Here is a 229,515-nt window from a genome sequence, read left to right as displayed (position 1 = left end):
CGGAGTGCGGAGTGCGGAGTGCGGAGTGCGGAGTGCGGAGTGCGGAGTGCGGAGTGCGGAGTGCGGAGTGCGGAGTGCGGAGTGCGGAGTGCGGAGTGCGGAGTGCGGAGTGCGGAGTGCGGAGTGCGGAGTGCGGAGTGCGGAGTGCGGAGTGCGGAGTGCGGAGTGCGGAGTGATAAGGCCATTTCTGGTATCTCCGCAGCACTCCGTCACCAAAAACTAGGGGCTTTGGCATGCCCACAGGGCTTGGGTGGCTCTTCTCCGCGCCCGCCAAGGCACAATGTCGGGATGAATATTGTGATCCTCGACGATTACCAGGATGCAGTGCGCAAGCTGCATTGCGCATCGCGGCTCGATGCATACACCGCCAAGGTCTACACCAACACGGTCAAGGGGCTGGGGCAGCTTTCGGTGCGCCTCAAAGATGCAGACATCATCGTGCTGATCCGTGAACGGACCCAGATCACGCGCCAATTGGTCGAGAAGCTCCCTCGGCTCAAGCTCATCGCACAGACCGGCAAGATTGGCAGCCACATTGATGTGGCGGCATGTACCGAGCGCGGCATTGCCGTGGCAGAGGGAGTTGGGTCCCCGGTTGCACCGGCTGAGCTGACCTGGGCCCTGGTGATGGCCTCCATGCGCCGACTGCCCCAGTACATCTCCAACCTCAAACATGGCGCCTGGCAGCAGTCTGGTCTCAAGACCGCCTCGATGCCCGCCAACTTCGGGATTGGCAACGTGCTGAGGGGCAAGACACTGGGCATCTGGGGCTATGGCCGCATTGGACAACTGGTGGCCGGGTACGGGCGCGCTTTTGGTATGAACGTGCGCGTCTGGGGCCGTGAAGCATCGCGCGCGCAGGCGCTGACGGACGGATACCAGGCAGCAGCCACGCGGGAAGAGTTCTTCTCGCAATGCGACGTGATCTCTTTGCACCTGCGCCTGAACGACGAGACGCGGGGCATCATCTCGCTCGAAGATCTCTCGTGCATGAAGCCCACTTCGCTGCTGGTCAATACATCACGCGCAGAGCTGATCGAGCCAGACGCATTGATCGCGGCCCTCAATCGGGGTCGCCCAGGCTTGGCAGCGGTGGATGTGTTCGAGAGCGAACCCATCCTGCAGGGTCACGCTCTGCTCCGTCTCGAAAACTGCATTTGCACGCCACATATTGGGTACGTGGAACAGGACAGCTATGAGCTCTACTTTGGTGCAGCTTTTGACAACGTGGTGAATTTCATCAAAGGCACACCCACCAACATCGTGAACCCGGGCTCATTGCAGGTGAGGCGCTAGCGGCTGTCGGTCAGCCACCAGCTCCAATTACGCGACTGGCTGTACCTCACAACAAAAAGGCTTCCCGAGGGAAGCCTTTTTTGATGGCTGCAGGGCATCGAAATGCCCCACAGCAGCAAGCCACACTCCAATTACAGAGGTGTCTTCTTGCCGTCCTTGTAGACGTACAGCGTGATGGCTGGGTTCTTCATTTCGCCGTTGGGTTCGAAGGCGATGGTGGAGGTCACGCCCTTGAAGTTGGACTTGGCCAGTTCGTTCACGTACACCTTGGGGTCCACGGAGTTGGCGCGCTTCATGGCGTCGACCAGCAGGAACGTGGCGTCATAGGTGTAGGGGCTGTACACCTGGAACTGGCCAGGGTACTTGGCGTCGTACTTGGCCTTCCAGGCGGTGCCGCCAGGCATCTTGGCCAGCGAGGAGCCGCCTTCAGCGCAGATCACGTTGGCCAGGGTCTTGGCGCCAGCAGCCAGCTTGGCGATTTCAGACGTGCAAACGCCGTCACCACCGAAGTACTTGACGTTGGCCATGCCCAGTTGCTCCATCTGGCGCAGCATGGGGCCGGCTTGAGGGTCCATGCCGCCGTAGAAGATGGCGTCGGGGTTCTTGGCCTTGATGGCGGTCAAGATGGCCATGAAGTCGGTGGCCTTGTCGGTCGTGAACTGCTCATCCACCACCTTCATGCCCTTGGCCGTAGCGGTTTTCTTGAACACGTCGGCAACGCCTTGGCCGTAAGCCGTACGGTCATCGATGATCGCAACGGTCTTGAGCTTCAGCGTGTCCACAGCGTAGAACGCCAGACCAGCGCCCAGGGCGTTGTCGTTGGCGATGATACGGAACGTGGTCTTGTAGCCAGGCTTGGTCAGGTTGGGGTTGGTTGCAGCTCCCGTCACCATGGGGATGCCGCAATCGTTGTACACCTTGGAAGCGGGAATCGTGGTACCGGAGTTGAGGTGGCCGACAACGCCAACGACCTTGGAGTCGCACAGCTTTTGTGCAGCAGCAGTGCCCTGCTTTGGATCGGCAGCGTCATCTTCAGCTTGCAGCTCGAATTTGATCTTCTTGCCGCCGATGGTGACGCCTTGAGCGTTCAGCTCTTCAATGGCCATGCGGGCGCCATTTTCGTTGTCCTTGCCGTAGTGGGCTTGGGCGCCGGAAACCGGAGCCACGTGGCCGATCTTGACCACCTGCTCTTGTGCAGAGGCCACACCAGCAACAGCCGCGATAGCAGCAACCACGGTCAGTTTCAACTTCAATTGCATATCAAATCTCCAGTAAAGATAAACGCTGAGAATCTTCTTGTGTCTCAACGCAGGCGAACATATCGCAATTTACGGGCCAGATCATTAGGGAACACGATTAAACGCGAGAGAAACCACAGGGGAATACCCTGTCATCCATTTGGCGCAGGCGGCGCACCGCTGGCCAACTCGTCTGCCACGGCTTCATACACCGCATGCCGGACCACCGATTCGATCTCTTCGCGCAGGCGTGGCAGTACCGAACGCGTCTGCTCCTGCACCACTGTGGCGATTGCCTCGCGCAGGCGCTGATCGAGTACCACATCCACACGCTGCATGACGCGGTGCACCATGTATTCCTCCATTCCTTCGGGCAAAGCGCGGGCTGCAACAGGCGCGGACACTGGTGGCATCCCTACGGAAGTGGCAGCAGCGAAGGTTGATGGGCGTTGCTGGGCAGGTGAAGCCGCAGCGCGCGACGCTTGAGGAGAAACCACCGGTGGTGGCGCAACGAAGGGCGGCGCCGCAGGACGCGCCGCAGAGGCGAGTGCACTGGCCTGCGGCATCGCAGCGGGTCGCACGGCGGGCGGGGCTGCCTTTGCCAGCGCAGCCGACTGCGATGGAGAAAGAACTGTTGTGCGCGCTGCTGGATTCGTAGCGCCCGGCGCCGGGGACGCGGCGTCGGGCACTTGCACCACTTCGGTGAGCGTGGGCACGAAACGCGGAGGGGTCTTGGGTGGAAGCGCCATCAGCCCGCTTTCAGCACCAGATCATGGCGGGTAATGGCGTAGCCACGGGACGCGTAATGACGCCACCGCGTGCGCGCCTGGGCACGGTCGGCTTCGTCCTGGGCACTCACGACTTCCACCAGGCGGTCAAACCGGCCAAAACCCTCGGGAACTTCTGCATGAAGATTCAGCAAGACTTGGTGGTGCGGCGCCAAGCGTGCATCTTGCGCCAGCAATACCGGCGAAGCCTGAACCAGCTCCTCGTCGGCGTCGGCATGGCAGTGGGCCACAAAGTCCTGGGGGGCCATCAACCAGAGCATGCGGTCCAGCGTCTGGAGCGCATCCGCCGGCGCTGCGATGACCAAGCGGGCTCCGCTGCGCTGCACTTTGCGTGCGAACCGACATGCATACGCCAGCTTGTCGGGCGCGTTGAAGTGAAAGGCCACCTCGGTCATGGCACGGTCAGGCAGACTTGCTGCCAGCGGGCCGTTTGGCGGCAGGCCTGCGGGCAGTGCCCGTAGCCGCCTTGCTGGTCGCAGAGCGCGACGTGGACTTGGGGGCCTTTGCCGTACGGACCTGCGACCTGGACTGTTCGAGCACATAGTGCACCAGCAGCCCCACGGGCCGGCCTGTAGAACCCTTGGCCGCCCCACCTTTCCACGCGGTGCCTGCAATGTCCAGATGCGCCCACGGCATGTCGCCCACGAACTTTTGCAAGAACTTGGCAGCAGTGATGGAACCGCCCGCACGGCCAGCCACATTGCCCATGTCGGCAAAGTTGCTCTTGAGGCCGTCCGCATAGTCGTCATCCAGGGGCATGCGCCAGCAAAGGTCTTGCGCGGCTTCGCCAGCCGCCTGCAAAGACTCCGCCAGACCATCGTTGTTAGCGAACAGGCCGCTGCGCACGCCGCCCAGCGCGATCACGCAGGCACCCGTCAGTGTGGCGATATCCACCACCGCGGCAGGCTTGAATCGCGCGGCGTAGGTCAACGCATCGCACAACACCAGGCGCCCCTCTGCATCGGTGTTCAAAATCTCGATGGTCTGACCGCTCATGCTGGTGACCACATCACCCGGCTTGACGGCGCGCCCGTCGGGCATGTTTTCGCACGCGGGGATCAGGCCCACCACATTGACGGCAGGCTGCAACTCTCCCAGCGCGCGGAAGGTGCCCAGCACGCTGGCAGCGCCGCACATGTCGAACTTCATCTCGTCCATCTCGGGCGCGGGCTTGATCGAGATACCGCCGGTGTCAAAGGTGATGCCTTTGCCCACCAGAACGATGGGCGCCTGGTCCTTGGCCGCGCCGTTGTAGCGCAGCTCGATGAAACGCAGCGGCTCTTCAGAGCCCTTGGCCACCGCCATGAAAGCGCCCATGCCCAGGCGCGCCACCTCTGCGGGGCCATGCACCTTGCACTGGATGCGTGGCAGCTTGGCGAGGGTTTTGGCTGCGTCAGCCAGCAGGCTGGGGGTGGCATGGTTGGCCGGGCGGTTGCCCCATTCCCGCGCAAACTCCACGCCAGCCACCAAGGCCACACCGCTGTCAAACCCGTCACGCGCGCTGGCAGCATCCGGCACACCCACCACACAGCGGCTCAGGCTGCGTGCTTCCACCTTGGTCTTGGTGGTGGTGTAGACATAGCTCACGTCTGCCACCGCCTGCACAACCGCGCTGACAGACGCCGCCGGGGCTGCGCCGGCAAAACACAGCACCACGCGCTTGGTCAGGGGCGCCTTGATGGCACCACCCAGTGCCTGCAGCGCCTGGCGCGTTGCGCGCGCCGACCCATCGCCCAACCCCACCAGCACCACGCGGCGGGCTGCAACGGCAGGCACCTGGTACAGCTGCAGGTGTTTGCCCGCCTTGGTGGTCAGATCTCCGTTCTTGAGTGCCAAGGCCGCCAGAGCAGAAAGCGCGTCCTTGCCCGGCTTGAAGCCCTCGGGAAGCAGGACGATCAGCAGGTCGCATTTCTCCGAGGCTGCCGCAGCAAGTTCAAGGGTCTTGAGATCAAAGTTCATAATTGGTGTTTTCCTTCCAGCCAATGTTATTCGATTCATCCATCCGCAAGGAGCTGGCGCGCAGCTTCGGCGCGACCCTTGTGGTGCTGGTGACCGTGGTCATGACCATGATGCTCATCCGCACGCTGGGCCAGGCCTCCAAGGGCAGTGTCAGCCCGTCCGACGTGATGCTCGTCATGGGTTTCACCGTCTTGGGGCAATTGCCCACCATTCTCAGCCTCAGTCTGTTCATTGCGGTGGTCGGCACGCTGTCGCGCATGTACCGCGACAGCGAAATGGTGATCTGGTTCGCCAGCGGGCGCGGCCTCATCAGTCTGGTGCGCCCCCTGCTGCGCTTCGCCTGGCCGGTGATGGTGGTGATTGCCGTACTGTCGCTGCTGGTTTGGCCCTGGGCCAACTCCCAGATCCAGGAGCTCAAGACCCGCTACGAGCAGCGCAGCGACATCGACCGCATTGCACCGGGCGAGTTCCAGGAGTCGTCCAACGGCAGCCGGGTGTTCTTCATCGACAAGGACACCCCCGACACGCAGGCCGCCAACAACGTCTTCATTGCCGCCAATGACGGCAAACGCGAATCCGTCACCTCCGCCCGCAGCGCCCGGCTGGAGAGCCAGGGCGGTGAACGCATGGCCCTGCTGAGCGACGGTCAGCGCCTGGAGACCTCGCGGGACAAGCCCGGCGTGAAGATCAGCGAGTTCAGCCTGTACGGCACCCGCATCGGTAGTGCGGCCCCAGGTGCGGCGGAAGAACTGGCGGTGAAGACACGCACGACCTACGACCTCGTGATGCGGCCGCTGCCGGCCTACCGCGCCGAGCTGGGCTGGCGGCTGGGCCTGGCACTGGCCGCGCTCAACTTTGTGCTGCTGGGTCTGGCTGTGGCCAGCGTCAACCCACGCGCAGCGCGCAGCACGAGTATGGTGTTTGCGCTGTTTGCTTTCATCGTTTATTACAACCTCATGACCCTGGGCCAGAGCTGGGTGGGCGCGGACCGGCTGGGCCTGACCAGTTTCATGGTGCTGCTGCACGGTGGCATGCTGGCGGCCTCACTGCTGGTGCTTGCTGTCCGACACAACCAATGGACGATGGGCCGGCTATGGCAGTCCCTGCGCACCGGAGGGCAGTCCGCATGAAAACCATCCGCCGCCTGATTCACCGTGAGGCGCTCGGCGCCGTCACCTTCGTCACTGCGGGCTTTCTGGCCCTGTTCTTCTTTTTTGACCTGGTGGATGAGCTCCGCTGGGTGGGCCGTGCGGGGGAGGATGGCTACCAGCTATCGCACGCGCTGCTGTTTGTGGTGCTCAGCATTCCCAGCCACCTGTATGAACTGCTGCCTATCACCGTGCTGATCGGCACCATCTTCGTGATGGCGCGCCTGGCCCAAAGCTCGGAGTTCACCATCATGCGCACCAGCGGCATGGGTCCTTGGCGGGCGCTGCGCACGCTGCTCACGCTGGGTGGCGTCTTCGTGCTGCTGACCTTTGCTGTCGGTGACTACCTGGCCCCCCTGACGGACCGCACCGCCCAGCTCATCAAGGTGCGCTACCTGGGGCGACTGACAGCAGGCGCCACGGGCGCATGGCTCAAAGAGCGGCAGGAAGACCACTCCTTTGCCGTCAACGTGCGCGCGCTCACCCCCAATGGCGGCATGCTGGACGTGCGCATCTTCGAGTTTGACGACAAGGGTCGCCTGGCGTCGCAGACGCGGGCCGCGTCAGGGCAGTTCGGCTCGGATGGAGCGTGGACCCTGGAGAAGGTGCAGCGCAGTCACTTTGAACAGCAAAGCGACAAGAACGAGGCCCGCGTGGAGCACCTGGAGAGCCCCTCCCTGCAGTGGCCAACCAAGATCAGTGCCGACATGGTGGCAGCCTCTTTGCTCAAGCCCGACCGCATGGCCACGCTGGACCTCTTTCAGTTCATTAGGCACCTGAACGCCAACGGCCAGTCTGCCCAAAAATACGAAATCGAGTTCTGGCGCAAAGTGTTCTACCCCTTGAGCTGTCTGGTGATGGTGGTGCTGGCGCTGCCTTTTGCATACCTGCATTTCCGCTCGGGCGGCATCGCGGGCTACGTGTTCGGCGGCGTGATGGCGGGCATCAGCTTCTTTCTGCTCAACAACGTCTTTGGCTATGCGGGCAATCTGCAAAACTGGTCGCCATGGCTGACAGCGGCGGCGCCCGGCCTGATCTACTCCCTGCTCTCGCTAGCGGCCTTTGGCTGGCTGGTGCTGAGACGCTGACACCCTGACCTCGCCCCATGACCCACGCCATCGTCCTGTTTGCCCACGGGTCCCGAGACCCCCTGTGGCGCGCCCCCATGGAGGCAGTCGCAACGCGCATTGCGTCCCAAAGTCCAGACCGCCGAGCCATCTGCGCCTACCTGGAACTGTGTGAACCGGCCCTGCCGGACGCCGTCCGGCAACTGGTGGCCGATGGGGCCACCGCCGTCACGGTGGTTCCGATGTTTCTGGGCACCGGCAAACACGCCCGGGAGGATTTGCCCCTGCTGGTGCAGGAGCTGCGTACCGCCCACCCCGCCGTGCAATTCCACGTCCAGGCCGCCATCGGGGAGGATCCACGCATGACGGCCTTGATGGCAGAGATCGCCTGCGAAACTCCGCCGCTCTGAAATTTCTGGGGTGCGGTTCATTCGCTTAGACGATTGCAGCATAATGATGCAATCCTTTAGGCGATATTCGATATGAATCTGCACCAATTCCGCTTCGTTCAAGAGGCTGCGCGCCGCAACCTCAACCTGACCGAGGCCGCCAAAGCCCTGCATACCTCGCAGCCAGGCGTCTCCAAAGCCATCATCGAGCTGGAAGAAGAACTGGGCGTGGACATCTTCGCCCGGCACGGCAAACGCCTCAAGCGCATCACCGAGCCCGGCCAGCATGTGCTCAAAAGCATCGAAGTCATCATGCGCGAGGTGGGTAACCTGAAGCGCATTGGCGAGCAGTTCAGCGCGCAAGACAGCGGCACCCTCAGCATCGCCACCACCCACACCCAGGCGCGCTATGTGCTGCCGGTGCCTGTGGCCCGCCTGCGCGAGGCCTACCCCAAGGTCAACGTGAGCCTGCACCAGGCCACACCGCACGAAGTGGCCCGCATGATCATCGACGAGGTGGCCGAGATCGGCATGGCCACCGAATCCCTGGCTGACTACCCCGAACTCGTCACCCTGCCCTGCTACGAATGGCAGCACGTGCTGGTGGTGCCCAACGACCACCCTCTGGCGCAAAAGGAACGCATCGGTCTGGACGACCTCGCGCACGAAGCGCTGATCACCTACCACCCCTCATTCACCGGGCGCGGCAAGATCGACCACGCCTTCGCAGCACGCAAGCTCACGCCCCGCATCGTGCTCGAAGCCATCGACTCTGACGTGATCAAGACCTATGTGCGCCTGGGCCTGGGCATCGGCATCGTGGCCGAGATGGCCATGCGCGACGACCCGGTGGGCGACCTAGCCGTGCGCCCCGTGGGCCACCTGTTCGGCCAGAGCGTGGCCCGCGTGGCCTTCAAGCGCGGCGCCTACCTGCGCAACTTTGTCTACAAGTTTGCCGAGCTGCTCAGCGACCGCCTGAGCCGCGAGCTGATTGCCCGTGCGATGACGGGCCATGTCAACGACTACGAGCTGTGACCTCCGTTCAGCCCGAGAAGCACCCTGAACCCTTCCAGAATTCCCCCGTTTTCCAAGCTGCTGCGCCATGACCTCCACCACCGCCCGCACACCCGCCTTCCCCAGCAAGCTGCCCAACGTCGGCACCACCATCTTCACCGTGATGTCGGCGCTGGCCACCGAACACAAGGCGGTGAACCTGGGCCAGGGCTTTCCTGACTTTGAATGCGCGCCCGAGTTGGTGAACGCCGTCACCGCCGCCATGCAAGCCGGCCACAACCAGTACCCGCCCATGACCGGTGTGCCCGCCCTGCGCGAAGCCGTGGCCCGCAAGATCGAGGCGCTGCACGGGCGCGCCTACAACCCCAACACCGAAATCACCATCACGGCAGGCGCCACGCAGGCCATCATCACCGCCATCCTGGCCATCGTGCACGCGGATGACGAGGTGATCGTGCTCGACCCCTGCTACGACAGCTATGTGCCCAACATCGAGCTGGCCGGTGGCAAGGCGGTGCGCGTACCGCTCACACCCGGCACCTTCCGCCCTGACTTTGCAAAGATCAGCGCGGCTATCACACCCCGCACCCGCGCCATCATCATCAACAGCCCGCACAACCCCAGCGCCACCATCTGGACGGCCGAGGAAATGCGCCAGCTGGAAGACCTGCTCGCCCCCACCGACATCCTGCTCATCAGCGACGAGGTGTACGAACACATGGTGTTCGAAGGTGTCGAGCACCAGAGCGCCGCGCGCTTTCCGGGCCTCGCCGCTCGTGCCTTCATCGTGTCGAGCTTTGGCAAGACCTTCCACGTCACCGGCTGGAAGGTCGGCACCGTAGCGGCCCCTGCCGCACTGACGGCCGAGTTCCGCAAGGTGCACCAGTTCAACGTGTTCACCGTGAACACCCCCATGCAGCATGGGCTGGCCGCCTACCTGCAAGACCCCACGCCCTACCTGCAGTTGCCCGCGTTCTACCAGGCCAAGCGCGACCTGTTCCGCGAGGGCTTGGCGGGCTCGCGCTTCAAGCTGCTGCCCAGTACCGGCAGCTACTTCCAGTGCGTGGACATCTCGGCCATCAGCGGCCTGAACGAGGCCGATTTCTGCCAGTGGCTCACCCGCGAGGTGGGCGTGGCGGCGATTCCGTTGTCGGCGTTCTACGGCGACGGGTTTGACCAGCGCGTGGTGCGGTTCTGCTTCGCCAAGAAGGATGAGACGCTGCGGGCGGCGCTGGAGCGGCTGCGCAAGCTGTGATCCGCAGGGCCCTCCAGGGCTCTTACTTCGTCTGCCGCGCCAGCCACACCCCCGCAGCCGCCAGCGCCATCCCCGCCAGCGCCCAGCCGCTGAGCGTCTCGCCAAACATCGCCCAGGCGATCAGCGCTGTGGTGGGCGGGGTCAGGTAGAACAGGCTGGCCACATTGACCGCGCCGCCCCGGCGGATGAGCAGGTTCAACAGGCTCACGGCCCCCAGTGAGAGCACCAGCACCAGCCAGCCCAGCGCAAACACAAACTCGCCGGTCCACGATATGGCCATGGATTCGGTGGCGTAGGCGACGGCGGCCATGGCCACCGCACAGGGCAGGTACTGAATGACCGAGCCCGTGCGCAAGTCGAACGAGGGGCAAAACCGCTTCTGGTACAACGTGCCCGCCGTGATGCCCAGCAGCGCGACCACCGCCGGCAGCAGCATGCCCAGCAAAGCACCAGCCGGCACGGTAGCCACCTTGCCGGCAACTACCAGCGCCACGCCGGTGAAGCCCAGGGCCAGGCCCGCCCATTGGGCAGGCCGCACCTTCTCGCCTAGCAAAGCCCCGGCCACCAGGGCTGTCAGCAGCGGCTGCAACCCCACCACCAGCGCTGTAATGCCCGATGGCAGCCCGTGCCCGATGGCCATGAACACCCCGCCCAGGTACACACCGTGCACCAGCAGGCCCGACACCCCAATGTGCAGCCAGGCCCTGCCCGACGACGGCCACGGCGCACGCGCTACGGAGACCACCGCGAGCATGAGCACGATGACAATGGCAAACCGCAGCGCCAGAAAGGTCAGCGGCTCCACATACGGCAGCCCCAGCTTGGCGCCGATAAAGCCGGTGCTCCAGAGCGCCACAAACAGCAGGGGGACGAGGGAATCGAGCGGACTGGAAGCGCTGGGACGGAGCGGTGTGGCCTGGGTCATGGAGAACAGAAGCGTGATGCAGGGTGGGGATGATCGCACCTTGCACACGCCTTTGCTTCAGGCCGATGCGAGCGTTCTCTTATGAACCATTGGGAGAACGGACAGACCTCAAGGTGCGCCACACCTGCCGAGCGTGCTGACGCCCGAAACCGGTGCGAGAACCGGCAAACCCGCGCTACAGGGCAAAACTTTGAATAGAAATGGTCTGTAGCGCTTGAATATCATGCGCGTATAGCTATAAATTCAATAGCAAATTGCCATGCATCTTTCTGCCAGCCAAGCCTGGCGCCCGCGCATCTTGATGCGATCTTGATACCCCACACCGCACTCTTGCGCCCATCTTGATGCGGCCGTTCCTAGCATCGGTCCATGTCTCAAGGAGGACGCTATGGACTGGATATTGATGGCGGTGGGAGGCCTGCTCTGGCTGGCCGTCTATGGCTTGGCCAAGGGTTGCGCGCTGCTGCAACGCCAAGCACAAGGGGGGCGGTCATGACCAGCGGCTGGATGATTCTGGCGGCCGTGCTCGCCGCTGCGCTTTTGGTGTACCTGATCGCCGTACTGCTGCGGCCGGAGGACTTTTCATGAGCACCGGTGCCTGGCTGCAATTGGCGGTGTTTTTGGCACTGCTGCTGGCGCTGGCTTGGCCGCTGGCGCGTTATATCGACACCGTGATGGCGGGCCGCTTTGCGCTGGGACCGAGGCTGGAAGGCCCGCTGTTCCGACTGGCAGGCGTGCGGCCCGATGAAGAAACCGGCTGGCTGCGCTACGCGCTGGGCCTGCTGGTGTTCAATGGCCTGGGCGTGCTGGCGGTGTATGCGCTGCAGCGCTGGCAAGCCGTGCTGCCGCTCAACCCTCAGGGCATGGCTGCGGTGGCACCCGATTCGGCCTTCAACACCGCCATCAGCTTTGTCACCAACACCAACTGGCAAGGCTATGGCGGCGAGAGCACCATGAGCTACCTCACGCAGATGCTGGCGCTGACGGTGCAGAACTTTCTGTCTGCCGCCACGGGCCTGGTCGTCGTCATTGCACTGGTGCGCGGGTTCGCGCGGCATTCAGCGCAGAGCATTGGCAATGTGTGGACTGACCTGACCCGTGCCACGCTGTGGGTGCTCCTGCCCCTGTCGCTGGTGCTGGCCGTGGTGTTTGCAGGCCAGGGCGTGATCCAGAACCTGTCGCCTTACACCGAGGTGCAGACGCTGGAGTCTGTGCACTACGACGCGCCCAAGCTCGATGGCGCGGGCCAGCCGGTGCTGGACGCCCAGGGCGCCCCGGTGACGGAACCCGCCGCGCAAGCCACGCAGACGCTGGCCATGGGCCCCGTGGCCTCGCAGTTGGCCATCAAGATGCTGGGCACCAACGGTGGCGGCTTCTTCAACGCCAACTCGGCCCACCCGTTCGAGAACCCCTCAGCCGCCAGCAACCTGTTGCAGATGCTGGCGATCTTCCTGATCCCCGCTGCGCTGTGCCTGGTGTTTGGCCGCATGGTGGGCGATGAGCGCCAGGGCTGGACGATTCTGGCCACGATGAGTCTGCTGTTTGTGGTCGCCGTGGTCGCTGCCACCGCCTTCGAGCAGCAAGGCAACCCACTGCTGGCATCGCTGGGTGTAGACCAAACTGCCAGCGCCCTGCAGGCAGGCGGCAACATGGAAGGCAAGGAGACGCGCTTTGGCATCGCCACCTCGGCCCTGTTCGCAGTGATCACCACGGCGGCCAGTTGCGGCGCAGTGATTGCCATGCACGACAGCTTCACACCCCTGGGCGGCATGGTGCCCATGGTACTGATGCAGATGGGCGAGGTGGTGTTTGGCGGCGTGGGCTCGGGCCTGTACGGCATGCTGGTGTTCGCCATCATGGCGGTGTTCATCGCCGGACTGATGATTGGCCGTACGCCCGAGTACCTGGGCAAGAAGATCGAGACGCATGAGATGAAGCTCGTTGCCATCGCCATCCTCGTCACGCCGTTGCTCGTATTGCTCGGTACCGCCGTGGCGGTGATGAGCGAGGCAGGCCGCGCAGGCCTCTCCAACCCTGGCGCACACGGCTTCAGCCAGGTGCTGTATGCGCTGTCTTCCGCCTCCAACAACAACGGCAGCGCCTTCGCTGGCCTGTCGGCCAACACCCCCTTCTACAACGTGCTGTTGGCCGTGGCCATGTGGTTGGGCCGCTTTGGCGTGATCGTGCCGGTGCTGGCCATGGCCGGGTCCCTCGCCGCCAAGAAGCGCGCTACCGCCACCGATGGCACCTTGCCCACCCACGGCCCGCTGTTTGTGGCGCTGCTGGCTGGCGTGGTGCTGCTGGTGGGCTTGCTGAACTATGTGCCGGCCCTCGCGCTGGGCCCGGTGGTAGAGCATCTCGTGCTCACACCCCGTTGATAAATGGCTGGGAGATTGTGATGACTCGCAAAACATTGACCCTGTTCGACCCCGCCCTGGTACGCCCCGCGCTGCTGGAGGCTTTCAAGAAGCTGGACCCGCGCGTGCAATGGCGCAACCCGGTGATGTTTGTGGTGTACGTGGGCAGCGCCTTCACCACCGCGCTGGCCGCCAGCAAGCCCGAGGGCTTCACCGCTGCCGTGGCGCTGTGGCTGTGGTTCACTGTGCTGTTTGCCAACTTTGCCGAAGCCATGGCCGAAGGCCGCAGCAAGGCCCAGGCGGCCTCGCTGCGCGGGCTGAAAAAGCAGACCTGGGCCAAAAAGCTGGACGGCCAGTTTGACCGCACCACCCCGCGCACCGAGATGACCTGGCTACCGCTGGAGGCCGCCAACCTGCGCAAAGGCGATGTGGTGCTGGTGGAAGCCGGTGACACCATTCCCGCCGATGGCGAGGTGATCGATGGCGTGGCCTCGGTGGACGAAAGTGCCATCACCGGCGAATCGGCCCCGGTGATCCGCGAATCCGGCGGCGACTTCTCGGCCGTGACCGGCGGCACCCGCGTGCTGTCCGACTGGATCGTGGTGCGCGTGGCCGTGAACCCTGGCGAGACCTTTGTCGACCGCATGATCGCCATGGTCGAGAACGCGAAGCGCCACAAGACACCCAACGAGATCGCGCTGACCATCCTGCTGGTGGCGCTGACCATCGTGTTCCTGGGCGTGGTGGTTACGCTGCTGCCGTTCTCGCTGTTCAGCGTGCAGTCCAGTGGCGCGGGCGAGCCTGTGAGCCTGGTGGTGCTGGTGGCCCTGCTGGTGTGCCTGATCCCCACCACGATTGCAGGCTTGCTCAGCGCCATTGGCGTGGCGGGCATGAGCCGCATGATGCAGGCCAATGTGATCGCCACCTCGGGCCGCGCGGTGGAGGCTGCAGGCGATGTGGACGTGCTGCTGCTGGACAAGACCGGCACCATCACCCTGGGCAACCGCCAGGCCAGCGCCTTCTTGCCATCCGCCGGGGTGCCCGAGGCCGCTCTGGCAGGCGCGGCGCAACTGGCGTCGCTCGCCGACGAAACGCCCGAAGGCCGCAGCATCGTGGTGCTGGCCAAGCAGAAGTTCAACCTGCGCGAGCGCGACCTCTCCAGTCTGCAGGCCCAGTTTGTGCCCTTTACTGCCCAAACACGCATGAGCGGGGTAGACCTGCCCAGCCCGCGCCTGCTGCGCAAGGGCGCGGCCGATGCCATCCGCAAGCACGTGGAGGCACTGGGCGGGCGCTTCCCTACCGCCGTGCAGACGGCGGTGGACGATGTATCGCGCCGCGGCAGCACCCCGCTGGTGGTGGCCGATGGCGCGCAGGTGCTGGGCGTGGTGGAGCTCAAAGACGTGGTCAAGGGCGGCATTAAGGAGCGTTTTGCCGAGCTGCGCCGCATGGGCATCAAGACCGTGATGGTGACGGGCGACAACCGCCTGACGGCCGCCGCCATTGCCGCAGAGGCAGGTGTGGACGACTTTCTGGCCGAGGCCACGCCCGAGGCCAAGCTGCAGCTCATCCGCAGCTATCAGGCCAACGGCCAGCTGGTGGCCATGACCGGAGACGGCACCAACGACGCGCCCGCCCTGGCCCAGGCCGACGTGGCCGTGGCCATGAACACGGGCACCCAGGCCGCCAAGGAGGCCGGCAACATGGTGGACCTGGACAGCAACCCCACCAAGCTCATAGAGATTGTGGAGACCGGCAAGCAGATGCTGATGACGCGCGGCTCGCTCACCACCTTCAGCATTGCCAACGACATCGCCAAGTACTTCGCCATCATCCCGGCGGCGTTTGTCACCACCTACCCGCAGCTGTCGGCGCTGAACTTCATGCATCTGGCCAGCCCCTCCTCGGCCATTCTGTCCGCCGTGGTGTTCAACGCGCTGATCATCATCTTTTTGATCCCGCTGGCCCTGAGGGGCGTGGCCTACCGCGCCGTGGGCGCAGCCGCGCTGCTGCGCCGCAACCTGGCCATCTACGGGCTAGGGGGCATGGTGGTGCCATTCATTGGCATCAAGCTGATTGACATGGTGCTGGCCGCAGCCGGGTTGACCTGATCGCAGCACATTCGCCAACACAGCTCCCTAATCATTGACAAGGAAAAACATATGCCTATCCGTATCCCCCGCGACGACGCACCCGCCAGCACCGGCGGCGTGTTGCGCCCCGCCCTCACGTTGTTTGCAGTGCTGTCCCTCGTCACCGGCCTGCTGTACCCGCTGGCCGTCACGGGCGTGGCGCAGACAGCCTTCCCGCACCAGGCCAACGGCAGCTTGATCACCCGGGGTGGCAAGGCCGTGGGCTCCGAGCTGATCGGCCAGTCGTTCACCGAGCCCGGCCACTTCTGGGGCCGCCCCTCGGCCACCGCGCCCATGCCCTACAACGCGTCAGCCTCGGGTGGCTCCAACCTGGGCCCCACCAATCCGGCGCTGGCCGAGGCAGTGAAGGCACGCATCGAGGCCCTACGTGCCGCCGACCCTGGCAACACCCAACCCGTTCCTGTGGATCTGGTCACCGCATCGGCCAGCGGGCTGGACCCGCACATCAGCCCGGCAGCCGCCGCCTACCAGACCGAGCGAGTGGCCCGCGCCCGGGGCCTGCCCGTGGCGCAAGTGCAGGCACTGGTGCTGCGGCACACCGACAACCCCTGGCTGGGCTTGCTGGGTGAGCCGCGTGTGAACGTTTTGGCCTTGAATCTGGCACTCGATTTGCTATCAAATAAATAGCTATCAGCGCAATTGATACTAGCGCTTGAGGCCTATTCGACATCAAATTGGTGGATACACTGTGCCCATGCAGGATCGCCCCGACCCCGACGCGCTGCTGCAGCGCATCCAGCAAGAGCAAGCCCAGCAGCAGCGCGGGCGGCTCAAGGTGTTCTTTGGTGCCTGCGCGGGGGTGGGCAAGACCTTTGCCATGCTGTCGGCAGCACGCGCTGCGCAGGCGCAAGGCACGCCCGTCACCATCGGCGTGGTCGAGACGCATGGCCGCGCCGACACCGACGCGCAGACCGCCCACCTGCCGCGCCTGCCGCTGCGCGCCCTGCCCTACAAAGACCGCACCCTGCCCGAGTTTGACCTGGACGCTGCCCTGGCCTGGGGCGCAGAGCACCCCGAGGGCCTGGTGCTGCTGGACGAACTGGCCCACAGCAATGCACCGGGCTCGCGCCACCCCAAACGCTGGCAAGACGCCGAAGAACTGCTGGCCGCAGGCATCGACGTGTGGTCCACCATGAACGTGCAGCACCTGGAGAGCCTGAACGACATCGTCAGCGGCATCACCGGCATCCGCGTGTGGGAGACGGTGCCCGACCAGTTCTTTGACGCGGCCGACGAAGTGGTGGTGGTGGACCTGCCGCCCGACGAGCTGCTGGCGCGCCTCAAAGCTGGCAAGGTCTACCTGCCCCAGCAGGCCGAGCGCGCCGCCGCCAACTTTTTCCGCAAAGGCAACCTGCTGGCCCTGCGCGAGCTGGCCCTGCGCCGCACCGCCGACCGGGTGGACGACGAAATGCGCGCCTACCGCCGCGCCAGCAGCACCACGCATGAGGCCGTGTGGCCCAACCGCGAGGCCCTGCTGGCCTGTGTGGGCACGGGCGACAACGCCGAAAAAGTGGTGCGCAGTTGCGCCCGCTTGGCCGCCCAGCTCGACCTGCCCTGGCACGCCGTGCATGTGGAAACGCCCGAGCAGCAAGGCCAGTCGGCCACCCTGCACCCGCAGGTGGAGCGCACCCTGAAGATCGCCCAGCAACTGGGCGCCACCGCCTGCGCCGTGCTGCCCGCCGCCCAGCCCGCACAGGCCCTGGTGCGCTACGCACGTGAACACAACCTGGTGCGCGTGGTGATGGGGCGCAGCACCCGGCGCTGGCCGTGGCAGGCCACGCTGGCCGAGCAGATCGGACAAAGTGCCAGCGACCTGGACCTGCTGCAGGTGGGCGCACTGCCTGGCCGCGATGCCGCTACAGACCGGAAAGCCCCCCGCACCAGCACCGCAGCCCCTCGCGCGGCGTTCTGGCCGGGCTATATCGCCGCCGCGCTCGCCTGCTGCATCGCCGCTGTCATTGCGACACCGCTGGCCAACGTGCTGGAGCTGACCAACATCGTCATGCTGTTCTTGCTGGTTGTGGTGGGCGTGGCGCTGCGTTTTGGTCGCGGCCCGGCCATCATGGCCGCGTTCCTGGGAGTGGGGTTCTTTGACTTTTTCTTTGTGCCGCCCCGCTTCAACTTTGCGGTGAGCGATGCGCAATACGTGGTCACCTTCGCTGTGATGCTCGTGGTGGCCCTGGTGGTGGGCCAGCTCACCGCCGGGCTCAAGGTGCAGGCCGAAGCCGCCACAGAGCGCGAACACCGCGTGCGCAGCCTGTACGACATGGCGCGTGACTTGTCGGCCGCGCTGCTGCCCGAACAGGTGGCGGAAATTGGCGCACGCTTCATCACCGGCGAATTCAGCGCGGGCAGCACGCTGGTGGTGGCCGACGACGACAACCGCCTGCAGGTGCTACCCGGTGGCACCGCCCCCGTGGACATGGCTGTGGCGCAATGGGCGTTTGAGCGCGGCGAGCCTGCGGGCCGGGGCACGGACACCTTGCACTCCAGCCCCACGCTGGTGCTGCCCCTGAAGGCGCCCATGCGCATCCGTGGCGTGCTGGTGGTGGCCATGCCGCAAGGCCAAATACCAGGCGTAGAACCGCGCCGCCTGCTGCAGACCTGCGCCTCGCTGCTGGCCATTTCGCTCGAACGCATCCACTACATCGACGTGGCGCAAAAGAGCACCGTGCAGATCGAGTCCGAGCGGCTGCGCAACTCGCTGCTCTCGGCCATCTCTCACGATTTGCGCACGCCGCTGGCCTCGCTGGTCGGCCTGGCCGAATCGCTGGCCATGGTGCAGCCACCATTACCCGCTCACCAACAAGAGCTGACCGGCGCCATTCAGCAATCCGCCCAGCGCATGAGCGCGCTGGTCAACAACCTGCTGGACATGGCCCGCCTGGAGGCCGGGGCCGTGCAGCTCAACAAGGCCTGGCAGCCGTTGGAAGAAGTGGTAGGCAGCGCCCTGGCCGCCTGCGCCCCAGCCATCGCCGCGCACCGTATCGAAGTGACCCTGCCGGGCGACCTGCCGCTACTGCAAATCGACGCCGTGCTGATGGAGCGCGTGCTGGTCAACCTGCTGGAAAACGCCGCCAAGTACACCCCCGCAGACACCACCCTCCACATCAACGCGCAGCCCCACAGCGACGCGGTGGCCTTGAGCATCACCGACGAAGGCCCCGGGCTGCCCAAAGGCCGCGAAGAGCTGCTGTTTGAAAAGTTCGAGCGCGGAGCCCGCGAAAGCGCCACACCCGGTGTGGGCCTGGGGCTGGCGATCTGCCGCGCCATCGTGCAGGCGCATGGCGGCAGCATCCGGGGCGATACGATCCACAACGCCCAGGGGCAGCCTGCAGGTGCGCGCTTTACGCTGCTGCTGCCACGCGGCACACCGCCCACCGACCTAGGCACCGATGCAGACACCACCAGCGAAGTTTGACCGCGCGGCCCAGCAACCCCCATGACCGACCTGCCCACCCACATCCTCATCGTTGAAGACGAAGCCGACATCCGCCGCTTTGTGCGCCTGACGCTGGAGAGCGAAGGCCACACCGTGCACGAGGCCGCCACCCTGCAACGCGGCCTGATAGAGGCCGGTACCCGCCGCCCCGACCTGGTGGTGCTGGACCTGGGCCTGCCCGATGGCGACGGTGTGGACTTGATCCGCGACCTGCGCACCTGGTCGGCCATGCCCATCATCGTGCTCTCAGCCCGCAGCGCCGAGGCGAGCAAGATCGCAGCGCTGGACGCGGGGGCCGACGACTACCTGGTCAAGCCCTTTGGCTCGGGCGAGCTGATGGCCCGCGTGCGCGCCCAGTTACGCCGCAGCCAGCGCGCATCCGGCGCCGAAGCCACGCCCGTCATCCAGTTCGGGGCCATCACCGTGGACCTGGCCCGCCGCACCGTGGAGCGCAGCACAGGCGGCAATGGTGAAGGCAATGACAGCGAGGCCCTGCACCTCACGCCCATCGAATACAAGCTGCTCACCTACCTGGCCTCCCAGCCCGACCGCGTCATCACCCACGCACAGCTCCTCAAGGCCGTGTGGGGCCCAGGCCATGCTGAAGACACGCACTACGTGCGCGTGCACATGGCCAACCTGCGCAAGAAGGTGGAGGAAAACGCCTCCATGCCCCGGCACTTGCGGACCGAGGCGGGTATCGGGTACCGGTTCGTACCCTGACGCCCACTCACGAACTGCGCGCACCAGTGCAGCGCAAAGCCCGCTCCCCCGCCACGCGCAGCCGCTGCTGCAGCGACGCGGGCGCCAGCACCTCGAACTCCACATCCAGCGCCATGAGCCAGAACACCAGGGCATCGCTGGCGGCGCATTCCAGCTGGCACTGCTGCCCATCGGCCAGCGTGGTGACCACACCGGCAGACTGCGGAATGCGCCGCGCCATTTCTGCGTAGGGCGCGTGCAGCACCACCCGCGCCTGGTCGGGGTGCGGCGCCACGGTGATGGAGCGCGTTACGTAGGCCTTGAGGTCGCCGCCGTCCGGCCCAGGGCGCGGCACAAAATGCGCGCCAACTTCCGGCTTTGCCACCATGCGGTCGATGCGAAAGGTGCGCCAGTCGCCACGGTCGCAGTCCCACGCCACCAGGTACCAGCGCATGCCGGTATGCACCACGCCCTGCGGCTCTACCGAGCGCTGGGTAGCGCGCCCCTTACCGTCTTCGTACGAAAAACCTAGCCGCAACTGGTCGCGGCAGGCCGACGCCAGCGTAGCCAGCAACGAGGCCTCCACCACCGGCCCCGTGCGGTCCAGCGGCAGGATGGTGGAGCGCAACGCGTCCACCTGCTCGCGCAGCCGCAGGGGCATGGCCTGCTCCAGTTTCACCAAGGCGCGCAAGGCGGGTTCTTCAATGCCGCCCACGGCACCTGCAGTGGCGGTGCGCAGCGCAATCGACACGGCCAGGGCTTCTTCATCGTCCAGCAGCAGCGGGGGCAGCGCCTGTCCGGCCCGAAACGCATAGCCGCCCGCCACACCGCTGCTGGCCTGCACCGGGTAGCCCAGCTGCCGCAGGCGGTCGATGTCGCGCCGCAGCGTGCGCGGGTGCACTTCCAGCCGCTCGGCCAACTCGGGCCCCATCCAGTGGCTGCGGGTTTGCAACAGTGACAGCAGGCGCAACAGCCGTGTGGATGAAGTGAGCATGCCGCCACTATACTTTGAATCGAGGACCGAAACTGTCCGCAATGGTTCTTACAGTGGCTCCAGCTTTTCTTCCACCACTTGCAAGGAGTTCTTCATGTCCATCGTCCTTTACTGGCACCCCATGTCCAGCGCCACCCCCATCGCCTGCGCCCTGGCCGAGCTGGGTGTGCCGCATGAGCGCATCAAGATCGACATCCGCACCGGCGAGCAGCGCCGCCCCGACTACCTCGCCCTCAACCCGAACGGCAAGGTGCCCACGCTGACGGTGGACGGCGCGCCGATGTTTGAGGCCCTGACCATCCACCTGTGGTTGGGCCACCGTTTTGGCGTGGAGCGCGGCCTGTGGCCCGCTGGCGGCACGCCCGAGGCGTTACAGGCCCTGTCGTGGTGCACTTGGTCGTATGTGACCTATGGCGCGCTCGTGGGGCGCCTGCACGTGGCCACCCAGGGCGAAGCGGTGTGGCGCAACGCAGCCCAGGCAGAGGCCGTTCTGCGCCAGCTGAGCGAGTTGCTGGCCCTGCTGGACGCGCGACTGGCCCAGCAACCCTGGATGCTGGGGGCCAACTACTCGTTGGTGGATCTGGTGGTGGGCTCAGTGGTCGGCTACAGCCAGTACCTGGGTGCCCCTGTCAACGCACATCCGCATGTGCAAGCGTGGCTGGCCCGGGTACAGGCGCGCCCAGCCATGCAGATCGAGGCCTGAGAGGCCCTCCGTCGATCAAGAGTGCTGTTACAGCAGCACGATGTCGTACTGCTCCTGCCCCATCGCGCTTTCGGCCTGCAGCGAGATGGGCTTTTTGATGAAGTCCGAGAGGCCAGCCAAGTGCTGGCTCTCTTCGTCCAGGAACAGCTCCACCACCCGGGCCGACGCCACCACCCGAAACTCGCGCGGGTTGAATTGGCGGGCTTCGCGCAGGATCTCGCGCAGGATGTCGTAGCACACGCTGCGCGCAGTCTTCACGCTGCCCTTGCCCTGGCACACCTCGCAGGGTTCGCACAGCATGTGGGCCAGGGATTCGCGGGTGCGCTTGCGCGTCATCTCCACCAGGCCCAGTTGCGAGAAGGTGCCGGACGACATGGTCTTGACCCGGTCGCGGGCCAGCTGCTTTTTGAACTCCGACAGTACGGCCTGCTGGTGGTCTTCGCGCACCATGTCGATGAAGTCCACGATGATGATGCCGCCCAGGTTGCGCAGGCGCAGCTGGCGCGCAATAGCCTGCGCAGCCTCCAGGTTGGTCTTGAAGATGGTGTCGTCAAAATTGCGCGCACCCACGTAGCCGCCGGTGTTCACGTCGATGGTGGTCAGTGCCTCGGTCTGGTCCACGATAAGGTAGCCGCCCGACTTCAGATCGACCCTGCGGCCCAGGGCCTTGGCCACCTCTTCGTCGATGGAGTACAGGTCAAAAATGGGGCGCTCGCCCTTGTAATGCTGCAGCTTGCCGGCGGCTGCGGGCATGAACTCTTGCCCGAACGCGCGCAGGCGCTGGAACTGCTCCATCGAATCAATACGGATGGTCTGCGTGTGGTCGCCCACCAGGTCGCGCAGTACGCGCTGCAGCAGGTCCAGGTCCTGGTGCAGCAGCGACATGGCGGGCAGCTTGAGCGATGCCTCCTTGATGCGCGCCCAGGTCTTGCGCAGGTAGGCAATGTCTTCAGCCAGCTCGGCATCGGTGGAGTCTTCGCCATTGGTGCGCAGGATGAAGCCGCCGCCACCGCCCGTGGACTTGTCGCCCACCAGCGCCTGCAGCCGCGCGCGCAGAGCATCGCGCTCGGCGGGCGGAATCTTCTGCGACACGCCCACATGGTCGTCCTGCGGCAAAAACACCAGCAGGCGACCTGCGATGCTGATCTGCGTGGACAGCCGCGCGCCCTTGGTGCCGATGGGGTCCTTGATGACCTGCACCATGAGCGCCTGGCCTTCGAATACCTGCTTTTCGATGGGCACCTGTGGCTCGTTCTTGCGGGCGAAAGCGGGTGGCTCGCCATCGGGCTGGCGCTGCCACACATCGGCCACATGCAAGAAGGCCGCGCGCTCCAGCCCGATGTCGATGAAAGCGGACTGCATGCCGGGCAGCACGCGCGAGACTTTGCCCAGGTAGACGTTGCCCACCAAGCCACGCTCCAGCGTACGCTCCACATGAAGCTCCTGCACGGCGCCGTGCTCGACGATGGCCACACGGGTTTCCTGGGGCGACCAGTTGATCAGGATGTCTTGTTGCATGGCTCTGGAACCTGTTGTTCTTGCTTATAGGGGGAAGCCTGCGGCACGGAGCAGCTGTGCGGTCTCGTACATCGGCAGCCCCATGATGCCCGAATAGCTGCCCGCCAGGTGTTCCACATACGCCGCCGCCCTGCCCTGGATGCCGTAGGCACCCGCCTTGCCCAGCGGCTCGCCCGTGGCCACATACGCATCGATCTGCGCCGAGGTCATGGCAGCGAAGGTGACGCGCGACACCGACAGGGCCGTCAGCCGCTTGGCCCCCACCTGCAGCGCCACGGCGGTGAGCACGCGGTGCTCGTGGCCCGCCAGCTCGGCCAGCATGCGCGCCGCATGGGCGGCATCGTCCGGCTTGCCGTAGATGGTACGGCCCAGCGCCACAGTGGTGTCGGAGCACAGGATGGGCGCATCGGGCAACTGGCGCCGCGCGCGCCGGGCTACGGCCGCGTCAAGCTTGAGAGCGGTCACGCGTTCCACATAGGCCGTGGGCGCCTCGCCGGGCAGCACCACCTCGATGGCTTCGGCGTCCTCCGCCTCGTCACCCTCCACATTGGGCAGCAGCAGCTCGTGCCGCACGCCCAGCTGTTCAAGCAACTGGCGACGGCGTGGGCTTTGGGAGGCGAGGTAGATGAAGTCGGGCATGAACGGATTTTGAATAAAAATCGGCTCTAGCGCTTATTCATCAAGCGCTAGCAGCTATGAAAACAGGAGTAACACAGACCAGCATCACAAAGGGCCTGCTTCATTCACGATGGTAGGGATGCCCGGCATTCACCGACCAGGCGCGGTAGAGCTGCTCGATCAGCAGCACGCGCACCATGGCGTGCGGCAGGGTCAGGTCCGACAGGCGAATCCGCTCGTGCGCCGCCTGCCGAAAGGCGGGGTCCAGCCCGTCGGGGCCGCCGATGACCAGCACCACATCGTCACCGCCCAGCTGCCAGCCCTTGAGCCGTTCGGCGAGGGCCTTGGTGGTGAGGTTGGTGCCGCGCTCGTCCAGTGCCACCACGCGCGTGCCGCGCGGAATGGCGGCCTCGATGCGCTCGCGCTCCGCGGCGTAGAGTGTCTCCAGCGTCTTGGAGCCGCGAGGCTCGGTCTTGACGGCCTTGAGTTCGACCTTGAGTTCAGGCGGGAAACGTTTGGCGTAGTCGTCGTACGCGGTCTGCGCCCAGTCGGGCACCCGCTGCCCTACCGCCACGATCAGCAGCTTCATGGATCAATCTGGATGCGTGTGGGAGAGGCCGCTGCGGAACGCCCATAGTGAGCACAGTGAGCGCGCGGCAGCGGAGCTGGATCAGCCCTTGCTGCGAGCAGGCGCCTTCTTGGCCGCCGGCTTGGAGCCCGATGCGGAAGCTGGCTTGGCGGCAGCGCGTGCAGGGGACTTGGCTGCCGGCGACTTCTTGGCAGCGGGCTTCTTGGCGCCAGTGGGCTTGACCACCACGGTCTTGACGGGAGTCTTGGTGGCGGGCTTCTTGGCGGCTACTGCGCCTGTGGTCTTGCTGGCTGGCTTGGTAGCGCTGGTCTTGGCGGCAGACTTTGTTGGTGCGGCCTTGGCCGCAGTTTTTGCTGCAGGCTTCGGTGCTGTTTTGGCTGCAGTCTTCGCGGCGGTCTTGGCGACCGCCTTGACGGTGGCCTTGCCTGAACGGGCGGCCACAGTGGAGGTCGCGGCCTTCTTGGCGGGCGCCTTGCCTGCGGCCTTGGCAGCCTTCTGGGCCGACTTCTTCTCGGCCAGTTCGGTGGCGGCGCTGGACTGGGGCTTGGCGGCGCCCAGCTTCAGGCGCACGGGGGTATCGCCCCACAGCTCTTCCAGACGATAGTACTGGCGGATGGCGGGCTGCATGATGTGCGCCACGGCCGGGCCGCAGTCCACGATGATCCATTCGCCGTTGTCCTCGCCTTCGATGCGGGGCTTGCTGAAACCGGCTTCCTTCACCGCATCGCGCACGCTGGCGGCAAGTGCCTTGGTCTGGCGATTGGAGGTACCCGATGCCACGATCACCCGTTCAAACAGCGGCGAGAGATGCTCGGTGTTGAAAACCTGGATGTCTTGCGCCTTGACGTCTTCCAGGCCATCAACGATGGCGCGCTGGAGTTTGGTGACGTCTTTTTTGGCGGCGGTTTCCGATTTGGTGGAGGTGGTCATCAGGCGGTGATTAGAGAGGGAATGGAATCAATATAGCGTGCAACGCAGCGCACAGCCAGCGGGCTGAGCCTTGGGTGTTGCCCGGGTGTTGTGCTGGGGCGCTGCAGCAGTGTGAGGTGTTTTTGGCCTCTTGCGCTCATGTGAAAAGCGCGGGCAGCTATTGAAATTATAGCTTTTGCGCTTTTCACGGCTTTCAGGACGCAGGGACAGCCCCCTCCGCAAGCCAGTCGCGCCGCACCAAAAAGCGCTGCGTGAGTTCAGCTTCGGCCGAATCGGCCGCGTCAGAGCGCTGGTAGGACCACGACACCAGCGGCGGCATAGACAGCAGGATGGACTCGGTGCGCCCGCCCGACTGCAGGCCGAAGTGCGTGCCCCGATCCCACACCAGGTTGAACTCGACATAGCGGCCCCGGCGGTACAGCTGGAAGTCGCGTTCGCGCTTGCCGTAGGGCGTGCCCTGGCGCTTCTCGACGATGGGCAGATAAGCGCTCAGGAACGCGTCGCTCACCGACTGCGTCATGGCTAGGCTCTGCTCGAAGCCCAGTTCCGAGAAGTCGTCATAGAACACGCCACCCACGCCGCGCTGCTCGCTGCGGTGCTTGAGGTAAAAGTATTCATCGCACCATTGCTTGAAGCGCGGGTACTTGTCGTCGCCAAACGGCGCCAGCGCGTCGCGGCAGGTACGGTGAAAGTGCACCGCATCCTCTTCAAACCCGTAGTACGGCGTGAGGTCCATGCCCCCACCAAACCAGCAGGTGGGCGCCTGCCCCGGATGGCCGGCGGCGATCATGCGTACGTTCATGTGCACCGTGGGCACATAGGGGTTGCGCGGGTGGAACACCAGCGACACGCCCATGGCCTCGAACGGTGCACCCGCCAGCTCGGGCCGGTGCTGCGTGGCCGAGGGCGGCAGTTGCGGGCCGCGTACGTGGCTGAAGCCACAACCGGCACGCTCGAACACGCGGCCGCCTTCCATGATCTTGGTGATGCCGTCGCCCTGCAGCGGCTCGCCGGGCGGCTTGCTCCAGGCATCGGCCAGAAAACGGGCACCGCCCTCGCCTTCCACGGATTCCAGCGCGTCGGTGATGCGCGCCTGCAGGCCCACCAGGTACGCGCGCACACGGGCCACCGTGTCGGCGGGGTTCAAAGTCTGGGCGTCTGCCATCAGCTTTTCAGGGCACGGAAGCCGATGTCGCGGCGGTACTGCGCGCCATCAAACTGGATGCCACGCGCCACGTCGTACGCACGTTGCTGCGCTTGCTTGACGCTGTCGGCCAGCACGGTAACGCACAGCACACGGCCACCCGTCACGCTCACCACGCCGTCCTTGAGCTGCGTACCCGCGTGGAACACCACGGCATCGTCCGCCTCAGCCGGCAGGCCGGTGATCGGGTCACCCTTGCGCGGGTTCTCCGGGTAGCCATGGGCGGCCATGACCACGCCCAGCGCGGTGCGGCGGTCCCATTGCAGTTCCATCTGGTCGAGCTTGCCGTCGGCAGCAGCGGCCATCACGTCGCTGAAATCGCTCTTCAGGCGCATCAGGATGGGCTGCGTCTCCGGGTCGCCCATGCGGCAGTTGAATTCGAGCGTCTTGGGCTGGCCCTTGGCATCGATCATCAAACCGGCATACAGGAAGCCGGTGTAAGGAATGCCATCCTTTTCCATGCCGCGGATGGTGGGCAGGATGATCTCGCGCATGGCGCGGGCATGCACGTCGGCCGTGACCACGGGCGCGGGCGAGTAGGCGCCCATGCCGCCGGTGTTGGGGCCTTCGTCGCCGTCCTTCAGGCGCTTGTGGTCCTGGCTGGTGGCCAGCGCCAGAACGTTCTTGCCGTCGCACAACACGATGAAACTGGCTTCTTCGCCTTCGAGGAATTCCTCGATCACCACACGCGCGCCGCCTTCGTTGTGCGTCACGCCATATTTGTTGTCCACCAGCATGAAGTCCACGGCGTCGTGGGCCTCTTGCAGCGTCATCGCCACCACCACGCCCTTGCCCGCTGCCAGGCCGTCGGCCTTGATGACGATGGGCGCGCCCAGGCGGTCCACAAAGGCGTGGGCGGCTGCCGGGTCGGTGAAGGTGTCATAGTCGGCCGTGGGGATGCCATGGCGGCGCATGAAGGCCTTGCTGAACGCCTTGGAGCTTTCCAGCTGCGCAGCCGCCTTGGTGGGGCCGAAGATGCGCAGGCCGTGGGCGCGGAACTCATCGACTACACCGGCGGCCAGCGGCGCCTCGGGGCCCACCACGGTCAGCGCGATCTTCTCGGCCTGGGCCCAGGTGCGCAGTTCGCGCACGTCGGAGATCGCCACGTTTTCGAGCTTGGGGTTCAGGGCCGTGCCACCGTTGCCGGGTGCCACATACACCTTGGTCACCTTGGGGGACTGGCTCAGTTTCCACGCCATCGCGTGTTCACGGCCGCCGCCACCAATCACAAGTACTTTCATAGGAGCCTTTGGTGAACCCGGCCCAGAGCGCTGCGCTGCTGGGTGGGGTTCGGGGGAATATCAGTCGGAAAACAGGTCAGGGCAAGAAAAAAAGCGGTGATCAACGGGTGCAAAGTCACAGCGCCGCGTTGTGGTAGACCTCCTGGGTGTCGTCCAGGTCTTCCAGTACGTCCAGCAGCTTTTGCATCTTGGCGGCGTCTTCGCCGGTCAGCTCGATGGTGTTTTCAGGCCGCATGGTCACGCCCGCCACTTCGGCCGTCAGGCCAGCGGCCTCCAGCGCGTTTTTCACGGCTTCAAAGTCGGCCGGGGCAGTCAGCACCTCCACCGCGCCGTCTTCGTCGGTCACCACGTCTTCGGCGCCCGCCTCCAGCGCCACTTCCATCACCTTGTCTTCGCTGGTTCCGGGGGCAAAAATCAGCTGGCCACAGTGCTTGAACTGGAAGACCACCGAGCCTTCGGTGCCCATGTTGCCACCATGTTTGCTGAACGCGTGGCGCACTTCGGCCACGGTGCGCACACGGTTGTCGGTCATGGTGTCGATCATGATGGCCGCGCCGCCAATGCCGTAGCCTTCGTAGCGGATTTCTTCGTAGGTCAGGCCTTCGGCGTTACCCGTGGCCTTGTCGATGTTGTACTTGATGCGGTCGGCGGGCATGTTGGCCGCCTTGGCCTTGTCCACCGCCAGGCGCAGGCGGGGGTTGGCAGACAGGTCACCGCCACCGGCACGGGCGGCTACAGTGATTTCACGAATGATGCGGGTCCAGATCTTGCCGCGTTTTTCATCCTGGCGCCCTTTGCGGTGCTGGATATTCGCCCATTTGCTGTGTCCTGCCACGAGAAGTCCTTTTGTATTGATTTAATCTAGTCGGTGGATTTTACTTTTTGCTGAACACAGGGAACCTCTGCACGCGTCGCGCGGAAAGTGTGCGCTGCGGGTCGGGATGGGCTGCCAGGCACAAAGCGCAGCAATAGCCGCAGCTATTGCGAGCATTTGTAACGCAGCAGACCGCCCGAGACCGCAGATGCACACGGCGCGCGACGCGTGCAGAGGTTCCCTCACCCCGAGGAAACCCGAAATGGCTGACCCCCTCCTGATTGCCAAGCACGACACCATCGAATGCCACCTGTTGCCCGGCCTGGCCAACCGCCACGGGCTTATCACCGGCGCCACCGGCACCGGCAAGACCGTGACGCTGCAAACCCTGGCCGAAAACTTCTCGCGCATTGGCGTGCCGGTGTTCATGGCCGACGTGAAGGGCGACCTGACTGGCGCCAGCCAGCCCGGGAAGATCGGCGACAAATTGGCAGCGGTGCTCAAAGAGCGCGGCCTGGATCTTCCAGAACCCTTGGCCTGCCCCACCACACTGTGGGACGTGTTCGGCGAGCAGGGCCACCCGGTGCGCGCCACGGTGTCCGACATGGGCCCGCTGCTGCTGGGCCGCATGCTCAACCTCAACGAGACCCAGCTGGGCGTGCTCAATCTGGTGTTCAAGATCGCCGACGACAACGGCCTGCTGCTGCTGGACCTGAAAGACCTGCGCGCCATGCTGCAGTACGTGGGTGACAACAGCAAGGAGTTCACCACCGAATACGGCAACGTCAGCGCCGCCAGCGTGGGCGCCATCCAGCGCGGGCTGCTTCAGATCGAGCAGCAAGGCGGCGACAAGTTCTTTGGCGAGCCCATGCTCAACATCCAGGACTTCATGCAGACGGTGGACGGCCATGGCGTGGTCAACATCCTGGCGGCGGACAAGCTGATGAACTCACCGCGCCTGTACGCCACGTTCCTCTTGTGGATGCTGTCTGAGCTGTTCGAGCAACTGCCCGAAATCGGCGACCCCGAGCAGCCCAAGCTGGTGTTCTTCTTCGACGAGGCCCACCTGCTGTTCAACGAGGCGCCCAAGGTGCTCATCGAGCGCATTGAGCTGGTGGTGCGCCTGGTGCGTTCCAAGGGCGTGGGCGTGTATTTCGTCACCCAGAACCCGCTCGACATCCCCGACAGCGTGCTCGCCCAGCTGGGCAACCGTGTGCAGCACGCGCTGCGCGCCTTCACCCCGCGCGATCAGAAGGCCGTGAAGGCCACGGCCACCACCATGCGGCAAAAGCCGGGCCTGGATATCGAAACCGCCATCACCGAGCTGGCCGTGGGCGAGGCGCTGGTGAGCTTTCTGGACGCCAAGGGCCGCCCCAGCGTGACCGAGCGCGTGTTTGTGCTACCCCCCGGCAGCCAGCTCGGCCCCATCACCCCGCAGCAGCGCCAGACGCTGATGGCCGGCTCGCTGGTGGCGGGTGTGTACGAAAAAATGGTGGACCGCGAGTCCGCCTACGAAAAACTCAAGGGCCGCGCAGCTGAAGCCGGCACGCAGGCAGGCAATGCATCGGGCGGTGGCAACGGCAAGGTGACCGCCGGCACGCCCGCCGAAGAAGGCGGCGGCCTGCTGGGCGGGCTGAACGATGTGCTGTTTGGCAGCACCGGCCCACGCGGCGGCAAACGCGACGGCCTAGCGCAGACCATGGCCAAGTCCGCCGTGCGTACCATGGGCACCACAATTGGCAAGGAGATTCTGCGGGGCGTGCTGGGCGGCATCTTTGGCGGCGGCAGCAAGCGCCGTTAACTCCGTTGGTATGGCGCCCGGCGTCATCAACCGGCGCCTCTCCCGCCCCCTGCGGCTTGCCTCTCTAGCAAAAGCACAGCACATGGCGCCTGTGACGGGTTGACGACACCCCGCAAGTCGTCACAAATCAGTCACATGGCTGCCGTGAAATCGCCATACACAACAACAAAAAGAAGGAGGGACGATGACACGGATCGAAAACGTTCTGCTGCGCTGGGGCGGCAAGGTCATGCTGCTGGCCATTGGGGTGTGGGTGGCAGCCATCCTCGGCATCTTTGCCGGTGCCTGGCGCCTGCGCTGGCCCTGGGTCCTGTACTTCATTGCCACCGTGATATTCACGGCGCTGGTGATCCAGTGGACCAACGCCGTGCGCCAGCGTTACATCCGCGAGGCTCCCCTGCCCCGCTTTCTGCAGCGCAAGCTGCGCGAAACCTACCCCCACCTGAGCACCCGCGACTGTGAACTGGTGGAACGCGGCCTGCGCCAGTTCTTCATGGCCTGCCTGCGCAGCAATCAGCAGTTTGTGGCCATGCCCTCCAAGGCGGTCGATGCGCTGTGGCACGAGTTCATCCTGCACACCCAGGCGTACAAGCTGTGGTGCCAGAACGCGCTGGGGTTCTTCCTGCACCACACCCCCGCCGAGGCGCTGGGCCACAAGGCGCGCCACAACGACGGCCTGCGCCGCTGCTGGTACTGGGTGTGCAAGGAAGAGTCCATCGACCCCAAGGCGCCCAGCCGCCTGCCCCTGCTGTTTGCGCTGGACGCCAAGTTCGCGATTGCCGGGGGCTTCAGCTACGTGCCCGATTGCTCCGACATCGCGCGCAAGAGCGACGCCGGCAGCAGCGGCGGCGACAGCTACTGCGGCACCAGTTTTTCGGACGGCAGTTACAGCGGCAGCTCGGGCGACTTTGGCGGCGCCGAGAGTTCGGATGCAGGCAGTGACGGCGGCGGGGATGGCGGGGGCGACGGCGGCGGTTGTGGCGGCGGCGGGGACTGAGCGCCTGGTCCACCCGACCCAATCGCCCCCGCCGGCGGCACAAAGCCAGCCCCAATCACTCTCTTTTTGATAGCTAACCAGGCTTGATGCACTAGCGCCTACAGCCAAAATTACCTGAAATCACGCCCAGTCACCCAGGCGACGACTGCGCCTGTGCCCACCGGTCTACAGTGGCACCCCATGAACACCCTCACCTGCTTTTCCCTCAGCATCACTGACCACGTGGCCCACTTGGTTCTGAACAAACCCGAGGCCATGAACACCATGCACCCCACCTTCTGGCGCGAGCTGGACACGGTGCTGGCCCAGCTGCACCAGGCGGGCGAGGCGCGGGCGCTGGTCATCAGCAGCACCGGCAAACATTTCAGCGCAGGCATGGCACTGGAGACCTTTGGCGGCGCCATCACTATGGACGACCAGAGCCCCGAGGGCCGGGCCGCCATCTTCGACCTGCTGACCGACATGCAGGCCACCTTCACCCGCATCGACAACCTGCGCATCCCGGTGATCATGGCCATCCATGGCGGCTGCATCGGCGGTGCGGTAGACATGGTCACGGCAGGCTGCATCCGCTACGCCACACAGGATGCGTTCTTCTGCATCCAGGAAATCAACATCGGCATGGTGGCCGACGTGGGCACGCTGCAGCGCCTGCCCAAGCTCATCCCGCTGGGTGTGGTCAAGGAGCTGGCCTACACCGGCCGCCGCCTGAGCGCGGCCAAGGCCCTGGACTACGGCCTGGTCAACGAGGTGTTCGACACGCAGGAGGCCTGCGTGGCCGCCGCACTGCAATGCGCCAAGGAGATCGCGTCCAAACCCCCGGTGGCCATCTGGGGCACCAAGCAGGCCGTGAACTACGCGCGCGACCACAGCGTGGAAGACAGCCTGCGCCAGATGGGCTGGCTGCAGGGCGCCATCTGGAGCAACCAGCATGTGCGCGAATCGGTCACGGCCATGAAGCAAAAACGCGCGGGCGAGTTCCCGGCCCTCACACCGCTGCAGCGGTTCAGCGAACTGGGTTGATGCGCTGAACAAGCACTGGCAGGCGCCGCCGCAGGCGAATCACGGTGGTCCCATCAACCCGCAGCGCGCGGCTGGCTCGGCAACGGAGCATCTGCCGGGATGGGGCAGACATAAGGCTGGCCACCTCGGCGCTGCAGCAATTCTGCCTTGGCCTGCTCGATCAGCTCCGGCTGCTCCAGCAACACAATCGCCGTGGCGGCCAGGATTTGCGCTGCGTGCACCATGCCCGCGTGTGCCAGCCCGGACTGCCCTTGCGACACCATCTGCCATGAATGCAACGGCGTGCCGAAGGCGTAGCAGGCCACCCAGGCCTGCACGGTGGGGGTGATCCAGCTCACGTCCGCCACGTCGGTTGAGCCGAACAGGGTTTCCTCGACGGCAGGGTCGTAGGGCGCGATGCCTTCGAAGATCGCCGGCATCTTGCCCCGCAGCACACTGGCCAGCGGGCGGCTGACCTGCTCGACATCGGCAGCGTCCAGCGTCGCCTGAAAATCCCCCGCCAGCTTGTGCTGCGCGGCATCGACCTTCAGCTGCCCCAGTGCCTGCATCTGCGCGTACATCACCTGGTTCAGCGTGCGGTTTTGCAGCAGGTTGGAGCAGGCCTTGTCGAACACGATTTCGACACGGCAATCCGTCATCAAGGCAGCACCACGCGCCACGTTCTGCACACGCTCATACAGCTCGGCGGCATCGCGGTTGTTGCGTGCGCGGATCAGGTACAGCACCTCGGCGCGCGCCTGAACCACGTTGGGTGATAACCCGCCCGAGTCGGTGACCGCATAGTGGACCCGCGCATCCGCAGGCATGTGCTCGCGCATGTAGTTCACACCGACATTCATCAACTCCACTGCATCCAGGGCACTGCGGCCCAGGTGCGGCGAGTGGGCCGCGTGCGAGGCGCGCCCGTGAAAGACAAAACGCGCCTGCACATTGGCCAGCGTGGCCTGGCTCAGCACCCCGGTAAAGCTGCCCGGGTGCCACGTCAGCGCCGTGTCCACATCATCGAAGACCCCTGCGCGTGCCATGAAGGTCTTGCCCGAGCCACCTTCTTCGGCCGGGCAGCCGTAGAACCGCACGCGCGCCTGCTGGCCCGAGCGGCGCAGGTGCTCTTGCAACGCAATGGCGGCAAAGTGTGCCGAGGTGCCCAGCAGATGGTGGCCGCAGCCGTGCCCGGCCAGGCCGGGGCTGTCCACGGACGGCTGGCACACCAGCGCACCGCTTTGCTGGTTGAGGCCCGAGAGCGCGTCGTACTCGCCCAGAAAGGCCAGCACCGGGCCTTCGTCGCCCCACTCCGCCATGAACGCGGTGGAGATACCGGCCACGTCGCGCGTGATCCGAAAGCCCGCTGCGGCCAGCCCGTCGATGTGCAGCTGGGCAGACCCGCGCTCGGCGTAGCGCAGCTCGGCCAGGGACCACACTCTGTCGGCCAGCCCCGCCATCCGGGGCCTCTCACGGTCAAAAAAATCCTGCAGATCCTGAATCGATTGCACGGCAGCAGTCATCGCACCGCCCCTTATTCAGGCTTCACGCCCAGCTTGTCCAGCAGCGCCTTGTTGCGCTGGAGGTCAGCGGCGATCTGCGATGCAAATTTGCTCTGGTCCATCTCCACCGCTGTCGCACCCATGGTCTTGAGGCGGCCTTGCACATCGGGCGAACGCAAGGCGCTGACCGCCGCGTCCTGCAGCCGCTTGATGATGGGCGCAGGCGTACCCGCAGGCACAACCAACCCGAACCAGCTCATCCCCAGCTCATTGAGGTCGGCGTGGCCCAGCTCCTTGAAGGTGGGCACATCCGGCAGCTCGGACACGCGGCGGTCGGCGGCTAGCACCATGGGCACCAGCTTGCCGCCCTTGATGTGCGGCATGGCCGAGGGCAGCTGGTCTGCCATCACCTGCACCATGCCTGCCAGGGCATCGTTGAGCGCGGGGCCATTGCCACGGTAGGGAACGATCTGGATATCGGTCTTCAAGGTCTCGTTGAACGACGCCATCATGAGGTGGCCCAGCGTTCCGAGGCCGGGCACGCCCACGCTGTAGTCGCCGGGCTTGGCTTTAACCTTGGCCATGAAGCCCTGGAAGTCCTTGACGCCCATGCTAGGGTGCACCATGTAGACCGAGGGCACAGTCACGAGCTTGACCACCGGTACCAGCTTGCCCTCCAGCTTGGCCGCGCGGGTGAAGATGGAAGGGTTGACCGTGGCCGTGCTCACCGTGGCCATGCCGATGGTGTAGCCGTCGGGCGCAGACTGGGCGATGGTCTCGGTGCCCAGCAGGCCGCCAGCACCCGCCTTGTTGTCCACCACCACCGATTGCCCCAGGCTGGCGCGCATGCCCTCGGCCACCACGCGGGCCACGATGTCGGTGGAGCCACCGGGGGCAAACGGCACGATCAGCTTCACAGGCTTGCTCGGGTAGTTGTCTGCAGCCTGCGCTGCCGGGGCTGCCACCAGCAGGGCGCAGGCAGCTGCGGCGCACAGTGTGGACACAACGGTCCGCCGTGCCAGAAACGAAGTCATTGTGGACATGGGTAGCGCTTTCGTGAATGGATGGATGGGTCTGGATCAGCGGGAAGGGCACGGTGCGCAGGGCCACCGGGCATGCCTGCTACTGATATCGACTATAGGAATTTCAGACTCTCTGCAGGTCGCGGTATTCTTCGAAAGGTATAAGCCTTGTCGATAGCTCCGACGGGATAGCAACCATCGCAGTGGCGAGTCACGCTGCTGCCGGATCTCTATCTATTCTCCTTATTCGCCAGTCTGGACAGGAGCCCCATGGCCCTCTCAACCCCACCCACCGATTCCGACAACCTGGACGACCCCGCGCCCCCGCAAGGGCAGGTGCTCTATGCCCGCCTGGCCCGCCACGCGCGCCTGCGCCAGTTGCAGCTGCTGGTGGCGCTGCAGCAGTGCGGCTCCGTCCTGCAGGCCGCCGCTTCACTGCACATGAGCCAGTCCGCCGCCACGCAGGCGCTGGCAGAGATGGAGCGCATCCTGGGCGTGCGCCTCTTCGAGCGCCATGCGCGGGGCATCCGGCCCACGCTGGCGGGCCAGACGCTGGTAGACACAGCCCGCGGAGTGCTCGCCGCGCTGGAGGAAGCGGCAGAGTCTCTGGCCGCCATCCGGCGCGGCGCTGCCGCTGCACTGCGCCTGGGCGCCACCCCCGCGGCCACGCAGGCCATCCTGTCGCCCTTGCTCGCAGAGTTCTACAAAACCCAGCCCCGGGTGCACATCGACGTCGAGGAGGACTCAAGCCAACGGCTGCTGCCGCTCTTGCTCAACGGCGGGCTCGACGCGGTGTTCTGCCGCGAGCCGGTGCTGCTGCCAGCGTCGTACGTTTTCAAGCCGCTGCAGCCCGATGAACCGGTGATCATGGCCAGCACCCGCCATCCCTTGGCCAAGCGCCGGGGCATCGCGCTCTCGGCGCTCAAGGATTCACGCTGGGTGCTGCCCACCGCCACCATCGCCGTGCGCGAGATCTTCGAGCGTGAAGTGCTGGCGGCCCTGCCCGATGCGCTGCAGTTCCCGGTGTCGACCGTCTCGCTCCCCGTGTTCGCCAGCCTGCTGAACCAGCCTGATGCCGTGGCGCTGGTCCCCCAGAGCATTGCGCCCGTGCTGCCGTCGGGCGCGCAGCTGTGCCAGCTGGATGTGCAGTTGAGCAGCCCCCTCCCCCCGTTGGGCGTGGTGCACCGGCGCGAGCAAATACCCGCCATGCTGATCCGGATGCTCAAAAGCTGGCGAAACAGGTAGCGCGATGGCCAAGCCCCACACATGCCGTGCCGTTACCTACCGTCGCTGGCAGGGCTGCGCAGCTCTGCCATCACTACGCATTTGATAGCAAATATCACCCAACCATCAAGCGGTAGCGGCCATTCTTATGCCAACAATCTGCTTGACGGGCTATCATGTACCCACCAGGGGCAGGCTGCGCCCCGCAGCGAGGACACCGCTATGACCGAGCACACCGCTCCCCTACCCACCTACGACGATGTGGCCGCTGCCGCGCACCGGCTCAAGGGCATGGCGCACCGCACGCCCGTGCTGCGCTCCAGCACTGCCGACGAGCGGCTGGGCGCCCAGCTGTTCTTCAAGTGCGAGAACCTACAGCGCACCGGCGCCTTCAAGTTCCGGGGCGCATTCAACACCCTGGCCCAGTTCACCGACGAGCAGCGCGAACGCGGCGTGCTCGCATTCTCGGCCGGTAACCACGCCCAGGCCATTGCGCTGTCGGCCCGGCTGCTGGACATGCCCGCCGCCATCGTCATGCCCGAGGATGCCCCCGCCTCCAAGATGGCCGCCACGCGCGACTACGGCGCCCAGGTCGTCACCTACAACCGCTACACCGAAGACCGCGAGGCCATCAGCCGCCGCCTGGCGCTGGAGCGCGGCATGACGCTGGTGCCCCCGTTCGACCACCCCCATGTCATCGCCGGCCAGGGCACGGCGGCCAAAGAGCTTTTTGAAGAAGTGCCCGACCTGGACTACTTGTTCGTCTGCGTCGGCGGCGGTGGCCTGTTGGCCGGCAGCCTGCTCGCCGCCGAGGCGCTCGCACCGCAATGCCGGGTGGTAGGGGTGGAGCCCGCAGCGGGCAACGACGGCCAGCAGTCGTTCAAAGCCGGGCATGTGGTGCAGATCCCCACGCCCCACACCATTGCCGACGGCGCACAAACCCAGGCGCTGGGCCAGCTCACCTTCCCCATCATCCAGCGCCTGGCCGACGACATGGTCACCGCCACCGACGAGCAACTGGTCGAGTCCCTGCGCTTTTTTGCCGAGCGTATGAAGATCGTGGTCGAGCCCACAGGCGCCCTGGCCTTCGCTGGGGCCCAGCACGGCAACGTGGACATCCATGGCGCGCGCGTCGGCATCCTCATCAGCGGCGGCAACGTCGATTTGTCGCGGCTGGCACGGTTTCTGGCAGACTAGCCCCCACTTTTTTACTCACCGCGCGGCAGAGCGCGCCGGTGCATCGGCACCGAGGCCTCTGCCCTTCTCCTTTCAGGTTCCCCATGAGCAACGTCACCGTCATCACCCACCCCCTCGTCCAGCACAAGCTCACGCTGATGCGCAAGAAAGACGCCAGCACCAACAGCTTTCGCCGCCTGCTGGGCGAGCTGTCCACACTGATGGCGTATGAAGTGACCCGCGACATGCCGCTGCAGGATGTGCAGATCGAAACCCCGCTGGAGACCATGACCGGCAAGATGATCGACGGCAAGAAGCTGGTGCTGGTCTCCATCCTGCGGGCGGGCAACGGCTTTCTGGACGGCATGCTCAACGTGGTGCCCGGCGCCCGTGTGGGCCACATCGGCCTGTACCGCGACCCGGCCACGCTGCAGCCCGTGGAGTACTACTTCAAGATGCCGTCCGAAATGGACGAGCGCGACATCATCGTGGTGGACCCGATGCTGGCCACGGGCAACTCGGCCGCAGCCTGCGTGGACCGCCTGAAAAAGCTCAACCCCCGCTCCATCAAGTTCGTCTGCCTGCTGGCCGCCCCTGAAGGCGTGGCCACGCTGCAAAAGGCCCACCCGGACGTGCCGATCTTCACCGCCGCCATCGACCGCGAGCTGAACGACCACGGCTATATCCTGCCGGGCCTGGGCGATGCGGGCGACCGCATTTTTGGCACCAAATAAGCGCACAGCGTCAGCGCCCGTGCACCAGCCACCGCAGGGCTTGCCGCCCAGCGGTGGCTTTTTTTCGTCACTGTGCCTCTCTGCGTTGCGTAGCAGCCCATTGCGGGCCCTACCCTGGTGGGGTACCGCAGGCTGATTTTCGGAAGCTCTGCACGCACGCACCATTTTTTTACCAACTGGTGGCTTTCCTCTGGCAGACTTGCCGCTGGTTTGCAGTTACACCGCCACCGACTGGCGCGCTCCTTGCTTGGTAGCAGCACACCCAACCTCCTTGTTTGCTTGTCTGAAGGAACCCCACCATGACCACTCGCCGCATCTTCACCGGACGCCTGCTCTGCACCTCCATGGCCCTCTCGGCCGCCATGGCGATGGCGCCCTCTTTGGCCTTCGCGCAGTCCAAGCTCAAGGTCGCGGCGATCTACACGGTGCCTTTTGAACAGCAATGGGTCAGCCGCATCCACAAGGCCCTGAAGGCCGCCGAAGCACGCGGCGAGATCGAATACAAGGCCAGCGAAAACGTCAGCAACGCCGACTACGAGCGCGTGATGCGCGAGTACGCCACCGGCGGCAACCAGCTCATCGTGGGCGAGGCCTTTGCGGTGGAAGCCGCCGCCCGCAAGGTGGCCAAAGACTTCCCCAAGACGTCCTTCCTGCTGGGCTCCTCCGGCAAACCGCAGGCGCCCAACTTCAGCGTGTTCGACAACTACATCCAGGAGCCCGCCTACCTCAGCGGCATGGTGGCCGGCGGCATGACCAAGACGAACAAGATTGGCATGGTCGGCGGCTTCCCCATCCCCGAGGTCAACCGCCTGATGCACGCCTTCATGGCGGGCGCCAAGGAGACCAACCCCAAGGTCGAGTTCACCATCACCTTCATCAACAGCTGGTTTGATCCCCCCAAGGCCAAGGAAGCCACCTTCGCCATGATCGACAAAGGCGCTGACGTGCTCTACGCCGAGCGCTTTGGTGTGAGCGATGCGGCCAAGGAAAAGGGCAAGCTCGCCATCGGCAACGTGATCGACACACAGCCGCAATACCCCGATACGGTGGTGGCATCGGCCATCTGGCACATGGAGCCCAGCATCGACCGCGCGCTCAAGCTGGTCAAGGAAGGCAAGTTCACCGCCGAGGACTACGGCCCGTACTCCATGATGAAGCACAAGGGCTCTGAACTCGCGCCCCTGGGCACGTTCGAGAAGAAGGTGCCTGCCGACATCGTCGCCAAGGTCAAGGCCAAGGAGGCCGACATCCTGGCCGGCAAGTTCACCGTGAAGGTGGACGACAGCCAGCCCAAATCGACGGCCAAGTAAGCACGGCGGGCGGTGGGCGCCCTGCCCGCTTGCCCTTTCTATTGCGTGAACAGGCCATCCTCACAACGCGGTGGCCTGTTTGTTGGATGCCCCCGCAATGAACCGCTGACAAGGCCCCATGACCTCACTTCCCGCCGCAAAAGCCTCGTTGGCTACCCGCTGTTCACGTCTTATGGGCGCTCTGGCACTGGCCGCCATGGTCGCAGGCTGCGCCGTTACAGCTCCCAGCAAGACGGCAGTACGGATGGACGACACCCCGCGCATCGCCGTCATCTCCGCCTTTGCGCCCGAGCTGACCGTACTGCTGCCCCAGGTGCAACAGCCCGCCAAGTACAGCATCAACGGCGTGGAGTTCACCACCGGCACGCTCGAAGGCAAGCCCGTGGTGGTGTTCCTCTCCGGCATCAGCATGACCAACGCGGCCATGAACACGCAACTGGTGCTGGACCGCTTTAACGTGAGCCATGTGGTCTTCAGCGGCATTGCGGGCGGCGTCAACCCCAGCCTGCACATTGGCGATGTCACGGTGCCCGCGCAATGGGGCCAGTACATGGAATGGCTGATGGCGCGCGAAGACCAACCCGGCCAGTACAGCGCCCCCGCCTGGATGAAAAGCGAGCTGACGATGCCCGCCTTCGGCATGATGCACCCGCGCCCCGTCGAAGTGCGCTCGGCCGCCCAGCCACAGCTCTCGAAAAAGTTCTGGTTTGAAGCCGACCCCAAGATGTTGGCCACCGCCCGCAGCCTGCAGAACGTGGGCCAGGAGCACTGCCTCGCTGCCACCTGCCTCAAGCAGCGCCCGCAACTGGTGGTAGGTGGCAATGGCGTGTCCGGCCAGGCGTTTGTAGACAACAAGGCCTTCCGCGAATACGCCTTCAAAACCTTCGAGGCCAACGTGCTCGACATGGAAACCGCCGCCACCGCCATGGTGGCACATAGCAACGGCGTGCCTTACATCGCCTTCCGCTCGCTGAGCGACTTGGCTGGTGGCGGCGAGGGCGAGAACGAAATGGGCACTTTCATGGGCCTGGCAGCCGCCAATTCGGCCAAGGTGTTGCGGGCGTTTCTGGCGGCCTGGAAATAGATGGACTCCCCCAACGCCCCTGTCCTGCGTCTGTCGGGCATCACCAAACGCTTCGGCAAGCTCGTCGCCAACGACAGCATCAGCCTGACCCTCGCACGCGGCGAAGTGCTGGCCCTGCTGGGCGAGAACGGTGCGGGCAAGTCCACGCTGATGTCCATCCTGTTCGGGCACTACGTGGCCGACGACGGCCAGATCGAAGTCTTCGGCCAGCCCCTGCCCCCTGGCCAGCCGCGCGCGGCGCTGGCGGCGGGCATTGGCATGGTGCACCAGCACTTCACGCTGGCCGACAACCTCACGGTGCTGGACAACGTGCTGCTGGGCAGCGAGCCGCTGTGGCAGCCTTTTTCGCGCCGCAGCGAGGCGCGCACCAAACTGCTGGTGGTGTCGCAGCAATTTGGTCTGCCCGTCAGCCCCGATGCGAAGGTCGGCAGCCTCTCGGTGGGCGAACGCCAGCGCGTCGAAATTTTGAAAGCGCTCTACCGGGGCGCCCGCATCCTCATCCTGGACGAACCCACCGCCGTGCTCACCCCACAGGAGAGCGAGGCGCTGTTCGACACCCTGGCGCAGATGGTGGCGCAGGGCCTGTCCATCATCTTCATCAGCCACAAGCTGGGCGAGGTGCTGCGCGTATCTCACCGCGTGGCCGTACTACGCCAGGGCAAGCTGGTGGCCGAGGCGCCTGCCCAGGGCACCACGCAGGGGCAGCTGGCGCAATGGATGGTGGGGCATGCGATTGAGGCGGCCGAGCGCCGCCCCGCCAAGAAGGTGGGCGAGCCCATCTGCACCCTGGCCAACGTCAGCACCGCCCCCACCGGGCGCGACCGGCTGAATGATGTGTCCCTCACCTTGCGTGCGGGCGAGATCGTGGCGATTGCAGGCGTCAGCGGCAACGGCCAGGTGGCGCTGGCCGACCTGCTGTGCGGCGTGCGCAGCGCCGCCATGGGCCAGGTCACGCTGCGCGGCGCACCGCTGCAAGCACGGCCCGCGTGGCTGGTGAACCAGGGCGTGGCCCGCATCCCCGAAGACCGGCACGCCGTGGGCGTGGTGGGCGACCTGCCCGTGTGGGAGAACGCGGTGGCCGAGCGCCTTCGCGGCCCCTGGTTTGCACACCCGTGGTTCCGCGCCTTCTGGGTCAAACGCCGCGCCGCGCGCCAGCACGCACAGCGTGTGGCCGAGACCTTTGACGTGCGCGGCGGCGGGGCCGATGCGCCTGCGCGGTCGCTGTCGGGCGGCAACATGCAAAAGCTCATCCTGGGCCGGGCGCTGATGCCGCCACAGGACGCAGCGGGTAACTCGGCCAAAGCGCCCCAGCTCATCGTCGCGCACCAGCCCACCTGGGGGCTGGACATTGGCGCGGTGATGTTTGTGCAGCAGCAGCTCATCAATGCGCGCGATGCGGGGGCGGCTGTGCTGCTGATCTCGGACGACCTGGACGAAGTGCTGGCGCTGGGCGACCGCGTGGCGGTGATGCATGACGGGCACCTGAGCGAGGCCCGGCCTGCAGAAGACTGGACGCGCGAAGCCATCGGCCTTGCCATGGCCGGTGCAACTCACTGAGCGACAAAAAAGAAAAATCCATGAGACTCGAAAAACGCAACCACACCTCCCCCGCCGCCTACGTGCTGGCACCTGTGGGCGCTGTGGTCTTCACCTTGATCGTCAGCGCCCTGCTGGTGCTGTGGGCCGGCGCGCCCGTGGGGCAGACCTACGCGCTGCTGCTGCAAGGCGCGTTCGGCTCGGTGTTTGCACTGACCGAAACCCTCACCCGCGCAACGCCGCTGATCCTCACTGGGCTGGCAGCGGCCGTGGCCTTTCGCGCGCGGCTGTTCAACATTGGGGCCGAGGGGCAGCTTTATGCCGGAGCGTTGGCCGCCGTGGCCGTGGGCGGCATGCACGGCGGCACGGGGCTGGAATGGTCGCCGTATGTGCTCTTCCCGCTGATGATGCTGTCGGCCGCGCTGGCGGGCGCTGCGCTGCTGCTGGGCCCGGCGCTGATGAAGGCGCGGCTGGGCGTGGACGAGGTGGTGACCACGCTGCTGCTCAACTTCATCATGCTGCTGCTGGTGTCGGCGCTGCTGGATGGGCCGATGAAAGACCCACTCTCCATGGGCTGGCCGCAGAGTGTGGCGCTGCAAGGTGATCTGGAACTCTCCAAGCTGGTGCCACAGACACGTCTGCACACGGGCCTGCTGTGGGCCGTGTCGCTGGCCGTGATGCTGTGGGCGCTGCTGGCGCGCACGGTGCCGGGGTTTGATATTCGCGCTGCGGGGGCCAATGCACGCGCTGCCGCGTTTGCGGGCGTGCCGATCACCCGTACCGTCGTGCTGGTCGCACTGCTCTCGGGCGGGCTGGCCGGGCTGGCAGGTGCCATCGAGGTGGCGGGTCGCACCAGCTATGTGACGCTCGACATGTCGCCCGGCTACGGCTACAGCGGCATCGTGATCGCCATGCTGGCTGGGCTGCACCCGCTGGGCGTGATCGCGGCGGGCACCTTTGTGGCGGGCGTGCTGGTGGGGGCCGACAGCATGAGCCGCGCGGTGGGCGTGCCAACCTACATTGCGGATGTGATCGTGGCGACGTCGTTGATTGCAGTGCTGGTAGCGGGCCTGCTGACCCAGTACCGCGTGCGGTGGAAGTGATGCAGCCATGACAAGCCGTGCACACCACAATTTCAAGCCAAATCGACCTGTAGTGCTGGTGAATAAAGCGCTAGCAGCTATTAAAATAGAAGCAAAACTCCACGGAGCAGCCGCATGACCGAACTGCTCGACATCCTCGCCAACCCCGCGTTCTGGATTGCCACCCTGCGGGTCGCCACCCCGCTCATCCTGGGCACCCTTGGGGTACTGCTGTGCGAGCGTGCAGGCGTGCTGAACCTGGGCATTGAAGGGATCATGGTGGCCGGGGCCTTCACCGGCTGGCTCACGGTGTATGCGGGCCATGGGCTGTGGACCGGGGTGCTGGTGGCGGCGCTCACCGGTGCGGTGTTTGGCCTGCTGCACGCCTGGCTCACCGTGGGGCTGGCGCTGTCGCAGCATGTGTCCGGCCTGGGCATCACGCTGCTGGCCACGGCGCTGAGCTACTACGGCTACCGCGTGAGCTTTCCCAAAGTGAACACGCCGCCCACCATTGAGCCCTTTGCTCCGATGGAGTGGCTGGGCATTCCTATCCTGTCGGCACAGACCCCACTCACGCTGCTGGCGCTGCTGCTGGTGCCCCTGCTGGCCTGGGTGCTGATGCGCACCCCGCTGGGCCTGGCGGTGCGCATGGTGGGCGAGAACCCACAGGCGGCCGAGGGCCAGGGCATCTCGGTGGCGGCCACGCGCACGGGCGCCATCGTTGCGGGCTCGGCGCTGATGGGCGTGGCGGGGTCCTTCCTCACGCTGTCGGCGTTCAACGCCTTTTTCTTCAACATGATCAACGGGCGCGGCTGGATCTGCGTGGCGTTGGTGGTGTTTGCATCGTGGCGGCCTGGCAAGGCGCTGCTGGGTGCACTGCTGTTTGCCTTCTTTGATGCCTTGCAGTTACGCCTGCAGCAGGCGGACGATGCCTGGCTGCCGTACCAGGTGTATTTGATGCTGCCCTACCTGCTGTCCATCCTGGCGCTGGTGCTGGTGGCGCGCAAGGCGGCGTATCCGCAGGCGCTGATGAAGCCCTACCGCAAGGGGGAGCGATGAGAAGATGCGAATGAGCCCACCACGCCCGATTCACTCACACCCTCTGATCGGACCACACCGCAAACTCGTTGCCACTGGGCTCTGTGAAATGAAAGCGCCGCCCGCCCGGAAAGTCGAACACCGGCTTGACCACATGGCCACCCGCCGCCTCCACCTTGGCCAAGGTGGCTTCAAGGTCAGCGCTGTAGAACACCAGCAAGGCGCCGCCAGTGGCTGGAGTGGAACAAAGGCTGGCGCGGAAGAAGCCGCCGTCCAACCCCTGGCCCGAGAAGGCCGTGTATTCGGGGCCATAGTCCACAAAGGTCCATGCAAAGGCCTTTTCAAAGAACGACTTGGTGGCGGGCACATTGCACGCGGCAAATTCGACGTAGTTCAACTTTTCATGTGCGTGCATCGGATGACCCTTTCTTCTTGAGACCCCGCAGTGTGCCAGCGCGTCCCGACGAATATCTACACTCCCCCACCATGCTCGACCTGCTCATCACCCACGCCAGCCTGCCCGACGGCCGCCAGAACATGTCCATCGCCGTGCAAGGCGGTCGCATCACCGAAGTGACCGAAGGCCTGCAAGCCCCTGCGCATGAGACGGTGGACGCCGGTGGCCTGCTGGTCAGCCCGGCGTTTGTGGACGCGCATTTCCACATGGATTCCACCCTGAGCTACGGCCAGCCGCGCGTGAACGAAAGCGGCACGCTGCTCGAAGGCATTGCGCTGTGGGGCGAGCTCAAGCCCACGCTGACGCACGACGCCATCGTGCAGCGCGCGCTGCAGTATTGCGACATGGCCGTGGCGCGCGGGCTGCTGGCCATCCGCTCGCACGTTGACACCAGCCACCCCAGCCTGCTGCCGGTGCAGGCGCTGCTGGACGTGAAGCAGCGCGTGGCGCCCTACCTGGATTTGCAACTGGTGGCCTTCCCACAAGACGGCGTGCTGCGCGCGCCCGGAGGGCTCGACAACCTGAAACGCGCGCTGGACATGGGTGTTGACGTGGTGGGCGGCATTCCGCACTTCGAGCGCACCATGGCCCAGGGGGCCGAGAGCGTGAAGATCCTTTGCGAACTGGCGGCCGAACGGGGCAAACGCGTGGACATGCACTGCGACGAGAGCGATGATCCGCACTCGCGCCACGTGGAAACCTTGGCGTACGAAACCCAGCGCCTGGGCCTGCAGGGCCGCGTGACGGGCTCGCACCTCACCTCCATGCACAGCATGGACAACTACTACGTGAGCAAGCTGATGGCGCTGATGGCCGAGGCCGACCTGGGCGTGGTGGCTAACCCGCTCATCAACATCACCCTGCAAGGCCGCCACGACACCTACCCCAAGCGCCGTGGCATGACCCGTGTGCCCGAGCTGATGGCTGCGGGCCTGACGGTGGCGTTTGGCCACGACTGCGTGCTCGACCCCTGGTACAGCGGCGGCAGCGCCGACATGCTGGAGGCCGCGCACATGGGCCTGCACGTGGGACAGATGACCAGCCAGGCCGCGATGCGGCAGTGTTTTGATGCGGTGACGGTGAATCCCGCCAAGCTGCTGGGGCTGGAGGGCTACGGTATCGCCCCCGGCTGCCATGCCGACCTGGTGCTGCTGCATGCGCGCAACCCGGTGGACGCCATCCGCCTGCGGGCCACGCGCCTGGGTGTGTGGCGGCGCGGCCAACGGGTGGCCAGCAGCCCGGCGCCCGTGGCGCTGCTGAACCTGCCTGGGCGGCCCGGCAGCGTGGATTTTGCGTCCAACTAGCCTCAAGCGCTAATGGATCATGCCTTGGCAGCTATATATTCGATAGCACACAGTCATCCTGACGTTCAGGCCATGCGCGCAATCGTCTTGCGAAACCGCGCCAGCGCCAGGCTGAACAGCACGGCCCCAATGCCCAGCAGCCACACCAGCGACGGCCACACCACCGCCCAGCCCGCACCCCGGTAGAGGATGGCCTGGGCCAGCTCGGTGAAGTGTGTGGTGGGCGCCAGCGCCATGCCGTACTGCACCCACAGCGGCATGCTCTCGCGCGGGGTGACGCCGCCCGACAGCATCTGCAGCGGCATCATCACCAGCACCATCAGCAAGCCAAACTGCGGCATGCTGCGCGCCACCGTGGCCATGAAGATGCCCATGGACGTGGTGGCAAACAGGTGCAGCGTGGCCCCCAGCAGAAACAGCGGCACCGAGCCCTCGATGGGTACGCCAATCGCCCAGCGGATCACCGCCGTGAGCGAAATCCACGTGGCGACCAGCACCACCAGCGCCATGGCCCAGACCTTGGCCAGCATGATCTCGCCGGGCGTCACAGGCATCACCAGCAGATGCTCCACCGTGCCATGCTCGCGCTCGCGGATCAGCGCGGCGCCCGTGAGGATGATGGACAGCATGGTCACGATGTTGATCAGCTCCATGAGCGAACCAAACCACGCAGGGCTCAGCGCCGGGTTGAAGCGCGAGCGCACCGTCAGCTCGATGGGCTGAGCGGCCACGGTACGGTCGCGCTGCACAAACTCGGCTGCCTCCAGGTGCACGATCTGCTGCACCGCCCCGTTGGCCGCAAACGCCTGCCCCATGCGCGTGGCGTCGATGTTGAGCTGCACCTGCGGCACCCGGCCCGCCAGCACATCGCGCTGGAAATGCGCGGGGATGTGCAGCACCAGCGTGAAGCGGCCGGCGTCCAGGCCCGGGTCCACCTCGCGCATGCTGATCATGGCGGGGCGCGTGAACTGGGGCGCATAGAACGCGGTGGCGATGCGCTGGGACAAGGCCGAGTCGTCCTCGTCCACGATGGCAATGGGCACGTGGTACAGCGTCTCGGGCTGCGCCATGCCCGCCGAGTACACCGCCAGCGTGGTCGTGTAGACGATGAGGAACAACATGGCCGGGTCGCGCCACAGGCTCCACAGCTCCTTGATGCCTAACCGAAAGATGTTGGACCAGCGGCCACGCAGCGCCATGTCAGGTCTCCTGCTTGCGTAACAGCAAGATCGCAGTACCGACAATGACCGGCACCGCCACGACCATGGGCCAGAACTCGGCCTGCAGATCCTGCAGACCCAGCGCCTTGTTGAACACGCCTCGGCTGATGGTGAACATGTGGCTGGCCGGGTAGACCTCGCCCACCCAGCGTGCAAAGCCGGTCATGGACGACACGGGGTTGATGAGCCCCGCAAACTGCACCGCCGGGATGAGCGTACCCACCATGGCAAAAAACATGGCAGCAATCTGGCTGCGCGTAACGGTGGAGGCCAGCAGCCCCATGCCCGTGGAGCACAGGCTGAACAGCACGGCCCCCAGCGTGAGCGTGGCAAAGCTGCCGGTGATGGGCACGCCAAACACCGTCACGGCCGCCAGGCACATGAGGCCAAAGTTGAACAGCGCCATCAGCACATAGGGCAGCTGCTTGCCCAGCATGAATTCGGTGCGCGTGGTGGGCGTCACATACAGGTTGATGATGGAGCCCAGCTCCTTCTCGCGCACCACGGCCAGGGCCGTGAGCATGGCGGGCAGCATGAGCAACAGCAGCGGGATCACGGCGGGCACCATGGACGGCAGGCTGCGCACGTCGGGGTTGTAGCGGTAGCGCGGCTCCACCTCCAGCAGGCCCCGGGGCACCACGCCCGTGCGGCTGCGGCTTTGCTCCACCAGCCACTGCTGGTGCAGGCCCTGGGCGTAGCCGATGACGGTTTCGGCGCGCTGGGGCATGGCGCCGTCCACCCAGGCACCGATCTGCACCGGCTGGCCGCGTGCCACGTCGCGCGCAAAGCCGGGCGGGATCTCCAGCGCCAGCGATATCTCGGCGGAGCGCATGCGCGCATCCAGCTCAGCGTAGGTGGTGATGGGCGGCTGCTCGGTGAAGTAGCGCGAGCCCGCCAGGTTCAGCGTGTAGGTGCGACTCAGCGCGGTCTGGTCCCGGTCCAGCACGGCAAAGCGCAGGTTCTCCACGTCCATGCTGATGCCATAGCCCATCACGAACATCAGGATCAGCGAGCCCAGCAGCGCCATGGCACCACGCACCGGGTCGCGGCGCAGCTCCAGTGCCTCGCGCCACTGGGTGCTGTGGATGCGGGCCAGGCTTTGGCGCAGGCGGGTGGGCCAGGTGGGAGTGTTGGGCACGGACACCGGCGATAGCGCAGTCGTGCCCGAAGCCGCCGCGGACACAGGAGCCTGGGCCGTGCCCGCAGCATCTTCCAGGTAGCCGATGAAGGCTTCTTCCAGCGTGGCGGCACCGCGTTTGGCCACGATGTCCTGCGGCGCTGCGCTCTCCAGCACGCGCCCTGCGTGCATCAGCGAGATGCGGTCGCAGCGCTCGGCCTCGTTCATGAAATGAGTGGAGATGAAGATGGTGACCTTGTCGCGCCGCGCCAGCTCCACCATCAGGCGCCAGAAGTTGTCGCGCGCCATCGGGTCCACGCCCGAGGTGGGCTCGTCCAGAATCAGCAGCTCGGGCTGGTGCACCATGGCCACGGCCAGCGACAGGCGCTGGCGCATGCCCAGCGGCAGCTTCATGGGCAAGGAACTGCGCACGGCCTGCAGGTCAAAGCGCTCCAGCATCGCCGTGACGCGCGCGGGCACCTCGGCCTCGGGCACGTGGAACAGGCGGGCATGCAGTACCAGGTTCTGCTCCACCGACAGCTCGCTGTACAGCGAAAACACCTGCGACATGTAGCCCACGCGCCGCCGTGTGGCCATGTCCTTGGGGTCCACCGGCTGGCCAAACAGCCAGGCCTGCCCGTCGCTGGCGGGCAGCAGGCCGGTGAGCATCTTCATGGTGGTGGACTTGCCGCAGCCATTGCTGCCCAGAAAGCCAAAGATCTCGCCGCGTTGGATGCGAAAGCTCACATGGTCCACCGCCACAAAATCACCAAACCGCATGGTCAGGTCGCGCGCCTCGATGGCGACGTTGGTGGCGGCGTCTGCCTGCGACCGGTCCAGCGGCGGAATCTGCACCGCCTGGTGACCCCGGCGCTTGGCCTCGGGCAGCAGGGCCACAAAGGCCTGCTCCAGCGAATCGTGCCCGGTGCGGGCCATCAGCTCGACCGGGGTGCCGGTGGCCATAATGCGTCCCTCGTCCATCGCCACCAGCCATTCAAAGCGCTGGGCTTCCTCCATGTAGGCCGTGGCCACAATCACGCTCATGTCGGGCCGCGCGGCGCGGATGCGGCCGATCAAATCCCAGAACTGCGCGCGTGCCAGCGGGTCCACGCCGGTGGTGGGCTCGTCCAGGATGAGCAGGTCGGGGTCGTGGATGAGCGCGCAGCACAGCGCCAGCTTCTGCTTCATGCCGCCCGAAAGCTTGCCCGCAGGCCGCGCCAGAAACGGGTGCAGGCCGGTACTGCGTGTGAGTTCATCAATACGGCGGCGCCGCTCGGCCGCGTCGTGCCCGAACAGGCGGCCAAAGAACTGCAGGTTCTCTTCCACCGACAGCGTGGGGTACAGGTTCTTACCCAGGCCCTGCGGCATATAGGCGATGCGGGGGCACACGCGGCTGCGGTGGCGGCTTTTGGCCATGTCGCCGCCCAGCACCTCCACCGTGCCCTGCTGTACTGCGCGGGCGCCCGCCACCAGCGCCAGCAGGCTGGACTTGCCCACGCCGTCCGGCCCGATCAGGCCCACCATGCGGCCCGCAGCCACCTCCAGGTCGATGCCATTGAGCGCCACCGTGCGCCCGTAGCGCTGGCCCACGCCACGCAGGCGGGCTACGGGTGCCGCGCTGCCGGGGAGGCTCACTGGTCGGCCTTGACGGCGAGGTTGGCAGGCCATTCCACCGCAGGGTCCACCCGCAGCCACGCCACGCCGGGCAGACCGGTCTTGACCTGCTCCTGGTGGCGCAGCAGCAATGCCTTGTCGATCTGGGCCCGCACGCGGAACATGAGCTTCTGGCGCTCGCTGGCGGTCTCCACCGTCTTGGGTGTGAACTGCGCCGTGCTGGCCACAAACGACACAGTGGCCGGAATCACAAAGCCCGGCGCGGCATCGAGCACGATGCGCACATCGCTGCCCAGCGCCACACGGCCCGCCACGGTTTCGGGCAGAAAGAAGGTCATGTACACATCGGTCAGGTCCACCAGCTGCAGCACGCGCGCGCCTGCGCCCACCACCTCGCCGGGCTGCACCACGCGGAACTGCACCCGCCCGTCGCGCGGGGCCTTGAGCTCGCTGTCGGCCAGCTCCACATCGATGCGGGCCAGCGTGGCCTCCAGCGCGCGCACGTTGGCCTCGGCGCTGGTCACCTGCGTGCGCGACGCGCCTATGCCCGCCTGCGCCGCCTTGGCCTGCGCCTTGGCCGCGACCACGGCGGCCTGCTGGCTGCGCACCTTGGCGCGGTCGTCGTCCAGCAACTGGCTGGAGAAAAAACCTTCGCGCGCCAACTGCTCAGAGCGTGGCAGGCGGCGGCGGGCGGTGTCGAGGTCACTTTCGCGCTGTGCCACCACGGCCAGAGCAGCCTGGTAGTCGCTCTCGCGCTGGGCCACCTGTACCTGCGCGCTGCTGATGGCCAGCTGCGCCTGCTGCAGCCGGGCTACGGCCTCTTCACGCTGGGCTTGCAGGCCGTCAATCTGCATGCGGGCCACGGGCTGCCCCGCCTTCACGAAATCGCCCTCGGCCACCAGGATGTCCTGCACCCGGCCCGCGAGCTTGGTGGCCACGGCGATCTCGGTGGCCTCGATGCGGCCGTTGCCGCTCACAAAGCCCGGGCCCGGCCCCTTGGACTGCCACGGCGCCCATCGCACGACCAATACGGTGCCCAGCAGCAACAGCGCTGCGACGGCCGCATAAATTTTCCACTTGCTGCCCATGGCTCTGATCCTCTTTGGTGCGGAGGCAGAGCGCATTGGCAGTCACATCAGCGAAGGCGCCTCACCTCAAAAAGTATCGTAAGCGCAGGGCTCTCATGGGCTGCGCGCGGTCGGCCGCCTCCCTTGACTTGCATCAATTTGACTGCAATTGCGTGGGTCTTACGGCTGCGCTGCGGAGCTGGTCTAGCAGCTTCAGACGAGCGCAGCTTTAGTCTTCAGCGCCTGAACTAGCCGCGCCCATCAAAGGCCGACAGATGGTTGGCCAGGTGCATGGCGTGCGCCTGCTCGTACTGCGCCCGGGTCAAGGCGCCATAGGCAAAGTGAGGCTGCAGTGCACCGGTGTGGAGGGCAAAGTCCTGCACCGCCTGGCGCAGGCGCGCCATGGCGGCCGATGGGTCCGTGGTCTGCGCATCGAGGGCCGGGGCGCCCGGAATGGGCTCGGCCAGGTTGTGGCTCATGCGGCCCCGCAGAGTAAACACCTTGAAAGCGGCGGCCCCCAGGGTGTTCTGAAACAGCGCCGACTTGGGCGACGGAAAGCCTTGCAACGAGTATTCAATGCTCTGCGCGCAATGCACCAGCGTCTGCGCCCAGGTCCAGGCCGTGGCGGGTTCCAGCGCGTGGACAGAGGCAGCATTCAGTCGCTCGGCCTCGCCCATGGCATCGTGCAGGGTGGCGAAGACCAGCCGTCGGTCGTTGCCCGGTTGGTGCAGAAAATAGCCCGCAGCGCCAGCGGCTGCGAGCGCCGCCCCGGCCCCGGTGGCCAGAAACGCCCTGCGGCCGGACAGCGCTGGCGACGCAGAGGGCGCGGGCTGGGTACCAGCGGATTGGGGGGCTGCAGCGTGGGCGTCGCTGGGGGCGCCAGGAGGGGTGGGGACTGCCATGGGGTTGTCTGCTTGCATCACCGGGGGCGGGGTGAAAACGGTGATTGTGACGGGCAACATCGACTTTGTGACCCATGCCGCCACCGCCAGGGTCGGGCAGCCGACACAGCCCTCCATGACGCAAGGCGACAGAGCCTAGCGCCGTGTCGACGCAAGGCAGCTCCTATGCCGCCAGGGTGGTCCGCGTGGCAGGCTGGTTGGTGGTGGTAGCCGGGGCCATGGGTGCAGCAGGGACCACGGTCATCTCCACGCGGTTGCGCCCCCGTTCCTTGGCCAGGTACATGGCCTCATCCGCACGCTGCAGGGCCGTGCCTGCGGACTCGCTGCCCGCGCACACGGTGACGCCGACACTCACCGTGAGCGCAATGCTGCGCTGCTCGGTCACCACCGGGTGGGCCTCCACCATGGCGCGCAGCCGCTCGGCCACCGCAACGGCGCCACCGGCCCCTGCGTTGGGCAAGAAGATGGCGAACTCTTCCCCCCCCAGTCGACCCATCACGTCTTCCTTGCGCAGGCAGCGCTGGGCCAGCATCACAAAATGGCGCAGCACATCGTCACCCGCGCGGTGGCCCCAACTGTCGTTGACCTTCTTGAAATGGTCCAGGTCCATCACCAGCACGGGCAACGTCGTCTGCGTGCGCTGGGCGTTGCTGATGGCTTTGTCCAGCAGGGTCAGAAACGCGCGGCGGTTGAATACATTGGTCAGCGGGTCCACCTCGGCCAGGTGGCGCAGTTCGTTGGTGATGAACTCATTGGTGAGCATGAGCGCACCAAACGCCACCAGCACCAGCGCCAGGGTGGACTCCAGCACCACAAACTGCGACAGCGCAGCCACCATGCCCGTCTCGGGCTGCGCCCCATCGGCGGGCGCGGCCAGCTTGAACAGCAAAGGCCGCACCAGCAAGAACGCTCCATGCACGCCCACCGTGGCCGCAAACAGGTACCGTGCGGGCACCTTGTGAAAGCCGCCACGGGCCAGTGTGTGCGCGGCCGCAATGAACAACACCCCTGGCACCAGCCCCGTCAGCGCGATGCGTACCTGCACATTCGGCTTCACCAGGGTAAAAAACAAGGCAGTACCCAGCAGAAGCGCCAAGGCCAGTAAGGCAACACCGTGCCCCAAGGGCGCCCTGCCCATGTACTCGCGTGCGCCCAGCAGGCATAGGTATGCAGCCAACGCTACGGAAGACTGCGCCAGCACGACAGACAACGGCAGCGACACATGGTCGCGCAGCAGCAGGTTGATGCAGAAGACGGTGGCGCAAAACAGTGCCTGCGCCCAGAAGCGAAGCCCGGGAATGCGTCTGTTGAAGATCCACACCGCGGACAGAACGCCTGTGACCAGCGCTGCAAGAATGGCCGCGACGATAAGGAGGGTGGGGCTGTGCACAGAAGGTACAGACAGGCGATGGCAATGAGGCTCACAACGCGACGCCATCGCCCAACGCCCGGCTGCTATGGCTTGCAGGCTATGCGATGACTGTCAACGTTAACAATGGTAACCGAGAGCCTTGACTGCCCCGCGACTCTTTTTCGGGCATCCATGCAGTGCTTGAGCTAGTGCCTGGAGCCTCTCAGGCCGCCCCCTCGCTCGGCCTATGGGCGCACCTGTCAGCTCACCACGTGGCATTCGCGCCGCAGCAGCGCCAGTGCGTCGTGCATCTGGTAGTCACGGTCGCTGGTCAGCGTGGCCTGCGCGTCTTGCACAAAACCGGACCACAGGGCCAGGTAGTCTTGCTGGAAGGCGGCCGCCGCATGGGTGCGGATGAAGTCGGCCGCCAGCTCGGGCTGCAGGCCGGACTTGCGGATCTTGCGCACCAGGCTGGCGGCGGTTTTCTCGGTCAGCAGTGTCTTCTTGGGCGCGCCAGCGGCCAGGCACAGGAACAGCGTGAGCAGGGAGTGCTCGTCCTCGTTGCCTGCGGTCGCCTTCGTCCAGGTCTTGCTGGCGGGCTGCGGAGGCTCGTCGTCTTCCTCCAGAGCGTCCAGGCTGCGGTGAAAGCTGTCCACTTCGGCCAGCGGGTCGTCCAGCAGGAAGTACCGCGCCCGAAAGGCGCCCATGGGGCGCAACAGGGTGCGGAGGGGCGCAGTGGACTGCAGCAGCTTGGGCAAGTCCGCCAGCACCGCAGCGCATTGGGCTTGCAGCACATCGCGCAGCTCTGCGGGCACACCAGCGGGCAAGCGCAGCGCCGTCGGCACGGGTGCCTTCTTTTTGCGCAGTGCCGTCACCAGCTTTTCAAACGCCGGGGCGCTAGGCCACTCACCCGCTGCCATGGCCTTGGGGTTCAGCGCCTGCATCAGCAGCCCTGTGCGGATCACCGCCTCGGCATCGGCACCAGCAGTTTCCAGCTCGTCGGTGTCCAGGTCGTACTGCGCGGCCAGCCATTCGGCGGCGGCGATGGCCTGGGCGATCTGGCTGCGGCGGGCCAGCTCCGCGCGGTAGTCGGCATGGCTGCGCAGCGACCAGGCAGCCAGCAGCGGGGTTTCGGCATCGGCATAGCCGGCCATGCCAAAGTTGCTGCTCTCGGGCATGGCGATCAGCCGCTTGAGCATGTCGGACCCGCCCTTGGAGCGCGACAAAAAGGAGTTGTCGCGCAGCGAGACCGCCGCCTTGGCCAGATCACCGTCCGTGGTCTCCAGCAGGTACAGGCTGATGAGGTTGACCATGCGATCCCGCGCCTTTTCCAGCTCGGGCCGCAAAAACTCACTGCCAAAGTAGCGCGCAATCTGCACCATGCCCTTGGGCGCATCGGTATGGATGGCCGCCAGCCGGTCCGCATCGAGGATGCCGTGCTGCACGCCGTAGACCAGCGCCTTTTCAAAGAAAGGACGGGCGTCGTGCAGTTGCAGTGCCGAGCTTTGGGACATCATCAAATCGCGGATTCTTCGTCAGAGGCGCGGGCAGCGGGCGTGGCCTTGCCCCGGTCTGTCTCGCTGGTCTCGAACTTGCCGTCGTCTTCCTCGGCGGGAGTCTCATCGCCCTCTTCCAGGCCCATATCAAACGCACGGGCTTTGGCGCGCAGCACCAGCAGCATTTCAATGAACAGGTCGCGGCACTCGTAGCGCAGCAGCCAGGCCATCTGCATCCAGTCGCGGTCGGCCACCTCGTCCAGGTCCACGCGCGGCTGCACATAGCCCGAGGCCAGCAGTTCGTCATCGCTCAGCGTGACACCGTAGTCTTCGGTCGCGTCAAACGTGCCAGTGCGGGCAAAGGCTTCGATGCGGCTCCACTTTTCCGCAAAGTAGTTGGCCAGGGCCTCGGCGCCGCCTTCGAGGTCGCCTATGGCGGTGAGGAATTCCACCGGGTCGGCATCGTCGCGGAAGACCACGGCGTTGACCATGTTGCGCAGGTGGGTGTGGGTGAGGTCCTTGTACTGCTTCTCCAGCACCATGGCGCGGGCAAACTGCTCGGGCGTGACCAGCATGTTGACCACGGACGCCTTGGAGTCGTCGTACTCGCGCATCACGGCCAGGATGTCCTTGGGGGCGAGCTGGTCCAGCACTACCATCAGGGCGTTGTCGCCTTCGGCATCGGCCAGCTCTGCCAGCGCCGATTCGGCGCCCACGATGTCACCGGCCGCGATAAGGCTGGTGGTTTTGGTGATCAGGGCCAGGTGTTGGTTGCTGCTGCTCATGGTCGTCATTCCTTGCGCTCAAAGCCCACGTCGGCCAGCCAGTTGGCGCTGGCCTCTTCGCGCGTACGGCTGTTGTGTGGGTCCACCGCGTCGTCGGCACTCAGGGCGCTGTAGTCGTCGTCGTGCTCGGCGGCGTCTTCACTGTCCTCTTCGGCATCGCTGTCGCCATGTGCGGCGGCAGCGGGGGCCATGTGGGCGTGCTGCTGCAGGTATTCCAGGCCAGCAGCCACGGTCAGAAAGCGTGCGCCCTGGGGCTCGCGCAGCACCGTCTGCGCCAGGCTCTGCGCCCAGGGCTCCAGCGCCACGGCGTGGCCCAGGCTGTGCCAGTCGGGCAACTCATTCACGGGCAGGCTCAGCAGGTGCTCCAGCGCCGCCGGTTGGGTGAAGCGAAAGCCCCGGTGGAACACCACGGCCACCATTTCGGGGGCCAGTTCCATCATCTGCACCAAAAACGCCATCTCGTTGCGCTTTTCAGCCAGGCGCTTGCGCAGCACGTCGTTGCCCTCGGAGTCCGACACCAGGTCATCCAGCTCGGCCTGGTAGGCCGAGCGCAGGTCATAAAAATAGGGAGAAAGTTTCACAGGGCAGAAGGGTGAGAAAGGATGCGCGCGCTGTAGGCCTGCCAGATCTCCTGGGCGGTCTGCAGCGGGTCGTCCAGCAGGTTGCGGCGGCGGTTGTCGTCATAGGCCTGGCGGGCGTCGTCGTCCGACAGCACCTCGTAGGCCTTTTGCACTTCAGCAAAGCGTTGGGCCGCGTCGGGGGCGGTATTGCGGTCGGGGTGGTAGAACGAGGCCTTCTGGCGAAAGGCCTTCTTGATGTCCGCCAGCGACGCGTTGGCCGCCAGCCCGAGGGCTGCGTAGTGGTCAGCAGTCATGAAACAGTGGATGGGTCCGTCAAAACAAGAGGTGGCCAGCCAACGGATGGAGTGGGCGGAATGCTGCGCGGCACCGTATGAGGTACCTGCTCCAGCACCAGCCCGCTGGCATCAGCCTCCCAGGCTCACAAACACGTTTTGTACGTCGTCGTTCGAATCGATGGCGGCCAGGAAGTTCTCCACCTCCTCCAGCTGTTCGGCCGTGAGGTTGGCGGGGTTCACCGGGTTCTTGGGCTTGTAGCCCAGCTTGGCAGTCAGCACCGTGAAGCCGTGGGCTGGCAGCGCGCGGCTGACCAGATCCAGGTCGGTAGGGTCCGTCCAGAAGACGGTGGTGCCTTCTTCGTCGCCGGCCTCAAAGTCCTGCGCACCGGCTTCGATGGCGGCCAGCTCGGGGTCGGCATCGGCGTTGGCACGCTCGGCTTCGATGATGCCCACGTGGTTGAAGTCCCACGCCACCGAGCCAGATGTGCCCAACTGGCCCTTGCGGAACAGCACGCGCATCTCGGGGGCAGTGCGGTTCACGTTGTCGGTCAGGCATTCGACCATCACGGCCACCTGGTGGGGGGCAAAGCCTTCGTAGATCACGCGCTCGTAGCTGACGGCGTCGGCGCCGGTGCCAGAGCCCTTCTTGATGGCGCGCTCCAGCGTGTCCTTGGGCATCGATGCCTTGCGGGCCTGCTCGACCACCAGGCGCAGGCGCGAGTTGCTGGCCGGGTCGGCGCCGCCGCGTGCGGCCACGGTGATTTCCTTGACCAGCTTGCCAAACAGCTTGCCCTTGGCATCGGCCACCAGAGCCTTGCCTTTTGCTTTCCACTGCGCGCCCATGGGGGTTACCTTTGTGTGTGGGTTGGGGGTATTTGCCGAGGGTCGCCCCGCGCGGCAAAAACCCTATAGTTTACCCGGCACCCCAGAATCACCCCAGGCACACAACCCTGGCGCTGTCGTGGCGGCGCCAAACCGGCTGCCAACGGCCCCGCCCTGCCCTCAGCTGCGTGTAATCTCGGCCAAACACCCACCCTCCCCTCAGCGCCCCCTCTCCCATGCTCAACACCCTGTGGCTCGGCTTCTTCCTGACAGCGGCGGTGGCTGCGCTGGCCCAGTGGCTGGTGGGCGGCAATGCCGACATCTTCTCGGCCATGGTGCAGGCCCTGTTCCAGATGGCCAAGCTCTCGGTCGAGGTGATGGTGCTGCTGTTTGGCACGCTCACGCTGTGGCTGGGGTTCTTGCGCATTGCCGAGAAGGCGGGCCTGGTGGACGCGCTGGCGCGCTGGCTGGCGCCGCTGTTTGCCAGGCTCATGCCTGGGGTGCCGCGCGGCCACCCTTCGCTGGGGCTGATCACGCTGAACTTTGCGGCCAACGCGCTGGGGCTGGACAACGCGGCCACGCCCATGGGGCTGAAGGCCATGAAGTCGCTGCAGGAGCTGAACCCGCAGCCCGACACCGCCACCAACGCGCAGATCCTGTTTCTGGTGCTCAATGCCTCGTCCCTCACGCTGCTGCCGGTGACCATCTTCATGTACCGCATGCAGCAGGGTGCGCCCGACCCGACGCTGGTCTTCCTGCCCATCCTGCTGGCCACGTCTGCCTCCACCCTGGTGGGGCTGCTGAGCGTGGCCGTGGTGCAGCGCCTGCCGCTGTGGAGCCCCGTGGTGCTGGCCTACCTGCTGCCCGTGGCGCTGGTGCTGGGCGGGTTCATGGCGCTGCTGACCACGCTGAGTGCCGCCGCACTGGCATCCCTGTCGTCGCTGCTGGGCAACCTCACGCTGTTTGCGCTGGTCGTGCTGTTTGTGGCGCTGGGCGCGTGGCGCAAGGTGCCGGTGTACGAGGCTTTCATCGAGGGCGCGCGCGAAGGCTTTGACGTGGCCAAGGGTCTGCTGCCCTATCTGGTGGCCATGCTGTGCGCCGTGGGCGTGTTCCGGGCCTCGGGGGCGCTGGGCTATGTGCTGGACGGCATCCGCTGGTGCGTGACCACGCTGGGCGCTGATGCCCGGTTTGTGGATGCGCTGCCTACCGCCCTGGTCAAGCCGTTCTCAGGCAGCGCGGCACGTGCCATGTTGATCGAGACCATGCAGACCCAGGGCGTGGACAGCTTTGCCGCCCTGGCCGCCGCTACCATCCAGGGCAGCACCGAGACCACGTTCTACGTGCTGGCCGTGTACTTTGGGGCGGTGGGCATCCAGCGCGCCCGGCACGCCGTGGGCTGCGCGCTGCTGGCAGAACTGGCGGGTGTGGTGGCCGCCATTGTGGTGTGCTACCGGTTTTTTGGGTAGTTTTGGCTGGTAGCGCCAGTGCAATATGCCCCAGCAGCTACCAATTGAATAGCAATCTGGAAGTCAACCGTTAGCGGACCCAGGCGCTGCCACCAGCTCCCACTCGGCCAGTTGCTCGTTGGTGGCAATCAGCCGTCCGACCAGCAGCTTGATGAAAGCCTTGTCAAAGCGCGACTGCAAGTCCTCCGATGCCTCGCGCAGCGCGGGGTTGCGCACCTTGAGCACCAACACCTCGGTCTCGGCCACGGCGGTGGCGGTGCGGATGCGGTTGTCGGGGCGCAGGTAGGTCATCTCGCCCAACGTCACGCCGGGGCCCAGCGTGCTGAGGTTCCAGCCCTGGCGGCTGACGGCCACCTGGCCTTCGATGAGGATGCAGAACGAGTCACCCGGCGTGTTCTCGCGCATCAGCACGGTGCCCTGCTCCAGCCGGCGCCAGCTGCCCAGGCGCATCAGCTCCCACAGGGCCACGTCGTGAAAGTCGGCAAAAAACGGCAGTGCTCGCAGGCGCGCAAAGCGCTCGGCCTCGGTGTCTTGCGACTTCTGGCGGGGCAGGCCCCGGTGCGCGGCCAGCAGCGCCTGGGCAAAGTCGGCCCAGGTGGCAAAGCGGTCGGCGGGCTGCTTGGCCAGCGCACGCAGCAGCACCTCGTCCACATGCGCTGGCAGCGACGCGCGCAGCAGGCTGGGCCGCGTGGGCGTCTCGTTGCTGATCTTGTAGAGCGTGGCGAAGTCGGTATCGCCATCAAATGGGCGCCGGCCCGTGAGCAGTTCGTACACCACCACGGCCAGCGAGAACATGTCGCTGTGGTGGGTGAGGTCCCGCTCTCGCACCTGCTCGGGCGACATGTACGAGGGCGAGCCCACCAGGCCCGATAGCTGGGTGGCATCGCTGCGGAGCGATAGCGCCGCGCCAAAGTCGGTCAGCTTCACATCGCCGCCGCGCGCCAGCATGAGGTTGGCGGGCTTGATGTCGCGGTGCACCAGCCCTTCGCGGTAAGCGTATTCGAGCGCGTTGCAGCACTTGAAGGCAATGTCCAGCACCTGGGGCACGGGCAGCAGGGTGTCGGGCGTCGCAAAGTCGGACAGCGGCTGGCCGTCCACGTATTCGAGCACCAGATACGGCGGCAGCGCTTCTTCGTCCGCATCCAGCAGGCGCACGATGTTGGGGTGGCGCAGGCGGCCCGACAGCGCGGCCTCGTTGCGCAGCAGCTTGCGGTAGCGCTCGGCCTGCTCGGGTACCTTCAGCAGGTGCGCGTGGGTCTGCTTGATGGCCACCTTGCGGCCCCGGAAGCCGTCCAGCCCCAGGTACACGATGCCACTGGCGCCCCGCCCCAGTTCACGCTCGATGCGGTACTTGCCGATGTTGGCGGGCGGTGCAGAGGTGGCAGTGGCCATGGCGGGGCTCCCGGTCAGGGTGGGCAGTTCAGGTGGGGTCAGGCTCCGGCCAGCGCCTGCTCAAAGTCGGCCAGCAGGTCGTCCGCCTCTTCCAGGCCCACCGACAGGCGGATCATGCTGTCGGCAATGCCCATGGTGGCGCGCACGGCGGGGCCGGCCTCCCAGAAGATGGTGTGCGCCACCGGGATGATCAGCGTGCGCGTGTCGGCCAGCCCCGTGGCCTTGATGGGCAACTGCAGGCGGTTGCACACGGCCAGGCACTGGTCGGGGTTGCGCAGCTCGAACGACAGCAGCCACGAGCCCGCCTTGAGGTGCTTGCGCGCAAAGGCGTGCTGCGGGTGCGAGGGCAGCATGGGGTACAGCACGCGCGAGACGGCCGGGTGCGCCTCCAGCCGCTGCGCCAGCGCCAGGGCGGTGGCACTGGTGCGGTCCATGCGCAGCGACAAAGTCTCCGCGCCCAGGGCCAGCTGGTGGGCGGCGTGGGACGACAGCGTGCCGCCCATGTCGCGCAGGCCCTTTTTGCGCAGCTGCTGCAGGCCCCAGCCCTTCGCGTCGCCCTTGCGGTAGGCCGCAAAGATGTTGGGGTAGCCCGACCAGTCGTACAGGCCCGTGTCGGTGATGGCGCCGCCCAGCGCGTCGCCCTGCCCGCCAATGCTCTTGGTGAGCGAGTTGACCACCAGCCCCGCGCCCACCGTGGCTGCGCGGAACAGGTAGGGCGATGCCACGGTGTTGTCCACCACGTAGAGCGCGCCATGCGCCTTGCACAGCGCGCCAACGCCCTCCAGGTCGGGGATCTGCGTGCCGGGGTTGGCAATGGTTTCGACAAACACCATGCGGGTGTTGGGGCGCAGCGCGGCAGCCACGTTGGCCGCGTCGGTCACGTCCACCGTGGTTACTTCAATGCCCAGGTCGGCCAACGTGCCGAACACGCTGTTGGTGTTGCCAAACACGAACTGGCTGGCCACCAGATGGTCGCCCGCCTTGAGCAGGGTGAGGAACACCGCGCAGATGCCCGCCATGCCGGTGGAGAACACGATGGAGCCGTGCCCGCGCTCCATCTGCGTGATCTTGGCCTCCAGCGCCGCCGTGGTGGGGGTGCCCTGGCGCGCGTAGTTGAAGCCGCCCTTGGCCGTGCCCTGGAAGACGGCGATCAGATCCTCGACCTTCTCGTAGCCGTACTGCACCGAGGTGTGGATGGGCTTGTGGATGGCCCCGTGCTCGGCGCCGCCCAGGCGGTCGGCGTGCACGATCTGGGTGGTGAAACTGTGGTTCTGCGGTGTCGTCATAAAAATCTACGGCTGCTCTGTGTCAACTGGTCTACGTGCAAGGCAAAACGATAAATACCGGCGCGCCCTTGACGCCAGCGCACCCTTGGAACTGGCTCTGCCAGGCCACCGGTTGCGTTCCCCTCCGGGGGAAGGCGCGCAGCGCCTCAGGGGGGCTTCTCTCGATGGCTACCGTTCAGGTGCGATGTGTTCAGCGTAATCGTACAAGGCGCCCAGGATGTCCTGCGTCCGCTCGTCGTCGGCGGTCTCCGAGAGTTCGTCGATTTCGGTGAACAACTGCTCTACCGTGCGCGCCCCGCCCTGCCCGTCAAACAGGCAGGCGGCGCGGTGCGCCTCCCAGCGTTCCTGCTCCTCGGGCGACAGCGTCTGCGGAAAGTTGCGCGCCCGGTAGCGCCACAGCAGTTCGGCCAGGCGCGGGTCATCAAAGTTCGCACGCGCCTTGGCCAGTCGGTCGCCGCTCAGGGTGCGCAGGTCGTTCAACAGGCGCCGATCGTTGTTGCCCACAAAACCGCCGTACAGGTCCTGGTCCACATCCGGTGCCGGCTCTTGCGGGCGGGCAAACACCGCCGGCCAGATGCCGCTCATGTCGGGCAGCGCGCGCGCCACCTCGGCGTGCTGTGCGGCCTGGGCCAGGTCGATGCCCCAGCGCTGCGCCAGCGCGGGCGTGAGCGTGTTCACATTGCCCACCACCATGGGCGACTTGTTCAGGTGGATGGTCTTGATGGGCAGGCGCGTGACGCCCTCGGGCAGCGCGTCGGCCTTGCTGAACATGCGCAGGCGGATGTCCTCCACATTCAGCGTGGCCAGCTCGCGTGGGTCGTGGGCCAGGTCCCAGGCGATCAGCTCGTTTTTGTTGGTGGGGTGGCTGGCCAGCGGCCACATCACAGCCAGGCAGCCGCGCTCGGTGGGGAACATGCCCGACACATGCAAGAACGCGCGCGCCGTGGCCGTGGTGGCGGGCAGCCGCAGTTCGGCGGCCACGCGGTCCTTCTTGTGCAGGCTGAGGGCAAAGTCGAACAGCTTGGTGTTGTGCTGGCGGATCAGCCGTGCCAGCGCAATGGTGGCGCGCACGTCCGACAGTGCATCGTGCGCGGCATCATGCTGCAGGCCGTTGGCCTTGGACAGGTGCTCCAGCTTGAAGCTGGGCGTCACGCCGTCTTCCTTCTTGGGCCAGGTGATGCCATCGGGCCGCAGCGCATAGGTCATGCGCACCACGTCCAGCAGGTCCCAGCGGCCGCACTGGTTTTGCCACTCGCGCGCATAAGGGTCGATGAGGTTGCGCCAGAACATGAAGCGCGTGATCTCATCGTCAAACCGGATGGTGTTGTAGCCCACGCCAATCGTGCCGGGCTGCGCAAACTCGGACTCGATGCGCGCGGCAAACTGGTGCTCGGGCACGCCCTGCTCCAGGCACTGCTGGGGCGTGATGCCGGTGATGAGGCACGACACCGGGTCGGGCAGATAGTCGTTGGCGGGCTGGCAATACAGCATCAGCGGCTCGCCGATTTCATTCAGCTCGGCATCGGTGCGGATGGCCGCGAACTGCGCAGGCCGGTCGCGGCGCGTGTTGGCGCCAAAGGTTTCGTAGTCGTGCCAGAGAAAGGTGTGGGGCGCCATGGTCGGTAGGCTAACAGGGGGCTGCAGGCGGAGGCTCGCGCACGGCGGGCGGGGCGCAAGGCGATCAAGGTGCCACTGTAACCGCATTTTTCAGTGTTTTTGGCCGCAAGCGCTAGTGGAACATGTGCAAGCAGCTATCAAAAACATAGTAAGCATATTCACCATACGGACTGATGCACATTCGCACCCCGTACGCAGGCTGGCACGCCGGACAATGGCGCATGCCCAGTTTCATTGCTTCCCCTTGCTCCCAGGGGCGCGCCCCCGCCCTGCCCGTCGCCGCGTCCCACGCCCCCACATGCGTTGCCGGAGTGGCCCTGGCAGCCGCCCTCGCCCTCGCGGGCTGCGCGTCAGCCCCCAGCCCCAGCCCCAGCCCCACACCCGCAGCACAACCTCTGGCCGCGGCCACACCGCCAACAACGTCGCCCACCACAGCCGCCACACCGCCACAGGCCAGCCCCGATGCCGACCACACGGTCGGCTTTGCCCAATGGCTGAGCAGCTTTTCGGCCCAAGCGCTGGAGGCCGGCATTCGCCCCGCCACTGTGCGCGACGTGCTGGGCAAGGCGCAGTGGCTGCCCCGCGTGGTCGAGCTGGACCGCGCCCAGCCCGAGTTCACCCGCACCCCGTGGGCGTACCTCGACAGCGCCGTCTCGCCCCAGCGCATCGCCCAGGGCCAAGCGCAATTGGCGGCGCATGGCACCGCACTGCAAGCGGCAGCCGCCCGCTACGGCGTGCCGGCCAGCGTCATCACCGCCATCTGGGGCATGGAGAGCAACTACGGCAGCAACTTTGGCACCTTCCGCACGGTGGATGCACTGGCCACCCTGGCGTATGAAGGCCGCCGCCGCGCCTGGGCGCAGACCGAGCTGCTGGCAGCGTTGCGCATCATCGACCAGGGCGACATCGCCGCCGACCGCATGATCGGATCGTGGGCCGGGGCCATGGGGCACACCCAGTTCCTGCCCTCGGTGTTCCTGGCCTACGCTGTGGATGCCGACGGCGACGGGCACCGCGACATCTGGGGCAGCGTGCCGGATGTGACGGCGTCCACCGCACATTTCCTTGCCCGGTCGGGCTGGAAGTCCGGTGAGCCATGGGGGGCCGAAGTGCAGTTGCCCCCCACGTTCGACCACGCCCGCGCCGACCCCGCCGTGCGCCAGACCACGGCCCAGTGGGAGTCCGAAGGAGTGCGGTCCATCGACGGGGCGCCGCTGCCCGATCTGGCCGGGGCCTCCATCGTCACCCCTGCGGGTGCACGGGGCCCGGCGTTTCTGGTGGGCAACAACTTCCGCACCATCCTGCGCTACAACAACTCGGTCAACTACGCGCTGGGCGTGGCCCTGCTCGCGCGCCAGATCGAAGGCGGCGGCCCGGTGGCCACGCCGTGGCCCCGCGACATCGAGCCGCTGTCGCGTGCACAGTTGCAAACGCTGCAAGAAGCCCTGAACCGCAAAGGCTTTGCGGCGGGCACCCCCGACGGCGTGATGGGCCCCGCCACCCGCGCAGGCCTGCGCGGCTACCAGCGCAGCCTGGGCACGGTGGCCGACGGTTATCCGACGCTGGAGCTGCTGCAAAAGCTGCAGGCGCCCTGAATGCCCTGCAGCAGCCGTGGGGCACCCATGGTTTTCAGAGCTTCAACAAGTCCACCAGAAAGCCCTGCACCGGCTGCCGCGCGGCCCGCAGGTTCAGCAGTGTGTGGGGCGCGCCGGGAATCAACACCACACTGGCCTGCGGATGGTCTTTGAAGGCCCGGGCGCAATGCCCGCTGGCCGATGCATTGCCCAGCCAGATGTTGGTGGGTGAGAAGAAGGGGTCGGTCGAGCTGATGATGTTCAGCACCTGCTGCCCCGGCACCACGGCCGTGTCAGGCCGCTCCACAAAGTAGTTGCCCTCGCAACTCCACGAAAAGATGATGCGGCCCGCAAATTCGGCACCCCCGTAGCGGGCCACAGCCGTCGCGCCCTCGCTGGTGCCTGCCAGCACCAGACGCTGCATGTCCGCCCAGGGCTGGGCCTGCAAGGCCTGCAGCGCCAGGGCGATCTCCGACCGGCGCAGCGCGTGGATTTTTTCGTACGCCTCCTTGCTGGCGGGCGACTTGTAGGTCACGCGGTCAGGCAGCGCAAACGAGTCGGGCGCCACGCTGGCAATGCCCAGGCTGCCCAGCCATTGCTGCCACTCGCCAATGGCCTTGAGCCCCAGGCCCGACGAGCCATGCAGGAACACCACCACGGGCACCTTGTTGCGCACCGTGGCGGGCGCATCCTTGAACGCCCCCACATAGGCGGCGCCTCCGGTGGCCTGGGCGGGCAACACCAGCTGCGCCCCTGCCATCACGCCTTTGGCAGACGCCTCGGTGTGGACTGTCGCTGTGCCCTTGACCTCCCCTACTGGTGTTTGGGCTTGGGCAGCATTGAGGCCCAGAGACAACAGGATGGCCAGAGACAGGATCGAGATTTTTTTCATGGTGCAACTCCTTTGGGGTTGCACTGTAGAAAGCGGCACAATTCCTGTCCAATGCATCAATCGATGCAATTCATAGCCAATCATTATGAATCTCACCCAACGCCAGCTGCGCATGTTTGTGACCACCGCCGCCGTGGGCAACATCTCGCGCGCCAGCGAGGCCCTGCACATCAGCCAGCCCGCGCTCACCCGCGCGCTGCAAGAGTTTGAGAGCCAGCTAGGGGTCGCGCTCTTCCTGCGCACCACCCGCCAACTGGCCTTGACGCCAGAGGGTGAGCGATTCCTGCCCGTCGCCCAAAGGTTGCTGCACGACCTGACGGAGGCTGCCGCCCTGATCCAGGGCGAAGCCACAGGCCAAAGCGGCTCGGTCAGCCTGGCAGTGGGCGAGGCCTTTGGCTGCACGGTATTGCCCGACATCCTGCATGCCTTCGTCAAAACACACCCTGGCGTGCGGGTGCGCGTGGTCAACGACAACAGCCAGGGCATCACCCGCCGCGTGGCACAAGGCGAGGTGGACTTCGGCATTGGCTCCCCCGTAGGCCGCACCGAGGCCCTGCGCTGCACCAAGCTGCTGAGCGCACCGCTGGGTCTTCTGTTCAACCCACAGCTGCACCAGCTCAAGGCCTGGGTCCGTACCGAAACACTGGGCGACCTGCCTCTGCTGAAGGAAGGCAGCGACACCAGCATCGTCAGCGTGCTGCGCGCGCAAGGCTCTGACCTGGTGGCACACATGGACCATGGGGTGGAAGTCTCCAGCCTCGCCCTGCAATTGGCCATGGCACGGGCTGGCGTGGGAATTGCGGTGATGTCCGCACTGGGCGCATCGCACAGGGATGCTGCCGATTTGCGCTTTTCGCCCCTGCGCCCTACCGTGCAGCGCGAGGTGTTTGTGATGCAGCAGAGGGACCGAGCGCTGTCAGTGCCCGCGCGGGCATTGATAGAGGCGGTGGTTGCGGGAGCCAAAGGGGCACAGCTGCATCGCCTGGTGAAGCTGGAGTCATGAAGGGATGACCCGATGTCTGCACGTGGCAATGACCGAGAAAAGTGCATTGGTTCGTGACGCCGGACACTGGCGCAGGTGCAGGCGCCGCAGCACAACGCCCGCCTAGGAAAAGAACCGCTTCAACGCATCTTCAAATGCAGGCACATCCGCACCGACATGCGAAGTGTTGTACTCGGCCTTGAGCGATACCAGGCCCGGTAGGTTCTGAGAGGCGATCTGATTGAAAACAGGGATACCGATCAGTGGGTGGTTGCCGCCACTCGCACCCGCAAGGAACAAGGTCGCTGGCACAGCCTTTCCATCAATCTGCTTTTCTAACGCTAAGACCCCCGCCGGGCGGTGTGCTCCCCCACGCTGCACTCTGTCGACAGGTAGTATGAAAAACTGGGGGGCACACCTGCACGCGCCTCCAGTATCAACGCGGCCAGAACGAAGTACCCACCATGGGACAAGCCCGACAACGCCCTTCGTTTGCGATCAATCCGGTACTGGCTCTCAATGGTGGGCGCCAGTTCTTTCACCAGAAAGTCGAGGTACTTCGTTGCGCCGGGTATGAGAAAGTCAGTGCCCCTCCAGGCCGTTCCCCCAATGCCAACCAAAACAGCCTGGGTACCCCGGCGCTGCATGACCTCTTTGAACGTGTCAAAGCGCGAGCGATTGGCGCCCCCGTACGGAGCGTCCCCTTCGGTCGCGTAGATCACAGGCAAAACGGTCGTGCTGTTGGCGTACGACTCTGGCAAGAAAACCTGAATGGCGTACGTGTTGCCATTGGCAACCGACTTGATGGTGGAGTTGATCACCTGGCCTGATGCGGCGGGCCCTGCACCGTCGCCGGCCCCTCCACCTCCGCAGGCGGTCAGGACGGCGGACGCCGCGCAAATGAGCGCACTTCTGCGCGCGTGCAGAAACTCCATGCCCATGTGTGGTTCCTCCTGCTGCGCCATGGTGGCGGGTGAATGCGACACAACTCGGCCATCTTAGGGGCTCCGGGCGGCAGACGGCTGCGTGGACAAGTTGCGAGTTCCTTAAGACCAAGTTAATCCAGCCGCCTCATGCTGCCAAGAACGAGGGCCCGGGAACAGAAGACGCTCGATTCCGGCTCGCGGAGCACACCTGAAGGGTCGGTCCGAATGCCGACAGACACCGAAAAATGATCTTGGCCTTTGCTGATAAATGATTTATATGATATATTTGATTAAATCGACAGACAACAACCTTAGCGGCAGGTGAAAACAGGCCGTTGAAGGTCAAGCCCAACGCCCCTGCCATGACCGCCCTGGTTGGAGAGGATTCAAGGAATCCCGTCGAGACAAGACCATCCAGAAAGATGCCGACATGCAAATCTGAAAATCTCGACCCGCCTGTACGGTGCATTTGCCACCCTGATATCGCTGCTGATGGGGCTTGCAGGGCTGGCTGCCCTCCAGCTCTCCACCATGCGGTCAGCCACCGTGGAAATTGCGGACAACTGGCTCCCCAGTGTGCGGGCAGCCAATGAGATGGACTCGCAGCTGTTGGTGGCACGCATGACCGTATTGGGTCATGTCATGAATACCGACGCGGCGGCGATGGAGGCGATTGACAAGAAGGTAGTGACCGACCGGCAGAAACTGGATCAGTCATTGAAGGCCTACGAGAAGCTCATCAGCGGGGACAACGAACGCAAGGCATATGACCAGCTCGTGCAGCAATGGAAGCAGTACCGTGAGATGGATGACCGCGTGCTTGCACTCTCGCGCAAGAACGAAAACGATCAGGCACGGAGTCTCGTGGAGGGTGAGTCCAAGAAGCTGTTTGATCTGACCATGGAGACGCTGGACCAGCTGGTAAAGATCAATAGCGATGGCTCGGAGGCATCCCGGGCAGAGTCGGAGGCAACCTATGCCAATGCACGCGCAACGCTGCTGATGATCTCGACCCTTGCGATAGTGCTGGCCGTGGTGACAGCCCTCTTGCTGGTGCGCTCCATCACCCGCCCATTGGCCCAAGCCGTGCAACTGGCAGAGCATGTGGCGGGCGGTGACCTGAGCACCACCATCCAGGTCACCAGCACGGATGAAACGGGACAGCTCATGGCAGCGCTGGAGCGCATGCAGCAAAGCCTGGTCAACACCGTGAGCATGGTTCGGCAAAACTCCGAGAACGTGTCTACGGCCTCTTCAGAAATTGCCCAGGGCAACCACGATCTGAGTGCCCGCACGGAGCAACAAGCCAGCGCGCTGGAAGAGACCGCGGCGTCCATGGAAGAGCTGAACTCCACTGTGCGGCAAAACGCCGACAACGCACGCCAGGCCAACCAGCTGGCAATGAGCGCCTCTACGGTCGCAATACAAGGGGGCGAGGTGGTCGGTCAGGTCGTCGAGACCATGAAGGGCATCAACGACAGCAGCAAGAGAATTGCGGACATCATCAGCGTCATCGATGGCATTGCGTTCCAGACCAACATCCTGGCACTGAACGCAGCGGTGGAAGCAGCACGGGCCGGCGAACAGGGCCGCGGTTTTGCCGTGGTGGCCACCGAGGTGCGCAACTTGGCACAGCGCAGCGCAGAAGCGGCCAAAGAGATCAAAACGCTGATCGATGACAGCGTTTCGAGAGTGAGTCAGGGCACAACCCTGGTGGACCAAGCAGGCACAACGATGACGGAAGTGGTTGGCGCCATCAAGCGGGTGACGGACCTCATGGGTGAGATCAGCGCCGCCAGCCAAGAGCAAAGCCAGGGCGTGGCGCAGGTGGGCGAAGCTGTGACCCAAATGGACCAGGTCACCCAACAGAATGCCGCGTTGGTGGAAGAGATGGCAGCCGCTGCCAGCAGCTTGAACAATCAGGCTGCAGAACTTGTCAGTGCGGTCGCGTTCTTCAAATTGCCTGGTGGCCGCGGAGCTTTGGCACGCATGCCTGGGCTATCGTTCGCTGCGCCTCGCCTTCAATAGGATTGCAACCTGCGAAATACGACCATCGTCGGGTGGGCTTGGCACGCCAAGACCGCTACTATCGGCCGTCGGCTTTGCCCTTTGCCGACACCCTCACTCTTGGCCCGCCTCGTGCGGGCTTTCTTTTGGAGCCCCGTCTTCAACGGCTGCATACAGCAGCCAAGCGCTCTATCTAGAGTGCCAGGCGTTGGAGGGACTGGCGGCGCGCAAGCCCCATGGGCCGCTGTTTAGCCTGACTGCCATCCCCACTACGAGCCTCGGAAACTCTCCTTCAATGGAAATCCCGGCTCCCCTGCAGCGCCTGCCCCATGCGGCCCAGTAGGGGCGTCAGGTCCTTGAAGCGCTGGGCCACCAGGTGGCGCACCACCGCCGTGCTGCCGGGTGGGCCGGCGCTGCATTGCCACACCCCTTCCACCGCCAGCAGCTGTGACCGCAGCAGCGCATTGCGCCACACATCGACCATGGCAGGCCAGACGATGACATTGACGGGGCCGGTTTCGTCCTCCAGCGTGACGAACATGGTGCCCTTGGCGGTGCCAGGGCGCTGCCGCACCGTGACGATGCCGCAGGCGCGCACCTTGCGGCCGTGGGCGGCGTTGTGCAGTTGCAGGGCGGTTTGCAGGCGCCAGCGGGCCAGGCGGGGGCGCAGCAGGGCCAGGGGGTGGCGGCGCAACGTGAGGCCGGTAGCGGCGTAGTCGAACAGGATTTCTTCGCCCTCGGGCGCCTCGGGCAGTTGCAGCGGGGCCTCGTGCACGGGCACGTCGCGCCACAGGGGCGGCGCGCTGTGCTGGGCGGCGGCGTCCCACATCTGCTGGCGCCGGTGGCCCGACAGGCTGGCCAGGGCATCGGCGGCTGCCAGGGCTTGCAGGTCTTGCTGGCTCAGTTGGGCACGCAGGGCCAGGTCTTCGGTGGTGGCAAAGGCGGGGCCTGTGGCGCGTGCTTGCAGCAGGCGTTTGGCGGCGTCTGTGTGCAGGCTGCTGACCATCCGAAGGCCAAGGCGCACGGCGGGCTGGGGCAGCGGCGGTGCGCCCAGGCCGCGTGCGGGGCGCAGCGGCTCGGGGTTGCCCTCCAGCGTGCAGTCGATGTCGCTCACGGTCACGTCGATGGGCAGCACGCGCACGCCGTGGCGGCGGGCGTCCTGCACCAGTTGCGAGGCGCTGTAAAAGCCCATGGGCAACGAGTTGAGCAGCGCCGCCAAAAAGCACGCGGGCTCGTGGCACTTGAGCCAGCTGCTGGCATAGGCCAGCAGCGCAAAGCTGTGGGCGTGGCTTTCAGGAAAGCCGTATTCACCAAAGCCCAGCATCTGCTGGAAGATGCGGTCGGCAAATTCGGCGGGGTAGTCCCTGTCTTTCATGCCTTGTTTGAGAGGCTCTTCAAAGCGATGCACGCCCCCCTTGCGCTTCCAGGCGGCCATGGAGCGGCGCAGGTCGTCGGCCATGCCGGGGGTGAAGCCCGCCGCGATCATGGCGATCTGCATCACCTGCTCCTGGAAGATGGGCACGCCCAGCGTGCGCGCCAGGGCGTCCTCCAGCTCCGGCTTTTCGAGTTGCAGAGGCTCGCCCTTGCGCCGGCGCTCGCGCGCCTGAAGGTACGGGTGCACCATGCCGCCCTGGATGGGGCCAGGCCGCACGATGGCCACCTCGACCACCAGGTCGTAGAACTGACGGGGCTGCAGGCGGGGCAGCATGCTCATCTGCGCGCGGCTTTCGATCTGGAACACGCCCACGGTGTCGGCGGCGCAGATCATGTCGTAGGTGGCGGGGTCTTCATGCGGGATGTCTTTGAGACCCCAGTGCTCGCCGCGCAGGGCTGCGCGCAGGTTGAGGCAGCGGCGCAGTGCGCTGAGCATGCCCAGGGCCAGCACATCGACCTTGAGCAGCTTCATCTCATCAAGATCGTCTTTGTCCCACTGGATGACGGAGCGGTCCTTCATGCTGGCTGGCTCCACCGGCACCAGCCGCGTGAGCTTGCCCTGGGTCAGCACAAAGCCGCCCACATGCTGGCTCAGGTGGCGCGGAAAGTCCTTCAGGTCGGCGGCCAGCTCCAGCCACAGCCGGGCGGTGTGCGGGTGCAGCGACACGCCCGCCGCCTGGGCCAGCTCCTGGAGGCGGTCGGTGGCAAAGGTCTCGTCAAACCAGTGGTGGTCTTTGGCGAACGCATCGACCAGCGCGGGAGCTACGCCCAGGGCCTTGCCCACGTCGCGCAGGGCGCTGCGCGTGCGGTAGCAGGTGACCACGGCAGCAATGGCGGCGCGGTCGCGGCCGTATTTTTCGTAGATGTACTGGATGACTTCTTCGCGCCGGTCGTGCTCGAAGTCCACATCAATGTCGGGCGGCTCGCTGCGTTCCTTGCTGATGAAGCGCTCGAACAGCAGGTGGGTGTTCTCGGGCGGCACGGCCGTGATGCCCAGCATGTAGCAGACCACCGAGTTGGCCGCGGAGCCGCGCCCCTGGCACAGGATGCCCACGCTGCGCGCAAACCGCACGATGTCATGCACGGTCAGGAAATACATCTCGTACCCGCAGTGCGCGATCAGGTCGAGCTCTTTGCGGATTTGGTTCAGCACCCTTTGGGGGGCGCCCTGCGGGTACTCGCCTTCCACGCCGGTCTGCACCAGCCAGGCCAGCGCCTGGGCGGGGGTCATGCCCTCGGGCACGGTCTCTAGCGGGTACCGGTACTGGATTTCACTCAGGCTGAAAGTGCAGCGCCCGGCCACGGTGAGCGTGGCCGCCAGCAACTCGGGCGGGTAGATGCCCGCCAGCCGCACGCGCTGGCGCAGGTGGCGCTCGGCATTGGGCTGCAGCGCAAAACCGCACTCAGCCACCGTGCAGCCGAGTTGGACGGCAGTGATCACATCCTGCAGCGGCTTGCGCGAGCGGGCGTGCATGTGCACGTCGCCCGCGGCCACCAGCGGCAGCTGCAGCGCGGCCCCCACGCGCTGCAGCGTGGCCAGCCACAGGCTGTCATCGGCCGCCTGGTGCAATTCGACCGCCAGCCACACCTGCGGAGCATTTTTCGAGCCCAATTGGCTGGTAGCGCCAGTGATACATGCGCTGAGCGCTACAAAATCAGAAGCATCAAAGCGCTGACGACAAGGTGCCAGCAGCAGCTCGCACCCCTGCAGCAAGTGCCAGGGGCTGTCCGCCGCCACACGGTATTGCCCCTTGGGCGCGGCGGCCCGGGCGGCGGTGATGAACTCGCACAGGTTGCCCCAGCCCTCGGCATCGCGTGCCAGGGCCACCAACCGCAAGTCACCCCACAAGAACTCGCTGCCCGTGATGAGGTGCATGCCACATTCCTTCGCCGCCCCCCAGGCGCGCACCACCCCGGCCACAGAACATTCGTCGGTCAACGCCAGCGCTTGGTAGCCGAGTTGGGCTGCACGCGCCACCAGCTCTTGCGGATGCGATGCGCCGCGCTGAAAGCTGAAGTTGGACAGGCAATGCAGCTCGGCATAGCCTGGCAGCTCGGCCATGCCTGCGGCAGGTGCAGTGGCTGCAGGCACAACAGAAGCCTGCGGAGAATGTCGGTGCGTCAAACCCATGGACAACCACCCTGCCCGCTCAGCCAAAGATTCCGTGCAAGAACCAGCGGTGTGGCCGAGCCATTGCTGGCGAGCCCTCCAGCGCAGCCGGCAGGCGCTCGCGAAACACCCACACCAGCCCCGCCACGTCGTTGTAGGCCACAAAGTAATCGCGCAAGGCCAGGTCTGCGCAATGGGGTGCTGGGTTCACACCGTCGTCCATGGCAGACCACCAGCCCGCCTCCAACCGGTGGGGCCCGGCCAGCAGGCGCAGCAGGCCGTGATGGCAAGGACGGTTACCTTGCACGGCCAGCTGCCGGGGCGGGTTCAGCAGCCAGGTGGGTAGCAGGGGGGCATACGGCGCGATGAACTGCGGCGCACGGCCCCCAGCATGAGGGTCTGCAGAACGGGCGGGCGTGCCCAGCCATTCCGCCGCCGGGCGCCACTGCTGCATGCGTTCAGGCCGGTGGTCGGCCAGCAGCACCGGGGCCACCACATGGTCCGCCCCCAGGCGGGCCGACAGGCGCTCCAGCAGTTGGTGCAGGGCCTCGCCGGGAGTACCGGCCATGTCAGCGCTGCCATGGCTTGCTGGGTCGCGCCCCCCAACTTCCCCCGGAGGCAGCAGGCTGGCACTGCGGTGCGGCAGCGGGGCCGATTCGAGCAGGCGCAGCGTGATCTGGTGGACCGGGGCGGCCAGCTTGGTGCGCGCCAGGTTTTCGGCCAGCAGGCGCCGCAGGTGCGCCAGGTCGTGGGTGGCCTGAGCGGTGCGCACCTGCAGCGCCTGGGTGGGGGGCAGCACCACACCATCGATGCGCCGCAGGTCGTGGCGCCAGGACAGCTCCAACGCCAGCACGCCCTGCTGGCGCACCTGCAGCCAGGCCTGGAGGACCGTGAGGCTGCGGCTGGCGCTCCAGAGCAGTGCGTCGGCCGACGCGGCCAGGGCGGGCAGCTCGGTGGTCAACACAAACTGCTCAGGCAGTTGCAGCCAGGCATGGGCCTCTGGGGCATCGCCCAGGGCCTGGTCCAGCACCTGCAGCACGCCCGCGCCCAGGCGCCGTGCAACGCCCGCACGCGGCAAGGCCCGCAGCGCGCCCCAGGTGCGGCAGCCCATGCGCTCCAGGCTGGCCACATGGGGGCGCAGTGCTGTTAGCGTGTGCAAGGGCAGGCTCTCTACCCCGCCCTGCGGTGGGCAGGGGCGCCCTGCCAGTGCCATGCGCAGCCTGGCATGGGCCACCAAGGCGGTGGGGCCTGTGCCCCACACCGTCGGCGCATGGGGCGGCAAAGCCGGGGTCTGTCCACAGGAAGGGGCAAGCGCTTCCGCGCTGCGGACGGGTGGAGGCACGGCGCCCTCCCCTTCGCACCGCGCAGCAGCCTCGGCCCAGGCTTGCAGCACCAGGGCCTGCAGCGCCTCGCGCCCGCCCCACAGGCGTTCGGTGGTGGACACCTCCAGCAACACCGCCTCGCCATCGGCCAGCGCCACACGCGGGGTGAAGCGCAAGGCCCACCAGCCAGCGGCGATGTGGAGTGCGCCAGCACTTTTGTCCGTGCCCATACCCGTACCTGGCAAGGCGGCAGGCTCATCGGACCAGGGCAATGGCAGAGCGATCCAGTGCATGCCTGCTCCCTTCTGGCCGGCCTCCGGGTCGGCCCCCTGGCTGCTCTCCGGGCTGGCCTGGGGGCTGGACTAGAGGCACGTGGCGCGCCAGCGCCCCCGCCAAGGCCCCGCCTACACGGACGGATGCAACCTGACGCCCTGCCAGCAGAGCCCTGGCGGCCTCTTGTGCTGCACGGCGCCGCTCAGCCTGCGCCACCAGCACCTGCGCCAGCTGCGGATGGCAGCCCGGCAGGTGGAGTGCCTGCGCCAGCGGAGGCCCCCGGCGCTTGAGGATTTGCACCTGCATGCCAGGGGCAGCGGCGGCATCCCCTGGCAGGGCCAGTCCCTGCACTTGCAGCCGCAACTGGGCGGGCGACGCATGCGGCACTTGCTGCGCCTGCAGCGAGGCGGCCACCGAACGAAACACCCACAACAATTGCTGCTGCTGGGCCGCCGCCAGTTGCAACCGCCGCAGTGCCGCAGGTTGCGCCTGGGGCAACCAGGCCATGACGGCCAGCACGCCCTGGCAGCGCAGCGCCTGCTCAGCCGCCCACAAGGCGGCCATGGGGGAGTCGGAGCGCACCACACACACTCGCTCTGCGCGCAAGCCCTGCGATTGCAAGGCCGGGCCAAAAGGCTCACAGGGCGGCGCCACCAGCACGATGGCCCCACTTTGTTTTGCCGTGGCCTGCACCAGCGCAGGCAGCACCAGTTGCCATTCATGCAAGCCCGCCAGGGGCTGCAGCACCTCGCTCAGGGCTCCCACAGGCCAGCCACCGCCCGGCAGTTCGACATCCAGCGCGGCATACCCTGTGGGCAGCACACGCGGCGTGCCGGCCCCCAGCGCGTCGGCATGCCACACCCCAGCAATGGAGGCGGGCAAATGGGACGCAAGCCGCAAGGAAGGGCGTGGCGCAGGCATGGTCTTAGGGGGATTCAGGCAACAAGAATACTGTAAATATAACCAGTATTTTGCTGCTTGGGTGGGTCTGAAGGCGAAGACCCACCCAGGACGCCGGTTTGCGAAAGCCGACGCAAGTCGGCCCATCGCCCACGCGTTCAGGGCGGCGCTGAGGGGCCGCTAGCAAGCACCGTCAACCGGGGTGCCCTCTTGAAAGAGCCCCCGGGTTGATGGTGTCGATCCAAGAATCGGTTTACAGCGTACGCATCGCCCAGTCGCACCAGTCCGCCACTGCCGCATCGGCAGGCGTGGCGCGGTCCGAGAGCTGGGGCCAGCGGCGGTGGCTGGCGTTCAGGATGCTTTGCAGCTGCCACAAGGCTTCGCGCCCCACCAGGGCGACCTCGGCCATGCCAATGGCGTCGCCTTGCAGCTGCGCCAGCAATTCCCCTTGGTGCCGGGGGTGTGAGCCCGCTTCGATCAAGGCCTTTTGTAATGCCATGAGGCGGGAATCGGCAAACGCAAAGGCGCTGCCCGCAGGAGACTTGGCCGCCGCGTCTGGGGGCAACGCCGCCTTGAGCTGGTCCCAGTAGGCAAAGGCTTCGGCCAGCAATTCGATCTGGCGCGGGGCGTCGTTACCCAGGGGCATCAGGGCCGATTCGCGGGCAACTTCTTCTTGCAGTAGCGGCAGGATGAACGCCACCAAGGCCGAAGGAAACTTGCGGTGGTTGAGCCGCAGCACCAGCGACAGCCGCTGTGCGGGCATATCGTCGTATTTTTCGTAGAAGGCGGCCACCACCTCGGCCAGCAGCAGGATGCGGCCCATGGGCGTGATGTCGGCCCCCATCAAGGCGCGAGGATAACCGCTGCCGTCCATGCGCTCGTGGTGCTCCAGCACAGCGACCTCGGCGGCGCGTGGGTAGGCTTGCGTGTCGCGGATCATGAGCATGGCCGAGATGGGATGGGCCACCAGGTGCTTGCGCCCTACCCCCACCACCTTGTGGTCCGGGTCGTCCCAGGCCGGGTCCATGTGCAGCACCCCCAGGTCATGCAGCAGCGCAGCGGCCGCCACCGTGCTGCAGTCGCGCTCACTCAGCCCGCTTTTGAGCGCCAGAAACACCGCCACGGTGGTCATCACCAGACTGTGCTGGAACAGCGCAGGCCGTTGGTCACGCATCACGGTGAGCTTGCAGGCCATGGCAGAAGGCAATGGCAGGGAACGAAGCGGCGCCAGCAACCGGGCACTGGAGCCCAGGGCCTCGGCCAGCATGGCTGGCAGGGTTTCCTGCTCAATGAGCGTCTGGCCCAGGGCCAGCAGGGCCGACACGTCCACCGGGTTTTCGATGGACAGATGGCGGTCAATGGGTTCACGCAGCTTGTGCTGTACCAGGCGGTCGTACAGGCGGCTGTCAATGCGCGCCCCCTTCTCCACCAGCTTGATGCCGTTGTCGGTGTAGATGGCAGCGCCTGCGACCACCGTACGCCGGTCGGCCATGTCGGTCAGCGCACGCAAGTAATGGGGACTGTCAGCGTCCTCGGCATCCGCTGAAAGAAGAATATCGGTCATGCAAGCAACACAAATCGTTACTTCGCACTATATGGGGTTCTCTTGCAAGGCACTGACTCGCATGGCGCGATACAAACACGCAATCTTGATGCACATCAAGTGGCAGGCCCTGGTGCCTGCACTTGTTTTGGCCGCATGGAACGCATTGCACGCCCATATTCCCCTGTGCAAGACCTGCTTCCACCCAGGCTTTCCCGGGTGGAAAAGCCCTTTGTCACCCCAATGTCATTGTCCCAAATGGAAATCAGGGTTTCCATGAGGCAATGTCGCCGAAAGCCCATTTTTTGGCGCTCTCAGGCAGTCAGTCTTGGGTAAACCCTGAAAAGTTCCGTGCCGATTGTTCACAATACTGGAACAGTTAGTTCGCGACCCGGTAGTTTTTCTCTGCACCCCACCGGCGTACAGTTCATCCCATCGATGAGCCGAACCCGCAAGGCGACTCACCGAACCCGGTCCCAGGCAGCTTTCTTTGTTTTTGGCGCTTTGTTCCGGTTTTTTGAGCCGCTTCTTTAACTTCAAGGATTTCCATCATGAACAACACCGCACGTTTCCTCTCCATCGCCGCTGTCGCTGCTTTCGCTTCTTTTGGTGCCCAGGCTGATGAAGCCGATGCTTCGCAATTCGCTACCAAGTTTGAAACCAACCGCACCCGCGCTGAAGTGCAAGCCGAAGCCGCTACCGTGGCCCAGACCCGCAGCATCGAACCCGCTGGTTCGCGTGTGGTGACTTACAAGTCCACGGCTGACCGCGCTGCCGTGCGTGCCCAGGCTGCTGAAGCTGTGCGTACCGGCCAGATTTCTTCGGGTGAGCGCGGCTGATTGACCAGGGGCGGCTGAATCTGCCGCTCTGGTTGCACCGTATCTCTCAGAGTACCCAAGTCCCTCTTTTTTAAATTTTCCGGAGTTTCACCATGAACAAGTCTGTCCGTTTCCTGTCCGTTGCTGCTGTTGCCGCTTTCGCCGCTTTTGGTGCCCACGCTGATGAAGCCGATGCTTCGCAGTTCGCCACCAAGTTCGAAACCAACCGCACCCGTGCTGAAGTGGCTGCTGAAGCCGCTACCGTGGCCCAAACCCGCAGCCAAGAGCCTGCTGGCTCGCGTGTGGTGACTTACAAGTCCACCGCTGACCGCGCTGCTGTGCGTGCCCAGGCTGCTGAAGCCCTGCGCACCGGCCAGATCTCTTCCGGCGAAATCGGCAACGCGATGTAATTGCCACAGGCCCCGTGCGTACGGCATGGGGGCTTTGTGAAAGAACCGTGCAAATGCAAAAGGCCGGGGCCCTGTGAGGGGCCCCGGCCTTTTTTGTGGCGCCACTACGATAGTGGCCCAACGCTCAGGGGATCAACGTGACGCCGGTCTTGGCCTGCAGAGCCTCAAAGGTCACGCCGGGAGCCAGCTCCACCACCTTCAGGCCCTGAGGCGTCACGTCCAGGACAGCCAAGTCGGTGATGATGCGGTCGACCACGCCCACGCCCGTGAGGGGCAAGGTGCACTGGGGCAGGATCTTTAGGTCCTCGGTGCCATCCTTCTTCTTGGCGACATGCTCCATGAGCACGATCACGCGCTTGACGCCCGCCACCAGGTCCATGGCGCCGCCCATGCCCTTGACCATCTTGCCGGGAATCATCCAGTTGGCCAAGTCACCCTTTTCGCTGACCTGCATGGCGCCCAGGATGGACAGATTGATCTTGCCGCCACGGATCATGGCAAACGACTGGTCGCTGCCGAAGATGGACGAGCCTTTGATGGTCGTCACCGTCTGTTTGCCGGCATTGATCAGGTCCGGGTTCACCTGGTCTTCGGTCGGGAAGGGACCGATGCCCAGCATGCCATTTTCCGACTGCAGCCACACTTCCTTGTCACCGGTGAAGTTGGCCACCAGCGTGGGAATGCCGATGCCCAGGTTCACATAAAAGCCGTCTTCGAGTTCTTGCGCCGCACGGGCGGCCATCTGGTCTTGGGTCCACGGCATGGTCAGGCTCCTGCTTTCTCGGTGATCGTTCGTTTTTCGATGCGCTTTTCGGGGTTGGCATTGAGCACGATGCGGTGCACGTAGATGCCAGGCAGGTGGATATCGTCGGGGGCCAGTTCACCCACTTCCACGATCTTTTCCACTTCGACGATGCAGACCTTGCCTGCAGTGGCGGCGGCGGGGTTGAAGTTGCGCGCGGTAAGGTTGAAGCGCAGGTTGCCCGACTTGTCGGCCACGTCGGCCTTGACCAGCGAGACCTCGGGCACCAGGGAGCGCTCCATCACATAGGTTTCGCCATCAAATTCGCGCAGCTCCTTGCCCTCGGCCACGATGGTGCCCACGCCGGTCTTGGTGAAGAAGGCCGGAATGCCCGCGCCGCCCGCGCGCAGCTTTTCGGCCAGCGTGCCCTGGGGGGTGAATTCCAGCTCCAGTTCGCCTGCCAGGTACTGGCGCTCGAACTCCTTGTTCTCGCCCACGTACGACGAGATCATCTTCTTGATCTGACGGGTTTCCAGCAGCTTGCCCAGACCAAAGCCGTCCACGCCCGCGTTGTTGGAGATCACGGTGAGGTTCTTGACGGCCGAATCACGCAGCGCGTCGATCAAGGCTTCAGGAATGCCACACAGCCCGAAACCGCCTACAGCCATGAGTTGGCCGTCTGCAACCACGCCCCTCAGGGCTTCGGCTGCGGAGGGGAATATCTTGTTCACCACGATCTCCTTATGAATGGGATGCGCTACGATACTACGTACTTAAATAAGTAGTTTTCCGTAAAGATTAGCACTATGGAAGTGGATTACCGGCTCGCTTTTGACATGGCTCCCGTGGGGCTGGTGCTGTCGCGCAACCGCACCATGGTCGACTGCAACCGCCATGTGTGCGAGATGTTCGGTGCCTCGCGCGAGGTGCTGATCGGCCAATCGTTCCAGATACTTTATCCGAGCGCTGACGAGTACGAGCGCCTGGGCGCACACATGGAGCCCATCCTGAACGCCAAGGGCCACTATGCGGACAACCGCATCATGAAGCGCGCCAACGGCGAGGTCTTCTGGTGCCACGTGTCGGGCCGCGCACTCAACCGCAATGCCCCGCATGAATCCGGCATCTGGAGCTTTGAGGACCTCAGTTCGCAGCGCACCGTGAAAGCAGAACTCACGGGCCGTGAGCGGGAGGTGGCCGCACGCCTGCTGGAAGGCCTGACCTCCAAGGAGATCGGCCGGGCGCTGGAGATCAGCCACCGCACCGTGGAGATCTACCGCGCGCGCCTCATGCGCAAGTACAACGCGTCCACCGCAGCAGACCTGGTGCAAAAACTGCTCGCAGGCGGCTGAAGCGGGGCGGCCTGTACGTCGCCCCCCCTGCGCGGGCCTGCTACTTGGCCGGCCCGTCAATAACTTCCGCAGCGGTGCGAAACGCCTCTACCGCCGTCGGCAGTCCGCAATAAACGCTGGCGTGCAGCAGCACCTCCTGCAGTTCCTCGGCCGTGGCGCCATTGTTCAGCGCGCCACGCACATGGCCCTTGAGTTCGTGCTGCTTGCCCAACGCGATCAGCATGGAAACCGTGATGAGACTGCGGGTCTTGCGGTCCAGCCCGGGGCGCTGCCAGACATCGCCCCACGCATTGCGCGTGATGTATTCCTGGATCGGCTGCGTGAAAGAAGTGGCGTTGCCCAGCGCACGGTCCACAAAATCATCACCCATGACCTCCCGGCGGGTGGCCAGGCCTTTTTCGTAGTCTTTGGACGGGGTTGCTGTCACGCGCACTCTCCTTGAAAGGTTGAAACATCAAGGCCCGATGGTAGCGAGCAAGCGCAACGCCCCCGTCATGAAAACCACAGAACAAAAAGCCCGGCGCGTGCACTGCACACACCGGGCTCGATCAAGGCATGCTCAGCCCACCCCATGCCGCCTTTCAACGGCATGGAGCAGAAGCCCTTAAGGTCAGGCGCTGGCGCCGCCTGCGGCCAGGTCAAACCGGTCGAGGTTCATCACCTTGGTCCAAGCCTTGACGAAGTCCTGCACAAACACCGCCTGCGCATCGCTGCTGGCATAGACCTCGGCCAGCGCGCGCAGCACGGAGTTGGAGCCAAACACCAGGTCGGCCACCGTGCCGGTCCATTTTTTGGCACCGGTGCTGCGGTCCACACCGTCCAGCACACCTGCTGCGCCCGCCGACTTCTGCCATTGGGTGCGCATGTCGAGCAGGTTCACAAAGAAGTCATTGCTCAAAGTGCCGATGCGCTGTGTGAAGACACCATGGGCCGCCTGATCCACATTGGCACCCAGCACGCGCAAGCCGCCCACCAGCACCGTCATTTCGGGCGCTGTCAGCGTGAGCTGATTGGCGCGGTCCACCAGCAGCTCGGCCACGGCGCCTTCCAGGCCAGGACGCACATAGTTGCGGAAGCCATCGGCCACAGGTTCCATGACCTCGAAAGAAGGCACATCAGTCTGCTCCTGCGAGGCATCGGTGCGGCCGGGGGTGAAAGGCACGGTCACCTCCTGCCCGGCATTCTTCGCTGCAGCCTCGACGGCGGCGCCACCGGCCAGCACGATCAGGTCAGCGAGCGAGATCTTCTTGCCGCCCGTCTGCGCGGCATTGAAGTCGCGCTGGATGGCTTCGAGTTGACCCAGCACCTTGGCCAGCTGCGCAGGCTGGTTCACGGCCCAGTCCTTCTGCGGCGCCAAACGGATGCGCGCGCCATTGGCACCGCCGCGCTTGTCGCCGCCCCGGAACGTGGAAGCGGAGGCCCAGGCCGTAGACACCAATTCTGGAATGGACAAGCCCGATGCCAGCACCTTGGCCTTGAGCGCAGCGATGTCCTGCGCGTTGACCAGAGCGTGATCGACGGCGGGAACCGGGTCTTGCCAGATCAGCACCTCGGCGGGGACTTCCGGGCCCAGGTAACGGGCACGCGGCCCCATGTCGCGGTGCGTGAGCTTGAACCAGGCGCGCGCAAACGCGTCGGCAAACTGCTCGGGGTGCTCCAAAAAGCGGCGCGAAATCTTCTCGTAGGCCGGATCAAAGCGCAGCGACAGGTCGGTGGTGAGCATGGTGGGCACCAGCTTTTTCGACGGGTCGTGGGCGTGCGGGATCGTCGCTGCCGCCCCCTTGGCCGTCCACTGGTGGGCGCCTGCAGGGCTCTTGGTCAGTTCCCATTCGTAGCCAAACAGGTTCTCAAAATAGTTGTTGCTCCACTGCGTGGGCGTGGTGGTCCAGGTCACTTCCAGGCCACTGGTGATCGTGTCGCCGCCCTTGCCAGAGCCATGGCTGCTCTTCCAGCCCAGACCCTGTTCTTCGATGCCTGCGCCTTCGGGCTCCTTGCCCACCAGCGCGGCATCGCCAGCACCGTGGGTCTTGCCAAAGGTGTGGCCGCCAGCGATGAGCGCCACGGTTTCCTCATCGTCCATGGCCATGCGCGCAAAGGTGTCGCGGATGTCGCGCGCGGCAGCGAGGGGGTCGGGGTTGCCGTTCGGGCCTTCGGGGTTCACATAGATCAGGCCCATCTGCACGGCGGCCAGCGGGTTGGCCAGATCGCGCTCGCCGCTGTAGCGCTTGTCGCTGCCCAGCCAGGTCGATTCAGCGCCCCAGTACACGTTCTCATCGGGTTCCCACACGTCGGGGCGGCCGCCCGCAAAACCGAAGGTCTTGAAGCCCATGGATTCGAGCGCCACGTTACCCGCCAGAATCATCAAATCGGCCCACGAAATCTTGCGGCCATATTTCTGCTTGACCGGCCAGAGCAGGCGGCGCGCCTTGTCCAGATTGGCGTTGTCGGGCCAGCTGTTGAGCGGCGCAAAGCGCTGCTGCCCTGCCCCGGCGCCACCCCGGCCGTCGGCCAGGCGGTAGGTGCCCGCGCTGTGCCACGCCATGCGCACAAACAGCGGCCCATAGTGGCCAAAGTCTGCAGGCCACCAGTCCTGTGAGTCGGTCATCAGCGCCCGCAGGTCGGCCTTCACGGCGGCCAGGTCAAGGCTCTTGAATTCCTCGGCGTAGTTGAAGCCCTCTCCCATCGGGTCGGTGAGCGGCGAGTTCTGGTTCAGGGGGCGGAGATTGAGCTGGTTGGGCCACCAGTCGGCATTGCGGGGGCCCGTGGGCGCGGCCTTGGTGTGGTCAAAGGGGCACTTGGCTTCTGTCGTCATGGGTCATCTCCTGTGAAAGCGCGTCGGCAAAACGTATCGACAGGACAGATGGTAGGAAGCAAACCATGACAGGTAAATTGAATCGATTGAATCTCATCAATAGCCAATTTCAATAAAACACCTGCGCTCCATTGATTTCACTGCACCCCATGGATTCATCAAACAGGAGATCGCTCTAACGCAAGCGAGCCAACGGCAGTCCAGGTGCCCCCATGTCAGCGCGCAGGATGCGACCATGGGTGGAGTCCGTGACATACACGGTAGTGCGCCCTGCCCCACCAAACGCCAGATTGGTGGTAGAGCTGCCCGGCGCGCCGCGCAGCACCTGCGCCGGCTCGGCCCGGTGGTTCAGCACCCACACATAGCCCAGGCCGGGGTTGGCCACCAGCAGGTGGCCTTCGGCATCCACGGCCAGGCCGTCGGGGCCGCTGGGGCCGTACGAGGTGAAGAACTGGCTGACCTTGGCCACGCTGCCATCAGGTAGCAGCGGCACGCGCCACACGCAGTTGCCGCGCGTCACCGCCAGGTACAGCACGCGGCCATCGGGCGACAGGGCCACACCGTTGGGGCTGGGCACGTTGTGCAGCAGCAAGTCGAGCTGGCCGTTGGGTCGCAGGCGGTACAGGCGGCCACTCGGGTCGTGCAGACCACTCTGGCCTTGGTCGGTGAAGTAGAGGTTGCCTTCGGCGTCAAAGATCAGGTCGTTCACACCCTTAAAGCGCTCGCTGTTGCGGCGCTGCAGGTACGGTGTGACCGCACCCGTGGCCACGTCCAGCTGCATCAGGCCGTTTTTGTAGTCGGTGATGAGCAGCGTGCCGGGCTTCAAAAACTTCAGTCCGTTGGGCTCGCCGTCGTACTCGGCCACCAGCGCCCATTCGCCTTGCGGATTGATGCGAAAGACGCGACCCCAGGGGATGTCGCTGACGTAGAGGTTACCTGCATCATCGAAAACTGGGCCTTCCAGAAACGAATCGGTGATAGTGCCGCCCCGGTTGGCGTCGGCCCAGTCGCTGCGCTCGCGGCGGCGAAAGTGCTCGGGCATGGTGGTGAAGACATCGAGGTCTCGGACCTCAGGGGCTTGCAGTAAAAACATGGCGGGTCTTTCCAATTCGTTCAGGCGGGGGCGGCGGTATCGAAACCATACAGCCGCGCCGGGTTGTCGACCAGGATGCGATCCATGGCGGCCTCGCTGCCAGCCCAGGCCTGCAGCAGGTCCACCAGATCAGCGTCGTTCACGGTGCCGGGCGTCTCGGTGGTGTGCGGCCAGTCGCTGCCCCACACCAGGCGCTCGGGCGCAGCCTGCACCAGGGCCTGGCCCAGCGGCAGCGTGTCGGCATAGCTGGGGCCATGCACGGTCGATCGCATGTAGGCACCCGAGAGCTTGACCCAGGTGTTGCCCCCATCAAGCAAGCCGCGCACCACGCCATAGGCCTGCGCAGCGGGGCCTTCAGCCGGGTCGATGCGGCCCAGATGGTCGATGACCAGAGGCACAGGCAGGGTGCGCAGTTGGGGCGCAAACGCGACGAGCTGCTCGGGGTGCGCAAAGATCTGGATATGCCAGCCCGTGCAGGCTGGGTGCTCGGCCACCTTGCGCGCCAGCGTGGCCAGCATGTCAGGTGTGGTGGTGCCCCACGATTGGGGCGAGACAAAGTTGACCCGCAGCCCGCGCACACGGCGTGCGGCCAGATGGGCCAGTTCATCGGCACTCACGCCCTCGCCCACCACGGCCACGCCGCGCGCATCGTGGCCCAGTTGGTCCAGCGCATCCAGCGTGCAGGCGTTGTCGGTGCCGTAGGTGGACGGCGTGACCACCACCGTACGCGTGGTGCCCAGGCGCGACTGCAACTGCCGGTACGCCACCACGGGCGCCACCGGCGGCGTGCGCGGCCAGTGGACTGACGGCGCGAAGCGCGGGTCAAAGATGTGCATGTGGCTGTCGCACGCGCAGGGTGGCAACGGGCGCTGTGGGCGGTTCAGACCCACGGAGTGCGGCACGGGCGTGGTCAGCGCTGGCAGGGGCATGGGTCAGTCGAGTTTGATATTGCCCTTCTTCACCACCTCGCCCCACTTCGCGTCTTCCTTCTTCAAGAAGGCGGCAAAGTCTGCGGGTGTGGAGCCCACCGGCTGCGCGCCCAGGTCGGCCAGGCGCTGCTTCACTTCATCTTCCTTCAGCACGTCTTGCAGAGCCTGCTGCAGCTTGGTGGCGATGGGGGCGGGCACGCCTGCGGGCAGGAAGACGCCGTTCCACTCATAGGCCTCGTAGCCGGGGATGGCGGCCTCGGCCACGGTGGGCACATCGGGCAGGCGCTTGGATCGCTCGGGGGCCGACACAGCCAGTGCGCGCAGTTTGCCGCCTGCCACATGCGGGTAGGTGGCGGCCACGGTGCCGAACATGAAGTCCACCTGGCCAGCCATCACATCGGTGATGGCGGGGCCTCCGCTCTTGTAGGGCACATGCACCATATCAAGGCCCAGCTTCTGCGCCATCAGCTCTGCCGCCAGACGCTGCACCGTGCCGCTGCCGCCCGAGGCAAAGTTGATCTTGCCCGGCTGGGCTTTGGCCTTGGCGATCAGCTCGCCCACGTTCTTGTAGGGCGCATCGGCCTTCACGATGAGCACGTTGGGCGCCAGCAGCACCAGGGACAGCGGCTGCAGTGCATTGGCGGCATACGGCATCTTGGGGAACAGGTGCGGGTTGATGGAGTACGGCGTGGCGTCGTACAGCATGGTGTAGCCATCTGCCGGGGCCTTGGCCACAAAGCTGGCGCCAATGGTGCCGCTGGCACCGGCCTTGTTGTCCACGATCACGCTGCCGCCCAGCTTGGCACCCAGGCGGGTGGCCACCACACGGGCCACGGCATCGGCCGCGCCACCGGGGGCGTAGGGCACGACGATGGTGATGGGCCGGTCAGGAAAGGCGTGGGCTACGCCAGCGGCCAGGGCGCAGGCAGCGATCAGGGGTTTGAGGAAGCGAAGCATCGGTGTCTCCAATCAGTTCTGGGTTCTACAACAGGGCCGCTCAATCTGCTTTGAGGTCGAGCGCTTTTGCAATCTGGCTATAGGTGGTCACTTCGCGGGCCACGCGGGTGGCAAAGGCGTTGCCGCAGACCGATTCAGCCTCCATGCCCATACCGCGCAGCTTCTCGGCAGCCGACGGACTCTTGGCAAAGTCGGCCGCCGTGCGCTCCAGCGCCTGGGCGATGGGCTCGGGCAGTCCTGCCGGGGCCAGCACGCCGTACCACACGTCGGCCGCGTAGTTGCCACCGCCTGCCTCGGCAAAAGTGGGCACGTCAGGCACCAGGGCCGAGCGCTGGGGCGCGCCCACGGCCAAGGCGCGCAGCTTGCCGCTATGGATCTGCGGCAGCACCGAGCCCAGCGTGGCGAAAGAGCTGTCGAGCTGGCCACCCATCAGGTCCGTCACCACCGGCGCGGCGCCCTTGTAGGGCACGTGGTTGAGCTGCAGCCCCTGGGCGCGCGCAAAAACCTCGGTGGCGAAGTGGCCTGAGCTGCCCACCCCCGCCGTGCCTGCGGTCACGCGGCCGGGCTCGGCACGGGCCTTGGCCTGGTAGTCGGCCAGGGTTTTCACCGGCAGGTTGGGGGCCACCACCAGCACCGTGGGGCTGCCCGCCACCGTGCACAGCGGGCGGAAGGACTTCACCGCATCAAACTTGACGCGGCCCTGGTACAGCGCCGGAATCATGGTGTGGTTGGTGGCACCAAACAGCAGCGTATAGCCATCGGCCGGGGCGCTGGCCACGGCCTGCGCGGCAATGACGGTGCCCGCACCGGGCTTGTTGTCGATGATGAAGGGCTGACCCAGCGCCTTGCTCGCGTGGTCGGCAAATGCGCGCGCCACCACATCGGTGGGGCCGCCTGCGGCAAAGCCCACCACCAGCTTCACGGGCTTGGTCGGATAGGCTGCTGCGCCTGTTTGGGCGAAGGCGTTGCCAGCCGCTACCAAAACAATAGCTGCCAGCGCATGATTGACTATCGCAAGAGGCCTATTTTTATTGAAATTGCGTGCCATGGTCTGTTGTCTCCTGTGGGGCCGGGCACCCTGCCCGGCCATGTTTTGGGGGCAAGCCTGCGCTCAGGCGACGGCTACTGCGTGCGGCGCACGGGCCAGCACAGCCAGCAGGTTCTTGGCTGCGCCCACACCCATGTTCACGTAGGCGTCGCTCGTCACGCCGCCGATGTGGGGGCTGAGGATGAAGTTCTTCTCGCCCTGGAAGGGATGGCCCGCCGTCATGGGCTCCACCGCAAAGCTGTCGAGCCCCGCTGCCATCACCTGGCCCGAGCGCACGGCAGCCAGCAGCGCGGCCTCATCGATCAGGCCGCCGCGTGCGGTGTTCACCACGATCACGCCGCGCTTGCATTGCGCCAGCGTGGCGGCGTTCAGCATGCCCCGGTTGTCGTCGGTCAGCGGGCAGTGCAGCGAAATGGCATCCGATTCGCGCCAGATGGTTTCCAGGTCGACCGCTTGCACGTAGGCGGGCAGGTTCTTGGCAAACGGATCGAAGCCAATCACGCGCATGCCCAGGGCGTCTGCCATCTTGGCAAAGCGCAGGCCAATCGCACCCAGGCCCACCAGGCCCACGGTGCGGCCGCCCAGTTCCAGGCTCTTGTGCGTGGCCTTGTCCCAGTGGCCAGCGTGCATGCGCGCATCGAGTTGCACCACCGACTTCGCGCAAGCCAGCAGCAGGGCCAGGGCCTGCTCGGCCACGGCGGCGGCGTTGGCGCCCACGGCGGCCACCACCTCAATGCCACGGGCCTTGGCGGCCACCTTGTCGATGGTGTCGGTGCCGCTGCCGTGCTTGGAAATGACCTTGAGCGCGGGGGCCGCGTCCATCACCGAAGCGCCCACCTTGCCGTAGCGCACGATGATGGCCACGGGGTTGTGCGCGCGGCACAGGGCCACCATGTCCTCTTCCGTCGGCGTCTTGCCTGCGTAGACGATCTCGTAACCTGTGAGCAAATCCAGGGCTTGTTGCGCCAGGTCGGCGCCGGTCACGATGATGACGGGGTGGGTAGCGTTGCTCACAGCGATTCCCCTTCCTTCAAAACGCCCGCAGCGCGCAGGGCCGCAGGCAGCCATTTCGATGCCGTGTCGCCACGGGCGATGGCTTCGATGCGGGCGGCTTCGTCGGCCACCTTCTTGTCGGCCAGGGCCAGCATGGCGGGGGCTTTTTCGCGCTCGATGACGACCACGCCATCGGCATCGCCCACCACCAGGTCACCCGGGTTCACCACCGCGCCACCGGCGCTGATGGGGTGGTTGATGCGGCCGGGCACGTACTTGGTGGGCCCTGCAGGGTTGAAGCCCGCGCTGAACACGGGGAAGTCCAGCTCCAGAATTTCCAGCTTGTCGCGGATGGAGGCGTCCACGATCACACCCGCCAGGCCGCGCTTCTTGCAGGCGCTGAGCATCAGCGTGCCCATCAGCGCCGCCGTCTGGTCGCCCTTGCCGTCAATCACCAGCACATCGCCTGGCTGGGCCAGGGCAATGGCGGCGTGGATCATGAGGTTGTCGCCGGGGCGCACTTCCACGGTGAAGGCGGGGCCAGCCACCTTCATGTTCTGGTGCACAGGCGCCACGCGGCCATGCATGGTGCCGCGGCGACCTGCCACGTCGGCCAGGATGGCGGCCTGGTAGGTAGCGGCCTGGGCCACGACGTCGCCGCTCACGCGGTCGATGGTGCGGATGATTTCAGGGAGTTGGCTCATGGGAGTGGTCCGGTTGAGGTAATGAAAACGAAGAAGCAGCGTTTTGCTTTTTTGACAATGGGTGGATCGCGGGTATCAGTCGGCCTTGATGTTTCCGTCTTTGATGACCTTGGCCCACTTGGCCGAGTCGGCCTTTTGCAGGTCGCCCAGCTGCTGGGGCGTGCCGCCCACCAGCGTCACGCCCAGCTTGTCGGCCAGGGCGATGAGGGCGGGGTCTTCCAGCGTGGCGGCGATCTCGCGGTTCAGGCGCTGCACGATGGCGGCGGGCGTCTTGGCAGGCGCAAACACGGCCTGCCACTGCTCCACCACAAAGTCCTTGAGCCCCGCCTCGCCCATGGTGGGCACGGCAGGCAGGGCCTTGAGGCGCTGGGCAGACGTGACGGCCAGTGCGCGCAACTTGCCCGACTGCACATGCGGCAGTGCAGCGGCTGCGGGCGCAAACATGAACTGCACCTGCTCGGCCAGCGTGTCTTGCAGCGCGGGGGTGTCGCCCTTGTAGGGCACATGAATGAAGCGCGCGCCGGTTTGCTGCTGCAGCAGCTCCCCCTGCATTTGCAAGATGGTGCCGTTGCCGCCCGAGGCAAACGCCAGCTTGCCGGGCTGGGCCTTGGCGGCGGCCAGCAGGTCGGCCACCGTCTTGAACGGCTGGTTGGCGCCCACCACCAGGATGTGCGGAATGGTGCCCACGGTGATCACGGGCTCGAACGCCGTGATGTGGTCGTAGGGCAGCTTGGCCATCAGGTGCGGGGCAATGGCCTGCGGGCCGATGGACGTGCCCAGCAGCGTGAGCCCGTCGGGCGCCGCCTTGGCCACGTAGGCCGCGCCAATGGTGCCCGTGGCCCCGGCCTTGTTGTCCACGATGACGTTGGTGGACAGGGCCGCGCCCAGCTTGAGGGCGATGTTGCGGCCCAGCACATCGGTGCTGCCACCGGCGGGGTAAGGCACCACCCAGGTGATGAGCTTGCCCGCAGGCCAATCGTTTTGCGCCCAAGCGGGCAGTCCCATCCCCACACCAGCGCCCGCAAGGGCCATGGTGGTCAACAGGTGGCGGCGCTGTGCGCCGTGCGTGGATAGGGGAGATACCAAAGAGGTCATGGTGCAAGGCCCTCAGACAGGGGTGGGGGATGAAGAAGTCGAGACCGGCGGGAAGCCGTAAAGCGCGGCAGGGTTGGTGACCAGCACGCGGCGCAGGGCATCCGCACCGGCCGGATCGCACCAGCGCGCCAGCGCGTCGATTTGCAATGCGTCGTCCGGCACGGGGTGCAGGCCAGCGCTGGCGGTGGCGTGGGGCCAGTCGCTGCCCCACAGCACGCGCTCTGGTGCGGCACGCAGGTAGCTGGCGGCCAGTGCATCGAGCGCCGGGTCGTCCACCGCATGGGTGGCGCTGACGATGTAGCCGCCCGAAAGCTTGACCCAGGCCCTGCCCTCGCCCATCAGCTGCAGCAGCAGTGCGTGGGCTGGGTGCTTCCCGGCTTGCTCGGGTGCGATGCGCCCCAGGTGGTCAAACACCAAGGGCACGGACACACTGCGCAGCACATCGCCCAGGCTGGCCAGCGCATCGGGTGCCATCAGCAGCTGCAGATGCCAGCCCCAGAGCGCAATGCGCTGGGCCAGGGGCAGGATGGAGTCCACCGAGCCCGTGACGCCCAGCGACAGGTTCAGCCGCACGCCGCGCACGCCCGCGTCGTGCAGGGCCTGCAGCTGGGCATCGCTCTCGCAGCCATCGATCACGGCCACGCCCCGGGCCTGCGTACCCAACGCGGCCAGGCCCTGCAGCATGCAGCGGTTGTCCGAACCGTAGGTGGATGGCGTGACCAGCACCGTGCGCTCGGTGCCCAGGCGCTGCTGCAGCGCGCGGTAGTCGCTGGCCGACGCGTCGGGCGGCAACAGCCTGGCGCCGGGCGCAGCAGGAAAGCGCTGGTCGTACACATGCACGTGGCAGTCGCACGCCGCCGCAGGCAGTGCGGTACGGGGCGCCGTCGTTCCCAGAGAGAACGGTACGGGCGTGACAAGGCGATCGCGGGTCATGGCGATGGGCAGTCAGCGGGGGATGAACGTGGCGGCTCGATCAGTCCAGGCTGGCGCCAGAGTCCTTCACGATCTTGGACCAGCGGGGCACTTCGGTGCGCAGCAGTGCCGCAAACTGCTCGGACGTGCCCCCGAGGATGTCGCCGCCTTCAGAGCGCAGCTTGTCCGCCACGTCCGGTTGCTTGAGGGCCTGGTTGATGGCCTTGTTCAGCTGCGCCACGATGGCTGCAGGCGTGCCCGCAGGGGCCAGCACACCGAACCAGGTCACGGCCTCAAAGCCCTTGAACCCGGACTCCGCCAGCGTGGGCACATCCGGCAGCTGCGCGGAGCGCTGGGCGGAGGTGATGGCTATGACCTTGAGCTTGCCATTGCGCACATGGCCCAGCAGCGTGGGCACGGACGACATGTACAGATCAATCTGTCCGCCCATCAGGTCCGTCATGGCCTGGGCCGCGCCCTTGTAGGGAATGTGGCGCAACTGGATGCCAGCAGCGTTCTCTGCCAGTTCCCCGGCCAGATGGGCCACGGTGCCGTTGCCCGAATAGCCCAGCGTCAGGGCATCAGGCTTGCCCTTGGAGGCAGCCACCACATCGGCAAAGGTCTTGAAGCGCGAATTGACCGGCACCGCCATCACGATGGGCGAGGACGACACCAGCGCCACAGGCGCCAGGTCCTTGAGCGGGTCGTAGGGCAGCTTCTTGTACAGCGTGGGGTTGATGGCGAGGTTGCTGGTCTGCCCCATCACCAGTGTGTAGCCGTCCGGGTCGGCCTTGGCCACAGCGTCCACCCCCAGGTTGCCACCGGCGCCGGGGCGGTTGTCCACGATCACGCTCCACTTGTTCTGGTCGGCCATCTTCTGCGCCACGGCGCGGGCGATCATGTCGGTGCCACCGCCGGGGGGGAACGGAACAATCAGGCGGATGGCCTTGGCGGGGTAAGCCGTCTGCGCCTGCGCAGCGCCGTGGGGCACGGCCACGGCCGCAAGGCCCAGGAAAGCGGCGCACAGGCGCGCACTCAAAGAACGTGAAAGCGATGAAAAAGCGGGCATGGATTTGTCTCCGTTATGGTGGTTCGTCACACCGGTCTGCAAGGGCCTGTTCGGGCCTGGCGCCGTGGTGTGCGAATGTACGCACGCGTTTCAACCCATACAATGCAGTTGCACACAATGAAACGAATTGCGCCATGAGCAACCCACCCTCTTCGCCCGCGCGCCCTGCCCCGCGCAAGGCCACCCAGCCAAATGCCACCACCGCCGGGGCCGATGAAAGCGCAGACCGGCCGACCGATGCGGCGACCAAGGACACCGGTGGCGTGATCGCCGTGACGCGTGCGCTGCAGGTGCTGGAAGCCTTTGCACTGGGCGAGTCCAGCCTGTCCCTGGCAGAGCTGAGCCGCCGCTGCAGCCTTCACAAGACCACCGTGCTGCGCCTGGCCCGCACGCTGGCGCAGTCCGGGTTCATGGTGCAGCGCGAAGACGGCGACTGGCGCCTGGGCCCGGCCGCAGGCTGGCTGGGTGCGCGCTACCAGGCAGGCTTTGACGTGCAGAACGTGCTGGAGCCCGCGCTGCGTGAACTGACCGTTGCCACGGGCGAAAGCGCTGCGTTTTATGTGCGTGAAGGCAATGTGCGCACCTGCCTTGTGCGCGTGGAAGGCCCACAGGCGCTGCGCCACCACGCCCGCATGGGCGAAGGACTGCCGCTGGACAAGGGCTCGCCGGGCCGCGTGATCCTGGCGTTTTCAGGCGAGCCGGGCAAGGCCTATGAAGAGATCCGCAAGAAGGGCTACCACTGGTCGATTGGTGAACGGGAACAGGGCGTGGCCACCGTGTCGGCACCGGTGTTTGGCATGCACTGGCGGCTCATGGGCTCGGTGTGCATCTCAGGCCCGGCCTCGCGTTTGCCCGCCGAAAAGCTCGAAGCGCTGGCGCACACCGTGGTCGCTGCAGCGACACAGTTGTCCTACGCACTGGCAGGGAGTTCGGCCGCGCCGGCCCATGCCCCCGTGCGGGCGACGCAATGGCATCCCTGATACTTGCATCCGTTATCCACCCCACACAAAAAGCCGAGGAGACTGCCGTGAGCCGCTACCCCTTCCCTGACCTGAACACCCTGCCCGAGGACATCCGCGCGCGGATTCTTGAAGTGCAGGAGAAGGCGGGATTCATCCCCAACGTATTCCTCGCGTTTGCCCGCCGACCAGCGGAATGGCGTGCATTCTTTGCGTACCACGATGCGCTCATGCTCAAGGAAGAAGGCAGCCTGACCAAGGGCGAGCGCGAGATGATCGTCACCACCACCAGCGCGGCCAATCAGTGCCTGTATTGCGTGGTGGCGCATGGCGCGATCCTGCGCATCTACGAGAAGAAGCCGCTCATCGCCGACCAGGTGGCGGTGAACTACCGCAAGGCGGACATCAGCCCCCGGGAGCGGGCCATGCTCGACTTCGCCATGAAGGTGTGCCAGAACGCCCACGAGATCGACGACACGGATTTCGAGGCCCTGCACCCCCATGGTTTCGACGACGAGGACATCTGGGACATCGCCGCCATCACGGCATTCTTTGGCCTGTCCAACCGCATGGCCAGCTTTGCGGGCATGCAGCCCAACCCAGAGTTCTATCTGATGGGCCGTGTGCCCAAGGCCAAGCCTGCGGCCTGATCCAAACCATGCGCTCCGCACGAACGATCTGGCTTTGGGTTCTGGCCGCCCCTGCGGTACAGGGCGCAGGGTTTGGGCCACCGGAGGGCACGCTGCCCCTTCACCCTTTGACTGTGGCCGTGCCCGCTGGCGCGCTGTCGCCGTTGCGGTCCGCCTCGCTCTTCCGCGAAGAGTCCAGCACGGGGGCGGCGCCGACTTACTACCTCGGTGCGGGTGTTGCAGGCTCGCGCCTGCAAATCCCTGACTCGCCGGGCGCTACGGCGTGGCAGGTCGTACCCACCGCCGATTGCGTACGCCTGGAGCCCGTGCCCCCCGCACTGCTGCACACCCCGTCCGTGCAGGCAGTGCTGGTGCAACAGAATCCGCTGCCCATGGAGTGCGCTGCGGCCTTCGAGGGGAGCTGTACCAGCCGCGACGGAAAGCTGCGCATCACCACGACCTTCGAGGGCCGGCGCCGCGCGGCGCGCGTGGGTGGCGGCTTTTTCGGCACCGAAGGCACCATAGAGACCACCTTCTACACGGGTGTGCGCACCCTCAGCATCGAACACCTGCCCAGCCGTCTTGTGCTGCGCATGCAAGAACGCCTGAACAACAGCAACGGCTACAGCGCACCGCAGACAGCCATCCGGTATTTGCCAGAGCTGCAGCGCCTTGTGCTGCTGGGCGCCTCAGAGGCACAGGGCATGCCTCTGGCGCAATGTGTTGCCCTGCCCCCACGATAAAGGCTGTCCCACTGCGACTCAACGGACCGATACCCGCGCGATGCCCCGCGCGACCTCAGGACCTCAGGCCGGCAAGTCTGTATCGGTCTCGCGCACCCAGGGCTGCTGCGCCTGCCACTGGTCCAGCCAGCCCGGTACCTGCTGCGCGGGCATGGGCCGCGCAATGCCATAGCCCTGGCCCAGCACACAGCCCATGGCCAGCAGCGTGCGGCCGTGGTCCACGGTCTCCACACCTTCGGCAATCACCTTGCGGTTGAACGCTTTGGACAGGCCCACCACACCCTGCACAATGGCCAGGTCGTCGCGGTCTTCGAGCATGTCGCGCACAAAGCTCTGGTCGATCTTGAGCAGCTCTGCAGGCAGCTTTTTCAGGTAGGTCAGCGACGAATAACCGGTCCCAAAATCGTCCAGAGCAAACCGCACGCCCAGTTCGGCGCATGCGTGCATCAGGCCAGACACCTGGGCCATGTCCTGCAACGCGCTGGTCTCCACAATCTCCAGCTCCAGCGCCGACGAAGGCACCGAGGGATGCGCGGCCAGTGCCTGGCGCAGGTTGTGCACAAAGTCCTCTTGCTGGAGCTGCTTGGAGAACACGTTGACGCTGACCGGCATGCGCAGCCCCACCGCCAGCCACTGCGCCATTTGCGACAGGGCCATGTCCAGCACCCGCTCGCCAATCGCAATCGCCATGTCGTGGTCTTCAATCACCGGCAGGAACTGGCTCGGGGCCAGCAGGCCCCGCTGCGGATGCAACCAGCGGACCAGCGCCTCCATGCCCACCACCTCACCTGTCTGCATGTTGACCTGGGGCTGGTAGTACAGCACCAGCTCCCGCTGAGCGATGGCGGTGGCAATCTGCTCCAGGCTTTCGCGCTTGATCCGGATGGCAGCATCGCTGGCCACATCAAACAGGTGGAACCGATTCTTGCCCGCCTGCTTGGCCAGGTACATGGCCTGGTCGGCATGGCGGATGAGCTGCTCCGAACTGGAACCATCCTGCGGGTAGATGGTGACGCCAATGCTGGCAGACACCTGCAGGGATTGCCCGCTTACCAGCAACGGCTCGGCCGCCACCTGCAACAGCCGCAACAGCAGGGGCTCGCAGTCCTGCTCGGCCGTCAGGTCGGTCATGACGGCCACAAACTCGTCCCCACCAATGCGCGCGAGCGTGTCGCCATCGCGCAGTGCAGACCGCAGACGCTTGGCAATCGCCACCAGAAACTCGTCGCCCGCCGCATGGCCATACCGGTCGTTGATGTCCTTGAAACCATCCAGATCCAGAAACGCCACCGCCAGCGACTTGTTGCGACGCACACAGTGCGCCATGGCCTGCTGAAGCCGGTCGGCGAGCAGAACGCGGTTGGGCAGGTGCGTCAGCATGTCAAAGTGCGCCACCTCGGCCAGCTGCTCGTTGATGCGGCGCATCTGCGCATTGGCAGCCTCCAGCTCGGCCTGGCTGCGCAGGCGCTCCGTGATGTCGCGAACGATCATGCTGCTGTATTGGCGGCCTTCACTGTCGCCATAAATGCTGGAGCTGATCTCGGCGGTGAAGTGGCTGCCATCACCCCGGACCATGGTCAGCAGGCCGGCCGCCTGCCCCCTCTGCTGGCGCTGTACCAGCAGCTCCTGCAACCGGGGGTCGGCAGGGTCGGCCAGCCCCATGCGCCCCCGGGCGATGATTTGTGCCTCGCTCAAGTCAAACAGTCGGCAAGCCGCCTGGTTCACGGCCAGCACGGTGCCATCGGGCGAGGTCAGCAACACGGCGTCCATGCTGTTGTCAAACAGCGCCTGGAACTTGAGTTCGCGGTCCCGTAACTGCGACGTCAGCTTGCGCCGCATGGTGATGTCGACAAAGGTCACCACGATCTTGTCGAGCTGTCCATCGGTGGTGAACCACGGGTCGGCCCGGCTCAGCACCCAGCAGATGCCTGCATCCTTGCCACGGACGATGCCTCCCACCACCCCGTTGACAGGTTCACGGGTCGCAAGCACCCGGGAGGCGGGGTAGTCGGAAACCGGCATGACGGCCCCCTGCTCGTTCACGAAGGACCAGGCCGGGTCGATCAGTTGCTTGCCGGTCATCTGCTCAAAACTCAGCCCCAGCAGGTTACTGGCCTCGGCGTTGCATCGCACCACAGCGCCCGTCGCATCGTGGATGACCAGACCCGTCATCAGGTTGTCGATGAGGGAGCGCTGCTCGGTCTCGCTCTCACGCAGCACCCTTTCCACCGCCAGCCGCTGCTGCTCGGCTTCGTGCTCGCGGCGAGCGAGGCGCAGCGACACGAGCTTGATAAACACCAGCAACAGCGCCGTGAGCGCCAGGGGAGTGTCGATGCTGCGGGCCCAGACCTGAAAGAACCGACTCTCGGGCTGCCCGACAAAGACGGTCGCAGGGAGCCTGTCGAGCCGGTGGAACAGGTTGATAAAGTTCTGCCCCTTCAACAGCGCATTGGGTCCCTCGACCCGCCCTTGCAGGGGGAACTGGTGCTGCGCGAGATACCGTACCAGCACCCCGTCCCGACGCATGCCATACACCTCGTCCTTGGTGACCGTGGCGGGCACCGGAAGCCGGGTCATCAGGTAGCCGTCATCGCGCAGCACACCCACTGTGAGCTGCTGCACCAGCGGCGCGTCTTTCCAGAGCGACTCCAGAAAATCGACCGGAAACACATCTGTCAGCACCGCCCGGGGCTTGCCTTGCGCATCCCGCAGCACATAACGCAGCGTGAACACCCAGTCCTGGCTCTGCGCGTCGCGCTGGGGTCGTCCCAGGTAGATGTCGTGCTGGTCCTTAGTGTCCCGCGCAAAGTCTTGAAAGCCGGATTGATCCACCAGGCCGGGTTGGCCGTTCCTGTCCGCCGCATGGGACGAGGCCAGCACCTTGCCGTTCATTTCGCTCAGGGATATCTCGCTGACTTCGGGGCGGTGCTTGCGGTAGTCCGTCAGCAGTTGCTGTGCCAGCGCCAGGTTGTCGATACCACCGGGCGAGATGGCGATGGTTTCTGCCAGGCTGAACAGGCCAGCGCGTTTGGAGAGAAAGAAGGTGTCCAGCGTCCGCGTCAGCAGCACCAGGTTGGACTGCATGTGCTCCTCTTCACGGTCCTTGACCTGCCTCCATTCGTCAAAGGCGTACAGGCCAAACATGAAGAGAACCGACGCGATGACCAGATTGGTCACCTTGTTGATGCTGCTGGCAGCCGCGCTTGCTGGGATGGTTGAATTCATTCAGAAAGCACAAAGCAGCACGTCGGTGCGGTGTTGGAAGTCCCCTCCCCGGCTCTATTCGTTTTCTTCTATCGTTGCCGAAGTCATCCTAACAGGTAACAAAAAGAACAGGAGGTTGAATGAGAAGGCGCGGTATGGGGTCGGCGGTATGGGCACAGTGCTCCGCGCCTGGGTGCCTGTGGAGCCGTATTCACTGGCTACCGCAGGGCCACCAGCAGAGGGAAGAAGTGGCACGGGTGCTGGGTGCTCGCAGAGGCTTGCCTTCCACTCTGTCGTCAAACCACCGGTGCAAATCGCCCAAACACTATCTTTTTAATAGCAATCAAGGCATTTATCACGTGCGCTACCGGCCGAATAGTCCAAAAAATGAGCCACCAGCCCCCGCCACGGGGCTCAATTGACAGGACGGACGGTCAGCTGGCAGTCACCAGCGTCCGCATCCAGTCGGGCAGCGGCGCGGCCTTCTGCTGCGGAAAGTCCACCCAGATCGTCGTAGCTCCGCCCGCTGCGCATATCACGCCCGGCTGGTCCACGCGCTCCATCGTGCCCCAGGTCTCGAACGTGGTGCGGCCCGGGTCGCTCACGTAGAGATTGAGCAACACGTCGGCCGGGTATTCGAGCTGCTTGTAGAAATTGCAGAACGCATTGACGATGACAGGCCCCTGTCCGCGCGGGTCGGGGTTGCAGCCCACCGACACCATCCACTCGATGCGCGCGGTTTCCAGGTAGCGGAAGTACACGGTGTTGTTGACATGGCCCATCGCATCCATGTCGCCCCAGCGCACCGGGAACCGCATCTCAAAGACCAGCTTCTTGACCTCAGGGATTTCGATCTTCATACCCGCTCGTGCCCCAGGGATCAGACCGCGAAGCCGTCGTCGGCTGCGATCACCGCGCCATTCACAAAATGGCTCTGGTCACTGGCCAGCATCACCAGCAGCGCATCCAGGTCCTGCGGCTGGCCCACGCGCTTGCGCGGCAGCATGTCCATGAGCTTCTTGCCCTGCTCGGTCTGCCAGTGGTGGTGGTTGATTTCCGTGTCGATGTAGCCGGGGCAGATCGCATTCACGTTGATGCCGAACCGGCCCCACTCCAGGGCCATCGCCCGGGTCATCTGCACCACAGCTGCCTTGCTCATGCAATAGGCGCCGATCTGCGGCAGCACCTTCAGGCCCGCCATCGAAGCGATATTGATGATGCGACCGCCGGTGAAGCTGCCCGGCGCTGCACCGCGGGAGCGGGCCAGCATGCGCTTGCCCACCTCTTGCGCCACAAAGAAGGCGCCCTTCACATTGGTGTCGAAGATGAAGTCATAGTCCTCGGGCGTCACGTCCTGGATGCGCTGCGTGGTGCTCACGCCCGAGTTGTTGACCAGAATGTCGATGGAGCCCATTTCGGTCTCGGCATGGGCCACGGCGGACTTGATGGAGTCGTGGTCGGTCACATCGAGTTCGATCACATGGGCATCACCGCCCTCGCCTTCGATGCGCGCGCGCAGCTCCTTGAGTTTTTCCACCCGGCGGCTGGCCAGCACGACGCCTGCGCCAGCGCGGGCCAGGGTGCGGGCAAACTGCGCGCCCAGGCCGCTGGACGCGCCCGTGATGAAGGCCACGCGGCCGGACAAGTCGATGCTGTATGCCATTTAGAGTCTCCCTACTGATCAAAATAGAACGGTCGTTCGATTGTCTATATTCCGTGAATACAATCAGTCGCCAGACAGACAGGGCGCGGTCGGCGCTCTGTAGAAAATAATCCATTATCAAACGCCCGACGAGAAGCCCATGACCAACGAAGAAATCCTCGCCCAATACGGCCCCCGCGAATCCATGGAATACGACGTGGTGGTCGTTGGCGGCGGCCCTGGCGGCCTTGCCACTGCGATCCGCCTGAAGCAACTGGCGGCCGAAAAAGGCCAGGACGTCTCGGTGGTGGTGCTCGAAAAAGGCTCCGAACCCGGTGCACACATCCTGTCGGGCGCCATCATGGACCCCAAGGCCCTCACCGAGCTGATCCCCGACTGGAAAAAGCGCGGCGCGCCCCTGAACCAGCCCGTCACCGACGACGCCTACATCTTCCTGTCTGAAAAATCGGGCTTTCGCGTGCCCAACATGTTCCTGCCGCCCTTTGCGCAGAACCACGGCAACTACATCATCAGCCTGGGCAACCTGACCAAGTGGCTGGGCGAACAGGCCGAAGCCCTGGGCGTGGAGATCTTCCCCGGCTTCACTGCGGCTGAAGTGCTCTACAACGACAACGGCTCCGTCAAGGGCGTGGCCACGGGCAACATGGGCATCGGCAAGGACGGCGAGCCCACCGAGAACTTCCAGCTGGGCATGGAGCTGCTGGGCAAGTACACCGTGTTTGCCGAAGGCGCACGCGGCCACCTGGGCAAGCAGCTGATCGCCAAGTTCCACCTCGACAAGGACCGCGACCCGCAGAGCTTCGGTATCGGCGTCAAGGAACTGTGGGAGATCGACCCCAAGAAGCACCAGCCCGGCTTTGTGATGCACACCGCCGGCTGGCCCATGGAGAACGACACCTACGGCGGCGCCTTCCTGTACCACCTGGAGGGCAACAAGGTGGCCCTGGGCTTCGTCACCGGCCTGGGTTATGCCAACCCCTACCTGAGCCCGTTCGAAGAATTCCAGCGCTGGAAGACGCACCCCAACGTCCGCTACTACTTCGAAAACGAAAAGGGCGAGATCACGGCCAAGCGCCTGTCCTACGGCGCACGTGCCATCAACGCCAGCGGCATCAACGCCCTGCCCAAGACCGTGTTCCCAGGCGGCGCCCTGGTGGGCTGCAATGCCGGCTACCTGAATGTCGGCCGCATCAAGGGCAGCCACGCCGCCATCAAGACCGGCATGCTGGCCGCCGAAGCCGCCTACGACGCCGTGGTGGCAGGCCGCCAGCACGACGAGCTCACCGCCTACCCCGAAGCCTTCGAAAAGAGCTGGCTGCACACCGAGCTGAACAAGGACCGCAACTTCAAGAACTGGTTCAAGTACGGCCTGACCACGGCCACGCTGATGAACGGTTTCGAGCAGTTCGTGCTGCGCGGCCACATCCCCTGGACGCTGCACCGCGACAAGCCCGACCACGCGTACCTGAAGCCTGCGGCCGAGTGCAAGCCCATCGTCTACCCCAAGCCCGATGGCAAGCTGACCTTCGACCGCCTCTCCAGCGTGTTCATCAGCAACACCAACCACGAAGAGAACCAGCCCGCCCACCTCACGCTCAAAGACCCGAGCGTGCCGGTCAACATCAACCTGGCCAAGTACGCCGGCCCCGAGGCGCGCTATTGCCCGGCAGGCGTGTACGAGTTCGTGCCCGACACCACCAAAGGCGGTGATGCCCAGCGCCTGCAGATCAACGCGCAAAACTGCGTGCACTGCAAGACCTGCGACATCAAGGACCCCACACAGAACATCGTGTGGGTCACGCCGGAAGGCGGCGGTGGCCCGAACTACGCGGGCATGTAAGCACCATCAAAATTCATAGCAACTTGCACTTGAAGGGCCTGCGCTGCAGGCCCTTTTTTATTGATGTCTCTGGCACTGGCGCTCACGCGGCTGCGCGCGTGAGCTGAAACTGCCCCATTGCACCCGCCAGCCGGTTGGCCTGGTCCTTGAGGCTCTGGGCCGCTGCAGCGCCCTGCTCCACCAACGCGGCGTTTTGCTGCGTCATGTGGTCGAGCTGGTCCACAGCCTGACTCACCTGGCCGATCTGTGTGCTCTGCTCGCTGCTGGCCTCGTTGATCTCGGACATCAGCGTGGTCACACGCTCCACGCTTTGTACGATGTCGCCCATCGTGGAACCTGCGGTCACCACCAGCCGGGCGCCGTCACTCACCTTGTCCACGCTGGTGGAGATCAGCGCCTTGATCTCGCGCGCCGCATTGGCGCTGCGCCCGGCCAGGCCCCGCACCTCGCTGGCCACCACGGCAAAGCCGCGCCCCTGCTCGCCCGCCCGGGCGGCTTCGACGGCCGCATTGAGCGCGAGGATGTTGGTCTGGAACGCAATGCCATCGATGATGCCCACGATGTCGGCAATCTTCTTGCTGCTGGCATTGATCTCCTCCATGGTCTTGACCACCTGGCTGACCACTTCGCCGCCTTTGCTGGCCACCTCGGTGGCGTTGAGCGCCAGCGCATTGGCCTGGCGGGTGCTGTCGGCATTGGCGGCCACCATCTGCGCCAGCTGGGCAATGCTGGCCGCCGTCTGCTGCAGGTTGCTGGCGGCGTGCTCGGTGCGCATGCTCAGGTCGGTGTTGCCCGCTGCTACTTCGGAGCTGGCCACATGGATGGATTCGCCCGAGTCACGCACCTCGGTCACCACGTAGTGCAGCGACTCGACCATCTTGTCCAGCGCCGTGAGCAACTGGCCGATCTCGTCGGTACGCTGGGTTTGCATACGCACTGTGAGGTCGCCCCGCGCCACCACTGCGGCCGCCTCGGAGGCCTGGCGCAGCGGCAGCACGATGGAGCGCCGCAGCAGCCAGCCAAACAGCGCCGACAGCGCCACCACCACCAGCACGGCCACCGCGCTGACCCATTGCGCACGGGACGCGTCGGCAATCATGCTGTCGCCCGCCCTCAGGGAGGACTGTTCGGACGCTGCAAGCAACTGGTCGATGGACCGCAGGTATTGGGTCAACGCGGCGGCGTGCTCCTGCAGCTCTTTCTGGCTGATGATCTTGGCTTCCAGGGCGTTTTGCACCAGTGCGTCCCGCAGCGCGGCATATTTCTGGCGTTCGGCCTGGGCCTGTGCCCACAGCGGCCTCGCGCTCTCGCTGGAAGCCGCCTTGGTCAGCGCTTCATCAATGCGCTTGCGCATGGCGTCTTCGGCGGCGATCTGATTGCGCATTTCGGCCACCAGGGGGAACACATCGGACGACAACGTGGCCCGCAATGCAATCTGGCCGATATAGACCGACTGGGTTTTCCAGTCGCGCACGGTGCGTTCGATGGGCAGTTGCTCCGTGGTAAGCAACGTGGCCTGACGGCTCGTGTCCTGCCCTGTGAGCCAGGTGGTGGCCCCCAGCAGCGCCACCGCAAAGCCCAGAATGCCAAAGCTGGCCGCCAGTTTTTGTCCCACGCTCAGAGTCCGGCGGTGCCGCGCAGGTGCAGGGCTCTGAGCGGCAGCGTCTGGCACGGCACGGCTGAACTCCGCGTCGGCCGGTGCGGCGGAGAAGGCGGCGCCACCAGGCGCCCCGGATGTGGCGGGCAAATAGTTCATGAGCGTTCTCCTGTTTCATTTCCCGCACCGTGCGGGGGTCGAAGTCGGGGAGGTGACCAGCGCCGTGCACCGTGCGCCCCCAAAGGCTCAGAGCACACAACACCTGCCCCACCGGGGTCAGCGGGCCGTCAGGTCAGGACGCGACACATTCGCCAAAGCCGCCACCGCCGGGGGTTGCGATCTCGAACACATCGCCGGGCTCCATCAGCGCCGCGCCAATGTGGCCCAGCTCCTCCACCTGGCCATTGGCACGCAGCACGCGGTTGGCACCAGGCCTGCCCGGCTGGCCGCCCGCCATGCCAAAGGCGGGGTTCAGTCGCCCGTTGGACAAGATGCTGGCCGTCATCGCCTCCAGGAAGCGCACGCGCCGCACGCCGCCATCGCCACCCGCCCAGCGGCCTGCGCCGCCCGAGCCGCGCTGGATCTCGTAGCTGTCGAGCACCACCGGGAAGCGGAACTCCAGCACCTCGGGGTCGGTGAGGCGCGAGTTGGTCATATGGGTCTGGACCACGCTGGTGCCGTCAAAGCCGCGCACCGCCCGGCCCGACGCGTCCAGCACCGCACCCGCACCGCTACCACCGGCAATGGTTTCGTAGTACTGGTACTGCGCATTGCCGAAGGTGAAGTTGTTCATGGTGGGCTGGCTGCCCGCCATCACGCCCAGGGCGCCAAACAGCGCATTGGTGATGCAGGTGGAGGTCTCCACATTGCCTGCCACCACCGAGGCCGGCGGGTTGGGGTTAAGCATGGAGCCTTGCGGAATGATCACCTGCAGGGGCTTGAGGCACCCGGCATTGAGCGGGATGTCGTCGTCCACCAGCGTGCGGAACACATACAGCACGGCCGCCATGCACACTGCGCGCGGGGCGTTGAAGTTGTTCATCTGCTGCGGGCTGGTGCCTGCAAAGTCGATGACCGCGCTGCGCTCGGCCACATTGACCTTGACCGACACGCTGATCTGCGCGCCGTTGTCCAGCGGCAGGGTGAAGCTGCCGTCCTTGAGCTGGGTGATCACACGGCGCACCGACTCTTCGGCGTTGTCCTGCACATGGCACATGTAGGCCTGCACAACATCCAGGCCAAACTGGTCCACCATTTTCGACAGCTCCTGCACGCCTTTTTCGTTCGCCGCGATCTGTGCGCGCAGGTCGGCCAGGTTCTGCTGCGGGTTGCGACTGGGGTATGGCGTGGTGCCGCCGCCCGTGGCCAGCAGGGTGCGCACCTCCTCTTCCAGAAAGATGCCCCGGTCCACCAGCTTCACGTTGTTGATCTGCACACCTTCTTCATCAATGCGTGTGGAGAACGGTGGCATGGACCCCGGGGTGGTGCCGCCAATGTCCGCATGGTGGCCCCGGCTTCCCACATAAAACGTGGGTTCGTTGCCCTCGGCCACGTACACCGGGGTGATCACCGTCACGTCCGGCAGATGGGTGCCGCCGTGGTACGGGTCGTTGAGCATGTACACGTCGCCCGGGTGCATCTTGCCCGCGTTCTCGCGGATCACGGTCTTGATGCTCTCGCCCATTGACCCAAGGTGCACGGGCATGTGGGGCGCGTTGGCGATCAGGTTGCCGGCCGCGTCGAACAGCGCACAGCTGAAGTCCAGACGCTCCTTGATGTTGACCGAATACGCCGTGTTCTGCAGTTGCAGCCCCATCTGCTCGGCGATGTTCATGAACAGGTTGTTGAAGACCTCCAGCAGCACCGGGTCCACCGTGGTGCCTGCGGCGTACTGCACCTTGCGGGCCGTCACGCGGTCCAGCACCAAATGGTCCAGGTCGGTCAGGCGCGCAGACCAGCCGGGCTCCACCACGGTGGTGGTGTTCTTCTCGGCAATGATGGCGGGGCCGGGGATCACGTCGCCGGGGTGCAGGTCCTCGCGCACCACCAGGGCCGCATCGTGCCAGGCACCGCCCGAGTACATCTTGACCACCTCGCGCTGCGGATGCTTGCGGTGCGAGTGCACGGGCAAGCGCGGCTCGGCGGGGGCGTCACCGGCAATCATGGCCTCGACCGACACAGCCTCCACCACCAGGCCCTTGCCCGCCATGAGGAACGCAAAACGCTGGCGGTAGGCGGCCTCAAAGGCCGTCTGGATGCTGGCCATGTCACCAAACGGCACGACCAGGGCCGAGTCCGTGCCCTCGTAACGCACATGCACGTTGTGGCGCACCTGTACGGGGTTAGTGCTGACCTGCTGGCGCTCCAGCTCGGCCTGCGCGGCAGAACCCAGCGTATCCAGGCGCTCGGCAATCAAGGGCAGAGATTCAGCCGCCAACGGCATCTCCACCGCCTGCTCGCGGATTACGGTCTGGTCGGCCAGGCCCATGCCATAGGCGCTGAGCACCCCAGCCAGCGGGTGCACGAACACGCGCGACATGCCGAGCGCATCGGCCACCAGGCAAGCATGCTGGCCGCCCGCGCCACCAAAACACTGCAGCGTGTAGCGCGTCACGTCGTAGCCGCGTGCCACGCTGATCTTCTTGATGGCGTTGGCCATCTGCTGCACAGCGATCTGGATGAAGCCTTCGGCCACTTCTTCGGGCTTGCGCTGGGTCTGCGCAGCAATTTCTTCAAAGCGGGCACGCACCGCATCGGCGTCCAGTGTTTCGTTGGCGGCGGGGCCAAACACGCTGGGGAAATAACGGGGCTGCACCTTGCCCACCATCACATTCGCATCGGTCACGGCCAGCGGGCCGCCGCGGCGGTAGCTCACCGGGCCTGGGTTGGCGCCTGCGCTCTCAGGGCCGACGCGAAAACGGGCACCGTCGTAGGCCAGCACCGAGCCACCGCCAGCCGCCACCGTGTGGATGCTCATCATGGGGGCGCGCATGCGCACGCCCGCCACGTGGGTCTCGAACTCGCGCTCGAACGCACCGGCGTAGTGGCTCACATCGGTGGACGTGCCACCCATGTCAAAGCCGATGACCTTTTCATGCCCGGCCAGGCCCGCCGTGCGCGCCATGCCCACAATGCCGCCTGCGGGACCAGAGAGGATCGCGTCCTTGCCCTGGAAGGTGCCTGCATCGGTAAGACCACCGGAGGACTGCATGAAGAACAGCTTGACGCCTGGCATCTCGCTGGCCACCTGCTCCACATAGCGACGCAGGATGGGCGACAGATACGCATCCACCACCGTGGTATCGCCCCGGCTCACGAACTTCATCATGGGACTGGTTTCGTGCGAGGTACTGATCTGCGTGAAGCCCACTTCCTTGGCAATACGCTTTGCTGCCTGCTCATGCTGGGTGTAGCGGTAGCCGTGCATGAACACAATGGCCACGCTGCGCAGGCCGCGACCGTAGGCGGCCAGCAGGTCACCGCGCAAGGTGGCTTCGTCCAGGTTCTGCAGCACGCCACCATGGGCGCCCATGCGTTCGCGGGCCTCGATGACTTCGGTGTAGAGCAGCTCGGGCAGCTGGATGTGGCGGTCAAACAGGCGCGGGCGGTTCTGGTACGCGATGCGCAGTGCATCGCGAAAGCCGCGTGTGGTGACAAGCAGCGTGGGCTCGCCCTTGCGCTCCAGCAGCGCGTTGGTGGCCACCGTGGTGCCCATCTTCACGCACTCCACCAGCGCGGGCGTGACAGGCTCGCCGGGCTTCAGGCCCAGCAGGTGGCGAATGCCTGCCACGGCGGCATCCTTGTACTGCTCGGGGTTCTCGGACAACAGCTTGTGGGTGGTCAGGGAGCCATCGGGCCGCTTGGCCACGATGTCGGTGAAGGTGCCGCCCCGGTCGATCCAGAACTGCCAGCGTGGGGTGTGCGTTTGGGGTGTCATGGTGGTCATGTGTAGTGGCTCCGAGATAAAAAATGGAAAGAGGTGGTGGCTGTGTGGCTAGGCGACGGCAAGGTGGGCGGGGGCCAGCCTTTGCATGACCTGCCACACGGCAGGAATGGGAGGAGCGGTGGCCAAAGCCCGCTCCACAGGGCACCAGGGGCCTGCCAGCGAAACGGCCCAGGTCATCACGGGCACGATGTCCGCGGGTGGCAGGGTTTGCATGGTGTCGATCACGATGTGAAGCTCCTGCGCCAGGCGGTTGCCGGGGGCAAATCGCCAGTGGTACTGGCCGCCCGCCACACACACGACGCGGTTGTCCTTGGCCGTCATGGCAGAAAGCCACAGGCAGTGAAAGTCGGCGCAGGCTGGTGCCGGTGGATCGGTCAGGCAAAAGGTGTAGGCGTTTTCATAAGCACGGCCAAAGTTGCGCACCAGGGTCTCGGCTATGGCCTCGCGGCCCAGGGTGCATGCTGGGGCCTGCCCGTCGCCCTGGCGCATTTCCATCTGTAGCAGTGCGCCACCGGCAAAGGCTTGCGCGATGAGGTGCGGGCGATTGAGGTCCTTGGCGCGCAGGTACATCTCTATGGTGTCCGAGGGCGTGTGCATGATGCTTCTCCTGAAAGACGTGCAGGAAAGTTCAGCGCTGCGTGTAGTACGGGATGAAGATCTGGTTGGCCTCGCTGCCCACCGAGCGCACCCACTCGCGCGAGAACCGTTCGCCCAGGCGCTTGAGCTCGGCATCAAAATCCGCCGGCGCACGATCCACCTTGATGCCCTTGCGTTGCAGCTCAGCCACCGACTCTTCGGCCACTGCAGCACTCATTGCCCAACCCCGAGCCTCCGCCTCGGCGGCAGCCTTGGTGACCGCCTGGCGTGCGGGTGCAGGCAATGCATCGAAAGCCTGCTGGTTCACAAAGACGATGTTCTTGGGAAACCAGGCATTGATGCCGTAGTACTGCTTGATCTGTCCCCAGACCTGGTTCTCGACCCCGGTGAGGGCCGAGGTGATCATGGAATCGAGCTTGCCGGCCGACAGAGCCTGGTTGACTTCGACCATGGGCACATCCACGGGCGTGGCGCCCAGCAGTTCGGCAATGCGCACAGTGCCGGGGTTGTAGGTGCGCATGCGCGTGCCCTTGAAGTCGGCGGACGAGCGCACGGGGTTGATCGAGAACAGCCCCTGCGGCGGCCAGGGCACGGCGTACAACGCTTTGAGCCCCTTGCCGGCCATGTGCGACTCGATCAACGGCCGCTGTACATCCCACATGCGCCGCGCGTCCGCATAACTGCGCACCACGAACGGCACAGCATCCGCCCCGGCGATGGGGATGTCCCGCACCAGGTTGGTCATGATGGTCTCTCCCGCCTGGGCCTTGCCCTCCTGCACGGACTGGTGGATATCGTTCAGCTTGAACAAGGCGTTGTTGGCGTGGACCTCGATGCGCAGAGCGCCTGCCGAGGCACGCTCCACATCCTGCGCAAACTGCACGAGATTGCGGGTATGAAACGACTCCGCGCGGTAACCCGTGGCCAGCTTCCACTGGGTCTGGGCGTGCAGCATCGGGGCCACGGCGAGCGCGGCCAACAACACCAAAGTTTTCATGGGGAACTCCTGCGCGGACGTTTCAGGCGTGGGTGCTGGGGGTCAGCCCTGCATCTGGCGTGGCAGCCAGAGCACGACATCGGGCACGAAGTACGTCATCACGACGGCCACAATCATCAGAGCGAACAGAGGCAGCGCCGTGCGTGCGATCCAGGTCACTTCGTGCCGCGTCATGCCCTGCAACACGAAGAGGTTGAAGCCCACAGGCGGCGTGATCTGCGCCATCTCGACCACCAGCACGATGAAGATGCCGAACCACACCAGGTCAAAGCCTGCAGCCTCCACCGTGGGCAGCAGCACTGCGATGGTCAGCACCACCATGGAGATGCCGTCCAGGAAGCAGCCCAGCACAATGAAGAACACGATGAGCAGCAGCATCAGCGCAAAGGGCGACAGGTGCAGCGCGCCGATGAACTCGGCCAGGTGCCGTGGCAGGCCAATGAAGCCCATGGCCAGCGTGAGGAACGCGGCACCCGCCAGGATGAGGCCGATCATGCAGTACACGCGGCAGGCGGCGACCAGCCCTTCCTTGAAACGCTCCCAGTTCAGCGAACCCTCGATCTTGGCCAGAATCAACGACCCGGCCACACCCAGCGCGGCAGCTTCGGTGGCGGTGGCAATGCCGCTGTAGATGGCGCCCAGCACCACGACGATGAGCGACACGACCGGAATCAGGTGGCGGGAGGCATACAGCTTTTGCACAAAGCTGAGGCGCGCGTCAGGCGCAGGCACCTTGTCTTTGTTGAACAGGGCCCACACGACGATGTAGCCCATAAACAGCGCAGCCAGCATCAGCCCCGGAATCACCCCTGCCAGGAACAGCTTGGAGATCGAAACGTTGGCCGCCACGCCATAGACGATCATGATGATCGACGGCGGAATCAACAGACCCAGGGTGCCCGCACCAGCCAGCGTGCCCACGGAGATATCTTCGGGGTAGCCTCGCTGCTTGAGTTCAGGCAGCGTGATTTTGCCGATGGTGGCGCAGGTAGCGGCCGATGAGCCCGAGATCGCGGCAAAGATGGTGCAGCCCACCACATTCACATGCAAAAGGCGGCCTGGTAGGCGCTCCAGCCACGGCGCCAGGCCCTTGAACATGCTGCTTGACAGCTTGCTGCGGAAAAGGATCTCGCCCATCCACAAAAACAGCGGCAGAGCCGTCAGCGTCCAGCTGGAGGTAGACCCCCAGATGGTCAGCATCATGCTGTCGCCCACCGGGCGGTTGGTAAAAAACTCCATGCCGACCAAGGCCACTGCCAGCAGTGACAGGCCGATCCACAGGCCCGATCCGAGCACTGCGAACAGCACCACGATCAGACCCAAAGCAATGATGACGTCCATGATGAGTTCTCCTGGATCGGGTTATTCGGAACGGGCTGCTTCGGACACAGCCATGAACGCCACACCCTGGAAGCGCAGCACCAGCGCATGGGCAAACGCCAGCGCAAAACCAATACAGCCCATGGCCATGCTGATCTGAGGAATCCACAGCGGCGAGGCGTCGGCTGCCGGCGAGATGTCGTGGGTGACGTAGGAGATCCATACCGATCGCACGGCATAGCAGGCGATGTACACGGACAACACCAGCGCACTGACCAGGCAGAACCACTCGAAGGCACTGCGCCAGCGGGCGGGCAGCCTGTCCAGGATGAGCGTCACACGGATGTGATCGCCGTTTTGCAGCGTGCTGGGCAGCGCAAAGAACAAGGCGGCGGCAATGGCGTAGCCCGCGTATGCGTCGAGTCCGTCAATATTGAGATGGATGACTTCGCGGGCAAAAACGCCCAGCGTGACTGCGCCGAACGCGGCCAGCATCGACAGGCCGGACAGCAGCATCAGCAGCCTGTAGAAATTTCGGACGAGTTTGTCCATGGCGTACTCCTGTAACGCTTGAAAAAGAGGGGGATCGGTAACGAGATTGCGGGGGTAGCGCGCGGTGCGCTACCCGGCCCCGTGGGGGCCTTCAGACATGTTCAGACGCGACTACTTCTTGCGGTATGCGTCGATGATGGCCTGACCCTCGGCCCCCGCCGACTTCACCCAGTCGGCGGTCATGGATTCGCCGATGCTCGCCAGCTCCTTCTTGATGCCGTCGCTGGGCTCGACCACCGTCATGCCCTTGGCCGACAGCTCCTTGATGAATTCCTTGTCCACACGCTCGCTGGTGGCCCAGCCGCGTTCTTCGGCGGCAGCTGCGGCTTTGAGCACGGCGTCCTGCAGGGACTTGTCGAGGGCGTCAAAGGCCTTCTGGTTCACCACCGTGGCATTGCGCGGCAGCCATGCGCTGACGGGGTAGAAGTACTTGACCTGTTCGTACAGCTTGGACTCCACGCCGCTGGCGCTCGATGTCAGAAAGTTCTGCACCGTGTTGGTCGCCAGGGCCTGGCCCAGCTCCGACAGCTGGATCGTCACGGGCTGCGCCTTGAGCAGCTGGGCAATGCGCGTGGTGGCAGGGTTGTAGGCGCGCATCTTGGTGCCCGCAAAGTCTGCGGGCGTGCTCACCGGCTTGAGCGAATACAGCGACTGGCCGGGCCATGGCACCGAGAACAGCACCTTCACGCCCTGTGCGGCGAGCAGCTTCTCTTGCGCGGGCTTGGCGGCCAGGTACAGACGTTTGGACTCCGCGTAGGTGGTCGCCAGGAAGGGGATGGAGTCCACCCCAAACAACGGGTTCTCGTTGGTGGCGCCCGACAGGATGAACTCTGCCGAAGGCACCTGCCCGGTCTGCACCGCACGCTTGATCTCGTTGGCCTTGTACAGCGAACCACCGGGGTGCAGGGTGATCTTGAGCTTGCCGCCAGTGAGCTTGTCCACTTCATCGGCGAACTGCTGCACGTTTTGCGTCTGGAAGCTGTTGGCACCGTAGCCGGTGGGCAGGTCCCACTTGACCTGGGCCTGGGCCGCACACACGCTGAGGGCGGCCGTCATGCAGAGTGCAAATTTTTTCATGGGGAGACTCCTGGGGGTAAGCCGCTTAGAAGCTGGCGAGTTGGTGGTTAAGAAGATCGGTGACCAGCATGCAACCCGGGGCGTGGGTGATGCAGAAGGCCGGCTGGGCATTGAGGATGGCCGATTGCGGTGTCACGCCGCAGGCCCAGAAAACAGGGATCTCACCGGGCATCAGCGCCACGGCATCCCCGTAGTCGGGATGGGCCAGATCGGCGATGCCGATGAGTGCCGGGTCTCCGATATGCACAGGCGCGCCATGCACATTGGGAAACCGCGAGGTGACCTGCACGGCCCGAATCACATCTGCTGCAGGCATGGGGCGCATGGTCACCACCATGGGGCCACCGAAAGGGCCCGCCGGCTCGGTTTGCACATTGGTGCGGAACATGGCTACGTTCTTGCCTTCCTCGACGTGGCGCAGGCGGATGCCTGCCTCGATCAATGCGGACTCGAACGAGAACGAGCAACCGAGAACGAAGGTGACCAAGTCAGAGCGCCAGAGGCTGGCGATGTCCGCCACCTCTTCCGACATTTCACCGTGACGCCAGATGCGATAGAGCGGCACATCGCTGCGAATGTCGATGCCCTTGCCCAGTGAAGGCAAGGTGAACTGTCCGGGCTCGCTGACCGCCAGCACAGGGCAAGGCTTGGGGTTGCGTTGACAGAACCGCAGGAAGTCACTGGCAAGCACCTCGGGCAGGATGACGACGTTGCCCTGAACATGGCCATCTGCAAGGCCACTGGTGTGCGATGTCCACAGGCCCTTGCGGATCGTGTCACGGACATGGATCGGGTTGCTGGCACCTTCAGGACCAAACACCGCGAGCGAATTTTCTTGAACGAAGTCCACCGTTTTTCCTTGCATTGAGAAATGTCAATTGCATGACGTTGGGCAGATTGTGTTGGGGTGTGAACGACCCTGGCAAATTCAAAAATTTTCTATCACGTCATCGATTTTTTCCATGCACTTCATTGGGGAGATGCGAACCATCTTGGTGCCAAGGGAAAACCCTGAGGGAAAATTTGCGGGTAAACCCTGACACCGCCGGACCATTGGAATGCCGGAGAAAAAGGCGTATGCGGAGCGCACCCGGCAGGGTGCGTCGAGATGTTTTGGCGGAAGGCTCAGCCCTTGCGAGGGCGGCGGGCTGGCGCGGGCTGTTGCTGCTCGATGAAGTCCAGCGCCGAACGCACCACGGCCTCCATGGCGGGCGATGAAGGGTCTTCGCGGTAGCTCACGTGGATGGGCAGCGGCCGCAATGCCGTGTCACACGCCAGGGCTCGCAAGTCGGGGAACGCCAGCAGGCGCTGCACCGCCAGACGCGGCAGCGTGGCGACGCCAAAGCCGCCCTGCACCAACTGCACCATGGCAGAAATCGACGAGATGGTGTGCACGCAACGCGGCTCTACCTGGGCCTGGCGCAGCGTGTCGAGCAGGGACACGTGCGGCTGCGAGCCACGCTGGAAAGTCAGGATGTCAGCGCCTGCAAAATCTTCCAGCGCATAGCGGCGCTTGCGGTGCGTTTTGCTGTTGCCCACAAACACCATCTCCATGGGCGTCACCGCCTGGCTACGGATGCCATCCGCCGCCGCCGGCAGGGCCGCGAACACGGCATCCAGCGTGCCGCGGCGGATCTGGTCGAGCAACACCGGGGTGGTCTCCACCGTCAGCTCCAACTCCAGCAACGGGTTGTCCTTGCGCAGCTGTTCCACCCACGGAATGAGCCATGAGTGCAAGACCGATTCGATGGCCCCCAGGCGGATCGACACCTCCAACGGTCCGCCCGATCCCATCTCGGATTTGAGCTGGCGCTGCAGCTCTAGCATGCGCTTGGCATACACCAGGAACCGGGCACCGGCCACCGTGAGTTTGAAATGCTTGTCGCGCCGGTCCAGCAATAGCACGCCCAGCTCTTCTTCGAGCGCGGAGATGCGGCTGGACATGGCGGATTGGGTCAGAAACAGCTTCTCGGCAGCGCGTGTCACGCTCTTGAGAGAGGCCACCCAGTAGAAGGCTTCGACAAAACGCAGGTTCATGGTGTTCTTCGGAAGGGCTGGGTGTGCTTTTACTCAAACAGCTCTGCGCACTGCCCAGACGGGCGCACTGCGATGGTGCGCGGTGTGGAAATCCAGCCGCCTTTTTCCGGCAGACACCGCGCTGTAAAAGCGATTGTGCCGTCGCATTTCAAGGTCACAACGCAGAACTGCTCGCAGTTGGGGCGCTGGCCAAAAGTGCATTGCCAGTTATCTGCAAGAAATCTCCGGCGTCTTGCCACGCCACATGAACGGCCTACCCGGTGAACAAGGGCAGGTCTGCCTTCTTCAAGGTCCGCAGCACAAAGCTGGAGCGGCTGTGCCGTATGCCTTTGATCTTGTAGAGCTTCTCGCGCAGCAGGCGCTCGTAATCGCGGGTGTCCTTGACGACGATGCGCAGCAGGTAGTCGTAGTCACCGGAGACCAGGTGCGCCTCGATCACTTCAGGAATGCTGGCCAGTGTCTCGCCAAACTTTTCGAGCGTGTTGTCCGAATGGCTGTCGAGCGTGACCTGCACCAGCACCGTGTCGGCCAGGTCAAGGGACTGAGGATTGATGCGCACCGTGTAGCCCTGGATGACACCCGCCTCTTCCATCTTTTTGATGCGCCCCCAGCAGGGTGACGGGCTCAGGCCCACGGCCTGCCCTATTTCTTGCAGGCTGGCGCGAGCGTTGGCCTGCAAGACAGCGAGAATTTTTCTATCCAGTCGATCCATCGGCCTGATTATTCAGTAAATCATTCAGATGCAGAAAATTATTCTGCACATTCAACAGAATGCGCCAAATTCAGCAAATTCATCTGCAGCACCCGGCGCATACTTCTTCCATCAAGGCGCTCTTACCGGAGCGCACAAATTGACAAGGCCCCGGCTGGTTACCGCCAGCACGGGGCCCTTGGCATTCCAGATGCCTCCACACACTGAATAGTGAATAGCCGCTTGCATCCGTTGGTGGAGTGCGGACTACGTACAGGCCTCAACCGCTCCGCTCCAAGGAGGTGTCGCCAATGCAACTGCAAACGCCGGGCGAACCAGTTGATAAGCACGCTTACCAGCACAAACCCGGATGCCTGCGGCCATGCTGCACCGCCATAATTTGACGGAGGCCAGGGGCGGCTCTGCCAGGAGCCCAAGTGCCCCATCCCCTGCCCCAACATCAACAGGAGACACCATGCAATTGACCAAACTCGTCGTTGGACTGAGCCTCGCGCTCGGCTTTGTGGCCACCGCTGCTGCGCAGACCACCATGCGCATCAGCATCTCGACGGCCCAGAACTCCCACCAGGGTGTAGCCATCGACACGTTTGCCAAAGAGGTCGAAAAACGCACGGGGGGCCGCTACAAGATCCAGACGTTCTACAACGGCGCCTTGGGAGGCGAGCGCGAATCGATTGAAGCCGTGCAACTGGGCACCCAGGAGCTGGCCTTCAGCTCCACAGGCCCTGTGCCCAACTTTGTGCCCGAGACCAAGATCCTGGATGTCCCCTTCCTGTTCCGCGACAAGGCCCATGCACGCGCAGTGCTGGACGGTCCTATCGGCCAGGACCTGCTGTCCAAATTCGACGCCAAGGGCTTCAAGGCACTGGCCTGGGCCGAGAACGGCTTCCGCCACATGACCAACAGCAAGCGCGACGTGAAGGAGCCCGGTGACCTGAAGGGCCTGAAGATGCGCACGATGGAAAACCCCGTGCACATCGCCGCCTATAAGGGCTTTGGCATCATCACCACGCCCATGGCCTTCCCTGAAGTGTTCACGGCGCTGCAACAAGGCACCGTGGACGGCCAGGAGAACCCGCTGTCGGTCATCATCTCGGCCAAGTTCGACCAGGTGCAAAAACACCTCACCCTCACCGGCCATGTGTATTCGCCCTGCATCTTCGTGATGAACAAGGCAGCTTTCGACAAGCTTTCGGCAGCCGACAAGCAGGCCTTCATTGACGCAGCCAAGGAAGGCACCAAGGCCAACCGTGCACGTGTGGACGAAGACGACGCCAAGGGCGTGGCTGACCTGCGCGCCAAGGGCATGACCGTGATCGACAATGTGGACAAGGCCAAGTTTGTGGCGGCTCTGGCCCCTGTGAACGCCGAGTTTGAAAAGCAGTTCGGCAAGGCTGCCATCGACAAGATCCGCGACGTCAAGTAATTTGGGTCTTTGCTATTACCTTTGTAGCTAATAACGCCCGTAGCCATTGCGCTATCGGGCGTTTTTATTCTTGAGCCATCGCTGGTTCTGATCACCTCCTACCTGCCCATGGTCGGCATCGCCCCATGAAAAACGCTTTTCTTACCTTTGAGCGATGGACCACCTTCATCGCCATGCTCGGCGCTTGCGCCATGTTGACCCTGGCCTCGGCCCTGGGCATGTTCCAGATCGTGACGCGCTTTGTGCTGGAGCAGCCCGCCGAATGGACCGAAGTGCTCATCCGCTTCAGCCTGATCTGGATGGTGTTCCTGGCCATCCCGGCCGCGTTTCGCCAGGGCGCGATGGTGAGCGTGGACGTGCTGTACCGCTGGAGCCCGCCACGCATCAAACGGGTGCTGGACTGGGTGGTCGCACTGGCGGCCCTGGCCCTCATCGGCATCATCATCTGGTACGGCTGGGACTATGCGCAGCGCGGTGGGGTGCAGAGCATGGCCGGGCTGGAGTCCGTGTCCATGTTCTGGGCCTACCTCGCCATGCCGGTGGGGGGGCTTTTTTGCATCGTCGGCATCATTGGCAACCTCATTGATCCCCTGCGTATGGAACTGGAGACTGCTCAATGAACGCCGCGCCGAGCCGCCTCAAGCCAGTGAACGGCCCCCTTGGGGGGCAGCGAGGACATGCAATGCCGAGCGTGGGGGTCCAACTATGAGCTTGGTCATGATTTCAACGATGGTGCTGTGCTTTGCACTCACCGTCTCGGTGGCCGTGTCCATCGGTTTGGCGTCCATCCTGGGCATCCAGGCCTCCAACGCGAACATGCTCATCTCCGTCAAGGAGATGTTCGGGGCCATCAACAAGTTTCCGCTCGCAGCCATCCCCTTCTTCATCCTTGCGGGCAACCTGATGGAGACCGGAGGCATCTCGCGCCGTCTGGTGGAGTTTGCCAAGAGCATCGTCGGCGGCGTGCAGGGCGGCCTGCCCATGACCTGCGTGCTGACCTGCATGATCTTTGCGGCCGTGTCGGGCTCGTCGGTCGCCACCACGTTTGCAATTGGCGCCATCCTGATCCCGGCGCTCATCAAGCATGGCTACCCCACCAGCTACGCCGCCGCGCTGCAGGCCACCAGTGCCGAGCTGGGCGTGATCATCCCTCCCTCCATCCCGATGATCCTTTACGGCGTGAGCGCCGAGGTGTCGATTGGTGAGCTGTTCATCGCTGGCTTTGGCCCGGGCCTGCTGATCAGCGGTGCACTGATGCTCTTCGTATGGGCGTACTGCAAGTACAAGGGCTGGGGCAAAAACGATGGCGATGGCCGCATGCCCTTTGGCAAGGCTACGCTGCAGGCGGGCTGGGCGCTGCTGATGCCCGTCATCATCCTGGGCGGCATCTATGGCGGTGTGTTCACCCCCACCGAGGCATCGGCCGTGGCCGTGTTCTACGCGTTGGTGGTGGGCATCGTCATCTACCGCGAGATCAAGCTCAAGGACCTGTTCGCCATCCTGCGCAAGTCGGCCATCTCGTCGGCGGTGATCATGTTCATCATTGCCAACGCAGGGCTGTTTGCGTTCCTTATCACCCGCGCTGGCGTGCCCGATGCCATCGGCCGCTGGCTGGAGGCGGTGCTGCAGTCCCCGGCCCTCTTCCTGCTGGGCGTGAACGCGGCGCTGTTCGTGATCGGCATGTTCATCGAGACCAGTGCGGCGATCATCGTGCTGGCCCCCATCCTCGCGCCTGTGGCCATGCACTTCGGTATCGACCCTGTGCACTTCGGCCTCATCATGGTGGTGAACCTGGCCCTGGGCATGATCACGCCCCCGTTCGGAGTGAACCTGTTTGCTGCCTGCACGGTGGCCAGAATATCGCTCGACCGGATCATCAAGCACCTGCTTCCGTTTGTCGGCGTGATTCTGGTGTGCCTGATGATCATCACCTATGTGCCATCGATCTCGTTGGCACTTCGGGATCTGGTCTACGCAAAGTAGTTAGAATCGCCCGGTCAGGAGAGAGTGCTCCGTCTTGTCCATAAGACGCGCAGCACCGCCGAAGGCGCAGGCAGCAGCCGAACGCTCAGGCAAAAGGACTGGCAACCGCCCGCAGCGATGCGGGCGTTCCCTTGCTGGAGAGAGGTGGCCCCACAGAAAAGAAACTGTGTGCAGGCCATCCACCGAAGGAGCAAACCGCACGGCCAGCCAGGGCGCTGCGGTGAATCTCTCAGGTAAAGCGGACAGCAGGGCAAATCCCGTGACCACGCCGTGGTCGCGGCCCCCATTTGCCCCGGAGTCCGCCATGTCAGCCACCGCCCCCCTGCTCACCACGCCCCTGAACGCCCTGCACATCGAGTTGGGCGCTCGCATGGTGCCTTTTGCAGGCTATTCCATGCCCGTGCAATACCCCGCTGGCCTGATGGCCGAGCATGTGCACACCCGCACCGCCGCCGGCCTGTTTGACGTGTCACACATGGGCCAGCTCAAGCTCATCGGCGCCGATGCTGCCGCAGCGTTTGAAACCCTGATGCCCGTGGATGTGATCGACCTGCCCGTGGGCAAGCAGCGCTACGGTCTGCTGCTGACAGACGAAGGCACGATCATTGACGATCTGATGTTCTTCAACCAGGGCGTCGTGGATGGCGAGCCCACCCTGTTTGTCATCGTCAACGGGGCCTGCAAGGTGGGCGACATTGCCCATATCCAGGCCCGCATCGGCCAGCGTTGCAAGGTGGTGCCCATGCCCGACCACGCCCTGCTCGCGCTGCAGGGCCCACAGGCCGCCACCGCCCTCGCCCGCCTCGCGCCCGGCGTCGAAAAGCTGGTGTTCATGACCGGTGGCGCGTTCAGCATTGCAGGCTGCGACTGCTTTGTGACCCGCAGCGGCTACACCGGCGAAGACGGCTTTGAAATCTCCCTACCCGCCGCGCAGGCCGACACCTTGGCCCGCGCCCTGCTGGCCCAGCCTGAAGTCAAGCCCATCGGCCTGGGCGCGCGCAACTCGCTGCGCCTCGAAGCAGGCCTGTGCCTGTATGGCAACGACATCGACACCACCACCACGCCCCCCGAAGCCGCGCTGAACTGGGCCATCCAGAAGGTGCGCCGCACCGGTGGCGCGCGTGCAGGCGGCTTCGCAGGTGCCGACAAGGTGCTTGCACAGATCGACAACCCTTCCAGCCTGCCCCGCAAGCGTGTGGGCCTGGTCGCGCTGGAACGTGTGCCGGTGCGCGAGCACACCGAACTACAGAGCACGGACGGCCAAAAGATCGGCGAAGTCACCAGTGGCCTGCTGGGCCCCACGGTGAACGAACCTGTGGCCATGGGCTACGTCACGCCAGCTTTTGTCGCCATCGGCACCCGCGTCAACGCCATCGTGCGCGGCAAGGTGGTGCCCATGGAAGTGCGCGCCATGCCGTTTGTGCCGGCCAATTACTACCGCGGTTGATTTCATCAGCGAAGCGCAAAAGCTTCGGCCGCTTACATTGCAGATTCCTTTACTTTTTTCCTTTGCTTGAGGAGCTTCCCATGACGATCAAATTCTCCAAAGACCACGAGTGGATCAATGCCGCTGACGCTAACGCTTCGGTGGTGGGCATCACCGTCCACGCGCAGGACGCTCTGGGCGACGTGGTGTTTGTAGACCTGCCCGAAGTGGGCAAGAGCTTTGCCCAGGGCGAAGTGGCAGGTGTGGTCGAGTCCGTGAAGGCCGCCGCCGATGTGTACATGCCCGTCTCTGGCGAAGTGGTCGAAGTGAACGAAGCCCTGCGTGCCGACCCATCCCTTGCCAACAGCGACCCGCTGGGCGCTGGCTGGTTCTTCAAGGTCAAGCTGGCCGACGCGAGCCAACTCGACGCCCTGCTGGACGAAGCTACCTACACCGAGTTCGCCAAGAACGCCTGATCCCTGCTGACTCAGAGGGCATGGCGCCGGGCCATGCCCGGCCCGCCGCCCTGTCGCGTGCGCGCTCTATTCCCGGCACCGCCCCCAACCCGCTGCGACCTACGAGACTGCCCCATGCTGATGCAATCCGCCACCCCCCTTGGCGCGCTTGAAAACGCCACCGAATTCCTGCCCCGCCACATCGGCATCGACGCGGCCGACGAAGCGCACATGCTGTCGGTGATCGGCGAGGCCTCACGCCGTGCGCTCATCGAATCCATCGTGCCGCGCTCTATCGCACGCAGCCGGGGCATGGACCTGCCCGCGCCGCTCACCGAAGCGGCGGCACTGGCAGAACTCAAGGCCATCGCGGGCAAGAACCAGCTGCTCAAGAGCTTCATCGGCCAGGGCTACTACGGCACGCACACGCCCGGCGTCATCCTGCGCAACATCCTGGAGAACCCCGCCTGGTACACCGCCTACACGCCCTACCAGGCTGAGATTTCGCAAGGCCGCATGGAGGCCCTGGTCAACTTCCAGACCATGGTGTGCGACCTGACGGGTATGCCGATTGCCAACGCGTCCATGCTGGACGAAGCCACCGCCGCCGCCGAAGCGATGACACTGGCCAAGCGTTCGGTCAAGAGCAAGAGCAACGTGTTTGTGGTGGCGGGCGATGCCCACCCACAGACCATCGAGGTCATCCAGACCCGCGCCAAGCCCCTGGGCCTGGAAGTGCGCCTGGCCAATTCGGCCGAAGAATGGAGCACCCTGCTGGACCGAGACTACTTTGCCGTGCTGGCCCAGTACCCCGCCACCAGCGGCCGCATTGACGACCTGCGTGCCGACGTGGAAAAGGCCCACGCCAAGCAAGCCGCCTTCATCGTGGCCGCCGACCTGCTGGCGCTCACCCTCATCACGCCACCCGGCGAACAAGGTGCCGACATTGTGGTGGGCACCACCCAGCGTTTTGGCATGCCCATGGGCGCAGGGGGCCCCCACGCTGCCTACATGGCATGCCGCGATGAATTCAAGCGCTCCATGCCGGGCCGCCTGGTAGGCGTAAGCGTGGACGTGCATGGCAAGCCCGCCTACCGCCTGGCGCTGCAAACCCGCGAACAGCACATCCGCCGCGAAAAGGCCACCTCCAACATCTGCACGGCCCAGGTACTGCCCGCCGTGATCGCCAGCATGTACGCCGTGTACCACGGCCCCGAAGGCCTCAAGCGCATTGCACAGCGCGTGGCTGCCTATACCGCCATCCTGGCCCAGGGCCTGAAGCAGCTGGGCGCCCCAGTGCGTGAGCAGGCGACCTTCGACACGCTGAGTCTGCACACCGGTGCCGCTACCAAATCCATAGCTGCTCGCGCAGTGCAGATGGGCGCCAACCTGCGAATTTACTTTGAAGAGTACCTGTGCATCTCGCTGGACGAGACCACCACGCGCGCCGACATCGAGCTGCTGTGGAAGATCTTCGCCGAGGACGGCCAGGCGCTGCCCACCTTCGATGCGTTTGAAAAAGGCGTGGAGCCGCTGATCCCCACCGAGCTGCGCCGCGCGAGCAGCTACCTCACGCACCCGGTGTTCAACACCCACCATTCCGAAACGGGCATGTTGCGCTACATCCGCCAGCTGTCCGACAAGGACCTGGCGCTGGACCGCAGCATGATCCCGCTGGGCTCTTGCACCATGAAGCTCAATGCCACCAGCGAGATGATCCCCATCACCTGGCCCGAGTTCGCCAACGTGCACCCGTTCGCCCCCGCTGACCAACTGGTGGGCTACAAGGAGCTGGACGAGCAGCTGCGCGCCTGGCTGTGCCAAGCCACGGGTTACGCGGGCATCAGCCTGCAGCCCAACGCAGGCTCGCAGGGCGAATACGCTGGCCTGCTGGCCATCAAGGGCTACCACGAGTCGCGTGGCGAAGGCCACCGCAACATCTGCCTGATCCCCAGCAGTGCACACGGCACCAACCCCGCCAGCGCCCAGATGGTGGGCATGCAGGTGGTAGTGACGGCCTGCGATGCCAATGGCAACGTGGACCTGGTGGACCTGAAAGCCAAGTGCGAACAACACAGCGCCAACCTGGCCGCCGTGATGATCACCTACCCCAGCACGCACGGCGTGTTTGAAACCAGCGTAAAGGAACTCTGCGCCCTGGTGCACAGCCATGGCGGCCGCGTGTATGTGGACGGCGCCAACATGAACGCGTTGGTGGGTGTGGCAGCACCCGGCGAGTTTGGCGGCGACGTGAGCCACCTGAACCTGCACAAGACCTTCTGCATCCCCCACGGCGGTGGCGGCCCCGGCGTCGGCCCCGTCTGCGTGGTGGAAGACCTGGTGCCCTTCCTGCCCGGCCATGCCACAGCGGGCGTGGCAGGCGGCGTGGGTGCCGTCAGCGCTGCCCCGCTGGGCAACGCCGCCGTGCTGCCCATCAGCTGGATGTACATCCGCATGATGGGTGCCGAAGGCCTGCAAGCCGCCACCGAGACCGCCATCCTGAGTGCCAACTACATCAGCGCACGCCTCAAAGACCACTACCCCACGCTGTACGCGAGCGAAAACGGCCATGTGGCCCACGAGTGCATCCTGGACCTGCGCCAGCTCAAGGACACCAGCGGCGTGATGGCCGAAGACGTGGCCAAGCGCCTGATCGACTACGGCTTCCACGCGCCCACGCTGAGCTTCCCGGTGCCCAACACGTTGATGGTGGAGCCCACCGAGAGCGAAACCCTGTTTGAGCTGGACCGCTTCATCGACGCGATGATCGCCATCCGCGACGAGATCCGCCAGATCGAAACAGGCAAGCTGCCGCAGGACAACAACCCGCTCAAGAACGCCCCGCACACCGCAGAAAGCCTGCTGAGCGGCGAGTGGAACCGCCCCTACACCCGCGAAGCGGCCGCCTACCCCGTGGCCGCCCTGCGCAGCAACAAATACTGGTCGCCCGTGGGCCGCGTGGACAACGTGTGGGGCGACCGCAACCTGAGCTGCAGCTGCATCCCGGTGAGCGACTACGCCTGACCTGCCATAGCGACCCCGGTGGCGCATCCGCTGCCGTGGCTCTTGGCCTTCCAAGCCCTGGCGCTCGCGTGCCAGGGCTTTTTTCGTGGTGCCGCTCCCGCAGGCCGCGGCACGAAAGCGCATAAGATCACGGGCTGCGTTGTGATTCACTCTTTCAGGAGCCCCCTTTGCGAAACCTCTTGTGCCTCTTGCTCGCCACCGTCGTGATGGCCCCCACCGCCATGGCCCAGACCTCCAAGCCCGTGACCACGGCCAGCGGCTTGATTTATGAATCGCTCAAAGACGGCGCGGGCGAATCGCCCAAGGCCACCGACACGGTCAAGGTGCATTACAAGGGCACGTTCCTCGACGGCAAGGAGTTCGACAGCTCCTACAAGCGGGGAGAACCTACGACGTTCCCGCTCAATGGCGTGATCCCTTGCTGGACAGAAGGCCTGCAGCTCATGAAGCCCGGTGGCAAGGCCAAGCTGACCTGCCCGCCGTCCATCGCCTACGGCTCAAGGGGCGCAGGTGGCTTGATTCCGCCCAACACCACACTCAACTTTGAGGTCGAGCTGATGTCCGTCGGCCGCTGATCCCATGCTGCTGAAGGTCGGCGACCTCGCGCGGCGCACCGGCCTTACAGTGCGCACGCTGCACCACTATGACGAGGTCGGTCTGCTCAAGCCCTCGGGCCGGTCGGACGCGGGGTACCGCCTGTACAGCCAGGCCGACGTGCAGCGGCTGCATGGCATCCAGACCATGCGCCAGATGGGCCTGGCGCTCAGCGATATTGCCGAGCTGCTGGCGGGCGACGGGGTAGCGCCCGAGCGCATCATTGGCCAGCAGATCCGCGCGCTGGACCAGCAGATCACCCAGGCCACAGAGCTGCGCGGGCGCCTGACCATGCTGCGCGATGGTCTCATGGCGGGTGCCGAGCCTGACATGGGCAACTGGCTCGAGGCGCTGGCGCTGATGACGACCTATGGCAAGTACTTCAGCACCACAGAACTCAAGCAGATCTTCACCAACTGGAGCCTGATCGAGACCGACTGGCTCGTTGTGAAAGACCTGGTGCGCAGCGCCATGGACCGCCAGCTGCCACCCGATTCGCCCGAAGTGCAGGCATTGGCTTACCGGTGGATGGCACTGATGCTGCACTGGATGGGGGGCGACCTCGATCTGCTGGAGCGCTGGGGCCACATGTTCCGCACCGAGCCCAGTGCCCAGGGACGCAACCATGCGCCGCCCGGTGACATGATTGCCTATGTGGAGGCCGCCATCGAGCTGCGCCTGGCATTGCTGATGAAATACCTGACCCGCGACGACCTGCGTACGCTGGGCCATGTGCCGCACACCGTCTGGTCGGCGCTGGAACGCGATGTGCAACAGTTGCTCGACCGCCAGATACCCACCCACCATGCCGATGCAGCGGCTGCGGCCCTGCGCTGGCACGCGCTGTTCAACCAGCTGACCCGCAACGATGCGCAATTGCGCCACAAGCTGCTCACGGCGTCGGCCAACGAGCCGCTGTTGCAGGCTGGCTCGCCGCTGAGCGCGCCTGTGCGTGCCTACCTGCAGGCAGCGCTGGCACAGGCGATGCCAACGCCTACTTGGACCGCTGCAGCTGCCGCCCCTGAGGCGGCCACACCGTCGCCAAAAAGCCACTGAAAGTGCTTGACCCTCACGCAACGTGAGGCCTCACAGTCGGTCCCCATGAACGGATCGACACCCTCCTCCAGCAGCTCCGCCCCCACCTGGCGGTTGCACGCGCTGGACAACCTGCGCGCCACCATGATGTGGCTGGGCATCGTGCTGCATGTCTCGGTGCTCTACATGAGCCGGCCATCGCCCCTGCCCTGGCACGACGACCAGTCCAGCCCCCTGGCGGACCTGCTGGTGGCGGTGATCCATGCCTTTCGCATGCCCTTGTTTTTCATCCTCGCCGGGTTCTTCGTGGCAGCGCTGGTCCAGCGGCACGGGCTGGCTGGCATGGTGCGCAACCGGCTGCGCCGCCTGGGCCTGCCCTTTGCACTGTTCTGGCCGCCGCTGTTTGTGACCTGCGCGTTGCTCGGGCTGATGTTCCTGCACCGCATGGCCTATGGCACCTGGGGCGTGGACGGCAGCCTGCTGCCCCAAGGCCCCAACGTGCCCCAGGGTCCGCCCACCATGCACCTGTGGTTCTTGTGGATGCTGTTGTGGCTTGCGCTGCTGACGCCCGTGGCATGGACAGCGGTGCGAGCCTTGCCACACAAGATGCAGCAGGCCCTGCAACGCAGCGCCCTCTGGCTGGGTGGCACGCCCACCGGTCTGCTGGCGCTCACCCTGCCGCTGGCCTGGATTGGCGCGGGCTACGACCACGGCATCGTCACGCCCAGCGGTTCCTTTCTGCCGCCGCTGGCGGAATGGATACACAACGGACTGTTCTACGGCTTTGGCCTGTGCCTTTATGTGCACCGCAAGGCGCTGATGGCGCGCTACGAACGGCACTGGCCTGCGCTGGCCGGCTTGGGGCTGGTGGGCTTTCTGGTCACTGCACTGCTTTCGGAAGTGCTGGCTCAACCCGAGGCATCGGCCTTTGTGCTGGTGCTGGTCACCGGGGCGTTTACCGATCTGCTGGCCGCACCCGTATCGGCCACGCGCCACCTGCAGTTCTGGATGGCGCTGGCCTACAACAGCGCGTCGTGGCTCTGGAGCTTTGCCCTGATCGGGCTGTTTCTGCGCCATGTCGGCCAGCCCCGCGCCTGGCTGGCCTACCTGGCCGACAGCTCGTACTGGGTGTACCTGGTGCACCTGCCCCTCACGATGGGCCTGGGTGCGCTGCTGTACGGCCTGCCCGTTCCAGCCCTGGCCAAGATGCTGATCAATGTGCTGGCCACGACCGCCCTGTGCCTGGCCAGTTACCACCTTTGCGTGCGTTTTACCGCTGTGGGCCGCTTGCTCACGGGGCGCACGCACACCCGTCATTCTTTGGGAGACCTCGTTCATGCGACCTGACACCTCACCCCGTCCTGCCCAGCCATCCGGCGCAGGCCCTGCAATCCCACCCTCAGACCCGCGCGCCGCGCTGCTGCAGGACCCCAACTTCCGCTGGATGATTGGCGGCTCGGCCCTGTCCATGCTGGGCGACCAGTTCACGCTGATCGCACTGCCCTGGCTGGTGCTGCAGATGACGGGCGACACACTGGTGCTGGGCACCGTGCTGGCCCTCATCAGCGTGCCACGCGCGCTGTTCATCCTGATCGGCGGCGCGCTGGTGGACCGCCATTCGCCCAAGCAAGTGCTGATGATCACCAAATACGTCAACCTGGTGCTGCTGGCCGCGCTGGCGGGGCTGGTGTTTGCGGGCACGCTGTCGCTGTGGATGGTGTACGCGCTGTCGCTGGGCATTGGGCTGGCCACGGCGTTTAGCATTCCGGCCGGCACGGCCATGATGCCGTCGGTGGTGGCGCGCCCCCAGCTGCAGGCCGCCAACGGCATCAGCCTGGGCCTGCGGCAGCTGACGATGTTCCTCGGGCCCTTGCTCGCGGGGCTGCTGATTGCACTGTTTGGCGCGGGGGATGCAATCGGGGCGGCTACCGGCACTTCGACACGTGCCAACGCCACCGGCATCGGCATGGCCTTTGCGCTGGATGCGCTGAGCTTCGCCGTGTCGGCCTGGACGCTGTCCAAGGTGCAGACCCGTGCGGGCCTTGCGGGCCTTTCCGCCCCCACGGTCGCGCCACAGGCGGTGCTCGCCTCGGTGGCACAAGGCCTGGGTCACTTCTGGCGCGACAGCGAGCTGCGCACCTGCTTTTTGTACTGGAGCGCCATTGCCCTGTTCATCATGGGTCCCATCCATATCGCCATTCCGGTGCTGGCCAGCAGCAGCCCGCAGCTGGGTGCCGCCGCCTTCGGCATCATCGTGGGCGCCCATGGCGCGGGTACGCTGCTGGGCATGGTGGTGTCGGGCATGGTGCCCCGACTGCGGTTTGGCAGCCTGGGCATGACCATCCTGGCGTTCGACGCCATCATTGGCGCGCTGTTCATGCCGCTGGGTCTGATCACCGCCGTGTGGCAGGGCGCGGTGCTGATGCTGGTCATCGGCCTGCTAGGCGGCTTCATGCAGGTGAGTGTGTTCACCTGGATCCAGCACCGGGTCCCGCCCGCCCTGCTGGGCCGCGCGATGAGCCTGTTCATGTTCATCTTCATGGGCCTGGCACCCATCTCGGCCGCCGTCACCGGCTGGGTAATGAAGAGCATCACGCTCACCCAGCTTTTTGCCGCCAGCGGGGGTACGCTGGTGGTGCTGGCCGCACTGGCCTTTGTGCTCACACCCATGCGCCGCGTGACGGATGCAGCGCCCGCCACACGCTGAGGCTCCCCACGCAAAAAAGGCTGGACCACGGATCCAGCCTTTTTTGTGACTGAGGACGCGTGCCTCAGACTTCGGTGACGAACTGCTCGCGGGGGCGGCGCACCTTCTTCAGGTTCACCAGCCAGTCGCCTTCGTCGGCGCGGTAGCCCAACGGCAAGATGGCAACGCTGCGCAGGCCGCGTGCCCGCAGGCCCAGGATTTCATCCAGTGCGTTGGGGTCGAAGCCTTCCATGGGCGTCGAGTCCACTTCTTCAAATGCCGCAGCGATCAACGCCGCGCTCATGCCGATGTAGGCCTGGCGGGCGGCGTGCTGGAAGTTCACTTCGGCGTCGCGCTGGGGGTAGCTGTTCAGCAGCATCTGGCGGTAGTTTTCCCAACCTTCGTTCTTGAAGCCGCGCTGGTCATTGGTCAGGTCGAACATCATGTTGATGCGGTCGGCCGTGTAGTTGTCCCAGGCCGCAAACACCAGCAGGTGCGAGCCGTCGGTGATCTGGGCCTGGTTCCAGGCGATGGGCTGGATCTTGGCGCGCACGGCAGGGTCGGTCACCACGATGATCTCGAACGGCTGCAGGCCGCTGGAGGTGGGCGCGAGGCGGGCAGCTTCCAGAATGCGCTCCACCTTCTCTTGCGGCACCTTCTTGGCGGGGTTCATCTTCTTGGCGGCGTAGCGCCATTGCAGCTTGTTCAGCAGGGGTTGGGCGAGGGTGGTGTCTGTGGTCATGGCAGGGTCCTGAAAGAATGGGAGGATCGAGGGATGTATCGATGGTGGAACTGTAGGCACCCCACAACGGTTCGGTAAGCCCTGCCAAAGAAACGGATTGTTCGCAATTCATCAACAATCGGACCCAATGCGCATTGCCGCCGCGCTTTGACGATGTAGTCGCCATCGCGTGGCGCCAGATGGGCGGGCGTACACTTGAGAAAGCCTGGGCGAGCGCCCGGGCACGCCCCCGGCTGACCGCGCCCCTTCATGAGTGAACCCGATCTGTCTTTTCTGGACCCTGCAGGCCGCCAGCCCGCAGCTGCAGAGCACATGCCCCGCCCGCCTGCCAGCCCATCCCGCACGCCCGGCGCTTCGGCGGAGGGCCTGGTGGCTGATTTGCGCGCCTACCAGGCCGAGCTGGAAAACCAGAACAAGGTGCTGCGCTACAGCCAGGCCGTGGCCGAGAGCGCCTACGAGCGTTTCGAGACCCTGTTTGCCAGCGTGCCGCTGGCCCTCATGGTGGTGGACGACCACGACATGGTGGTGCAGGCCAACTCCATGGCGCACCGCTCGTTCCAGCCCACCGAGCGCGACCGGCCACTGACCGCGCTGATGCCCTTTGTGTGCCCGCAAGACGCGGCCCGTGTGCGCGAGGCCTTTGCCCAAGCGCAAGACCTGGGGCACAGCGAGGTCAAGGAGGTGGTCTTCCTCATCAGCGACGCCGCGCGCATCACCGGCGACCTGCACATCGCCCACATCGAGGCACCGCAAACCAGCGGCCAGCCGCTGTCGCAGTTTTTGTGCGCTGTGATCGACCAGGGCCCGCTGCTGGCCGAGCGCCAGGCCTTGCAGCACAGCGCCGAAACCCTGCAGCAGCGCAACGAGCAGATCCGTGCCAGCGAAAAGCGGCTGGAGGCCGTCATCAACTCCGCGCTGGACGCCATCATCTGCGTGGACCAGCACCAGCGCATTACCGTGTTCAACCCCACCGCCGCAGCGCTGTTCCAGTGCAGCGCCAGCGATGCGCTGGGCAGCACGCTCGACCGCTTTCTGCCCGATGCAGCGCAGGCTCTGGCGTTTGCGCAGCTCACCACACAGGCCCTGCTGGGCGAAATGACGGCCCTGACCGCCAGCGGCAAGGAGCTGGCGGTGGAGGTGAGCGTGTCGTTCGAGCGCCATGCAGAAAGCGTGGGCGGCGGCGAGACCACCACCGTGTTCGCGCGCGACCTGACCGGCCGCAAGAAGGCCGAGGCGCACCGCAATGAACTGGAAGCCCAGCTGCGCGAGTCGCACAAGATGCAGGCCGTGGGCACCATGGCCGGGGGCATTGCGCACGACTTCAACAACATCCTGGGTGCGATCCTGGGCAATGTGGAGCTGGCCAAAGCCGACTGCGCCGCAGGTTCGCCCGTGCTGGAGAGCCTGCTGGAGATCGACAAGGCCGGCCGCCGCGCGCGCGACCTGGTGCGCCAGATCCTCACCTTCAGCCGCAACGAGCCCCCGCAGCGCTCGGCCGTGTCGCTGGCCGAGGTGGTGCACGACACCGAGCGCCTGCTGCGCGTGACCCTGCCCCCGGCCATCGAACTGCACATGCAGCTGCAGGCGGGCCTGCCGCCCGTGCTGGCGGACGCCACGCAGGTCGAGCAGGCCCTGCTCAACCTGTGCACCAACGCCGTCCATGCCATCCAAAGCCAGGGCACCGAGCGCGGCAGCATCCATGTGGAGGCCGCCACGGTGCAACCCGACCAGCGCCTGACCGAACGCCTGGGCCTCGCGCCCATCGACTATGTGGCCCTGACGGTGCGCGACACCGGCCCCGGCATGGACGCCGCCACGCTGGAACGCATCTTTGAGCCCTTCTTCACCACCAAGCCCGTGGGCCAGGGCACGGGCCTGGGCCTGGCGGTGGTGCATGGCGTGATGCGCACACACGAAGGCGGTGTGGACGTGCAGAGCACGCCCGGCCAGGGCAGCCGGTTCACGCTGTACTTTCCGGTAGCGACTGATGCCACGGCCAGCACCCCAACCATCGCGGCGGCCGATGTGCCCACCGACCCGGCCCCGCAGGCACTCCCCTCAGCTACAGAGGTCACAGCGTCTGCACCAGTCCCCGCAGCACCGCCCAGCCCCACACCGACCAAGAAGCACCATGTGATGTACGTGGACGACGACCAGGCCCTGGTCTTTTTGGTCCAGCGCCTGCTGCGCCGCCGGGGCTACGAGGTGAGCGGCTATACCGACCCCCACGAGGCCACGGCCGCGTTGCGGGCCGCCCCACAGGCCTATGACCTGCTGGTGACCGACTACAACATGCCCGGCTTCTGCGGCGTGGACCTGGTGCGCGAGGCCCGCCTCATCCGCCCCGATCTTCCCGTGGCCCTGGCCTCGGGCTACGTCACGGCCGAGATCGAGCAGGCCGCACTCGCCGAAGGCGCGCAGGCCCTGATCCACAAACCCAACGACGTGGAAGAACTCTGCGCCACCGTGCAACGGCTGATCGTGGGCCATGACCCTGCCTGAACCCGTGGCAGATGGCGTACAGGCGCTGTATGAAGACGACGACCTGCTGGTGCTGTGCAAGCCCTCCGGCCTGCTGTGTGTGCCCGGCCGGGGCCCCGACAAGCAAGACTGCCTGAGCGCCCGCGCACAGCTGCGCTGGCCCGGCGCGCTCGTCGTGCACCGGCTGGACCAGGCCACCTCGGGCCTCGTGCTCATGGCGCGCCACCTCGACGCGCAGCGCCGCCTGGGCCACGCGTTTGCCGAGCGCCTGGTGCACAAGCGCTACCAGGCAGTGGTGCAAGGCCTGCTGGGCACCGTGGGTGGCGACTGGAGCGAAATCGACCTGCCCATTGCCGCCGACTGGGAGCGGCGCCCGCTGCGCGTCATCGACCACGGCGTGGGCAAACCCAGCCTGACCCGCTGGCGCGCGCTGGCGCACGACGCGACGGCACAGACCACCCGCGTTGAACTGGAGCCGCTCACCGGCCGCACCCACCAATTGCGCGTGCACCTGGCCGCCATCGGCCACGCCATCCTGGGCGACGCGCTGTATGCCGATGCCGCCACGCAGGCACAGGCGCCACGCCTGCTGCTGCACGCCAGCCACCTGGCCTTTGCGCACCCCGGCACGGGGGAGCCGGTAGCACTGGAGTGGGCGGCCGATTTCTAGCACAATTGCCCGCTAGTGCTGGTGAAACATGCGCAGACCGCTATCCATTCAATAGCAAAAGTATTTGCTGGTCACCGCCCTCCCGGCGGCACGGGGCGCGACATGGCCCACTGCACGGCCAGGATGCTTGCCAGCACCACCAGCATGCCCACCAGCGACACCCCCGTCATGGCCTGCCCCAGCAGCGCCCAGCCCAGCAGCACCGCCGTGACGGGGCTCAGCAGCCCCAGTGACGACACCGCCACCGACGGCAGCCGCGCAATGCCACGGAACCACAGCGCATACGCCACCAGCGCGCCTGCCAGGCTGAGGTACAGATAACCCGCGATATTGGTGAGGGTGAGTGCAGGCAAAGGCGGGTCCACCGCCCACGCCACCGGCGCCAGCATCACGCCGCCCGCCAGCAACTGCCAGCCGGTAAACGCCAGCACCGGCAAGTCAGACCGCCAGCGCCGCGACCAGAACGTGCCCGCCGCCATGCACAGCGTGCCCACCAGCGCGGCCGCCACGCCCACCATGTCCCAGCGCGCACCGGGCGACAACAGCAGCGCCGCCATGCCCAGCACACCGAAAGCCCCCGCAGCCAGCGCCAGTGCGGGCGGGCGCCGGTGGTCCAGCGCCCAGGTCAGGCCCATCACCACCAGCGGCCCCACGGCGCCCACCACGGCCGCCACGCCGCCGGGCAACCGGTAGGCCGCCACAAACAGCAGCGCCTGGAACACGCCAATGTTCAGCGCCGCCAGCACCAGCAGGCGCCGCCACCCCACCCAGTCGCCCCAGGCCGGCCAACGGCGGCACCACAGCACCAGCAGCAAGCCCGCGGGCAAGGTGCGCAGCAGCGCGGCGGTAAAGGGCCGGTCGGGCGGCAGCAGCTCGGTAGTGACGATGTAGGTCGAACCCCAGATGACGGGCCCGAGCGCCGTGGCAAGCGCATCCAGCCATACCGAAGAGCTTGCTGTGGATTGTGCAGAGGTCATGTATTTATCTTCAATTCAAGACAAAAACTCTACCATACAATCTCGAATTCAAGACAATTCAACCACCACAAGCCCATGGCCACCCCACGCCCACCCGACGCCGTCGACGCCATCCTGGCCCAGTGGAAGCGCGAGCGCCCCGACCTGGACGCCGGCCCCATGGGCCCCATCGGGCGCATCAAGCGCTGCGCCGTGCTGCTGGAGCGGCGGCTGGATGAAACCTTTGCCGAGTTCGGCCTGAGCCGCTGGGAGTTCGACATGCTGGCCACGCTGCGCCGCAGCGGCGCGCCCTACTGCCTGGCGCCGACCACGCTGTTCTCCACGCTCATGGTCACCTCCGGCACCATGACGCACCGCATGGCCAAGCTCGAAGCCCAGGGCTGGATTGAGCGCCTGCCCAACCCGGCCGACGCCCGCAGCTCGCTGGTGCAGCTCACGCCACAGGGGCTGGAGCTGATCGACCGCGCGGTGGAGGCCCATGTGGCCAACGAACACCGCATCCTTTCGGCCCTCAAGGCGGCTGATATCGCGGCGCTGGACGCACGGCTGGCCTTGCTGCTGGCCTCGTTGGAGTCACGCAGAGGGCAGTGACGGCTCCCGCCACTGTGTACTGCGCAGTAACATGGCGGGATGCCTCAAAACCACCTCTACATCCTGACCGGCGCATCGCGCGGCATGGGCCTGGCCATGGCCCAGCAGCTTTTGCGCAGCGGCAACACCCTGATCTGCATTGCCCGCAGTGCCAACGACGACCTGGCCGCCGAAGCCCGGGCCGCAGGCGTTACCATTGAACAGTGGCAGCAAGACCTGTCGCAGGGCGAGCAGGCGGCCCACAAACTGCAAGCCTGGCTGCAGGCCCAGGGCCCGCAGGCGTTTGCCAGCGCCACCCTGATCAACAACGCGGGCATGATCCCGCGCATTGCGCCGCTGTCGGCCAGTGACGTGGACGACCTGGCCACCGCCCTGCGTGTGGGGCTGGAAGCGCCCATGCAGCTCACCGCTGCGTTCCTGGGCGCGACGGACGCCTGGACGGTGCCGCGCAAGGTGCTCAACATCTCGTCGGGCCTGGGCCGCCGGGCCATGGCCTCGCAGGCCGCCTACTGCGCAGCCAAGGCGGGCATGGACCATTTCACGCGCTGCGTGGCGCTGGACGAGGCCCTCAAGCCCCATGGGGCCAAGGTATGCTCGCTGGCTCCCGGTGTGATCGACACCGACATGCAGGTCCAGCTGCGCGGCGCCGACCCGACCGCCTTCCCGGACCGCCAGAATTTCGCCAACCTCAAGACGGGTGGCCAGCTCACATCGCCTGCCGACGCCGCCACCCGCGTGCTCGCCTGGCTGGAGCGCGCAGACTTCGGCACTAACCCGGTGGCCGACGTGCGCGAGGCGTGAGCCCGACTACTCCTATTTTGATAGCTTCAACCGCATGATTCACTAGCGCTTGCAGCCTTTTTGACCTGAATTTCTCTGAAAGGACCTCCCCATGACCCGTGAAGTCGTCGTCGTCAGCGCAGTGCGCACCGCCATTGGCACCTTTGGCGGCAGCCTCAAGGACGTGCCCCCCACCGAACTGGGTGCACTCGTCGTGCGCGAATCGCTCGCCCGCGCCAACGTGGAAGGCAAGGACGTGGGCCACGTGGTGTTCGGCCACGTGGTCAACACCGAGCCCAAGGACATGTACCTTTCGCGCGTGGCGGCCATCAACGGCGGCTGCGCCGAGGGCACGCCTGCGTTCAACGTCAACCGCCTGTGCGGCTCGGGCCTGCAGGCCATCATCAGCGCCAGCCAGTCCATCCTGCTGGGCGACACCGACGTGGCCATTGGCGCCGGTGCCGAGAACATGAGCCGCGTGCCCTTTGCCAGCCTGAACATGCGCTGGGGCGCCCGCATGGGCGACACCAAGATGGTGGACATGATGATCGGCGCGCTGCACGACCCCTTCCACAACATCCACATGGGTGTGACGGCCGAGAACATCGCCGCCAAGTGGGGCATCAGCCGCGAAGACCAGGACAAGCTGGCGGTCGAGAGCCACAACCGCGCCGAGCGCGCCACGCAGGCCGGTGTGTTCAAGGACCAGATCGTGCCCGTCACCTTGAAGAGCAAGAAGGGCGACGTGTTGTACGCCACCGACGAGCACTTCCGCCCCGGCGCCACGATGGACGACCTGGCCAAGCTCAAGCCCGTTTTCATCAAGGAAAACGGCACGGTGACGGCTGGCAACGCCTCGGGCATCAACGACGCCGCCGCCGCCGTGGTGCTGATGGAAGCAGGTGCCGCCAAGGCCCGTGGCGCCAAGCCCCTGGCCCGCCTGGTGGCCTACGCCCACGCGGGCGTGGATCCCAAGTACATGGGCATCGGCCCCGTGCCCGCCACGCAGCTCGCACTGAAGAAAGCCGGGCTCACCGTGGCCGATCTGGATGTGATCGAAGCCAATGAGGCCTTCGCAGCCCAGGCCTGTGCAGTGACCAAGGACCTGGGCCTGGACCCGGCCAAGGTCAACCCCAACGGCTCGGGCATCTCGCTGGGTCACCCCATCGGCGCCACCGGTGCGCTCATCACCGTCAAGGCCATCCATGAGCTGCAACGCATCCAGGGCCGCTATGCGCTGGTGACGATGTGCATTGGCGGCGGCCAGGGCATTGCGGCGATTTTTGAGCGCCTCTGACCTGCACGCGGGTGCGCAGACTGCCATCGCCACCCGCGATGCTGCCACCTGCTATTGGCAACGCGTGCGCCACAGTCGATCAGCGATCATTGGCGCCCGCTGCCCCAGATCAGCCGGGCCACCGCAGCCGCACCCAGCGGCCTGGCGGCGGCCCGCACACCACTGAACCGACGGAGACACCCCTCACCATGATGCGCACCCTGCTTTCCTTCACCGCCCTCGCCTTCGCGCTGGGCACCACAGCCCACGCCCAGGCGCCAGCCCCTGCGGCGGCCTACCCGGCCAAGCCCGTCCGCCTGATCGTGCCCTTCCCGCCCGGCGGCGGCACCGACATCCTGTCGCGCCTGGTGGCCACCAAGCTCACCGAGAGCGCCAAGTGGACCGTGGTGGCCGATAACCGCGCCGGCGCGGGCGGCACCATCGGCATTGGCGAGGCCGTCAAGGCCGCGCCCACAGGCTATGACCTGGTCATGGGCCAGAAGGACAACCTCGTCATCGGCCCCTGGCTGTACAAGAACCTGCCCTGGGACCCCACCAAGGACCTGACCGCCGTGGCCCATGTGGCCTACACGCCCGTGGTCATTGCAACCAGTGCCAACTCCAAGTTCAGGACACTGGCCGACGTGGTGGCTGCCGCCAAGGCTGCTCCCGGCACCATCACCTACGGGTCGCCCGGCAACGGCACCTCCATCCACCTGGCGGGCGACCTGTTCGAGAAGGCTGCGGGCATCAAGCTCAGCCACATCCCGTACAAGGGCTCCAACCCTGCGCTGATGGATGCGCTGTCGGGCAACGTGGACTTGCTCATGTCCTCGGTGCCATCGGCCATGGCCCAGATCAAGTCGGGCAAGCTCCGCCCGCTGGCCGTGACCTCGGCCAAGCGCAGCTCGTCCATGCCCGAGGTGCCCACCGTGTCCGAATCGGGCTTCAAGGACTTTGATGTGAGCACCTGGTACGGCGTGTTTGCGCCCGCCGGCACACCGGCCACCGTGGTGAACGTCGTCAATGCAGAAATCAACAAGCTGCTGGCCACCCCTGAAATGAAGGCCGCCATCCACGCCCAGGGCGCCGAGCCCGAGGCCATGTCGGCCGCTCAGTTCAACACCCTGCTCAAGGCTGACTACGCCAAGTGGAAGGGCATTGTGGAAGCCTCGGGCGCAAAGATTGAGTGACCCCCTGCGGCGCTTGCTGCAATAAAAAACGGCTCCGAAAGGAGCCGTTTTGCATGGGGCAACAACAATCAGTCCCGCACCACCAGCACAGGGATGTGCACCACACCCAGCACACGCTGCGTGACGCTGCCCAGCACCAGCTTTTCCAGGCCACGGCGGCCATGCGAGCCCATCACGATGAGGTCGGCGCCCGTGCTCTCCAGCGCGCGCAGGATGCCGTCGTGCACTGCATGGCCCTCGCCCACCACGGTGGTGACCTGCACACCCGCATCAGCCATGGCCTGCTTGGTGGCATCCAGCGCTGCATTGGCCTCGGCCGTGGCGGCACTGATGTATTGGGCCTGTCCGTAGGCAAAGTCGGCACCCACGCCGGTGAAGGGATACGGGTCGATCACATACACCGCAGTGACGGCGCTGCCAAAGGTCTTGGCCAGGCCTGCGGCCTTGGAGACGGCCAGCATGGAGGTCTTGGAACCGTCGACAGGAACCAGAATGTGCTTGAACATGGTGCTACTCCTTGAATGAGGGGTGAGACCAGGCTTGTGGCCTGACCATGGGCGACAGTGTGAACCGCCACCATAACCCGCATCTTGATTCGCATCAAATCGGATGCACTTCTGCCGCAGTGTTCACCCCCCCGACGGCGCCTGCCCCACCACGTCCGCACCCTGGAAGTTGCCCCGCCGGCAGGTCACCACCAGGGTGTCGCGGTAGCCCCCGTCCTTCAGCGGCTGGATAGGCGTGGACTCGTGGATCATGCGCGCATCGTCCAGCAACAGCAGGGACCAGGGCTCGGTCAGCGTAAAGCGTTGTCCGGCAGGGCCGTTGGCCTCGAACACCCGTGTCTCACCGCCCTTGACGCCCTCGCGCCCCACCAGAAACACCGCAACCAGATCCACGCCATCGCGGTGGGCACCTTCGGGTGTGGGGCGGCCGATGCCGTCGGTGGTGTCGATGCGGAACTGGTGCGCCTCCACAAACCAGGGCACCGGGGCTTGAGGCCCGGCAAACACAGCGTCCGACACGCCCGCCAGAGCGACGAGCAACTGCTGCCACACGGGCTGCGCCACGGTCGCGGGCTCCATGGGGGCAAACCAGCGCTCCATGCCGCCGTGCAGGGCGTTGTACTCCACAGGCTGCCAGTGGGCACGGTGCGGCACCTGCTGCATCTGGCCCTGTTGCAGCACAAAACAGGCATGGCGTCGGCGACGGTAGCGGCCACCATCCTTCAGGAATTCATCGGGAGGAAGAGCGCCCCAATCGGTATTGAGCGCCATGAGCGCCGACAGATCACAGCCGACCCACTCGGCCACTGCGGCCGGGCTGAGCACCGCAAAACCGCTGTGGCGCAACTGGCTGGCAACATCAGCCGGTTGGGTGAAAGGGGGAGAAAAGGAGACTTGGGCCATAGAGGCCCGAGCTTAACCGCTGGTGCGGCCCCCTCCTCTGCGCGGGCGCAAACTCGGAGAAATGCAGGGTGGCTCAGTCCCGATGACCATGGCCCTTGCCACGGCCCTCTCCGCGCCCGGGTCCGCGATCGTGGTCATGGCGGTCATCGTGGCGATGGTCATGTTCCCAGCGGCGGTCGTCCCGGCCATGGGGCCCGCGGTGCGGGTTGCCGCGGCGGGGAGGTGGCTCCTGCACAAAATACACCGGCTGACTGCAGGCGTTGTAGCGTGCGCAGTGCTTGCTCCAGTTCTTGGCATGGCCGGGCGGCACGTACATGTAGATGGGCGCACGGGGCACCACCACCGCAGGGCGCTGGATGATGACGGGCTCTGCGTAAAGCAGAGGAGGTGGTGGCGCGTTGCCAATATTGATGCGGCCATACACACCGGGAGCCAGTTCGCCCCCCACGGTGGCGTTGACGTAGGCTTGCGCATGGGCGCCGCCGCCCAGGCCCAGCAGCACGGCGGCGGCCGCGCCAGAAACAAGAAGGCGGATCGTGGGAAATAGATTGTTTTTCATGAAAAGCTCCTGCGGACTGCCCCACCCTGCACACGAACATCGATGCGGGCGAAGGAGGCCGTGCGTCAGTCATGCGGTCGGCCGTACGGTAAATCACATGGCGTGCCGTACCTTACACCGTTCACAGGCTACCCAATGTCAGCCAATGGCGACAGTTGTGGGCAACCCATGGGCAGCCCATGGGTAACGCCCAGCGGAGGGTACCCTGCCGACAAAAAAGGCGTCACCAGGTCGTCGCGCTGGCCACCGACTGCACCAGCGCATCGGCAGGCCCGGGGCGCCCGAACAGGTAGCCCTGCCAGGTGTGGCACCCCAGACTGGCCAGCATGTCGCGTTGCTCCTGTGTTTCGACCCCCTCAGCAATCACCCCCAGGTCCAGGCTGTGGGCCAGGGTGACGATGGTGCGGGCGATGCTGGCGTCGTTGGCATCGGTGAGCAGGTCGCGCACAAAGCTCTGGTCGATCTTGAGCTGGTCCAGCGGCAAGCGTTTGAGATAGCTCAGGCTCGAATAGCCCGTGCCAAAGTCATCCAGCGAGAAGCCCAGGCCCGACGCGCGCAGGGTGTCCATGCGCAGGATGGTGTCCTCAACATCGTCCAGCAGCAGGGTCTCGGTCAACTCCAGCTTCAGCCGGTGCGGGTTCGCGCCGGTTTCTTCTAGCACGCCCAGCACTTCATCCACAAAGTGGCTGTGGCGGAACTGCCGGGCGCTCACGTTCACGGCCAAGGTCCAGTGGGCTGTCTGCGGGTCGCGGGCCCACTCCACCAGTTGCAGGCAGGCCGTGCGCAGAATCCACACGCCCAGCGGCACGATGAGGCCCGAAGCCTCGGCCACCGGGATGAACTCGGCCGGCGACACCAGCCCGCGCTGCGGGTGCTGCCAGCGCACCAGGGCCTCGGCGCCCACAATGCCGCGCTGCTGGTGGATTTGCGCCTGGTAGTGCAACAAGAATTGCCCTTCGCGCAGGCCGTCGCGCAAACCCGCCTCCAGCAGCGTGCGCGCGGTCACGTTGGCCTGGGTGCGCGGATCAAAGAACCGCAGGGTGTTGCGGCCAGCGCCCTTGGCCTGGTACATGGCCATGTCGCCGTGCTTGAGCAATTCGTCCACCGAACCACGCGCATCCGCATACAGCGCGATGCCAATGCTGCAGGAGCTGTGGTGCGCGTGGCCGTCAAGCTGATAGCTCTGGCTGAGCGCCTGCAACACCGCGCGGCCCACCGTTTCGGCCTGGGCAGCGGCCTCGTGCACCTGGGGACTGAGCCCCTCCAGCAGCACCACAAATTCGTCCCCTCCCAGGCGTGCCACGGTGTCCCCCATTCGCACACAGCCCCCCAGGCGCGCAGCCACTTGGCGCAGCAGCTGGTCGCCCAGCTCGTGCCCTTGGGTGTCGTTCAGGTCCTTGAAGTTGTCCAGATCCACAAACAGCAATGCGCCGCCCGCCCCCGAGCGCGCACAGGCGGCCAGGCTGTGCTGCAGGCGGTCGTTCATCAGCCGGCGGTTGGGCAGGCCGGTGAGCGGGTCGTAGAAGGCCAGCAGGCGGATTTCCTCCTCGGCGGCCTTGCGGCTGGATATGTCTGTCTGCGTACCCACGTAATGAGTGATCTCGCCGCGCGGCGAACGCACGGTGGTGATGGTGATCCAGGCCGGGTATTCGGTGCCGTCCTTGCGCCGGTTCCACACCTCGCCCTGCCACATGCCGCTGGAGTGCAACGTGTTCTGCATGGCCGCGTAAAAAGAAGCGTCCTGCCGGCCCGAGTGCAACAGGCGCGGCGTCTGGCCCACCAGTTCCTCCACCGAGTAGCCGGTCAGCCGTGCGTACGCCTGGTTGGCCTTGAGGATGCGCTGGTCTGGCCCCGTCACGATCATGCCCTCGAACGACTCGAACACCGTCGCCGCAATCTGTAGTGACTCTTCGGCCTTGCGGCGCTCGGTGATGTCGGTCGAGATGCCACACAGCGCATAAATGCTGCCATCCGCGTGGCGCAGCGGAATCTTGATCGACAAAAACGCGCGTGTCTCGCCCGTGGCGGCGGGCGTGTTCACCTCCTCCGCCTCCAGCGTCTCGCCGTCCTCCAGCACCCGACGGTCGTTGGCCCTCAGCCGTTGCGCCGTGGCTGCGTCGAAAAACGCCGCATCGTCATGGCCCAATACCTCGTGCGCCGGCCTGCCAAAGTAATGCAGCGTGTGGTGGTTGGCGTACTGGTAGCGGTAGTCCTTGCCCTTGATGTAAATGAACGCGCCAACACTGTCCAAAATGGTGGCGAGCTTTTGCTCGCTGTCCCGCAAGTGGCGCGTACGCTCTTGGACCTGGCGACGCAAGATCGCAACCATCAACGCAGCCAGCAAGCTGAACGTCACCAAGCCCGCAAGCCCCCGCCACACCCAGGGGGAAATCTGCACGCCAGGGTCTTGCCCGCCCCAGTGGCGCATCACCTGGGCATAGGCCGGGTCGGCGCCACTGCGCCAGTTCTCGACGGATCGGTCAATGGCCGCCAACACATCTGCATTGCGACCGGGGCCGGTCGCAAAGAACAGCGTAGCGGGCTGGAACACAATGCCCGTATCAACCACTCCATAGCGGGCCGAATGAAAGTTGCCGAACAGGTGGTTGGAGATGACCGCATCGGCCTCGCCCCGCTGCACCATCGCAAACGCTTCGATCAGACCGGGGGCGTCCACCAGAGACACCTGGATGCCAAAGCTGTCCACCATGTTCAGGAAGGTGGACCGCTGCACGGAGCCCTTGAGCACCGCCACCCGCTTGCCCTGCAGGTCAAAGAGTGAATAGATGGGCGCGCCCGAGGTCCGGTAGATCTGCGACCAGCTGTGCAGCACCGGCAGGCGGTGAAAGTCGTACAGGATCTCGCGCTCGGGCGACCGGGCCACATCGGGCATGAGGTCCAGTTGCCCCTCTCGCAGCGCATCCAGGCAGTCCTGCCAGCTGCAAGGCACATATTTCAGGGTCCACTGCTCGCGGGCCGCCACCAGTTGCAGTAGGTCCACAAAAATGCCTGCAGCCTTGCCATCGGCATCCACAAACACCTTGGGCTCGTTGGAATACACCCCCACACGCAGCTCGCGTGGGGCGGCGGCAATGCTGGCGCTGGCCGTCAGTACGGCCACCCACACAATGCCTTTGAGCCACGCGGCGCAGCGCCGCACCAGCCAGTTCACGCCAGGTTTCACACCGGCCCCTTGGTGATGGAGAACCCATAGTAACTAATGCTTGCAAAAACCTCCAAAAATTAACTGCCGTGCGCCGGTTGGGTTAGCATGTGTTCCACACCCCGCCCCGCCCAGGAGACAGCGATGCCCCATGAACGCCGCCACTTCGTCCGCGTTGGTTTTGATGCGCCGGCCCTGCTGACCACGGCCACCGCTGCGTTCAGCGTGCATGTGCTGGACCTGTCCCTCAAGGGCGCTCTGATCATGGTGCCCGCACAGGCGGCATTGGGGCAAGGCACCTTGTGCCAACTGACCATTCCCCTGGCCGACACGGGCAACCACATCGCCATGTCCACCGAGGTAGCCCACGTGCAGGGCCTGCACACCGGGCTGCTGTGCAAGGGCATCGATCTGGACAGCGTCACCCACCTGCGCCGCCTGATCGAGCTGCAACTGGGCGACCCCGCCCTGCTGGAGCGGGACCTGGGCGAGCTGACGATGGCGGGCGCGGCGCACTGACGGCTGCCGCAGGCGCGAGCGCCGCTGCTGCAGCGGCGCTTCTGGTTCTCTTTGCGCGCTGGTCAGACCAGCCGGTGCCGCCCGATCACTGCGCCTCCTGCTCCTGCAGTGCGCGCCACATCACCTTGCCGCTCCCGCTCTTGGGCAACGCAGGCACAAACTGCACGATGCGCGGCACCTTGTATACCGCCATGTTCTCGCGGCACCAGTCGATGATCTGCTGCTCGGTGGTGTCCTTGTGCGTGGCGCGCAGCACCACCACCGCCTTCACCGTCTCGCCCCGGTAGCTGTCCTTGGCCGCGATGATGCAGGCCTCCTGGATGGCAGGGTGGCGGAACATCAGCGCTTCGACCTCGGCAGGCCACACCTTGAAGCCGCTGGCATTGATCATGCGCTTGAGCCGGTCGGTCAGGAAGAAGTAGCCGTCCTCGTCCATGCGCCCCAGGTCGCCTGAGCGGAAGAACCGCTTGCCCTCGAACTCGATGAAGGCCGATGCCGTGGCATCGGGCCGCTTCCAGTAGCCCTCGAACACCTCGGGGCCATGGATGATGATCTCGCCCTGCTCGCCCACGGGCAGTTCCTGCAACGTGTCGGGGTCGATCACCCGCGCATCGGTGCTCATGAACGGAATGCCCAGGCACTGCTGCTTGGGATGGTCGGGCGGGTTGGCGTGCGACGGAGCGGCCGTTTCGGTCAGGCCATAGCCTTCCGCGTAGCGCAGGCCATATTGCTCCAGCAGGCGCTGCGCCACGGCCTGCGGCATGGCCGCGCCGCCACCGCCGATATAGGCCAGGCTGGACAGGTCATAGCTGGCAAAGTTCGGGCTGCCCAGCAGGTCGATGACCATGGTGGGAATGTTGGTCCAGGTGGTGACCTGGTAACGCGATATCAGGCGCCCTGCCAGGTCGCGGTCCCAGCGGGGCATGATGACCAGCGTGGCGCCGCAGTAAATGGACGTGTGCATCACGCTCACCATGCCGGTGATGTGGAACATGGGCACCACCGCCAGCGTCACATTGTCGGCAGACCCATTGCCCCACAGGCTGCTGGCCACCGCGTTGTGCATGACGCTTTTGTGCAGGTGCATGCAGCCCTTGGGCAGCCCCGTGGTGCCGCTGGTGTAGGGCAACAACGCCAGGTCGGCCGGGCCCACCGACAAGGCAGGGGGCGCGACGGTGCAAGCCAGGGCATCCACCCACGCGTGGGCCTGCCCGCCCTCCAGCGCAGGCAAAGGGTGGCGTGTGCCCAGCCAGTCCATCCAGGCCTCGGGCGGCGCATCCATGCCGGTCACGCCCACGTCAAACGCATCCGAGAACTGCGTGACCACCAGATGCGCCAGCCGCTCGCCAGCGGCCAACGCGTTACTTGCCTTGGCCATCTCCGGGGCCAGATCGCCGGTGGTGATTGCCACCTTGGTGTCGGGGTCGGTGATGTAGTGCTTGAGCTCCTCAGCCCGGTTCATGGGGTTGACCGGCACCACCACTGCGTTGGCGCGAAGGATGGCAAAGTGCGCCATCACCAGCTGCGGGCAGTTCTGCATGCACAGCACCACCCGGTCGCCACGCTGCACCCCCAACTGGGCCAGCCGCGCAGCCAGGCGCTCCGCGCCTTCCATCAGCTGACGGTAGCTGACCGTGGTGCCGAAAAACACCAACGCCGCCTTGTCGGGGTAGCGACGTGCATTGGTCGCCAGGTTGTCCCACAGCGAGGTGGCAGGCAGCGTGATGGCATGGGGAAGGCGGCGGGGCCAGAACTTGTAGTGAGGTCGCATGGGGCTGGATTTCCTTAGAAGCCACCAGCCTAGGTCGCATGGAGCCCGAGGACATTGGGGATGCCACTGATGAATGGTCGCGCAGGCGACCGTTACCCCATGGCGCGCAGACGGAACACGCTGTCGACAAAAACAAGTGGTTACCAAATGCCTTGCCGCTAAGATCGCCGGAAGGCAGCCGTGCTAGGTCCATGCGTTCATTCAGCCAGTTGCCGCACGAAGGCCGACGTCGTCCCTACCTCAACCTACCGAATCACGCTCTGCAAAGCATGCTCACAGCCCTGTACTACGCATTGATGCTGCTCGTCGGATACGTCTGGTACCGCTACGGGCAAAAGCTACTGCGCCAGGGCCCACGGGATGACAGCGGCGAGTACACCAAATCACCACTGGGACCTTTCAGCTTTCTGGTCGTGGCGGGGATCGGGTGCTATCTGCTCTATGAAGCGTTGCGCGCGATGGTTCTGCGCCAGATTCCGTGCGTTGGCAAGGGCTGCGCAGGGCAGATCTACACGCTGGCCGAGCATGCTGACAAATATTGGGCGAACCTGTTTTTCGTGGTGTGGATGGTGGTTGCGCTGGCGTATGCCATGTACGTGACCTTCAAGCTCTGGACACGGCCCTGACGTCCGCAGGCCACTGTCGGATTCGTGCTGCCCGGGGGGCCAACTCACATCGCATATCGCAGCCGGGCGCAGTACCCGCGGACCGGCAGCGCGTTCAACTTTGAATCTGCGCCCACAGCTTGTCCAGCCGCTTGACGCTCACCGGCTGCGGCGTGCGCAGCTCTTGCGCAAAGAAGCTCACGCGCAGTTCCTCCAGCAGCCAGCGCAGCTCTTGCATGCGCGCATCCACCGCGCCCTTGCGCTCGGCGACCAGGCGCCAGTAGCGCTGCTCTTGCGGGCGCAGTTCGGCCAGTTTGGCGGCGTCGCGGGCAGGGTCGGCGCGGTATTTGTCCAGCCGCAGGGTGATCGCCTTGAGGTAGCGGGCGTAGTGGGCCAGTTGCGCCCAGGGGGCCACGGCGATGAAGTTCTTGGGCACCAGGCGTTGCAGCTGTTGCTGCGCGTCGGCCGTCGCATCCGGGGCGTTCTTGGTGTCCTTGATCTTGCGGGCAGCGGCGGAGTATTCGGTGAGGATGGTGCCCGCCAGACGCGCGACCTCATTGGCGATGAGTGTGAGGCGGCCTCGGCCCTCCTCCACACGGCGCTTGAAGGCGAACTCGTCGGTGGGCAGCGGGTCGAGCAGGAAGGCGCGGTCCAGCGCCACGTCGATGATCTGGGTGCGCAGCTCTTCCTGCGTGCCCAGGGGCATGTAGGCCACGGCCATTTTCTGCAGGTCGGGGATGTTCTTTTCCAGGTACTTGAGCGCGTCCTTGATCTGCAGCGCAAACAGGCGGCGCAGGCCGGCGCGGTGCTTGGCGGCGGCCACCTCAGGCTCGTCGAAAACTTCGATGGTGACGGCGTCGCCTCCGTCGATGAGCGCGGGAAAGCCGATCAGCGTCTGGCCGGCTTTCTTGATCTCCATGAGTTCGGGCAGCTCGCCAAACGTCCAGGCCGTGTAGCGCTGGCCCGCAGGGGCGGATGGCGTAGTGGTCGCAGGTTTCGCGGAGCCGGGTGCAGGGCCCTTTACTCCTGATTTGATAGCTGTTTGCGCTTTACCATCAAGCGCTGGAGGCATATTTGGCTCAGATTTTTCTTTCTCAGCCCCGCCACCACCCAGCTTGAGCCCCGCCAGCGCCTGAAACGCGCCCCGCGCCTTGGCGCCCCACTCCGCCTTCAGCGCGCCCAGGTTGCGGCCATGCCCCAGCTGGCGGCCGTGCTCGTCCACCACGCGGAAGTTCATGAACAAATGGGGGCTGAGCATGTCGAGCTTGAAGTCGGCGCGCTTCACGTCCAGCGAGGTTTCGTCGCGCACCTGCTTGAGCAGCACCTCGGTCAGGCTGCCCGTGCCAAAGCGCTCGGGTGCGCCCAGCAGCTCGGCCAGGCGCGTGGCGCTGTCGGGCAGCGGCACAAAGCGGCTGCGCGGGCGCTGCGGCAGGCTTTTGAGCAGGGCCTGGATCTTGTCCTTGAGCATGCCGGGCACCAGCCACTCGCAGCGCTCGTCGCTCACCTGGTTGAGCACAAAGAGCGGGATGGTCACGGTGATGCCGTCACGCGCATCGCCGGGCTCGTGCAGATAGCTTGCAGCGCAGTCCACACCGCCCAGGCGCACCGTCTTGGGAAAGGCGTTGGTGGTGATGCCTGCAGCCTCGTGGCGCATCAGCTCTTCGCGGGTGAGCTTGAGCAGGTCGGGTTGCTTTTTGCTTTCGTCGCGGTACCAGGCCTCAAAGCTATGGCCGCTGCACACTTCGGGCGGCAGTTGCTGGTCGTAGAAGGCGTAGATGAGTTCGTCGTCCACCAGCACATCCTGGCGGCGGGACTTGTGCTCCAGCTCTTCGACCTTGGCGATCATCTTCTGGTTGGCGGCCAAAAACGGCAGGCGCGTCTCCCAGTTGCCGCCCACCAGCGCCTCGCGGATGAACACCTCGCGCGCGGCGTGCGGGTCTACCTTGCCGAAGTTCACGCGGCGGTTGTTGTAGACCACGATGCCGTACAGCGTGGCGCGCTCCAGCGCCACGACCTCGGCGGACTTCTTCTCCCAATGCGGGTCCAGCAGTTGCTTCTTCAGCAAGTGGCCGCCGATCTGCTCCAGCCACTGCGGCTCAATCGCAGCGATGCCCCGGCCGAACAGGCGCGTGGTCTCGACCAGTTCCGACGCGATGATCCAGCGGCCGGGCTTCTTGTTGAGGTGCGCGCCCGGGTGCTTGTAGAACTTGATGCCACGCGCGCCCAGGTACCAGTCCTCCTCGTCGCTTTTGCAGCCGACGTTACCCAGCAGCCCGGCCAGCATGGACAGGTGCAGTTGCTCGTAGCTGGCGGGCTGGGTGTTGATCTGCCACTTGTGCTCGGTCACCACTGTGAGCAGCTGGGTGTGGATGTCGCGCCACTCGCGCAGGCGGCGGATGCTGATGAAGTTCTGGCGCAGCAACTGCTCGTACTGGCGGTTGCTGAGTTTGTGGGTGGCGGCTGGGGCGGCGGGTATTGCTGCTGCAGCAGCCGCTGCAGGCGCGCCGCCGCGCCGCTCCACGGGCAGGTACGCCTGCGACGGCGCCTTCTGCGCGGCCATGGCTTTTTGGGCACGGGCCGACGGCAGGCTGGGCGCCCCGCCCCGGGCCTCGTTGATCCACTTCCACAGCTTCAGATACCCGCTGAACTCGCTCTTGTCGTCGTCGAACTTGGCGTGCGCCTGGTCGGCCTGCTGCTGCGCTTCCATAGGACGGTCGCGCACGTCCTGCACGCTCAGGGCGCTGGCAATGATGAGCACCTCGTCCAGCGCCTTGCGGTCGCGCGCCTCGATGATCATGCGGCCCACGCGCGGGTCCAGCGGCAAGCGCGACAGCTCCACGCCCACGGACGTGAGTTCGTTGGCGTCGTCCACCGCGCCCAGCTCGGCCAGCAGCTGGTAGCCGTCGGCAATCGCGCGGCCCGAGGGCGCCTCGATGAACGGAAACTGAGTGACGTCGCCCAGGTGCAGCGACTTCATGCGCAGGATGACGCCGGCCAGCGAGCTACGCAAAATTTCGGGGTCGGTAAAGCGCGGACGGCTGTTGAAGTCTGCCTCGTCATACAGGCGGATGCAGATGCCGTTGGCCACCCGGCCGCAGCGGCCCGCGCGCTGGTTGGCGGCGGCCTGGCTGATGGGCTCGACCAGCAGCTGCTCCACCTTGCTACGGAAAGAGTAGCGCTTGACGCGCGCTGTGCCTGCGTCAATGACGTATCGGATGCCCGGCACCGTGAGCGAGGTCTCGGCCACGTTGGTCGCCAGCACGATGCGGCGGCCCGTGTGGCCGTCAAAGATGCGATCCTGCTCGGCTTGCGACAGGCGCGCGAACAGCGGCAACACCTCGGCATTGCGCATCACCGGCTGGTGCGACAGGTGTTTGCGCAGATGGTCGGCGGCCTCGCGGATCTCACGCTCGCCCGGCAAGAAAACCAGGATGTCGCCCGCCGCGTTGCCCTGCCACAGCTCATCCACGCCATCGGCAATGGCCTCGTTCAGACCGTAGTCGCGGCTTTCTTCAAACGGGCGGTAGCGTTGCTCGACCGGAAAGGTGCGGCCCGACACCATGATGACCGGGGCCGGACCCTTGGCGCTTTCAAAGTGCTTGGCAAACCGGTCCGCATCGATCGTGGCCGATGTGACGATGACTTTCAGGTCCGGCCGGCGCGGCAGGATCTGCCGGATGTAGCCCAGCAGGAAGTCAATGTTCAGGCTGCGCTCGTGCGCCTCATCGATGATGATGGTGTCGTAGGCCTTGAGCAGCGGGTCGGTCTGCGTCTCGGCCAGCAAGATGCCGTCGGTCATCAGCTTGACGGACGCATCGCGGCTCAAGCGGTCCTGAAACCGCACCTTGAAGCCCACCACGTCGCCCAGCGGCGTGTTCAGCTCTTCGGCAATGCGCTTGGCCACGCTGCTGGCTGCAATGCGGCGCGGCTGGGTGTGGCCAATCAGCTGCCCTTTCTGTCCGGGCTTGGCATTGCACTTGCCCCGTCCCAGCGCCAGCGCGATCTTGGGCAGCTGGGTGGTCTTGCCCGAGCCCGTCTCACCACACACGATGATGACCTGGTGCTTGGTGATGGCCGCCATGATCTCTTCGCGCTTGCCCGAAACGGGCAGGGAATCAGGAAAAGTGATGCGCAGCGGCGTGGTGGCAGGGGCGGCGCGGGGGGCGGGAGACGTGGGGGAGAGAGGCGCGGATTCGGTCATGAAGGCACGCATTATCCGAGAGCCGGGGTTTTCGGTATGTAATGCGCACACCTTCTCCACCGCGCGGCGATGTCTCCGTGGCCGGTGGGCCCCTTGGAACAGCCGCATGCCCTTGCAGACATCTGCCCCCACACCCGCTGCCGACGACCACGCCGCAACTCGCCCCCCACCCCGCTCCCCGTCCCGCCGCGACTGGCTGGCATGGGCGGGCACCACCGCAGTGGCACCTTGGCTGCCAGGCTGCGGTGGCAGCAACAACCCGGGGCCCCAGCTGCCAGCCACCATGGCCTGGGGCCGCCAGGAGATCCGGCAGGCCATGCAGGCGAGCCGGGCGCGGGCGGCATCGATTGCGCTGCTGCAGGGCGAGCGCCTGGTCTGGCAGGAGGCGTTTGGCGTGCTGGACGACAGCACCCGCACGCCTGCCACCCCCGATACGCGCTTCAACGTGGGGTCTGTGAGCAAGGTGCTGGCCGCACTGGCCGTGATGATCCTGGTGGACCGCCAGCTGGTGGAACTGGATGCCCCCGTGGTGAGCTACTTGCCGCAGTTCACCATGCTGTCGCCGGGCTACCGCGACATCACGGTGCGGCACCTGCTGAACCATGCGTCGGGGCTGCCCGGCACCCACACCCACAACCTGTTTTCGTTTGCCCCGCAACCGGGCTACGCGGCCGAACTAGAGGCTGCATTGGCCGACGTGCACCTGAAGCACGCGCCCGGCGCCATGGCGGTGTACTGCAACGATGGTTTCACCCTCGTCGAGCGCATCGTGCTCGCGGTCACCGGGCAGGCCTATCCGGCGTTCGTGCAGTCGGCCATCCTCAACCCGCTGGGCATGGCGCGGTCGGGCTACACGCTGCAGCCCCTGCCCCCAGGCAGCTTTGCCCACGGCTACATCGGTGATGCCCGCCAGGGCCAGGAGTTTGTGATGGGCTACGCCACCAGCGGGCTGTGCACCACCCCGAGCGACATGATGAAGCTGGCCGCCCTGCTGATGCGGGGAGGTGAACTGGACGGCCAGCGCATCGTCTCGAAAGCCGCCGTGGCCGAAATGGGCAGCGCGCAGTACCAGGACATGCGCCTGAGCCACCTCACCCCCGACTGGCACGCGGGCCTTGGCTGGGACAGCACCCAGCACCCGGGACTGGACGCCGCAGGCTTTGTGGCTTGGCAAAAGAGCGGCAACACGATGTTCTACGCCAGCGACTTCTACGTGCTGCCGCAAGCGGGCCTGGCGCTGCTGATCACCGGCAGTGCGCCCGGCTTCAAGCCGGGACCCGTTGCCGAAGGCATCCTGCTGCGCGCGCTGCACGAAATAGGGCAGCTGCGCATGCTGCCCCCCAAGGTGTCGGCGGCCTTCCCGGCGCAGGCCACCACCTCCTCCAGCGCGGTGGACGCCCTGCTGGGCATCTACGGCTGCTCCGCACGTCCCATCAAAGCCAGCTCGCCCGACAGCCAGCAGGTGGATTTGTCGATCTGGTCCGCCAAGGCCCAAGGGTGGGAGTCCCTGTGCACCGGGCTGCGCCTGTGCAGCGATGGCTGGTGGTGGTCGGACGCCCAGCCCCGCACGCAATACCGCTGGGAGCAGGTCGAAGGCCGCCGCTACCTGCTTGCGCGCGAGACAGCCACGGCCGGGCACTACGGGGTTGCCACGACGGTGGCACAGCAAATGCAGCGGGCCCCCGCCCCGCTCCCGCCGCAGTGGTCGGCGCGGCTGGGCAGCACGTGGCTGCTGGCCAACGAGGCGCCCGACTCCATCCCGCTGGCCATGGGCGTGGGGGCCGCCTCCCTGCAGGAGCTGCCAGACCTGCCCGGCTACTTGCTCTGGGACGACAGGCAGTTCCTGCTCCCCCTGTCGGCAGACCGCGCGGGCATGGCGGTGCAGGTGCCCCACAACGCGGGCCGCGACCTGGTGGAGCTGGTGGTGCACACGCACGACAAGGACGAGTGGGTGCACGCCGCAGGCTGGATGTATCGCCGCCACGATTGAGCCGCCCTGCCCCCGTGCAATGTGCGGGCCATGCGCACACACTGTGCGTTTTGTGCGACACATCGGCCAGCGCCGCGCCCCCCTGCGCTTGCCACGCGCAGCACGCCTCGCCACAATCGCGCCTTCTTTCAGCACTGCGCGTTTATGTCGGCCAGCCCCTGAGAGCCCTGGAGGTCACCGCTATGTTTGTTCCCTTGTTCGCTCCCGCCTGACCACTGTCCACCGCCCCGGCTGGACTGTGTTTTCACGCATCCAGCCACGGCAGACAAGCGACCTCCTGCACCTTGTGCAGCGCTCCACAAGCCCTGGCTAATTTGCCGGGGTTTTTTGTTTGTGGAACGCACACCATGAGTGCCAAAAAACTGTCTCGGGCCTTCGCCCAGGGTGAAATCAAGAAGCTGCGCCGCATGAAGCAGCCCCTGGTGCTGAAGCTTGAAGCCTCGGGCCCGCCCCGAAACCCTGTGGCCGCAGCGCTGGCCCAACGCAGCCTGTCCAGCGCGGCAGGCAAGCACATCCGAACCCGTGGGGCCCAGCGCCGCGCGGACAACGTCGCCCTGCGCAAGGCGATCCAGAGCCCCTTTTTGAACGATTGACATGAATCCCTTCAATAACCCACTGCCGCCACACCAGCGGCATCCCACCCCGCATCCGGCGCTGGCCGGTGCGCCAACGCACGCGGTGCACACCGCACCCGTGCGTGCCCAAGCGGTCGGGCCTTCCACGGTGCTTGCCAGCAGCGCAGAACTGGCCCAGCGCCAGCAGGCCTTGGCCCACGCGGCGTTGCAACTGAAAGCCGAGCTGTTCGGCATCGACGACGTGATCGACCGCGTGATCAATGCCATCCGCGCCTGGTACGTGCTGCCGCAGCTCATCACCCGGCCGGTCATCGTCTGCCTGTGGGGCCTAACCGGCACGGGCAAGACGCAGCTCACGCGGCGGCTGGCCCAGCTGCTGGGCTTTTACGACCGGTTTGTGGAAGTGCAGATGGACGGCTTCAGCCACGGCGCGAGCTACCGCAGCTCGTCCATCTCGGGCATGCTGGGCGACTCGGGCATCCACGAAGGCATGCCGGGCATCCTGGTGCTGGACGAGTTCCAGCGGTTTCGCACGGTGGACACCAAGGGCGCCGACGTGAAGGTAGAGCGCTACCAGGACGTGTGGACGCTGCTGTCCGACGGGCGCCTGCCACCCGCGTTGAGCGCGCTGTCCAATATCGAGCGCAAGCTGGCCGATGCGCACTACGAGGCTGAGCGCGCCGAAGATGGCGATGACGACCGCGCAGGCAAGAAACCCTACCGCTTTCAGCTGGACGCCTGGGATGCGCAAGAACTCAAGCGCATGCTGAAGCTGCAGGAGCCGCTGTCCGCCATCATGCAGTGGCCGCCCGCCAAGGTGCAGGCGCTGTTTGCCAGCTTTCAGCAGTCCAGCCATGCGTGGGAGACCGACTACAGCAAGCTGCTGGTGTTTGTATGCGGCAACCTCGACGAGATGTACCACGAGACCGCGCAACGCGTGGAAGACTGCGACACCGATGCCGACATCTTTCACCGCCTGACCCGCAAACTCTCGCTCATCGATGTGAAGAAGGCTCTGGGCGAACGCTTCAAGCCCGAGCAGATCGCGCGGCTGGGCAATGAACATGTGGTCTACCCGTCGTTCAGCAAGGCGACGTATGAGCGCCTCATCCATAACCTGTGCACCCGCTATGTGGACGATATTGCCGCGCAGTGTGGTGTGCGGTTTGCCATTGGGCAGGATGTGCTGAGCGAGCTGTATGCCAACGCGGTGTTCCCTGCGCAGGGCACGCGGCCACTGTTCTCGTCGGTGCACGCGATCCTGAGCGCCAATCTGGTCAACGCCGCGTTGTGGGTGGTGCAGGAGCAGCTTTCGCTGGACCAGGAGTTCTCCATTCACCTGGCGCCCGACAAGCGCCACCTGCTGGTATCCGGCCAGGGGCCTTCGGGCCCCGTGCAGGCCGCGTTTGCAGTAACACTGGAGCTGAACCGGCTCAAGCAGCGGGCCAACGCAGACTTTCGGGCCCTGCTGGCGGTGCATGAAGCGGGCCACGGGTTGGCCTACTGCGTGTTGTTCGGCCACGCTCCGCAAGAGGTGAAGATCAACATCGCCTCGTTCGAGGGCGGGTACAACAGCTTCTCCAGCCTCAAGGCCACGACGCGCCAGAACGCGCTGGACATGATGTGCGTAGGCTTGGCAGGCCGCGTGGCAGAAGAGCTGGTGTTCGGCGAAATGGCCTGCACTACCGGGGCCGAGCAGGACTTCAAGCAGGTGACGGCCGAAGCGGCGCGCTACATCCGCCACCATGGCTTTGGCGCGCGGCTGGCCCGCACCGATGTCACCGTGGAGATGGACAACCACGTCAACACCGACATCGGCCCCAGCAACGAGGCCATCGAGGCGCTGATGCAGCAGCAATACCAGCGCGCCCAGGCGCTGCTAACCACGCACCATGAGGCCCTGGGGCGCACGGTGGACGCGTTGCTGGCACACGGCACCATCGCCCCGGCGGAGATGGTGGCGCTGCTGCAAGGCTGCGGCATTGCGCTGGCCCCACCCTCGGACGCTGCGGGCACCTTGCCCGAAGAAGGCCTGGTGCTGGAGCCGTTTGGTGCCAAACTCAGCGCGTTTCGCGCACGCGGGGCGGCGTCCGCTGCACCTCAGCTGGTGTGACACCCAGCACGAGAGACGAAAGATCGATATGGCCGGCGGGTTTTCCGAGTCTGGCGACGGGCTGCACTACGCCAAGCACATCTCGGTGCCGATGCGCCTCCGAAGACGCTCCCCACCATGTGCTGCGCCTGACAGTGCGTGGCGAGCCCCCCATGCAGCGGGGTGGGTTTGACCGGCCGGAAGATGCCGAACGCTGGCGCCGCCGCGTCGCGGCGCTGTTCCAGGCTCACCCTGGCTGCGCGTGCAAATCCCGGCACTCGGTCCCTAAGGACACTTATCATTCGCACCTCGCGCATTACCACCACCGTCCCAACCGCCCTCCTCCATGTCCGCCGTTTTCAACTTCACCTTCGTCCCCTGGTTCCGCTCGGTGGCGCCGTACATCCACAAGTTCCGCAACCAGACGTTTGTGATCGGGCTGACGGGTGAGGCGATTGCGGCCGGCAAGCTGCACAGCATTGCGCAAGACCTGGCACTGATCCAGGCCATGGGCGTGAAGATCGTGCTGGTGCACGGCTTTCGCCCGCAAGTGAACGAGCAGCTGGCGGCCAAGGGGCATGCGGCCAAGTATTCGCATGGCATCCGCATTACCGACTCTGTGGCGCTGGACTGCGCGCAGGAGGCCGCCGGGCAGCTGCGCTACGAGATCGAGGCCGCCTTCAGCCAGGGCCTGCCCAACACCCCCATGGCAGGCGCCACGGTGCGGGTGATTTCGGGCAACTTCCTCACGGCGCGGCCCGTGGGCATTGTGGATGGGGTGGACTTCCAGCACTCAGGCCTGGTGCGCAAGGTGGATGTGGCCGGCATCCAGCGCACGCTGGACATGGGCGCGCTGGTGCTGTTGTCGCCGTTTGGCTTCTCGCCCACGGGCGAAGCCTTCAACCTGAGTATGGAAGAAGTGGCCACCAGCGTGGCCATTGAGCTGCGGGCGGACAAGCTGATCTTTTTGACCGAGGTGCAGGGCATCCGCATGTCGCCCACCGAGCCCGAGAGCGACGACAACCCCATCGACACCGAGCTGCCCTTGGCCGCCGCGCAGGCCCTGCTGGCCCAGTTGCCGCCCGCCCAGCAGCCCACCGACACGGGCTTTTACCTGCAGCACTGCGTGAAGGCCTGCAAGGCCGGCGTGGAGCGCAGCCACATCCTGCCGTTTGCGGTGGATGGCTCGCTGCTGCTGGAGGTGTATGTGCACGATGGCATCGGCACCATGGTCATCGACGAAAAGCTCGAAGAACTGCGCGAGGCCACGATTGATGACGTGGGCGGCATCCTACAACTGATCGAACCCTTCGAGAAGGACGGCACCCTGGTCAAGCGCGACCGCACCGAGATCGAGCGCGACATCGCCACCTACACCATCATCGAACACGACGGCGTGATCTTTGGCTGCGCAGCGCTTTACCCCTACCCCGAGGCCAAGACGGCCGAGATGGCCGCCGTGACGGTGTCGCCACAAAGCCAGGGCACGGGCGACGGCGAAAAGCTGCTCAAACGCATCGAGCAGCGCGCACGCCTGCTGGGGCTGGACAGCATCTTTGTGCTGACCACCCGCACCATGCACTGGTTCATCAAGCGCGGCTTCTCGCCCGTGGACCCAGACTGGCTGCCCGATGCGCGCAAGCGCAAGTACAACTGGGACCGCAAGAGCCAGGTGCTGGTCAAGAAGCTCTAAGCACGGGTGAACGCATCGCGTGCGGCCGCCACGGCCCGCGCCACCTGGGCAATCGCCGCATCCCGCTGCTCGGGCGACGCCATGGAGCGCGTGAGGTAGCAGGTCACCAGCACCGGTGCGCCGCCGCCCTGCGGCCACAGCACGCCGATGTCGTTGGCCGTGCCGCTGTCGCCCGCCGTGCCTGTCTTGTCGCCCACCTTCCAGCCCGGCACCCCGGCGCGCAGCCGTTTGTCGCCCGTGCTGGTCTCCACCAGCCAGCGCTGCAGCCAGGCCCGGGACGTGGGGCTGAGCGCGTTGCCCAGCACCAGCTTTTGCATGGTCTGCAGCATGGCCAGCGGCGTGGTGGTGTCACGCGGGTCGCCCACGGCGGCCTCATTCAGCGTGGGCTCGGTGCGGTCCAGCCGCGTGATCGGGTCACCCAGCGAACGCACGAATGCGGTGAACCCGGCCGGCCCGCCATGGCGGGCCAACAGCACATTGGCGGCGGTGTTGTCGCTCAGGCTCACGGTGGCAGAGCACAGCTCACCCACCGTCAGGCCACCACCATCGCCCGCGCGCGGGCCGCTGACGGGCGAGTACGCCACCACGTCGGCCGCTGCGTAGTGCACACGCGCATCCAGCCGCTCTTTGCCCTGGTCCACCAAAGCCAGCATCCAACCGGCGAGCACCAGCTTGAACGTGCTGGCCATGGCAAACCGCTCGTCTTGCCGCCAGCCCAGCGCCAGGCCCGATCCGGTATCGAGCATGGCCACGCCCAGGCGGCCCTGCGCAGTGCGTTCGATGCTGGCGAGTGCTTCGTTCCACGCGCGGGTGGTCAGGTCGCGGCGGTCGGGGTTGCGGACGGCTGCGCAACCCCACAAAGGCAGGGCCGTGGCGGCCATCAAACCCAAGGAAAACTGTCTTCTTTGCATATCGATGGAAAGTGTGGTGAGGAACAAGGCCCGAACGATACGGAGGTTCAGCCCCCAGCACCATCGACAATAATTGCCAAAAGCCCCAAGAAAAACTTTGACCTTTTGGCGCCATGCACTTGCCGCTCAACGCCCTGCGTGCCTTCGAGGCCTCGGCCCGCCACCTGAACCTCACGCGCGCCGCCCAGGAGCTCCACGTGACCCAGACCGCCGTGAGCCAGCACATCCGCAAGCTGGAAGACCGGCTGGGCAAACCGCTGTTCCGGCGCCTGCCGCGCGGGCTGGCGCTGACGGATGAAGGCCAGGCGCTGCTGCCGGTGGTGGTGGAGTCGTTCGGCAACCTGCAGCGCGCGCTGGAGAAGCTGGGCGACACCCGCCCGCGCGAGGTGCTGACCGTGGGGGCCGTGGGCACCTTCGCGGTGGGCTGGCTGCTGCCACGGCTGCGCGACTTTCAGCAGGCCTGCCCGTTTGTGGACCTGCGCCTGCTCACGCACAACAACCGAGTGGACATGGCGGGCGAAGGGCTGGACTACGCCATTCGCTTTGGCGACGGCGCCTGGCACGGCACGCAGGCCGACCGCATCATGGATGCGCCCATGTCCGTGATGTGCTCACCCGCCCTGGCCCACGGCCTGCGCACGGCGGCCGACCTGGCGCGCCAGCCTTTGCTGCGCAGCTACCGCACCGACGAATGGACCGCCTGGTTTGAGGCTGCGGGGGCGCCCTGCCCCGTGGTACGTGGCGCGGTGTTCGACTCGTCTCTCACCCTGGCCGAAGCAGCGGCGCAGGGCGCGGGCATGGCGCTGTTGCCGGTGAAGATGTTCGCGCGCGAACTGCAGCAGGGCCGTCTGGCACAGCCCTTTGCACAAGAGCTGCACCGGGGCGCCTACTGGCTGACAAGGCTGCAGTCCCGCCCTGCCACGGGGGCCATGACGGCGTTTCGGGACTGGCTGCTGGCGCAGGCCAGCGCCGGGGCGGGGGGCAGCACTGGTACCAGCGCCATCGCAGAGAAATTGGAGTGATTTAGGCCAGTAGCGCTAGTGCATATTGCGCTAATAGCTATCAATTAAATAGCAAACCATCCGAAGGCATCGGTACGCGCTATGGGACGATGCGCCACCCGGGCGCCCGGCGGAATCAAAAACCCATCGCCGTCACATCCACCGCGTCCACCTGCCCCGCCTCCAGAAACTGTTCGCCATACCGCAGGTACACCCGCTCCCGCACAAACACCTCGAACAGGTCGGGGTCGATGTGTCCGTTGTCGCGCATCTTGCACATGATGGCGATCGCCTGCGACAAGGTCATGCCGCTCTTGTAGGGCCTGTCTGCGGCCGTCAGCGCCTCAAAGATGTCGGCAATGCCCATCATGCGGGCCTGCAGCGACATCTGCTCGCGCGTGAGGCCGCGCGGGTAGCCCTTGCCATCCATGCGCTCGTGGTGGCCGCCCGCGTATTCGGGCACGTTTTGGAGGTGGCGCGGCCAGGGCAACGTCTCCAGCATCTTGATGGTGGCGACTATGTGGTAGTTGATGGTGTCGCGCTCGGCCTGGTTCAGCGTGCCGGAGCGGATGGTGAGGTTCTCCACCTCTTCGGCCGTCAGAAAGCTCGTCTGCACCCCTTGCGGGTTGCGCCAGTGGCGCATGGCGGCAATGTCGCGCACGCGCTGCTGGTCTTCGGGGCGCATGGCCTCGGTACCGGTGTTGCAGCGGCGCAGAAACTCGCGGTCTTCCTCCAGCGCGTGGATGTCATGTTGCAGGGCCTGCAGCTCCTGCCCCTCGGCCCGCGCGTCCACCACCGGGCGCAGCGCCAGTTGGCGGCGCAGCGCGGCCAGCTCGGCGTCGCGCTTGAGCACTTCAAACCGCGTGTCCACCAGGCCGATGCGGTCGTAGATGGTCTGCAGCTTGGTGGCTTTGTCCACCACATGCACGGGGGTGGTGATCTTTCCGCAGTCGTGCAGCAGGCCCGCCATCTTGAGCTCGTAGCGGTCGCGGTCGCTCATCTTGAACGCGGCCAGCGGCCCCTCGCGGGTGGCGTCCACGGCCTCGGCCAACATCATGGTGAGAGCGGGCACGCGCTGGCAGTGGCCGCCGGTGTAGGGCGATTTTTCGTCGATAGCCAAGTTGATCAGGTTCACGAACGACTCGAACAGTCGCTCCAGCTGCGTGATGAGCAGCCGGTTGGTCAGCGCAATGGCCGCCTGCGACGCCAGCGACTCGGCCAGGCTCTGGTCGGCCTGCGAAAAGGTGATGACCTCGCCCGTCTCCGGGTCACGCGCATTGATGAGCTGTAACACGCCGATGAGTTCAAGGTCGTGGTTCTTCATCGGCACCGTGAGGAACGACTGCGACCGGTAGCCCGTGCGCTGGTCAAACGCGCGTGTGCCCGAAAAATCAAACCCTGCGGCGCTGTAGGCGTCGGCAATGTTCACCGTGCAGTCGTGGATGGCCGCGTGCGCCGCCACCAGCGAATCATTGGGCCCGCCGTCGGCCGTACGCAGGGGCAGCAGCGGCAGGTCGATGGGCTTGCCGGTGGTGCCTCCCAGGCTGATGCCGAGGGAGTCGGTGCGCAGGATCTCAAACTTGAGCGCCGACTGGTCTTCCGTCACGCTATAGAGCGTGCCGCCGTCGGCGCCCGTGATGGTCTTGGCGGCCTCCAGGATGTTCTCCAGCAGCCGGTCAATGTCCCGCTCGCGCGAAAGCGCGGCGCCGATGCCGTTGAGCTGCTCCAGCCGACGGAACAGATTGAGAGTGGATTCCTTGCTCATGCGACCACCTTGCAAGCAGCGTTGGTAACCCCGCATCGTAACGAAAGGTGACAGCTATCATCACCTTTCCTTTTTCAAAAACGCCCAATTCGTGGACTCGGTCACACCCCGCTTTCTCACCACCGCGCTTTACAAGTTTGTGGACCTGCCCGACTTTGCGGCGCTGCGCGAGCCCCTGCAGGCCCTGTGCGACGCCCATGGCGTGCGCGGCATGCTGTTGCTGGCGCCCGAGGGCATCAACGGCACCATTGCGGGCGAACCGCAGGGTGTTCACGCCGTGCTGGCGTGGCTGCGCAGCGACGCGCGCTTTGCCGCCCTGCAGCACAAGGAGGCGCTGGCCGAGCGCATGCCCTTCTACCGCATGCGTGTACGCCTCAAGCGCGAGATCGTCACCCTGGGCGTGTCGGGCCTGAACCCTGCGCGCAACGCGGGCACCTATGTGAAGCCCGAACACTGGAACGCACTCATCGACGACCCGGGCGTGGTGGTGGTAGACACACGCAACGACTACGAGGTGGGCATCGGCACGTTTGAGCGCGCCATCAACCCCCACACGCAGACCTTTGCAGAGTTTCCGGCCTGGGTCGAAAAAGAAAAACAACCCGGCGGCGTGCTGGCAGGCAAGCCCAAAGTCGCCATGTTCTGCACCGGCGGCATCCGCTGCGAAAAGTCCACCGCCTTCCTCAAATCGCAAGGCTTTGACGAGGTCTACCACCTCGAAGGGGGCATCCTCAAATACCTGGAAACCGTGCCTGAAGAGTCCAGCCGCTGGCACGGCGACTGTTTTGTGTTCGACGAACGCGTGTCGGTAGGCCATGGCCTCGCACCGGGCCACCACCAGCTGTGCCGCTCCTGCCGCATGCCCCTGAGCGAGGTCGAACTGCAGTCGCCGCACTATGTGCCCGGCGTAAGCTGCCCCTATTGCCACGGCACCCGCACGCCCGAGCAGGAACGTGCCCTGGCCGAGCGCGAGCGGCAGATGCAGCTGGCCCGGCAGCGCGGGCAAGAACACATCGGCGCGCAGCAACCCGGCCGCCCCCCACGCACTGCGGCCAAGGACGCCGGCGATGACGGCATGGAGGGCGCAACGTGAACGCCCTGCCCGTCCTGTACTCGTTCCGCCGTTGTCCCTACGCCATGCGTGCGCGCCTGGCCCTGGCCGTGAGTGGGCAGGTGTGCGAACTGCGCGAAGTGGTACTGAGGAACAAGCCCCAGGGCCTGCTGCAAGCATCCCCCAAGGGCACTGTACCCGTGCTGGTGCTCCCTGGCGGCCAGGTGCTGGAGCAGAGCCTGGACATCATGCTGTGGGCGCTGGCGCAGAACGACCCGGAAGGCTGGCTCACCCCCAGCAACGGCACTGTGGCGGACATGCTGGCGCTGATTGCCGAATGCGACGGCCCGTTCAAGCAAGCGCTGGACCGGTGCAAATACCCCAGCCGCTACCCCGACGCCGACCCCACCCTGGCCCGCGCCCATGCGGTGGATTGGCTGCAAACGCTGGAGACAAGACTAGCCCACCATACCTGTCTGTATGGCAACCGGGCAGCCCTTGCCGACATGGCCATTGCGCCCTTTGTACGGCAGTTTGCCGGCATTGATGACGTCTGGTGGAGTGCCCAACCGTGGCCGCGCTTGCAGGCCTGGCTGGCCCACTGGCAGGCAAGCCCGCTGTTTGAGCAGGTGATGCCCAAACTGCCCGCCTGGGTGGACGGAACGCAAGGCGTACCATTCCCGCACAGCAACGGGATGCCCGGCTGACGGCACCATCCCGAATCTGCTTGAGATCGGTGCCTTAGGCACCATCTGTTCCACAGCGCATCACGCTCCGTGGCACCAAAGGTCACCACGTAGCAGCCCTTCTCCACCTCATGCACCGCGCAGCCTCCCCAGGGCTTCACTGCGCAGAGCCCTCCCCAAACACCCACTCGCCCCCATTACCCCTGCATGAAAATCATCGACGAAATGTTGAACCTGGACCTGCTCACCCAAGAGCAGCACCTGCAAATCAGCGCCTGGATCGCGCGCTCCACCTCGCCGGAAGAGATATTGCAAATGCCGGCGCCACTGTGGCAAGCAGTGGAACGCGCCAGCCAGACCATGGGCATCAATGAGGACCTGTTGCGCCCGCCGTCGCTGGATGCAGGGGGTGTGGTGCTGGGCTAGTTGCAAGCCAATGCCGGCAAGGGCGTCTCTCACCGCAGAGGACCCGGTGTTTGAAAAACTTCCAGCATGAAAAAAGCGCTCCGTAGAGCGCTTTTTGGGGGCAGAGCCAGGGCTGCCGTCAAGCCACCGAGTAGCCGGAGCCCCGCTGGGTACCACCCTTCAAGGCCCGCACCAGCAGTGCCAGCAGCACCAGGCCAAAGCCCACAAAGCAGATGAACGACCAGTTGGCAATCGAGCCCCCGAGGAAAGTCCAGTCGATCGCGGTGCAGTCACCCGAACCGCGGAAGATCATGGGGATGGCGCGGCTGATGGGGTAGTTTTCGATCATGCCGTAGAAGTCGCGGCCGCAGGTCGCGATCTCCGGTGGGTACCACTGCAGCCAGCTCTGGCGGGCTGCCACAAAGGCGCCAAACCCGGCGGTGACCAAGGCCAGCACCCCAAAACTCATCCACCAGCCCCGATTGCCTCGCGCGCTCGCCAGGGCCGTGAATACCGCCACACCAATGAGCGCATAGCGCTGCACGATGCACATGGGGCAAGGCTCCAGGCCCACCACATGCTGCAAATACATGCCAAAGGCCAGCATCGCCACGCAGGCCACGCTGATCAGTGCCAGCACACGGCGCGGGGCCTGATCGATCCAGTTCAACAACATCTTTGTTATCCCTCTAAGCCGCGCAGTGCCTGGCGCGACATCCCCAGGGAAGCTGCTCAGATACCAGCGGCGTGATCCAAGAACACTCGGGCGCGGCGTGGTGTGACCACCAGCGTTTCACCCTCATTGAAACCCATTTCCTTGAACTGCTGCGCAGGAATCTGCGCTTCGATCAGGGACTCTGGGGACGCATTGTCCGCTGGTTTGTGGTCATCGGTCGGAATAAGTTCCAGCCGCGCAATCGGCCCCACCACAATGGCTCGGCTCAGCTGGGCCACGATCCCACGGGGACGGCCTTCGGCGTCCAGGCCTGCGCCGGGGGAGTAGCGTTCCACGTCCAGGTCGTGCGGGCGCACGTAGGCAAAGGCCTTGGCATTCTGCGCCGCCTGGTGTTCGGGCGAATCGAGCTGCATGCCTTCCAGGTGCACCAGACCTTCATGCGCGCGGCCATGGAACAGGTTCACATCGCCCAGAAAGCCGTACACAAACGGGCTGGCGGGCTGGTCCCACACCTGCTGGGGCGAGCCGCTTTGCTCGATCCTGCCCTGGTTGATGACCACCACGCGGTCGGCCACTTCCAGAGCTTCTTCCTGGTCGTGGGTCACGAAGATGCTGGTCACATGCAGTTCGTCGTGCAGGCGGCGCAACCAGCGGCGCAGTTCCTTGCGCACCTTGGCGTCGAGCGCGCCGAAGGGTTCGTCCAGCAGCAGCACCTTGGGCTCCACCGCCAGGGCGCGGGCCAGTGCAATGCGCTGGCGCTGGCCGCCCGACAGCTGCGAGGGGTAGCGCTCGGCCAGCCAATCCAGCTGCACCAGCTTGAGCAGATCCATGACCTTCTTCTTGATCTGCGCTTCGCTCGGGCGCTCGCTGCGGGGCTTGACGCGCAGGCCGAAGGCCACGTTCTCAAACACCGTCATGTGGCGGAACAGCGCGTAGTGCTGGAACACGAAGCCCACGTTGCGCTCGCGCACATGCACGTCGGTGGTGTCTTCGCCGCTGAAGTGGATGGTGCCCACATCGGCTGTTTCCAGGCCCGCGATGATGCGCAGCAGCGTGGTCTTGCCGCAGCCCGAGGGGCCGAGCAGCGCGATGAGTTCGCCCGAGGCAATGTCCAGGCTCACATCGCGCAGGGCCTGAAAGTCGCCAAACTGCTTGCTGACGTTACGGATTTCAATGCTCATGTTCTGTTTCCTTCACACACCAGCGGGCGCAGGGCGCTCGGGCGGCAATTCGGCGGCGGCCTTCAAGGCCTGCTCGTTGCGGTGTTCGGCAATCGTCTTGATGACCAGCGTGACCAAGGCCAGCAGGGCCAGCAGCGAGGCTGCGGCAAACGCGGCCACCGACTGGTACTCGTTGTAGAGAATTTCCACGTGCAGTGGGATGGTGTTGGTCTGGCCCCGGATGTGGCCCGACACCACCGACACCGCGCCAAACTCGCCCATGGCCCGTGCGTTGCACAAGATCACGCCATACAGCAGACCCCACTTGATGTTGGGCAAGGTCACGTACCAGAAGGTCTGCCAGCCGCTGGCACCCAGCACGATGGCCGCCTGCTCCTCGTCATTGCCCTGCGCCTGCATCAGCGGGATCAGCTCGCGGGCGATGAACGGGAACGTCACAAACACAGTGGCCAGCACGATGCCCGGCACGGCAAAGATGATCTTGATGTCATGCGCCGCGAGCCACGGGCCAAACCAGCCCTGGGCACCAAACATCAGCACGTAGATCAAACCGGCCACCACAGGCGACACGGAAAACGGCAGGTCCACCAGCGTGGTCAAAAACGCCTTGCCCTTGAACTCGTACTTGGCAATGCACCAGGCCGCCGCCACGCCAAACACCAGGTTCAGCGGCACCGCAATCAGCGCGGTGATCAGCGTGAGCTTGATGGCCGACCACGCATCGGGCTCGCGCAGGCCTTCCAGGTAGGCGCCAAAGCCCTTGCGCAGTGCCTCGGCGAACACGGCGGCCAGCGGCAACACGAGGAACAGCAGCATGAAAGCCAGTGCCAGCGCGATGAGCGTGTAGCGCACCCAGGGCGCCTCGGTGGTGCCGGCCTGGGCGCGGCGAACAGTTCGAGAGTTGGCACCGCTCATGCTGGAGCCCCCGCGTGGCGGCGCTGCCAGGCTTGCAGCGCGTTGATGATGAGCAGCAGGATGAAGGAGATGACCAGCATCACCACGGCCACGGCGGTGGCGCCTGCGTAGTCGTACTGCTCCAGCTTGCCGATGATGATGAGCGGCGTGATCTCCGACACCATGGGCATGTTGCCCGCGATAAAGATCACCGAACCATATTCACCCACGGCCCGCGCAAACGCCATGGCAAAGCCGGTGAGCAGTGCGGGCGTGATGGAGGGCAAGATGACCTTGGTGAAGGTCTGCAGGCGTGTGGCACCCAGGCAGGTGGCCGCCTCTTCCAGCTCCTTCTCGGCGTCTTCCAGCACCGGTTGCACGGTGCGCACCACAAACGGCAGGCCGATGAAGATCAGCGCAATCACGATGCCTGCGGGCTTGAACGCGAGCTGGATGCCCAGGGGTTCCAGAATGCTGCCCACCCAGCCATTGCCCGCCAGCAGGGCTGTGAGCGAGATGCCCGCCACGGCGGTGGGCAACGCAAACGGCAGGTCCACCAGAGCGTCCACGATTTTTTTGCCCGGAAACTTGTAGCGCACCAGCACCCAGGCGATCAGCAGACCAAACACTAGGTTGACCAGCGCTGCGATGAACGATGCGCCAAACGTCAGCCGGTAAGAAGCCAGCACCCGCGGCGCGCTGATGGCCGCCCAGAACTGGTCCCAGGTGAGGGTGAAGGTCTTGAAGATCAGTGCTGACAGCGGGATCAACACGATGATGCTCAAGTAGAAAAGGGTGTAGCCCAGTGACAGCCCAAAGCCGGGCAGCACGCGCTTGGGCGCGCGCCGTCCGGCCGGAGCGGCGGCCACGGCAGTCGCAGCGGTCATAGATGCAGTGGTGAGTCGGGAAAAGCGCCGGGCCTACTTACTTGGCGCCGGGCGTGTACAGCTTGTCGAACTGGCCACCGTCATTGAAGTGCACCTTTTGCGCTTCGGTCAGCGAGCCGAAATACTTGGCCACCGTGAACTGCTTGAGGGGCTTGAACGTGGCTTCGTACTTCTTGAGCACCTTTTCCGAGCGTGGGCGGATCGCGTGCTTGGCGGCGATCTCCTGGGCTTCGTCCGAGTACAGATAGTCCAGGTAGGCCTTGGCCAGCTGGGCCGTGCCCTTTTTGACCACAGTGCGCTCGACCACGGCCACGGGGTTCTCGGCTACCACGCTCACCGAGGGGTAAATCGCATCGACCTTGCCCGCGCCAAATTCGCGGTCGATGGAGACCACTTCGGATTCAAAGGTGATGAGCACGTCGCCCTGGTTGCGCTGCAGGAAGGTGGCGGTGGCATCGCGCCCACCCTTGGCCAGCACGGGCACGTTCTTGTAGAGCTTGCTCACGAACTCCGCCGCCTGTGCGTCGGTGCCGCCCTTTTCACGCACGGCGCCCCAGGCGGCCAGGTAGGCATAGCGACCGTTGCCGCCGGTCTTGGGGTTCACCACGATGACCTGCACGCCGGGCTTGATGAGGTCGTCCCAATCCTTGATGTTCTTGGGATTGCCATTGCGCACCAGGAACAGCATGGTGGACGTGGTGGGCGATGCGTCGTTGGGAAACTTCTTGGCCCAGTCCTTGGCAACCACGCTGTTGTCGGCCAGGAACTGCACGTCGGTGGTCGTGTTCATGGTCACCACGTCGGCGGCCAGGCCATCGTTCACGGCCCGCGCCTGGGCGCTAGAGCCCGCATGCGACTGGTCGATCTTCACGTCCTGGCCGGTGGTCTTCTTGTAGTGCGCGGCAAAGGCGGTGTTGTAGTCCTTGTAGAACTCGCGGGCCACGTCGTACGACACGTTGAGCAGCGAATTTTGAGCGGCAGCCATGCCGCTCGCGGCCAGGGCCACGGAGGCCAGGAGGGTCTTGAGTTTCAGAGAAGTCATGGAGAAGTCGCCCAAAAATGCTGGAGATTCCGCATTGTGCGGATCCCCTCTTAAAACTCAAAAGAATATATTTTTGTTAATTAATCGAAAATTGGCATATGAATGCTGTCAGGGGTGCACTGAAGTCAAGAGACCTGAGCCCGCTGCGCCTGCCTAGGCGAGACATTTCTGACCCCATAGACCCCAAGCGCTAGTGCAATATGCCCAGAAAGCTATCAATAAGATAGCAATCAGGCAGCAGCAGAGGACACCTGCGCGTAGCCACCCATGGGCCGGTTACCGGTGTGATCCCCCTCCAGCGACTGCAACAACGCCCAGCCCAAAGGCCATTCGCCATGGCCCGAGTCAATGTTGATGTGCCCTGCGTTCTGCATGCGCACAAACTCGCTGCCCCAGGCTCGCGCATAGGCGCCCGCCAGGCGGATGGGACAAAACGGGTCGTTGCTGCTGGCCACCACGATGCTGCGGTAGGGCAGCGCGGCATAGGGCACGGGCGCAAAGTCGCTCAGGATGGCCCGGCGCTCCGGGTCGGCCGGGGCCACCAGCAGCGCGCCGCAGACCTTGGCCGCAGCCTCAGGGCCCATGTGGGTGGTGGCAATGCAGCCCAGGCTGTGCGCAACGATCACCACGGGCTGGGGCGCAGCCAGCACCGTTTTTTCCAACTGGCTCACCCAGGCCGAACGCGTGGGCGTGATCCAGTCGTCCTGCACCACACGGCGCGCATGGGGCAGGCGCTCGGCCCACAGGCTCTGCCAGTGGCCGGGGCCCGAGTCGCGCCAGCCGGGGACGATGATGATGGAGGTGGTAGCGGTCACAGGCTGGGATTCTGCGAGCCAGCCTTTAAAACCCAAACGACTTAATTTTTGTTATTTAATCGCCAAATCATCTAATCACAGACAATTCGGAGACAAAAATCGCATGCGCTACCTACTGTCTCACGATGCAAGTCGTACCACCTAGTCGTCAGCCAGCAAGCGCCTCAGTCGCTGGGGATAGTTGTTGAGGAAGTCACGAGTTACCGCATAGTGCTCCGTGTCCTCGAAGGCCACTTCGGACAGGCCAACACCATCGAATTGGATGATCTTGGCGTTGGGATAGGACAGCAGGATGGGGGAGTGCGTGGCAATGATGAATTGCGATTTATCTTCCACCAATTGGTGGATTGCATACAGCGCAGCGAGTTGGCGGTTGGGTGATAAGGCTGCCTCGGGCTCGTCCATCAAGTACAAACCTTTGCCTTGGAACTTGTGCGTCAGCAACGCCATAAAAGCCTCGCCATGAGACCGCGCATGTAGCGATTTTCCACCGTAGTTATCAAGATAGCCAACCTCATCCATATAGGTGGCCACATTGAAGAAGCTCTCGGCCCGCAGGAAATAGCCATCTTGCGGCTTGCGATAGCTCCGCGCCAACCGCAGCACCTCATGCAAGGATGATTCTGAATCCGCTGTAGCCAGTCTGAAATTGCGAGTGCCCCCCTCCGGGCTATAGCCCAGGGCCAGCGCAATGCCCTCCAATAACGTTGATTTCCCAGAGCCGTTCTCCCCCACAAAGAAGGTTACGTCTGGATGAAACTTCAGCAGACCCAGCTCTCGGATCGAGGGTACGTTGTAGGGATAGGTTTCGTAGTTCACATCTGCATCTGGGCGGATGCAGGCGCTTTGGAGATAGGGTTTGGCGGCAAGCATGCGCTCATGCTAACGGGCCGCGCGGACTTCTAGCTCACTGGGCCAAAGGTCTATTCGATGGCCCTAGCCTTCCCACGAAATGGCCAAGTGGTCCCAATGAGATACGCCTCAAAGAACATTTTTATATTTTTTGCATCCTCTCAACCCCATTCAGCTACATCGTTCGTTTCATCCAGCACCACCACTTTTTTGATGGAGCTGCCATGAAACCCCGTTCGCTCACACTGCCCGCCCTCGCCGCCCTGACGGTACTGCTGGGCCTGGCCCACCTGCCTGCCCAGGCCATTGGCCGTCTGGCCGACGTCACCATCGTGGACCGCGACACCGGCGCCACGCTGCCGGTGCACTACGCCCGGGGCGAATACTGGGTGGCCGGGCGGCCCGGGGCGCGGTATGCCATCACCGTGCGTAACCGGCTGGGCGAGCGGGTGCTGGCCGTGCCGTCGGTGGACGGCGTCAATGTGCTCAGCGGCGAAACCGCTGCGTGGGACCAGCGCGGCTATGTGTTCTCACCCTACGAGCGCTACCAGATCACCGGCTGGCGCAAGAGCGACAGCCAGGTGGCGGCCTTTGAGTTTTCGCACATCGCCAACTCGTATGCAGCGCGCACGGGACGCCCAGCCCACGTGGGAGTGATTGGCGTGGCCCTGTTCCGCGAACAGCCACCGGTGCCCCAGCCTGCCCCGGCCATCACCCCCGAGCCCTACAGCCAGCGCCGCGACAACGGCCTGGGTCTCGGGCGCCTGCGGGAGGAACCCGCATCGCCCGCAGCCGCTGGGGCTGCCGGTGCGCCTGCGGCCCCAGCCCCATCGGCCGAGGCAGAGTCAACTGCCCGCTCGCAATCTGCTGACAGTGTGGCCAAAGCCGCCCCCATGCCATCAGCCAAGCTGGGCACGGCGCATGGCCAGCGCGAGACCTCGGTCGTCACCCACACCACTTTCACGCGCCTGCAGGAGCAGCCCAATGAAATCATCAGCATCCGCTACGACAGCCGCAAGAACCTGATCGCCAGCGGCGTGATCCGCGAGCCCATCGCCCGGCCCTCCGTGCCGCGGGTGCCGCGCGCGTTTCCGCAGTCGGACAACCTGTCGTACGTGCCCGACCCGCGATAGGCCTGGGACAGCCCGTGCGTGCATGAGGGTTTCGCATAATGCCCGGGTGCCCTCCGCCCCAACCTTTGACGATGTCCACGACGCCGACGAAGCGCTGATGCTGCGCTATGCCACGGGCGACATGGCCGCGTTTGACCGGCTCTACGCCCGGCACGAACTGGCTGTGTGGCGGTTTGTGTTTCGCAGCGTGAAGGTGCAGGCAGTGGCCGACGACCTGCTGCAGGACGTGTGGTTTGCCGTGGCGCGCAATGCCGCCCGTTATGAGGTGAAGGCCAAGTTCCGCACCTGGCTGTTCACCCTGGCGCATAACCGGCTGGTGGACCACCTGCGCACCGCCAAACCCCACACCAGCCTGGATGCGAGCGACGACGATGCGCGCACGCTGGCCGACACGCTGGTGGCCGACTCGGGCTTTGGGCCCGTGCGGCAACTGCAGTCGCGCGAGCAGGCGGCTGCGCTGATTGCGGCGGTGGAACAGTTGCCGCTGGAACAGCGCGAGGCCTTTTTGCTGCAAGCCGAAGGCGACCTGAGCGTGCAGGAGATTGCCGAGGCCACCGGCGTGAATTTTGAAACCGCCAAGAGCCGCCTGCGCTATGCACGGGCCAGCCTGCGCCAGCACCTCAAGGAGTTTGTATGACCCGGCAGGACGACGAGCTGGTCCGGCGCTACCACGAAGCCAGCGAGCAGGAAGGCACCCGCCCCGGCGTGCATGTGCGCGAGGCCGTGCGCGCACATGCCCAGATGATCGCCCAGGCTGCGGCATCGGCATCAGCAGGCCCGGTGACGGCCCCTGCCGCCAATCAAGCCCGCTGGAAGATTTCGGCCCTGGCCACCCTGGCTCTGGTGGGACTGACCGGCTTGCTGATGCTGCAGTTTGAGCGCGGCACGCCCGAAGAGCGGGACGCTGCTTTCAGCCACCGCCGGGCCGAGGCGCCGGCGCCGGTAACTCCTACACCGGAAGCCCCTTCGACGCCGCAGCTATCGGCAGAGCCCTCACCAGCCACTTCGCGCGCGCCGGATAGCGCGCAGAAAAGTGCGCGGAACAGCACCGGCCCATCGGCCGACGCCTTGCCCTCCAAGCCCTCCACGGGAGCCGCCCCAGGACCTGCGCAGACACCAGCACCCACTCAGCCTGCAGCCAAGGCGGCGCCCGCATCGCCTTCGGTCACTGAACAGGAAGCCCTGGCAGCGCCTCGCGCAGCAGGCACCCTCTCCGGTTTCCCCGCCTCGCCCCCCGCGCCCGCGACGGCCGGAGCCCCCCGCGCCGAATACGGCGCTGAAAGGCGCGAGCGCGCAGCAGCCCCCGCAGCACCGGCTCTCCAGGAGGCCGCTCCGGCTGCCGCACCAGCCGCCCGCAGCGCGCAGGCTGACTCTGCAACGCGCGACCACCGCGCGGCTGCCGCAGCCCCTGCCATGCAAAAAAATCTGGGTGCAGCCTTGCCCGGTACCGTCTGGGAGGCCGCCCGTACGGGCCAGACCCAACAGGTCGAAGCGCTCGTGCAACAGGGCACACCGGTGGATGCCCGCGACCCCGAAGGAAAAACCGCCCTGATGCTGGCCGCCATGAACGGCCACACCGCCACCGTGCAGCGGCTGCTGGCCCTGCGCGCCAACCCGGCGCTGGTGGACCGCGATGGTCTGACTGCGGCCAAGCTGGCGGCACAGCGGGGGCACGCGCGCCTGGTGGAACTGCTGGAAGCGGCGCGCTGAAAATCGCACCGGCAGGCCACACAGGGCCTGCGTCATGTTCGCATGGGAGCCCTGGAGGCACCGTTCGGTGGCAGCGGAGAATCAGCCGCTCGTCAGAATCATCAGAACCGCACCGCCTCGAACGCAGGGTGCAGTGCGTCAATCCAGTGATCCAGCTCATCCTGCGTCACGTGCAGGTGGTCCATGCAGGCCTGGCCGTGCTGGGTCCACTCGCGCGTGGGGGCCAGGCCGTCGTGCTGGTTGACCAGAAACTCGGCCAGCAGGCCCAGCGCCACCAGGTGGCGCACCGTGGGGTCAAACCGCTCGTCGTTCAGGCACGCAAAGTCGTGGTGCAGCCAGATGGCCTGGGCCACGTCGCCCGGCAGATGCCAGGTGCGCGCCACGATGGCGCCCATCACCGCGTGGTCGGTGCGGTGGCTGGCGTTCTCGGTCTGGGTGAAGGTACGGTCCTTGCGCGCCAGGGCCTCGGTCACGGTGCCTGCATAGCCCCGCACGGCCTTCACCAGCACCGGCATGCCCACATGGCAGAACAGCCCGAAGCTGTAGCCCAGGCCCGGGTCCAGACTGTAGAGCTGGTGGCCGATGTGCTCGCACGCGATGGCGCGGCGCTGCGAGCTTTCCCAGAAATGCTCCAGCAGCGGCGAGCGCACCTGCAGCGCGTTGCGCGTGATGAAGGCAGACAGCAGCTCCACCGCTGGCTGCAACCCCAGCACCGTCAGCGCCATGCCCACGGTCTGCACCGGCTGGGCCAGGCCGTAGAGCGGGCTGTTGGCCAGCCGCATCACGGCGGCGGCCAGGGCTACGTCGGAAGATGCCAGTTGCTCCAGCGCGGTCGAGTCCAGCTCGGGCGCCGCCACTATCTGCTGCAGGCGCAGCAACGATTCGGGGCACGGCGGGATCACGATGGCACGCACGGCAGGGTGCACGCGGGCTTGCCGGATGTCTTGGTCGATGGGGTGTGGAACGGTCACAAAAAGTCCCCGGGCCGCCGCGTGTGCCGACCACACGGACGGGCGTAGCCCGCACAGTTGCAATTCGTTGCATTGTGGCGCCAAAAAGCGGCCTGCCCACCGAACCCGTGCACAGGCGCAGGCTTTGCGCCCAGTGCGTCAAGACCTGGCCTTAGGAACCTGGCCTCAGATATTGGCGCCGTCGAGCCCTTGCAGGGCCTGCCGCGTGCTCAGGCTGCTGCGGCCGGGCATGGCCTCGCCCAGGTAGTCCAGAAAGCGCCGCACCGCGGGCGACAGCCCCCGGCGGGAGGGGAACACGGCGTGCACGATGGCGGGCGCGGGCGCCCAGTCGGGCAACACCCGCACCAGCTTGCGCTCGCGCATTTCTTCCTGGCACATGTAGTCGGGCATCCAGCACACCCCCGTGCCGGCCACCGCCGCGTATTTGAGCGTGAGCAGGTCGTCGGCCACATAGCGCGGCGTGTGCTGCACCTGCTGGTGCACGCCGCCCGGGCCGATCAGGTTCCAGGTGGAGCGTCCGTCGGGCGCCGACATGGCGATGCTGTCGAGCTTGGCCAGGTCGTCCAGCGTTTGGGGGGTGCCCTGGCGAATCAGCAGCTCGGGGCTGGCCACCAGGATCTGTGTGGTGTGGTCCAGTCGCTTGACGACCATGCTGCCGCTGTCGTCCACCGAGGGGCGCACGCGCAGCGCTACGTCGATGCCCTCTTCCACCAGGTTCACCGCGCGGTTGCTCACCAGCATGTCGATGCGCACCTCGGGGTACTGGGCCAGAAACCGGGGCATCAGCTCGGCCACCACGGTCTGCGCCAGCGTCACCGGGCAGCTCACGCGGATGGTGCCGCGCGGCGTGGTCTGCACCTGGGCCACGGTGTCGGCCGCCGCCTGGGCCGACTCGCGCATGGCCTGGCAGTGGCGCAAATAGGCTTCGCCCACTTCGGTCAGTGAGAGCTTGCGGGTGGTGCGCTGCAGCAGGCGCACGCCCAGCTGCGTCTCCAGGTCCGACACCCGGCGCGACAGGCGCGACTTGGGGATACCGAGCGCGCGGCCCGCAGCGGCAAAGCCACCGCGCTCCACCACTTCAGCGAAATACAGCATGTCGTTGAGGTCTTGCATGGACAGGTCCGTAACACTTCAATCGTTCTATGGATAGAACAATCTATCGCAAGTTCACTACCTTATCAACAAATCGATCCATCTCCACAATTCATTTCATGGCCACACGCTGTGGCTCCGATCCACAGAACCCAAGGAGTTCCCTCATGCAACTGCTTCACGTTGACTCTGCCATCACCGGTGATCAATCCGTGTCCCGCCAACTGACCGCCCGCACCGTTGCCGCCTGGCAAGCCGCCCACCCTGGCACCACCGTGCAATACCTGGACTTGGCACAGCAAGCGCCTTCGCACCTGTCGGCCCAGTCGCTGGGTTTCCGCACCGGCCAGGCCGCTGCGACCGAGGTGGAACGCAATGAAAACGCCCTGTCCGAGGCGCTGGTGAGCCAGTTCCTGGCCTCCGACGTGATCGTGATTGGCGCGCCGCTGTACAACTTCTCCATCCCCAGCCAGCTCAAGGCCTGGATCGACCGCCTGGCACAAGCCGGCCGCACCTTCAAGTACACCGACAAGGGCCCCGTGGGCCTGGCTGGTGGCAAGACGGTGATCGTGGCCTCCACCCGTGGCGGCGTGTACTCCACCAGCGAAGGCGGTCAGGCCATGGAGCACCAGGAGAGCTACCTGAAGGTGGTGTTCGGCTTCTTCGGCATCACTGACGTGCGCTTTGTGCGTGCCGAAGGTGTGGCCATGGGCCCAGACGCCAAGGCGGCCGCACTGGCCTCGGCCAACGTGGAAATTTCCACGCACACCAGCGTGGCTGCCAACCAGGGCCGCGTGTCGCAGGCCGCCTGAGCGCAGCAGCGACCACGGAGTGCAGGGCGCAAGCCCTGCAACCCCCCTAGAACCCGGCCGCGTGCCGGGTTTTGGCTTTTATCCAGCCAAAACGGCTGGATGCGCTAGTGGAACATGCCTGAGCAGCTATCATATTTGATATACCGCACGCGGACAATGCCGCCCCTACGCCGCACCGTGCCAGCAGTCACTGAGCTGCGTGTGGCGCCTGCCGCTGCAACCATTGCTCAGCCAGCTGCCGGGGCGGCAGGGCCGTGGCAAACAGCCAGCCCTGAAAGCGCTCGCAACCCATGCGAATCAACAGCTGCAGCTGCTCCTCGGTCTCCACGCCCTCGGCCACCACCTCCAGCCCCAGCGTGCGGGCCAGCGCGTTGACGGTGGCGCAGATCTCGCGGTCGTTCACGTCCACCACGATGTCGCGCACAAACACCTTGTCGATCTTCAGCTCGCTCACCGGCAGGCGCTTGAGCTTGATGAGCGACGAGTGGCCGGTGCCAAAGTCGTCAATCGACAGCGCAAAACCCGCGTTCTTGAGCTCCAGCGCGATGGCGTACAGCGACTCGTCCAGCAGCTGCGACTCGGTGATCTCCAGCACCAGGCTGGCGGGCGTGACCCCGGCACGCTGAGTCACACCCAGTAGGGTCTGGGTGAAGCCCGGCTCGCGCAGCTGGATGGTGGAGACGTTGACCGACACCACGGGCACCTGCCAGCCCTCGGCACGCCACTGCGCCATCTGGCGGCAGGCGGTCTCGAACACCCACAGCCCGATGGGCACGATGAGCCCGCTCTCCTCGGCCAGCGGGATGAACTCGTCGGGCGGCACCGCCTTGCCGTCCACCGACCAGCGTAGCAGCGCCTCGGCGCCCATGGTCTGGCGCTGCTGGTTAAGCTGGGGCTGGTAGACCAGCGCGAACTCGCCCGCCTGCAGCGCGTTGTGCAGGCGCCGGCGCAGCTCCAGTCGCCCGCGCGTGATCTGCGTGAACTCTTCGATGTAGAAGCGGTACGAGCCGCGCCCCGCACTTTTGGTGGCATGCAGCGCCGAATGCGCGTGGCGCACAAGCTCCACGCTGTTGGCGGAGTCGTCCGGGTACAGGCTGATGCCCAAGCTGGCGCCCATGTACTGCGCGCCCACCTCCGACAGCTCCCACGGCTGCGCCAGGCCTTCCGCCAGCGAGGCCGCCAGCTGCGCCAGCTCGGTGCGCGACGCGGGGCGCAACAGCATCACCGTGAACTGGTCATTGGCCAGCCGAGACACCAGGCCCTGCCCCGCCAGCAGCTGGGTGATGCGCTGGGCCACCTCGCTCAGCAGCGCATCGCCCACGCGGTGGCCGTAGGTTTCGTTCACGCTCTTGAAGTGGTCCAGGTCGATCAGCAGCAGCGCCACGCGGCGGTTGGTGCTGTGCGTGTCGCGTGCCGCCTCGGCCACGGCGCGCTCCAGCGCGTCTTCAAAGTAGCGGCGGTTGGGCAGGCCGGTGAGCGCGTCAAAGTGCGCCACGCGGTACAGCTGCTCCTCGTTGCGCAGCACGGCGGCCTCGGCCGTGCGCAAGCGGTTGAGCAGGCTCACCACAATGGTCTGCCGCAGCGCGGCCAGCAGCAGCACCAGCAGGCAGCACACCAGGATCAGTGCCTGCATGCCCGCCCGTCCATCGGGCGCCACAAACAGCAGCACCAGGGTGATGGCCGCCAGCGTCATGGACAGCAGCGGAACGTAGTTCATGGCCTGGTCGCACTGGCGGCGGTAGGCCGCATCTGCCGACATGGCAAACCGCAGCCAGCGCGCGCCCCAACCCAGCACCAGCGCCGACACGCTGAAGCTGGCGTTGAACCAGATGCCCGGCTGCACCGTGCCGCTGATGACCATGAGGTTCCACTGCATCCAGCTCAGGCCATAGCCCAACAGGCCAAGCAGCACCAGCATGTGAGAACGCTCGATGCGCACCCCCACCGTAGGAATGGCCAGCGCCGTGACGCCCGCTGCTGCCAGAAACCCGGCCGGATACAGCACCAGCACGGTGCCCACGGCCAGCGAGTCCACCCCGCCCGAGGGTAAATAGATCACCAGCGTGAACGCCAGCAGCGCCAGCACCGTGCCGCCAAAGTCCAGCGCCGCCGGGTAGGCCCGGTCGCGCGACAGGCGTGCAAACGTGGCGCGGATGACAGTGGCCGCCCACAGCGGCCCACCCGCCAGAAACAGCAGGTCGGCGGGCGCAGGGAAAGGGTTCCAGTCCAGCGCCACCTGCACGTTCCACACCATCTGCCCCAACGCCACCAGCACAGCAAAGCTCAGCAGGCCGGTGTGCAGCGCGCGGTCGGTGGGCGGCGCCTGCCGCCAGCCGCGCCAGGCCCAGAAGGCAGACAGCCAGAAAGCCAGCGTCCAGGAGGTGTTGTCCAGAAACAGCCGCGCGCCCGGAGAAGGCACCCACAACGACGCCAGGAACGACAGCGTGGTTGCACTCAACCAGACCGCTGTGAGGATTCGTTCCGCGAAGGACATGGGTCAGTGCTGTGGTGGAGAGGGAGTGCTGGGCGCAGTTGCTACAGAACGTTACCCCTCCCATTGTGGCCGCAAGTTCGGCCCACCTTTTCACCCTGCGGTTTGCCGGGGCACTGACACAGAAACAAGCTACTAAAAAATAGCACCCAGCGCCCATGGGATGGGCGCTGGGTGCCAAACGGCTTGGATTTTTTTGTTGAGCCCCCGACGCTGCGGCGCCACAACACCGCCGCCTGATCGAGAGCGTCGGAGGGCTGCAACCCATGGCGGGGGCGTACCTGCTCAACCCGGTACTGCCCTGCTCGCGCAAGGAGAGAGAACCGCCGCCGCTCCGGGCCGCTGCCGGCCCGTCGCCATGGAGCGTTCCCTCGGGGTTTTAGAACCCTGGCAGCACCGAACCCTTGAACTCGGTCTGGATGAACTTCTTGATTTCTTCGGAATGGTAGGCCTTCACCAGCTTGGCCACCCAGGGCTTGTCCTTGTCGGCTTCGCGCACGGCGATCAGGTTGACATAGGGGCTCTTGGCGTTTTCTTGTGCAATCGCGTCCTTGCCAGGGTTCAGGCCCGCCGACAGCGCAAAGTTGGTGTTGATGGCCGAGGCGTCCAGGTCGTCCAGCGAACGGGGCAGCTGGGCCGCGTCGAGTTCGACGAACTTGAGCTTCTTGGGGTTGCTCACCACGTCCAGCGGCGTGGCCTTGAGGCCCGCGCCATCACGCAGCTTGATCAGGCCCTTGTCCTGCAGCACCAGCAGCACGCGGCCCCCGTTGGTGGGGTCGTTGGGAATGCCGAACTTGGCGCCTTCCTTCAGGTCTTCCAGCTTCTTGACCTTCTTGGAATACAGGCCGATGGGGAAGTTGACGGTGTAGCCCACCGACACCAGCTTGTAGCCACGGTCGGCCACTTGCGCATCGAGGTAAGGCTTGTGCTGGTAGCTGTTGGCGTCCAGGTCGCCGGCGGCCAGCGCAGCGTTGGGCTGAACGTAGTCGCTGAACTCGACGATCTGGATCTTGAGGCCGTCCTTCTCGGCAACCTTTTTCACCTGCTCAAAAATCTGCGCGTGGGGGCCGCCGGTCACGCCCACCTTGATGGGCTTGTCCTGGGCCATGGCGCCCGACGAGAAAGTGGCTGCGGCAGCCAGGGCCAGGGCGGATTGCAGGAGAAGGCGCTTGTTGTTGTTCACGGGAAAACCTTTCGTTGAGAGATGGCTCGCATCCTAGGGTTTCCCCGATAAAACTGGAACAACTAAGTTTTCATTTCATTACAACCCAATCGCATAACAAGCACTCAACGCTCCTTCTTCAGCCCCGCAGTGCTACGTTGTTCAGCTTGTCCAGCCGCTCGGGCCAGGTGCCTTCCACCGTCGCGCCCTGCAGCAGGATGCGCGTCCAGGCCACCCAGGCGTCCCACTGCACGCGCTTGTCCCACGCATTGCCCCAGGCGCTGAACAGGTGCAGCGCGCTCTCGGCAGCGGCCTTGGCGTCTTCCTTGCGGCCCGCGGACAGATACAGCTGCGCCAGCACCATCTGCGGCTCGCCCACCCAGGGGTTGTGGCGCACCGCGCTTTCCACCACGCCAGTGGCCACGTCCAGGTCCACCAGCGGCTGGTCTTGCTGGATGACCGACCAGTACAGCGACGTGGCCGCCGCCTCGTTGGCGGCCGACAGATGCTGCGAGCAATGTGCAAACACGGGCGGCATGGGCAGCACGTCCTTCAGCCCCGGGTGCTGCAGCGCTTTGGCCAGCCCGTTGATCTGGTGCACCATGCGTCCCGACGGCCGCATGGGCCCGGGCCAGAGCGATGCGGCCCAATGCGCCTTCTGGTGACGGTGTTGCACGTCCGGAAAGCGCGAAAAGATGTCGTCTTGCCAGCTGAACCACTGCTCGATGGTGTCGGCCATGCTCACGATGATGAAGGCCGCCACCTCGTAGGGCGTGAGCACGTGGTCCTGCCCGTCTTTTTGCAGCACCAGGCTGCCGTCAGCCTCCAATGCATGGGCCAGCACCTTCTGCACGAACTGCGTGCGCGACTGGGTGCAGAACAGGTAGACCAGGTGCTCGGCCGACTCGCCCGCAATCTCGCGCACCCGGGCGCGTTCCTTGGCGGGGTCAAACTTCACCAGGTCCACAAACGCATTGCCGTACACGCTGTGCAGCAGGCCCAGCAGGCGCACATCGCGCGGCTGCTGCCACACCGTCAGCGTGCGCGTCACGCCCACCAGGTGGTGGCGGAAGGTGCCCGCCTTGTGCCAGTCCTGCCCCACATTGCGTGCCAGCACCGTGGGCAGCACGGGCGCCAGTTCGGGGTCGCGGGTCAGCCACTCGTCGTCCAGCAGCGGCAACGCGCGGGCAAACAGGTCAGGGTCCAGGGGGTGAAGCGGCAGGGTCATGGGGTGGTGTCTCCGGCGTTGAGGGTGCAGGGAATGCAATGTACACACAGTATCTGCCCCCACGGCGGTTGCGCAAGCACGGGGGCGACCCGGCCCTTACACCCCTCACGCGCCTGCACGGCGGTTCGGTCAGCGCCATGGCCTGCGGCGGGCCTTCAGGCTCAGAGGCTGAGAGTTTTTTAGCCGGGCCCGAAAGGCGCTCAAATACGCCTCGGATCTGGGCGCAAAGCACAGCCATGGCTCACGCTATGGCGAGCATTGGTAACAGCGAGCCGGGGCGTATGGGCGTGCAAGGCGGGCGCGGACAAAGGACTCTCAGCCTCTCAGACCAGCCGCACTTCAAAGTACGCGCCCTCACCTTCGCCCAAGTCCCGGAACCCGGCCTGCCGGGCCGCCACGCTGGCCTTGCCCCATGCCTTAAGCAGGGTGAGATCGCCCGGGGACACCACCTCGGGGGGCGACTCCTCCAGGCTCTGCATGGTGTCCAGCGCGGCCGCCACCTGTTCGGGGCCGCCCAACTGCTTTTCCAGGGCTCTGGCGTACCGGGTTTCGGCGGCTATGCGCTCCTTGGCCGGAAGCTCCTCGGGGTAGTCGCGAAGGTTGACGACGTAAGTGGATTCAATGACTTGCATGGCGCTACTTCTCCTGTGGTTTGATACTGTATGAATATACAGTTTTTTCAGAAAAATTCGAGCGCTGAAAGATTCCCCGCAGAGCGCGGGAAGAAGGAAAGATTGTTCTCAATACTGGAACAGTTAGTTTGCGACTGAGTGGTTTTTCTCTGAACACCATCGGCGTACAGTTCATCCCATCGATGAGCCGAACCCGCAAGGCGACTCACCGAACCCGGTTCAGGAATGGTTTTTGACCCGGCTTTTTTGAGACGCTTTTTTAACTTTCAAGGATTTTCATCATGAACAAGACCGCTCGTTTCCTCTCCGTCGCCGCTGTTGCCGCTTTCACCGCCTTTGGCGCCCATGCTGACGAAGCCGATGGCTCGCAATTTGCCCTGAAGTTCGACACGAACCGCACCCGCGCTGAAGTGGCTGCCGAGGCCGTCACCGAAGCCCGCACCCACAGCATGGAACCCGCCGGCTCCCGTGTGGTGACCTACAAGTCCACCGCTGACCGCGCTGCCGTGCGTGCCCAGGCTGCTGAAGCTGTGCGCACTGGCCAGATCCCTTCGGGTGAATTCAGCGCCATGTAATTTGGCAGACCAACTGCTGAGATTGGTTTGAAGCAGTTGCGGGACTTCCCATGGTGGTGGCACTTCGCGCGGTGCGGGTGCTGCTGCCATGGGGAGTGTTAACTGAACCGCAGGGGCGGGCAGGCAAAAAGGGCTCCCAATGGGAGCCCTTTTTGTTGGTGCCTGCGGTGTAGCCCTGCTCCTCAAGGGCGCCAGGCGCGCCCCTGCAACCTCGCTTACAGCGAAGGGTCGATCAACACCTTGGCCCCCGTATTGCGCGGGCCGTAGAAGGCGATGGACTCTGCACTCAGCGCGCCCGCCAGCGACACGGTGCGCGCGTAGTGGCTGGCAAACGTGGTCTTCAGCTCGGCTGCCACACGCTGGCGCAGCGCCTGTGTCGCCTCGTCGCCAATCTTCTGCAGAAACGGAAACAGCAGCCACCCGCCCATGCCCCAGGCCATGCCAAAGGTGCGGTGCACCTCGGTCGGGCGTGTGTCCAGGTGGCCGTACAGGTACACCTGCTTGTGCACGGCCGAGCCGTAGCGGCTGTATTCCTTGGCCTTGCGGTTGATGGCGGCCTCCATGCACTGCAGGATCTGCCCGGCCAGCGTACCGCCGCCCGTGGCATCAAACGCGATGGTGGCGCCCGTGGCGGCCAGCGCGTCGGTCAGCTCGGCCATGAAGTTGGGTGCGCTGCTGTCGCACACATACTGGGCGCCCAGCCCGCGCAGCAGCGCCGCCTGCTCGGGCTTGCGCACGATGTTGACTAGGCCGACGCCGTCCTTCTGGCAAATCTTGAGCAGCATCTGGCCCAGGTTGCTGGCTGCTGCGGTGTGCACCAGCGCGGTGTGGCCTTCGCGCTTCATGGTCTCCACCATGCTCAGCGCCGTCAGCGGATTGACGAAGCACGATGCACCCTCGGCCGCCGTGGTGCCGGGCGGCAGCGGCAGGCACTGTGCCGCCGGCATGGCGCGGTATTGCGAATACATGGCGCCACCAATCACCGCCACCGTGCGGCCCAGCAGCGCCTGCGCGGCGGGTGATGCACCCGCCGCCACCACCAGGCCCGCGCCCTCGTTGCCCACCGGCATGCTCTGACCCAGGCGTGCTGCCATGCCGGGCATGGCGCGCTCAGGGATGTGGGCCGTGGCCACCGGCCGCTCGACCGTGCCCGTGACCTGCACGGTGGACAGATCGGCGGGGCCCAGCAGCAGGCCAATGTCCGAGGGGTTGATGGGCGTGGCCTGCACCTGGATCAGCACTTCGTCGGGCCCTGGTATGGGCACGGGTGTCGGCTCCAGGCTGATCTGCAAGGTGCCATCGGCTTGCACAAGCGAGCGCAACTGCAGCGCGGTGGTAGGGATGGAGGGGTTCATGGAGGACTCGCAGGTAAAAGATGGGACAAAGGGCCTATGCGCTGGACAGCGCAGTGTGGTGAAACAGTGCTGCACTCCACGGCGCCGCAGCACCACCAACCCGCATTCTTGACCAGGCTGCGCCAACGCGCTGTCCCCTCGGTGAATGGCTGCCCACCCATGCGCAGCCCCCATGCACCGGGACGAACGATGCACGCAGGGCGCTGCAGCTACGGGTCAGAAACGCTTTCACACACTCAGTCCAAAGTCCTGCCCTTGCCGCTTGACTTAGAGTGCGCTCTAACTTTCAGAATCGTTCCCATGGCATCCCTCCTCACCATTGCCGAAGTCGCCAGACGCACAGGCCTGACCGCACACACCCTGCGCTACTACGAGCGCGCCGGTTTGATTGCGCCGGTAGCCCGTGCACCCGGTGGCCAGCGCCGCTATGCGGCGTCGGACATGGAATGGATCGGATTCCTGCTGCGCCTGCGCGAGACCCAGATGCCCATCGGGCAGATGCAGGCCTTTGCGCGGCTGCGCAGCGAAGGGAACGCCACCGCCCCTGAGCGGCGCCAGTTGCTGGAACAGCACCTGGCGCAGGTGCTGGCAACGATCACCACGATGCAGCAAGCTGCACAGGCGCTGCAAGCCAAGATCGCGCACTACCAGGGCCTGGAAGCTTCCCTTCGGTCCACCCCGTCGTCCACCCACCAAGGAAGCTCCTATGTCCCCCCAAACCCAACCCCGCTATCTCCAGGGCCTCGCCAAGCTGCGCGAAATCGACGGCCACGCCGGTGAGCGTGTCGTCGCCAGCCTGGCCGACATCGCCCCCGACTTTGCGCGCTACCTGATCGAGTTTCCGTTTGGCGACATCTATTCGCGCCCCGGACTCGATCTGCGCAGCCGCGAGATTGCAGTCATCGCCGCACTGACCGCGCTGGGCAACGCCACGCCACAGCTCAAGGTGCATTTGCAGGCGGCGCTGAATGTGGGCGTCACCCGCGAAGAGGTCGTGGAGGTGCTGATGCAAATGGCGGTGTACGCAGGCTTTCCGGCCGCGCTCAACGGACTGGCCGCGGCACGCGAGGTGTTTGCAGCGGCCGACGCGCAACCAGAGACCGCTTGAAGCGCCCTGCCGCCCCGCCCTGTCGTGCCGGATGCGACTGCAGCGGGGCGACCGCCTATTTGGCGGCCCCCACCGGCATCGGCCGCACCAGCCGCACCGGCAGCTTGCTGGCCCGCGCGGCATCGCCGCGCGCCTCGCCGGTGGACAGGTTCACCGCCCAGCCGTTGATCATGGCCGCCTGCCGCGCACCATCACCCGCCCGGCTTTGGGCGATGTTGCCGTAGTTGTACTGGTTGACGCTGGGCGCGCTCACGTTGGCGGTGGACGTCCAGTGCCACTGGCCCGGCGCCGCCGGGAACAGAAGGGGGTTGAGGCCCGGGGGCGACAGCGCCTTGTCCACCAGCCGCTGCAGCTCTGTCGCACGGGGCAGGCGCCAGCCCACACCCTCGGCCTTCCAGCGGTCAGAGGCCAGGGCCGTGGCCTCAGCACGGTCCAGCAGCAGGGGCTGGCCCGTGCAGGTTTTGCCGGTCCATTGCATGCCCTCCACACAGCGTGGCCAGGCCAGGCCGGCACGCTGGTCCAACACATAAGCACCATCGGCGGACAGGGACCAATCGGCGGCCACCTGCGAATCGGCGGCCTGCGCAGGCCCGGCAAACAGGGCAACCAACAGCGGGGGGATGAGCGGCAACAACGTTTTCATGGGCAAAGCAGGGGCAATGAAAGCCAGGTACAGGTCCGGGGGGCAGAGAGGCATCACAGAATGCCTTGGCGACACCCTAACCCGGCAACGGCCTGCGCGCCACCCACCAGATCAAGAAACCCGCACGGCCCTCCGCTTGTCCATGCGGCCACCCACGCCCACTCCTGCCAGCGTGCCTGACGCGGCCAATGCCTCGGCCAGGAACCCCACAAACGCCTGCACCCGCGTCGAAAACTGGTGCCGCTGCGGGTACACCGCATAGATGTCGGCCGCAGGCGTGTGGTACTGCGGCAGCACGGGCTCCAGCAGGCCCTGGGCCAGATGGCGGTTCACGTCCCACTCGGCACGCATCACGATGCCGTGGCCCTGCAGCGCCCACAGCACGGCGATCTCGCCGTCGTTGGTGGTGAGGTTGCCGGTGATCTTGATCGACTCGGTGTGCGCCTTGCTGCCACGCCCGGTGGTCAGGCGCCACAGGCCGTAGGCCTCGTCGCCCTGGCGGATACCGATGCACTGGTGCTCCATCAGGTCGCGCGGCACGCGGGGCCTGCCATGCTGCTCCAGGTAGGCGGGTGCGGCGCACAGCACGCGCCGGTTGGGTGCCATGCGGCGGGCAATCACGCGGCCGTCGGGCGGCTCGCCAAAACGCACGCACACGTCGTAGGCATCGTCGGTGATCGGTGGCGGGTGCACCGACAGCTGCAGCTGCACATCCACCTCGGGGTACTGGCGCACAAAGTCCGAGATCACGGGCGCAATGTGCATGCGGCCAAAACCCAGCGTGGCATTCACGCGCAGCAGGCCCTTGGGGCTGGCCTTGGACTGCACGATGAGTTCGTCCAGCGCATCGATCTCGCGCAGGATGCGGCGCGCGTGCTCCAGCAGCAGCTCGCCCTCGGGCGTGAGGCTCATGCGCCGGGTGGTGCGGTTGATGAGCACCACACCCAAGCGCTTTTCCATCTGCGCCAGGTGTTTGCTCACGGCGGCGGTGGAGACACCCATTTCGCGCCCGGCGGCGCTCAGGCTGGGGCTGGCCGCCAGTGCCGAGAAGAAGCCCAGTTCTGCGGGCTGGATGGTGGAGCTCATCGCCGCATTATCAACTGCAGGTTAACGATGGATTCACTTGGACGCCATTTTTACAACGAGCGGATGCCTACAGTCGCTCTCACTGTTTTTGTTCCACCCGCTTTTCGCGGCCCGACATCCCCGCAGGCCTTCCCCAACGCTTTCACACACCAAGACCAAAGACCTTCATGAAAACCTACCAAATCGCCACCATCCCCGGAGACGGCATCGGCAAGGAAGTGATTCCCGCCGGCCAGCGCGTGCTCGAAGCCCTGGCCTCCCGCCATGCGGGCCTGCAGTTCCAGTTCGAAAACTTTGGCTGGGGCGGCGACTGGTACCGCGCCCATGGTGTGATGATGCCGGCCGACGGGCTCGATGCGCTGCGCGGCAAGGACGCCATCCTGTTTGGCTCGGCGGGTGACCCGGACATCCCCAACCACATCACGTTGTGGGGCCTGCGCCTGAAGATCTGCCAGGGCTTTGACCAGTACGCCAACGTGCGGCCCACGCGCATCCTGCCGGGCATTGATGCGCCCCTGAAGCGCTGCACACCCAAGGACCTGGACTGGGTCATCGTGCGCGAAAACTCCGAGGGCGAATACTCGGGCGTGGGCGGCCGCGTGCACCAGGGCCACCCCATCGAGGCGGCGACCGACGTGTCCATCATGACCCGCGTGGGGGTGGAACGCATCCTGCGCTACGCCTTCCGCCTGGCCCAATCCCGCCCCCGCAAGCTGCTCACCGTCATCACCAAGAGCAACGCTCAGCGCCATGCCATGGTGATGTGGGACGAGATTGCCGCGCAGGTGGCCACCGAGTTCCCTGACGTGAAATGGGACAAGGAGCTGGTGGACGCTGCCACGGCCCGCATGGTCAACCGCCCCGCCACGCTCGACACCATCGTTGCCACCAACCTGCATGCCGACATCCTCAGCGACCTGGCCGCCGCGCTGGCGGGCAGCCTGGGCATTGCGCCCACCGGCAACATCGACCCCGAGCGCCGCTACCCCAGCATGTTCGAGCCCATCCACGGCTCGGCGTTCGACATCATGGGCAAGGGCCTGGCCAACCCCATCGGTACCTTCTGGTCGGTGGTGATGCTGCTGGAGCACCTGGGCGAGGCCGACGCCGCGCGCGCCGTGATGCAGGCCATCGAACAGGTCACCGCCAACCCCGCCCTGCACACCCGCGACCTGGGCGGCACGGCCACCACGGCGCAGGTGACCGACGCCGTGTGCGCGCTGATCGGCAGCACGCCGTTGCAAAAGGCCGCCTGAGCTGCGTGGCTCCAACGCACTGCGCCCTGCCCCACGACCCGATGAGCACGCACATCGACACCCAGGCCCGCCACTGGCTGCGCAGCATGTTCGATGCCGCCATCGCATCCGCGCAGCCCGCGATATGCCTGCCGCGGCACCTGCCTGCCCCGCCCCGGGGCCGCACGGTGGTAATCGGCGCGGGCAAGGCATCGGCGCAGATGGCGCAGGTGCTGGAGGCCCACTGGCCCACGCCGCTCTCTGGCGTGGTGGTCACACGCTACGGGCATGCTGCCACCTGCCAGCACATCCGCGTGCTGGAGGCCGCCCACCCCGTGCCCGATGCGGCGGGCCTGGCTGCTGCGCAGCGGATGCTGGCCGCAGTGGCGGGCCTCACAGCAGACGACCTGGTGATTGGCCTGTGGTCGGGCGGAGGCTCGGCGCTGCTGCCCTTGCCATTGCCGGGGGTCACGCTGGCCGACAAGCAGGCGCTCAACCAGGCCCTGCTGCGAAGCGGCGCCAGCATTGGCGAGATGAACTGTGTGCGGCGCCACCTCTCAGCCATCAAGGGCGGGCGGCTGGCCCTGGCGTGCAGCCCCGCCCGCGTGGTCAACCTGGTGATGTCCGATGTGCCGGGCGACGACCCGCTGGACGTGGCCTCGGGCCCCACCGTGGCCGACCCGACCACCCGTGCACAGGCGCTGGCCATCTTGCAGCGCTACCGCATTGCGCTGCCGCCCGCCGTACTGGCTGCAATGGACACTGCCGCCAGCGAAAGCATCAAGCCCGGCGACACCCGGCTGGGCCCCATCACCACCCACGTCATTGCTACGCCCGACCTGGCACTGCAGGCAGCCGCCCAGGTGGCGCGCCACGCGGGCATCGAGCCCACGCTGCTCGGCGACGCGCTGGAGGGCGAAGCCCGCGACATGGGCACCGTGCTGGCCGGTGTCGCCCGCTACGCCGCCAAGACCCCGTCATCACGGCACCGCGTGCTGCTGAGTGGCGGTGAAAGCACTGTCACCTTGCGCGCACCAGCACCAGGGCAACCCATGCCAACCCCGGGGCGCGGCGGGCGCAATGTGGAATGCCTGCTGTCCCTGGCCCTGTCGCTCAAGGGCTTGCCCGGCGTGTACGCATTGGCCGGGGATACCGACGGTATCGATGGCCTGGAGCCCGTGGCAGGCGCCATCGCCACGCCCGACACGCTGGAGCGCGCCGCCGCGCTGGGCCAACACGCCACCGCCGCGCTGGACGCACACGACGCCCACTCCTTTTTTGGCGCGCTGGGCGACGCCGTGGTCACCGGGCCCACGGGCACCAACGTCAATGACTTCCGCGCGATCCTGATCGCAGCCACGGGCTGACGCCACGCACCCGCGTCCCCACCGGCCCTGCCCCCACAAGAACCACAACCCAACGGAGACAACCATGACACGCATTGCAACCCCGCACCACCCACCATCAACGCCGCCCACAACGCCCTCCACACGCCGGCACCACCTGCTGGCGCTGGCCGCCCTGGCTGGTGCTGCCTGTGCCCTGCCCAGCGCACCGGCGCACGCGCAGGCCTGGCCGGCCAAGCCCGTCACCATCGTCGTGCCCTTTGCGGCCGGCGGCACTACCGATGTGCTGGCACGCGCGCTGGGCGAAAAACTGGGCACAGCCCTGGGCCAGCCCGTGATCGTGGAAAACCGGGGCGGCGCGGGCGCCACCATCGGGGCCGACTACGTGGCCAAGGCCCCTGCCGACGGCTACACGCTGCTGATGGGCGCGGTGCACCACACCATTGCAACGAGCGTGTACAAAAAGCTCAACTACGACTTTCAAAAGAGTTTTGCACCCATCACCACCGTGGCGCTGGTGCCCAACGTGCTGGCTGTGAGTGCGGCCACGCCCGCCAAGGACGTGAAGGAACTGGTGGCGCTGATCAAGGCCACGCCCAACAAGTTCTCCTACGGCTCCAACGGCGCGGGCACGGCGCAGCACCTGATCGGCACGCAGTTCGCCACGTCCATCGGCCAGCCCGTGCTGCACGTGCCCTACAAGGGCAGCGGCCCGCTCACCACCGACCTGCTGGGCGGGCAGGTGTCGATGTCGTTCGACACCGTCACCCCCGTGCTGCCGCACATCAAGGCGGGCAAGCTGCGCGCCCTGGCGGTGACCACGGCCAAGCGCTCGTCCACCCTGCCCGACGTGCCCACGCTGCAAGAAAGCGGCTTTGCGGGCTTTGACATCGGCACCTGGTTTGGTGTGCTGGCCCCCGCCCGCACGCCCGCCGACGTGGTGGCGCGGCTGAACACCGAAATGGTCAAGGTCATCCAGTCGCCGGACTTTCAAAAGCGCATGCAGGACATTGGCGCCGAACCCATCGGCAACACCCCTGCGCAGATGGCCGAGCAGATTGCGGCCGACACCGCACGTTTTGCCAAGCTGGTGGCAGACAACAAGATCACCACTGACTGACCCGGTGGCAAAGAGCGGTTGCATAGAGTCGTCGCACAAGGTGATAGCAAAAGGTGGCTGGCGAGGTGAATGGTCAAGGTGGGTTGGTATAAACCTGTGATGACCGACACCGCAGCCTCCATCGCCAACACCGCCCCCGCAGCCCTCGTCCGCGCACTGGAAGAGCGCGCCTTCAACGCCTGGCCTGCGCACCAGACGGTGTTTCACCGGGGCTGGGTGTTCCGGCTGTCGGGCGGCTACACCAAGCGCGCCAACTCGGTCAACGCGCTGGTGCCCGGCGCGCCGTTTGACGGCGTGCGCGAGGCGGCGGCGGCGCTGTATGCGCGGCATGGCTTGCCAGCCGTGTTCCGCATCTCCCCTCTGGCCCCTGCCGAGGCCGACCAGGAGCTGGCGGACGCGGGCTACCAGCACTTTGACCCCTCACTGGTCCTGCACCGGCCGCTGGCGCTGGGCGCGGTGCCCCGGCCCGACGGCAGCACCGTGGTCAGCACTTCGCCATCGCCCGCGTGGCTGGAAGGTTTTGCGGCGGCCAACGGCGTGGCGCCGCACCACCGCAACCTGCACCGCAGCATCCTCGACGCCATCGCCCACGCGGTGGGCTATGCGCTGCAACACGACGCCCAGGGCCACGCCGTGGGCTTTGGCCTGGCGGTGCTGGAGCGCGGCGCGGTGGGCCTGTACGACCTGGCTGTGGCGCCTGAACACCGGGGCGGCGGACGCGGGCGCGCGCTGGTGCAGGCGCTGCTGCACTGGGGCATGGAGGCCGGTGCAACCAGCGCCTACCTGCAGGTGCGGGCGCAGAACACAACGGCGCTGCGGCTGTATGAATCGATGGGGTTCAAGACGGCCTACGGCTACCACTACCGGGTGCCGGGCTGAGGTTGGCTTCTGCACCGCTCCCACAGGGTGCGAGGGCCACGGGACCAGCGCAGCGGCCCACGCGGCGCCTTCCCGCGTGGGTTTGAAGCCAAACAGGCCGCAAGCGCTAGTGAATCATGCGCCAACAGCTATTAATTCAATAGCAAACCATTCACCAATTAACGGTGACTCAGCTTGCGCACCGCCCAGTCGCCCAGGCTTTGCACGGCCTGCACAAAGAAGATCAACACCAGCACCACGGCCAACATGATCTCGGGCAGAAAGCGCTGGTAGCCGTAGCGGATGCCCAGGTCACCCAGGCCGCCGCCGCCAATGGCACCGGCCATGGCCGAGTAGCCGGTCAGGCTCACGAACGTGATGGTCAGGCCCGCCACGATGCCGGGCAGCGCCTCGGGCAGCAGCACCTTCCACACAATCTGGCTGGTGGTGGCGCCCATGGCCTGCGCGGCTTCCACCAGGCCGTGGTCCACCTCGCGCAGCGCGGCCTCGACCAGGCGGGCCACAAACGGGGCGGCGGCAATGGTCAGCGGCACCACGGCGGCAGCGGTGCCGATGGACGAGCCGGTGATGAGCCGCGTGAACGGGATGATGGCCACCAGCAGGATGATGAAGGGCGTGGACCGCACAGCGTTGACCAGCCAGCCCACCAGCTTGTTGACGGGGCCGTTCTCCAGCACGCCGCCGTCATCGGTCAGGCGCAGGAACACGCCCAGCGGTACCCCCAGCAAGCCGCCCACCAGGCCGGAGATACCGACCATGATGAGCGTCTCCCACAGCGACGAAGCAAACAGATCCAGCATGGCTGGCGTGAAGTTGTTGAACATGATGTGTGCTCCCTCTTAACCGGCCACGGCCACTTCTTCCACCTCGACCCCGCCCGCGCGCAGGTGCGCCACGGCGCCCCGCACGCTCTCGGCCTCGCCACTGGCATACACGGCCAGCGAGCCAAAGGTTTCGTCCTGGATCTCATCCACCTGCCCGTGCAGGATGCTCATGTCCACGCCAAACTGGCGGATCAGCTGCGACAGGATGGGCTGGTAGGCGCTGTCCCCGGCGTACGACAGGCGCAGCAGCTGGCCGGTTCGTCCTGCGCTCAGCTGGCCTGCCAGCTTGCGCACATGGTCCAGCACGCTGGCGGGCAGCTCTTGCGGCAGGATCTCGTCGATCAGGCTCTTGGTGATGGCCTGCTGCGGGCGGGTGAACACGTCCAGTACCCGGCCCTGCTCCACGATGCGGCCGGCCTCGATCACGGCCACGCGGTCGGCCACCTGCTTGATGACCTGCATCTGGTGGGTGATCAGCACCACCGTCAGGCCCAGCTCGCGGTTGACCTGGCGCAGCAGGTCGAGGATGGAGCGGGTGGTTTCCGGGTCCAGCGCCGAGGTGGCTTCGTCGCTCAGCAGCACCTTGGGGCGGCTGGCCAGCGCTCGCGCAATGCCCACACGCTGCTTTTGCCCGCCGCTGATCTGCGCCGGGTAGCGGTCGGCCAGGGCCGACAGGCCCACCAGCTCCAGCAGCGGGTTCACACGCTCGCGGATGGCGGCCTTGTCCATGCCCGCCAGCTCCAGCGGCAGCGCGGCGTTGTCAAACACGGTGCGTGACGACAGCAGGTTGAAGTGCTGGAACACCATGCCGATCTCGCGGCGCGCCTCGCGCAGCTGCGCGTCGTTCAGCTGGGTCAGGTCCTGCCCGCCCACGATGACTTGGCCCGTGGTGGGCCGGTTGAGCAGGTTGATCACCCGCACCAGCGAGCTTTTGCCCGCGCCGCTCTTGCCGATGATGCCGAACACTTCGCCCGGCTGGATGGTGAGGTCGATGCCCTTGAGCGCCTCGACCGGGCCTTGTGAGCCCTGGTAGGTTTGGGTGATACCCCGTAGTTCGATCATGAAACACAAAGGGCCGCCACACGCCGGGCGGCGCGGGTTCGGCCCCAAAAGACACAAAGATCAGGGAATGTACTATTGCGCCATAAAGAATCAAACTATCAAAAAATAAAGTAATAAGACATCAAAGTTATTTGCACGGTGCGGCCGACTCCAGACTACGCTCCCGCGGGCACCACCACCCGGCCATTCACCTTGCGCGACACCAGCGCGCCCAGCACCAGGACCCCGAGTGCCGCCACCGAGAACACGGGCGCGATCCAGCCCCGGTCCACACTGGCCGCCACCAGCAGCACACCCAGCGATTGCCCCAGGAACAGCAGGCACGCAAACAGCGTGACCGCCGTGCCCCGGGCCTCGGGCGCCATCTGCGTGGCCTGCACCTGCAGCGTGTTGTGCAGCATGTAAAAGCCCACCCCGGCAAAGAAGCAGCCCAGCACGCCCCAGGCCGCCACCGGCCCCCAGGCCAGCAGCAACAGCCCGGCGGCGATCAGCGACGCACCCACCAGCGCCAGGCCCCGCTCGCCCAGCAGCGCCAGCCAGCGGCGTGCCAGCAGGCTGTAGATGAGCCCGCCCACGCCATACAGCACCATCACCCCACCGGCGGCCGAGGCCGACAGCCCAAACCCGTCCACCATGCGTGCAGGCACAAAGGCCAGCGTGCCAAAGGCCAGCGCGCCCTCCACCGCCACCACGGTCAGCACCCAGCGTACGCGGGGCATGCGCAGCAGCGCGGCCGTGTTGGCCAGGTAGGCCGACAGCGAAAACGCGGGTGGCACAGCACTGCCAGCCGCAGGCGCGGGCGTGCTGGCCGCCATGGCGCGGGACTGCCGCCACAGCAGGCTGGCAGCGGTCAAAAACAGCAGCGACAGCACTACAAACGCCGCCCGCCAGCCCAGCGCCTCCACCGCAAAGCCGCCAAACCACTGCCCCGCCATCATCCCCGACACCGTAGCCACCATCAGCTGCGCCAGGGTCTCCTGCCGCTGCTCGTACGGCACGTTGTCGCCAATCCACGCCATCGACAGCGGGATGATGCCCGCCGCCGATGCCCCCATGGCCGCACGCGCCGCCACCAGCACCGGCAGCGTGGGCGCCAGCGCCGTCACGCCGCTGAAGAGCGCACAGGCAAACGTGGCGCCAATCACCACGCGCACCTTGCCCAGCCGGTCGCCCAGCGGGCCATAAAACAACTGCAGCACGCCATAAGACACGGCAAACGCCGCAATGACGGCCGAAGCATCGCCCGTGGTGACAGAAAACTCGCGAGCCAGAGACACCAGCATCGGGTCGCACACGCGCATGGAGGCCATGCTGCAAAAGGCTGCCAGGCTGATCACCCGCAGCATCGTCGAAGAAGAGGTCATATGACCCGATTGTGGTGCGGCTGGCGTCGGGCTGCTGTCACCACAAGGCAAGCACCCTGGCGGCAGAAGGTTGGGCACGCTGCACACCGCCTGTTGCGAGCCTGTTGCGATTCAGAGCGGCTCACAAAACTCAGCGAAGCGGTTCTGGCTAGGCGCTGTGTCGCAGGCAGTACGAGCAGTACGACAAGACACAGCAACGACGCCAGAAGAGTTTTGTTAGCCGCTCTTATTGCGTGGCAAGCGCGGCTCCAGCACTTACCATCGGCCCCTGATTTCCACCAAGGAGCACCCCCATGAGCATGAACAAGCGCAACTTCGTCGCCGCCGGCATGGGCCTGGCAGGCCTGTGGACGGCCACCGGCAGCAGCCACGCCGCCACACAGGCCAAGGCCCCCAGCGGCCCCACGCTGCTGACCATCAGCGGCGCCATCACCCAGTCCAACCGCGGCGCGCTTGATGCCACCATCGACCAGATGATGGGCAAACACGGCATCCAGTTTGACAAGGCCTACGCGCTGGACGCCGCCGCCCTGGCGCGCATGCCCGCCGTCTCCATCAAGCCCACGCTCGAATACGACAGCAAGCCCCATACGCTCAAGGGCCCCCTGCTCACCACCGTGCTGGCCGCCGCCGGTGTAGCCGCAGGCAGCCCCGTGCAACTGGGCCTGCGCGCCGTGGACGGCTACAACGTCAACATCAGCATGGCCGACGCCCAGGCCTACCGCATGATCGTTGCCACTCACATCGACGGCCAGCCCATGGCCCTGGGCGGCCTGGGCCCGCAGTGGGCCGTGTACGACGCCGACGTGCTGCCCGCCTTCAAGGACAAGCCCGTGAAGGAACGCTTTGGCCTGTGCCCCTGGGGGCTGTACCACATTGAGGTGAAAAAGGCCTGAGCCCACGCAGGCCCACCACCGAAGAGCGGTTGAGCACCAGCACGGCACAACCCGCCACCCACCAACAAAAACGAGAAAAGAGCGACCCAGGGTCGCTCTTTTTTTGATAGCTGCCAGCGCATGATTCACTAGCGCTACAGCCACATTTCGCCCCAAATCAGCCCCGGCGCCGCCCCATGCGCACCGCCAGTGCCGCCAGCGACCCGGCCGTGGCCAAGCCCACCACCCCCAGCCAGCCCCACTGCGCCAGCGCCAGGCTGCCCAGCGCCGCACCGGCCGACATACCGATGAACATGCCGGTGAACAGCAGCGCATTGAGCCGGCTGCGCGCCGCAGGGTCGATGCCGTACACGATGGTCTGGTGCGCCACCAGCGTGGCCTGCACGCCAAAGTCAAAGCCAATGGCACTGGCCACAATCAAGCCCAGCTGGGCCTGCGCAGGCAGCAGCGGTGCTAGCGCCATCACCGCAAACGACGCGGCGGCAAGGCCTGCGCCATAGCGTGTGACCACCTCGGGTCCGCGCTTGTCGGCCAGACGCCCGGCCAGCGGGGCTGCCAATGCGCCCGCCGCCCCGGCCAGACCAAACGCACCCGCCGCCGCAGTGCCCAGGTTGAACTGGCTGTGCAACATCACCGCCAGCGTGGACCAGAACGCGCTGAAGCCCACGGCCAGCAGCCCCTGCGCCCAGGCCGCGCGGCGCAGCGCCGCGTGCTGGCGCCACAGCGCCACCATCGATCCGATCAGCGCGCCATAGCCCATCTGCGTGGTGGGTGCAAAGCGCGGCAGCCCGCGCCACACGGCCACCGTCAGCAGCGCAATGGCCACCGCCGCCGCCACATACACCGTGCGCCAGCCCCACTGCTGCGCCACAAAGCCGCTGACCACGCGCGACAACAAAATGCCCAGCAGCAGCCCCGTCATCACCGTGCCCACCATGCGCCCGCGCTGCGCCCCCGGGGCCAGCGTGGCAGCGGCGGGCACCACGTCTTGCGCCACCGTGGCGGCCAGGCCCACCGCCAGGCTGGCCGCCAGCAACGCGCCCATGCCGGGTGCCAGGCCGCTCAGCAGCAGCGCCAGCATCAACGCGATGGACTTGATGACGATGATGCGGCGCCTGTCAAACCGGTCGCCCAGCGGCGCCAGCAGCAAGATGCCCAGCGCATACCCCAGCTGCGTGAGCGTGGGCACCAGCCCCACCACGCGGCTGTCGGCCTGCATGTCGGGCCCCAACACGCCCAGCATGGGCTGGCTGTAATACAGCGACGCCACGCTCAGCCCCGCCGCCGTGGCCAGCAGCAACAACAACGGCGCAGTGATCGCGCCCCCGGCAGAAGGCACCGCTGAGCCTGCGCTCACCGTGCCGCTTTCATGCACATTTTGAATGGAAGACATGACAATACTTGCTCAGTAAAAAAGGGGCCGACGCACCACCAGCCACCCCACCGTTGCCCCCGCCGCTCAGACTGCGCGGGTCACAATCAGCGCTGGTTCAAGGTCTTTGGCCACTGCGTGCGAGCCATGAGGGTGCCCACGACAGATCGCCCATCCAACAGATGGGCGCGATTGTTGCGCTGCAACCAACCCTTGGGTAGTAGGCCACGCTGCAGATTTGTTATACGCTGCGTGCATGACAAAGCCCCTACTCCCCGGCGCCGACCGCATCGAGCTGATGCAGACCTTTGTCCGCATCGTCGAAGCCGGCAGCCTGTCTGCCGCCGCCCAGCAACTGGGCACCAGCCAGCCCACCGTGAGCCGCCGCCTGCAGGCGCTGGAGCGCAGCCTGGGCATCAAGCTGCTGCAGCGCTCCACCCATGTGATGAAGCTGACGGAAGACGGCGACCGCTGCTTTGCCCACGCCAAGGCCCTGCTGGAAGACTGGCGCGCCATGGAGGACGACCTGCGCGGCACGGCCGACACCCCGCGCGGCACCCTGCGCGTGCTGGTACCGCATGCCTTTGGGCAAAACCAACTCATACCACCGCTGATGGATTACCTGCGCCGCTACGCCGAGGTGGATGTGGAATGGATGCTGCACGACCGCCGCCCCAACTTCATCGCCGAAGGCATCGACTGCGCCATCCAGGTCGGCGCGGTGGACGACCCCAGCGTGGTGGCGGTGCGCCTGGCCGAAGTGCCCCGCATCGTGCTGGCCGCCCCCGCCCTCATGGCCGGGCGCCCCACGCCCCAGCACGCACGAGACCTGCAGCCCCTGCCCTGGCTGGCCCTGAGCACCTTCTACCGCCGCGAGGTCACGCTGACCCAAGAGCCCGGCGGCGAAGCCCACACCTTCGGCATCACCCCCCGTTTGGCCACCGACAGCCTGTATGCCCTGCGCAGCGCCGCCCTGGCCGGGCTGGGAGCGTGCATTGCATCGGCGTGGATCGTGGACAACGATGTGCGGCAGGGGAACTTGCTGCACCTGGTGCCCAACTGGCATGCAGCGCCACTGCCGGTGTACTTGGTGTACCCGTATGCGCGGTTTTATCCGGCAAGGCTGCGGTTGTTTTTGGAGGCGATGCGCGGGGCGATGCCGGGGTTGGTGGGGATGCGGGCGGTGGGGTGAGGGTTGGAATGACGGACAGAAACCGGCTAGTAGCAGAAGCTCTCGAACGTCAGCTTTACAGCACGCCGTTCATACGCCGCAAGGCTGGCCATTGACAAGCGTGTGTTACCGCTTGCCAGCTATTCTCACCGATACCCGCGATTCAGCCGGCACGCCGCCAGGGGTGGCACCCAGCATTCTATCCATCGCCCCTCGGAGCCCGTTCAGAAGCGACGATGCATGAGCTTCAATGAACGGTGGTGGCAAAGCATTGCCGATCATTAGAGCGATCGACTCCTTACCGTGCCGCACGTCGAACTGGTAGTCACGCGGAAATCCCTGCAGCATCGCCGCTTCTCTTAAAGTGATGGTTCGATTCCGAGATGGATGCAAGAACCGGCCCTTGGAAGGGTTGTGGCATCCACTGGTGATCGTCGGCGCCACCTCGTCCCATGCCATACGCCCATACACGTCATAGAACCCATCGGTCCGAAGATGACATGCGAGTTGATGCTCAGCGCTCAGTTGCCGCCGGCTACCGCCGTTCTTCGGGATCAGCTTAATCAGATCCTTCACCGCCTGCGACCGACGTTCCGGCAAGGAGTGAAGCTTGTCCTTGCTGCGCGACGGTGCTTCTAGAGACGCCAGCACATCCCTTACCGTGATTCGAGCCGGAGAAACTTCGGCGACTGCTGGATCGTGTACCCGAGACGCAAGCATGATTAGGCGTTTACGCCGCTGTGGAACCGAATACTCTGCGGCGTTGAGGACATGGACAGTCAGGCGGTAGCCGAGGCTTGTCAGCTCCTCCTGCATCGCCAAAAACCGCGCGTCTTTCTGCAGCGCTGGGACGTTCTCGAGCATGACCGTCTTCGGCAGCATCACCCTCACGAAACGCATGAAGTCGCCAACGAGATTGTTCCGTTCGTCATCCACCGAAGGTTGCTGATTCTTCGTCCGAAGCCGAGAAAATCCTTGGCAAGGCGGGCAGCCCGCGAGCAGATCAAGCTCCCCCGGCGCCAGCCCGACGTCATCAAGGACTTGGGAGGCATCGAGCGCTCGGATATCGTTCGCGTAAAGCGCTACGTCCTTGTGGTTGAGCCGGTAGGTCTCCTGCGCCTTGGGATCTATCTCGACGGCCGCGAGCACCGAAAATCCTGCCCGAAAAAGTCCGAGGCTCAAGCCGCCGCAGCCGCTGAACAGATCTACTGCGGTCGGGAGCGTGGCCTCGCTCATCGGATGGTGGCTGTTGCAGGCATTCACATTCATACTACCGATTGTCGCCGCAGCGAAAGGTATCGTCAGGCAGGTGCTCCATGCAGCCAGAGGCTAATACGCTGGCGAATCGTGGCGAGATTCTGGTGGCCCTGAGGGATGCTCGCAGCGGCCACTTTGGCGAGCGTTACCAGCTCGCTGGCAGTCACCTCGACATTTTTCGCAAGCATCTCCTTAAGGGCCACCTTGGCCTCTGCGGCCGTCAAATTGTCGTATGCGCCCCCCGGGTTCAAGGCCGTGAGAAAAGTCTCCTCTGGAACAACGCCTGGCAGATAGGCGACTCGAGCCCGTAGCCACATCAAGTAGTTAAGGTGTGCCTGCACTTTAGCCGCCTCATGCGCAGCCACGCCCTGCCCGCCGGGAATATGAAACATCGGGTCAACACCCGTCTCCTCTTTTAGCAATGCACCGAGCTGGGCGTGCGCCGCCGGAGCGATGGTGTTCGGGTCGGTGAAGTTATCAACTTTGCGTTGGTCACCATCAAGAAACACATAGACATCGTCGCCGGACGTCATCGCAGCAGGCCCTAGGTAGCGCAGGATAGCGTCTGACCCGCCGGGCGCGACCTTTATCTCAAGCGATTGAACATCGCCTGGATCCATTGAGTCGATAGCGCGCTCAATCAATAGAGCAGCCATCGGGTCTTCTACAAGTACGCGCTTCTTGTTGATCGGCGGTTTTCCGAGCCTGACTAGAGCAGAGTTGGGCGAACTAGACGGTAAAACTCTTGTCTGCCCAGCACCGTTGCTTTCAAAGACCTTTATAGCTGAGTGAGGTAAGCCTTCGAGAAAATCTATCGAGTGGGTTGAAATGACCACTTGGTGGCCCTTCAGCTTGATTTGCTCAAGCAGAAATTTTAATAAAATCCGCTGAGCTCCCGGGTGCAAGGAAGTTTCCGGCTCATCCAAGAGAATTAGGGAATATTCAGGAGCACCTAGGATCTGGACAACTGCGTTAACAGCGGTCAACTCACCGCTACCGGCAAATGCTTCTGAATATGAAGCTCCACGCCTAAAGATAACGCTAATGTCCTTGCCTCTGCGGCCCGGATAAAGCGCATGCTCTATATACCTGGCCGAATCGTAAGTTCGTCCTAGAATTGCCGAAACGGCAGCGACCTCGTCCTGCGTCAATTCCCGATTGACAAAGATTCGTTCGCGATTTCCGAGGATATAGCTTTGTTTATCCTGTTCAACAATAGACCGAAGCCTCCTCGCCTCCTGCAGCATCACCTCCCTGCGTGCATCCGTCTTAACGTCATCATCAAAATAGAAAAACCTATCGAAAGACCCAAAAGATGTCTTCAGGTTGATGTACACAACGTCGCGACGGACAGGATTCCATCTGTCCTTGGCCTTACCGACAAACTCCCCAGCCGGCAATGGATTCATTCCATCCGGAATACTTAGGCGAGCTGGCTCCCAATAATCCGCCTTCTTTGTGCCAACTCGTGCCTTGCGACATTCCACAAAGCCGCCGAAGGGCTCGTGCCAGTACGAGTAAAAATATCGCTGAGTACCAACGATTGGATCAAGCTCGGTCTCAAACCAAAATTTGGAGGTCGACTGACCATAGGGCATCCCCCACAAGGCATGCAAGACCGAGCTTTTTCCGGACCCGTTCGGTCCGACCAAAGCTGTTAGAGGAAAGTCAAAGTCGATCCTCGTACTCGGCTCTAAGCTCTTGAAACTAGGAAACTGCGCATACCCTATGTAGTGTTTTAGCTTGGCGCCCGGCTTAAATTTCCGGACTACTCCGATCAGCTTGTTGATCTCTTCTTCAGCCATCCCCCATCCTCTCATTTCACGTCACTATCCTGTGACATGCAAATTTTGCAGCATTCCAGCAAGTAGCTGACTAGTGACAACTGCGGGTTGCCGATAGTCGGCTGGCGCGCCGCTCGACGCGACTGATCAGAAGCGAGCGACCGCTGACCGGCAGCGGCATCGGCGATTCGAAAATCTGCTTTGGGTCGATAGCGGCCAATCCCCTCGCATCCATTTCGAAATGCAAAGAAAAAGAGCGCAACAACATTCGTCTCAACTTCATGGCAGATGCCCCATATAGAACAAGCGCTATCGGCATATTTGACATTGAATCCGCTTCCAAAGCGCGCTCTCGCCCCGCCGGATCTGATCTCCACACACGCCATCGCCGCCGGCCTTTGCTGCGTAACCCGCCGGTGTTCCACCTAAACCGCCAGCCGTCCAATCCGCTCAGCCGCCACTGCCACATGGCGAAGCAACTCGGCCTTGCACACTTCAGAACCCGCGCTGAATCCTTCTTCATCCTGTAGCAGCCGCACAAACACCTGCGCCATCGCAAGCGCCTCTTTCCAAGCCGCCGCGCTGACCTGCTCGCCCACTGTCAGTTCCAGCGTCCGATCCGGCAAGCCGCCCCCCGCCGTGGGTGCAAACGCCATGGGTGTCATGTCATAAGCAGGCGCCAGCTCGTAAGGCCTGCGCCCCTCTGACAAGCACGACAGATTGCCGCTGTGCATGTCGGTGTTGCCGATCAGGGTGCCAAACGCCCACAGCAGGCAGGCCGTGTCAAAGGCCTGCGGGGTGATGACCCCTTCCTTTAACAACGCCCTGGCGATCACCGGCCAGTTGCCGCCGCTGCCGACAAACTCGGCATCCAGCGCGGCAAAGGAATGCAGCGCCCTGCGTCCGCGCGCGCCCAGCCGGTCAAACCGCTGCACCTCCAGAAACCGTTGGGTGCCGTGCATCCAGGTCATGGACTGCGCGGCAGCCACGCCGTGGTCCCGCAGCACTTGCAGGGCTATGTGTTCGGCCAGCAGCAGGTCTCGCCAGCGGGCGCTCACGGGGGTGTCGAGTTCTGCGGTGAACTTGACCATCACATGCGCGGCGGTGCCATCGGCTTGCTCTGCATAGGCGGTGAACTTGGGCTGCTCGCCAGCGGCGGACGAGCCCGCCACTTCGCCACGCGCGGCCAGGTCGGCCAGCTCGTCGTAGGTGTGCAGCTTTTGCGCGGCGGCAATGGGCACCGGGTCGGGCGCGTTGACGAACTGGTCGCGTGCGGTGGGGCCGATGAGCAGGTTGCCGGGCATGTCGTCGCCCTGGTCCAGGATGGCGCGCAGCGCGTGGGTGTCGCTCCAGTCGCCCAGCCGCTCGGGCAGGCCCAGGCGCTGGCCGTGCCGCTGGCAGTAGGCGCGCCCCAGGTAGCCCTGCGGGCGCATGTCATAAATCCACCAGGGCAGGCCGTCGCTGTGTTGCCGGGCCCCGCCCGCCTCAACCATCACAAAGCCGTGCGGGCACACGGGGACGAGGGTGCCCAGGGTTTCCAGCGCACCCTGGGGGGTGACGCGGTACACGGTGGCCTGCAGATCGGCGCGCTGGGGATCGCGCAGCGTGTATTGAATAGATCTTGCCGCGCCAAAAGGCACCACCTCGTCACCCAGCGCGCTAAGCGCCCGCGAGACGGTGGGCTGGCTGACCTGCAGCGCCTGAGCCAGCGCCTGCGCCTTGGCGGGGCCGGGGCGCAGCAGGGGGCGGATGGCGTTGGCGTAGGTCTGGGCGGCGGAGGGCATGCCTTAAGGATACGCCATTTGAATGGAAAATTGAATAGATAAAAGAATAGATTAAGCAACCTGGATCAAAGCCTAGTTCGTTGCTTTTTTTAGTTATTTATTGACAAACAACTATTCAATACAACACACTTGCGGCGTGCCATCCGCCCCCCTCGCCTCCCAAGAAAGCACGGTGCTTGAGATTGCCCAACACCAACCCCTGCTCCGCGCGCGCGACCTGGGTGCGCATGGGCTGCCCACGGTGCTGCTGACCCGTCTGGTCGCCGCAGGCAAGCTCGACCGCGTGGCGCGCGGCGTGTACAGCCTGCCCGGCCGCGCCGTCAGCGAGCACCGCTCGCTGGCCGAGGTCGCGCTGCGGGTGCCCAAGGGCGTGGTGTGTTTGCTCTCTGCTCTGCGCGTGCATGGCATTGGCACGCAAGCGCCGTTTGAGGTGTGGATGGCGATACCGCCGAACACGCCCACCCCGCGCCTGGGGCAACCAGCGCTGCGCGTGATTCGCATGTCTGGCGCGGCGCTGACGGAAGGGGTGGCGCCGGTGGAGATCGACGGCGTGCAGGTACCAGTGTTCAACGCCGCGAAGACGGTAGCGGACTGCTTCAAATACCGCAACAAGATCGGGCTGGACGTGGCGCTGGAGGCACTGCGCGACGGCTGGCAGCAAGGCAAGCTGCCGATGGATGCGCTGTGGCACTACGCCACGATCAACCGCGTGGCCAATGTGATGCGGCCTTATCTGGAAAGCGTGACGGCATGAGCCAGCGCAATGTGGCGGCCTCCGTCCGCGCGCGGCTGAAGAACCTGTTCAAGGTCTTTTCGGGGTCGCACAAGTACCTTGCCGGGATGGGATGCAAGGCGCGGCGTGCAGCCGATAGCCCGTGCTATCGGCAAGCGCCGCAACGCCGCAGACCGCCCGGCAAGGCACTTGCCCGAAGGGTTGGAGTGAAATCGGGCGATTGAACGCCCCGGCTGCTTGCATGGGCACGAGCCCATGCGGCGCATCCGAAGCATCCACTCATCCCGATTGCACTCCAATGCGATCCCCGAAAAGACCTTGAACAGGTTCTCGGCAGCACGCCGATGCGCACCAGCAGGATTTCAACCTGACGCTGACTCGCTATGGGCTAGAGCGGCTGCTGTACCGGTTGTCGATCTCGCCACACACCAACCGATATCTGCTCAAAGGCGCCCTGCTGTTCTCGCTGTGGTTTGACCAGCCCCACCGACCCACGCGCGATGCAGACCTGTTGGGCTTTGGCCCCGACGACATTGAATCTGCCGTGCTGGCGTTCCGCGAAATGTGCCAGATCGAGGTGGACGACGGTTTGGCGTTTGACCCGGCCTCGGTCAAGGGCGCCACCATTCGCAAAGAGGCGGGGTACGGCGGTGTGCGGGTGGACCTTCTGGCCACACTGGATGGCGCACGCATTGGGCTGCAGGTGGACATTGGTTTTGGCGACGCCGTGACCCCGGCGCCCGAGGCGGTGCACTACCCGGTGCTGCTGCCAGACCTGCCCGCACCCCAATTGCGCGCGTACCCCAAGTACACGGTGGTGGCAGAGAAGTTTCATGCGGTGTGCCTGCTGGGCATGGCCAACACGCGCATGAAGGACTACTTTGACCTGTGGGTGTTGCTGACCGAAGGCGTGTTGGACCCGCAAGAACTGCACCGCGCAGTGGCAGCCACGTTTAATCGGCGGCACTTGGCCCTGCCCCAGGCTATTCCCTCTGGCCTGAGCGACGCATTTGCACAGGATGCGGCCAAGCAGAAGCAGTGGGCCGCCTTTCTGAAAAAGAACCGTCTGCAAGCCCTGGACCTTGCCGAGGTGGTGGGGGTGCTGCGCAGCGAGTTGCAGAAGCTGTTGGCGCTGTGAAACGACAGGCCGCTGGAATGGAAGGGACGGATGGCGCGCGACAACTGCGGGCCAAGCCATATCCGCTCTCATTTCAATAGCTGCTACGGCATGTTGTTCTAGCGCCTGCGGCACATTTCGCATTGAATCGCAGCCCCACAGGTCCCAGCATCATCCAGAGACACTCCACGCCCTCAAGCCGGCAACCGCACCGCAGCCTCCCGCAACGCCTCGGCAAACGCCATGGCCGCCGGTTTTTGCTGCGTGCCCCGGCGGTAGGCCAGATACAGGTCCAGGTGCACCACGGGCTCGCGCAGCATGGCGACGCCCAGGCCCTGGCGCAGGCATTCTTCCAGCGCGAACGAGGGCACGATGGCGCTGCCACGGCCTGCGCGCACCATGCCGATGAGGGTGCCGATGAGGTTCATGCGGGGGCGCTCCTGGTGGGCCAGGCCCAGGCGGGAGAGCTGTTTTTCGATGACCACCTGGATAGGGTTGTCCGAAGGCAGGCTGACCAGGGGCACGTCTTTGAGGCGGCTCCAGGGCTGGCTGTCGGACAGCTGGCCGCTGGCGTGCGCCGCATCGGGCGGGCTGATGCGCATGAGGCGGAACTTGCACAAGGGCTGGCGCGACAACCCCACGGCGGGTTTGACGAAGAAGCCAAAGCCGATGTCGGCCTCGCCGTCGAGCACGCGCTGGCGCACGGTGCCCACCTCGACATCGCTGAGCTGCACCTGCACGCCGGGGTGGCTGTGTGCAAAGCCGCGAATCACCTCGGGCAGCAAGCTGGCCGAGATCATGGGCGTGGCCGCTACAAGCAGGCGCGAGCGCACGGCGGCCTCGTTGCCGTCCAGCACGGCGCCCAGGGCGCGCAGCTCGCCCACCACGCGCTCGGCCACGGGCTGCAGGCGGCGCCCGGCGTCGGTCAGGGTGATGGACCGCGTGGTGCGGTCAAACAGGCGGGCGCCCACCTGGTCCTCCAGCTCCTTGACCAGCATGCTCATGCCCGAGGGCGACAGGTGCACCTGCTCGGCCGCCTTGGCAAAGCTCTGCAGGCGCGTGACCTCCAGAAAAGCGTGGAGCTGGCGGGTGCTGACATTCATCAGCTTTGATGAAGAATTCATCAGAATTTTCCGTTTGATCAATGTCAAGAGTGTCGTTGTAATCGACCCGCAACGCCCTTTCAACGACTAAAGAGACAAGCCCCATGTTCGATCAGCCTGCATTGCGTGCCAACGCGCACCCGCCCTCCCCCCAACGCCGCAGCCTGGTGCTGGGCGCGCTGGCCGCCACGGCTGCAGCCGCCACGCCCAGGGCCTGGGCGCAGGCCGGTGCCGATGCACCGGTGCGGCTGGTGGTGCCATTCACGCCCGGCACGGGCATCGACCTGATTGCGCGGCAGATTGCGCAGCCGCTGTCTGACCGGCTCAAGCGCCCGTTTTTTGTGGAGAACAAGGCGGGTGCGTCCGGCATCATCGGCACACAAGAGGTGGTGCGCGCCACACCCGACGGCACCACGCTGCTGGTCAGCGTGAACACGCTGGTGATGAACATGGCGCTGTACCCCAAGCAGGGCTTTAACCCGCTGACGGACCTGGTGCCCGTGAGCCAGACGAGCTGGGGGCAGCTGCTGCTGGTGGCATCGGCGGGGTCCAAAATCGAATCGCTCAAGGACCTGATGGACCGTGCCCGGGCCAAGCCCGGCTCGCTCAACTACGGCTCGCCCGGTGCGGGCACGCCGCACCACTTGGCGATGGAGCTGCTGAAGAACCGGGCCAAGATTTCGCTCACCCACATCAGCTACCGGGGCACCGCCCCCGCCGTGACGGACCTGCTGGGCGGGCAGATCGACGCGATGTTCTTGCCCATCCACGTGGCCTTGCAGCATGTGAAGGCGGGCAAGCTGAAGGCGCTGGCCATCAGCTCGGACACGCCCCACCCCCTGCTGCCCGAGGTGCCGTCGCTGGGCACCCTGAAGCTGGGCGACCTGAACGTGGACATGTGGTACGGCGTGTTTGCCCCCGCAGGCACGCCCCGCGCGATGGTGGACCGGCTCAACACCGAGCTGCGCGACGTGCTGGCATCGCCCGCCGTGGCCAAGTCGTTCGAGACCCAGGGCATGACGCCCGCCCACAGCTCGCCAGACGCCTTCCAGAAGCTGGTGACGGCTGACGCCAAGCGCTGGGCCGATCTCATCAAGGCCCAGGGCATCACCGCCGAGTAACCACGACCACCCGCACCCAGCGGTGGCCAGTAGCGCGCAGCACTGCACAACACTGCATCGCGGCCAGTGTCGAACCGACCCGTACAGAACAACACCAACAACATGAACCAGCAAGCAACCGTGGCGCCGCAGCAAGACGCCGAAGTGATCATCGTGGGCGGCGGCCCCGTCGGCATGGGCCTGGCCATAGAGCTGGGCCAGCGCGGCGTGAACGTGATCGTGGTGGAGCGCTATGTGCAGCCCCAGCCCATCCCCAAGGGGCAGAACCTCACGCAGCGCACCATGGAGCACTTTCACTTCTGGGGTGCCGAAAAGCAGCTGCGCGCGGCGCGCACTATTCCGGTGGAATACGGCATTGGCGGCCTGACCGCACACGGCACGCTGTTGGGGCCCTACAGCTACGACTGGCTGCAGCGCGACCTGGTCAAGCCTTATTACTTCACGGCCAACGAGCGTCTGCCGCAGTACGCCACCGAGGCCGTGCTGCGCCAGCGCGTGGCGCAGCTGCCATCGGTGCAGACCCTCTACGGCTGGGAGACCAGCACCGTGGCGCAGGATGACGCGGGCGTTTCCGTCACCATCCAGCAACGTGGCGACGGCAAGGCCCAGCGCGTGCTGCGCGGCGCCTATGTGGTGGGGTCGGACGGCGCGCGGTCGGTGGTGCGCGAGCAGGCGGGCATCACCCACACCCGCACCGACCACGACCGCATGATGGTGCTGCTGGTGTTCAAGTCACAAGGCCTGCACCAGCTGCTGGAGCGCTACCCCGGCAAGTCTTACTACAACGTGCTGCAGCCCGAACTGAAGGGCTACTGGAAGTTTCTAGGCCGCGTGGACCTGGGCAGCACCTGGTTCTTTCATGCACCGGTGCCGCCGGGCACCACCAAAGACAACTTTGACTTTGCCGCCTACCTGCACGAGGCGGTGGGCGCGGAGTTTGAAGTGGAGTTTGAGCACATCGGCTTTTGGGACCTGCGCTTCATGCTGGCCGACAGCTACCGCAAGGGCCGCGTCTTCATCGCGGGCGATGCCGCGCACAGCCACCCGCCCTACGGCGGCTATGGCGTGAACTCGGGCCTGGAAGACGCACGCAACCTGGGCTGGAAGCTGGCCGCCGTGCTGCAGGGCTGGGGCGGCGAGCGGCTGCTGGACTCGTACGACACCGAACGGCGCCCGGTGTTTGCGTCCACCATCAACGACTTCATTGCGCGGTCCATAGAGACCGACAAGGAATTCTTGGACGCCTATGACCCGGCGCGCGACCGGGCCGCGTTTGAGGCCGCGTGGCAAACGCGCGCCCAAGGCGCCGTGGGCGAGGTGCATGCGTTTGAGCCGCACTACGAGGGCTCGGGCATTGTGTGGGGCAGCGAGGGCCGCACCACCAGCGCCAAGGGCTCGCACCAGTTCACGGCGCGGCCGGGCCACCACCTGGCGCCCGCCACGCTGCCCAGCGGGCGCAACGTGTTTGAGGAGCTGGGCGCAGGCTTTTCGCTGCTGGTGGTGGGTGGCGATGGAGCGCATGCGACCTCGGTGCAAGCCTTTCGCGAGGCAGCGGCGGGCCCGGGCCTTCCGCTGCGGCTGGTGGACTGTGGCGACGGAGGCGAAGGCACCGAGCCCGCACGCTATGGCGCACCGCTGGTGCTGGTGCGGCCCGACCAATTTGTGGCCTGGACGGGGCAGGCTGGCGGACCGGCAGTGACTGCGGAGCAGGCCCGCGAAGTGCTGGCGCGGGTGGCGGGGTAGGCCGTGGCGCACGGCTGAAACGAATCGTGCGGAGGCGCGGAGCAATGCCGCGCAAGGGCGCGCGGAGGGGCGCAAAGGGGGCGCAGGTCCTGCAGCCACCGACGCGCCTGCCTGAATGAACAGAGGCAGGCCAGAAGGTAACAACCCGTTGTACCGGGGTTGCCAAGGTGTGCGGAGGAGCAACAATGGCGGGGCCTCACCCCTCGCCTTTTGCACCCACTCCACCAAGGACCACCCCGTGGCTGCTGCCAAAAAATCCCCACCCACTGCCATGGGCCGTGCGCCCAACACCACCGCACCAGACACGGCAACCACTGGGCCCGCCGCATCGGCACTGATCGACCAGCGCATTGCCGACCTGGGCGGCTGGCGTGGGCAGGCGCTGGCGCAGGTGCGCCAGCTGATCCACGAGGCCGCGCCCGGTGTGGTGGAAGAGTGGAAGTGGCGTGGCACACCAGTGTGGTCGCTGGGCGGGATCTTGTGCACGGGCGAGAGCTACAAGGCAGCGGTAAAGCTCACCTTTCTGAAAGGCGCCGCCCTGCCCGACCCGGCGCGCCTTTTCAATGCCAGCCTGGACGGCAACGCACGCCGTGCCATTGATATCCACGAGGGCGACACGCTGCCTGCCGATGCGTTCCGCGCGCTCATCCGCGCGGCGGTAGAGCTGAATGCCCTGGGCGGCAGCAAGGCCCGCAAGGGCCGGGCACCGGGGCACACAGGGTCGGCCGCATAGGCCCCAGCATTCAGACCAACGGAAGGATCACCCCATCATGCTGTCGCACGTGTTTGTGGGCATTTCAGACTTTGAGCGCGCGCTGGCGTTTTACCGGCCCGTGTTGAGCGTACTGGGCGTGAAGGAGCGGTTTTGCGAGCCCAGCCGGCCCTGGGCAGGCTGGGAATCCAACCCCGGCCCCCGCCCGCTGTTTGTGATTGCCCGCCCATTCAATGGCGAGGTGCCGCAACCCGGCAACGGCACCATGGTGGCCTTTGCAGCCGCTACGCGCGACCAGGTGGATGCTGCGCACGCCCTGGCGCTGAGCCTGGGCGCCGTGTGCGAGGGCCGCCCGGGCCTACGGCCCGAGTACCACGCCCATTACTACGGCGCGTATTTTCGGGACCCGGACGGCAACAAGCTGTGCGTGGCGTGCCACGCGGCGCTGCTGTAGGAACCTGTTCTAAAGCCCACCCTCAATCAGTCAGCGGCTGGTAGCGCCACTGCACGTTCATCACCAGCACCTCGCCCTTCGCCAGCATGCGCAGGCCGGGCTGGCCCGGCTGGTGAAAGGCGTCGATGGGCTGGGTGATGGGCTCAAAGCAGAACGCCGGGCCCTGCGGCGGGCGGTACACCAGGCAGTAGTGCTGAGCCGCGCCGCCGTCTTTTTCAAAATCGGGCATGTGGGCTGTGAGGCGCAGGCCGCGCTCGGGCCAGTCGATCTGCGCCGTGCCGCCCCAGCCGGTGTAGGCGTTGTCAATGAGGCCGCCGTTGGCGGGCGCGCCAGTATTCAAGTCCCAACCGGGCGGGAAGTGCTGCGTGTGCTGCGTGGGCAACGGGTCGTCGCCACACAGCCATACGCCCTGCACTGGCGCCGTGATGCGCGTGCCGGGCGTGCGCGGAAACCAGGGGTGCAGGCCCAGGCCGTAAGGTAGCGGCTGGGCGCCCAGGTGGCGCACCTGCACCGACTGGTCCAGGCCACCTTCCACCAAGCGGAAGGTCTGCACGCATTCGTACGCGTAGGGGTTGCCGTCAAAGCGCTCGGAGCGCAGCTGCATCTGCAGCGTGTCGGGCGCGGGCTGGCTCAGTTGCCAGGGCTGCAGCCACCCATCGCCGTGGATGGGGTACGGCTCGCCCACGCGGTTGGGACGCATGGGGTGGAACTGCCCCGCATGCTCAAAACCGCCGCCACTGATGCGGTTGGACCAGGGCACCATGGCAAACGACGCGAGCTGGTACAGGTCGGGCGTGACGCCGTCCCACGGCCGCCACAGGTCGATGCGCGCGCCTGCCGCTAGCGGGTCGTCAATCTGCCAGGCCGCCACGCTGCCGCCCAGTGTGGGCACCAGGCCCAGGTGTTGCCCCGCGTGGTGCAGCCAGACGATGGGGTGGGATGAAGAGGCCTCGGTCATGGGCGGTGTGCTTTCTGCGGGATGGAGGAAAAAGGAGGTGGCGGAGCCACGGCCCCTCCGCTGCGCGTGGGGTCGGCGTCAGCCGCCAAACAGGTGTGCCGGCACGCCAGGCGTGGACATGTCCACGGCAAACAGCGCACCCGCCAGCGGCTCGGCCGCGAGCTGCTCGGGAGTGAGACCGGTGCGGGCCGAGGTGATGTACAGCGTGCGCAGGTCCGCACCGCCAAAGGCGCAGTTGGTGACCTGGCTCACGGGCAGCGTGATGCGGGCCAGCTCTTCGGCCGAGTCGGCGTCGTGGCAGGTGACGCAGCCACCGCCCCAATGCGCCACCCACAGGCGTCCTTGCGCGTCGGTGGTCATGCCGTCGGGCACGCCGCCCGCAACGGGCCAGCGTTTCCACAGCGTTTTGTCGCTCACGGTGCCGCTGGCCGGGTCGCAGCGGTAGCAGTAGGTGGTGCCCTGCACCGTGTCGTTGAAAAACATGGCCGGGCCCTGCGCAGTGGTGGCCCAGGTGGGGCCGTTGGTCACGGCAAAACCATCGTCGTGCCGCACGCAGTGGCCACCGGCGGTGTAGGTGTAGAGCGCGCCCGTCGGGGCCTCGCACGCAAAGTCCATGCTGCCGCCCCAAAAGCGCCCTTGGGCGTCGCACTTGCCGTCGTTGAATCGGTTGCCGGTGCGCTCTGGCTCGGGCTGGTGCAGGTAGCGTGGGGCGATGTCGGCAGCGGGGTCGAAGAGCGCAAAGCCCCGGCGCAGGGTGACGATGAAGCCGGGGGCGTTGGCGCGCTCGGCGATGGCGGAGATTTCTTCGTCAAACGTCCAGCGCTGGTGCGCGCCGGTGGCAGGTTCCCAGCGGTGCAGTTCGCGCTGCAGGATGTCCACCCAGTACACAGCTTGCTCGCGCACCGACCACAGCACGCCCTCGCCCAGCGCGTTGCCCAGTGCGACCACGCAGCGCACGGCGCCGGTGGTTGTTGGCGCAGAGGCGGACGCGCCGCTGGACGGTGGGATGGGGGTATCCAGCGAAGGTCGCACGTTGGTTGTCTCCGGTCGTTTTTTTGCATCGGCCTGCCGCCAGGCACTTGACGAGCGGCATCTTATCAACGCCAATTGATGCTTGAAATGAATTTTTTTGCCATTGATTGATTGCAATATTGATATGACACAGCTTTTTACCCCCTCCTCTTCCTCGACCGACGCCACGGGTGCCCCCCAGGGCCTGGCGAAATTCCCCAGCCTGCAAGGCCGTGCCGTGTTTGTGACGGGCGGCGGCAGCGGCATTGGCGCGGCCATCGTGGCGGCGTTTGCCGAGCAAGGTGCCCGCGTGGCGTTTGTGGACGTGGCGCGCAACGCCAGCGAAGCCCTGGCCCAGCACATTGCCGACGCAGGCCTGCCCCGCCCCTGGTGGCGCGTGTGCGATGTGCGCGATGTGAACGCCCTGCAGGCCTGTGTGACCGAAGCGGCGGCCGAGCTGGGCAGCGACTTTGCAGTGCTGGTGAACAACGTGGCCAGCGATGACCGGCACACACTCGAATCCGTAACCCCCGAGTACTACGACGAGCGCATGGCCATCAACGAGCGCCCCGCCTTCTTCGCCATCCAGGCCGTGGTGCCCGGTATGCGCAGGCTGGGCGCGGGCTCGGTCATCAACCTGGGCTCCACCGGCTGGCAGGGCAAGGGCACAGGCTACCCCTGCTATGCCATCGCCAAGTCGTCGGTGAACGGCCTCACGCGCGGGCTGGCCAAGACGCTGGGGCAGGACCGCATCCGCATCAACACGGTGTCGCCGGGCTGGGTGATGACGGAGCGGCAGATCAAGCTGTGGCTGGACGCCGAGGGCGAGAAGGAGCTGGCGCGCAACCAGTGTTTGCCGGACAAGCTGCGGCCGCATGACATTGCGCGGATGGTGTTGTTTTTGGCGTCGGATGATGCGGCGATGTGCACGGCGCAGGAGTTCAAGGTGGATGCGGGGTGGGTTTGATTTTTTGAGGTCTTTTTTGGCTCCGGCGCTTATCCGTTAAACGTTGGTAGCTATTGTTTTTGCAGTTTGTGAGTGTGGCGCTTGTCTGGAGGCGTGCTCGGGTTGCGGACGGAGGCCGGGAGTCGCCCGGCGTGCGAGTAACTTTCTTTCGCGTCGCCGAAAGAAAGTCACCAAAGAAAGGGCGACCCTACTGTCTGCGACCCCTTCGCTGCGCTACGGGGCAACCTGGGGTGCTCGGTCACGGGGTGCGCCGCAGAACTCGCTGCGCGCCTGCGGCGCTCCGCTCAAACAACTGCGGTGAGTCAGTTCACGAAGCATGTGTGTCCTTCGGCACACATGCCACCCCGCGCCCTGCGCGCCCCAGGCGCATCCAGAAGGGAACCCAAAAAAAACGGACATCCACACGGGCCATTGCTTCGCTGCGCTGCGCTCGGCCCCACCTCGCGGGCGCAAGCGCCACGCGCTGCGCAGTCGGGGCCGAGCGCAGCGATGGCCCGTGTGGCTGTTCGGCTGTTGGATGTTTGGCTCCCCACCCCTGCTGGCTGCGCCTGCGGCGGGGCGGTTGTGGGGTGAGCATGGGCGTCGCAGCGCCCATGCCTCGTGAACTGACTCGCCGTGGATGTCCGAGCGGCGCGCGCAGCGCAAAGCGAGTTCCACGGCGCACCCCGCAACCGACACGCCGCAGGTTTGCCCCTTCGCACAGCGAAGGGGTCGCAGACTGGGGGTCGCCTTTCTTTTGGGTACTTTTCTTTGGCGAAGCAAAGAAAAGTACCTCGCCCGCCGGGGCGACTCCCGGTCTCCGCCCTAAGCAAAGGCATGCGGCACATTCAGCACACGAAAACAAACACTACAAAATCAATAGCTACCAGCACATATCCCACTAGCGCATCCAGCCAATAACACCCAAAGCCATCAATCCCCCACCTCCAACCGCCGCCCATACTGCACCAGACTCGTCTGCTTCAACGCCTTCATCATCACCTTCGCCGCCGGCGACAACAGCCGGTCCGACCGCGTGATGATTCCGAACGCATCCATATGGCACGGCATCGCCAGCGGCAACACCGTCACGATCCCATGCGCCGCGTAATAGCGCGCCACATCCTCCGCCACCACAGCAATCATGTCGCTCTGCTGCAGCATGCGGGTGATGAACAGCAGGGCCGATGTTTCTACCGTGTGCAGCGGCGGCGCCAGCCCGTCCTGCTGGAACATCAGGTCAAACCTGTGGCGCAGCACGCTGCCCGCAGGCGGCACGATCCAGCTGGCCGAGACCACATCGCGCAGCGTCAGCCCGCTCATGCTCGACAGCGGGTGGCCCGGGCGCGTCATGGCGCAAACCAGCTCCTCCGTCAGCGACTCATAACGCAGGTTCTCCTTGTCGTGCTCCTCGTACAGGCGGCCCACCACGATGTCGAGCTTGCCCTGCTCCAGCCGCTCCAGCAGCACCGGGCTGGTTTCTATGTCGAGCGAAATGCGCAGGCTGGGGTGCTCCTGCTTGACCTGTGCCACGGCGGCGGGCAGCAGGCTCAGGCCCGGTGAGGTGATGGCGCCAATGCCCACCTGGCCGTAGTGCCCGCGCTTGAGCGCACCGATCTCGTCGTGCGCCTGGTTCAGGTTGGCCAGGGCCATGCGCGCGTGGCGAATCATCGTTTCGCCGTACCAGGTGGGGCGCATGCCGCGTGGCAGGCGGTCAAACAGCGACACCTCCAGCACGTCCTCCAGGTCCTTGAGCAGCTTGGAGGCGGCCGGCTGCGTCATGCTGAGCACCTGGGCGGCGCGGTGGATGTTGCCCTCTTCGGCCAGGGCCACCAGCAGCAGCAATTGGCGCGTCTTGAGGCGTGCGCGGATGAACCAGTGGTTGTAGGTGCTCATGGATGGCGAAGGACGGGAAAAGGGAGGGGTTTTCCAGAATGCAAAGAACGATATGTATTTTGTCTAAAAAACGATTGGATTGATATCGAAACCTTCCATAGACTTCGCCGCAACTGCAACAAAGGCCTCTCTCCATGAAGCTCGGCGATCTCCAGCTCAGCCCCCGGCACCTGATCAACGGCCGGTGGGAAATCGGCACCACCACCGGCATCAGCACCAACCCGTCGGACACCCGCGAGGTGGTAGCCGAATATGCCCGCGCCGACCGCAACCAGACCGAGCTGGCCGTGCGCGCCGCGGCCGATGCCCTGCCCTCCTGGAGCCAGAGCACGCCCCAGCGCCGGGCCGATGTGCTGGACATGATCGGCAGCGAGCTGCTGGCACGCAAGGACGAGCTGGGTGCGCTGCTGGCCCGTGAAGAAGGCAAGACCCTGCCCGAAGGCGTGGCCGAGGTGGCGCGCAGCGGGCAGATCTTCAAGTTCTTTGCGGGCGAGGCACTGCGCATCCAGGGCGAGCTGCTGGCCTCTGTGCGCCAGGGCGTGCAGGTGGATGTGACCCGTGAGCCCGTGGGGGTGGTGGGCATCATCGCGCCGTGGAACTTCCCGTTCGCCATCCCGGCCTGGAAGATCGCCCCGGCCCTGGCCTACGGCAACACCGTGGTGTTCAAGCCCGCCGAACTGGTGCCCGCCTGTGGCTGGGCGCTGGCCGAAATCATCAGCCGCAGTGGCCTGCCCGCCGGTGCCTTCAACCTCGTCATGGGCAGCGGCCGCGAGGTGGGCCAGACGCTGGTGGACCACCCGCTGGTCAACGCGCTGAGCTTTACCGGCTCTGTTTCCACAGGCGACCGCATCTTGCGCGCCGCCTCAGCACGGCGCGCCAAGGTGCAGTTGGAGATGGGCGGCAAGAACCCGCTCATCGTGCTGGCCGACGCCGACCTGGACCAAGCGGTGGACTGCGCGCTGCAGGGCTCGTATTTTTCCACCGGCCAGCGCTGCACCGCATCGAGCCGCCTCATCGTGGAGGCCGAGGTGCACGACGCCTTTGTGGCCCGTCTGCGCAACCGGCTGGCCAGCCTGAAGGTGGGCCATGCGCTGGAGCGCGGCACCGAGATGGGCCCGGTGGTGGACGACAACCAACTGGCGCAGAACCTGGGCTACATCGACATTGCGCGCAATGAGGGGGCGGAGCATGTCTGGGGTGGCGAGCGCCTGGAGCGCCCCACCCCAGGCCATTACATGAGCCCCGCCCTCTTTCTGGCCCGCCCCGAGCACCGCGTGGCGCGCGAGGAAATCTTTGGCCCCGTGGCCTGCGTGCTGCGGGCTGATGACTATGAACACGCACTGGCCTTGGCCAACGACACGCCCTTTGGCCTGTGTGCGGGCATCTGCACCACGTCGCTCAAGCGCGCCATGCACTTCAAGCGCCACGCTGCCGTGGGCATGACCATGGTGAACCTGCCCACGGCTGGTGTGGACTTCCATGTGCCTTTTGGTGGCCGCAAGGAGTCGAGCTACGGCGCCCGCGAGCAGGGGCGCTACGCGGCCGAGTTCTACACCACCGTCAAGACGGGCTACATGCTGGCCTGAGCCTCCTTCTTTTGTTCTTTCTTTCCATCCCGCAACCGTCGTCAACCAACCATTACAGACAGGAGACAAGATGATGAAAATGAACCGCCGCACCGTTGCTGCCGCCTTGGCCAGCGTGCCCGTGGCTGCCTTGCTGCCCGGCACCGCCTGGGCGCAAAAGCCCATTGTGCTGGGCTTCAGCCAGGTGGGGGCCGAGAGCGAATGGCGCACCGCCAATACTGAGTCCATCAAGTCCGCCGCCAAGGAGGCGGGCATTGAACTGAAGTTCTCGGACGCGCAGCAAAAGCAGGAAAACCAGATCAAGGCCATCCGCTCGTTCATCGCGCAGAAGGTGGACGTGATTGCGTTCTCGCCCGTGGTGGAGTCGGGCTGGGAGCCCGTGCTGCGCGAGGCCAAGGCCGCCAAGATCCCCGTGGTGCTGACCGACCGCGCGGTGAACACCAAGGACACGTCGCTCTACGTGACCTTCATGGGCTCGGACTTTGTGGAAGAAGGCCGCAAGGCCGGCCGCTGGCTGGTGGAGAAGATGAAGGACCAGAAGGGCGAGGTCAACATCGTCGAGCTGCAAGGCACCGTGGGCTCCGCCCCTGCCATCGACCGCAAGAAGGGCTTTGAGGAAATCATCAAGGCCGACGCCAAGTTCAAGATCATCCGCAGCCAGACCGGCGACTTCACCCGCGCCAAAGGCAAGGAAGTGATGGAAGCCTTCCTGAAGGCCGAGGGCAAGAAGATCAACGTGCTCTACGCGCACAACGACGACATGGCGATTGGCGCCATCCAGGCCATCGAAGAGGCTGGCATGAAGCCCGCCAAGGACATCGTGATCATCTCCATCGACGCGGTGAAGGGCGCCTTCGAAGCCATGATCGCCGGCAAGCTCAACGTGAGCGTGGAATGCAGCCCCCTGCTGGGCCCGCAACTCATGGCCGCAGTCAAAGACATCAAGGCTGGCAAGGCGGTGCCCAAGCGCATCGTGACCGAGGAAGGCATCTTCCCGATGGAAGTGGCGGCCAAGGAAATGCCGAACCGCAAGTATTAACCCCCTGAGGCGCTGCGCGCCTTCCCCCTTTCTCTCGCATCGCTGTGAGATGCGGGAAGGGGGACGCCACCGGCACCCGCAAGTGAAACGCAGCCTTCGCTGCATGGCGGCCCTTGGGCGGTGGCACTGGCCTTAGACCGTGCCAGTTGCGGCGGCCTGTAGCGGACTTCAGGCGTCTATCAAAAAACAAATTCACACCAGGAGACAGACTCAAATGAAGCGTGCAATTTTCAAGGCCGTGTTGGCCAGCGTGGCGCTCGCAGCCATCGGCGCCACGTCCGTGGCATCGGCCCAGGACAAGGGCACCATCGGCATCTCGATGCCCACCAAGTCCTCGGCGCGCTGGATTGCCGATGGCGACAACATGGTCAAGGTGCTCAAGGACCGGGGCTACAAGACCGACCTGCAGTACGCCGAAGACGACATCCCCAACCAGCTCGCGCAGATCGAGAACATGATCACCAAGGGTGCCAAGGTGCTGGTGATTGCGTCGATTGATGGCACCACGTTGTCCAAGGCGCTGCAAAACGCGGCCGACAAGGGCGTGAAGGTCATTGCGTACGACCGCCTCATCAAGGGATCGAAGAACGTGGACTACTACGCCACGTTCGACAACTTCCAGGTCGGCGTGCTGCAGGCCACCTCCATCGTGGACAAGCTGGGCCTCAAGCAAGGCAAGGGCCCGTTCAACATCGAACTGTTCGGTGGCTCGCCCGACGACAACAATGCCTTCTTCTTCTACGACGGCGCGATGAGCGTGCTGCAACCATACATCGACAGCGGCAAGCTGGTGGTGCGCAGCAAGCAGACCGGCATGAATAAGGTGGGCACGCTGCGCTGGGACGGCTCGGTGGCCCAGGCGCGCATGGACAACCTGCTGTCGGCCTACTACGGCAAGGACAAGGTGCATGCCGTGCTCTCGCCGTATGACGGCATCTCCATCGGCATCCTGTCCTCCCTCAAGGGCGTGGGCTACTGCACTGCCCAGCAGCCCTGCCCCGTGGTCAGCGGCCAAGACGCTGAGGTGCCTTCGATCAAGTCCATCCTCAAGGGCGAGCAGTCCTCCACCGTGTTCAAGGACACCCGCGAGCTGGCCAAGGTAGCCGCCAACATGGTGGACGCCGTGCTGACGGGCAAGCAGCCTGAAATCAACGACACCAAGACCTACAACAACGGCGTGAAGGTGGTGCCGTCGTACCTGCTCAAGCCGGTGGCGGTGGATTCCTCCAACTGGAGCGCGGTGTTGGTAGGCAGTGGGTACTACAAGGAATCGCAAATCAAGTGAGCACGAGCGGCTTCTGCATCTAAAGCCGCCGCCTGCGAATGCCACCGGGGCAGCGCAGGCGGCCTGCAACCGGGATGGGGCCAGAGGCCCCACCAACAGACTGAGAGACCATGCTTCTTGAAATGCGGAACATCCGCAAAACCTTCCCCGGCGTGGTGGCGCTGAACCAGGTCAACCTGCAGGTGCAGGCCGGGGAGATCCATGCCATCGTCGGCGAAAACGGGGCGGGCAAATCCACGCTGATGAAGGTGCTGTCGGGTGTGTACCCCCACGGCAGTTACAGCGGCCAGATCCTGTTCGACGGGCAAGAGCGCGAGTTTGCAGGCATCCGCGACAGCGAGCACCTGGGCATCATCATCATTCACCAAGAGCTGGCGCTGGTGCCGCTGCTGTCGATTGCCGAGAACATCTTCCTGGGCAACGAAACCGCGCGCCACGGCGTCATCGACTGGATGGCCGCCCACAGCCGCGCCCAGGCGCTGCTGCACAAGGTGGGCCTGCGCGAATCACCCGACACCCCGGTGGGCCAACTGGGCGTGGGCAAGCAGCAGCTGGTGGAGATTGCCAAGGCGCTGTCGCGCAAGGTGCGCCTGCTGATCCTGGACGAGCCCACCGCCAGCCTCAACGAGAACGACAGCCAGGCGCTGCTGGACCTGCTGCTGGAGCTGAAAGCCCAGGGCATTACCTGCATCCTGATCTCGCACAAGCTCAACGAAATTTCGCGCGTGGCCGATGCCATCACCGTGCTGCGCGATGGCAGCACCGTGCAGATGCTGGACTGCCGCGAGGGCCCGGTGAGCGAAGACCGCGTGATCCAGGCCATGGTGGGCCGCGAGATGAGCGACCGCTATCCCCAGCGCCAGCCGCAAGTGGGCGACATTGTTTTTGAGGTGCGCAACTGGCGCGCCCACCACCCGCAGCGCAGCGACCGCGAGCACCTCAAAGGCATCGACCTGAATGTGCGGCGCGGCGAGATTGTGGGCATTGCGGGCCTGATGGGCGCAGGCCGCACCGAGCTGGCCATGAGCCTCTTCGGCCGCTCCTGGGGCCAGCGCATCAGCGGCGAAGTGCGGCTGCACGGCCAGCCCATCGATGTGAGCACGGTGGAGAAAGCCGTGCGCCACGGCCTGGCCTATGTGACCGAAGACCGCAAGGGCAATGGCCTGGTGCTGAACGAAGACATCCAGTTCAACACCTCGCTGGCCAACCTGCCGGGCGTGTCGTTCGCCAGCGTGATCGACAGCGGCCAGGAACACCGCGTGGCGCAAGACTACCGCGAGAAGCTGCGCATCCGCTGCTCGGGCGTGGACCAGAAGACGCTGAACCTGTCGGGCGGCAATCAGCAAAAGGTGGTACTGAGCAAATGGCTGTTCACCAGCCCCGAGGTGCTCATCCTCGACGAGCCCACACGCGGCATCGACGTGGGCGCCAAGTACGAGATCTACACCCTCATCGCCCAGCTGGCGGCCGAGGGCAAGTGTGTGATCGTGATCTCCTCCGAAATGCCCGAGTTGCTGGGCATCACGGACCGCATCTATGTGATGAACGAAGGCCGCTTTGTGGCCGAGATGCCCACCGCCGAAGCATCCCAAGAACGAATCATGCGAGCGATTGTGAAAGCCAGTTGATATGAGCCAGACCCCCCATCCTCCCGCCAGCACGCTGGCAGACGGAAACCCGACAGCAACGGCGCGGCACGACAAATCGCTGCTGCACCACCTGCAGCACAACCTGCGCGAATACGGCATGTTGATCACGCTGGTGGCCATCATGGGCTTCTTCCAGTACATGACCGAGGGCACGCTGATGCAGCCCTTGAACCTAACCAACCTGGTGCTGCAGAACAGCTACATCGTCATCATGGCGCTGGGCATGTTGCTGGTCATCGTGGCCGGGCACATCGACCTGTCGGTGGGCTCGGTGTGTGGCTTCATCGGCGCGCTGGCAGCGGTGCTGATGGTTGAGTACAACTGGCACTTTGTGCCCGCCACGCTGGTGTGCCTGCTGTGCGGCGGGCTCATCGGCGCCATTCAAGGCGGGTTTGTGGCCTTCTCGCGCATCCCCTCGTTCATCGTCACGTTGGCGGGCATGCTGGTGTTCAAGGGCCTGGCGCTGGCGCTTCTGGCGGGTCAGTCGGTGGGGCCGTTCCCCTCGGCATTCCAGATGCTCAGCTCGGGCTTTATTCCCGACCTGTTCAGCGTGGAAGGGCTGCGCATGACCTCGCTGCTGTTGGGTGCGGCCGTGGCTGCGGCCCTGGCCGTGGGCGGACTGCGCCAGCGCGCCAACCGCCTGCGCCATGGCGTGCAGACGGAGCCCGCAGGTTTGTTTATCGCCCGCACCGTAGTGTTTGGTGGGCTGCTGGTGTACTTCAGCTACCTGCTCGCTTCGTACAAGGGCCTGCCCAATGTGCTCATCGTGATGGCGCTGCTGATCGTGTTGTTCGACTTTGTCACCAGCCGCACCACCATCGGCCGCCGCATCTATGCCATGGGCGGCAACGAGAAGGCGGCCAAGCTCTCGGGCATCAAGACCGAGCGGCTCACGCTGTATGCCTTCATCAACATGGGCGTGCTGGCGGCCCTGGCCGGGCTGGTGTTTGCGGCGCGCCTCAACACCGCCACGCCCAAGGCGGGCCTGGGTTTTGAGCTGGACGTGATTGCAGCCTGCTTCATCGGCGGCGCCTCTGCATCGGGCGGCGTGGGCAAGGTGATGGGCGCGGTCATCGGCGCCTTTGTGATGGGCGTGATGAACAACGGCATGTCCATCCTGGGCATCGGCATCGACTACCAGCAGGTCATCAAGGGCGTGGTGCTGCTGGCCGCCGTGCTCGTGGACGTTTACAACAAGAACAAGGCATGACGGCTGCCATGGACGCATCCACCGCTCACGCCCCTGCTGCAGCCCCGGTGCTTCAGCTCTCGGGCATCCACAAGCAGTTTGCGGGCATCCCCGTGCTGCGCGATGTGCAGCTCAACCTCTACCCTGGCGAGATCCATGCGCTGATGGGGCAGAACGGTGCGGGCAAGTCCACACTGATCAAGGTGCTGACAGGCGTGTTGGAGGCCAGCGGCGGCCAGATGCGGCTGGGAGGGGAAGCCGTGTGGCCCGACTCGCCCCTGGCCGCGCAGCGCCTGGGCATCAGCACGGTGTACCAGGAGGTCAACCTCTGCCCCAACCTCTCGGTGGCCGAGAACATCTTTGCAGGCCGCTACCCGCGCTGCGGCATCGCGCAGGGCTTTCGCATCGACTGGGCCACGCTGCACCAGCGCGCCCGCGATCTGGTGGCGCGCATCGGCCTGCAGATCGACGTGACGCGCCTGCTGTCGAACTACCCCGTGGCCGTGCAACAGCTGGTGGCGATTGCGCGCGCACTCAGCATCGAATCGCGTGTGTTGATCCTGGATGAGCCCACCTCCAGCCTGGACGACGACGAAGTGCAAAAGCTCTTCGAGGTGCTGCGGCGCCTGCGCAGCGAGGGACTGGCCATCGTTTTTGTGACGCATTTCCTGAACCAGGTGTATGCCGTGTCCGACCGCATCTCCGTGCTGCGCAACGGCAGCTGGGTCGGCGAGTGGCTGGCCAAAGACCTGGGGCCACAAGCGCTGATCGCCGCCATGCTGGGCCGCGACCTGGCCGCAGCGTCGGAGCAACCCGCACCAGCGCCCTCCGTGGACAGCCGTCAAGCCACGCTGCTGCAAGCCGAGGGCCTGGGACAAGACACGCAATTGCAGCCGCTGGACCTGCAGATCCGCGCGGGAGAGGTGGTGGGCCTGGCGGGCTTGCTGGGATCGGGCCGCACCGAGCTGGCGCGCCTGCTGTTCGGCCTGGAGCAGCCTGACCGGGGCGCGCTGCGCATCGACGGGCAGGTGGTGAAGTTCGCCAACCCCATGGATGCGATCCGCCATGGCCTGGCCCTGTGCCCTGAAGAGCGCAAGACCGACGGCATCGTGGCGGAACTGTCGGTGCGCGAGAACATTGCGCTGGCGCTGCAGGCGCGCATGGGTGTGAGCAAGTTCCTTTCGCGCGCCGAGCAGACGGCGCTGGCCGAGCGCTATGTGAAGCTGCTGGGCATCAAGACCGAGACGGTGGACAAGCCCATCGGCCTGCTCTCGGGCGGCAACCAGCAAAAGGTCATCCTTGCGCGCTGGATGGCCATCGAACCGCGCCTGCTCATCCTGGACGAACCCACGCGCGGCATCGACGTGGCCGCCAAGCAGGAAATCATGGACCAGATCCTGCGCCTGGCCCAGGCGGGCATGGCCGTGCTGTTCATCTCTTCCGAAATGAGCGAGGTGGTGCGCGTGGCGCACCGCATCGTGGTGCTCCGCGACCGCCACAAGGTGGGTGAGCTGCCCGCAGGCAGCAGCGAAGACGCCGTCTACGACCTGATTGCTGCCGAACATGTCTGAACGTTCCCCCTCCCTTCTGGTGGCCCTGCTGCGCCACCGTCTGGCCTGGCCCCTGATCACGCTGGCACTGCTGCTCATCGTGAACACGGTTTTCAACAGCAGCTTCCTGCACATCGAATGGCGCGACGGACACCTGTACGGCAGCCTCATCGACATCCTGAACCGCGCCGCACCTTTGGTGCTGGTGTCGCTGGGCATGACGCTGGTGATCGCCACACGTGGCATCGATATCTCGGTGGGTGCGACGGTGGCCATTGCAGCGGCAGTGGCCGCGTGGCTGATTGGCGGCTCGGTGTCAGGCACCGAAAGCCGGTTTCCGCTCCCGGTCGCCATTCTGGGCGCAATTGGCGTGGCGCTGCTGTGCGGGCTGTGGAATGGCGTGCTGGTTGCCAAGGTGGGCATGCAGCCCATCATTGCCACGCTGATCCTCATGGTGGCGGGCCGGGGCATTGCCCAGCTGATCACTGACGGGCAGATCATCACCATCTACTACACGCCCTACTTCTTCATGGGCGGTGGGTACCTGGCAGGGCTGCCGTTCTCTGTGTTCGTAGTGGCCGCAGTCTTCGTGGTGCTGTACCTCGCCATCACGCGCACGGCGCTGGGCCTGTTTATCCAGACAGTGGGCATCAACCCCACAGCGGCGCGGGTGGCGGGCGTGCAGGCGGGGCGGCTTATCGTGGCGGCCTATGTGTTCTGCGGTGTGTGCGCGGGTATTGCGGGGTTGCTGATCAGCTCCAACGTGAAGAGCGCGGACGGCAACAACGCCGGGCAGCTGCTGGAGCTGGACGCCATCCTGGCCGTTACGCTGGGTGGCACCGCCCTCACCGGCGGGCGCTTCAGCCTGGTGGGCAGCGTGATCGGTGCGCTCATCATCCAGACGCTGACCTACGCCATCTACTCGCTGGGCGTGCCGCCCGAGATCAACCTGGTGGTGAAAGCCGTGGTGGTGTTCATCGTGATGCTGCTGCAGTCGCCCGAGTTCCGGGCGCAAGTGGGCGCCCTGGCGCGCCGCCCCGGCACGGGAGCCCTGCAATGAGCGCAGTGCCCAAGACCACAGGCTTCAGCACCATGAGCCACCCTGCCCCACCGGCCGCAGCTGCGCGCGCGCGGTTCAACCCCAAGTACCTGCCGCTGGCCGCCACCATCTCGCTGTTCGTAGCCATGGCCACGCTGGGCTCGGTGCTGTACACCGGGTTCTTCTCGGCCCAGGTGTTTCTCAATCTGCTGATCGACAACGCCTTCCTCATCATCGTGGCGGTGGGCATGACGTTTGTGATCCTGTCCGGCGGCATCGACCTCTCGGTGGGCTCGGTGGTGGCGCTCACCACCATGGTGCTGGCCGCACTGGTGGAACACCGGGGCTGGAACCCGATGGTCGCCATCCCGGTGGTGCTGCTGATGGGCACGGCGTTTGGCGCGTTCATGGGCTTCCTCATCGAGCGCTTTCGGCTGCAGCCCTTCATCGTCACGCTGGCGGGCATGTTCCTGGCGCGCGGGCTGTGCTACCTGATCAGCATCGACTCGATCAGCATCACCCACGAAGGCTATTCGGAGCTGGCGCAGTGGCGACTGCCGCTGTGGGAAGGCGCATCCCTCTCGCTGGGCGCGCTCATCGCCATCGCCGTGCTGCTGGTGGCCCTGTTTGTGGCGCACTGCACGCCGTTTGGCCGCAACGTGTATGCGGTGGGCGGCAGCGAGCACTCGGCTGTGCTCATGGGCCTGCCGGTGCGCCGCACGCTCATTGGCGTGTACACGCTGTCGGGCTTTTGCTCGGCGCTGGCGGGCGTGGTGTTCACGTTCTACATGCTGTCGGGCTACGGCCTGCATGCCGTGGGCATGGAGCTGGACGCAATTGCCGCCGTGGTCATCGGCGGCACGCTGCTCACGGGTGGCGTGGGCTATGTGGCGGGCACGCTGTTTGGCGTGCTCATGCTCGGAATCATCCAGACCCTGATTTCCTTCGACGGCACGCTCAGCTCCTGGTGGACACGCATCGTCGTTGGTGTGCTGCTGTTCGCTTTCTGTCTGCTGCAGCGGCTGCTTTCGCGCCGCTCGGGCAAGGCCCGTTGACTCTTCATTTCTCCTCTTTCTCTCGCACCCCACCATGACCACCCCCAAGCGCAAACTCCGCTCCGCCGAATGGTTCGGCACGGCCGATAAGAACGGCTTCATGTACCGCAGCTGGATGAAGAACCAGGGCATCCCCGACCACGCGTTCGACGGCCGCCCCGTGATCGGCATCTGCAACACCTGGTCCGAGCTGACCCCGTGCAATGCTCACTTTCGCAAGATTGCCGAGCATGTGAAACGCGGCATTTACGAGGCAGGCGGCTTCCCCGTCGAATTCCCGGTGTTCTCCAACGGCGAATCCAATCTGCGCCCCACGGCCATGCTCACCCGCAACCTGGCCAGCATGGATGTGGAAGAGGCCATTCGGGGCAACCCCATCGACGCCGTGGTGCTGCTGGTGGGCTGCGACAAGACCACGCCCGCGCTGCTGATGGGCGCGGCCAGCTGCGATGTGCCTGCCATCGTGGTCACGGGCGGGCCCATGCTCAACGGCAAGCTCGACGGCAAGGACATCGGCTCGGGCACGGCCGTGTGGCGCCTGCATGAATCGCTGAAGGCGGGCGAGATCAACGAGCACCAGTTCTTTGCGGCCGAGGCGGGCATGTCCCGCTCCGCCGGCACCTGCAACACCATGGGCACGGCCAGCACCATGGCCTGCATGGCCGAGTCGCTGGGCACCTCGCTGCCGCACAACGCAGCCATACCGGCCGTGGACTCGCGCCGCTATGTGCTGGCCCATATGTCTGGCAAGCGCATTGTGGAGATGGCGCACGAGGACCTGCGCCTGTCCAAGATCCTGACCCGCGAAGCGTTCGAGAACGCCATCCGCACCAACGCGGCCATCGGCGGCTCCACCAACGCCGTCATCCACCTGAAGGCCATTGCGGGCCGCATCGGCGTGCAGCTGGACCTGGAGGACTGGACCCGCATCGGCCGGGGCACGCCCACGCTGGTGGACCTGCAGCCCTCGGGCCGCTTCCTGATGGAAGAGTTCTACTACGCGGGCGGCCTGCCCGCCGTGCTGCGCCGCCTGGGTGAGAACGGCCTGCTGCCCCACCCCAACGCGCTCACCGTCAACGGCAAGAGCCTGTGGGGCAACGTGCGCGAAGCACCGCAGTACAACGACGAAGTCATCCGCCCCATCAACAACCCGCTGATTGCCGACGGCGGCATCTGCATTCTGCGCGGCAACCTGGCGCCGCGTGGCGCGGTGCTTAAGCCCTCGGCCGCATCGCCCGAGCTGCTCAAGCACCGGGGCCGTGCGGTGGTGTTCGAGAACCTGGAGCACTACAAGGAGCGCATCGTCGATGAAAACCTGGACATCGACGCCAGCTGCGTGATGGTGCTTAAGAACTGCGGCCCCAAGGGCTACCCCGGCATGGCCGAGGTGGGCAACATGGGTCTGCCACCCAAGCTGCTGCGTCAGGGCGTAAAGGACATGGTGCGCATCTCCGACGCCCGCATGAGCGGCACCGCCTACGGCACCGTGGTGCTGCACGTGGCGCCCGAGGCGGCAGCCGGTGGCCCCCTGGCTGCCGTGCGCGATGGCGACTTCATTGAGCTGGACTGCGAGAACGGCCGGTTGCACCTGGATATCAGCGACGAGGAACTGGCCGCGCGCCTGGCTGCCTTGGCGGGCACCGACAACGGCGGGCGCGGCGGCTACCAGCGCCTGTACGTGGACCACGTGCTGCAGGCGGACGATGGCTGCGACTTCGACTTTCTGGTCGGCTGCCGGGGGGCTGCCGTGCCCCGCCACTCGCATTGATGTGCCCTTTGAGACGCTCGCAGCGCTCAATTGCTACAGATTCAATAGCTGCCAGTGCATATTCGACTAACGCTATAGGCACATTTCACTCAAATTCTTACCCGCACCCGCCATGCAAGCCACCCATTCCCTCCAGAACCCTCGCTACCGAGGCATCTTCCCCGTCGTGCCCACCACCTTCCACGAAGACGGCACCCTCGACCTCGACAGCCAGAAGCGCTGCCTCGACTTCATGATCGACGCCGGTGTGGATGGCGTCTGCATCCTGGCCAACTTCTCCGAGCAGTTCTCGCTGTCCGATGCCGAGCGCGCAGTCCTCACCCGCACATCGCTGGAGCATGTGGCGGGCCGCGTGCCCGTCATCGTCACCACCACCCACTACGGCACCCGTGTATGCGTCGAGCGCAGCCGCGCCGCGCAGGACATGGGCGCAGCCATGGTGATGATCATGCCGCCCTACCACGGCGCCACCTTCCGCGTGCCCGAGGCGCAGATCTACGAGTTCTATGCCCGTGTATCCGACGCCATCAGCATCCCGATCATGGTGCAGGACGCACCCGCCAGCGGCACCGTGCTTTCGACCCCCTTCCTGGCCCGCATGGCGCAAGAGATTGAAAACCTGGCCTACTTCAAGATCGAAGTGCCCGGCGCCGCCAGCAAGCTGCGCGAGCTGATCCGCCTGGGTGGAGACGCCATCGAAGGCCCGTGGGACGGTGAAGAAGCCATCACCCTGCTGGCCGACCTGGATGCGGGCGCCACGGGCGCGATGACGGGCGGCGCGTTCCCTGACGGCATTCGCCCCATCATCGAAGCCCACCGCCAGGGTGACATGGACCAGGCGTTTGCGCTCTACCAGCGCTGGTTGCCCCTCATCAACCACGAAAACCGCCAGGGCGGCATCCTCACGGCCAAGGCACTGATGAAGGAAGGCGGCGTGATCGCCTGCGAGGCAGGCCGCCACCCATTCCCGGCCATGCACCCCGAGGTGCGGCGCGGCCTGATCGACATCGCGCGGCGGCTGGACCCGCTGGTGCTGCGCTGGGCGCGTTAAGCAGGACACCCATGGTGCCTGCACGTTTTCTCGTGCCCGCCGAGGCGGGCCTGATTGCCCTGGACTGGGGCACCAGCGCATTGCGCGCCTTCCGCATGGGCGCGCATAGCGAGGTGCTGGAGACGCGGCACCGCCCCTGGGGCATCATGAACCTGCCCCCCACCACCGCGAGCGTGGCAGACGGCGAGCCCGGCGCCGCGTTTGAACGCGCACTGCAAGACACCTGCGGCGACTGGCTGGCCGCCACACCCGGCCTGCCTCTGCTGGCCTGCGGCATGGTGGGCAGCGCCCAGGGCTGGCGCGAGGCCAAGTACCTGCCCACGCCCACCTCGCTCGATGCACTGGCGCGGGGCCTGACGCTGGTGGAGCGGCGCGACGGCCCGCCGCTGCACATCGTGCCGGGCCTGTTGCAGCAGGGCGCGCTGCCCAACGTGATGCGTGGCGAAGAAACCCAGGTGCTGGGCGTGCTGGCAGGCCTTGCGCTGCCTGCAGATGCGCCCGTGCTCATCGGCCTGCCCGGCACCCACAGCAAATGGGTGCTGGCACGCCGGGGCCGCATCGAGCAGTTCCACACCTTCATGACCGGCGAGGTGTTTGCCGCACTGCGCGGCCACACGATTCTGGGCAAGACCATGCAGGCCGCAGCGGCCCCCGACGACGATGCCTTTGCGCGCGGGCTGGAGGTGGCGCGGGGCAGCGATGCCGCGCTGGGACTGCTTTCGCACATCTTCAGCACCCGCACGCTGGGGCTGACCGGCGCGCTGGCGCCTACCGCGCAAGCGGACTACCTCTCGGGCCTGCTGATCGGGCACGAGGTCGCCAGCCTGAGCCGCGCACAGGATCAAACCCCAACAACAACACAAACGCTGGTGCTGTGCGGCGAGCCCGACCTGTGCCGCCGCTACGCCGTCGCGCTGCAGACCCATGGCTTTGCCGCCCCCACCATCGCCACGCAAGCCACGGCCACCGGGCTGTGGCAGATCGCGCTGGCGGCAGGGCTGGTCGTTGCGCCCGCACCCTCCCCCTCACACCCCTTCACCGCCGGGAGCCTGGCTGCATGAACCCCATCGACAAAGCCCTGTTCCACATCCTGCAGCGCTGCGGGCTAATCGCCATCCTGCGCGGCGTGCAGCCGCACGAGGTGGTGGCCATCGGCCACGCGCTGTACGACGCAGGGTTCCGCATCATCGAAGTGCCGCTCAACTCCCCCGAGCCGCTGGCCAGCATCCGCGCGCTGCGCGATGCACTGCCCGCCGACTGCCTCGTGGGCGCAGGCACCGTGCTCTCCATCGATGCCGTGGCCGATGTGGCGGCAGCCGGCGGGCAGATCATCGTCATGCCCCACAGCGACCCCGATGTGATCCGGGCCGCCCGCGCTGCCGGCATGGCCTGCGCGCCCGGCGTGGCCACGCTGACCGAGGCCTATGCCGCGCTGGCAGCGGGCGCCAACATGCTCAAGCTGTTCCCTGCCGAGGCGCTGCCGCCCCATGTGCTCAAGGCCTGGCGCGCCGTCATCACGCCGCCCATGGCGCTGGTGCCCGTGGGCGGCATCGTGCCCGAGAGCATCGCGCCCTATGCGGCCGCTGGCGCCAGCGGCTTTGGCCTGGGATCGGCCCTGTACCGGCCCGGTGACCAGGCCCCCGAGGTGGCGCACAAGGCTGCAGCGTTTGCGCGGGCGTGGCAGGCGTCCTTTGGCACAGCGCCCGCCACGGCCTGAACCGCCCCCTTACTCGTTCCAGACAACCCAGCATTTCTGAACCGACTGCCCGTCCCCATGAAGATCACCCGACTCACCACGTTCATCGTCCCGCCGCGCTGGTGCTTCCTCAAAATAGAAACCGACGAAGGCATCACCGGCTGGGGCGAGCCCGTGCTGGAAGGTCGCGCGCACACCGTGGCCGCTGCGGTCGATGAACTGGCCGACTACCTCATTGGCAAAGACCCACGCCACATCGAAGACCACTGGACCGTGCTGTACCGGGGCGGCTTTTACCGGGGCGGCGGCGTGCACATGAGCGCGCTGGCCGGCATCGACCAGGCGCTGTGGGACATCAAGGGCAAGGCGCTGGGCGTGCCCGTGTCCGAGCTGCTGGGGGGCCATGTGCGCAGCCGCATCAAGGTCTACAGCTGGATTGGCGGAGACCGCCCCAGCGAGACGGCCGCCGCTGCCCAGGCCGCCGTGGCGCGCGGCTTCACGGCCGTGAAGATGAACGGCACCGAAGAGGTGCAGTACGTGGACAGCCACGACAAGGTGGAGCGCTGCCTTCAAAACGTGGCCGCCGTGCGCGAGGCCGTGGGGCCGAATGTGGGGATTGGCGTGGACTTTCACGGCCGCGTGCACCGGCCCATGGCCAAGGTGCTGGTCAAGGAGCTGGAGCCCTACAAGCTCATGTTCATCGAAGAGCCTGTGCTGAGCGAACACGAAGAGGCGCTGAAGGAGATCGCCCGCATCTCATCCACCCCCATCGCCCTGGGCGAGCGCCTGTACTCGCGCTGGGACTTCAAGCGCGTGCTGCAAGGCGGCTATGCCGACATCATCCAGCCCGACCCGTCGCACGCAGGCGGCATCACCGAAACCCGCAAGATCGCCAGCATGGCCGAGGCCTACGACGTGGCCCTGGCCCTGCACTGCCCCCTGGGCCCCATTGCCCTGGCGGCCAACCTGCAGCTGGATGCGGTTTGCTACAACGCATTCATCCAGGAACAAAGCCTGGGCATCCACTACAACCAAGCCAACGACCTGATGGACTATGTGTCCAACCCCGAGGTGTTTGCGTACGAAGGCGGGATGGTGGCGATACCGAACGGACCGGGGTTGGGCATTGAGGTAGACGAGGCTTATGTGCGCGAAAGAGCGCAGGAAGGGCACCGGTGGAGGAATCCGGTGTGGCGTCATCGGGATGGGAGTTTTGCGGAGTGGTAGAGGGATTGGAAGCATGGCGTCACACGCGACATGACCCGTAACGGTCGGCGTCGGCATGCTCACGTTATCGGAAGACGCCTCCAGATTTCAGCGCAATATTTGTAACTGGCATTCAGGAACGCAAGAACTCACGGGCACTGTTCAGATACAAACAAAATCTTGTCGTTACACGCCCCATTCGACAAAATGCGGCGCTTTGATTCAAATAGCCTAGGGCCTCTGTGGCCTGCAGCGCTCCAAAGAGTAAGTCGATGCTTCTGAACATGCCTAAGCTCCCCAATGGCGGGGCACTCCCGCTCCCTGCCTCTGGTACGGAATTTTCCGGAACACCGATGGAGGCCTTGCCCCAAGGTTTGCGGACAAGCCTGGTTTTCATTGATGGCCAGTTGAAGGGAGTCGATCAGCTCGTTCAAAACCTGCCTCCGGGTGTTGAGGTGATCGTCTTGGACGGAAGCAAAAACGGCATTGCACAGATGGCCGAATATGTTGCCGGGCGGCATGGTATTGAATCGATCGCACTGGTTTCGCATGGTAGCCCGGGCGCCATACAGGCAGGGGCCGCATGGCTTTCCATGCAAAACATTCAAGACCATCAGAACGATCTCAAGCAGATTGGCGAATCGCTTGCTGCGGATGGCGATTTGCTTTTCTACGGGTGCAAGGTGGCGGACGGAGAGGCAGGCCGAGCACTGCTGGAGAGCATTGCATCCATCACTGGGGCTGACGTTGCCGGTTCCATCGACAACACCGGATCGACAGCACTCGGCGGCAACTGGACGCTGGAGCGGAGCACTGGCGCCATCGAAGCGCCAGGACTGGCTGCGGATGCGGCTTTGGTGGCCGGTTACCAGGCACTCCTAGCGGCCCCCTTCTATGAAACGTTCGACACCTACGCCTTCAGCAGCGCGAATCAGTCGGATCTGGTGAGTTCCACCGGGTCTTACGGCTTTAATGGCTGGACCTTTCAGACCCTCAAATTCGGCGGAAGCGTGGATTCCAACGGGTCCATCTGGATCACCAATGACCCAATTCAAACGGTCCTGGCCAACACTGGCGATGGAGCTCTTCTCGTACAGGACGGTGGTGGTGGTACCACCACAGCGATTGTTTTCAAATCCGCAACTGGCGATCCCTTCAAGTTCAACTCAATCACCTTGGAGCACTTCTCAGGTCCCAACCTGAACTATCGGCTGGTCGGATATCTGGATGGCGTGGCGGTGACCGGGGCCACCCAGGATTTCACCCTTCCCAACTACAGCACTTCGTCCGTTGGCATCACGGTGTCCGTCAGCGGTACGCCTTGGCAGTACGTCGATGAGGTCCGAATCGTTCTGCAAAATGGCGCCGCCGGGGTGGCCGTCTTTATGGACGACATCAATGTCTCGGCGGGCATCACCCCCAACGTGCCGCCCGTCATTGGCAACCTCAATGGCGACTCGGTGACCTACGTCGAGAAGTCGGGGCCGGTTCTGCTGGACGCGGGCCTCAATGTCACCGTCACCGACGGAGACAGCACCGATTTCCAGGGAGGCAACCTCACAGTCCAAATCATCGGCAATCGACTCGACGGCGTTGACCGGCTGGTGATCGTGAATGAAGGGACCGCCGCGGGGCAGATCGGCGTCTCTGGCGGCCAGGTCACGTACGGCGGCGTCACCATCGGCAACTACACCGGCGGGACCGGCACCGACTCTCTGGTGGTCAGCTTCAATGGCAGCGCCACTGCCACGTCGGTGGCCGCCCTGATCGACCGCATTGGGTTTGACAGTGGCAATGACCCGCGCAGCATGACCCGCACGGTCACATTCACGCTGAACGATGGCGATAGCCTGAACAACAGTGCCTCCTCGCTGGTCACCGTCGCGGTCCAGACCATCAATGACGCCCCCACATTGACCTCGACCGGCCTCAATCCCTCTTACACGGAGAACAACTCGGCCGTCCTGCTCTTCACCGGCACCTCGGTGTCGACCATGGAGTTCGGCCAAAAACTCTCCAGCCTGACGCTGACCCTCAACAATGTCAGCGACGGATCGAGTGAAGTGCTGACGGTGGATGGCACCTCGGTGGCGCTGTTCAATGGGTCCATCGTCAACAGCACCACCACCTCGGCCTGGGGGCTGTCTGCCACCGTCAGCGTCTCGGGCGGCGTGGCCACCATCTCCTTGAATTCGAGTACCGGGCTGACCGAGGCCAATATCCAGACGCTGGTCAACGGCCTCACCTACCTCAACACCAGCGACAACCCCACCGGCGGGAACCGCACCGCCACGCTGACCTCCCTGCGCGACAACGGCGGCACCGCCAATGGCGGCGTGGACACGACCCCGCTGGCCGTCTCGTCCACCGTCACGGTGGTCCCGGTGAACGACGCGCCGGTCCTGACCACCAGCGGCGGTTCGGCATCCTTCACCGCGGGTGACAACACCAGCGCCACGCCTGTGGTGGTGGACGCTGGCCTCACCCTGAGCGACATCGACAACACCACCGCAGCCTCCGCCAGCGTGGCCATCACTGGCAACTTCCGCAGCGGCGAAGATCAACTGATCTTCATCAACAACAATAGCGCGCTCTACGGCAATATCACCGCCAGCTACAACGCCGGCATCGGCGTGCTGACGATGGCCTCGTCCGGCGCCACCGCCACGCTCAGCCAGTGGCAGGCCGCCATGCGCACCGTGTGCTACACCGACACGGCAGTTACGCCGAATTCGTCTACCCGGACCATCAGCTTCACCATCAACGATGGCACCACCAACAGCACCACTCAGACCCGGACGGTCACTGTCACGCCGGTGACCCAGACACCTCTGCTGAGCAACAGCAGCGGCAGCGGCACCTTCACCGAAGGCCTGGGGCCCGTGCAGGTCGACCCGGGCGTGAGCGTGAGTGACCTGGACAACAGCACCCTGTCCAGCGGCACCGTGCAGATCTCCGGTAACTTCCGCAGCGGGGAAGACCTGCTGCTGTTCACGAATACCAGCAGCACGATGTTCGGCAACATTGTGGGCAGCTACAACGCTGGCACCGGTGCGTTGACGCTGAGCTCAGCTGGTTCCGTGGCCACAGTGGCTCAATGGCAAGCTGCCCTGCGAGCGGCCAGCTACACCAACACGTCTGAGAGCCCGGATACCAGTACGCGCACCATCAGTTTCACCGTAAGTGACGGTACCAAGAGCAGCGCCGCTGGCGACAAAACGCTCACACTGACAGCAGTCAACGACATCCCTACCGTTGCCAACCCCATCTCGGACCAGATTGCCCCCGAGGACGCTGCCCTCGCCTTTCAGATTCCCGCCAATGCTTTTGCAGATGTGGACACAGGCGATACCCTCACCTACAGCGCTCAGCTGTCAGGTGGTGGCGCTCTTCCAGCGTGGCTGAGTTTCGATCCTGCCACGCGCACCTTCAGTGGCACCCCTGCCAACGGAGACGTCGGTGTGCTGTCAATCGATGTGACCGTTAACGATGGGAACGGAGGCTCTGCGACCGACACCTTCAAGATCACCGTCAGCAACACCAACGATGCACCCACGGTGGCCAATGCCATCCCCAACCGCAGCGGTACCGAAGGCCTTGCGTTCAGCTATACCCTCGCTGCCAACACCTTCACCGATGTGGATGTGGGCGATGTGCTGACATACAGCGCCCAGTTGGCTGGAGGTGGCGCCCTGCCAGCCTGGCTGAGCTTCGATCCCGCCACCCTCACCTTCAGCGGCACACCCACTGCGGCCAGTACTATCACCGTCGAAGTAATTGCCAACGATGGCCACGGGGGCAGCGTGAGCGACAGCTTCGACGTAGTAATCACTGCCGTACCGGTGGACCCGGAGCCCCCCGTGACTCCTCCAGTTACACCGCCTGTCACTCCTCCTGCGCCTGGGGTGCCCGACAACGACGGCATCCCTGCAGCAGTGGAAGACCAAGTTCCGGGTATCCCAGGCCCAGGAGGAACGGTTGTAGCGGGAGACGGCAACGGAGACGGCATCAAGGACAGCGAGCAGCCCTCGGTAGGCTCCATCGGCTTCGTGCTCAGCCCTAC

The 229,515-nt window shown here is 65.4% G+C and carries 193 protein-coding genes, 2 pseudogenes and 2 riboswitches; of the genes and pseudogenes, 96 read left to right on the top strand and 99 right to left on the bottom strand.

Translation table 11 applies throughout. The features are described 5' to 3' along the window. Positions 1 to 288: 288 nt before the first annotated feature. Positions 289 to 1,296, top strand: a complete 1,008-nt coding sequence (locus tag ACT531_RS18605; protein WP_015014252.1) for a D-2-hydroxyacid dehydrogenase family protein — start codon at positions 289 to 291, stop codon at positions 1,294 to 1,296. A gap of 131 nt (positions 1,297 to 1,427) precedes the next feature. Here ACT531_RS18605 and ACT531_RS18600 read toward each other — a convergent pair whose 3' ends face one another. The 4 genes from ACT531_RS18600 to ACT531_RS18585 all read right to left on the bottom strand — a co-directional run bounded on the left by ACT531_RS18600 (position 1,428) and on the right by ACT531_RS18585 (position 5,281). Next, positions 1,428 to 2,555, bottom strand: coding sequence for a branched-chain amino acid ABC transporter substrate-binding protein (locus ACT531_RS18600; RefSeq protein ID WP_476018375.1), 1,128 nt, complete (start codon positions 2,553 to 2,555; stop codon positions 1,428 to 1,430). A 131-nt stretch (positions 2,556 to 2,686) separates the two neighbouring features. After that, a complete protein-coding gene (locus ACT531_RS18595; RefSeq protein ID WP_476018374.1) occupies positions 2,687 to 2,887 on the bottom strand; it encodes a hypothetical protein in 201 nt (66 codons plus the stop codon). 395 nt (positions 2,888 to 3,282) lie between these two features. Further along, on the bottom strand, positions 3,283 to 3,717 hold the full coding sequence (locus ACT531_RS18590; protein ID WP_476018373.1) for a DNA polymerase III subunit chi: 435 nt from the start codon (positions 3,715 to 3,717) through the stop codon (positions 3,283 to 3,285). A gap of 7 nt (positions 3,718 to 3,724) precedes the next feature. Further along, the gene (locus tag ACT531_RS18585; RefSeq protein ID WP_476018372.1) at positions 3,725 to 5,281 is read right to left on the bottom strand and encodes a leucyl aminopeptidase; all 1,557 of its coding nucleotides are present in this window, start codon (positions 5,279 to 5,281) and stop codon (positions 3,725 to 3,727) included. 23 nt (positions 5,282 to 5,304) lie between these two features. On the opposite strand from ACT531_RS18585, the gene lptF reads away from it, so the two are divergent. The 5 genes from lptF (at position 5,305) to ACT531_RS18560 (ending at position 10,154) form a co-directional block, all read left to right on the top strand. Beyond that, entirely contained in the window at positions 5,305 to 6,411 is a 1,107-nt protein-coding gene (lptF, locus tag ACT531_RS18580; RefSeq protein WP_476018371.1) for an LPS export ABC transporter permease LptF, read from the top strand. After that, positions 6,408 to 7,517, top strand: a complete 1,110-nt coding sequence (gene lptG, locus ACT531_RS18575; protein ID WP_476018370.1) for an LPS export ABC transporter permease LptG — start codon at positions 6,408 to 6,410, stop codon at positions 7,515 to 7,517. The genes lptF and lptG overlap by 4 nt, the downstream gene beginning before the upstream one ends. 17 nt (positions 7,518 to 7,534) lie before the next feature. Beyond that, complete coding sequence (locus ACT531_RS18570; protein ID WP_476018369.1) at positions 7,535 to 7,906, top strand: sirohydrochlorin chelatase; 372 nt, start codon at positions 7,535 to 7,537, stop codon at positions 7,904 to 7,906. Positions 7,907 to 7,978: 72 nt separating this feature from the next. Next, entirely contained in the window at positions 7,979 to 8,920 is a 942-nt protein-coding gene (locus ACT531_RS18565) for a CysB family HTH-type transcriptional regulator (protein ID WP_056062356.1), read from the top strand. A 67-nt stretch (positions 8,921 to 8,987) separates the two neighbouring features. After that, positions 8,988 to 10,154, top strand: a complete 1,167-nt coding sequence (locus tag ACT531_RS18560; protein ID WP_476018368.1) for a pyridoxal phosphate-dependent aminotransferase — start codon at positions 8,988 to 8,990, stop codon at positions 10,152 to 10,154. Between the two features lie 22 nt (positions 10,155 to 10,176). Here the strand turns inward: ACT531_RS18560 and ACT531_RS18555 are convergent, their stop codons facing one another. Beyond that, a complete protein-coding gene (locus ACT531_RS18555) occupies positions 10,177 to 11,079 on the bottom strand; it encodes a DMT family transporter (RefSeq protein WP_476018367.1) in 903 nt (300 codons plus the stop codon). Positions 11,080 to 11,571: 492 nt separating this feature from the next. Between ACT531_RS18555 and kdpF the strand changes: the two genes are divergently transcribed. From kdpF to ACT531_RS18525, 6 genes are all read left to right on the top strand, one after another. Further along, a complete protein-coding gene (gene kdpF / locus ACT531_RS18550) occupies positions 11,572 to 11,667 on the top strand; it encodes a K(+)-transporting ATPase subunit F (protein WP_056062349.1) in 96 nt (31 codons plus the stop codon). Next, positions 11,664 to 13,457, top strand: a complete 1,794-nt coding sequence (gene kdpA, locus ACT531_RS18545) for a potassium-transporting ATPase subunit KdpA (RefSeq protein WP_476018366.1) — start codon at positions 11,664 to 11,666, stop codon at positions 13,455 to 13,457. The genes kdpF and kdpA overlap by 4 nt, the downstream gene beginning before the upstream one ends. 20 nt (positions 13,458 to 13,477) lie before the next feature. Beyond that, positions 13,478 to 15,544, top strand: a complete 2,067-nt coding sequence (gene kdpB / locus ACT531_RS18540; RefSeq protein ID WP_476018365.1) for a potassium-transporting ATPase subunit KdpB — start codon at positions 13,478 to 13,480, stop codon at positions 15,542 to 15,544. A gap of 51 nt (positions 15,545 to 15,595) precedes the next feature. Continuing rightward, the gene (kdpC, locus tag ACT531_RS18535; protein WP_343735783.1) at positions 15,596 to 16,213 is read left to right on the top strand and encodes a potassium-transporting ATPase subunit KdpC; all 618 of its coding nucleotides are present in this window, start codon (positions 15,596 to 15,598) and stop codon (positions 16,211 to 16,213) included. Positions 16,214 to 16,280: 67 nt separating this feature from the next. Further along, positions 16,281 to 19,007 (top strand): DUF4118 domain-containing protein, encoded by a 2,727-nt coding sequence (locus ACT531_RS18530; RefSeq protein WP_476018364.1) that lies wholly within the window; start codon positions 16,281 to 16,283, stop codon positions 19,005 to 19,007. A gap of 21 nt (positions 19,008 to 19,028) precedes the next feature. After that, positions 19,029 to 19,751: a response regulator gene (locus ACT531_RS18525; RefSeq protein WP_476018363.1), complete on the top strand. Its 723-nt coding sequence runs from the start codon at positions 19,029 to 19,031 to the stop codon at positions 19,749 to 19,751. Positions 19,752 to 19,758: 7 nt separating this feature from the next. Here the strand turns inward: ACT531_RS18525 and ACT531_RS18520 are convergent, their stop codons facing one another. After that, positions 19,759 to 20,724: a helix-turn-helix transcriptional regulator gene (locus ACT531_RS18520; protein WP_476018362.1), complete on the bottom strand. Its 966-nt coding sequence runs from the start codon at positions 20,722 to 20,724 to the stop codon at positions 19,759 to 19,761. A 94-nt stretch (positions 20,725 to 20,818) separates the two neighbouring features. On the opposite strand from ACT531_RS18520, the gene ACT531_RS18515 reads away from it, so the two are divergent. Beyond that, the gene (locus ACT531_RS18515; protein WP_476018361.1) at positions 20,819 to 21,427 is read left to right on the top strand and encodes a glutathione S-transferase family protein; all 609 of its coding nucleotides are present in this window, start codon (positions 20,819 to 20,821) and stop codon (positions 21,425 to 21,427) included. Between the two features lie 27 nt (positions 21,428 to 21,454). Here the strand turns inward: ACT531_RS18515 and rng are convergent, their stop codons facing one another. The 7 genes from rng to ACT531_RS18480 all read right to left on the bottom strand — a co-directional run bounded on the left by rng (position 21,455) and on the right by ACT531_RS18480 (position 28,362). Further along, positions 21,455 to 22,945, bottom strand: coding sequence for a ribonuclease G (gene rng, locus ACT531_RS18510; protein ID WP_209819763.1), 1,491 nt, complete (start codon positions 22,943 to 22,945; stop codon positions 21,455 to 21,457). A gap of 24 nt (positions 22,946 to 22,969) precedes the next feature. Beyond that, complete coding sequence (locus tag ACT531_RS18505; RefSeq protein WP_060987548.1) at positions 22,970 to 23,584, bottom strand: Maf family protein; 615 nt, start codon at positions 23,582 to 23,584, stop codon at positions 22,970 to 22,972. 100 nt (positions 23,585 to 23,684) lie between these two features. Then, on the bottom strand, positions 23,685 to 24,152 hold the full coding sequence (gene rlmH, locus ACT531_RS18500) for a 23S rRNA (pseudouridine(1915)-N(3))-methyltransferase RlmH (RefSeq protein ID WP_476018360.1): 468 nt from the start codon (positions 24,150 to 24,152) through the stop codon (positions 23,685 to 23,687). Positions 24,153 to 24,233: 81 nt separating this feature from the next. Then, a complete protein-coding gene (gene rsfS, locus ACT531_RS18495; protein WP_476018359.1) occupies positions 24,234 to 25,082 on the bottom strand; it encodes a ribosome silencing factor in 849 nt (282 codons plus the stop codon). Between the two features lie 193 nt (positions 25,083 to 25,275). Beyond that, positions 25,276 to 26,247 (bottom strand): oxygen-dependent coproporphyrinogen oxidase, encoded by a 972-nt coding sequence (gene hemF / locus ACT531_RS18490; RefSeq protein ID WP_476018358.1) that lies wholly within the window; start codon positions 26,245 to 26,247, stop codon positions 25,276 to 25,278. Beyond that, on the bottom strand, positions 26,247 to 27,527 hold the full coding sequence (purD, locus tag ACT531_RS18485; RefSeq protein ID WP_015014274.1) for a phosphoribosylamine--glycine ligase: 1,281 nt from the start codon (positions 27,525 to 27,527) through the stop codon (positions 26,247 to 26,249). The genes hemF and purD overlap by 1 nt, the downstream gene beginning before the upstream one ends. A 115-nt stretch (positions 27,528 to 27,642) precedes the next feature. Beyond that, positions 27,643 to 28,362 carry a YebC/PmpR family DNA-binding transcriptional regulator gene (locus ACT531_RS18480; RefSeq protein ID WP_015014275.1) on the bottom strand — a complete coding sequence of 240 codons (720 nt, stop codon included), beginning with the start codon at positions 28,360 to 28,362 and terminating at the stop codon, positions 27,643 to 27,645. Positions 28,363 to 28,603: 241 nt separating this feature from the next. Between ACT531_RS18480 and ACT531_RS18475 the strand changes: the two genes are divergently transcribed. From ACT531_RS18475 to ACT531_RS18465, 3 genes are all read left to right on the top strand, one after another. Next, complete coding sequence (locus ACT531_RS18475) at positions 28,604 to 30,142, top strand: helicase HerA-like domain-containing protein (protein WP_110958796.1); 1,539 nt, start codon at positions 28,604 to 28,606, stop codon at positions 30,140 to 30,142. Positions 30,143 to 30,326: 184 nt separating this feature from the next. Beyond that, the gene (locus tag ACT531_RS18470) at positions 30,327 to 31,139 is read left to right on the top strand and encodes a glycine-rich domain-containing protein (RefSeq protein ID WP_476018357.1); all 813 of its coding nucleotides are present in this window, start codon (positions 30,327 to 30,329) and stop codon (positions 31,137 to 31,139) included. Positions 31,140 to 31,319: 180 nt separating this feature from the next. Further along, positions 31,320 to 32,162, top strand: a complete 843-nt coding sequence (locus ACT531_RS18465) for an enoyl-CoA hydratase-related protein (RefSeq protein ID WP_291444648.1) — start codon at positions 31,320 to 31,322, stop codon at positions 32,160 to 32,162. 53 nt (positions 32,163 to 32,215) lie between these two features. Here the strand turns inward: ACT531_RS18465 and ACT531_RS18460 are convergent, their stop codons facing one another. Next, a complete protein-coding gene (locus ACT531_RS18460; protein ID WP_476018356.1) occupies positions 32,216 to 33,664 on the bottom strand; it encodes a M20 family metallopeptidase in 1,449 nt (482 codons plus the stop codon). Positions 33,665 to 33,675: 11 nt separating this feature from the next. Further along, positions 33,676 to 34,677 carry a tripartite tricarboxylate transporter substrate binding protein BugE gene (locus tag ACT531_RS18455; RefSeq protein ID WP_015014280.1) on the bottom strand — a complete coding sequence of 334 codons (1,002 nt, stop codon included), beginning with the start codon at positions 34,675 to 34,677 and terminating at the stop codon, positions 33,676 to 33,678. Between the two features lie 258 nt (positions 34,678 to 34,935). On the opposite strand from ACT531_RS18455, the gene ACT531_RS18450 reads away from it, so the two are divergent. From ACT531_RS18450 to ACT531_RS18415, 8 genes are all read left to right on the top strand, one after another. Further along, positions 34,936 to 35,910 carry a LysR family transcriptional regulator gene (locus ACT531_RS18450; protein WP_476018355.1) on the top strand — a complete coding sequence of 325 codons (975 nt, stop codon included), beginning with the start codon at positions 34,936 to 34,938 and terminating at the stop codon, positions 35,908 to 35,910. 201 nt (positions 35,911 to 36,111) lie between these two features. Next, positions 36,112 to 37,086: a threo-3-hydroxy-L-aspartate ammonia-lyase gene (locus ACT531_RS18445; protein ID WP_476018354.1), complete on the top strand. Its 975-nt coding sequence runs from the start codon at positions 36,112 to 36,114 to the stop codon at positions 37,084 to 37,086. Positions 37,087 to 37,169: 83 nt separating this feature from the next. Next, positions 37,170 to 37,799, top strand: a complete 630-nt coding sequence (gene upp / locus ACT531_RS18440) for a uracil phosphoribosyltransferase (protein ID WP_056062295.1) — start codon at positions 37,170 to 37,172, stop codon at positions 37,797 to 37,799. 299 nt (positions 37,800 to 38,098) lie between these two features. Further along, the gene (locus tag ACT531_RS18435; RefSeq protein ID WP_476018353.1) at positions 38,099 to 39,109 is read left to right on the top strand and encodes a BMP family protein; all 1,011 of its coding nucleotides are present in this window, start codon (positions 38,099 to 38,101) and stop codon (positions 39,107 to 39,109) included. A 172-nt stretch (positions 39,110 to 39,281) separates the two neighbouring features. Beyond that, on the top strand, positions 39,282 to 40,193 hold the full coding sequence (locus ACT531_RS18430; protein ID WP_476018380.1) for a 5'-methylthioadenosine/S-adenosylhomocysteine nucleosidase: 912 nt from the start codon (positions 39,282 to 39,284) through the stop codon (positions 40,191 to 40,193). Further along, positions 40,194 to 41,750 carry an ABC transporter ATP-binding protein gene (locus tag ACT531_RS18425; RefSeq protein ID WP_476018352.1) on the top strand — a complete coding sequence of 519 codons (1,557 nt, stop codon included), beginning with the start codon at positions 40,194 to 40,196 and terminating at the stop codon, positions 41,748 to 41,750. It abuts the gene before it with no gap. A gap of 20 nt (positions 41,751 to 41,770) precedes the next feature. Next, positions 41,771 to 42,832: an ABC transporter permease gene (locus ACT531_RS18420; protein WP_476018351.1), complete on the top strand. Its 1,062-nt coding sequence runs from the start codon at positions 41,771 to 41,773 to the stop codon at positions 42,830 to 42,832. A 114-nt stretch (positions 42,833 to 42,946) separates the two neighbouring features. Continuing rightward, complete coding sequence (locus ACT531_RS18415) at positions 42,947 to 43,870, top strand: ABC transporter permease (RefSeq protein WP_476018350.1); 924 nt, start codon at positions 42,947 to 42,949, stop codon at positions 43,868 to 43,870. A 34-nt stretch (positions 43,871 to 43,904) separates the two neighbouring features. Here the strand turns inward: ACT531_RS18415 and ACT531_RS18410 are convergent, their stop codons facing one another. Next, complete coding sequence (locus tag ACT531_RS18410) at positions 43,905 to 44,264, bottom strand: VOC family protein (RefSeq protein WP_476018349.1); 360 nt, start codon at positions 44,262 to 44,264, stop codon at positions 43,905 to 43,907. Positions 44,265 to 44,335: 71 nt separating this feature from the next. On the opposite strand from ACT531_RS18410, the gene ACT531_RS18405 reads away from it, so the two are divergent. Further along, positions 44,336 to 45,610, top strand: a complete 1,275-nt coding sequence (locus ACT531_RS18405; RefSeq protein ID WP_476018348.1) for an amidohydrolase family protein — start codon at positions 44,336 to 44,338, stop codon at positions 45,608 to 45,610. A gap of 65 nt (positions 45,611 to 45,675) precedes the next feature. Here the strand turns inward: ACT531_RS18405 and ACT531_RS18400 are convergent, their stop codons facing one another. The 11 genes and pseudogenes from ACT531_RS18400 to ACT531_RS18350 form a co-directional block, all read right to left on the bottom strand. Beyond that, positions 45,676 to 46,809 carry an ABC transporter permease gene (locus tag ACT531_RS18400; protein ID WP_476018347.1) on the bottom strand — a complete coding sequence of 378 codons (1,134 nt, stop codon included), beginning with the start codon at positions 46,807 to 46,809 and terminating at the stop codon, positions 45,676 to 45,678. Position 46,810: 1 nt separating this feature from the next. Further along, entirely contained in the window at positions 46,811 to 49,615 is a 2,805-nt protein-coding gene (rbbA, locus tag ACT531_RS18395; protein WP_476018346.1) for a ribosome-associated ATPase/putative transporter RbbA, read from the bottom strand. Beyond that, positions 49,579 to 50,649 carry an HlyD family secretion protein gene (locus ACT531_RS18390; RefSeq protein ID WP_476018345.1) on the bottom strand — a complete coding sequence of 357 codons (1,071 nt, stop codon included), beginning with the start codon at positions 50,647 to 50,649 and terminating at the stop codon, positions 49,579 to 49,581. Before ACT531_RS18390 ends, rbbA begins: the two co-directional genes overlap by 37 nt. A 227-nt stretch (positions 50,650 to 50,876) precedes the next feature. Further along, entirely contained in the window at positions 50,877 to 51,530 is a 654-nt protein-coding gene (locus ACT531_RS18385; RefSeq protein ID WP_291444621.1) for a DUF1569 domain-containing protein, read from the bottom strand. 163 nt (positions 51,531 to 51,693) lie between these two features. Beyond that, a complete protein-coding gene (locus ACT531_RS18380; protein ID WP_148279962.1) occupies positions 51,694 to 52,920 on the bottom strand; it encodes a GGDEF domain-containing protein in 1,227 nt (408 codons plus the stop codon). 221 nt (positions 52,921 to 53,141) lie between these two features. Beyond that, positions 53,142 to 54,398 carry a hypothetical protein gene (locus tag ACT531_RS18375; protein WP_476018379.1) on the bottom strand — a complete coding sequence of 419 codons (1,257 nt, stop codon included), beginning with the start codon at positions 54,396 to 54,398 and terminating at the stop codon, positions 53,142 to 53,144. Continuing rightward, positions 54,398 to 55,162, bottom strand: coding sequence for a hypothetical protein (locus ACT531_RS18370; RefSeq protein WP_015014299.1), 765 nt, complete (start codon positions 55,160 to 55,162; stop codon positions 54,398 to 54,400). Before ACT531_RS18370 ends, ACT531_RS18375 begins: the two co-directional genes overlap by 1 nt. Before the next feature lie 5 nt (positions 55,163 to 55,167). Continuing rightward, entirely contained in the window at positions 55,168 to 55,743 is a 576-nt protein-coding gene (locus ACT531_RS18365) for a hypothetical protein (protein WP_015014300.1), read from the bottom strand. After that, the gene (locus ACT531_RS18360; RefSeq protein ID WP_015014301.1) at positions 55,740 to 56,036 is read right to left on the bottom strand and encodes a DnaJ domain-containing protein; all 297 of its coding nucleotides are present in this window, start codon (positions 56,034 to 56,036) and stop codon (positions 55,740 to 55,742) included. Before ACT531_RS18360 ends, ACT531_RS18365 begins: the two co-directional genes overlap by 4 nt. Positions 56,037 to 56,054: 18 nt before the next feature. Further along, positions 56,055 to 56,135, bottom strand: a pseudogene (locus tag ACT531_RS18355) (hypothetical protein); the annotation flags it as partial. A 12-nt stretch (positions 56,136 to 56,147) separates the two neighbouring features. After that, the gene (locus ACT531_RS18350) at positions 56,148 to 56,861 is read right to left on the bottom strand and encodes a YebC/PmpR family DNA-binding transcriptional regulator (protein WP_060984321.1); all 714 of its coding nucleotides are present in this window, start codon (positions 56,859 to 56,861) and stop codon (positions 56,148 to 56,150) included. A gap of 215 nt (positions 56,862 to 57,076) precedes the next feature. On the opposite strand from ACT531_RS18350, the gene ACT531_RS18345 reads away from it, so the two are divergent. Then, positions 57,077 to 58,306 carry a nucleoside recognition domain-containing protein gene (locus ACT531_RS18345; RefSeq protein WP_343735809.1) on the top strand — a complete coding sequence of 410 codons (1,230 nt, stop codon included), beginning with the start codon at positions 57,077 to 57,079 and terminating at the stop codon, positions 58,304 to 58,306. Positions 58,307 to 58,369: 63 nt separating this feature from the next. Here the strand turns inward: ACT531_RS18345 and ACT531_RS18340 are convergent, their stop codons facing one another. The 3 genes from ACT531_RS18340 to sbcB all read right to left on the bottom strand — a co-directional run bounded on the left by ACT531_RS18340 (position 58,370) and on the right by sbcB (position 62,601). Next, positions 58,370 to 59,698 carry a protein kinase domain-containing protein gene (locus tag ACT531_RS18340; RefSeq protein WP_476018344.1) on the bottom strand — a complete coding sequence of 443 codons (1,329 nt, stop codon included), beginning with the start codon at positions 59,696 to 59,698 and terminating at the stop codon, positions 58,370 to 58,372. 38 nt (positions 59,699 to 59,736) lie between these two features. Next, complete coding sequence (locus tag ACT531_RS18335) at positions 59,737 to 60,984, bottom strand: cystathionine gamma-synthase family protein (RefSeq protein WP_476018343.1); 1,248 nt, start codon at positions 60,982 to 60,984, stop codon at positions 59,737 to 59,739. 168 nt (positions 60,985 to 61,152) lie between these two features. Further along, on the bottom strand, positions 61,153 to 62,601 hold the full coding sequence (gene sbcB / locus ACT531_RS18330; protein WP_108499143.1) for an exodeoxyribonuclease I: 1,449 nt from the start codon (positions 62,599 to 62,601) through the stop codon (positions 61,153 to 61,155). A 221-nt stretch (positions 62,602 to 62,822) separates the two neighbouring features. On the opposite strand from sbcB, the gene ACT531_RS18325 reads away from it, so the two are divergent. Continuing rightward, positions 62,823 to 64,196, top strand: coding sequence for a lytic murein transglycosylase (locus ACT531_RS18325; RefSeq protein ID WP_476018342.1), 1,374 nt, complete (start codon positions 62,823 to 62,825; stop codon positions 64,194 to 64,196). A gap of 34 nt (positions 64,197 to 64,230) precedes the next feature. Here the strand turns inward: ACT531_RS18325 and ACT531_RS18320 are convergent, their stop codons facing one another. After that, positions 64,231 to 65,067, bottom strand: coding sequence for a dienelactone hydrolase family protein (locus ACT531_RS18320; protein ID WP_476018341.1), 837 nt, complete (start codon positions 65,065 to 65,067; stop codon positions 64,231 to 64,233). An 85-nt stretch (positions 65,068 to 65,152) separates the two neighbouring features. Between ACT531_RS18320 and ACT531_RS18315 the strand changes: the two genes are divergently transcribed. Then, positions 65,153 to 66,070 carry a LysR family transcriptional regulator gene (locus ACT531_RS18315; RefSeq protein WP_476018340.1) on the top strand — a complete coding sequence of 306 codons (918 nt, stop codon included), beginning with the start codon at positions 65,153 to 65,155 and terminating at the stop codon, positions 66,068 to 66,070. Between the two features lie 320 nt (positions 66,071 to 66,390). On the opposite strand, the gene ACT531_RS18310 is transcribed toward ACT531_RS18315, so the two are convergent. Next, entirely contained in the window at positions 66,391 to 66,990 is a 600-nt protein-coding gene (locus ACT531_RS18310) for an alpha/beta hydrolase-fold protein (RefSeq protein ID WP_476018339.1), read from the bottom strand. A 429-nt stretch (positions 66,991 to 67,419) separates the two neighbouring features. Between ACT531_RS18310 and ACT531_RS18305 the strand changes: the two genes are divergently transcribed. After that, a complete protein-coding gene (locus ACT531_RS18305; RefSeq protein WP_476018378.1) occupies positions 67,420 to 69,003 on the top strand; it encodes a methyl-accepting chemotaxis protein in 1,584 nt (527 codons plus the stop codon). A gap of 271 nt (positions 69,004 to 69,274) precedes the next feature. Here ACT531_RS18305 and ACT531_RS18300 read toward each other — a convergent pair whose 3' ends face one another. From ACT531_RS18300 to ACT531_RS18285, 4 genes are all read right to left on the bottom strand, one after another. Then, positions 69,275 to 72,478 carry an error-prone DNA polymerase gene (locus ACT531_RS18300; RefSeq protein ID WP_476018338.1) on the bottom strand — a complete coding sequence of 1,068 codons (3,204 nt, stop codon included), beginning with the start codon at positions 72,476 to 72,478 and terminating at the stop codon, positions 69,275 to 69,277. A gap of 88 nt (positions 72,479 to 72,566) precedes the next feature. Next, a complete protein-coding gene (locus tag ACT531_RS18295) occupies positions 72,567 to 74,141 on the bottom strand; it encodes a DNA polymerase Y subunit UmuC family protein (RefSeq protein WP_476018337.1) in 1,575 nt (524 codons plus the stop codon). Continuing rightward, the gene (gene imuA / locus ACT531_RS18290; protein WP_476018336.1) at positions 74,104 to 75,003 is read right to left on the bottom strand and encodes a translesion DNA synthesis-associated protein ImuA; all 900 of its coding nucleotides are present in this window, start codon (positions 75,001 to 75,003) and stop codon (positions 74,104 to 74,106) included. The genes ACT531_RS18295 and imuA overlap by 38 nt, the downstream gene beginning before the upstream one ends. A 271-nt stretch (positions 75,004 to 75,274) precedes the next feature. Next, on the bottom strand, positions 75,275 to 76,585 hold the full coding sequence (locus tag ACT531_RS18285; protein ID WP_476018335.1) for an HD-GYP domain-containing protein: 1,311 nt from the start codon (positions 76,583 to 76,585) through the stop codon (positions 75,275 to 75,277). Between the two features lie 530 nt (positions 76,586 to 77,115). On the opposite strand from ACT531_RS18285, the gene ACT531_RS18280 reads away from it, so the two are divergent. Both ACT531_RS18280 and ACT531_RS18275 read left to right on the top strand, forming a co-directional pair. After that, on the top strand, positions 77,116 to 77,403 hold the full coding sequence (locus ACT531_RS18280; protein WP_015012218.1) for a hypothetical protein: 288 nt from the start codon (positions 77,116 to 77,118) through the stop codon (positions 77,401 to 77,403). A 92-nt stretch (positions 77,404 to 77,495) separates the two neighbouring features. Further along, a complete protein-coding gene (locus ACT531_RS18275) occupies positions 77,496 to 77,792 on the top strand; it encodes a hypothetical protein (protein ID WP_015012217.1) in 297 nt (98 codons plus the stop codon). A 124-nt stretch (positions 77,793 to 77,916) separates the two neighbouring features. On the opposite strand, the gene ACT531_RS18270 is transcribed toward ACT531_RS18275, so the two are convergent. Together ACT531_RS18270 and ACT531_RS18265 are read right to left on the bottom strand one after the other, a co-directional pair. Beyond that, on the bottom strand, positions 77,917 to 78,555 hold the full coding sequence (locus tag ACT531_RS18270) for a 3-oxoacid CoA-transferase subunit B (RefSeq protein ID WP_015014314.1): 639 nt from the start codon (positions 78,553 to 78,555) through the stop codon (positions 77,917 to 77,919). Between the two features lie 2 nt (positions 78,556 to 78,557). Next, positions 78,558 to 79,265 (bottom strand): CoA transferase subunit A, encoded by a 708-nt coding sequence (locus tag ACT531_RS18265; RefSeq protein ID WP_476018334.1) that lies wholly within the window; start codon positions 79,263 to 79,265, stop codon positions 78,558 to 78,560. A gap of 75 nt (positions 79,266 to 79,340) precedes the next feature. Between ACT531_RS18265 and ACT531_RS18260 the strand changes: the two genes are divergently transcribed. Then, a complete protein-coding gene (locus tag ACT531_RS18260) occupies positions 79,341 to 79,886 on the top strand; it encodes a LuxR C-terminal-related transcriptional regulator (RefSeq protein ID WP_015014316.1) in 546 nt (181 codons plus the stop codon). A gap of 40 nt (positions 79,887 to 79,926) precedes the next feature. Here ACT531_RS18260 and pcaC read toward each other — a convergent pair whose 3' ends face one another. The 11 genes from pcaC to ACT531_RS18205 form a co-directional block, all read right to left on the bottom strand. After that, a complete protein-coding gene (pcaC, locus tag ACT531_RS18255; protein WP_295944264.1) occupies positions 79,927 to 80,313 on the bottom strand; it encodes a 4-carboxymuconolactone decarboxylase in 387 nt (128 codons plus the stop codon). 183 nt (positions 80,314 to 80,496) lie between these two features. Further along, entirely contained in the window at positions 80,497 to 82,698 is a 2,202-nt protein-coding gene (gene katG, locus ACT531_RS18250) for a catalase/peroxidase HPI (RefSeq protein WP_476018333.1), read from the bottom strand. Between the two features lie 175 nt (positions 82,699 to 82,873). After that, entirely contained in the window at positions 82,874 to 83,791 is a 918-nt protein-coding gene (locus ACT531_RS18245) for an SMP-30/gluconolactonase/LRE family protein (protein ID WP_476018332.1), read from the bottom strand. Positions 83,792 to 83,811: 20 nt separating this feature from the next. Beyond that, the gene (locus ACT531_RS18240) at positions 83,812 to 84,720 is read right to left on the bottom strand and encodes an amidohydrolase family protein (protein WP_476018331.1); all 909 of its coding nucleotides are present in this window, start codon (positions 84,718 to 84,720) and stop codon (positions 83,812 to 83,814) included. Between the two features lie 3 nt (positions 84,721 to 84,723). After that, positions 84,724 to 85,677, bottom strand: a complete 954-nt coding sequence (locus ACT531_RS18235; RefSeq protein WP_056640621.1) for a tripartite tricarboxylate transporter substrate binding protein — start codon at positions 85,675 to 85,677, stop codon at positions 84,724 to 84,726. 40 nt (positions 85,678 to 85,717) lie between these two features. Further along, the gene (locus ACT531_RS18230; RefSeq protein WP_476018330.1) at positions 85,718 to 86,725 is read right to left on the bottom strand and encodes a Bug family tripartite tricarboxylate transporter substrate binding protein; all 1,008 of its coding nucleotides are present in this window, start codon (positions 86,723 to 86,725) and stop codon (positions 85,718 to 85,720) included. A gap of 63 nt (positions 86,726 to 86,788) precedes the next feature. Further along, positions 86,789 to 87,739 (bottom strand): NAD(P)-dependent oxidoreductase, encoded by a 951-nt coding sequence (locus tag ACT531_RS18225; protein WP_476018329.1) that lies wholly within the window; start codon positions 87,737 to 87,739, stop codon positions 86,789 to 86,791. After that, positions 87,736 to 88,422 carry an RraA family protein gene (locus ACT531_RS18220; protein WP_056746123.1) on the bottom strand — a complete coding sequence of 229 codons (687 nt, stop codon included), beginning with the start codon at positions 88,420 to 88,422 and terminating at the stop codon, positions 87,736 to 87,738. The genes ACT531_RS18225 and ACT531_RS18220 overlap by 4 nt, the downstream gene beginning before the upstream one ends. Before the next feature lie 75 nt (positions 88,423 to 88,497). Then, positions 88,498 to 89,517: a Bug family tripartite tricarboxylate transporter substrate binding protein gene (locus ACT531_RS18215; protein ID WP_476018328.1), complete on the bottom strand. Its 1,020-nt coding sequence runs from the start codon at positions 89,515 to 89,517 to the stop codon at positions 88,498 to 88,500. A 12-nt stretch (positions 89,518 to 89,529) separates the two neighbouring features. Further along, on the bottom strand, positions 89,530 to 90,450 hold the full coding sequence (locus ACT531_RS18210; RefSeq protein ID WP_395454929.1) for an amidohydrolase family protein: 921 nt from the start codon (positions 90,448 to 90,450) through the stop codon (positions 89,530 to 89,532). A gap of 40 nt (positions 90,451 to 90,490) precedes the next feature. Continuing rightward, entirely contained in the window at positions 90,491 to 91,498 is a 1,008-nt protein-coding gene (locus tag ACT531_RS18205; RefSeq protein ID WP_395454931.1) for a Bug family tripartite tricarboxylate transporter substrate binding protein, read from the bottom strand. A gap of 134 nt (positions 91,499 to 91,632) precedes the next feature. Here ACT531_RS18205 and ACT531_RS18200 point away from each other — a divergent pair, with 134 nt between their 5' ends. From ACT531_RS18200 to ACT531_RS18190, 3 genes are all read left to right on the top strand, one after another. Continuing rightward, positions 91,633 to 92,478, top strand: a complete 846-nt coding sequence (locus ACT531_RS18200) for an IclR family transcriptional regulator (protein ID WP_395454933.1) — start codon at positions 91,633 to 91,635, stop codon at positions 92,476 to 92,478. Between the two features lie 47 nt (positions 92,479 to 92,525). Continuing rightward, positions 92,526 to 93,107: a peroxidase-related enzyme gene (locus ACT531_RS18195; RefSeq protein ID WP_015014330.1), complete on the top strand. Its 582-nt coding sequence runs from the start codon at positions 92,526 to 92,528 to the stop codon at positions 93,105 to 93,107. A 113-nt stretch (positions 93,108 to 93,220) separates the two neighbouring features. After that, complete coding sequence (locus ACT531_RS18190) at positions 93,221 to 93,829, top strand: hypothetical protein (protein WP_476018327.1); 609 nt, start codon at positions 93,221 to 93,223, stop codon at positions 93,827 to 93,829. Positions 93,830 to 93,892: 63 nt separating this feature from the next. On the opposite strand, the gene ACT531_RS18185 is transcribed toward ACT531_RS18190, so the two are convergent. From ACT531_RS18185 to ACT531_RS18175, 3 genes are all read right to left on the bottom strand, one after another. Continuing rightward, positions 93,893 to 97,054, bottom strand: a complete 3,162-nt coding sequence (locus tag ACT531_RS18185; protein WP_476018326.1) for a bifunctional diguanylate cyclase/phosphodiesterase — start codon at positions 97,052 to 97,054, stop codon at positions 93,893 to 93,895. A gap of 413 nt (positions 97,055 to 97,467) precedes the next feature. Then, positions 97,468 to 97,893: an acyl-CoA thioesterase gene (locus ACT531_RS18180; protein WP_476018325.1), complete on the bottom strand. Its 426-nt coding sequence runs from the start codon at positions 97,891 to 97,893 to the stop codon at positions 97,468 to 97,470. 20 nt (positions 97,894 to 97,913) lie between these two features. Then, positions 97,914 to 98,696, bottom strand: a complete 783-nt coding sequence (locus ACT531_RS18175) for an SDR family oxidoreductase (protein WP_015014335.1) — start codon at positions 98,694 to 98,696, stop codon at positions 97,914 to 97,916. Between the two features lie 139 nt (positions 98,697 to 98,835). Here ACT531_RS18175 and ACT531_RS18170 point away from each other — a divergent pair, with 139 nt between their 5' ends. Next, a complete protein-coding gene (locus ACT531_RS18170; protein ID WP_015014336.1) occupies positions 98,836 to 100,536 on the top strand; it encodes an electron transfer flavoprotein-ubiquinone oxidoreductase in 1,701 nt (566 codons plus the stop codon). An 82-nt stretch (positions 100,537 to 100,618) separates the two neighbouring features. Here ACT531_RS18170 and ACT531_RS18165 read toward each other — a convergent pair whose 3' ends face one another. The 10 genes from ACT531_RS18165 to ACT531_RS18120 form a co-directional block, all read right to left on the bottom strand. Continuing rightward, on the bottom strand, positions 100,619 to 102,292 hold the full coding sequence (locus tag ACT531_RS18165) for a methyl-accepting chemotaxis protein (RefSeq protein WP_476018324.1): 1,674 nt from the start codon (positions 102,290 to 102,292) through the stop codon (positions 100,619 to 100,621). 133 nt (positions 102,293 to 102,425) lie between these two features. Beyond that, positions 102,426 to 106,079 (bottom strand): hydantoinase B/oxoprolinase family protein, encoded by a 3,654-nt coding sequence (locus ACT531_RS18160; protein ID WP_395454942.1) that lies wholly within the window; start codon positions 106,077 to 106,079, stop codon positions 102,426 to 102,428. 48 nt (positions 106,080 to 106,127) lie between these two features. Beyond that, positions 106,128 to 106,676, bottom strand: coding sequence for a hypothetical protein (locus ACT531_RS18155; RefSeq protein WP_476018323.1), 549 nt, complete (start codon positions 106,674 to 106,676; stop codon positions 106,128 to 106,130). Between the two features lie 31 nt (positions 106,677 to 106,707). Further along, positions 106,708 to 107,673, bottom strand: coding sequence for a TRAP transporter substrate-binding protein (locus ACT531_RS18150; protein ID WP_395454946.1), 966 nt, complete (start codon positions 107,671 to 107,673; stop codon positions 106,708 to 106,710). Between the two features lie 42 nt (positions 107,674 to 107,715). Further along, entirely contained in the window at positions 107,716 to 109,014 is a 1,299-nt protein-coding gene (locus ACT531_RS18145; RefSeq protein WP_476018322.1) for a TRAP transporter large permease, read from the bottom strand. A gap of 21 nt (positions 109,015 to 109,035) precedes the next feature. After that, a complete protein-coding gene (locus ACT531_RS18140; RefSeq protein ID WP_121943069.1) occupies positions 109,036 to 109,545 on the bottom strand; it encodes a TRAP transporter small permease in 510 nt (169 codons plus the stop codon). A gap of 111 nt (positions 109,546 to 109,656) precedes the next feature. Next, positions 109,657 to 110,622, bottom strand: coding sequence for a TRAP transporter substrate-binding protein (locus ACT531_RS18135; RefSeq protein WP_476018321.1), 966 nt, complete (start codon positions 110,620 to 110,622; stop codon positions 109,657 to 109,659). Between the two features lie 25 nt (positions 110,623 to 110,647). Next, on the bottom strand, positions 110,648 to 111,487 hold the full coding sequence (locus tag ACT531_RS18130; protein WP_476018320.1) for a putative hydro-lyase: 840 nt from the start codon (positions 111,485 to 111,487) through the stop codon (positions 110,648 to 110,650). A 260-nt stretch (positions 111,488 to 111,747) separates the two neighbouring features. After that, a complete protein-coding gene (locus ACT531_RS18125; protein WP_110958861.1) occupies positions 111,748 to 112,659 on the bottom strand; it encodes a LysR family transcriptional regulator in 912 nt (303 codons plus the stop codon). A gap of 253 nt (positions 112,660 to 112,912) precedes the next feature. Further along, a complete protein-coding gene (locus tag ACT531_RS18120; RefSeq protein WP_056067700.1) occupies positions 112,913 to 113,371 on the bottom strand; it encodes an Lrp/AsnC family transcriptional regulator in 459 nt (152 codons plus the stop codon). A 454-nt stretch (positions 113,372 to 113,825) separates the two neighbouring features. Between ACT531_RS18120 and ACT531_RS18115 the strand changes: the two genes are divergently transcribed. From ACT531_RS18115 to ACT531_RS18070, 10 genes are all read left to right on the top strand, one after another. Further along, a complete protein-coding gene (locus ACT531_RS18115; RefSeq protein ID WP_060986836.1) occupies positions 113,826 to 114,797 on the top strand; it encodes a TRAP transporter substrate-binding protein in 972 nt (323 codons plus the stop codon). Positions 114,798 to 114,922: 125 nt separating this feature from the next. Continuing rightward, positions 114,923 to 115,417, top strand: a complete 495-nt coding sequence (locus ACT531_RS18110) for a TRAP transporter small permease (RefSeq protein ID WP_060986835.1) — start codon at positions 114,923 to 114,925, stop codon at positions 115,415 to 115,417. An 85-nt stretch (positions 115,418 to 115,502) separates the two neighbouring features. Beyond that, positions 115,503 to 116,780, top strand: a complete 1,278-nt coding sequence (locus ACT531_RS18105; RefSeq protein WP_110958865.1) for a TRAP transporter large permease — start codon at positions 115,503 to 115,505, stop codon at positions 116,778 to 116,780. A gap of 5 nt (positions 116,781 to 116,785) precedes the next feature. Continuing rightward, positions 116,786 to 116,891, top strand: a riboswitch (glycine riboswitch). A 13-nt stretch (positions 116,892 to 116,904) separates the two neighbouring features. Beyond that, positions 116,905 to 117,036, top strand: a riboswitch (glycine riboswitch). Between the two features lie 48 nt (positions 117,037 to 117,084). Beyond that, complete coding sequence (gene gcvT / locus ACT531_RS18100; protein WP_476018319.1) at positions 117,085 to 118,227, top strand: glycine cleavage system aminomethyltransferase GcvT; 1,143 nt, start codon at positions 117,085 to 117,087, stop codon at positions 118,225 to 118,227. Between the two features lie 80 nt (positions 118,228 to 118,307). Then, on the top strand, positions 118,308 to 118,682 hold the full coding sequence (gene gcvH / locus ACT531_RS18095; protein WP_108625643.1) for a glycine cleavage system protein GcvH: 375 nt from the start codon (positions 118,308 to 118,310) through the stop codon (positions 118,680 to 118,682). A 114-nt stretch (positions 118,683 to 118,796) separates the two neighbouring features. Next, on the top strand, positions 118,797 to 121,685 hold the full coding sequence (gene gcvP, locus ACT531_RS18090; RefSeq protein ID WP_476018318.1) for an aminomethyl-transferring glycine dehydrogenase: 2,889 nt from the start codon (positions 118,797 to 118,799) through the stop codon (positions 121,683 to 121,685). A 167-nt stretch (positions 121,686 to 121,852) separates the two neighbouring features. Beyond that, complete coding sequence (locus tag ACT531_RS18085; RefSeq protein WP_476018317.1) at positions 121,853 to 122,260, top strand: FKBP-type peptidyl-prolyl cis-trans isomerase; 408 nt, start codon at positions 121,853 to 121,855, stop codon at positions 122,258 to 122,260. Positions 122,261 to 122,264: 4 nt separating this feature from the next. Further along, the gene (locus tag ACT531_RS18080; RefSeq protein WP_476018316.1) at positions 122,265 to 123,335 is read left to right on the top strand and encodes a MerR family transcriptional regulator; all 1,071 of its coding nucleotides are present in this window, start codon (positions 122,265 to 122,267) and stop codon (positions 123,333 to 123,335) included. A 45-nt stretch (positions 123,336 to 123,380) separates the two neighbouring features. Beyond that, positions 123,381 to 124,661 carry an acyltransferase family protein gene (locus ACT531_RS18075; RefSeq protein WP_476018315.1) on the top strand — a complete coding sequence of 427 codons (1,281 nt, stop codon included), beginning with the start codon at positions 123,381 to 123,383 and terminating at the stop codon, positions 124,659 to 124,661. Further along, complete coding sequence (locus ACT531_RS18070; RefSeq protein WP_476018314.1) at positions 124,651 to 126,021, top strand: MFS transporter; 1,371 nt, start codon at positions 124,651 to 124,653, stop codon at positions 126,019 to 126,021. The genes ACT531_RS18075 and ACT531_RS18070 overlap by 11 nt, the downstream gene beginning before the upstream one ends. Positions 126,022 to 126,085: 64 nt before the next feature. Here ACT531_RS18070 and ACT531_RS18065 read toward each other — a convergent pair whose 3' ends face one another. Continuing rightward, a complete protein-coding gene (locus ACT531_RS18065) occupies positions 126,086 to 126,742 on the bottom strand; it encodes an NAD(P)H-dependent oxidoreductase (RefSeq protein ID WP_060986838.1) in 657 nt (218 codons plus the stop codon). 249 nt (positions 126,743 to 126,991) lie between these two features. Between ACT531_RS18065 and ACT531_RS18060 the strand changes: the two genes are divergently transcribed. Both ACT531_RS18060 and ACT531_RS18055 read left to right on the top strand, forming a co-directional pair. Further along, the gene (locus ACT531_RS18060; RefSeq protein WP_476018313.1) at positions 126,992 to 129,244 is read left to right on the top strand and encodes a PAS domain-containing hybrid sensor histidine kinase/response regulator; all 2,253 of its coding nucleotides are present in this window, start codon (positions 126,992 to 126,994) and stop codon (positions 129,242 to 129,244) included. Continuing rightward, entirely contained in the window at positions 129,231 to 129,893 is a 663-nt protein-coding gene (locus ACT531_RS18055) for an RluA family pseudouridine synthase (protein ID WP_476018312.1), read from the top strand. The genes ACT531_RS18060 and ACT531_RS18055 overlap by 14 nt, the downstream gene beginning before the upstream one ends. Before the next feature lie 71 nt (positions 129,894 to 129,964). Here the strand turns inward: ACT531_RS18055 and ACT531_RS18050 are convergent, their stop codons facing one another. Then, complete coding sequence (locus tag ACT531_RS18050; RefSeq protein ID WP_476018311.1) at positions 129,965 to 130,870, bottom strand: EamA family transporter; 906 nt, start codon at positions 130,868 to 130,870, stop codon at positions 129,965 to 129,967. A 75-nt stretch (positions 130,871 to 130,945) separates the two neighbouring features. On the opposite strand from ACT531_RS18050, the gene ACT531_RS18045 reads away from it, so the two are divergent. The 4 genes from ACT531_RS18045 to ACT531_RS18030 all read left to right on the top strand — a co-directional run bounded on the left by ACT531_RS18045 (position 130,946) and on the right by ACT531_RS18030 (position 134,710). Continuing rightward, a complete protein-coding gene (locus tag ACT531_RS18045) occupies positions 130,946 to 131,461 on the top strand; it encodes a MarR family winged helix-turn-helix transcriptional regulator (protein ID WP_476018310.1) in 516 nt (171 codons plus the stop codon). 39 nt (positions 131,462 to 131,500) lie between these two features. After that, on the top strand, positions 131,501 to 132,262 hold the full coding sequence (locus ACT531_RS18040) for an SDR family NAD(P)-dependent oxidoreductase (RefSeq protein WP_476018309.1): 762 nt from the start codon (positions 131,501 to 131,503) through the stop codon (positions 132,260 to 132,262). Positions 132,263 to 132,353: 91 nt separating this feature from the next. Further along, on the top strand, positions 132,354 to 133,538 hold the full coding sequence (gene bktB / locus ACT531_RS18035) for a beta-ketothiolase BktB (RefSeq protein ID WP_476018308.1): 1,185 nt from the start codon (positions 132,354 to 132,356) through the stop codon (positions 133,536 to 133,538). A gap of 188 nt (positions 133,539 to 133,726) precedes the next feature. Then, positions 133,727 to 134,710 carry a tripartite tricarboxylate transporter substrate binding protein gene (locus tag ACT531_RS18030; protein ID WP_476018307.1) on the top strand — a complete coding sequence of 328 codons (984 nt, stop codon included), beginning with the start codon at positions 133,727 to 133,729 and terminating at the stop codon, positions 134,708 to 134,710. 68 nt (positions 134,711 to 134,778) lie between these two features. On the opposite strand, the gene ACT531_RS18025 is transcribed toward ACT531_RS18030, so the two are convergent. The 4 genes from ACT531_RS18025 to ACT531_RS18010 form a co-directional block, all read right to left on the bottom strand. Then, the gene (locus ACT531_RS18025) at positions 134,779 to 135,216 is read right to left on the bottom strand and encodes a universal stress protein (RefSeq protein WP_056067661.1); all 438 of its coding nucleotides are present in this window, start codon (positions 135,214 to 135,216) and stop codon (positions 134,779 to 134,781) included. A 123-nt stretch (positions 135,217 to 135,339) separates the two neighbouring features. Beyond that, on the bottom strand, positions 135,340 to 136,119 hold the full coding sequence (locus tag ACT531_RS18020) for a 2OG-Fe dioxygenase family protein (RefSeq protein WP_476018306.1): 780 nt from the start codon (positions 136,117 to 136,119) through the stop codon (positions 135,340 to 135,342). Between the two features lie 73 nt (positions 136,120 to 136,192). Next, entirely contained in the window at positions 136,193 to 136,678 is a 486-nt protein-coding gene (locus ACT531_RS18015; RefSeq protein ID WP_110958880.1) for a hypothetical protein, read from the bottom strand. A 223-nt stretch (positions 136,679 to 136,901) separates the two neighbouring features. After that, positions 136,902 to 139,862, bottom strand: a complete 2,961-nt coding sequence (locus ACT531_RS18010) for an EAL domain-containing protein (RefSeq protein ID WP_476018305.1) — start codon at positions 139,860 to 139,862, stop codon at positions 136,902 to 136,904. 123 nt (positions 139,863 to 139,985) lie between these two features. On the opposite strand from ACT531_RS18010, the gene ACT531_RS18005 reads away from it, so the two are divergent. Continuing rightward, the gene (locus ACT531_RS18005) at positions 139,986 to 140,360 is read left to right on the top strand and encodes a PilZ domain-containing protein (RefSeq protein ID WP_209819826.1); all 375 of its coding nucleotides are present in this window, start codon (positions 139,986 to 139,988) and stop codon (positions 140,358 to 140,360) included. A gap of 85 nt (positions 140,361 to 140,445) precedes the next feature. Here ACT531_RS18005 and ACT531_RS18000 read toward each other — a convergent pair whose 3' ends face one another. After that, entirely contained in the window at positions 140,446 to 142,131 is a 1,686-nt protein-coding gene (locus ACT531_RS18000; RefSeq protein WP_476018304.1) for a long-chain fatty acid--CoA ligase, read from the bottom strand. A 191-nt stretch (positions 142,132 to 142,322) separates the two neighbouring features. On the opposite strand from ACT531_RS18000, the gene ACT531_RS17995 reads away from it, so the two are divergent. After that, on the top strand, positions 142,323 to 142,757 hold the full coding sequence (locus tag ACT531_RS17995) for a hypothetical protein (protein WP_476018303.1): 435 nt from the start codon (positions 142,323 to 142,325) through the stop codon (positions 142,755 to 142,757). Positions 142,758 to 142,851: 94 nt separating this feature from the next. Here ACT531_RS17995 and hrpA read toward each other — a convergent pair whose 3' ends face one another. Further along, positions 142,852 to 146,937 (bottom strand): ATP-dependent RNA helicase HrpA, encoded by a 4,086-nt coding sequence (gene hrpA / locus ACT531_RS17990; RefSeq protein WP_476018302.1) that lies wholly within the window; start codon positions 146,935 to 146,937, stop codon positions 142,852 to 142,854. Between the two features lie 106 nt (positions 146,938 to 147,043). Between hrpA and ACT531_RS17985 the strand changes: the two genes are divergently transcribed. The 4 genes from ACT531_RS17985 (at position 147,044) to argA (ending at position 153,287) form a co-directional block, all read left to right on the top strand. Beyond that, positions 147,044 to 148,927 (top strand): serine hydrolase domain-containing protein, encoded by a 1,884-nt coding sequence (locus ACT531_RS17985; protein WP_476018301.1) that lies wholly within the window; start codon positions 147,044 to 147,046, stop codon positions 148,925 to 148,927. Positions 148,928 to 149,274: 347 nt separating this feature from the next. Next, positions 149,275 to 149,520 (top strand): hypothetical protein, encoded by a 246-nt coding sequence (locus tag ACT531_RS17980; protein ID WP_060985330.1) that lies wholly within the window; start codon positions 149,275 to 149,277, stop codon positions 149,518 to 149,520. 1 nt (position 149,521) lies between these two features. Continuing rightward, the gene (locus tag ACT531_RS17975; protein WP_476018300.1) at positions 149,522 to 151,615 is read left to right on the top strand and encodes an ATP-binding protein; all 2,094 of its coding nucleotides are present in this window, start codon (positions 149,522 to 149,524) and stop codon (positions 151,613 to 151,615) included. 325 nt (positions 151,616 to 151,940) lie between these two features. Next, positions 151,941 to 153,287, top strand: a complete 1,347-nt coding sequence (gene argA, locus ACT531_RS17970) for an amino-acid N-acetyltransferase (RefSeq protein WP_015014347.1) — start codon at positions 151,941 to 151,943, stop codon at positions 153,285 to 153,287. Here the strand turns inward: argA and blaACA are convergent. Beyond that, a complete protein-coding gene (blaACA, locus tag ACT531_RS17965) occupies positions 153,284 to 154,198 on the bottom strand; it encodes an ACA family class A beta-lactamase (protein WP_476018299.1) in 915 nt (304 codons plus the stop codon). The two genes, argA and blaACA, sit on opposite strands and share 4 nt — an antisense overlap. Positions 154,199 to 154,311: 113 nt before the next feature. Here blaACA and ACT531_RS17960 point away from each other — a divergent pair, with 113 nt between their 5' ends. Further along, positions 154,312 to 155,220 carry a LysR substrate-binding domain-containing protein gene (locus ACT531_RS17960; protein WP_476018298.1) on the top strand — a complete coding sequence of 303 codons (909 nt, stop codon included), beginning with the start codon at positions 154,312 to 154,314 and terminating at the stop codon, positions 155,218 to 155,220. 115 nt (positions 155,221 to 155,335) lie between these two features. Here ACT531_RS17960 and ACT531_RS17955 read toward each other — a convergent pair whose 3' ends face one another. Next, positions 155,336 to 156,964, bottom strand: coding sequence for a GAF and HD-GYP domain-containing protein (locus ACT531_RS17955; protein WP_476018297.1), 1,629 nt, complete (start codon positions 156,962 to 156,964; stop codon positions 155,336 to 155,338). 91 nt (positions 156,965 to 157,055) lie between these two features. Here ACT531_RS17955 and trhO point away from each other — a divergent pair, with 91 nt between their 5' ends. From trhO to ACT531_RS17940, 3 genes are all read left to right on the top strand, one after another. Beyond that, positions 157,056 to 158,057: an oxygen-dependent tRNA uridine(34) hydroxylase TrhO gene (gene trhO, locus ACT531_RS17950; protein ID WP_476018296.1), complete on the top strand. Its 1,002-nt coding sequence runs from the start codon at positions 157,056 to 157,058 to the stop codon at positions 158,055 to 158,057. Next, on the top strand, positions 158,054 to 158,722 hold the full coding sequence (locus ACT531_RS17945; protein WP_476018295.1) for a glutathione S-transferase: 669 nt from the start codon (positions 158,054 to 158,056) through the stop codon (positions 158,720 to 158,722). Before trhO ends, ACT531_RS17945 begins: the two co-directional genes overlap by 4 nt. A gap of 186 nt (positions 158,723 to 158,908) precedes the next feature. Next, the gene (locus tag ACT531_RS17940; RefSeq protein WP_015014353.1) at positions 158,909 to 159,127 is read left to right on the top strand and encodes a hypothetical protein; all 219 of its coding nucleotides are present in this window, start codon (positions 158,909 to 158,911) and stop codon (positions 159,125 to 159,127) included. Between the two features lie 118 nt (positions 159,128 to 159,245). Here ACT531_RS17940 and ACT531_RS17935 read toward each other — a convergent pair whose 3' ends face one another. From ACT531_RS17935 to ACT531_RS17905, 7 genes are all read right to left on the bottom strand, one after another. Continuing rightward, on the bottom strand, positions 159,246 to 159,782 hold the full coding sequence (locus ACT531_RS17935) for a disulfide bond formation protein B (RefSeq protein WP_015014354.1): 537 nt from the start codon (positions 159,780 to 159,782) through the stop codon (positions 159,246 to 159,248). Positions 159,783 to 159,838: 56 nt separating this feature from the next. Then, positions 159,839 to 160,963, bottom strand: coding sequence for a sulfate/molybdate ABC transporter ATP-binding protein (locus tag ACT531_RS17930; protein ID WP_476018294.1), 1,125 nt, complete (start codon positions 160,961 to 160,963; stop codon positions 159,839 to 159,841). Positions 160,964 to 160,975: 12 nt separating this feature from the next. Further along, on the bottom strand, positions 160,976 to 161,878 hold the full coding sequence (cysW, locus tag ACT531_RS17925) for a sulfate ABC transporter permease subunit CysW (protein WP_015014356.1): 903 nt from the start codon (positions 161,876 to 161,878) through the stop codon (positions 160,976 to 160,978). Next, positions 161,875 to 162,744, bottom strand: coding sequence for a sulfate ABC transporter permease subunit CysT (gene cysT / locus ACT531_RS17920; RefSeq protein WP_476018293.1), 870 nt, complete (start codon positions 162,742 to 162,744; stop codon positions 161,875 to 161,877). The genes cysW and cysT overlap by 4 nt, the downstream gene beginning before the upstream one ends. A gap of 37 nt (positions 162,745 to 162,781) precedes the next feature. Continuing rightward, positions 162,782 to 163,786, bottom strand: a complete 1,005-nt coding sequence (locus ACT531_RS17915; RefSeq protein WP_476018292.1) for a sulfate ABC transporter substrate-binding protein — start codon at positions 163,784 to 163,786, stop codon at positions 162,782 to 162,784. A 230-nt stretch (positions 163,787 to 164,016) separates the two neighbouring features. Continuing rightward, on the bottom strand, positions 164,017 to 164,601 hold the full coding sequence (locus ACT531_RS17910; protein WP_060985249.1) for an RBBP9/YdeN family alpha/beta hydrolase: 585 nt from the start codon (positions 164,599 to 164,601) through the stop codon (positions 164,017 to 164,019). A 141-nt stretch (positions 164,602 to 164,742) separates the two neighbouring features. Next, complete coding sequence (locus ACT531_RS17905; RefSeq protein WP_476018291.1) at positions 164,743 to 165,474, bottom strand: AAA family ATPase; 732 nt, start codon at positions 165,472 to 165,474, stop codon at positions 164,743 to 164,745. Positions 165,475 to 165,677: 203 nt separating this feature from the next. Between ACT531_RS17905 and ACT531_RS17900 the strand changes: the two genes are divergently transcribed. From ACT531_RS17900 to ACT531_RS17890, 3 genes are read left to right on the top strand one after another with little or no spacing between them, the layout of a single operon-like run. Beyond that, positions 165,678 to 166,586, top strand: a complete 909-nt coding sequence (locus ACT531_RS17900) for a hypothetical protein (protein WP_476018290.1) — start codon at positions 165,678 to 165,680, stop codon at positions 166,584 to 166,586. Positions 166,587 to 166,608: 22 nt separating this feature from the next. Next, positions 166,609 to 167,223 (top strand): sigma-70 family RNA polymerase sigma factor, encoded by a 615-nt coding sequence (locus ACT531_RS17895; protein WP_476018289.1) that lies wholly within the window; start codon positions 166,609 to 166,611, stop codon positions 167,221 to 167,223. Continuing rightward, positions 167,220 to 168,296: an ankyrin repeat domain-containing protein gene (locus tag ACT531_RS17890; RefSeq protein ID WP_476018288.1), complete on the top strand. Its 1,077-nt coding sequence runs from the start codon at positions 167,220 to 167,222 to the stop codon at positions 168,294 to 168,296. Before ACT531_RS17895 ends, ACT531_RS17890 begins: the two co-directional genes overlap by 4 nt. A 101-nt stretch (positions 168,297 to 168,397) precedes the next feature. Here the strand turns inward: ACT531_RS17890 and ACT531_RS17885 are convergent, their stop codons facing one another. Both ACT531_RS17885 and ACT531_RS17880 read right to left on the bottom strand, forming a co-directional pair. Continuing rightward, a complete protein-coding gene (locus ACT531_RS17885) occupies positions 168,398 to 169,267 on the bottom strand; it encodes an HDOD domain-containing protein (protein ID WP_476018287.1) in 870 nt (289 codons plus the stop codon). Between the two features lie 165 nt (positions 169,268 to 169,432). After that, positions 169,433 to 170,380, bottom strand: coding sequence for a LysR family transcriptional regulator (locus ACT531_RS17880; RefSeq protein ID WP_015014364.1), 948 nt, complete (start codon positions 170,378 to 170,380; stop codon positions 169,433 to 169,435). 146 nt (positions 170,381 to 170,526) lie between these two features. Between ACT531_RS17880 and ACT531_RS17875 the strand changes: the two genes are divergently transcribed. Further along, on the top strand, positions 170,527 to 171,171 hold the full coding sequence (locus ACT531_RS17875; protein WP_015014365.1) for an FMN-dependent NADH-azoreductase: 645 nt from the start codon (positions 170,527 to 170,529) through the stop codon (positions 171,169 to 171,171). A gap of 187 nt (positions 171,172 to 171,358) precedes the next feature. Here ACT531_RS17875 and ACT531_RS17870 read toward each other — a convergent pair whose 3' ends face one another. The 4 genes from ACT531_RS17870 to ACT531_RS17855 form a co-directional block, all read right to left on the bottom strand. Further along, on the bottom strand, positions 171,359 to 173,665 hold the full coding sequence (locus ACT531_RS17870; protein WP_476018286.1) for a putative bifunctional diguanylate cyclase/phosphodiesterase: 2,307 nt from the start codon (positions 173,663 to 173,665) through the stop codon (positions 171,359 to 171,361). Between the two features lie 376 nt (positions 173,666 to 174,041). Beyond that, positions 174,042 to 174,845, bottom strand: coding sequence for a MetQ/NlpA family ABC transporter substrate-binding protein (locus tag ACT531_RS17865; RefSeq protein WP_015014367.1), 804 nt, complete (start codon positions 174,843 to 174,845; stop codon positions 174,042 to 174,044). A 118-nt stretch (positions 174,846 to 174,963) separates the two neighbouring features. Further along, on the bottom strand, positions 174,964 to 176,052 hold the full coding sequence (locus ACT531_RS17860) for a DUF6817 domain-containing protein (RefSeq protein ID WP_476018285.1): 1,089 nt from the start codon (positions 176,050 to 176,052) through the stop codon (positions 174,964 to 174,966). A 323-nt stretch (positions 176,053 to 176,375) separates the two neighbouring features. Then, entirely contained in the window at positions 176,376 to 176,684 is a 309-nt protein-coding gene (locus ACT531_RS17855) for a hypothetical protein (RefSeq protein WP_060985737.1), read from the bottom strand. Between the two features lie 281 nt (positions 176,685 to 176,965). On the opposite strand from ACT531_RS17855, the gene ACT531_RS17850 reads away from it, so the two are divergent. Further along, complete coding sequence (locus tag ACT531_RS17850) at positions 176,966 to 177,259, top strand: DUF4148 domain-containing protein (RefSeq protein ID WP_476018284.1); 294 nt, start codon at positions 176,966 to 176,968, stop codon at positions 177,257 to 177,259. Between the two features lie 215 nt (positions 177,260 to 177,474). Here the strand turns inward: ACT531_RS17850 and ACT531_RS17845 are convergent, their stop codons facing one another. Beyond that, the gene (locus ACT531_RS17845; protein WP_476018283.1) at positions 177,475 to 178,614 is read right to left on the bottom strand and encodes a zinc-binding dehydrogenase; all 1,140 of its coding nucleotides are present in this window, start codon (positions 178,612 to 178,614) and stop codon (positions 177,475 to 177,477) included. A 300-nt stretch (positions 178,615 to 178,914) separates the two neighbouring features. Between ACT531_RS17845 and ACT531_RS17840 the strand changes: the two genes are divergently transcribed. Both ACT531_RS17840 and ACT531_RS17835 read left to right on the top strand, forming a co-directional pair. After that, complete coding sequence (locus ACT531_RS17840) at positions 178,915 to 179,394, top strand: MerR family transcriptional regulator (protein ID WP_476018282.1); 480 nt, start codon at positions 178,915 to 178,917, stop codon at positions 179,392 to 179,394. Next, positions 179,321 to 179,722, top strand: coding sequence for a carboxymuconolactone decarboxylase family protein (locus ACT531_RS17835; protein ID WP_476018281.1), 402 nt, complete (start codon positions 179,321 to 179,323; stop codon positions 179,720 to 179,722). The genes ACT531_RS17840 and ACT531_RS17835 overlap by 74 nt, the downstream gene beginning before the upstream one ends. A 55-nt stretch (positions 179,723 to 179,777) precedes the next feature. Here the strand turns inward: ACT531_RS17835 and ACT531_RS17830 are convergent, their stop codons facing one another. Both ACT531_RS17830 and ACT531_RS17825 read right to left on the bottom strand, forming a co-directional pair. Beyond that, positions 179,778 to 180,365, bottom strand: coding sequence for an Lcl C-terminal domain-containing protein (locus tag ACT531_RS17830; RefSeq protein WP_476018280.1), 588 nt, complete (start codon positions 180,363 to 180,365; stop codon positions 179,778 to 179,780). Positions 180,366 to 180,476: 111 nt separating this feature from the next. Further along, complete coding sequence (locus ACT531_RS17825; protein ID WP_440597616.1) at positions 180,477 to 181,451, bottom strand: LysR substrate-binding domain-containing protein; 975 nt, start codon at positions 181,449 to 181,451, stop codon at positions 180,477 to 180,479. 167 nt (positions 181,452 to 181,618) lie between these two features. On the opposite strand from ACT531_RS17825, the gene ACT531_RS17820 reads away from it, so the two are divergent. From ACT531_RS17820 to ACT531_RS17805, 4 genes are all read left to right on the top strand, one after another. Beyond that, on the top strand, positions 181,619 to 182,707 hold the full coding sequence (locus ACT531_RS17820; RefSeq protein ID WP_476018279.1) for a tartrate dehydrogenase: 1,089 nt from the start codon (positions 181,619 to 181,621) through the stop codon (positions 182,705 to 182,707). 41 nt (positions 182,708 to 182,748) lie between these two features. Beyond that, entirely contained in the window at positions 182,749 to 184,053 is a 1,305-nt protein-coding gene (locus tag ACT531_RS17815) for a glycerate kinase type-2 family protein (protein ID WP_476018278.1), read from the top strand. A 64-nt stretch (positions 184,054 to 184,117) separates the two neighbouring features. Continuing rightward, entirely contained in the window at positions 184,118 to 185,152 is a 1,035-nt protein-coding gene (locus tag ACT531_RS17810; RefSeq protein WP_476018277.1) for a Bug family tripartite tricarboxylate transporter substrate binding protein, read from the top strand. Between the two features lie 99 nt (positions 185,153 to 185,251). Then, positions 185,252 to 186,031, top strand: a complete 780-nt coding sequence (locus ACT531_RS17805) for a GNAT family N-acetyltransferase (RefSeq protein ID WP_476018276.1) — start codon at positions 185,252 to 185,254, stop codon at positions 186,029 to 186,031. A 158-nt stretch (positions 186,032 to 186,189) separates the two neighbouring features. Here ACT531_RS17805 and ACT531_RS17800 read toward each other — a convergent pair whose 3' ends face one another. From ACT531_RS17800 to ACT531_RS17790, 3 genes are all read right to left on the bottom strand, one after another. Beyond that, positions 186,190 to 186,855: a methionine ABC transporter permease gene (locus ACT531_RS17800; RefSeq protein ID WP_056067588.1), complete on the bottom strand. Its 666-nt coding sequence runs from the start codon at positions 186,853 to 186,855 to the stop codon at positions 186,190 to 186,192. A 15-nt stretch (positions 186,856 to 186,870) separates the two neighbouring features. Beyond that, positions 186,871 to 187,917 carry a methionine ABC transporter ATP-binding protein gene (locus ACT531_RS17795; RefSeq protein WP_056744393.1) on the bottom strand — a complete coding sequence of 349 codons (1,047 nt, stop codon included), beginning with the start codon at positions 187,915 to 187,917 and terminating at the stop codon, positions 186,871 to 186,873. Between the two features lie 155 nt (positions 187,918 to 188,072). Beyond that, positions 188,073 to 189,281: an MFS transporter gene (locus ACT531_RS17790; protein WP_476018275.1), complete on the bottom strand. Its 1,209-nt coding sequence runs from the start codon at positions 189,279 to 189,281 to the stop codon at positions 188,073 to 188,075. A 299-nt stretch (positions 189,282 to 189,580) separates the two neighbouring features. On the opposite strand from ACT531_RS17790, the gene ACT531_RS17785 reads away from it, so the two are divergent. Continuing rightward, complete coding sequence (locus ACT531_RS17785) at positions 189,581 to 190,177, top strand: putative pterin-binding protein (protein ID WP_476018377.1); 597 nt, start codon at positions 189,581 to 189,583, stop codon at positions 190,175 to 190,177. A 157-nt stretch (positions 190,178 to 190,334) separates the two neighbouring features. Here the strand turns inward: ACT531_RS17785 and ACT531_RS17780 are convergent, their stop codons facing one another. Further along, a complete protein-coding gene (locus ACT531_RS17780) occupies positions 190,335 to 191,570 on the bottom strand; it encodes an MFS transporter (protein WP_476018274.1) in 1,236 nt (411 codons plus the stop codon). 235 nt (positions 191,571 to 191,805) lie between these two features. Between ACT531_RS17780 and ACT531_RS17775 the strand changes: the two genes are divergently transcribed. After that, on the top strand, positions 191,806 to 192,741 hold the full coding sequence (locus ACT531_RS17775; protein WP_476018273.1) for a LysR family transcriptional regulator: 936 nt from the start codon (positions 191,806 to 191,808) through the stop codon (positions 192,739 to 192,741). Between the two features lie 105 nt (positions 192,742 to 192,846). On the opposite strand, the gene ACT531_RS17770 is transcribed toward ACT531_RS17775, so the two are convergent. The 3 genes from ACT531_RS17770 to yjjJ form a co-directional block, all read right to left on the bottom strand. Then, on the bottom strand, positions 192,847 to 193,989 hold the full coding sequence (locus ACT531_RS17770) for a DNA cytosine methyltransferase (protein WP_476018272.1): 1,143 nt from the start codon (positions 193,987 to 193,989) through the stop codon (positions 192,847 to 192,849). A 32-nt stretch (positions 193,990 to 194,021) separates the two neighbouring features. Next, positions 194,022 to 195,782 carry an ATP-dependent nuclease gene (locus tag ACT531_RS17765; protein WP_476018271.1) on the bottom strand — a complete coding sequence of 587 codons (1,761 nt, stop codon included), beginning with the start codon at positions 195,780 to 195,782 and terminating at the stop codon, positions 194,022 to 194,024. Between the two features lie 404 nt (positions 195,783 to 196,186). Next, positions 196,187 to 197,545, bottom strand: coding sequence for a type II toxin-antitoxin system HipA family toxin YjjJ (gene yjjJ / locus ACT531_RS17760; protein WP_476018270.1), 1,359 nt, complete (start codon positions 197,543 to 197,545; stop codon positions 196,187 to 196,189). A 172-nt stretch (positions 197,546 to 197,717) separates the two neighbouring features. On the opposite strand from yjjJ, the gene ACT531_RS17755 reads away from it, so the two are divergent. Next, the gene (locus ACT531_RS17755; protein ID WP_476018269.1) at positions 197,718 to 198,299 is read left to right on the top strand and encodes a type IV toxin-antitoxin system AbiEi family antitoxin domain-containing protein; all 582 of its coding nucleotides are present in this window, start codon (positions 197,718 to 197,720) and stop codon (positions 198,297 to 198,299) included. 310 nt (positions 198,300 to 198,609) lie between these two features. After that, positions 198,610 to 199,416, top strand: a pseudogene (locus ACT531_RS17750) (nucleotidyl transferase AbiEii/AbiGii toxin family protein); the annotation flags it as partial. Positions 199,417 to 199,589: 173 nt separating this feature from the next. Here ACT531_RS17750 and ACT531_RS17745 read toward each other — a convergent pair. Then, entirely contained in the window at positions 199,590 to 200,519 is a 930-nt protein-coding gene (locus tag ACT531_RS17745; protein WP_476018268.1) for a LysR family transcriptional regulator, read from the bottom strand. A gap of 83 nt (positions 200,520 to 200,602) precedes the next feature. Here ACT531_RS17745 and ACT531_RS17740 point away from each other — a divergent pair, with 83 nt between their 5' ends. The 4 genes from ACT531_RS17740 (at position 200,603) to ACT531_RS17725 (ending at position 204,528) form a co-directional block, all read left to right on the top strand. Further along, positions 200,603 to 201,619, top strand: coding sequence for a tripartite tricarboxylate transporter substrate binding protein (locus tag ACT531_RS17740; RefSeq protein WP_476018267.1), 1,017 nt, complete (start codon positions 200,603 to 200,605; stop codon positions 201,617 to 201,619). Positions 201,620 to 201,721: 102 nt separating this feature from the next. Next, positions 201,722 to 203,362, top strand: coding sequence for an FAD-dependent monooxygenase (locus tag ACT531_RS17735; protein WP_476018266.1), 1,641 nt, complete (start codon positions 201,722 to 201,724; stop codon positions 203,360 to 203,362). Positions 203,363 to 203,633: 271 nt separating this feature from the next. After that, on the top strand, positions 203,634 to 204,095 hold the full coding sequence (locus tag ACT531_RS17730; protein WP_476018376.1) for a DUF1801 domain-containing protein: 462 nt from the start codon (positions 203,634 to 203,636) through the stop codon (positions 204,093 to 204,095). Between the two features lie 37 nt (positions 204,096 to 204,132). Further along, the gene (locus ACT531_RS17725) at positions 204,133 to 204,528 is read left to right on the top strand and encodes a VOC family protein (RefSeq protein WP_056642348.1); all 396 of its coding nucleotides are present in this window, start codon (positions 204,133 to 204,135) and stop codon (positions 204,526 to 204,528) included. A 22-nt stretch (positions 204,529 to 204,550) separates the two neighbouring features. Here the strand turns inward: ACT531_RS17725 and ACT531_RS17720 are convergent, their stop codons facing one another. Together ACT531_RS17720 and ACT531_RS17715 are read right to left on the bottom strand one after the other, a co-directional pair. Continuing rightward, positions 204,551 to 205,486, bottom strand: a complete 936-nt coding sequence (locus ACT531_RS17720) for an aldose 1-epimerase (protein ID WP_476018265.1) — start codon at positions 205,484 to 205,486, stop codon at positions 204,551 to 204,553. Positions 205,487 to 205,564: 78 nt separating this feature from the next. Next, positions 205,565 to 206,518, bottom strand: a complete 954-nt coding sequence (locus tag ACT531_RS17715; protein ID WP_476018264.1) for an SMP-30/gluconolactonase/LRE family protein — start codon at positions 206,516 to 206,518, stop codon at positions 205,565 to 205,567. Positions 206,519 to 206,642: 124 nt separating this feature from the next. Here ACT531_RS17715 and ACT531_RS17710 point away from each other — a divergent pair, with 124 nt between their 5' ends. Further along, positions 206,643 to 207,464, top strand: a complete 822-nt coding sequence (locus ACT531_RS17710; protein WP_209819455.1) for an SDR family NAD(P)-dependent oxidoreductase — start codon at positions 206,643 to 206,645, stop codon at positions 207,462 to 207,464. 912 nt (positions 207,465 to 208,376) lie between these two features. On the opposite strand, the gene ACT531_RS17705 is transcribed toward ACT531_RS17710, so the two are convergent. Then, positions 208,377 to 209,339 (bottom strand): LysR substrate-binding domain-containing protein, encoded by a 963-nt coding sequence (locus ACT531_RS17705; protein ID WP_063462989.1) that lies wholly within the window; start codon positions 209,337 to 209,339, stop codon positions 208,377 to 208,379. A gap of 134 nt (positions 209,340 to 209,473) precedes the next feature. On the opposite strand from ACT531_RS17705, the gene ACT531_RS17700 reads away from it, so the two are divergent. From ACT531_RS17700 to ACT531_RS17635, 14 genes are all read left to right on the top strand, one after another. After that, positions 209,474 to 210,925, top strand: a complete 1,452-nt coding sequence (locus tag ACT531_RS17700) for an aldehyde dehydrogenase family protein (protein WP_209819453.1) — start codon at positions 209,474 to 209,476, stop codon at positions 210,923 to 210,925. A 73-nt stretch (positions 210,926 to 210,998) separates the two neighbouring features. Then, positions 210,999 to 211,964 (top strand): ABC transporter substrate-binding protein, encoded by a 966-nt coding sequence (locus tag ACT531_RS17695; protein ID WP_209819451.1) that lies wholly within the window; start codon positions 210,999 to 211,001, stop codon positions 211,962 to 211,964. A gap of 214 nt (positions 211,965 to 212,178) precedes the next feature. Further along, positions 212,179 to 213,249, top strand: a complete 1,071-nt coding sequence (chvE, locus tag ACT531_RS17690; RefSeq protein WP_209819449.1) for a multiple monosaccharide ABC transporter substrate-binding protein — start codon at positions 212,179 to 212,181, stop codon at positions 213,247 to 213,249. A 110-nt stretch (positions 213,250 to 213,359) separates the two neighbouring features. Then, positions 213,360 to 214,877 (top strand): multiple monosaccharide ABC transporter ATP-binding protein, encoded by a 1,518-nt coding sequence (gene mmsA, locus ACT531_RS17685; protein WP_476018263.1) that lies wholly within the window; start codon positions 213,360 to 213,362, stop codon positions 214,875 to 214,877. 1 nt (position 214,878) lies between these two features. Then, entirely contained in the window at positions 214,879 to 216,108 is a 1,230-nt protein-coding gene (gene mmsB / locus ACT531_RS17680; RefSeq protein WP_476018262.1) for a multiple monosaccharide ABC transporter permease, read from the top strand. A gap of 8 nt (positions 216,109 to 216,116) precedes the next feature. After that, positions 216,117 to 217,658, top strand: coding sequence for a sugar ABC transporter ATP-binding protein (locus tag ACT531_RS17675; protein WP_476018261.1), 1,542 nt, complete (start codon positions 216,117 to 216,119; stop codon positions 217,656 to 217,658). Beyond that, positions 217,651 to 218,697, top strand: a complete 1,047-nt coding sequence (locus ACT531_RS17670; protein WP_476018260.1) for an ABC transporter permease — start codon at positions 217,651 to 217,653, stop codon at positions 218,695 to 218,697. Before ACT531_RS17675 ends, ACT531_RS17670 begins: the two co-directional genes overlap by 8 nt. After that, positions 218,694 to 219,731, top strand: a complete 1,038-nt coding sequence (gene yjfF / locus ACT531_RS17665; protein WP_476018259.1) for a galactofuranose ABC transporter, permease protein YjfF — start codon at positions 218,694 to 218,696, stop codon at positions 219,729 to 219,731. The genes ACT531_RS17670 and yjfF overlap by 4 nt, the downstream gene beginning before the upstream one ends. A 34-nt stretch (positions 219,732 to 219,765) precedes the next feature. Beyond that, positions 219,766 to 221,499, top strand: coding sequence for an IlvD/Edd family dehydratase (locus ACT531_RS17660; RefSeq protein ID WP_476018258.1), 1,734 nt, complete (start codon positions 219,766 to 219,768; stop codon positions 221,497 to 221,499). A 112-nt stretch (positions 221,500 to 221,611) separates the two neighbouring features. Then, positions 221,612 to 222,550, top strand: coding sequence for a dihydrodipicolinate synthase family protein (locus ACT531_RS17655; RefSeq protein WP_476018257.1), 939 nt, complete (start codon positions 221,612 to 221,614; stop codon positions 222,548 to 222,550). Positions 222,551 to 222,561: 11 nt separating this feature from the next. Next, complete coding sequence (locus tag ACT531_RS17650; protein ID WP_476018256.1) at positions 222,562 to 223,611, top strand: 2-dehydro-3-deoxygalactonokinase; 1,050 nt, start codon at positions 222,562 to 222,564, stop codon at positions 223,609 to 223,611. Next, positions 223,608 to 224,267: a 2-dehydro-3-deoxy-6-phosphogalactonate aldolase gene (locus ACT531_RS17645; protein ID WP_116749616.1), complete on the top strand. Its 660-nt coding sequence runs from the start codon at positions 223,608 to 223,610 to the stop codon at positions 224,265 to 224,267. Before ACT531_RS17650 ends, ACT531_RS17645 begins: the two co-directional genes overlap by 4 nt. Positions 224,268 to 224,324: 57 nt before the next feature. Beyond that, positions 224,325 to 225,473, top strand: a complete 1,149-nt coding sequence (gene dgoD / locus ACT531_RS17640; RefSeq protein ID WP_476018255.1) for a galactonate dehydratase — start codon at positions 224,325 to 224,327, stop codon at positions 225,471 to 225,473. A gap of 332 nt (positions 225,474 to 225,805) precedes the next feature. After that, a partial coding sequence (locus tag ACT531_RS17635) for a DUF4347 domain-containing protein (RefSeq protein ID WP_476018254.1) occupies positions 225,806 to 229,515 on the top strand: 3,710 nt, incomplete at its 3' end.

Source organism: Acidovorax sp. DMC1 (assembly GCF_056314325.1).
The sequence above is the reverse complement of the archived record's forward strand: the minus strand, read 5'-3'. Positions and strand labels throughout refer to the sequence as shown.

What these genes read in the sequence shown, in the direction of transcription:
- ACT531_RS17905 (WP_476018291.1), bottom strand. Translation starts at nt 165,474, where the DNA reads ATGCTTGCCGCCAAACCCTATCTCCAAAGCGCCTGCATCCGCCCAGAT.
- katG (WP_476018333.1), bottom strand. Translation starts at nt 82,698, where the DNA reads ATGACGACAGAAGCCAAGTGCCCCTTTGACCACACCAAGGCCGCGCCC.
- ACT531_RS18525 (WP_476018363.1), top strand. Translation starts at nt 19,029, where the DNA reads ATGACCGACCTGCCCACCCACATCCTCATCGTTGAAGACGAAGCCGAC.
- ACT531_RS18320 (WP_476018341.1), bottom strand. Translation starts at nt 65,067, where the DNA reads ATGAAAAAAATCTCGATCCTGTCTCTGGCCATCCTGTTGTCTCTGGGC.
- ACT531_RS18025 (WP_056067661.1), bottom strand. Translation starts at nt 135,216, where the DNA reads ATGTTCAAGCACATTCTGGTTCCTGTCGACGGTTCCAAGACCTCCATG.
- ACT531_RS18115 (WP_060986836.1), top strand. Translation starts at nt 113,826, where the DNA reads ATGCAATTGACCAAACTCGTCGTTGGACTGAGCCTCGCGCTCGGCTTT.
- kdpC (WP_343735783.1), top strand. Translation starts at nt 15,596, where the DNA reads ATGCCTATCCGTATCCCCCGCGACGACGCACCCGCCAGCACCGGCGGC.
- ACT531_RS18415 (WP_476018350.1), top strand. Translation starts at nt 42,947, where the DNA reads ATGACCGAACTGCTCGACATCCTCGCCAACCCCGCGTTCTGGATTGCC.
- rbbA (WP_476018346.1), bottom strand. Translation starts at nt 49,615, where the DNA reads ATGGCCTGCCAACCTCGCCGTCAAGGCCGACCAGTGAGCCTCCCCGGC.
- ACT531_RS18260 (WP_015014316.1), top strand. Translation starts at nt 79,341, where the DNA reads ATGGAAGTGGATTACCGGCTCGCTTTTGACATGGCTCCCGTGGGGCTG.
- ACT531_RS17820 (WP_476018279.1), top strand. Translation starts at nt 181,619, where the DNA reads ATGAAAACCTACCAAATCGCCACCATCCCCGGAGACGGCATCGGCAAG.
- ACT531_RS18015 (WP_110958880.1), bottom strand. Translation starts at nt 136,678, where the DNA reads ATGAAAAACAATCTATTTCCCACGATCCGCCTTCTTGTTTCTGGCGCG.
- hemF (WP_476018358.1), bottom strand. Translation starts at nt 26,247, where the DNA reads ATGGCAGACGCCCAGACTTTGAACCCCGCCGACACGGTGGCCCGTGTG.
- ACT531_RS17730 (WP_476018376.1), top strand. Translation starts at nt 203,634, where the DNA reads ATGGGCCGTGCGCCCAACACCACCGCACCAGACACGGCAACCACTGGG.
- ACT531_RS18325 (WP_476018342.1), top strand. Translation starts at nt 62,823, where the DNA reads ATGCCCAGTTTCATTGCTTCCCCTTGCTCCCAGGGGCGCGCCCCCGCC.
- ACT531_RS17995 (WP_476018303.1), top strand. Translation starts at nt 142,323, where the DNA reads ATGCGTTCATTCAGCCAGTTGCCGCACGAAGGCCGACGTCGTCCCTAC.
- ACT531_RS17770 (WP_476018272.1), bottom strand. Translation starts at nt 193,989, where the DNA reads ATGAATGTGAATGCCTGCAACAGCCACCATCCGATGAGCGAGGCCACG.
- ACT531_RS18555 (WP_476018367.1), bottom strand. Translation starts at nt 11,079, where the DNA reads ATGACCCAGGCCACACCGCTCCGTCCCAGCGCTTCCAGTCCGCTCGAT.
- ACT531_RS17870 (WP_476018286.1), bottom strand. Translation starts at nt 173,665, where the DNA reads ATGTCCTTCGCGGAACGAATCCTCACAGCGGTCTGGTTGAGTGCAACC.
- ACT531_RS18335 (WP_476018343.1), bottom strand. Translation starts at nt 60,984, where the DNA reads ATGACGACACCGCAGAACCACAGTTTCACCACCCAGATCGTGCACGCC.
- ACT531_RS17940 (WP_015014353.1), top strand. Translation starts at nt 158,909, where the DNA reads ATGAAAATCATCGACGAAATGTTGAACCTGGACCTGCTCACCCAAGAG.
- kdpA (WP_476018366.1), top strand. Translation starts at nt 11,664, where the DNA reads ATGAGCACCGGTGCCTGGCTGCAATTGGCGGTGTTTTTGGCACTGCTG.
- ACT531_RS18200 (WP_395454933.1), top strand. Translation starts at nt 91,633, where the DNA reads ATGAGCAACCCACCCTCTTCGCCCGCGCGCCCTGCCCCGCGCAAGGCC.
- ACT531_RS17775 (WP_476018273.1), top strand. Translation starts at nt 191,806, where the DNA reads ATGACAAAGCCCCTACTCCCCGGCGCCGACCGCATCGAGCTGATGCAG.
- ACT531_RS18245 (WP_476018332.1), bottom strand. Translation starts at nt 83,791, where the DNA reads ATGTTTTTACTGCAAGCCCCTGAGGTCCGAGACCTCGATGTCTTCACC.
- ACT531_RS18520 (WP_476018362.1), bottom strand. Translation starts at nt 20,724, where the DNA reads ATGCTCACTTCATCCACACGGCTGTTGCGCCTGCTGTCACTGTTGCAA.
- hrpA (WP_476018302.1), bottom strand. Translation starts at nt 146,937, where the DNA reads ATGACCGAATCCGCGCCTCTCTCCCCCACGTCTCCCGCCCCCCGCGCC.
- ACT531_RS18120 (WP_056067700.1), bottom strand. Translation starts at nt 113,371, where the DNA reads ATGGATCGACTGGATAGAAAAATTCTCGCTGTCTTGCAGGCCAACGCT.
- ACT531_RS18530 (WP_476018364.1), top strand. Translation starts at nt 16,281, where the DNA reads ATGCAGGATCGCCCCGACCCCGACGCGCTGCTGCAGCGCATCCAGCAA.
- ACT531_RS18345 (WP_343735809.1), top strand. Translation starts at nt 57,077, where the DNA reads ATGCTCAACACCCTGTGGCTCGGCTTCTTCCTGACAGCGGCGGTGGCT.
- ACT531_RS18570 (WP_476018369.1), top strand. Translation starts at nt 7,535, where the DNA reads ATGACCCACGCCATCGTCCTGTTTGCCCACGGGTCCCGAGACCCCCTG.
- ACT531_RS17800 (WP_056067588.1), bottom strand. Translation starts at nt 186,855, where the DNA reads ATGTTCAACAACTTCACGCCAGCCATGCTGGATCTGTTTGCTTCGTCG.
- ACT531_RS18150 (WP_395454946.1), bottom strand. Translation starts at nt 107,673, where the DNA reads ATGAAAACTTTGGTGTTGTTGGCCGCGCTCGCCGTGGCCCCGATGCTG.
- ACT531_RS17810 (WP_476018277.1), top strand. Translation starts at nt 184,118, where the DNA reads ATGACACGCATTGCAACCCCGCACCACCCACCATCAACGCCGCCCACA.
- ACT531_RS18220 (WP_056746123.1), bottom strand. Translation starts at nt 88,422, where the DNA reads ATGAGCCAACTCCCTGAAATCATCCGCACCATCGACCGCGTGAGCGGC.
- ACT531_RS17710 (WP_209819455.1), top strand. Translation starts at nt 206,643, where the DNA reads ATGACACAGCTTTTTACCCCCTCCTCTTCCTCGACCGACGCCACGGGT.
- yjfF (WP_476018259.1), top strand. Translation starts at nt 218,694, where the DNA reads ATGAGCGCAGTGCCCAAGACCACAGGCTTCAGCACCATGAGCCACCCT.
- ACT531_RS18590 (WP_476018373.1), bottom strand. Translation starts at nt 3,717, where the DNA reads ATGACCGAGGTGGCCTTTCACTTCAACGCGCCCGACAAGCTGGCGTAT.
- ACT531_RS17765 (WP_476018271.1), bottom strand. Translation starts at nt 195,782, where the DNA reads ATGGCTGAAGAAGAGATCAACAAGCTGATCGGAGTAGTCCGGAAATTT.
- ACT531_RS18135 (WP_476018321.1), bottom strand. Translation starts at nt 110,622, where the DNA reads ATGAAAAAATTTGCACTCTGCATGACGGCCGCCCTCAGCGTGTGTGCG.
- ACT531_RS17670 (WP_476018260.1), top strand. Translation starts at nt 217,651, where the DNA reads ATGTCTGAACGTTCCCCCTCCCTTCTGGTGGCCCTGCTGCGCCACCGT.
- ACT531_RS17815 (WP_476018278.1), top strand. Translation starts at nt 182,749, where the DNA reads ATGAGCACGCACATCGACACCCAGGCCCGCCACTGGCTGCGCAGCATG.
- blaACA (WP_476018299.1), bottom strand. Translation starts at nt 154,198, where the DNA reads ATGCAAAGAAGACAGTTTTCCTTGGGTTTGATGGCCGCCACGGCCCTG.
- ACT531_RS18285 (WP_476018335.1), bottom strand. Translation starts at nt 76,585, where the DNA reads ATGACCGATATTCTTCTTTCAGCGGATGCCGAGGACGCTGACAGTCCC.
- ACT531_RS18280 (WP_015012218.1), top strand. Translation starts at nt 77,116, where the DNA reads ATGAACAACACCGCACGTTTCCTCTCCATCGCCGCTGTCGCTGCTTTC.
- ACT531_RS18350 (WP_060984321.1), bottom strand. Translation starts at nt 56,861, where the DNA reads ATGGGCGCGCAGTGGAAAGCAAAAGGCAAGGCTCTGGTGGCCGATGCC.
- ACT531_RS18360 (WP_015014301.1), bottom strand. Translation starts at nt 56,036, where the DNA reads ATGACTGCTGACCACTACGCAGCCCTCGGGCTGGCGGCCAACGCGTCG.
- ACT531_RS17835 (WP_476018281.1), top strand. Translation starts at nt 179,321, where the DNA reads ATGTCCCCCCAAACCCAACCCCGCTATCTCCAGGGCCTCGCCAAGCTG.
- ACT531_RS18270 (WP_015014314.1), bottom strand. Translation starts at nt 78,555, where the DNA reads ATGCCGTGGACCCAAGACCAGATGGCCGCCCGTGCGGCGCAAGAACTC.
- ACT531_RS18075 (WP_476018315.1), top strand. Translation starts at nt 123,381, where the DNA reads ATGAACGGATCGACACCCTCCTCCAGCAGCTCCGCCCCCACCTGGCGG.
- purD (WP_015014274.1), bottom strand. Translation starts at nt 27,527, where the DNA reads ATGAAAGTACTTGTGATTGGTGGCGGCGGCCGTGAACACGCGATGGCG.
- ACT531_RS17980 (WP_060985330.1), top strand. Translation starts at nt 149,275, where the DNA reads ATGAGTGCCAAAAAACTGTCTCGGGCCTTCGCCCAGGGTGAAATCAAG.
- upp (WP_056062295.1), top strand. Translation starts at nt 37,170, where the DNA reads ATGAGCAACGTCACCGTCATCACCCACCCCCTCGTCCAGCACAAGCTC.
- ACT531_RS18475 (WP_110958796.1), top strand. Translation starts at nt 28,604, where the DNA reads ATGGCTGACCCCCTCCTGATTGCCAAGCACGACACCATCGAATGCCAC.
- ACT531_RS18230 (WP_476018330.1), bottom strand. Translation starts at nt 86,725, where the DNA reads ATGGCACGCAATTTCAATAAAAATAGGCCTCTTGCGATAGTCAATCAT.
- ACT531_RS18165 (WP_476018324.1), bottom strand. Translation starts at nt 102,292, where the DNA reads ATGAACTATTTGCCCGCCACATCCGGGGCGCCTGGTGGCGCCGCCTTC.
- mmsB (WP_476018262.1), top strand. Translation starts at nt 214,879, where the DNA reads ATGAGCCAGACCCCCCATCCTCCCGCCAGCACGCTGGCAGACGGAAAC.
- ACT531_RS18055 (WP_476018312.1), top strand. Translation starts at nt 129,231, where the DNA reads ATGACCCTGCCTGAACCCGTGGCAGATGGCGTACAGGCGCTGTATGAA.
- rlmH (WP_476018360.1), bottom strand. Translation starts at nt 24,152, where the DNA reads ATGAAGCTGCTGATCGTGGCGGTAGGGCAGCGGGTGCCCGACTGGGCG.
- argA (WP_015014347.1), top strand. Translation starts at nt 151,941, where the DNA reads ATGTCCGCCGTTTTCAACTTCACCTTCGTCCCCTGGTTCCGCTCGGTG.
- ACT531_RS18235 (WP_056640621.1), bottom strand. Translation starts at nt 85,677, where the DNA reads ATGCTTCGCTTCCTCAAACCCCTGATCGCTGCCTGCGCCCTGGCCGCT.
- ACT531_RS18030 (WP_476018307.1), top strand. Translation starts at nt 133,727, where the DNA reads ATGATGCGCACCCTGCTTTCCTTCACCGCCCTCGCCTTCGCGCTGGGC.
- kdpB (WP_476018365.1), top strand. Translation starts at nt 13,478, where the DNA reads ATGACTCGCAAAACATTGACCCTGTTCGACCCCGCCCTGGTACGCCCC.
- ACT531_RS18430 (WP_476018380.1), top strand. Translation starts at nt 39,282, where the DNA reads ATGGGCGCTCTGGCACTGGCCGCCATGGTCGCAGGCTGCGCCGTTACA.
- sbcB (WP_108499143.1), bottom strand. Translation starts at nt 62,601, where the DNA reads ATGGCGCCCCACACCTTTCTCTGGCACGACTACGAAACCTTTGGCGCC.
- ACT531_RS18040 (WP_476018309.1), top strand. Translation starts at nt 131,501, where the DNA reads ATGCCTCAAAACCACCTCTACATCCTGACCGGCGCATCGCGCGGCATG.
- ACT531_RS18340 (WP_476018344.1), bottom strand. Translation starts at nt 59,698, where the DNA reads ATGGCCACTGCCACCTCTGCACCGCCCGCCAACATCGGCAAGTACCGC.
- ACT531_RS17900 (WP_476018290.1), top strand. Translation starts at nt 165,678, where the DNA reads ATGAAACCCCGTTCGCTCACACTGCCCGCCCTCGCCGCCCTGACGGTA.
- ACT531_RS17875 (WP_015014365.1), top strand. Translation starts at nt 170,527, where the DNA reads ATGCAACTGCTTCACGTTGACTCTGCCATCACCGGTGATCAATCCGTG.
- ACT531_RS18140 (WP_121943069.1), bottom strand. Translation starts at nt 109,545, where the DNA reads ATGGACAAACTCGTCCGAAATTTCTACAGGCTGCTGATGCTGCTGTCC.
- ACT531_RS18470 (WP_476018357.1), top strand. Translation starts at nt 30,327, where the DNA reads ATGACACGGATCGAAAACGTTCTGCTGCGCTGGGGCGGCAAGGTCATG.
- ACT531_RS18410 (WP_476018349.1), bottom strand. Translation starts at nt 44,264, where the DNA reads ATGCACGCACATGAAAAGTTGAACTACGTCGAATTTGCCGCGTGCAAT.
- ACT531_RS17655 (WP_476018257.1), top strand. Translation starts at nt 221,612, where the DNA reads ATGCAAGCCACCCATTCCCTCCAGAACCCTCGCTACCGAGGCATCTTC.
- ACT531_RS18130 (WP_476018320.1), bottom strand. Translation starts at nt 111,487, where the DNA reads ATGCAAGGAAAAACGGTGGACTTCGTTCAAGAAAATTCGCTCGCGGTG.
- ACT531_RS17695 (WP_209819451.1), top strand. Translation starts at nt 210,999, where the DNA reads ATGAAAATGAACCGCCGCACCGTTGCTGCCGCCTTGGCCAGCGTGCCC.
- ACT531_RS17915 (WP_476018292.1), bottom strand. Translation starts at nt 163,786, where the DNA reads ATGACTTCTCTGAAACTCAAGACCCTCCTGGCCTCCGTGGCCCTGGCC.
- ACT531_RS18060 (WP_476018313.1), top strand. Translation starts at nt 126,992, where the DNA reads ATGAGTGAACCCGATCTGTCTTTTCTGGACCCTGCAGGCCGCCAGCCC.
- ACT531_RS18560 (WP_476018368.1), top strand. Translation starts at nt 8,988, where the DNA reads ATGACCTCCACCACCGCCCGCACACCCGCCTTCCCCAGCAAGCTGCCC.
- ACT531_RS17780 (WP_476018274.1), bottom strand. Translation starts at nt 191,570, where the DNA reads ATGTCTTCCATTCAAAATGTGCATGAAAGCGGCACGGTGAGCGCAGGC.
- ACT531_RS17855 (WP_060985737.1), bottom strand. Translation starts at nt 176,684, where the DNA reads ATGCAAGTCATTGAATCCACTTACGTCGTCAACCTTCGCGACTACCCC.
- ACT531_RS18170 (WP_015014336.1), top strand. Translation starts at nt 98,836, where the DNA reads ATGACCAACGAAGAAATCCTCGCCCAATACGGCCCCCGCGAATCCATG.
- ACT531_RS18565 (WP_056062356.1), top strand. Translation starts at nt 7,979, where the DNA reads ATGAATCTGCACCAATTCCGCTTCGTTCAAGAGGCTGCGCGCCGCAAC.
- bktB (WP_476018308.1), top strand. Translation starts at nt 132,354, where the DNA reads ATGACCCGTGAAGTCGTCGTCGTCAGCGCAGTGCGCACCGCCATTGGC.
- ACT531_RS18155 (WP_476018323.1), bottom strand. Translation starts at nt 106,676, where the DNA reads ATGCACACGCCCTCGGACACCATAGAGATGTACCTGCGCGCCAAGGAC.
- ACT531_RS18175 (WP_015014335.1), bottom strand. Translation starts at nt 98,696, where the DNA reads ATGGCATACAGCATCGACTTGTCCGGCCGCGTGGCCTTCATCACGGGC.
- ACT531_RS18185 (WP_476018326.1), bottom strand. Translation starts at nt 97,054, where the DNA reads ATGAATTCAACCATCCCAGCAAGCGCGGCTGCCAGCAGCATCAACAAG.
- ACT531_RS18445 (WP_476018354.1), top strand. Translation starts at nt 36,112, where the DNA reads ATGACCGAGCACACCGCTCCCCTACCCACCTACGACGATGTGGCCGCT.
- ACT531_RS17785 (WP_476018377.1), top strand. Translation starts at nt 189,581, where the DNA reads ATGAACAAGCGCAACTTCGTCGCCGCCGGCATGGGCCTGGCAGGCCTG.
- lptG (WP_476018370.1), top strand. Translation starts at nt 6,408, where the DNA reads ATGAAAACCATCCGCCGCCTGATTCACCGTGAGGCGCTCGGCGCCGTC.
- ACT531_RS17745 (WP_476018268.1), bottom strand. Translation starts at nt 200,519, where the DNA reads ATGAATTCTTCATCAAAGCTGATGAATGTCAGCACCCGCCAGCTCCAC.
- ACT531_RS18385 (WP_291444621.1), bottom strand. Translation starts at nt 51,530, where the DNA reads ATGGCAGTCCCCACCCCTCCTGGCGCCCCCAGCGACGCCCACGCTGCA.
- ACT531_RS17960 (WP_476018298.1), top strand. Translation starts at nt 154,312, where the DNA reads ATGCACTTGCCGCTCAACGCCCTGCGTGCCTTCGAGGCCTCGGCCCGC.
- ACT531_RS17985 (WP_476018301.1), top strand. Translation starts at nt 147,044, where the DNA reads ATGCCCTTGCAGACATCTGCCCCCACACCCGCTGCCGACGACCACGCC.
- ACT531_RS18375 (WP_476018379.1), bottom strand. Translation starts at nt 54,398, where the DNA reads ATGATGTCCCAAAGCTCGGCACTGCAACTGCACGACGCCCGTCCTTTC.
- ACT531_RS18455 (WP_015014280.1), bottom strand. Translation starts at nt 34,677, where the DNA reads ATGACTTCGTTTCTGGCACGGCGGACCGTTGTGTCCACACTGTGCGCC.
- chvE (WP_209819449.1), top strand. Translation starts at nt 212,179, where the DNA reads ATGAAGCGTGCAATTTTCAAGGCCGTGTTGGCCAGCGTGGCGCTCGCA.
- ACT531_RS18465 (WP_291444648.1), top strand. Translation starts at nt 31,320, where the DNA reads ATGAACACCCTCACCTGCTTTTCCCTCAGCATCACTGACCACGTGGCC.
- ACT531_RS17880 (WP_015014364.1), bottom strand. Translation starts at nt 170,380, where the DNA reads ATGCAAGACCTCAACGACATGCTGTATTTCGCTGAAGTGGTGGAGCGC.
- ACT531_RS17850 (WP_476018284.1), top strand. Translation starts at nt 176,966, where the DNA reads ATGAACAAGACCGCTCGTTTCCTCTCCGTCGCCGCTGTTGCCGCTTTC.
- ACT531_RS18310 (WP_476018339.1), bottom strand. Translation starts at nt 66,990, where the DNA reads ATGGGCATGGAGTTTCTGCACGCGCGCAGAAGTGCGCTCATTTGCGCG.
- ACT531_RS17660 (WP_476018258.1), top strand. Translation starts at nt 219,766, where the DNA reads ATGACCACCCCCAAGCGCAAACTCCGCTCCGCCGAATGGTTCGGCACG.
- ACT531_RS17845 (WP_476018283.1), bottom strand. Translation starts at nt 178,614, where the DNA reads ATGAACCCCTCCATCCCTACCACCGCGCTGCAGTTGCGCTCGCTTGTG.
- ACT531_RS18080 (WP_476018316.1), top strand. Translation starts at nt 122,265, where the DNA reads ATGCTGCTGAAGGTCGGCGACCTCGCGCGGCGCACCGGCCTTACAGTG.
- ACT531_RS18110 (WP_060986835.1), top strand. Translation starts at nt 114,923, where the DNA reads ATGAAAAACGCTTTTCTTACCTTTGAGCGATGGACCACCTTCATCGCC.
- ACT531_RS17930 (WP_476018294.1), bottom strand. Translation starts at nt 160,963, where the DNA reads ATGAGCATTGAAATCCGTAACGTCAGCAAGCAGTTTGGCGACTTTCAG.
- gcvH (WP_108625643.1), top strand. Translation starts at nt 118,308, where the DNA reads ATGACGATCAAATTCTCCAAAGACCACGAGTGGATCAATGCCGCTGAC.
- ACT531_RS18240 (WP_476018331.1), bottom strand. Translation starts at nt 84,720, where the DNA reads ATGCCCCTGCCAGCGCTGACCACGCCCGTGCCGCACTCCGTGGGTCTG.
- ACT531_RS18065 (WP_060986838.1), bottom strand. Translation starts at nt 126,742, where the DNA reads ATGACCACAGACACCACCCTCGCCCAACCCCTGCTGAACAAGCTGCAA.
- ACT531_RS18585 (WP_476018372.1), bottom strand. Translation starts at nt 5,281, where the DNA reads ATGAACTTTGATCTCAAGACCCTTGAACTTGCTGCGGCAGCCTCGGAG.
- rng (WP_209819763.1), bottom strand. Translation starts at nt 22,945, where the DNA reads ATGCAACAAGACATCCTGATCAACTGGTCGCCCCAGGAAACCCGTGTG.
- ACT531_RS17795 (WP_056744393.1), bottom strand. Translation starts at nt 187,917, where the DNA reads ATGATCGAACTACGGGGTATCACCCAAACCTACCAGGGCTCACAAGGC.
- ACT531_RS17675 (WP_476018261.1), top strand. Translation starts at nt 216,117, where the DNA reads ATGGACGCATCCACCGCTCACGCCCCTGCTGCAGCCCCGGTGCTTCAG.
- ACT531_RS18450 (WP_476018355.1), top strand. Translation starts at nt 34,936, where the DNA reads ATGGCCCTCTCAACCCCACCCACCGATTCCGACAACCTGGACGACCCC.
- ACT531_RS17935 (WP_015014354.1), bottom strand. Translation starts at nt 159,782, where the DNA reads ATGTTGTTGAACTGGATCGATCAGGCCCCGCGCCGTGTGCTGGCACTG.
- ACT531_RS18405 (WP_476018348.1), top strand. Translation starts at nt 44,336, where the DNA reads ATGCTCGACCTGCTCATCACCCACGCCAGCCTGCCCGACGGCCGCCAG.
- ACT531_RS17975 (WP_476018300.1), top strand. Translation starts at nt 149,522, where the DNA reads ATGAATCCCTTCAATAACCCACTGCCGCCACACCAGCGGCATCCCACC.
- ACT531_RS18295 (WP_476018337.1), bottom strand. Translation starts at nt 74,141, where the DNA reads ATGCACTGGATCGCTCTGCCATTGCCCTGGTCCGATGAGCCTGCCGCC.
- ACT531_RS17895 (WP_476018289.1), top strand. Translation starts at nt 166,609, where the DNA reads ATGAGGGTTTCGCATAATGCCCGGGTGCCCTCCGCCCCAACCTTTGAC.
- ACT531_RS18300 (WP_476018338.1), bottom strand. Translation starts at nt 72,478, where the DNA reads ATGGCCGAGCTGCCAGGCTATGCCGAGCTGCATTGCCTGTCCAACTTC.
- ACT531_RS18125 (WP_110958861.1), bottom strand. Translation starts at nt 112,659, where the DNA reads ATGAACCTGCGTTTTGTCGAAGCCTTCTACTGGGTGGCCTCTCTCAAG.
- lptF (WP_476018371.1), top strand. Translation starts at nt 5,305, where the DNA reads ATGTTATTCGATTCATCCATCCGCAAGGAGCTGGCGCGCAGCTTCGGC.
- ACT531_RS18605 (WP_015014252.1), top strand. Translation starts at nt 289, where the DNA reads ATGAATATTGTGATCCTCGACGATTACCAGGATGCAGTGCGCAAGCTG.
- ACT531_RS17645 (WP_116749616.1), top strand. Translation starts at nt 223,608, where the DNA reads ATGAACCCCATCGACAAAGCCCTGTTCCACATCCTGCAGCGCTGCGGG.
- ACT531_RS17735 (WP_476018266.1), top strand. Translation starts at nt 201,722, where the DNA reads ATGAACCAGCAAGCAACCGTGGCGCCGCAGCAAGACGCCGAAGTGATC.
- ACT531_RS18045 (WP_476018310.1), top strand. Translation starts at nt 130,946, where the DNA reads ATGGCCACCCCACGCCCACCCGACGCCGTCGACGCCATCCTGGCCCAG.
- ACT531_RS18425 (WP_476018352.1), top strand. Translation starts at nt 40,194, where the DNA reads ATGGACTCCCCCAACGCCCCTGTCCTGCGTCTGTCGGGCATCACCAAA.
- ACT531_RS18000 (WP_476018304.1), bottom strand. Translation starts at nt 142,131, where the DNA reads ATGCGACCTCACTACAAGTTCTGGCCCCGCCGCCTTCCCCATGCCATC.
- cysT (WP_476018293.1), bottom strand. Translation starts at nt 162,744, where the DNA reads ATGACCGCTGCGACTGCCGTGGCCGCCGCTCCGGCCGGACGGCGCGCG.
- rsfS (WP_476018359.1), bottom strand. Translation starts at nt 25,082, where the DNA reads ATGACCACCTCCACCAAATCGGAAACCGCCGCCAAAAAAGACGTCACC.
- ACT531_RS17705 (WP_063462989.1), bottom strand. Translation starts at nt 209,339, where the DNA reads ATGAGCACCTACAACCACTGGTTCATCCGCGCACGCCTCAAGACGCGC.
- ACT531_RS17720 (WP_476018265.1), bottom strand. Translation starts at nt 205,486, where the DNA reads ATGACCGAGGCCTCTTCATCCCACCCCATCGTCTGGCTGCACCACGCG.
- ACT531_RS18070 (WP_476018314.1), top strand. Translation starts at nt 124,651, where the DNA reads ATGCGACCTGACACCTCACCCCGTCCTGCCCAGCCATCCGGCGCAGGC.
- ACT531_RS18435 (WP_476018353.1), top strand. Translation starts at nt 38,099, where the DNA reads ATGACCACTCGCCGCATCTTCACCGGACGCCTGCTCTGCACCTCCATG.
- ACT531_RS17955 (WP_476018297.1), bottom strand. Translation starts at nt 156,964, where the DNA reads ATGAGCAAGGAATCCACTCTCAATCTGTTCCGTCGGCTGGAGCAGCTC.
- ACT531_RS17725 (WP_056642348.1), top strand. Translation starts at nt 204,133, where the DNA reads ATGCTGTCGCACGTGTTTGTGGGCATTTCAGACTTTGAGCGCGCGCTG.
- ACT531_RS18460 (WP_476018356.1), bottom strand. Translation starts at nt 33,664, where the DNA reads ATGACTGCTGCCGTGCAATCGATTCAGGATCTGCAGGATTTTTTTGAC.
- ACT531_RS18020 (WP_476018306.1), bottom strand. Translation starts at nt 136,119, where the DNA reads ATGGCCCAAGTCTCCTTTTCTCCCCCTTTCACCCAACCGGCTGATGTT.
- ACT531_RS18420 (WP_476018351.1), top strand. Translation starts at nt 41,771, where the DNA reads ATGAGACTCGAAAAACGCAACCACACCTCCCCCGCCGCCTACGTGCTG.
- cysW (WP_015014356.1), bottom strand. Translation starts at nt 161,878, where the DNA reads ATGAGCGGTGCCAACTCTCGAACTGTTCGCCGCGCCCAGGCCGGCACC.
- ACT531_RS18215 (WP_476018328.1), bottom strand. Translation starts at nt 89,517, where the DNA reads ATGACCTCTTTGGTATCTCCCCTATCCACGCACGGCGCACAGCGCCGC.
- ACT531_RS18050 (WP_476018311.1), bottom strand. Translation starts at nt 130,870, where the DNA reads ATGACCTCTGCACAATCCACAGCAAGCTCTTCGGTATGGCTGGATGCG.
- ACT531_RS18370 (WP_015014299.1), bottom strand. Translation starts at nt 55,162, where the DNA reads ATGAGCAGCAGCAACCAACACCTGGCCCTGATCACCAAAACCACCAGC.
- ACT531_RS17805 (WP_476018276.1), top strand. Translation starts at nt 185,252, where the DNA reads ATGACCGACACCGCAGCCTCCATCGCCAACACCGCCCCCGCAGCCCTC.
- ACT531_RS17830 (WP_476018280.1), bottom strand. Translation starts at nt 180,365, where the DNA reads ATGAAAACGTTGTTGCCGCTCATCCCCCCGCTGTTGGTTGCCCTGTTT.
- ACT531_RS18210 (WP_395454929.1), bottom strand. Translation starts at nt 90,450, where the DNA reads ATGACCCGCGATCGCCTTGTCACGCCCGTACCGTTCTCTCTGGGAACG.
- ACT531_RS18145 (WP_476018322.1), bottom strand. Translation starts at nt 109,014, where the DNA reads ATGGACGTCATCATTGCTTTGGGTCTGATCGTGGTGCTGTTCGCAGTG.
- ACT531_RS18315 (WP_476018340.1), top strand. Translation starts at nt 65,153, where the DNA reads ATGAATCTCACCCAACGCCAGCTGCGCATGTTTGTGACCACCGCCGCC.
- ACT531_RS18275 (WP_015012217.1), top strand. Translation starts at nt 77,496, where the DNA reads ATGAACAAGTCTGTCCGTTTCCTGTCCGTTGCTGCTGTTGCCGCTTTC.
- ACT531_RS18160 (WP_395454942.1), bottom strand. Translation starts at nt 106,079, where the DNA reads ATGACCACCATGACACCCCAAACGCACACCCCACGCTGGCAGTTCTGG.
- gcvP (WP_476018318.1), top strand. Translation starts at nt 118,797, where the DNA reads ATGCTGATGCAATCCGCCACCCCCCTTGGCGCGCTTGAAAACGCCACC.
- ACT531_RS18400 (WP_476018347.1), bottom strand. Translation starts at nt 46,809, where the DNA reads ATGGCGCTGCGTGGCCGCTGGTCCAACATCTTTCGGTTAGGCATCAAG.
- ACT531_RS18515 (WP_476018361.1), top strand. Translation starts at nt 20,819, where the DNA reads ATGTCCATCGTCCTTTACTGGCACCCCATGTCCAGCGCCACCCCCATC.
- ACT531_RS18005 (WP_209819826.1), top strand. Translation starts at nt 139,986, where the DNA reads ATGCCCCATGAACGCCGCCACTTCGTCCGCGTTGGTTTTGATGCGCCG.
- ACT531_RS17700 (WP_209819453.1), top strand. Translation starts at nt 209,474, where the DNA reads ATGAAGCTCGGCGATCTCCAGCTCAGCCCCCGGCACCTGATCAACGGC.
- ACT531_RS18105 (WP_110958865.1), top strand. Translation starts at nt 115,503, where the DNA reads ATGAGCTTGGTCATGATTTCAACGATGGTGCTGTGCTTTGCACTCACC.
- ACT531_RS17790 (WP_476018275.1), bottom strand. Translation starts at nt 189,281, where the DNA reads ATGACCTCTTCTTCGACGATGCTGCGGGTGATCAGCCTGGCAGCCTTT.
- ACT531_RS17890 (WP_476018288.1), top strand. Translation starts at nt 167,220, where the DNA reads ATGACCCGGCAGGACGACGAGCTGGTCCGGCGCTACCACGAAGCCAGC.
- ACT531_RS17860 (WP_476018285.1), bottom strand. Translation starts at nt 176,052, where the DNA reads ATGACCCTGCCGCTTCACCCCCTGGACCCTGACCTGTTTGCCCGCGCG.
- ACT531_RS17840 (WP_476018282.1), top strand. Translation starts at nt 178,915, where the DNA reads ATGGCATCCCTCCTCACCATTGCCGAAGTCGCCAGACGCACAGGCCTG.
- kdpF (WP_056062349.1), top strand. Translation starts at nt 11,572, where the DNA reads ATGACCAGCGGCTGGATGATTCTGGCGGCCGTGCTCGCCGCTGCGCTT.
- ACT531_RS18505 (WP_060987548.1), bottom strand. Translation starts at nt 23,584, where the DNA reads ATGCCCGACTTCATCTACCTCGCCTCCCAAAGCCCACGCCGTCGCCAG.
- ACT531_RS18600 (WP_476018375.1), bottom strand. Translation starts at nt 2,555, where the DNA reads ATGCAATTGAAGTTGAAACTGACCGTGGTTGCTGCTATCGCGGCTGTT.
- ACT531_RS18390 (WP_476018345.1), bottom strand. Translation starts at nt 50,649, where the DNA reads ATGGGCAGCAAGTGGAAAATTTATGCGGCCGTCGCAGCGCTGTTGCTG.
- ACT531_RS17740 (WP_476018267.1), top strand. Translation starts at nt 200,603, where the DNA reads ATGTTCGATCAGCCTGCATTGCGTGCCAACGCGCACCCGCCCTCCCCC.
- gcvT (WP_476018319.1), top strand. Translation starts at nt 117,085, where the DNA reads ATGTCAGCCACCGCCCCCCTGCTCACCACGCCCCTGAACGCCCTGCAC.
- ACT531_RS18205 (WP_395454931.1), bottom strand. Translation starts at nt 91,498, where the DNA reads ATGCCCGCTTTTTCATCGCTTTCACGTTCTTTGAGTGCGCGCCTGTGC.
- yjjJ (WP_476018270.1), bottom strand. Translation starts at nt 197,545, where the DNA reads ATGCCCTCCGCCGCCCAGACCTACGCCAACGCCATCCGCCCCCTGCTG.
- ACT531_RS17825 (WP_440597616.1), bottom strand. Translation starts at nt 181,451, where the DNA reads ATGAGCTCCACCATCCAGCCCGCAGAACTGGGCTTCTTCTCGGCACTG.
- mmsA (WP_476018263.1), top strand. Translation starts at nt 213,360, where the DNA reads ATGCTTCTTGAAATGCGGAACATCCGCAAAACCTTCCCCGGCGTGGTG.
- ACT531_RS17650 (WP_476018256.1), top strand. Translation starts at nt 222,562, where the DNA reads ATGGTGCCTGCACGTTTTCTCGTGCCCGCCGAGGCGGGCCTGATTGCC.
- ACT531_RS18180 (WP_476018325.1), bottom strand. Translation starts at nt 97,893, where the DNA reads ATGAAGATCGAAATCCCTGAGGTCAAGAAGCTGGTCTTTGAGATGCGG.
- dgoD (WP_476018255.1), top strand. Translation starts at nt 224,325, where the DNA reads ATGAAGATCACCCGACTCACCACGTTCATCGTCCCGCCGCGCTGGTGC.
- ACT531_RS18595 (WP_476018374.1), bottom strand. Translation starts at nt 2,887, where the DNA reads ATGGTGCACCGCGTCATGCAGCGTGTGGATGTGGTACTCGATCAGCGC.